The sequence below is a fragment of the Thermomonas haemolytica genome, from assembly GCF_004346265.1.
Classification (GTDB): Bacteria; Pseudomonadota; Gammaproteobacteria; order Xanthomonadales; family Xanthomonadaceae; genus Thermomonas; species Thermomonas haemolytica.
In genome coordinates, this window is sequence record NZ_SMAP01000001.1 from 391,929 (window position 1) to 596,104 (window position 204,176).

The 204,176-nt window shown below is 70.9% G+C and carries 182 protein-coding genes, 4 pseudogenes and 1 riboswitch (1 of these 187 only partly in view); of the genes and pseudogenes, 113 read left to right on the forward strand and 73 right to left on the reverse strand.

From position 1 onward, the window contains the following. From EDC34_RS01830 to rnfB, 5 genes are all read left to right on the forward strand, one after another. Positions 1 to 1,308 carry the end of a TonB-dependent receptor domain-containing protein gene (locus EDC34_RS01830; RefSeq protein ID WP_114959133.1) on the forward strand. The gene continues 1,647 nt to the left of window position 1, outside the view, so the window shows 1,308 of its 2,955 coding nt (coding positions 1,648-2,955); its start codon lies off the left edge, out of view; it ends in the stop codon at positions 1,306 to 1,308. Positions 1,309 to 1,459: 151 nt separating this feature from the next. Beyond that, a complete protein-coding gene (locus EDC34_RS01835) occupies positions 1,460 to 2,212 on the forward strand; it encodes an SEL1-like repeat protein (RefSeq protein ID WP_132982830.1) in 753 nt (250 codons plus the stop codon). Positions 2,213 to 2,297: 85 nt separating this feature from the next. Next, the gene (locus tag EDC34_RS01840) at positions 2,298 to 2,732 is read left to right on the forward strand and encodes a DUF2147 domain-containing protein (protein WP_114959135.1); all 435 of its coding nucleotides are present in this window, start codon (positions 2,298 to 2,300) and stop codon (positions 2,730 to 2,732) included. A gap of 116 nt (positions 2,733 to 2,848) precedes the next feature. Further along, positions 2,849 to 4,906 carry a methionine--tRNA ligase gene (gene metG / locus EDC34_RS01845; protein WP_114959136.1) on the forward strand — a complete coding sequence of 686 codons (2,058 nt, stop codon included), beginning with the start codon at positions 2,849 to 2,851 and terminating at the stop codon, positions 4,904 to 4,906. Positions 4,907 to 5,065: 159 nt separating this feature from the next. Beyond that, positions 5,066 to 5,497: an Rnf electron transport complex subunit RnfB gene (gene rnfB / locus EDC34_RS01850; RefSeq protein WP_114959137.1), complete on the forward strand. Its 432-nt coding sequence runs from the start codon at positions 5,066 to 5,068 to the stop codon at positions 5,495 to 5,497. 43 nt (positions 5,498 to 5,540) lie between these two features. Here the strand turns inward: rnfB and EDC34_RS01855 are convergent, their stop codons facing one another. From EDC34_RS01855 to EDC34_RS01880, 6 genes are all read right to left on the reverse strand, one after another. Further along, a complete protein-coding gene (locus EDC34_RS01855; protein ID WP_114959138.1) occupies positions 5,541 to 6,467 on the reverse strand; it encodes a TraB/GumN family protein in 927 nt (308 codons plus the stop codon). After that, positions 6,464 to 7,429: a DUF1684 domain-containing protein gene (locus tag EDC34_RS01860; protein ID WP_114959139.1), complete on the reverse strand. Its 966-nt coding sequence runs from the start codon at positions 7,427 to 7,429 to the stop codon at positions 6,464 to 6,466. The genes EDC34_RS01855 and EDC34_RS01860 overlap by 4 nt, the downstream gene beginning before the upstream one ends. Beyond that, the gene (gene mutL / locus EDC34_RS01865; RefSeq protein ID WP_114959140.1) at positions 7,408 to 9,228 is read right to left on the reverse strand and encodes a DNA mismatch repair endonuclease MutL; all 1,821 of its coding nucleotides are present in this window, start codon (positions 9,226 to 9,228) and stop codon (positions 7,408 to 7,410) included. Before mutL ends, EDC34_RS01860 begins: the two co-directional genes overlap by 22 nt. Before the next feature lie 37 nt (positions 9,229 to 9,265). Next, on the reverse strand, positions 9,266 to 10,714 hold the full coding sequence (locus EDC34_RS01870) for an N-acetylmuramoyl-L-alanine amidase (RefSeq protein ID WP_114959141.1): 1,449 nt from the start codon (positions 10,712 to 10,714) through the stop codon (positions 9,266 to 9,268). A 118-nt stretch (positions 10,715 to 10,832) separates the two neighbouring features. Then, positions 10,833 to 11,288, reverse strand: coding sequence for a tRNA (adenosine(37)-N6)-threonylcarbamoyltransferase complex ATPase subunit type 1 TsaE (gene tsaE / locus EDC34_RS01875; protein ID WP_114959142.1), 456 nt, complete (start codon positions 11,286 to 11,288; stop codon positions 10,833 to 10,835). Between the two features lie 6 nt (positions 11,289 to 11,294). Beyond that, positions 11,295 to 12,767, reverse strand: coding sequence for an NAD(P)H-hydrate dehydratase (locus EDC34_RS01880; protein WP_114959143.1), 1,473 nt, complete (start codon positions 12,765 to 12,767; stop codon positions 11,295 to 11,297). 82 nt (positions 12,768 to 12,849) lie between these two features. On the opposite strand from EDC34_RS01880, the gene queG reads away from it, so the two are divergent. The 4 genes from queG (at position 12,850) to hemN (ending at position 18,403) form a co-directional block, all read left to right on the forward strand. After that, the gene (queG, locus tag EDC34_RS01885) at positions 12,850 to 13,914 is read left to right on the forward strand and encodes a tRNA epoxyqueuosine(34) reductase QueG (RefSeq protein WP_240311032.1); all 1,065 of its coding nucleotides are present in this window, start codon (positions 12,850 to 12,852) and stop codon (positions 13,912 to 13,914) included. Positions 13,915 to 13,923: 9 nt separating this feature from the next. Next, positions 13,924 to 16,173, forward strand: coding sequence for a DNA topoisomerase IV subunit A (gene parC / locus EDC34_RS01890; protein WP_114959144.1), 2,250 nt, complete (start codon positions 13,924 to 13,926; stop codon positions 16,171 to 16,173). A 98-nt stretch (positions 16,174 to 16,271) separates the two neighbouring features. Continuing rightward, positions 16,272 to 16,925: a thiopurine S-methyltransferase gene (locus EDC34_RS01895; protein ID WP_114959145.1), complete on the forward strand. Its 654-nt coding sequence runs from the start codon at positions 16,272 to 16,274 to the stop codon at positions 16,923 to 16,925. 77 nt (positions 16,926 to 17,002) lie between these two features. After that, on the forward strand, positions 17,003 to 18,403 hold the full coding sequence (hemN, locus tag EDC34_RS01900) for an oxygen-independent coproporphyrinogen III oxidase (RefSeq protein ID WP_114959146.1): 1,401 nt from the start codon (positions 17,003 to 17,005) through the stop codon (positions 18,401 to 18,403). A gap of 49 nt (positions 18,404 to 18,452) precedes the next feature. Here the strand turns inward: hemN and EDC34_RS01905 are convergent, their stop codons facing one another. The 3 genes from EDC34_RS01905 to EDC34_RS01915 form a co-directional block, all read right to left on the reverse strand. Further along, entirely contained in the window at positions 18,453 to 19,067 is a 615-nt protein-coding gene (locus EDC34_RS01905; RefSeq protein ID WP_132982831.1) for a hypothetical protein, read from the reverse strand. A gap of 191 nt (positions 19,068 to 19,258) precedes the next feature. After that, positions 19,259 to 21,415 carry a bifunctional 23S rRNA (guanine(2069)-N(7))-methyltransferase RlmK/23S rRNA (guanine(2445)-N(2))-methyltransferase RlmL gene (gene rlmKL / locus EDC34_RS01910; RefSeq protein WP_114959147.1) on the reverse strand — a complete coding sequence of 719 codons (2,157 nt, stop codon included), beginning with the start codon at positions 21,413 to 21,415 and terminating at the stop codon, positions 19,259 to 19,261. Between the two features lie 4 nt (positions 21,416 to 21,419). Next, positions 21,420 to 21,944 carry an alpha/beta hydrolase gene (locus EDC34_RS01915; RefSeq protein ID WP_114959148.1) on the reverse strand — a complete coding sequence of 175 codons (525 nt, stop codon included), beginning with the start codon at positions 21,942 to 21,944 and terminating at the stop codon, positions 21,420 to 21,422. 22 nt (positions 21,945 to 21,966) lie between these two features. On the opposite strand from EDC34_RS01915, the gene EDC34_RS01920 reads away from it, so the two are divergent. The 3 genes from EDC34_RS01920 to EDC34_RS01930 are packed head-to-tail and all read left to right on the forward strand — an operon-like array spanning position 21,967 to position 24,241. Beyond that, positions 21,967 to 22,548, forward strand: coding sequence for an N-acetylmuramoyl-L-alanine amidase (locus EDC34_RS01920; RefSeq protein ID WP_114959149.1), 582 nt, complete (start codon positions 21,967 to 21,969; stop codon positions 22,546 to 22,548). Between the two features lie 8 nt (positions 22,549 to 22,556). Beyond that, entirely contained in the window at positions 22,557 to 23,432 is an 876-nt protein-coding gene (gene tesB / locus EDC34_RS01925; protein ID WP_114959150.1) for an acyl-CoA thioesterase II, read from the forward strand. Then, positions 23,429 to 24,241, forward strand: coding sequence for a hypothetical protein (locus EDC34_RS01930; RefSeq protein WP_114959151.1), 813 nt, complete (start codon positions 23,429 to 23,431; stop codon positions 24,239 to 24,241). Before tesB ends, EDC34_RS01930 begins: the two co-directional genes overlap by 4 nt. A gap of 208 nt (positions 24,242 to 24,449) precedes the next feature. On the opposite strand, the gene EDC34_RS01935 is transcribed toward EDC34_RS01930, so the two are convergent. Beyond that, complete coding sequence (locus EDC34_RS01935; protein ID WP_114959152.1) at positions 24,450 to 24,932, reverse strand: EF-hand domain-containing protein; 483 nt, start codon at positions 24,930 to 24,932, stop codon at positions 24,450 to 24,452. Positions 24,933 to 25,045: 113 nt separating this feature from the next. Here EDC34_RS01935 and EDC34_RS01940 point away from each other — a divergent pair, with 113 nt between their 5' ends. The 7 genes from EDC34_RS01940 (at position 25,046) to EDC34_RS01970 (ending at position 30,621) form a co-directional block, all read left to right on the forward strand. Continuing rightward, positions 25,046 to 25,768: an arginyltransferase gene (locus EDC34_RS01940; RefSeq protein WP_114959153.1), complete on the forward strand. Its 723-nt coding sequence runs from the start codon at positions 25,046 to 25,048 to the stop codon at positions 25,766 to 25,768. Between the two features lie 57 nt (positions 25,769 to 25,825). Beyond that, positions 25,826 to 26,737, forward strand: coding sequence for a hypothetical protein (locus EDC34_RS01945; RefSeq protein ID WP_114959154.1), 912 nt, complete (start codon positions 25,826 to 25,828; stop codon positions 26,735 to 26,737). 101 nt (positions 26,738 to 26,838) lie between these two features. Then, positions 26,839 to 27,702 (forward strand): SPFH domain-containing protein, encoded by an 864-nt coding sequence (locus EDC34_RS01950; RefSeq protein ID WP_114959155.1) that lies wholly within the window; start codon positions 26,839 to 26,841, stop codon positions 27,700 to 27,702. An 18-nt stretch (positions 27,703 to 27,720) separates the two neighbouring features. After that, positions 27,721 to 27,903, forward strand: a complete 183-nt coding sequence (locus EDC34_RS01955; protein WP_114959156.1) for a type II toxin-antitoxin system antitoxin — start codon at positions 27,721 to 27,723, stop codon at positions 27,901 to 27,903. Then, positions 27,900 to 29,234 (forward strand): alpha/beta hydrolase, encoded by a 1,335-nt coding sequence (locus tag EDC34_RS01960; RefSeq protein WP_114959157.1) that lies wholly within the window; start codon positions 27,900 to 27,902, stop codon positions 29,232 to 29,234. The genes EDC34_RS01955 and EDC34_RS01960 overlap by 4 nt, the downstream gene beginning before the upstream one ends. An 11-nt stretch (positions 29,235 to 29,245) precedes the next feature. Next, the gene (locus EDC34_RS01965; protein ID WP_162797656.1) at positions 29,246 to 29,767 is read left to right on the forward strand and encodes a PH domain-containing protein; all 522 of its coding nucleotides are present in this window, start codon (positions 29,246 to 29,248) and stop codon (positions 29,765 to 29,767) included. A 35-nt stretch (positions 29,768 to 29,802) separates the two neighbouring features. Next, positions 29,803 to 30,621, forward strand: a complete 819-nt coding sequence (locus EDC34_RS01970; RefSeq protein WP_114959279.1) for a M15 family metallopeptidase — start codon at positions 29,803 to 29,805, stop codon at positions 30,619 to 30,621. Positions 30,622 to 30,629: 8 nt separating this feature from the next. Here the strand turns inward: EDC34_RS01970 and rfbD are convergent, their stop codons facing one another. Together rfbD and rfbC are read right to left on the reverse strand one after the other, a co-directional pair. Beyond that, complete coding sequence (gene rfbD, locus EDC34_RS01975) at positions 30,630 to 31,520, reverse strand: dTDP-4-dehydrorhamnose reductase (protein WP_114959159.1); 891 nt, start codon at positions 31,518 to 31,520, stop codon at positions 30,630 to 30,632. Further along, positions 31,517 to 32,077, reverse strand: coding sequence for a dTDP-4-dehydrorhamnose 3,5-epimerase (rfbC, locus tag EDC34_RS01980; RefSeq protein ID WP_114959160.1), 561 nt, complete (start codon positions 32,075 to 32,077; stop codon positions 31,517 to 31,519). Before rfbC ends, rfbD begins: the two co-directional genes overlap by 4 nt. A 100-nt stretch (positions 32,078 to 32,177) precedes the next feature. Here rfbC and EDC34_RS01985 point away from each other — a divergent pair, with 100 nt between their 5' ends. The 3 genes from EDC34_RS01985 to EDC34_RS01995 are packed head-to-tail and all read left to right on the forward strand — an operon-like array spanning position 32,178 to position 34,155. Beyond that, positions 32,178 to 32,564, forward strand: coding sequence for an MAPEG family protein (locus EDC34_RS01985; RefSeq protein WP_114959161.1), 387 nt, complete (start codon positions 32,178 to 32,180; stop codon positions 32,562 to 32,564). Positions 32,565 to 32,574: 10 nt separating this feature from the next. Next, complete coding sequence (locus EDC34_RS01990) at positions 32,575 to 33,009, forward strand: EamA family transporter (RefSeq protein WP_114959162.1); 435 nt, start codon at positions 32,575 to 32,577, stop codon at positions 33,007 to 33,009. Between the two features lie 48 nt (positions 33,010 to 33,057). Further along, positions 33,058 to 34,155, forward strand: a complete 1,098-nt coding sequence (locus EDC34_RS01995) for a PLP-dependent cysteine synthase family protein (protein WP_114959163.1) — start codon at positions 33,058 to 33,060, stop codon at positions 34,153 to 34,155. Positions 34,156 to 34,163: 8 nt separating this feature from the next. Here EDC34_RS01995 and EDC34_RS02000 read toward each other — a convergent pair whose 3' ends face one another. Then, complete coding sequence (locus tag EDC34_RS02000) at positions 34,164 to 34,934, reverse strand: helix-turn-helix domain-containing protein (RefSeq protein ID WP_114959164.1); 771 nt, start codon at positions 34,932 to 34,934, stop codon at positions 34,164 to 34,166. A 190-nt stretch (positions 34,935 to 35,124) separates the two neighbouring features. Between EDC34_RS02000 and ccoN the strand changes: the two genes are divergently transcribed. Genes ccoN through EDC34_RS02050 form a run of 10 tightly spaced genes read left to right on the forward strand, consistent with a single transcriptional unit; the run spans position 35,125 to position 43,955 of the window. Next, on the forward strand, positions 35,125 to 36,564 hold the full coding sequence (ccoN, locus tag EDC34_RS02005) for a cytochrome-c oxidase, cbb3-type subunit I (protein WP_114959165.1): 1,440 nt from the start codon (positions 35,125 to 35,127) through the stop codon (positions 36,562 to 36,564). Between the two features lie 7 nt (positions 36,565 to 36,571). Further along, positions 36,572 to 37,198, forward strand: a complete 627-nt coding sequence (ccoO, locus tag EDC34_RS02010; RefSeq protein ID WP_114959166.1) for a cytochrome-c oxidase, cbb3-type subunit II — start codon at positions 36,572 to 36,574, stop codon at positions 37,196 to 37,198. Continuing rightward, positions 37,198 to 37,338: a cbb3-type cytochrome oxidase subunit 3 gene (locus EDC34_RS02015; RefSeq protein WP_114959167.1), complete on the forward strand. Its 141-nt coding sequence runs from the start codon at positions 37,198 to 37,200 to the stop codon at positions 37,336 to 37,338. Before ccoO ends, EDC34_RS02015 begins: the two co-directional genes overlap by 1 nt. Continuing rightward, complete coding sequence (gene ccoP, locus EDC34_RS02020) at positions 37,335 to 38,276, forward strand: cytochrome-c oxidase, cbb3-type subunit III (RefSeq protein ID WP_114959168.1); 942 nt, start codon at positions 37,335 to 37,337, stop codon at positions 38,274 to 38,276. The genes EDC34_RS02015 and ccoP overlap by 4 nt, the downstream gene beginning before the upstream one ends. Beyond that, positions 38,273 to 38,569, forward strand: a complete 297-nt coding sequence (locus EDC34_RS02025; protein WP_114959169.1) for a hypothetical protein — start codon at positions 38,273 to 38,275, stop codon at positions 38,567 to 38,569. The genes ccoP and EDC34_RS02025 overlap by 4 nt, the downstream gene beginning before the upstream one ends. Before the next feature lie 4 nt (positions 38,570 to 38,573). After that, complete coding sequence (locus tag EDC34_RS02030) at positions 38,574 to 40,124, forward strand: 4Fe-4S dicluster domain-containing protein (RefSeq protein ID WP_114959170.1); 1,551 nt, start codon at positions 38,574 to 38,576, stop codon at positions 40,122 to 40,124. A gap of 17 nt (positions 40,125 to 40,141) precedes the next feature. After that, positions 40,142 to 40,654, forward strand: coding sequence for a FixH family protein (locus EDC34_RS02035; protein WP_114959171.1), 513 nt, complete (start codon positions 40,142 to 40,144; stop codon positions 40,652 to 40,654). 5 nt (positions 40,655 to 40,659) lie between these two features. Further along, positions 40,660 to 43,029, forward strand: a complete 2,370-nt coding sequence (locus tag EDC34_RS02040) for a heavy metal translocating P-type ATPase (RefSeq protein WP_114959172.1) — start codon at positions 40,660 to 40,662, stop codon at positions 43,027 to 43,029. 10 nt (positions 43,030 to 43,039) lie between these two features. Then, positions 43,040 to 43,240, forward strand: a complete 201-nt coding sequence (ccoS, locus tag EDC34_RS02045; protein WP_114959173.1) for a cbb3-type cytochrome oxidase assembly protein CcoS — start codon at positions 43,040 to 43,042, stop codon at positions 43,238 to 43,240. After that, the gene (locus tag EDC34_RS02050; protein WP_114959174.1) at positions 43,230 to 43,955 is read left to right on the forward strand and encodes a sulfite exporter TauE/SafE family protein; all 726 of its coding nucleotides are present in this window, start codon (positions 43,230 to 43,232) and stop codon (positions 43,953 to 43,955) included. Before ccoS ends, EDC34_RS02050 begins: the two co-directional genes overlap by 11 nt. Positions 43,956 to 44,000: 45 nt before the next feature. Here EDC34_RS02050 and EDC34_RS02055 read toward each other — a convergent pair whose 3' ends face one another. Beyond that, a complete protein-coding gene (locus EDC34_RS02055) occupies positions 44,001 to 44,258 on the reverse strand; it encodes a hypothetical protein (protein WP_114959175.1) in 258 nt (85 codons plus the stop codon). 195 nt (positions 44,259 to 44,453) lie between these two features. Here EDC34_RS02055 and EDC34_RS02060 point away from each other — a divergent pair, with 195 nt between their 5' ends. Continuing rightward, complete coding sequence (locus EDC34_RS02060; RefSeq protein WP_114959176.1) at positions 44,454 to 45,758, forward strand: diguanylate cyclase; 1,305 nt, start codon at positions 44,454 to 44,456, stop codon at positions 45,756 to 45,758. A gap of 1 nt (position 45,759) precedes the next feature. Here the strand turns inward: EDC34_RS02060 and asnB are convergent, their stop codons facing one another. From asnB to map, 8 genes are all read right to left on the reverse strand, one after another. Then, positions 45,760 to 47,463, reverse strand: coding sequence for an asparagine synthase B (asnB, locus tag EDC34_RS02065; protein WP_114959177.1), 1,704 nt, complete (start codon positions 47,461 to 47,463; stop codon positions 45,760 to 45,762). A 261-nt stretch (positions 47,464 to 47,724) separates the two neighbouring features. After that, complete coding sequence (gene dapE / locus EDC34_RS02070) at positions 47,725 to 48,855, reverse strand: succinyl-diaminopimelate desuccinylase (RefSeq protein ID WP_114959178.1); 1,131 nt, start codon at positions 48,853 to 48,855, stop codon at positions 47,725 to 47,727. A gap of 114 nt (positions 48,856 to 48,969) precedes the next feature. Then, the gene (locus EDC34_RS02075; RefSeq protein WP_114959179.1) at positions 48,970 to 49,326 is read right to left on the reverse strand and encodes a Spx/MgsR family RNA polymerase-binding regulatory protein; all 357 of its coding nucleotides are present in this window, start codon (positions 49,324 to 49,326) and stop codon (positions 48,970 to 48,972) included. Between the two features lies 1 nt (position 49,327). After that, positions 49,328 to 51,217: a CocE/NonD family hydrolase gene (locus tag EDC34_RS02080; protein ID WP_114959180.1), complete on the reverse strand. Its 1,890-nt coding sequence runs from the start codon at positions 51,215 to 51,217 to the stop codon at positions 49,328 to 49,330. Positions 51,218 to 51,270: 53 nt separating this feature from the next. Further along, the gene (locus EDC34_RS02085) at positions 51,271 to 52,149 is read right to left on the reverse strand and encodes a hypothetical protein (RefSeq protein ID WP_114959181.1); all 879 of its coding nucleotides are present in this window, start codon (positions 52,147 to 52,149) and stop codon (positions 51,271 to 51,273) included. Between the two features lie 12 nt (positions 52,150 to 52,161). After that, entirely contained in the window at positions 52,162 to 53,007 is an 846-nt protein-coding gene (dapD, locus tag EDC34_RS02090) for a 2,3,4,5-tetrahydropyridine-2,6-dicarboxylate N-succinyltransferase (RefSeq protein WP_114959182.1), read from the reverse strand. Beyond that, positions 53,004 to 55,604, reverse strand: coding sequence for a [protein-PII] uridylyltransferase (gene glnD, locus EDC34_RS02095; protein ID WP_114959183.1), 2,601 nt, complete (start codon positions 55,602 to 55,604; stop codon positions 53,004 to 53,006). Before glnD ends, dapD begins: the two co-directional genes overlap by 4 nt. 2 nt (positions 55,605 to 55,606) lie before the next feature. After that, positions 55,607 to 56,383, reverse strand: a complete 777-nt coding sequence (gene map, locus EDC34_RS02100) for a type I methionyl aminopeptidase (RefSeq protein ID WP_114959184.1) — start codon at positions 56,381 to 56,383, stop codon at positions 55,607 to 55,609. 251 nt (positions 56,384 to 56,634) lie between these two features. On the opposite strand from map, the gene rpsB reads away from it, so the two are divergent. From rpsB to EDC34_RS02175, 15 genes are all read left to right on the forward strand, one after another. Next, the gene (rpsB, locus tag EDC34_RS02105; protein WP_114959185.1) at positions 56,635 to 57,417 is read left to right on the forward strand and encodes a 30S ribosomal protein S2; all 783 of its coding nucleotides are present in this window, start codon (positions 56,635 to 56,637) and stop codon (positions 57,415 to 57,417) included. 166 nt (positions 57,418 to 57,583) lie between these two features. Continuing rightward, a complete protein-coding gene (gene tsf / locus EDC34_RS02110) occupies positions 57,584 to 58,462 on the forward strand; it encodes a translation elongation factor Ts (RefSeq protein WP_114959186.1) in 879 nt (292 codons plus the stop codon). Between the two features lie 168 nt (positions 58,463 to 58,630). Beyond that, entirely contained in the window at positions 58,631 to 60,121 is a 1,491-nt protein-coding gene (locus EDC34_RS02115; protein WP_114959187.1) for a GGDEF domain-containing protein, read from the forward strand. 81 nt (positions 60,122 to 60,202) lie between these two features. Next, the gene (gene pyrH / locus EDC34_RS02120) at positions 60,203 to 60,925 is read left to right on the forward strand and encodes a UMP kinase (protein ID WP_114959188.1); all 723 of its coding nucleotides are present in this window, start codon (positions 60,203 to 60,205) and stop codon (positions 60,923 to 60,925) included. Positions 60,926 to 61,015: 90 nt separating this feature from the next. After that, a complete protein-coding gene (gene frr / locus EDC34_RS02125; RefSeq protein WP_114959189.1) occupies positions 61,016 to 61,573 on the forward strand; it encodes a ribosome recycling factor in 558 nt (185 codons plus the stop codon). Between the two features lie 71 nt (positions 61,574 to 61,644). Beyond that, entirely contained in the window at positions 61,645 to 62,394 is a 750-nt protein-coding gene (gene uppS, locus EDC34_RS02130; RefSeq protein ID WP_162797657.1) for a polyprenyl diphosphate synthase, read from the forward strand. After that, positions 62,391 to 63,242: a phosphatidate cytidylyltransferase gene (locus EDC34_RS02135; protein ID WP_114959190.1), complete on the forward strand. Its 852-nt coding sequence runs from the start codon at positions 62,391 to 62,393 to the stop codon at positions 63,240 to 63,242. Before uppS ends, EDC34_RS02135 begins: the two co-directional genes overlap by 4 nt. Before the next feature lie 2 nt (positions 63,243 to 63,244). Next, complete coding sequence (gene dxr / locus EDC34_RS02140; RefSeq protein ID WP_114959191.1) at positions 63,245 to 64,414, forward strand: 1-deoxy-D-xylulose-5-phosphate reductoisomerase; 1,170 nt, start codon at positions 63,245 to 63,247, stop codon at positions 64,412 to 64,414. 5 nt (positions 64,415 to 64,419) lie between these two features. After that, the gene (gene rseP, locus EDC34_RS02145) at positions 64,420 to 65,778 is read left to right on the forward strand and encodes an RIP metalloprotease RseP (RefSeq protein ID WP_114959281.1); all 1,359 of its coding nucleotides are present in this window, start codon (positions 64,420 to 64,422) and stop codon (positions 65,776 to 65,778) included. Between the two features lie 106 nt (positions 65,779 to 65,884). Beyond that, on the forward strand, positions 65,885 to 68,350 hold the full coding sequence (bamA, locus tag EDC34_RS02150) for an outer membrane protein assembly factor BamA (RefSeq protein WP_114959192.1): 2,466 nt from the start codon (positions 65,885 to 65,887) through the stop codon (positions 68,348 to 68,350). Between the two features lie 13 nt (positions 68,351 to 68,363). Beyond that, positions 68,364 to 69,383 (forward strand): UDP-3-O-(3-hydroxymyristoyl)glucosamine N-acyltransferase, encoded by a 1,020-nt coding sequence (gene lpxD, locus EDC34_RS02155; RefSeq protein WP_114959193.1) that lies wholly within the window; start codon positions 68,364 to 68,366, stop codon positions 69,381 to 69,383. Continuing rightward, a complete protein-coding gene (fabZ, locus tag EDC34_RS02160; RefSeq protein WP_114959194.1) occupies positions 69,380 to 69,850 on the forward strand; it encodes a 3-hydroxyacyl-ACP dehydratase FabZ in 471 nt (156 codons plus the stop codon). The genes lpxD and fabZ overlap by 4 nt, the downstream gene beginning before the upstream one ends. 4 nt (positions 69,851 to 69,854) lie before the next feature. Beyond that, positions 69,855 to 70,649: an acyl-ACP--UDP-N-acetylglucosamine O-acyltransferase gene (gene lpxA, locus EDC34_RS02165; protein ID WP_114959195.1), complete on the forward strand. Its 795-nt coding sequence runs from the start codon at positions 69,855 to 69,857 to the stop codon at positions 70,647 to 70,649. A 118-nt stretch (positions 70,650 to 70,767) separates the two neighbouring features. Continuing rightward, positions 70,768 to 71,904, forward strand: coding sequence for a lipid-A-disaccharide synthase (gene lpxB / locus EDC34_RS02170; RefSeq protein WP_114959196.1), 1,137 nt, complete (start codon positions 70,768 to 70,770; stop codon positions 71,902 to 71,904). Further along, the gene (locus EDC34_RS02175; RefSeq protein ID WP_114959197.1) at positions 71,901 to 72,518 is read left to right on the forward strand and encodes a ribonuclease HII; all 618 of its coding nucleotides are present in this window, start codon (positions 71,901 to 71,903) and stop codon (positions 72,516 to 72,518) included. The genes lpxB and EDC34_RS02175 overlap by 4 nt, the downstream gene beginning before the upstream one ends. 64 nt (positions 72,519 to 72,582) lie before the next feature. Here the strand turns inward: EDC34_RS02175 and EDC34_RS02180 are convergent, their stop codons facing one another. From EDC34_RS02180 to EDC34_RS12265, 3 genes are all read right to left on the reverse strand, one after another. Beyond that, a complete protein-coding gene (locus EDC34_RS02180) occupies positions 72,583 to 73,296 on the reverse strand; it encodes a hypothetical protein (RefSeq protein WP_132982832.1) in 714 nt (237 codons plus the stop codon). An 8-nt stretch (positions 73,297 to 73,304) separates the two neighbouring features. Then, positions 73,305 to 74,303 carry a helix-turn-helix transcriptional regulator gene (locus tag EDC34_RS02185; RefSeq protein WP_114959199.1) on the reverse strand — a complete coding sequence of 333 codons (999 nt, stop codon included), beginning with the start codon at positions 74,301 to 74,303 and terminating at the stop codon, positions 73,305 to 73,307. Between the two features lie 182 nt (positions 74,304 to 74,485). Beyond that, a complete protein-coding gene (locus EDC34_RS12265) occupies positions 74,486 to 74,758 on the reverse strand; it encodes a helix-turn-helix domain-containing protein (RefSeq protein WP_425477427.1) in 273 nt (90 codons plus the stop codon). 138 nt (positions 74,759 to 74,896) lie between these two features. Between EDC34_RS12265 and EDC34_RS02195 the strand changes: the two genes are divergently transcribed. The 7 genes from EDC34_RS02195 (at position 74,897) to EDC34_RS02225 (ending at position 83,302) form a co-directional block, all read left to right on the forward strand. Further along, positions 74,897 to 75,583, forward strand: a complete 687-nt coding sequence (locus EDC34_RS02195; protein ID WP_132982833.1) for a hypothetical protein — start codon at positions 74,897 to 74,899, stop codon at positions 75,581 to 75,583. Positions 75,584 to 75,747: 164 nt separating this feature from the next. Next, positions 75,748 to 79,320: a DNA polymerase III subunit alpha gene (gene dnaE / locus EDC34_RS02200; protein ID WP_114959200.1), complete on the forward strand. Its 3,573-nt coding sequence runs from the start codon at positions 75,748 to 75,750 to the stop codon at positions 79,318 to 79,320. A 52-nt stretch (positions 79,321 to 79,372) separates the two neighbouring features. Beyond that, positions 79,373 to 80,338, forward strand: a complete 966-nt coding sequence (locus EDC34_RS02205) for an acetyl-CoA carboxylase carboxyltransferase subunit alpha (protein ID WP_114959201.1) — start codon at positions 79,373 to 79,375, stop codon at positions 80,336 to 80,338. A gap of 147 nt (positions 80,339 to 80,485) precedes the next feature. After that, positions 80,486 to 80,779: a hypothetical protein gene (locus EDC34_RS02210; RefSeq protein WP_114959282.1), complete on the forward strand. Its 294-nt coding sequence runs from the start codon at positions 80,486 to 80,488 to the stop codon at positions 80,777 to 80,779. Between the two features lie 41 nt (positions 80,780 to 80,820). After that, positions 80,821 to 82,122, forward strand: a complete 1,302-nt coding sequence (gene tilS, locus EDC34_RS02215) for a tRNA lysidine(34) synthetase TilS (protein WP_425477428.1) — start codon at positions 80,821 to 80,823, stop codon at positions 82,120 to 82,122. 21 nt (positions 82,123 to 82,143) lie between these two features. Beyond that, positions 82,144 to 82,434 carry an exodeoxyribonuclease VII small subunit gene (locus EDC34_RS02220; protein ID WP_114959203.1) on the forward strand — a complete coding sequence of 97 codons (291 nt, stop codon included), beginning with the start codon at positions 82,144 to 82,146 and terminating at the stop codon, positions 82,432 to 82,434. Beyond that, positions 82,427 to 83,302, forward strand: coding sequence for a polyprenyl synthetase family protein (locus EDC34_RS02225; RefSeq protein ID WP_114959204.1), 876 nt, complete (start codon positions 82,427 to 82,429; stop codon positions 83,300 to 83,302). Before EDC34_RS02220 ends, EDC34_RS02225 begins: the two co-directional genes overlap by 8 nt. Positions 83,303 to 83,318: 16 nt before the next feature. Here EDC34_RS02225 and EDC34_RS02230 read toward each other — a convergent pair whose 3' ends face one another. Continuing rightward, positions 83,319 to 84,653 carry a DEAD/DEAH box helicase gene (locus EDC34_RS02230; protein ID WP_114959205.1) on the reverse strand — a complete coding sequence of 445 codons (1,335 nt, stop codon included), beginning with the start codon at positions 84,651 to 84,653 and terminating at the stop codon, positions 83,319 to 83,321. 326 nt (positions 84,654 to 84,979) lie between these two features. Between EDC34_RS02230 and EDC34_RS02235 the strand changes: the two genes are divergently transcribed. Continuing rightward, a complete protein-coding gene (locus EDC34_RS02235) occupies positions 84,980 to 85,327 on the forward strand; it encodes a hypothetical protein (protein WP_114959206.1) in 348 nt (115 codons plus the stop codon). Positions 85,328 to 85,331: 4 nt separating this feature from the next. On the opposite strand, the gene EDC34_RS02240 is transcribed toward EDC34_RS02235, so the two are convergent. Continuing rightward, a complete protein-coding gene (locus EDC34_RS02240; protein ID WP_114959207.1) occupies positions 85,332 to 86,066 on the reverse strand; it encodes a sulfite exporter TauE/SafE family protein in 735 nt (244 codons plus the stop codon). Further along, positions 86,066 to 87,439 (reverse strand): MBL fold metallo-hydrolase RNA specificity domain-containing protein, encoded by a 1,374-nt coding sequence (locus EDC34_RS02245; protein WP_114959208.1) that lies wholly within the window; start codon positions 87,437 to 87,439, stop codon positions 86,066 to 86,068. Before EDC34_RS02245 ends, EDC34_RS02240 begins: the two co-directional genes overlap by 1 nt. Before the next feature lie 117 nt (positions 87,440 to 87,556). On the opposite strand from EDC34_RS02245, the gene EDC34_RS02250 reads away from it, so the two are divergent. From EDC34_RS02250 to EDC34_RS02290, 9 genes are all read left to right on the forward strand, one after another. Then, complete coding sequence (locus tag EDC34_RS02250) at positions 87,557 to 88,930, forward strand: M16 family metallopeptidase (protein WP_114959209.1); 1,374 nt, start codon at positions 87,557 to 87,559, stop codon at positions 88,928 to 88,930. Beyond that, positions 88,927 to 90,318, forward strand: a complete 1,392-nt coding sequence (locus tag EDC34_RS02255; RefSeq protein ID WP_114959210.1) for a M16 family metallopeptidase — start codon at positions 88,927 to 88,929, stop codon at positions 90,316 to 90,318. The genes EDC34_RS02250 and EDC34_RS02255 overlap by 4 nt, the downstream gene beginning before the upstream one ends. A gap of 89 nt (positions 90,319 to 90,407) precedes the next feature. Then, positions 90,408 to 92,477: a M13 family metallopeptidase gene (locus EDC34_RS02260; protein ID WP_114959283.1), complete on the forward strand. Its 2,070-nt coding sequence runs from the start codon at positions 90,408 to 90,410 to the stop codon at positions 92,475 to 92,477. Positions 92,478 to 92,616: 139 nt separating this feature from the next. After that, positions 92,617 to 92,805, forward strand: a complete 189-nt coding sequence (locus EDC34_RS02265) for a hypothetical protein (RefSeq protein WP_114959211.1) — start codon at positions 92,617 to 92,619, stop codon at positions 92,803 to 92,805. Positions 92,806 to 92,816: 11 nt separating this feature from the next. Continuing rightward, the gene (locus EDC34_RS02270; RefSeq protein ID WP_114959212.1) at positions 92,817 to 93,323 is read left to right on the forward strand and encodes an LEA type 2 family protein; all 507 of its coding nucleotides are present in this window, start codon (positions 92,817 to 92,819) and stop codon (positions 93,321 to 93,323) included. 99 nt (positions 93,324 to 93,422) lie between these two features. Next, positions 93,423 to 95,216 (forward strand): acyl-CoA dehydrogenase C-terminal domain-containing protein, encoded by a 1,794-nt coding sequence (locus tag EDC34_RS02275; RefSeq protein WP_114959213.1) that lies wholly within the window; start codon positions 93,423 to 93,425, stop codon positions 95,214 to 95,216. Positions 95,217 to 95,343: 127 nt separating this feature from the next. After that, positions 95,344 to 96,009 carry an HNH endonuclease gene (locus EDC34_RS02280; RefSeq protein ID WP_114959214.1) on the forward strand — a complete coding sequence of 222 codons (666 nt, stop codon included), beginning with the start codon at positions 95,344 to 95,346 and terminating at the stop codon, positions 96,007 to 96,009. 33 nt (positions 96,010 to 96,042) lie between these two features. Then, on the forward strand, positions 96,043 to 96,306 hold the full coding sequence (locus EDC34_RS02285) for a hypothetical protein (RefSeq protein WP_114959215.1): 264 nt from the start codon (positions 96,043 to 96,045) through the stop codon (positions 96,304 to 96,306). A 149-nt stretch (positions 96,307 to 96,455) separates the two neighbouring features. Beyond that, positions 96,456 to 97,586, forward strand: coding sequence for a hypothetical protein (locus EDC34_RS02290; protein WP_114959216.1), 1,131 nt, complete (start codon positions 96,456 to 96,458; stop codon positions 97,584 to 97,586). Between the two features lie 27 nt (positions 97,587 to 97,613). Here EDC34_RS02290 and rlmH read toward each other — a convergent pair whose 3' ends face one another. The 7 genes and pseudogenes from rlmH to leuS form a co-directional block, all read right to left on the reverse strand. After that, a complete protein-coding gene (rlmH, locus tag EDC34_RS02295) occupies positions 97,614 to 98,084 on the reverse strand; it encodes a 23S rRNA (pseudouridine(1915)-N(3))-methyltransferase RlmH (RefSeq protein WP_114959217.1) in 471 nt (156 codons plus the stop codon). 30 nt (positions 98,085 to 98,114) lie between these two features. Beyond that, on the reverse strand, positions 98,115 to 98,516 hold the full coding sequence (gene rsfS, locus EDC34_RS02300) for a ribosome silencing factor (protein WP_114959218.1): 402 nt from the start codon (positions 98,514 to 98,516) through the stop codon (positions 98,115 to 98,117). Next, complete coding sequence (nadD, locus tag EDC34_RS02305) at positions 98,513 to 99,205, reverse strand: nicotinate-nucleotide adenylyltransferase (protein ID WP_114959219.1); 693 nt, start codon at positions 99,203 to 99,205, stop codon at positions 98,513 to 98,515. Before nadD ends, rsfS begins: the two co-directional genes overlap by 4 nt. Positions 99,206 to 99,210: 5 nt before the next feature. Then, positions 99,211 to 100,248, reverse strand: coding sequence for a DNA polymerase III subunit delta (gene holA / locus EDC34_RS02310; protein WP_114959220.1), 1,038 nt, complete (start codon positions 100,246 to 100,248; stop codon positions 99,211 to 99,213). 16 nt (positions 100,249 to 100,264) lie between these two features. Next, a complete protein-coding gene (locus tag EDC34_RS02315; protein WP_114959221.1) occupies positions 100,265 to 100,777 on the reverse strand; it encodes an LPS-assembly lipoprotein LptE in 513 nt (170 codons plus the stop codon). Between the two features lie 94 nt (positions 100,778 to 100,871). Next, positions 100,872 to 101,642, reverse strand: a pseudogene (locus tag EDC34_RS12515) (class I tRNA ligase family protein); the annotation flags it as partial. An 83-nt stretch (positions 101,643 to 101,725) separates the two neighbouring features. Then, a pseudogene (gene leuS / locus EDC34_RS02320) lies at positions 101,726 to 103,658 on the reverse strand (leucine--tRNA ligase); the annotation flags it as partial. Positions 103,659 to 103,743: 85 nt separating this feature from the next. Here leuS and EDC34_RS02325 point away from each other — a divergent pair. After that, complete coding sequence (locus tag EDC34_RS02325; protein ID WP_114959223.1) at positions 103,744 to 105,042, forward strand: metal-dependent hydrolase family protein; 1,299 nt, start codon at positions 103,744 to 103,746, stop codon at positions 105,040 to 105,042. Between the two features lie 8 nt (positions 105,043 to 105,050). Then, on the forward strand, positions 105,051 to 105,302 hold the full coding sequence (locus tag EDC34_RS02330; protein WP_114959224.1) for a SemiSWEET transporter: 252 nt from the start codon (positions 105,051 to 105,053) through the stop codon (positions 105,300 to 105,302). Here the strand turns inward: EDC34_RS02330 and EDC34_RS02335 are convergent. Beyond that, positions 105,250 to 105,873 (reverse strand): DUF998 domain-containing protein, encoded by a 624-nt coding sequence (locus EDC34_RS02335; protein ID WP_114959225.1) that lies wholly within the window; start codon positions 105,871 to 105,873, stop codon positions 105,250 to 105,252. The genes EDC34_RS02330 and EDC34_RS02335 overlap by 53 nt on opposite strands. 46 nt (positions 105,874 to 105,919) lie before the next feature. Here EDC34_RS02335 and trxA point away from each other — a divergent pair. From trxA to EDC34_RS02350, 3 genes and pseudogenes are all read left to right on the forward strand, one after another. Next, positions 105,920 to 106,798: pseudogene (gene trxA, locus EDC34_RS02340) on the forward strand (thioredoxin); the annotation flags it as partial. A gap of 97 nt (positions 106,799 to 106,895) precedes the next feature. Next, the gene (locus tag EDC34_RS02345; RefSeq protein WP_114959227.1) at positions 106,896 to 107,345 is read left to right on the forward strand and encodes a DUF4442 domain-containing protein; all 450 of its coding nucleotides are present in this window, start codon (positions 106,896 to 106,898) and stop codon (positions 107,343 to 107,345) included. A 63-nt stretch (positions 107,346 to 107,408) separates the two neighbouring features. Next, positions 107,409 to 109,418 carry a serine/threonine-protein kinase gene (locus EDC34_RS02350; RefSeq protein ID WP_114959228.1) on the forward strand — a complete coding sequence of 670 codons (2,010 nt, stop codon included), beginning with the start codon at positions 107,409 to 107,411 and terminating at the stop codon, positions 109,416 to 109,418. Between the two features lie 3 nt (positions 109,419 to 109,421). Here the strand turns inward: EDC34_RS02350 and EDC34_RS02355 are convergent, their stop codons facing one another. The 3 genes and pseudogenes from EDC34_RS02355 to EDC34_RS12430 form a co-directional block, all read right to left on the reverse strand. Next, positions 109,422 to 110,420, reverse strand: a complete 999-nt coding sequence (locus EDC34_RS02355) for a response regulator (protein WP_240311034.1) — start codon at positions 110,418 to 110,420, stop codon at positions 109,422 to 109,424. Beyond that, positions 110,417 to 114,148 (reverse strand): PAS domain S-box protein, encoded by a 3,732-nt coding sequence (locus EDC34_RS02360; RefSeq protein WP_205388026.1) that lies wholly within the window; start codon positions 114,146 to 114,148, stop codon positions 110,417 to 110,419. Before EDC34_RS02360 ends, EDC34_RS02355 begins: the two co-directional genes overlap by 4 nt. A 19-nt stretch (positions 114,149 to 114,167) precedes the next feature. Continuing rightward, positions 114,168 to 116,441, reverse strand: a pseudogene (locus tag EDC34_RS12430) (methyl-accepting chemotaxis protein); the annotation flags it as partial. 84 nt (positions 116,442 to 116,525) lie between these two features. On the opposite strand from EDC34_RS12430, the gene EDC34_RS02380 reads away from it, so the two are divergent. The 3 genes from EDC34_RS02380 to dxs are packed head-to-tail and all read left to right on the forward strand — an operon-like array spanning position 116,526 to position 119,961. After that, positions 116,526 to 117,194: a DUF502 domain-containing protein gene (locus EDC34_RS02380; protein ID WP_114959230.1), complete on the forward strand. Its 669-nt coding sequence runs from the start codon at positions 116,526 to 116,528 to the stop codon at positions 117,192 to 117,194. Positions 117,195 to 117,197: 3 nt separating this feature from the next. After that, positions 117,198 to 117,998, forward strand: a complete 801-nt coding sequence (locus tag EDC34_RS02385; RefSeq protein WP_114959231.1) for a queuosine precursor transporter — start codon at positions 117,198 to 117,200, stop codon at positions 117,996 to 117,998. A gap of 58 nt (positions 117,999 to 118,056) precedes the next feature. After that, positions 118,057 to 119,961: a 1-deoxy-D-xylulose-5-phosphate synthase gene (dxs, locus tag EDC34_RS02390; RefSeq protein ID WP_114959232.1), complete on the forward strand. Its 1,905-nt coding sequence runs from the start codon at positions 118,057 to 118,059 to the stop codon at positions 119,959 to 119,961. Between the two features lie 18 nt (positions 119,962 to 119,979). Here the strand turns inward: dxs and EDC34_RS02395 are convergent, their stop codons facing one another. Next, positions 119,980 to 121,008, reverse strand: coding sequence for a TraB/GumN family protein (locus tag EDC34_RS02395; RefSeq protein ID WP_114959233.1), 1,029 nt, complete (start codon positions 121,006 to 121,008; stop codon positions 119,980 to 119,982). A 116-nt stretch (positions 121,009 to 121,124) separates the two neighbouring features. Here EDC34_RS02395 and EDC34_RS02400 point away from each other — a divergent pair, with 116 nt between their 5' ends. After that, the gene (locus EDC34_RS02400) at positions 121,125 to 121,514 is read left to right on the forward strand and encodes a DUF488 domain-containing protein (protein ID WP_114959286.1); all 390 of its coding nucleotides are present in this window, start codon (positions 121,125 to 121,127) and stop codon (positions 121,512 to 121,514) included. A gap of 6 nt (positions 121,515 to 121,520) precedes the next feature. Here EDC34_RS02400 and EDC34_RS02405 read toward each other — a convergent pair whose 3' ends face one another. The 5 genes from EDC34_RS02405 to EDC34_RS02430 all read right to left on the reverse strand — a co-directional run bounded on the left by EDC34_RS02405 (position 121,521) and on the right by EDC34_RS02430 (position 125,927). Beyond that, on the reverse strand, positions 121,521 to 122,195 hold the full coding sequence (locus EDC34_RS02405) for a DNA-3-methyladenine glycosylase family protein (protein ID WP_114959234.1): 675 nt from the start codon (positions 122,193 to 122,195) through the stop codon (positions 121,521 to 121,523). Positions 122,196 to 122,206: 11 nt separating this feature from the next. Continuing rightward, positions 122,207 to 122,590 (reverse strand): DUF423 domain-containing protein, encoded by a 384-nt coding sequence (locus tag EDC34_RS02410; protein ID WP_205388027.1) that lies wholly within the window; start codon positions 122,588 to 122,590, stop codon positions 122,207 to 122,209. Between the two features lie 91 nt (positions 122,591 to 122,681). After that, positions 122,682 to 123,743, reverse strand: a complete 1,062-nt coding sequence (locus EDC34_RS02415; protein WP_114959236.1) for a GyrI-like domain-containing protein — start codon at positions 123,741 to 123,743, stop codon at positions 122,682 to 122,684. A gap of 331 nt (positions 123,744 to 124,074) precedes the next feature. Next, positions 124,075 to 124,731 carry a response regulator gene (locus EDC34_RS02425; RefSeq protein ID WP_114959238.1) on the reverse strand — a complete coding sequence of 219 codons (657 nt, stop codon included), beginning with the start codon at positions 124,729 to 124,731 and terminating at the stop codon, positions 124,075 to 124,077. Next, a complete protein-coding gene (locus tag EDC34_RS02430) occupies positions 124,728 to 125,927 on the reverse strand; it encodes a sensor histidine kinase (RefSeq protein WP_114959239.1) in 1,200 nt (399 codons plus the stop codon). The genes EDC34_RS02425 and EDC34_RS02430 overlap by 4 nt, the downstream gene beginning before the upstream one ends. Positions 125,928 to 126,058: 131 nt before the next feature. On the opposite strand from EDC34_RS02430, the gene EDC34_RS02435 reads away from it, so the two are divergent. The 7 genes from EDC34_RS02435 (at position 126,059) to EDC34_RS02465 (ending at position 131,549) form a co-directional block, all read left to right on the forward strand. Beyond that, a complete protein-coding gene (locus EDC34_RS02435) occupies positions 126,059 to 126,658 on the forward strand; it encodes a GNAT family N-acetyltransferase (RefSeq protein WP_114959240.1) in 600 nt (199 codons plus the stop codon). Then, on the forward strand, positions 126,655 to 127,428 hold the full coding sequence (gene minC, locus EDC34_RS02440; protein WP_132982834.1) for a septum site-determining protein MinC: 774 nt from the start codon (positions 126,655 to 126,657) through the stop codon (positions 127,426 to 127,428). The genes EDC34_RS02435 and minC overlap by 4 nt, the downstream gene beginning before the upstream one ends. Before the next feature lie 28 nt (positions 127,429 to 127,456). Then, positions 127,457 to 128,269 carry a septum site-determining protein MinD gene (minD, locus tag EDC34_RS02445; RefSeq protein WP_114961138.1) on the forward strand — a complete coding sequence of 271 codons (813 nt, stop codon included), beginning with the start codon at positions 127,457 to 127,459 and terminating at the stop codon, positions 128,267 to 128,269. Between the two features lie 3 nt (positions 128,270 to 128,272). Further along, positions 128,273 to 128,542, forward strand: a complete 270-nt coding sequence (minE, locus tag EDC34_RS02450; RefSeq protein ID WP_132982835.1) for a cell division topological specificity factor MinE — start codon at positions 128,273 to 128,275, stop codon at positions 128,540 to 128,542. 58 nt (positions 128,543 to 128,600) lie between these two features. Next, entirely contained in the window at positions 128,601 to 129,122 is a 522-nt protein-coding gene (locus tag EDC34_RS02455) for a hypothetical protein (protein ID WP_114960047.1), read from the forward strand. Positions 129,123 to 129,213: 91 nt separating this feature from the next. Continuing rightward, the gene (locus EDC34_RS02460; protein WP_114960048.1) at positions 129,214 to 130,281 is read left to right on the forward strand and encodes an aromatic ring-hydroxylating oxygenase subunit alpha; all 1,068 of its coding nucleotides are present in this window, start codon (positions 129,214 to 129,216) and stop codon (positions 130,279 to 130,281) included. Then, positions 130,278 to 131,549, forward strand: a complete 1,272-nt coding sequence (locus EDC34_RS02465) for an amino acid permease (protein ID WP_240311085.1) — start codon at positions 130,278 to 130,280, stop codon at positions 131,547 to 131,549. Before EDC34_RS02460 ends, EDC34_RS02465 begins: the two co-directional genes overlap by 4 nt. A 30-nt stretch (positions 131,550 to 131,579) precedes the next feature. Here the strand turns inward: EDC34_RS02465 and EDC34_RS02470 are convergent, their stop codons facing one another. Continuing rightward, complete coding sequence (locus tag EDC34_RS02470; RefSeq protein ID WP_114960049.1) at positions 131,580 to 132,827, reverse strand: multidrug effflux MFS transporter; 1,248 nt, start codon at positions 132,825 to 132,827, stop codon at positions 131,580 to 131,582. A gap of 157 nt (positions 132,828 to 132,984) precedes the next feature. Beyond that, a riboswitch (glycine riboswitch) is annotated at positions 132,985 to 133,117 on the forward strand. Between the two features lie 35 nt (positions 133,118 to 133,152). Here EDC34_RS02470 and gcvP point away from each other — a divergent pair. Beyond that, entirely contained in the window at positions 133,153 to 136,053 is a 2,901-nt protein-coding gene (gene gcvP / locus EDC34_RS02475) for an aminomethyl-transferring glycine dehydrogenase (RefSeq protein WP_114960050.1), read from the forward strand. Positions 136,054 to 136,168: 115 nt separating this feature from the next. On the opposite strand, the gene EDC34_RS02480 is transcribed toward gcvP, so the two are convergent. Together EDC34_RS02480 and trhA are read right to left on the reverse strand one after the other, a co-directional pair. Then, entirely contained in the window at positions 136,169 to 138,826 is a 2,658-nt protein-coding gene (locus EDC34_RS02480) for a M1 family metallopeptidase (RefSeq protein WP_114960051.1), read from the reverse strand. A gap of 87 nt (positions 138,827 to 138,913) precedes the next feature. Next, complete coding sequence (gene trhA, locus EDC34_RS02485) at positions 138,914 to 139,570, reverse strand: PAQR family membrane homeostasis protein TrhA (RefSeq protein WP_114960052.1); 657 nt, start codon at positions 139,568 to 139,570, stop codon at positions 138,914 to 138,916. 104 nt (positions 139,571 to 139,674) lie between these two features. Here trhA and EDC34_RS02490 point away from each other — a divergent pair, with 104 nt between their 5' ends. Continuing rightward, complete coding sequence (locus EDC34_RS02490) at positions 139,675 to 140,691, forward strand: CE1 family esterase (RefSeq protein ID WP_205388056.1); 1,017 nt, start codon at positions 139,675 to 139,677, stop codon at positions 140,689 to 140,691. Between the two features lie 60 nt (positions 140,692 to 140,751). Here EDC34_RS02490 and EDC34_RS02495 read toward each other — a convergent pair whose 3' ends face one another. The 3 genes from EDC34_RS02495 to EDC34_RS02505 all read right to left on the reverse strand — a co-directional run bounded on the left by EDC34_RS02495 (position 140,752) and on the right by EDC34_RS02505 (position 144,380). Then, positions 140,752 to 142,044, reverse strand: a complete 1,293-nt coding sequence (locus tag EDC34_RS02495) for an adenylosuccinate synthase (RefSeq protein WP_114960054.1) — start codon at positions 142,042 to 142,044, stop codon at positions 140,752 to 140,754. Positions 142,045 to 142,230: 186 nt separating this feature from the next. Further along, complete coding sequence (locus EDC34_RS02500) at positions 142,231 to 142,998, reverse strand: flagellar brake protein (protein WP_114960055.1); 768 nt, start codon at positions 142,996 to 142,998, stop codon at positions 142,231 to 142,233. Positions 142,999 to 143,042: 44 nt separating this feature from the next. Then, a complete protein-coding gene (locus tag EDC34_RS02505; RefSeq protein WP_114960177.1) occupies positions 143,043 to 144,380 on the reverse strand; it encodes a dicarboxylate/amino acid:cation symporter in 1,338 nt (445 codons plus the stop codon). A 110-nt stretch (positions 144,381 to 144,490) separates the two neighbouring features. Here EDC34_RS02505 and EDC34_RS02510 point away from each other — a divergent pair, with 110 nt between their 5' ends. Next, complete coding sequence (locus EDC34_RS02510) at positions 144,491 to 146,221, forward strand: alkaline phosphatase (protein ID WP_114960056.1); 1,731 nt, start codon at positions 144,491 to 144,493, stop codon at positions 146,219 to 146,221. A gap of 61 nt (positions 146,222 to 146,282) precedes the next feature. On the opposite strand, the gene EDC34_RS02515 is transcribed toward EDC34_RS02510, so the two are convergent. After that, on the reverse strand, positions 146,283 to 146,702 hold the full coding sequence (locus EDC34_RS02515; RefSeq protein WP_114960057.1) for a CopD family protein: 420 nt from the start codon (positions 146,700 to 146,702) through the stop codon (positions 146,283 to 146,285). 118 nt (positions 146,703 to 146,820) lie between these two features. On the opposite strand from EDC34_RS02515, the gene EDC34_RS02520 reads away from it, so the two are divergent. The 3 genes from EDC34_RS02520 to EDC34_RS02530 all read left to right on the forward strand — a co-directional run bounded on the left by EDC34_RS02520 (position 146,821) and on the right by EDC34_RS02530 (position 149,787). Then, complete coding sequence (locus EDC34_RS02520; protein ID WP_114960058.1) at positions 146,821 to 147,414, forward strand: class I SAM-dependent DNA methyltransferase; 594 nt, start codon at positions 146,821 to 146,823, stop codon at positions 147,412 to 147,414. A gap of 105 nt (positions 147,415 to 147,519) precedes the next feature. Further along, complete coding sequence (locus EDC34_RS02525; protein WP_114960178.1) at positions 147,520 to 148,800, forward strand: polyhydroxyalkanoate depolymerase; 1,281 nt, start codon at positions 147,520 to 147,522, stop codon at positions 148,798 to 148,800. 57 nt (positions 148,801 to 148,857) lie between these two features. Further along, entirely contained in the window at positions 148,858 to 149,787 is a 930-nt protein-coding gene (locus EDC34_RS02530) for a peptidylprolyl isomerase (protein ID WP_114960059.1), read from the forward strand. 112 nt (positions 149,788 to 149,899) lie between these two features. Here the strand turns inward: EDC34_RS02530 and EDC34_RS02535 are convergent, their stop codons facing one another. Together EDC34_RS02535 and EDC34_RS02540 are read right to left on the reverse strand one after the other, a co-directional pair. Continuing rightward, a complete protein-coding gene (locus EDC34_RS02535; protein ID WP_114960060.1) occupies positions 149,900 to 152,452 on the reverse strand; it encodes a TonB-dependent receptor in 2,553 nt (850 codons plus the stop codon). 79 nt (positions 152,453 to 152,531) lie between these two features. Beyond that, on the reverse strand, positions 152,532 to 154,592 hold the full coding sequence (locus EDC34_RS02540; protein ID WP_240311086.1) for a tetratricopeptide repeat-containing sulfotransferase family protein: 2,061 nt from the start codon (positions 154,590 to 154,592) through the stop codon (positions 152,532 to 152,534). Between the two features lie 166 nt (positions 154,593 to 154,758). Here EDC34_RS02540 and EDC34_RS02545 point away from each other — a divergent pair, with 166 nt between their 5' ends. The 3 genes from EDC34_RS02545 to EDC34_RS02555 all read left to right on the forward strand — a co-directional run bounded on the left by EDC34_RS02545 (position 154,759) and on the right by EDC34_RS02555 (position 158,574). Then, complete coding sequence (locus EDC34_RS02545; protein ID WP_114960062.1) at positions 154,759 to 156,963, forward strand: M1 family metallopeptidase; 2,205 nt, start codon at positions 154,759 to 154,761, stop codon at positions 156,961 to 156,963. A 14-nt stretch (positions 156,964 to 156,977) separates the two neighbouring features. Continuing rightward, entirely contained in the window at positions 156,978 to 157,868 is an 891-nt protein-coding gene (locus EDC34_RS02550) for a hypothetical protein (protein WP_114960063.1), read from the forward strand. Between the two features lie 76 nt (positions 157,869 to 157,944). After that, on the forward strand, positions 157,945 to 158,574 hold the full coding sequence (locus EDC34_RS02555; RefSeq protein WP_114960064.1) for a response regulator: 630 nt from the start codon (positions 157,945 to 157,947) through the stop codon (positions 158,572 to 158,574). Between the two features lie 106 nt (positions 158,575 to 158,680). Here the strand turns inward: EDC34_RS02555 and EDC34_RS02560 are convergent, their stop codons facing one another. Then, positions 158,681 to 159,415 carry a glycine zipper 2TM domain-containing protein gene (locus EDC34_RS02560; protein ID WP_114960065.1) on the reverse strand — a complete coding sequence of 245 codons (735 nt, stop codon included), beginning with the start codon at positions 159,413 to 159,415 and terminating at the stop codon, positions 158,681 to 158,683. A 274-nt stretch (positions 159,416 to 159,689) separates the two neighbouring features. On the opposite strand from EDC34_RS02560, the gene fusA reads away from it, so the two are divergent. Then, positions 159,690 to 161,738, forward strand: coding sequence for an elongation factor G (fusA, locus tag EDC34_RS02565; protein WP_114960066.1), 2,049 nt, complete (start codon positions 159,690 to 159,692; stop codon positions 161,736 to 161,738). Between the two features lie 5 nt (positions 161,739 to 161,743). Further along, the gene (locus EDC34_RS12190; RefSeq protein ID WP_162797687.1) at positions 161,744 to 162,493 is read left to right on the forward strand and encodes a hypothetical protein; all 750 of its coding nucleotides are present in this window, start codon (positions 161,744 to 161,746) and stop codon (positions 162,491 to 162,493) included. A 45-nt stretch (positions 162,494 to 162,538) separates the two neighbouring features. Here the strand turns inward: EDC34_RS12190 and EDC34_RS02580 are convergent, their stop codons facing one another. After that, complete coding sequence (locus tag EDC34_RS02580) at positions 162,539 to 163,003, reverse strand: SET domain-containing protein (protein ID WP_114960068.1); 465 nt, start codon at positions 163,001 to 163,003, stop codon at positions 162,539 to 162,541. Between the two features lie 126 nt (positions 163,004 to 163,129). Here EDC34_RS02580 and EDC34_RS02585 point away from each other — a divergent pair, with 126 nt between their 5' ends. After that, complete coding sequence (locus EDC34_RS02585) at positions 163,130 to 163,651, forward strand: cytochrome C (RefSeq protein WP_114960179.1); 522 nt, start codon at positions 163,130 to 163,132, stop codon at positions 163,649 to 163,651. 18 nt (positions 163,652 to 163,669) lie between these two features. Here the strand turns inward: EDC34_RS02585 and EDC34_RS02590 are convergent, their stop codons facing one another. Continuing rightward, positions 163,670 to 163,951, reverse strand: a complete 282-nt coding sequence (locus tag EDC34_RS02590; RefSeq protein WP_114960069.1) for a hypothetical protein — start codon at positions 163,949 to 163,951, stop codon at positions 163,670 to 163,672. A 171-nt stretch (positions 163,952 to 164,122) separates the two neighbouring features. Here EDC34_RS02590 and EDC34_RS02595 point away from each other — a divergent pair, with 171 nt between their 5' ends. After that, positions 164,123 to 165,070, forward strand: coding sequence for an alpha/beta hydrolase (locus tag EDC34_RS02595; RefSeq protein ID WP_114960070.1), 948 nt, complete (start codon positions 164,123 to 164,125; stop codon positions 165,068 to 165,070). A gap of 31 nt (positions 165,071 to 165,101) precedes the next feature. Here the strand turns inward: EDC34_RS02595 and EDC34_RS02600 are convergent, their stop codons facing one another. After that, on the reverse strand, positions 165,102 to 165,470 hold the full coding sequence (locus EDC34_RS02600; protein ID WP_114960071.1) for a thiol-disulfide oxidoreductase DCC family protein: 369 nt from the start codon (positions 165,468 to 165,470) through the stop codon (positions 165,102 to 165,104). A gap of 100 nt (positions 165,471 to 165,570) precedes the next feature. Here EDC34_RS02600 and EDC34_RS02605 point away from each other — a divergent pair, with 100 nt between their 5' ends. The 6 genes from EDC34_RS02605 (at position 165,571) to EDC34_RS02630 (ending at position 171,453) form a co-directional block, all read left to right on the forward strand. After that, on the forward strand, positions 165,571 to 166,032 hold the full coding sequence (locus EDC34_RS02605) for a DUF3429 domain-containing protein (protein WP_114960072.1): 462 nt from the start codon (positions 165,571 to 165,573) through the stop codon (positions 166,030 to 166,032). Positions 166,033 to 166,112: 80 nt separating this feature from the next. Then, positions 166,113 to 166,562, forward strand: coding sequence for an SUF system Fe-S cluster assembly regulator (locus EDC34_RS02610; protein ID WP_114960073.1), 450 nt, complete (start codon positions 166,113 to 166,115; stop codon positions 166,560 to 166,562). A gap of 11 nt (positions 166,563 to 166,573) precedes the next feature. Continuing rightward, the gene (sufB, locus tag EDC34_RS02615) at positions 166,574 to 168,019 is read left to right on the forward strand and encodes a Fe-S cluster assembly protein SufB (protein WP_114960074.1); all 1,446 of its coding nucleotides are present in this window, start codon (positions 166,574 to 166,576) and stop codon (positions 168,017 to 168,019) included. Between the two features lie 53 nt (positions 168,020 to 168,072). Further along, on the forward strand, positions 168,073 to 168,834 hold the full coding sequence (sufC, locus tag EDC34_RS02620) for a Fe-S cluster assembly ATPase SufC (RefSeq protein WP_114960075.1): 762 nt from the start codon (positions 168,073 to 168,075) through the stop codon (positions 168,832 to 168,834). A gap of 100 nt (positions 168,835 to 168,934) precedes the next feature. Beyond that, positions 168,935 to 170,191, forward strand: coding sequence for a Fe-S cluster assembly protein SufD (sufD, locus tag EDC34_RS02625; protein WP_114960076.1), 1,257 nt, complete (start codon positions 168,935 to 168,937; stop codon positions 170,189 to 170,191). Then, positions 170,188 to 171,453 (forward strand): cysteine desulfurase, encoded by a 1,266-nt coding sequence (locus EDC34_RS02630; RefSeq protein ID WP_114960077.1) that lies wholly within the window; start codon positions 170,188 to 170,190, stop codon positions 171,451 to 171,453. Before sufD ends, EDC34_RS02630 begins: the two co-directional genes overlap by 4 nt. A 22-nt stretch (positions 171,454 to 171,475) precedes the next feature. Here the strand turns inward: EDC34_RS02630 and EDC34_RS02635 are convergent, their stop codons facing one another. The 5 genes from EDC34_RS02635 to pmbA form a co-directional block, all read right to left on the reverse strand. Further along, the gene (locus tag EDC34_RS02635) at positions 171,476 to 171,949 is read right to left on the reverse strand and encodes a DUF4870 domain-containing protein (protein WP_162797688.1); all 474 of its coding nucleotides are present in this window, start codon (positions 171,947 to 171,949) and stop codon (positions 171,476 to 171,478) included. A gap of 156 nt (positions 171,950 to 172,105) precedes the next feature. Beyond that, on the reverse strand, positions 172,106 to 172,447 hold the full coding sequence (locus tag EDC34_RS02640; protein ID WP_114960079.1) for a DUF4870 domain-containing protein: 342 nt from the start codon (positions 172,445 to 172,447) through the stop codon (positions 172,106 to 172,108). A gap of 74 nt (positions 172,448 to 172,521) precedes the next feature. Next, positions 172,522 to 173,676: a DUF1501 domain-containing protein gene (locus tag EDC34_RS02645; RefSeq protein ID WP_114960080.1), complete on the reverse strand. Its 1,155-nt coding sequence runs from the start codon at positions 173,674 to 173,676 to the stop codon at positions 172,522 to 172,524. 1 nt (position 173,677) lies between these two features. Further along, the gene (locus EDC34_RS02650) at positions 173,678 to 175,075 is read right to left on the reverse strand and encodes a DUF1800 domain-containing protein (protein ID WP_114960081.1); all 1,398 of its coding nucleotides are present in this window, start codon (positions 175,073 to 175,075) and stop codon (positions 173,678 to 173,680) included. An 82-nt stretch (positions 175,076 to 175,157) separates the two neighbouring features. Beyond that, positions 175,158 to 176,519, reverse strand: a complete 1,362-nt coding sequence (gene pmbA / locus EDC34_RS02655; protein ID WP_114960082.1) for a metalloprotease PmbA — start codon at positions 176,517 to 176,519, stop codon at positions 175,158 to 175,160. Positions 176,520 to 176,542: 23 nt separating this feature from the next. Here pmbA and yjgA point away from each other — a divergent pair, with 23 nt between their 5' ends. After that, positions 176,543 to 177,130: a ribosome biogenesis factor YjgA gene (yjgA, locus tag EDC34_RS02660; protein WP_114960083.1), complete on the forward strand. Its 588-nt coding sequence runs from the start codon at positions 176,543 to 176,545 to the stop codon at positions 177,128 to 177,130. Here yjgA and tldD read toward each other — a convergent pair whose 3' ends face one another. Genes tldD through EDC34_RS02680 form a run of 4 tightly spaced genes read right to left on the reverse strand, consistent with a single transcriptional unit; the run spans position 177,131 to position 184,513 of the window. Further along, the gene (gene tldD, locus EDC34_RS02665) at positions 177,131 to 178,573 is read right to left on the reverse strand and encodes a metalloprotease TldD (protein WP_114960084.1); all 1,443 of its coding nucleotides are present in this window, start codon (positions 178,571 to 178,573) and stop codon (positions 177,131 to 177,133) included. 52 nt (positions 178,574 to 178,625) lie between these two features. Continuing rightward, positions 178,626 to 182,417: a YhdP family protein gene (locus EDC34_RS02670; protein ID WP_114960085.1), complete on the reverse strand. Its 3,792-nt coding sequence runs from the start codon at positions 182,415 to 182,417 to the stop codon at positions 178,626 to 178,628. Between the two features lie 36 nt (positions 182,418 to 182,453). Continuing rightward, complete coding sequence (gene rng, locus EDC34_RS02675; protein WP_114960086.1) at positions 182,454 to 183,944, reverse strand: ribonuclease G; 1,491 nt, start codon at positions 183,942 to 183,944, stop codon at positions 182,454 to 182,456. Further along, entirely contained in the window at positions 183,941 to 184,513 is a 573-nt protein-coding gene (locus tag EDC34_RS02680) for a Maf family protein (RefSeq protein WP_114960087.1), read from the reverse strand. Before EDC34_RS02680 ends, rng begins: the two co-directional genes overlap by 4 nt. A gap of 124 nt (positions 184,514 to 184,637) precedes the next feature. Here EDC34_RS02680 and EDC34_RS02685 point away from each other — a divergent pair, with 124 nt between their 5' ends. The 5 genes from EDC34_RS02685 to EDC34_RS02705 all read left to right on the forward strand — a co-directional run bounded on the left by EDC34_RS02685 (position 184,638) and on the right by EDC34_RS02705 (position 190,810). Continuing rightward, the gene (locus EDC34_RS02685) at positions 184,638 to 185,375 is read left to right on the forward strand and encodes an SIMPL domain-containing protein (RefSeq protein ID WP_114960088.1); all 738 of its coding nucleotides are present in this window, start codon (positions 184,638 to 184,640) and stop codon (positions 185,373 to 185,375) included. A 228-nt stretch (positions 185,376 to 185,603) separates the two neighbouring features. Further along, positions 185,604 to 186,296 (forward strand): energy transducer TonB, encoded by a 693-nt coding sequence (locus EDC34_RS02690; RefSeq protein ID WP_114960089.1) that lies wholly within the window; start codon positions 185,604 to 185,606, stop codon positions 186,294 to 186,296. Positions 186,297 to 186,476: 180 nt separating this feature from the next. Then, a complete protein-coding gene (locus EDC34_RS02695) occupies positions 186,477 to 188,348 on the forward strand; it encodes a diflavin oxidoreductase (protein WP_114960090.1) in 1,872 nt (623 codons plus the stop codon). A 12-nt stretch (positions 188,349 to 188,360) separates the two neighbouring features. Further along, on the forward strand, positions 188,361 to 190,076 hold the full coding sequence (gene cysI, locus EDC34_RS02700) for an assimilatory sulfite reductase (NADPH) hemoprotein subunit (protein ID WP_114960091.1): 1,716 nt from the start codon (positions 188,361 to 188,363) through the stop codon (positions 190,074 to 190,076). Then, on the forward strand, positions 190,073 to 190,810 hold the full coding sequence (locus tag EDC34_RS02705) for a phosphoadenylyl-sulfate reductase (protein WP_114960092.1): 738 nt from the start codon (positions 190,073 to 190,075) through the stop codon (positions 190,808 to 190,810). The genes cysI and EDC34_RS02705 overlap by 4 nt, the downstream gene beginning before the upstream one ends. Positions 190,811 to 190,840: 30 nt before the next feature. On the opposite strand, the gene EDC34_RS02710 is transcribed toward EDC34_RS02705, so the two are convergent. After that, positions 190,841 to 191,809 (reverse strand): LysR family transcriptional regulator, encoded by a 969-nt coding sequence (locus EDC34_RS02710; protein WP_114960093.1) that lies wholly within the window; start codon positions 191,807 to 191,809, stop codon positions 190,841 to 190,843. Between the two features lie 151 nt (positions 191,810 to 191,960). Here EDC34_RS02710 and cysG point away from each other — a divergent pair, with 151 nt between their 5' ends. Together cysG and cysK are read left to right on the forward strand one after the other, a co-directional pair. After that, positions 191,961 to 193,409, forward strand: coding sequence for a siroheme synthase CysG (cysG, locus tag EDC34_RS02715; RefSeq protein WP_114960094.1), 1,449 nt, complete (start codon positions 191,961 to 191,963; stop codon positions 193,407 to 193,409). Positions 193,410 to 193,471: 62 nt separating this feature from the next. Continuing rightward, positions 193,472 to 194,431 (forward strand): cysteine synthase A, encoded by a 960-nt coding sequence (gene cysK / locus EDC34_RS02720; RefSeq protein WP_114960095.1) that lies wholly within the window; start codon positions 193,472 to 193,474, stop codon positions 194,429 to 194,431. A 54-nt stretch (positions 194,432 to 194,485) separates the two neighbouring features. Here cysK and EDC34_RS02725 read toward each other — a convergent pair whose 3' ends face one another. After that, complete coding sequence (locus EDC34_RS02725) at positions 194,486 to 194,938, reverse strand: hypothetical protein (protein WP_114960096.1); 453 nt, start codon at positions 194,936 to 194,938, stop codon at positions 194,486 to 194,488. A 69-nt stretch (positions 194,939 to 195,007) separates the two neighbouring features. Further along, a complete protein-coding gene (locus EDC34_RS02730) occupies positions 195,008 to 196,417 on the reverse strand; it encodes a mannose-1-phosphate guanylyltransferase/mannose-6-phosphate isomerase (protein WP_114960097.1) in 1,410 nt (469 codons plus the stop codon). A gap of 52 nt (positions 196,418 to 196,469) precedes the next feature. On the opposite strand from EDC34_RS02730, the gene EDC34_RS02735 reads away from it, so the two are divergent. Together EDC34_RS02735 and murU are read left to right on the forward strand one after the other, a co-directional pair. Next, positions 196,470 to 197,480, forward strand: a complete 1,011-nt coding sequence (locus EDC34_RS02735; protein ID WP_114960098.1) for an aminoglycoside phosphotransferase family protein — start codon at positions 196,470 to 196,472, stop codon at positions 197,478 to 197,480. Next, positions 197,477 to 198,208 (forward strand): N-acetylmuramate alpha-1-phosphate uridylyltransferase MurU, encoded by a 732-nt coding sequence (gene murU / locus EDC34_RS02740; protein ID WP_114960099.1) that lies wholly within the window; start codon positions 197,477 to 197,479, stop codon positions 198,206 to 198,208. The genes EDC34_RS02735 and murU overlap by 4 nt, the downstream gene beginning before the upstream one ends. On the opposite strand, the gene hda is transcribed toward murU, so the two are convergent. The 3 genes from hda to EDC34_RS02755 are packed head-to-tail and all read right to left on the reverse strand — an operon-like array spanning position 198,187 to position 201,165. Then, positions 198,187 to 198,897, reverse strand: a complete 711-nt coding sequence (hda, locus tag EDC34_RS02745; protein ID WP_114960100.1) for a DnaA regulatory inactivator Hda — start codon at positions 198,895 to 198,897, stop codon at positions 198,187 to 198,189. The two genes, murU and hda, sit on opposite strands and share 22 nt — an antisense overlap. A gap of 1 nt (position 198,898) precedes the next feature. Next, on the reverse strand, positions 198,899 to 200,044 hold the full coding sequence (locus EDC34_RS02750) for an AI-2E family transporter (protein ID WP_114960101.1): 1,146 nt from the start codon (positions 200,042 to 200,044) through the stop codon (positions 198,899 to 198,901). Positions 200,045 to 200,046: 2 nt separating this feature from the next. Further along, positions 200,047 to 201,165, reverse strand: coding sequence for a DUF2066 domain-containing protein (locus EDC34_RS02755; protein WP_114960102.1), 1,119 nt, complete (start codon positions 201,163 to 201,165; stop codon positions 200,047 to 200,049). A 41-nt stretch (positions 201,166 to 201,206) separates the two neighbouring features. On the opposite strand from EDC34_RS02755, the gene purM reads away from it, so the two are divergent. From purM to EDC34_RS02770, 3 genes are read left to right on the forward strand one after another with little or no spacing between them, the layout of a single operon-like run. Continuing rightward, a complete protein-coding gene (gene purM, locus EDC34_RS02760; protein WP_162797690.1) occupies positions 201,207 to 202,352 on the forward strand; it encodes a phosphoribosylformylglycinamidine cyclo-ligase in 1,146 nt (381 codons plus the stop codon). Beyond that, positions 202,349 to 203,008, forward strand: a complete 660-nt coding sequence (gene purN / locus EDC34_RS02765) for a phosphoribosylglycinamide formyltransferase (RefSeq protein ID WP_425477461.1) — start codon at positions 202,349 to 202,351, stop codon at positions 203,006 to 203,008. Before purM ends, purN begins: the two co-directional genes overlap by 4 nt. Positions 203,009 to 203,066: 58 nt before the next feature. After that, positions 203,067 to 203,738 carry a DUF3108 domain-containing protein gene (locus EDC34_RS02770; protein ID WP_114960105.1) on the forward strand — a complete coding sequence of 224 codons (672 nt, stop codon included), beginning with the start codon at positions 203,067 to 203,069 and terminating at the stop codon, positions 203,736 to 203,738. Positions 203,739 to 204,176 lie beyond the last annotated feature (438 nt).

Consider the following 204,176-nt stretch of genomic DNA (forward strand, 5'->3'; position numbering starts at 1 on the left):
AGCGTGGCGATCGGCGCTGAATACCGTAATTTCGGCATCAATGACCAACCCAGCCAGCAGGAGCGCAGCGGCGACCTGTGGGGCCAGAGCTCGGCGGTGGTCACCAAGGGCCGCGACCACGTGAAGGAAGTGTTCACCGAGGTCGAAGTGCCTTTGCTGAAGGGCCTGCCGGCGTTCGAGTCGCTCACCCTGAACATGTCCGCGCGCGCCTTCGATTACGCCTCCGTCGGTGATTCCGACCATGTTTGGAAGCTGGGCCTGGGCTGGCAGGTCATCCCCGCGGTCCGCCTGCGCGCCACCAAGGGTACGTCCTACCGCGCGCCGGGCCTGTACGAGCTCTACCTGGGCAACCTGTCCAGCTTCGTCTCGCAGGCATCGATCGATCCGTGCATCAACTGGGGCCAGAGCACCAACGACTACATCCGCGCCAACTGCGCCGCCGCAGGGATTCCCGACAATTTTGCGGGTGCCACCTCGTCGGCCACGGTGATCTCGCAGGGCGGCGCCGGCGTGCTCAAGCCGGAGACCTCGAGCGCGAAGACAGCAGGCATCGTCTTCACGCCGACGTCCTGGCCGTTCAGCATGGCCATCGACTACTTCAGCTACACCGTCCGCGACCAGATCGCGCAGCTGACCGCGGCCACCATCCTGGGCGGCTGCTATGGCGCCGAGGTGTATCCGAACCAGTTCTGCTCGCTGTTCGTGCGCAATCCGTCCAACCACCCGACCGCGCCGAACAAGATCGAAACGGTCTACCAGAAGTACGTCAACGTGAACCGGCAGAAGGTGCGTGGCTATGACCTGCTGAGCCGCTACGACGGCAACTTCAGCTTCGGCAAGCTGGAAGTCGAGGCCCAGGCCACGTACACGATGGAGGACTTCGAGGAGTTCTTCAGCACCTCGGCCGCCAGCGGCTTCTCCACCTCGAACCGCAACGGCTCGATCGGACGCCCGAAGGTGGTGGGCAACCTGCGTACCACCTTCAAGCGCAACGACTGGAGCTGGACCTGGTACATGAACTACGTGGGCCGGACCAAGTCGCTGACGCTCTCGCCCACTTTCACGTACTTCGGCTGGACCAATGCCGTGCGTGATATCGAGGCCGAGGCGCGGCTGTACCACACCGTGTCGGTGCGTTACGAGCAGCCGAAGTGGTCGGTGCTGTTCGGCATCCAGAACCTGACGGATCGGGATCCGCCGACCATTTCGAGCGGCGTGGCGACCCGCTATGGCAACATTCCGGCGTTCGCGACCCAGTATGATCTCCTGGGCCGCACGTTCTTCACCCGCATCGACTTCAAGTTCTGATTGCTTGGCTTGCAGTCGTCTACTCGAAGGCCCGGCATCGCCGGGCCTTCGTTTTTGCAGCCGCCCAGTCATTCCGACCGGCATCGCGACAACGCTCGCCATCCTTGCCGGAAATGCACGAGCCGATCCCATGCACCCACTCCCCAAGCTGATGCTGTTGCTGGCCCTGCCTGCGGCGCTCTCCATCCCGGCACGGGCCGCACTGCCAACCGATCCCACCAACGACGACATGCTCGCCGCTGCCGGCTTCCTGGACGGGCATCCTGACCTGCGCCATCGCAACCTGGGCCTGCAAGCCTGGGAGCGCCAGGACTACGCCACCGCGCTGGCGCAGTTCAAGCAGGCGGCCTGGTACGGGGACAAGCCATCGCAGGCTGTCATCGGAGAGATGTACTGGGATGGCACCGGGGTACCGCAGGATCGCGTCCTGGGCCTGATCTGGATGGACCTGGCGGCGGAACGCCGCTACGACTTCTTCTCGAAGAAGCGCGACTATTACTGGAGCCAGCTCGGCGAGGATGAGCGCCGACAGGCACTGGCCCGGGGCCGCGCCGTCCAGGCCGAGTACGAAGATGCCGCCACCGCACCCCGTCTGGCGCAGGCGCTTCGGCGCGAGCGCAACCGGATGACCGGCAGCCGGGTCGGCTCGCAGACCAGCGCGATGCAGGTCTACGTCCCCGGCTACGGGACGATCGACGGCACCCAGTTCTACGCGCCCCAGTTCTGGGACCCCGCGCAGTACCGGCAATGGCAGGACCAGTACTGGCTCCATCTGCGCCCCGGCCAGGTTCATATCGGTGACGTGGAGAAAGTACCCCCGCCGCCAGACGGGCCGCCTCGACCCGCACCCGCACCCGATACGCCCCCTGCGGCTCGAAAACAGCCGGCGACCCAGGAACGCTGAAAGCCATTCCATACCGCAACGGATGGGGTATAACTCACCCAACGGGGCGCGCCGCGCCCTGCCGATCCCGGAGGAGGGGAACCCGATGCGCAAGATGATCCTGATGGCGATGTTGGCAACGCTCTCGCTGGCCGCGACCGCGCAGCAGCACGCGGCGTCGCCGGTGGGCAAGTGGAAGACGCTGGACGACGAGACCGGCAAGCCGATGACCATCACCGAGATCTACGAGGCCAAGAACGGCACGTTGGCCGCGAAGATCACCGAGAACCTGGGCCTGCCGGCCAATTGCGACAAGTGCAGCGGCCAGTACAAGGGCAAGCCGTTCGTCGGCATCGTCACTCTGTGGGACCTGAAGCCGCAGGGCGACGGCACCTGGGGCGGCGGCAACGGCTACAAGCCGTCCGACGACCGCAAGTTCACCGCCAAGTCGGTGAAGCTGGTCGACGGCGGCAAGAAGCTGGAAGTGAAGGGCTGCGTCGCGTTCTTCTGCAAGACCGCCACTTGGGTACGCGTGGACTGACGCGCCCGCACGAGGCGGCATCCACAGCGAAAGCCCCGGCCATGCCGGGGTTTTCGCATTCCGGGGTGCGGCGATGCGCATGCGATAATCCGGCCCCCTCCCGCACCGCCACGCCCATGCCACGCCCCGCGCTCGTCACCAATGCCCTGCCCTATGCCAACGGCCCGCTGCACCTGGGCCATCTGGTCGGCTACATCCAGGCCGACATCTGGGTGCGGGCGCGGCGCATGCGCGGCGAGACGGTGCATTACGTCTGCGCCGACGACACCCACGGCACCCCGATCATGCTGGCGGCGGAAAAGACCGGCACCACGCCGGAGGCCTTCATCGCCGCGATCCAGGCCGGGCACGAGCGTGATTTCGCCGCGTTCGGCGTGGCCTTCGACCACTACGACTCCACCCATTCGCCGGCCAACCGCGCGCTCACCGAGGCGATCTATGCCGCGCTGGACGCCGGCGGCCATATCAGCCGCCGCCACGTCGCCCAGTTCTATGATCCGGCCAAGGGCATGTTCCTGCCCGACCGCTACGTGAAGGGCATCTGCCCGAATTGCGGCGCGCCCGACCAGTACGGCGACAACTGCGAGGTCTGCGGCGCCACCTATGCGCCCACCGACCTCAAGGACCCGAAATCGGCGGTCTCCGGCGCCACCCCGGAACTGCGCGAATCCGAGCACTTCTTCTTCGAGCTGTCCCGGTTCGAGGGTTTCCTGCGCCTGTGGCTGGCCGGCGACGTGGCGGCCGGCGGGGTCAAGGCCAAGCTGATGGAATGGCTGGACGCCGAGGGCGGCCTGCGTGCCTGGGACATCTCGCGCGATGCGCCCTACTTCGGCTTTCCCATCCCCGGCCAGCCCGGCAAGTACTTCTACGTCTGGCTGGACGCGCCGATCGGCTACCTGTCCAGCTTCCAGACCCTGTGCCAGCGCGCCGGCCTCGACTTCGACGCCTTCGTGCGCGCCGGGGCGGAGGCCGACACCGAGCTGCACCACTTCCTGGGCAAGGACATCGTCAACTTCCACGGCCTGTTCTGGCCGGCGGTGCTGCACGGGGCCGGCCTGCGCGCGCCGACCCGCCTGCACGTCAACGGCTACCTGACGGTGGACGGCGCGAAGATGAGCAAATCGCGTGGCACCTTCATCCTGGCGCGCACCTATCTCGATGCCGGGCTGGACCCGGAGGCGCTGCGCTACTACTTCGCGGCCAAGTCCTCGGGCGGGGTGGACGACCTCGACCTGAACCTGGCCGACTTCAGCGCACGCGTGAACAGCGATGTGGTCGGCAAGTTCGTGAACCTGGCCAGCCGCTGCGCCGGGTTCATCGAGAAGCGCTTTGGCGGCCAGCTGGCCGCGGCGCTGCCGGACCCCGACCAGTACGCCCGGTTCCTGGCCGCGCTGGCGCCGGTGCGCGAGGCCTACGAGCGCAACGACCCGGCCAGCGCGATCCGCCAGGTGATGGCGCTGGCGGACGAGGCCAACAAGTACATCGACGACGTCAAGCCGTGGGTGATCGCCAAGGACGCTACGCGCGAGGCCGAGCTGCAGGCGGTCTGCACCCAGGGCCTGAACCTGTTCCGCGTGCTGGCCGCCGCGCTGGCGCCGATCCTGCCGCGCACCAGCGCGCAGGCGGCGGCGTTCCTCGGCGCCCCGGTGCTGGCCTGGGGCGACCTCGAAGCACCGCTGCTGGCGCGCGCCATCCAGCCGTACACGCCGCTGTTCACCCGCATCGACCCCAAGCAGATCGACGCCATGATCGACGCCTCCAAGGACACCCTCGCCGCGCCTGCGGCCGCCACCGCGCCGGTCGCGGAGAAGCCCGCCACCGCTACCGCACCCGCCGCCACGCCGACGGTCGGCATCGACGACTTCGCCAGGCTCGACCTGCGTATCGGCAAGGTGCTCGAGTGCGGCTTCGTCGAGGGCAGCGACAAGCTGCTGCGCTTCCTGCTGGATGCCGGCGAGCTCGGCCAGCGCCAGATCTTCTCCGGCATCCGCGCCAGCTACGGGGAACCGGAGAAGCTCGTCGGCCGTAGTGTGGTGTTCATCGCCAATCTCGCCCCGCGCAAGATGCGCTTCGGCGTAAGCGAGGGGATGATCCTTTCGGCCGGGTTCGACGGCGGCGGCCTGTTCCTGCTGGATGCCGACACCGGCGCGCAGCCCGGGATGCCGGTGCGCTGACGCGCCGCCCCCCGATGCATACGCGATGGACCAGCCTACCACCTGCACGGGGAGGCCGCGTTCGCTGCAGCGAAATCAAGGAGGAGATGCCGGCCAGAGGCCGGCATCGGGGGACATTCGCGGAAGCGAGCGCGGCCTCCCCGACGACGAATCCCCGCCATGACCGATAGCCTGCTCGCCGACCTCGCCGAGCGCCTCGACCGCCTGCTGCCGCAGACCCAGTGCGGGCAGTGCGGCTTCGACGGCTGCCGCCCGTATGCGGAGGCGATGGCGCGCGGCGAGGCCGGGCCGGAGCGCTGCCCGCCCGGTGGCGATGCCGGCGCGCGCGCGCTGGCGCACGTGCTTGGCCGGCCCGACGTGGCCGTGGTGCGCTATGACCGCGACCGCGGCGTGCAGGCGCCGGCGCACGCGGTGCGGATCGTCGAGGCCGACTGCATCGGCTGCACCAAGTGCATCCAGGCCTGCCCGGTGGATGCCATCGTCGGCGGCTCCAAGCACATGCACACGGTGCTGGAACCGCTGTGCACCGGCTGCGATCTGTGCATCCCGGCCTGCCCGGTGGACTGCATCGTCACCGTCGCCGCAAGCTGACCTCTGCCGCCTGCGCGCACGCATCTCCGCGGGCGCAGCCCCGTCAGTGCGCGTCTGCCGCGGCCACCGGGGCGCAGCCATCGCAGAGGCGCTCCACCGTGTAGCCGCGGGCACGCAGCTGCTCCACCAGCCCGTCCGGCCCCAACAGGTGCAGCGCGCCCACCACTATCAAAGTGTTGTCCCGGTGCGAATCGGCCAGGCGCTTCTCGATCTGCGGCAACCAGGCCTGGTTGCGGTCCACGTCCAGCAGGCGATAGCTCTGCGGGGTCTTGCGCGCCATTTCCGCGCGCATCTCCGCATCGAGCCTGTCGGCATCGCCGGCGCGCCACCACGCGTGCAGGTCCTGCAGCTGGCGCGCGGCCTTCTGCGGGTCGGCCAGGAATTCGTCCAGCCCCTGCACCTGCTCGGCATACGGCACGCTGTCCATCGCCTGCAGCTGGGCATCCACGGTCTCCAACCCCGCCATGGGCTTGCCGGCCTCCGCCGCGCGCTGCATCAGGTAGCGGTCCAGGCCGAGATCCGCACGCAGGCCCAGCGCCTGGGTGATGCCCAGGGTCAGGCTCAGGTTCACCGCCCACGGCTCGCGCTGCTCCAGCGCCTGCAGGCTGCCGCCGCTGGCGCCCACCAGCAGCCCGAGTTTGTCGAGGGTGGACTTGGGCAGTACCGCGCTCAAGGTCTTGCCGTCGCTGTAACCCATGTATTTCTGCATCGCCGCGAGGGTCTCGGGCGCGGTCATCGCGGCGGGATCGACTTCGAACAGCAGCGCGGCGCTGTCGGCGAACGCACGTTCCACCTCCACCGGCAGCGGGTAGTCGTCGGCCTTGAGCAGGTGGAACGAGCCAAGCAGGTACACCGCGCTGTCGGCGTCGGACACCTTCCACAGCAGCGGGTGATGCGCCGCCGGCGCACCGGCCCGCGCGATCGGGGCCAACAGGGTCAGGCACAGCAGGACGAAGAGGCGCAGGGTCATGCGGCGGGCTCGCTGGAGGACGATGGCGCGGCGGGCGCGGGTTTGCGGTAGGCCTTCTCGCCCGCTTCCACCCGCAGGTTCAGGCGGTTCTCGGGCGGCGGCAGCGGGCAGGTGGCGAACAGGGTGAACGCGCACGGCGGGTTGTAGGCGCGGTTGAAGTCCAGCCGCACGCGGCCCTGCGCATCCGGCAGCGGCGCGTCCAGGAAGCGGCCGGCGCCATAGCTGCCGTGGCCGCTGGTGCGGTCGGCGAACACCACGAACAGGGTGCCCTCGCCTTCGTCCAGCGCCTCCAGCCGGTAGCGGCTGCCGTTGCGGGTGAACTCCAGCACTCCGGGGTTGGGGATGTCCTCGGTGATGCCGATGATGTTCACCACCGGCAGCGTCTTGCCGGGCGGATGCGGGATGAAACGCGCCGGCAGGATCCAGCCGTTGCCGCCCGGCCAGTAGTCGAGGCCGGTGAAGCGCAGGCGGGTGTCGGCGTCGGCATGCTTCACCCGCAGCGCCAGCCGGCCGCCGCGCAGGATCACGCTGGCCTGGCCCTTGCCGTCGTCGAATCCGACGATGCTGGCCCCGCCAGGGTCGGCATCGCTGCGCAGCTCGCCGCCGCGGGCGGGAGCGCCATCGATGGTGACCGCGGTATCCGCCACGAAGCGCACCTTGCCGGCGCGTACCGTGAACACGCCCAGATGCGCCGGCCCCATCGCCAGCCGGATGCCGTTGTCGGCCGCGCTGCCCACCCGGTGCGTGCCCGGGTCCAGCCAGTGCAGCCCGACCAGGCTGGTCCAGCCGTCGGGCCGGGTCAGGTCGGCCAGCCGCTGCGTGCGCCAGGCCTGCTCGGAGGCCTCGAAGGCCGCCTGCGCCTTCGCCCTGGCAGCCAGTGCCGCCGCGCTGGGGCCGCTGTCGCGGTTGCACGCGGCCAGCAGCGCCGCCGCCAGCAGGATCAGCGTCCGCGCAGGAACCATTTGTCCATCTCCGCAAGCGAGAAGCGCGTCCAGGTGGGACGGCCGTGGTTGCATTGGCCGGAGCGCTCGGTGGCCTCCATCTGGCGCAGCAGGGCGTTCATCTCCGGGATCGTGAGCCGGCGGTTGGCGCGCACCGCGCCGTGGCAGGCCATGGTGGCCAGCAGCGCGTCGCGGGTTTCGGCCACGCGGCGGGTGCTGCCATGCTCGCGCAGGTCGGCAAGCACGTCGCGCAGCAACGCCTCCACGTCGCCATGCGCCAGCAGCGCCGGCACGCTGCGCAGCAGCAGCGACTGCGGACCGCTGCGCTGCACCTCGAAGCCCAGCTGCGCCAGCGTTTCGGCCTCGCGCTCGGCCACGTCGGCCTCGCGCTCGGACACCGCAAGGCTGCTCGGCACCAGCAACGGCTGCGTGCGCAGGCCTTCGCCGTCGTGCGCGGCCTTCAGCTTCTCGTAGCCGATGCGTTCGTGCGCGGCGTGCATGTCCACCACGATCAGGCCATCGGCGTTCTCGGCCAGGATGTAGATACCGTGCAGCTGGGCAAGGGCGAAGCCCAGCGGCGGCATGCCGCCGGGCGCATCCTCCGGCATCGCCACCGCGGGCGCGAATGGCGCCGGCACGGCCTCCTCGCGCGGCGCATACAGGGCCGCGTAGGCCGCGGGCGCATCGGCCACGCGCAGGCCGATCGCCTGCTGCTGCGGCGCGAATGCCGGCGCCCCGGATGCGGCATGGCCGCCGCCCGCCACCGGCGCGTGCGCAGGCAGCGCTCCGGGCGTGGCCGCATAGGCCGGCGCCGGCGCGGCGCCGGCGCGGGTATCCGCGAGCGCGGCATGCAGCGTGCGATAGACGAAATCGTGCACCAGGCGCGATTCGCGGAAGCGCACTTCGTGCTTGGCCGGGTGCACGTTGACGTCCACCCCGCGCGGGTCGAGCTCGAGGAACAGCACGTAGGCCGGGTGGCGGCCGTGGAACAGCACGTCGCTGTAGGCTTGGCGCACCGCGTGGGCGACGTTGCGGTCGCGCACGCTGCGGCCGTTGACGTACAGGTACTGCTGGTCGGCGCTGGCGCGGTTGTAGGCCGGCTGCGCGATCCAGCCGTGCAGGCGCATGCCCGCGCCGGCGTGGTCCACGCGCAATGCGTTGCGCACGAACTCCTCGCCCAGCGCCTCGTGCAGGCGCACCTCGGACAACAAGTTCCCTTCGCCCTTCCAGCGCCGCGACGGCTTGCCGTTGTGGCTGACCCGGATCTCCACGTCGGGCCGCGCCAGCGCCAGCGTGCGCAGCCAGTCCTCGATGTGCCCCAGCTCGGTGCGCTCGGCGCGCAGGAACTTGCGTCGCGCGGGGACGTTGAAGAACAGGTCGCGCACTTCCACCGTGGTGCCGGGCGGATGCGCCTGCGGCACCACCTCGCCGTGGCGGCCGCCCTCGATACGCAGCTCGGCGCCGTGGTCGGCGTCCGGCCGGCGCGACACCAGCCGGAAGCGGCTGACCGAGGCGACCGACGGCAGCGCCTCGCCGCGGAAGCCCAGCGTCGCCACCGCTTCCAGGTCGTCGATCGAGGCGATCTTGCTGGTGGCATGGCGGCTGACCGCCAGCGGCAGTTCCTCCGGCGCGATCCCGCCGCCGTCGTCGCGGATGCGGATCAGGCGGATGCCGCCGTCCTCGAGGTCGATGTCGATGCGCTTGGCACCGGCATCGAGCGCGTTCTCCACCAATTCCTTGACCACGGAGGCGGGCCGCTCGACGACCTCGCCGGCGGCGATCTGGTTGATGAGGGTGTCGGGAAGCTGGCGGATCGTCATTGGCGGGGGCTCACCCGCCAAGTGTAGCCGCTGGCACTCAGCGGCTGCCGCCGATGCCACTGCGCACCGGCACGTCCGCCTGCGCCGACTGCGCGGCCTGCGCGCGCGCGGCGTACAGCGTGCCCGGCGGCGGCTGGCGCGAGAAATAGGTGTCCACGCCGTCCAGGATGGCGCGCGCCAGGGTGCGCTGGAACGCCGGGTCGGTGAGCCGCTTTTCTTCCTCCGGATTGGAGATGAAGGCGGTTTCCACCAGCATCGCCGGCATCTTGTCGGAGGTGCGCAGCACCGCGAAATTCGCGCGCTCGATGTCCGGCTTGTGGTTGTTGCCGACCCGCTTCAGCCCGCCCAGCACGTGCTGGGCCGCGTCCTCCGAGGCCTTCATGTTGCCGCTCTGGGTGAGGTCCAGCAGCACCGAGGTCAAGGTGTTGTCGGCCACCCGCACGCGCGCGCCGCCGATCACGTCGGCCGCGTTTTCCTTGTCGGCCAGCCAGCGCGCGCGCTGCGAGGACGCGCCACGGGTGGACAGGATGTACACCGACGACCCGCGCGCGCCGCGGTTCTCGGCGGCATCGGCGTGGATCGAGATGAAGATGTCGGCCTTGTTGGCGCTGGCGCGGCGGGCGCGGTATTCCAGCGGGATGAACACGTCGCTGTCGCGGGTGAGGTAGGCCTTCAGCCCCGGGGTGGCGTTCACCTGGCGCGCCAGCTCGCGCGCGATCGCCAGGGTGACATCCTTCTCGCGGGTGCCGCCGGGGCCATGCGCACCGGGGTCCTGCCCGCCGTGGCCGGCATCGATGGCCACCACCAGCGGCCGCATCCCCGCCTGCAGCGCCGGACGCGGGGGCGGCGGCAGCGGCGGATCGGCCGGCGCGGGGGCGTCGTCGTCGGCGGGGGCCGGCATGGAGGTTGCCGCGAGGACGGGCGCCGCGGAAGTCGGGCCGGGATTGGCGGAGGCCGGCGGCGCGTGCTGCGCGAAGGCCGCGATCGGATCGCTCGGGGCGGCGCCCGGCGCACTGCCTGCCGCGCTGCCCGACGGGGCAGCCGACGCGGGCGCCGAGGCGACGGCCTGCGCCGCGGCGGGGCCATCGCCCGGCCATTCCAGCACCAGCACGGCACCGCTGGCGGCGCCGTCCAGCGTGGTCGGGATCGCCTTCACCTTGCCGGCCAGGTCGAACACCACCCGCACCGTGCCCGGCACTGGCTGCCCGGTGCGCACGGCCTTCACCAGCCCGGCCGCACCCGGCAGGCCCAGGCCGCGCGCCAGATGGCTGTCGGGGAAATCCACCGCCAACCGCTCGGGATTCGACAGCGGGATCAGGCGGTACTCGCCCACCTTGTCCAGATGCAGCTCGGCGCGCGTGCCGGTCGGCCCAGCCTCGATTCGCAACTGCCTGATTTCAGAGGCTTTTACCGGAAGCAGCGCGAGCGCGACCAGGCCGATGGCGGCCGCGATGGCAGGCTTGCGGTGGCTCCCCCTCAGGCGCATGGCCCGGAGTGAACCACTTTCCGGGCAGGATCGCAAGCACTTTTCCCTGAATAATCCGGCACCTGCGAGATTTTCCTCAATCAGGGCACGTAAACATCACCGCAACTTGCCAAGCGCCTCACCCGAAGCCGGCCCGGGCCAGCCACTCGCGCCCGGCCGGGGTTTGCGCCTCCAGCGCGCAGGCGCGCCCCGCGCCCTGCAGCGCCAGCTGGATGTCCAGGTCCGGCGGCGGCAGCGCCCCATGCCCGCGCTGGGGCCATTCCACCAGCCACAGCCGGGCCGCCTCCGGGTCCAGCCCGAGGAACTCGAGCTCGCCGGGGTCGCCGATCCGGTACAGATCCAGATGCAGGGCCAGCGCGCCCTGCGCCAGCGGGTACTGCTCGACCAGGGTATAGGTCGGACTGCGGATGGTGCCGGTCACGCCCAGCCCGCGCAGCAGCGCGCGCGCGAGGCTGGATTTGCCGGCGCCGAGATCGCCGTGCAGGTAGGCCACGGCGCGCGCCGGCAGCGCCTGCGCCAGGCGCAGGCCGAGGGCCTCGGTGGCGGCCGGATCGGGCAGAGTGAGATGGGGCATGGCCGGCTATCGTCGCATCGGATTGGCCAGCCGGCGCAGCCACGGCAGCAGGTCGGACGGCAGCAGGCCGCGCTCGCCATCCTCGCGCGCGGCGGCATCGCCAGCGGCGGCATGCAACAGGGCGCCGGCCACGGCCGCATCGGCGGCACTCATCCCCTGCCCGCGCAGCGCGGCGATGCAGCCGGTGAGCAAATCGCCCATGCCGCCGGTGGCCATGCCGGGATTGCCGGCGCACACCACGGCGGGTGCGCCCGCGTCCGCCTGCACCAGGCTACCCGCACCCTTGAGGATCGCCACTGCGCCATAGCGCGCCTGCAGCGCGGCGACGGCGGCGAAACGGTCACGCTGGATTTCGGCAGTCGTGACGCCCAGCAGGCGCGCCGCCTCGCCCGGGTGCGGGGTGATCACGTCCTCGGGGCGCAGGTCCGCGCCGCGTTCGGCCAGCAGGTTCAGCGCATCCGCGTCCAGCACCCGCGGTTTGCCGCTGTCCAGCGCGGCGGCGAGCAGGGCCCGACCCCATTCGCCCTGACCCAGCCCGGGGCCGACCGCCACCACGTCCGCGCGCGCCAGCAGCGGCCGCAGCGCGGCGGTGCCCTCGATGGCATGCACCATCGCCTCCGGGCAGCGCGCCAGCAGCGCCGGCACATGCGCCTCGCGGGTGGCCACGCTGACCAGCCCGGCCCCGCAGCGCAGCGCGGCCTGCGCCGCCAGCAGCACCGCGCCGCCGCTGCCGGCATCGCCACCGATGCACAACACGTGGCCATGCCGGCCCTTGTGGGCATCGCGCGGGCGCAGCGGGAAGAACCCGGCCAGGGCATCGCGGCGGTAGCCCCACGCGGCAGGCGCGAGGCCCTCGAAGACATCCGCCGGCAGGTCCAGCGCCGCCAGCTCCAGTTCACCGCAGTGATCCAGCGCCGCGCCGGTGCGCAGGCCGCGGTGGCGAGCGAGGAACTGCAGGGTGCGATCGGCCACCACCGCCACACCCAGCGCGCAGCCGCGCCCGGCGTCGATCCCGCTGGGCACGTCCAGCGCCAGCACCGGCGCCGGATGCGCGTTGATGGCGGCGATCAGCGCCGCCGCCGGCCCCTCCGGCGCGCGCGACAGGCCGATCCCAAACAGCGCGTCCACGATCAGGTCGGCCTCGCCGAGTTCACCCGCGATCACCCCGCCCGCCGCCAGATAGGCCGTGCAGGCGCGCTGGGCCAATGCGCTGGCCGGCTCGGCCACGCGCAGCACGCGCACCTCGCGCCCGGCCTCGCGGGCCAGCCGCGCCAGCACGTAACCATCGCCGCCGTTGTTGCCCGGCCCGCAGGCCACCACGATCCGCGCCGCCTGCGGCCAGTGCTTGCGCACGCAGCGCCAGGCGGCCGCCCCGGCACGCGCCATCAGCACGCCGGGATCGCCGCCCAGCAGGGCGATGCCGCGCGCTTCCAGCGTGCGCAGGGCGACGGCATCGAACAGGGGCAACGGCGCGGGCATGGACGCGATTCTAGACCGCGCCCGTCAGGCCGCGCCCGGGCCGGCGCAGGTGTGGATGTGTGTGCCACCTATACTGCCGCGCATGTCCGCTTCCGATCCCGCCACGCTGGCCGACCGCATCCGCGCCCTGGCGCGCGCGGCCGGCTTCCAGCGCGTCGGTATTTCCGGTATCGACCTGCGCGAGGACGAGGCGCACCTGCTCGACTGGCTGGCGCAGGGCCTGTACGGCTCGATGGACTGGATGGCCCGCCACGGTGCCCTGCGCGCGCGCCCGGCGGAGCTGCTGCCGGGCACCGTGCGGGTGATCTCGGTCGGGCTGGACTACGGCCAGGACCCGGACGCGGCATGGCAGGCGCTGGCGGACGGCGAGCGCGCCTACGTGGCGCGCTATGCGCTGGGCCGCGACTACCACAAGCTGCTGCGCAACCGCCTGCAGAAACTGGCGGAGCAGGTGCAGGCCGAGATCGGCCCGTTCGGCTATCGCGCCTTCACCGATTCCGCGCCGGTGCTGGAGCGCGCGCTGGCGCGCAACGCCGGGCTGGGCTGGATCGGCAAGCACACCTGCCTGATCGACAAGGACGGCGGCAGCTGGTTCTTCCTCGGCGAGCTGTTCGTGGACATCCCGCTGCCCGTGGACCCACCGGCCAGCGCGCACTGCGGCAGCTGCACCCGCTGCATCGACATCTGCCCGACCCAGGCCATCGTCGCGCCCTACCGGCTGGACGCCCGCCGCTGCATCGCCTACCTCACCATCGAACACGAGGGCAGCATCGACGAGGACCTGCGCCCGCTGATCGGCAACCGCATCTTCGGCTGCGACGACTGCCAGCTGGTGTGCCCGTGGAACAAGTTCGCGCGCCGCACCGACGAGCCCGATTTCCGCGCCCGCAACGGGCTGGACCGGGCGACGCTGGCGGAGCTGTTCGCCTGGGACGAGGACGAGTTCCTGCGCCGCACCGAAGGCAGCGCGATCCGCCGCAGCGGGCACGAGCGCTGGCTGCGCAACATTGCGATCGCGCTCGGCAACGCGCCGACCACGCCCGAGGTGCTAACCGCGCTGGAGCGCCGCCGCGCGCATCCCTCGCCGGTGGTGCGCGAACACGTGGCCTGGGCGCTGGCCCGGCACGCGGCGCGGCCGTCCCCGTAAAATGCCGGGATGACCGACCAACTCCCCCGCTCCACCTTCCACGGCTTCGAACAGATCCCGCTGCGCGAGTACGCCGAGCGCGCCTACCTCGACTACTCGATGTACGTGGTGCTCGATCGCGCCCTGCCGTTCATCGGCGATGGGCTCAAACCCGTCCAGCGCCGCATCGTGTACGCGATGAGCGAACTCGGCCTCAATGCCGGGGCGAAGCCGAAGAAGTCCGCGCGCACCGTGGGCGACGTGATCGGCAAGTACCACCCGCACGGCGATTCGGCCTGCTACGAGGCGCTGGTGCTGATGGCGCAGCCGTTCTCGTACCGCTATCCGCTGATCGACGGCCAGGGCAACTTCGGCTCCAGCGACGACCCGAAATCGTTCGCGGCGATGCGCTACACCGAATCCAAGCTCTCGCCGATCGCCGAAGTGCTGCTGGGCGAGCTGGGCCAGGGCACGGTGGACTGGACGCCGAACTTCGACGGCACGCTGGAGGAGCCGAGCTGGCTGCCGGCGCGGCTGCCGCACCTGCTGCTGAACGGCACCACCGGGATCGCCGTGGGCATGGCCACCGACGTGCCGCCGCACAACCTGGGCGAGATCGTCAGCGCCTGCGTGCGCCTGCTGGACGATCCCGATGCCACGGTGCGCGACCTGTGCGAGCACGTGCGCGGCCCCGACTACCCCACCGCGGCGGAGATCATTACCCCGGCCGCGGACCTGCAGGCGATGTACGAGACCGGCAGTGGCTCGGTGCGCGCGCGGGCGGTGTACGTGCGCGAACAGGGCAACATCGTCATCACCGAACTGCCCTACCAGGTCAGCCCGGGCAAGGTGATCGAGCAGATCGCCCAGCAGATGCGCGCCAAGAAGCTGCCGTGGCTGGAGGACATCCGCGACGAGTCCGACCATGCCAATCCCACCCGCATCGTGCTGGTGCCGCGCAGCAACCGGGTGGACGCCGAGCAGCTGATGGGCCACCTGTTCGCCACCACCGACCTCGAGAAGAGCTACCGGGTCAACCTCAACGTGATCGGGCTGGACGGGCGCCCGCAGGTGAAGAACCTGAAGATGCTGCTGAGCGAGTGGCTGGCGTTCCGGCAGGACACCGTCACCCGCCGCCTCAAGCACCGCCTGGACAAGGTCGAGCGCCGCCTGCACCTGCTGGACGGGTTGCTGGTGGCCTTCCTCAACCTCGACGAGGTGATCCGCATCATCCGCAGCGAGGACGAGCCCAAGCCGGTGCTGATGGCGCGCTTCGGGCTGTCCGAGGAGCAGGCCGACTACATCCTCGACACCAAGCTGCGCCAGCTGGCGCGGCTGGAGGAAATGAAGATCCGCGGCGAGCAGGACGCGCTCGCCGCCGAGCGCAAGACCCTGCTGGCCACCCTCGAAAGCAAGGCGAAGCTGAAGAAGCTGATCAAGGACGAGCTGCTGGCCGATGCCAAGAAGTTCGGCGACGCCCGCCGCAGCCCGCTGGTGGCACGCCAGGCCGCGCAGGCGCTGGACGAGACCGAGCTGGTCGCCAGCGAGCCGATGACCGTGGTGCTGAGCGAGAAGGGCTGGGTGCGCGCGGCCAAGGGCCACGACATCGACGCCGCCGCGCTGTCCTACCGCGAGGGCGACGGGCTGCTGGCGGCGGTGCGCACCCGCAGCACCCAACAGGTGGCGTTCCTGGATTCCACCGGGCGCAGCTATTCCACCGCCGTGCATACCCTGCCTTCGGCGCGCGGCAACGGCGAGCCGCTGACCGGACGCTTCGCCCCCGCGCCCGGCGCCAGCTTCCAGGCGCTGGCCAGCGCCGGCAACGACGACCGCCTGGTGCTGGCCTCCAGCCACGGCTATGGCTTCGTCACCCGGTTCGAGAACCTGACCAGCCGGCAGAAGGCCGGCAAGGCGTTGCTCTCGCTCGCGGAGGGTGCGCGCGTGCTGGCACCCGCGCCGGTGCACGACCCCGCTAGCGACCGCGTGGTGGTGGCCACCAGCGCCGGGCACGTGCTCGCCTTCCCGCTGGCGGAGCTGCCGGAACTGGACAAAGGCAAGGGCAACAAGCTGATCGAGATCCCCAAGGCCAAACGCGGCACCGAGCAGGTGGTGGCGGTGGCGGTGGTGCCCGCCGGCGGCAAGCTGCTGGTCGCCTCCGGCGCGCGCACCATGACCCTGGCATTCAAGGATCTGGACGCCTACCTCGGCGCGCGTGGCAGCCGCGGCGGCCTGCTGCCGCGCGGCTGGCAGAAGGTGGACGGACTGGCGGTGGAGGCCTGAGTTACGGCGGCGAAGCCGTCGCGCGTTCCGCGCAGCGGCATTTCGCGTCGCGTGGCGGGATGCGCGGCGGTAGGCGCCGCCGATCCGAGGAGACACGCATGCAACCCGACTTCTGGCAACAACGCTGGGCCAACCACGAGATCGGCTTCCACCAGCCCACGCCGACCCCGCTGCTGCTCAAGCATTGGCCGGCGCTGGCCGTCCCGGCGGGGGCACAGGTGTTCGTGCCGCTGTGCGGAAAGTCGCTGGACCTGGCCTGGCTGGCCGCGCAGGGCCACCGCGTGCTGGGCGTGGAACTGTCGCAGATCGCGGTGGATGAGTTCTTCGCCGAGCACGGGCTGATGCCCGAGGTCGAAGAAACCCGCTACGGCCTGCACCACCGCGCCGGCGGCATCGAGCTGATCTGCGGCGATGCCTTCGGGCTGGACGCCGAACTGCTGGCCGGGTGCGCCGCGGTATTCGACCGCGCCGCGCTGATCGCCCTGCCTTCCGACATGCGCCAACGCTACGCACGCGAGCTGTACGCGCGCCTGCCGCAGGGCTGCCGCGGCCTGCTGCTCACCCTGGAATACCCGCAGGCCGAGCGCGACGGCCCGCCGTTCAGCGTGGAGCAGCCGGAAGTCGAGGCGCTGTATGCCGATCACTGGCGCGTGCAACTGCTGGAGCAGCGGCCGATCCCGCCCGGCAGCCCCGGCTTCATCGATGGCCTCTCGCGCCTGGACACCCGCGTGTACCGGCTGGATCGCCGCTGAGCCCCTCCCGCCGGGATCGGCCGGAATGGTTGACCAGGATCAAGTCGCTCCCGCCCGCGACTGCCTAAGCTGCGGGCATGCACTCCCAGCACGTCACCTTCGATGCCGATCTGGTGCGCCGCTATGACCGGCCCGGCCCGCGCTACACCTCGTACCCGACTGCGCCACAGTTCACCACCGACTTCGGCGAGGCGCAGCTGCGTGCGGTGATCCAGGCCAGCAACGAGGAACCGATCCCGCGCCGGCTGTCGCTCTACGTGCACGTGCCGTTCTGCTTCAGCCCGTGCTTCTACTGCGGCTGCAACCGCGTGATCACCCGCGACACCGCCCGCGGCGAGGCGTATCTGGCGCGGTTGCACCGCGAGATCGCGCTCATCGCGCCGCTGTTCGACCGCGACCGCGAGGTGATCCAGCTGCACTTCGGCGGCGGCACCCCGAATTTCCTCTCCCCCCTCCAACTGGCGGACGTGGTGGACGCCCTGCGCCGCCAGTTCCACTTCGCCGAGGGCGACGACCGCGACATCTCGATCGAGATCGACCCGCGCTACTGCCCGCCCGACTGGCTGCCGCCGCTGGCCGCCGCCGGCTTCAACCGGATCAGCCTGGGCGTGCAGGACTTCGACCCGGCCGTGCAACAGGCGGTGAACCGCGTGCAGGGCGTAGCCGAGACCCGCGCGGTGATCGAATCCGCGCGCCGGGCGGGGATGCGCTCGGTCAACATCGACCTCATCTACGGCCTGCCGGCGCAGACCCTGGAGGGCTTCGCGCGCACCCTGGACACGGTGATCGCGCTGCAGCCGGACCGGCTCGCGGTGTACAGCTACGCGCACCTGCCGCACCTGTTCAAGCCGCAGAAGCAGATCGACGAAACCCTGCTGCTGGACGGCGAGGCCAAGCTGGCGCTGCTGCAGCTGGCGGTGGAGAAACTCACCGCCGCCGGCTACGTGTACATCGGCATGGACCACTTCGCCCTGCCCGACGACGCGCTGGCGCGCGCGCAGCAGCGCGGCGGGCTGCACCGCAACTTCATGGGCTACACCACCCATGCCGACAGCGATCTGGTGGGGCTTGGAGTGTCGGCGATCAGCCACATTGGCAACAGCTTCAGCCAGAACCCGCGCGACCTGCCCGGCTGGGAAGCCGCGATCGACGCCGGCCGCCTGCCGGTGTTCCGCGGCATGCGCCTGAGCGAGGACGACGAACTGCGCGCCGAGCTGATCCAGTCGCTGATGTGCCAGGGCGAGATCCCCATCGCCGCGCTGGAGCGCCGCTACGGGATCGACTTCCGCCACTACTTCGCCGAAGACATCGCGCGCCTGCAGCCGCTGATCAAAGACGGCATGGTGCGCATGCTGCCCGACCGCATCCAGGCCACCGCGCGCGGGCGGCTGCTGCTACGCAATATCGCGATGTGCTTCGACCGCTACCTCGCCCCATCCGACCCCGACGCCCGGCCGCACTACTCGCGTGCGGTCTGATGCCGAAGACCGGCAACCCCGCCTGACTGCCGTGGACCTGACGCCTGAGTCAAGCGGCACCACGAGGTGGCATCGGCATGAACGAATTGCCAGGTCTTCCCGAATAAGACACCCACGTGCCGCATTCGGTCTTGCTGCGCACCCAACCCTGTTGAGTGCGCTCCAGCAGAACGGTGCCGCCATTCCCGCAGAGCAGACCACAGACAAAGGAATAGTTGAGAGCAGCTCTCTGTCCGGAGCGTTCGAAAGCAACCATGGAGAGAGTGAGCAGTCCGTGGGCGAATCCCTGCTTCACGGCCTCATCGACAGGCACGCCACGCATGATTAGCTTTGCAGGATCCACGATTGGTGACTCGCCAGGTTTGACGATACGGACCCATGGAAGTGCACTGAGCTGGGCAGCAAGTGGAGTACTCGTTGCAGCCACCTTCCACCCAGCAGCACCGCCGGCGCAGGAGGATATCTCTTTGAGGTCTTGGGGCGACAGCGGCTCTGCGTCTGCCGCCACATTGAGGGGCGCTTCATCTTCTCCCTGCCATGAGGTCAGGAACGCTTGATACACCTTGGCCGATTCCTCCGCGCCGACACTTTGCGCGCTCGTTGCAGGAATTGCTGCAAGGGCCACGGCCATGGCCGTGGCGGCGAATCGCAGTTCAAAGGGCATACTCGTCTCCCTGAGTGTGTCTGCTAGCCCCAAGAAACCTCTGATCAACTCAGAGGCTCCCGCTGGCCATGGATGGCCGGCCACGCATCGATCATACAAGCGATTGATGCGTGTGAGCCGAGTCCGGACCTGTGCCGGACCTGGCGTTGGCTGCTAACGCCTGGATGGCGTTGTTCAGATCTTCCCTGACTCTACAGTCGCTGCAACCGCCAGGCGCGGTGGATGCGCGGGTTGCGCGCGAAGTCCGGCGGGATGGTGGAGGCGCTGATGTCCTCCACCTTGGCGAACGCGGCCAGCGCCGCCTCGTCCAGCCGGAAGCGGCGGAAGTTGTTGCTGAAGTACAGCACTCCGCCCGGTGCCAGCCGCGCCAGTGCCGCGCGCAGCAGGCGCACGTGGTCGCGCTGCACGTCGAAGTCGGCGGCGCGCTTGGAATTGGAGAAGGTCGGCGGGTCGCAGAAGATCACGTCGTATTCGCCGGTGTCGGCTTCCAGCCACTTCATGGCATCGGCCTGGGCGATGCGGTGGCGGGTGCCGCCGATGCCATTGCCGCGCAGGTTGTCCGCCAGCCACTCCAAGTACGTGGCCGACAGGTCCACGCTGGTGGTCTGCGCGGCGCCCTGCACCGCGGCCTGCACGGTAGCCACGCCGGTGTAGCAGAACAGGTTGAGGAAGCGCTTGCCGCGCGCCTCCAGCGCCATCCGCGCGCGCAGCGGGCGGTGGTCGAGGAACAGCCCGGTGTCGAGGTAGTCGAACAGGTTCACCTGCAACTTCGCCGCGCCCTCCTCCACCGTGAGGAACTCGCCGCGATGGTCGAAGTGGCCATATTTGGAGCCGCCCTTGCCGGTGCTGCGGGTCTTCACCGCCACCCGCTCGCGCGGCACGCCGAACACCTCGCGCACCGCCAGCAGCAGGTCACTCAAGCGCTTGCGGGTGGTGGCCTCGGGAATGTCGGCCGGCGCGGCGTATTCCTGCACATGCAGCCAGGTCTCGCCATCGATCGTGGTGTACACGTCCACCGCGCAGGCGTATTCGGGGATGTCGGCATCGTAGGCGCGGAAGCAGGTGATCTGCTCCTGCTGGCGCCAGCGCGCCAGCCTGTCGAGGTTCTTGCGCAGGCGGTTGGCCACCATCTGTGCCCCGGAGGAAATCCCCTTGGGGGACGCGCCTTCCGGCAGCGCGCGCTTCTCCGCGCCTTCGCGCTGCGGCGGGGCGATGGGGTCCACCGCGATCAGGCTGCATTCGATGGCGCCGTTGAACAGTTGGTAGCGCTTTTTCGCGCGCAGCCCGGTGGCATGGGCCAGTTCGGCGTCGCCGCACAGCAGCGCCGCGCGCCACTGCGGCGCCACGCGCTTGAGCGCTTCGCCCAGCGCGCGATACAGCGCCGGGTCGGCGGCCAGGCGCGCGTCATAAGGCGGATTGCAGACGACCACGCCGCTTAGGTTCTGCATCAGCGCAAGGCCTGCGATGTCGCGCACGGACCAGCCAATGGCATCCTCGACCCCCGCCGCCTGCGCGTTCTCGCGGGCGGCGCGGATGGCGTGCGGGTCCACGTCGCTGCCATGGAAACAGGGCCGCAGCGCGGCGCGGCCACGCGCCTCGCGGGCGATGGCATCGCTGCGCAGGCCCGCCCAGGCATCGGCATCGAACCCGAGCCAGCGGGTCGGCGGCGCATCGCCGTGGCGAAGCAATCCGGGGGCGACGTCGGCCGCCATCAGCGCGCCCTCGATCAGCAGCGTGCCGCTGCCGCACATCGGGTCGAGCAGATCGCCGCCTTCCGCATAGGCCTGCGGCCAGCTGCCGCGCAGCAGCACCGCGGCGGCCACGGTTTCCTTCAGTGGTGCCGTGCCCTGCACGCGCCGCCAGCCGCGCCGGTGCATGGGGCCGCCGGAGAGGTCGATGGACAGTGTGGCACGCCCCTTGCGCACGACCAGATGGATGCGCACGTCCGGTGATTCCACGTCCACGTCCGGGCGCTGGCCGGTGCTGGCGCGCAGGGTATCGACGATGGCGTCCTTCACCCGCTGCGCGGCGTAACGGGCGTGGGTGATGGCGCTGCCGGAGACGTGCGCGTCGATGGCGAAGGTGTGGCCGGGCGAGAGGTGCCGGGCCCAATCCACCGCGGCCGCGCCGGCGTACAGCGCGTGCTCGTCGGCGCACTCGAACGCGGCGATCGGCCACAGGATGCGGCTGGCCAGCCTCGACCACAGCACTGCGCGCTGGGCATCCAGCAGGCTGCCCTCGACATTGACCCCCGCGATGGTGGCAGTGGCCCGCGCGCAGCCGAGCGCGACCAGCTCGTCGGCCAGCAGGTATTCCAGGCCCTTGCCGCAGGACGCGAAGAACGTCATGGCGTCACAGCGCCGCCAGCAGTGCGGCGAACGCCTCGGCGCTGGCCTGCACGTGGCCGGACAGGCGATGCGAATCGTTCACCAGCAACAGCCGCGCATCGCGCGCGCGCGCCCACTCCACCACCTGCGCGGCGGGGATCAGCTCGTCGTGCCAGCCGTGCAGGACCGAGGTCGGCACGGCGGCGGCGGGCATCGGCGGCGCGCCCTCCATCACCACCGGCGGCGCCATCAGGAACAGACCGGCCACCGGCACCTGCAACGACACCACGCCGCTGATGTAGGCGCCGAGGCTGGAGCCGGCCAGCACCAGCGGGCCGCGCGCGGCGGCGGCCTGCGCCAGCGACGCAAGACGCGCGATGCGCGCCGGCACGTCGCCCAGCGGGGTCACCTCGCGGCGGGCGTCGAGGTCGGTGTAGTCGGGGCGTTCGTGGGTCCAGCCCAGACGCTCGGCCACCTCGGCCAGCGCAGTCACTTTGGTCGCATCGGGGCCGCTTTCGAAGCCGTGCGACAGGATGCAATGTCCTCTCATGGGCGAATGCTAGCATCGGTGCATGTCTGCGCCCGCGATCCATCCGCACCCCCTGCCCTACGTCAGCCTGCTGGCGGAGCGCGCGCTGGACGCGGTGGACACCGTGGTCATCCACTGCACCGAGCTGCCCGACCTCGCCGCCGCGCGCGCCTACGGCGAGCGGGTGCTGTACGCCTCCGGCACCGGCAACAGCGGTCACTACTACATCGACCGCGACGGCCGCATCGAGGAATACGCGCCGCCCGCGCGCATCGCCCACCACACCCGCGGCTGGAACGCGCGCAGCGTCGGCATCGAGCTGGTCAACACCGGCCGCTTCCCCGACTGGCTGGATTCGCGCCGGCAGGCGATGGACGAGCCATACACGGAGGCGCAGATCGCCGCGCTGGCCGCATTGCTGCAATGGTTGCGCGGTGAGCTGCCGGCGCTGGCGCAGATCGCCGGGCACGAGGACCTGGACCGCGAGACCGTCCCCGCCAGCGACGACCCGGCCGTGGCCGTGCGTCGCAAGCGCGACCCCGGCCCGCGCTTCCCGTGGCCGCAGGTGCTGGCCGCCGTTGCGCTGCGGCGGCTGCAACCCGCCACGGAAGCCCCACCCGTATAATTGCGGGCATGAATGCGCCCGTCTCCGAACTCATCGAGCTGCTGTCCCTGGAGCGGCTGGAAGATGACCTGTTCCGCGGCCAGAGCCGCGACATCGGCACCAAGTACGTGTTCGGCGGGCAGGTGCTGGGACAGGCGCTGTCGGCGGCGCAGGCGACCCTCACCCAGCCGCGCGCGGCGCACTCGCTGCACGCCTATTTCCTGCGCGCCGGCAACATCGAGGCGCCGATCGTCTACGACGTGGACCGCACCCGCGACGGCGGCAGCTTCTCGGTGCGCCGGGTCACCGCGATCCAGCACGGCAAGGTGATCTTCTTCTGCGCGGCCTCGTTCCAGGACGCCGAGCCGGGCGTGGAGCACCAGCTGTCGATGCCGGAGGTGCCCAAACCCGAGGACCTGGAACCGGCCCCCGCGCTGCCGCCGGAACGGCTGGCGCAGCTGCCGACCATGGTCCAGCGCTGGCTGAATCGCGCCGGCCCGTTCGAGTTCCGCCACGTCTATCCGCGCGATGAGATCAACCCGCCCAAGCGCCCGCCGTTCCAGCAGGTCTGGTTCCGCCTGACCGAAAAGGTGGGCGACGCGCCGGAGCTGCACCGCGCGCTGCTGGCCTACGCCAGCGACTTCCACCTGCTGGGCACCGCCACCTTCCCGCACGGCATCAGCTACTACCAGCCGAACGTGCAGATGGCCTCGCTGGACCACGCGCTGTGGTTCCACCGCAGTTTCCGCGCCGACGAGTGGCTGCTGTATTCGATCGACAGTCCCAGCGCGCAGGGCGCGCGCGGCCTGGCGCGCGGCCAGATCTTCGACCGCAGCGGGCGGCTGGTGGCCAGCACCGCGCAGGAAGGCATGATCCGGGTGCTGCCGGACAAGGCCGCGCCGTGAGGAAGGTGTTTTCCAGCCAGCGCCTCGAGAACGTGGAGGCGGTGGCGCAACTGCTGCGCGAGGCCGGGATCGAGGTCAAGATCGAGCACGGCCGCAGCTACCGCGGCCACCGCCGCGGCAACTTCAGCTACGACAGCCGCAAGGCGCCGAAGGACATCCCCGCGGTCTGGATCGTGCGCGCCGAGGACCAGCCGCGCGGGCGCCAGATCCTGCGCGAGCTCGGCCTGCTGGAAAGCTCGCGCGACGAGCTGCCCAGCTACCTGCCTACGGCCAGCCGTGGCGACGAGTCCGGCAAGGCCCGCCCGGCGTTCGGCAAGCGCCTGAAGCTGGGCCTGCTGGCGCTGATCGCGGTGGTGATCGGGCTGGCAGTGCTGCAAACGCGCAAATCACCGGAAGCGGCGGCCCCGGCGGCTCCCACCATCGCAACGCGTCCGGCCCCGCCGCCGGTGGAAGCGATCACCGACGTGCAGGTCTTCCGCATCGACGTGCCAGCCGCGCTTGCCGCGCGGCTGGCCGGACAGGTGCTGCAACAACGCAAGCCGGCATTGGCCTGCCTGACGGTGGACGGCCACGATCCGAAGCCGGGCGTGCTGGAGGCGATGACCGTGCCGCCGCGCACCCGCGTGCTGGCCGCCTCGGCCTGCGCCGGCAAGGACGGCCTGGCGATCGCGGTGCACGACTACATGACCGACGGCAGCGGCAGCGGCGAGGTCAGCCTCGACGTGGCCGGGCAGCAGGCGCAGATGCTGGCGGTGGAGCGCACCGGCACCCGCTGGAACATCCTCGGGAAGGCGCAGGGCGCGCGCTAGCCAGACCGCACCAACGCGCGCCCGCGCACCGGGCGATGGCGCTAAGGATGGTCTGAACAACGCCATCCAGGCGTTGTCAGCCCACGCCGAGTCCGGCACAGGTCCGGACTCGGCTCACACGCATCAATCACTTGCGTGATTGATGCGTGGCCGGCCATCCATGGCCGGCGGGAACCTCTGAATTGATCAGAGGCTCCCTAACGCGCCGTCACTTCTTCACCGGCGGCGCCGGCGGTTGCGGCGAGGCCGGCGGCATCGGCGGGCGGTGCATGCCGCCGTGCATCGGCCGGCAGACCTCGCCCATCTTCGCGAACTCGTCGCGGCTGAGCTGGCCATCCTTGTTGGTGTCAGCCTTGTCGAAGCACTCGGCGCGCATCTTCTCCATCTTTTCCTTCCACTGCGGGTCCATCGCGCGCCCGCCGCCCGGGCCCTTCGGGCCGTCCGCGCCGCGGCCGCCCCAGGCCGGCAACTCGTCCGCGGTCAGCTTGCCGTCCTTGTTCTTGTCGAGCTGGTCGAACCTGGCCGCCAGGCGCGGGTACTTGGCCGCTTCCTCGCGGGTGATCACGCCGTCGCCATTGGCATCGGCCTTCATCATCGGCGAGGCGGGCGGCGGCGGCGCGCTCTGCGCCAGGGCCAGGCCGGATACGGCGGTCGTGGCCAGGGCCAGGACCAGCAGCTGCAACTTATTCATCGTGTCTCCTCCACCCGGCACCAGTTCCGGGGTGCTGGTGGAAACGCCCCGCGCGCGCCGCGGTTGACCGCGCATCCCTGCGCGCGGCTGAACGCCGGCGCTATGCTGCGCGCATGGGCGGCAACGACGACAACCTGCGGCTGTTCCACAGCACCCCGCATCCCTGCGGCTACTGGCCGGGACGCCAGGCCCGCGACCTGGTGCTGGACCCGCGCGACCCGCGCCTGCCCACGCTGTATCCGATGGCGCTGGAATGGGGCTTCCGCCGTTCCGGCGACATCGTGTACCGCCCCAGTTGCGGCGGCTGCCAGGCCTGCGTGCCGGTGCGGATCCCGGTGGCCGCGTTCCAGCCGGACCGCAGCCAGCGCCGCTGCCTGGCGCGCAATGCCGACATCGATGCCCACATCGTGCATCCGGCCTGCAGCGAGGAATACCTGCGCCTGTACCAGCGCTACCTGGCGTTCCGCCATCCCGGCGGCGGCATGGACGGACACGGCGCGCACGAGTTCGAGCAGTTCCTGATCGGCAGCTGGAACGAGAGCCGGTTCCTGGAACTGCGCCAGCGCGACAGCCACCGGCTGTTGGCGGTGGCGGTGACCGACCTAGCCGAGGATGCGCTGTCGGCGGTCTATACCTTCTACGACCCCGACCAGGCCGCGCGCGGGCTGGGCACGCTGGGCATCCTGCAGCAGCTGGAGTGGGCGCGCCGCAGCGAGCGAAGCCACCTTTACCTCGGCTACTGGATCGCCGGCCATCCGAAGATGGACTACAAGCGCCGCTTCCAGCCGCTGGAGGCGTTCGACGGGCGCCGCTGGCAGCCACTGCCCGCCGCCTGAACGTTGCGTGTCGTCCGAGCATCGCGCCATCCCGGGGTGGCATGCGATCCTGTGGCGATGCCGCGCCTTCTCCCCCACCGGCTGCTGCCGGCCCTGCTGTCGCTGGCCCTGGTCGCCTGTACCCCGCCATCGCTGCCGTTCGCGCGTCTGGCCGGGCTGGTGACCGACCCCGAGCTGGACGAGATCAGCGGCCTGGCCGCCTCGCATGTGCACGAGAACGTGCTGTGGGTGCACAACGACAGCGGCAACCCCTCGCGCCTGTACGCGATCAACACCCGCGGCCGCCTGCTGGCGCGCTTCGACGTGGCCGGCGCGCGCAACATCGACTGGGAGGACATCGCCAGCTTCACCCTCGGCGGCCGCCACTACCTGCTGCTGGCCGACACCGGCGACAACGGCGGCCACCGCCGCGATTTCGTGCTGCACGTGTTCGAGGAGCCGGAGGTGCTGGCCGACGGCACCCTGACCCCGGCGTGGTCGATCCCCGCGCGCTGGCCGGACGGCTCGCGCGACTGCGAGGCGGTGGCGGTGGACCCGGTGTTGGGCCAGGTGCTGCTGATCTCCAAGAAGCGCACGCCGCCCGAGCTGTTCAGCCTGCCGCTGGCCGACCCGCACGGACGGGTGCAAGAGGCGCGCCGGATCGGGCGCCTGGCCGGGGTCCCGCAGGTTGGCCCACAGCTGCGCCAGGAGGATCCGAAGGTGGCCGCGCTGTTCTCGCAGGTGACCGCCGCCGATATCTCTCCCGACCGCCGCATGCTGGCGGTGCTGACCTACGGCAGCGTGCTGTTCTACCGCCGCGAGGAGGGCGAAGGCTGGGCCGCGGCGGTGGCCCGCGCGCCGGAGACCCACGACGTGCCGCTGATCCCGCAGGCCGAGGCGCTGGGCTGGAGCGCCGGCGGCGCCGGCCTGTACGCCAGCGGCGAATCCCGCCCGGCGCCGCTGTATTACCTCGTCCCGCAGCAGCCCTGAGCGCGCCCGCCGCGGGCCGCAGCGACCGTTCGTCGGCCGCCAGTTGCATGTCTGATATCAAATTGATATCAATTCACCCAAAGCCCCGACCGAGCACACCCATGAAAGAGATCCCGCTGCGTTCCCTGCCCGGCATCCCGATGCTGCTGATCCTGCTGCTGGCGACCGGCGTCGGTGCCTGGCTGCTGGTCACCGCCCTGCAGTTCCAGCTGTGGCCGCAACTCGTCGCCGGCGTGCTGCTGGGCGGTGGCGCCCTGCTGTGCCTGGGCGGGCTGTACATGGTCGAACCCAACCAGGCGGCGGTGCTCAGCCTGTTCGGCCGCTACGTCGGCACCGTCAAGGACAACGGCCTGCGCTGGAACAACCCCTTCTATGCCAAGAAGAAAGTCTCGCTGCGCGTGCGCAACTTCGAGTCCGGCAAGCTCAAGGTCAACGAACTGGACGGCAGCCCGATCGAGATCGCCGCGGTGATCGTGTGGCAGGTGGTGGACGCCTCGGAGGCGGTCTACAACGTGGACGACTACGAGAGCTTCGTGCACATCCAGTCCGAGTCCGCGCTGCGCACGATGGCCACCAGCTATCCGTACGACCAGCACGAGGATGGCCAGATCGCCCTGCGCAGCCACGCCGCGGAAGTCTCGCAGCACCTGCGCGACGAGCTCGCCGAACGCCTGGCCGACGCCGGCGTGCAGGTGCTGGACGCGCGCATCAGCCACCTCGCCTACGCTCCGGAGATCGCGCAGGCGATGCTGCAGCGGCAGCAGGCGAACGCGATCATCGCCGCCCGCACCCGCATCGTCGCCGGCGCGGTGGGCATGGTCGAGATGGCGCTGGCCGAACTGCAGAAGAACGGCGTGGTCGAGCTGGACGAGGAGCGCAAGGCGCAGATGGTCAGCAACCTGCTGGTCGTGCTGTGCGGCGAGCGCGCCACCCAGCCGATCGTCAATGCCGGCACCCTGTACTGAGCCCAGCGAAAGCAGGCCGTGAGCGAGAAGAAAGCCTATCCGCTGCGCATCAACGCCGAGATCCTGGCGGCGGCGCAGCGCTGGGCCGACGACGAGCTGCGCAGCCTCAACGCGCAGATCGAATACGTGCTGCGCGACGCGCTGCGCAAAGCCGGGCGGCTGCCGTCGCCCCGCACCTCCACCGAGGACGATCCCGAATGAACCGCCCCGCACATCCCCGCCGCCCTCTCCACCGCGCGCTGCTGGCCGGCGCGCTTGCCCTGGCCGGCGCGGCCCACGCGCAGTCCGCCGATCCTGCCGCGCTCGCCCGGCAGGCGCTGGATCTGCTGGATGCCGGCGATTACGCCAAGGTCGAAGCGCTGTTCGCGCCGCGCATGGCCGAGGCGGTGCCCGCCGACAAGCTGAAGGCGGTGTGGGAATCGCTGCCGGTGCAGATGGGCAAGGCCACCGGGCGCGGCGACGCCACCATCGCCGCGCAGGGCGAGGCCGCCGTGGTGCAGGTGCCGCTGCATTTCGAGAAGGCCGAACTGGTGGCGAAGTTCGCCATCGACGCCGACGGCAGGATCGCCGGCTTCCTGGTGCAACCGCCGCAGGCGGCCCCCGTGCCGGACCCGGCGGTGGCGGCGGATGCGCCCTTCACCGAGCACGAGCTGGCGATCGGCGACGGCGCGCGCGCCCTGCCGGCCACGCTGGCGATGCCCAAGGGCGCGGGCCCGTTCCCGGCGGTGGTGCTGGTGCATGGCTCCGGCGCGCACGACCGCGACGAGACCATCGGCCCGAACAAACCCTTCCTCGACCTCGCCCGCGGCCTGGCCGCGCAGGGCATCGCGGTGCTGCGCTACGAGAAGCGCACCAAGGCGCATCCCGAGGAATTCGCGGGCGGCGACTTCGGCGTGGACGAGGAAACCACCTTCGATGGCGTGCTGGCGGTGGACGCGCTGCGCAAGACCAACGGCATCGACCCCAACCGCATCTTCGTGCTCGGCCACAGCCAGGGCGGGATGATGGCGCCGCGGATCGCCGCCCTGTCCGGCCACGTCAAGGGGCTGGTGCTGCTGGCGGCGCCGGCGCGCCCGCTGCTGGACATCGTGATCGAACAGAACCGGCGCATGGCGGTGCTGGACGACGGCAAGATCAGCGATGCCGAACGCGCGGCGATCAACGCGCTGATCGCGCAGGTGCGGCAGACCCGCGACCCCGCCACACCGGCCGCGACCCGCACCGTGATGGGCCAGCCGGCTGGCTACTGGCGCAGCATCGACAGCGTGGATGCGGTGGCCGAGGCGCAGCGGGTAGCCCTGCCGATGCTGGTGCTGCAGGGCGGGCGCGACATCCAGGTGGTGGACGCCGACTGGCAGGCCTGGCGCGAGGCGTTCGACGGCGACCCCAAGGTCGCCTTCAAGCTGTATCCCGCGCTCAACCACCTCGGCATCCCCGGCGACGGCGAAGGCTCGCTGGCCGAATACGCGAAACCGGGGCATGTCGATCCCAAGCTGATCGATGACGTCGCCGCCTGGGTCAAGGCGCACTGAGCCCGATGTCCATGCGCTCGCCGACTGTGTTCGCAGTGCCGCCGCCGCCCGCCTACGCCTGGCTGCTGCTGATCCTGCTGGGCGGCGTGATTCCCGTCGGCCTGTTGATTGGCATGCATGCCGTGAAGATGCCCATGAACGGCGAGGGGCTGGCCTGGGTCGCCGTCCTGACCGCTCTCGCGGGATTGCTGCTGTCGATGTGTCGCCGCGTCGTGCTGCTGCAGGACGGGGTGCTGGAGGTACGCGCAGCGTTCTACCGCAAGCGCGTGGCGGTGACGGAACTCGACGTCGAACGGGCGCGCATCGTGGATCTTGCGGAGCGCACGGAGCTGCGCCCGGCGGTGAAGACCAATGGCATCTCGATGCCGGGCTACCATGCCGGCCACTTCCGGATCTACAGGAGGCTGGAAAAAGCCTTCTGCCTGCTCACCGACCGCCGGCGCGTGCTGTGGATTCCGCTGCGCGACGGCGGCCAGCTGCTGCTCAGCCTCGAGCGGCCGCAGGCCCTGCTGGACGCCCTGCGCGCGACGTGATGCCGACCGCGCGGCGGCTGCGCTACCCTGCGCGCATGCCACGCCTGCCCGCCATCCCGCTGAAGACGGTCCTGCGCAATACCGCGGAGATCGAACTGTGGCCGGCCGCGCTGCTGCAGGCGCGCGGCAATGCCCACGCGCGGCTGCTGGCGCGCGCGCGGCGCGTGCTGCGACGCAAGCGCGACGGCCGCTACCTGGCGGCCGAACTCGAAGGCGGCCTGTATCCGCTGGTGCCTATGCTCGCGCGCGAGCCGGGGCTGAGCGCCGCCCGTGACGCCCTGCGCGCGCCGCCGCCGCACGCCCGCTGTGGCCTTGAACACTCCGGCACGCTGCCGCTGCACCGCCTGCACGAGCGCCTGCACGCGCTAGGCCTGGATGCGGACGCCTATGCCGCGCGCAGCGGGCTGGCGCTGGTGCCCGAACCCGACTGGCTGGCATTTGCCGGATTCGACCGCTGGCACCGCCCGCTGTGGCTGCGCATCGATGCCGCGCGCGCCTGGCTGCGCCTGCGCACGGCGGCCCGCGCCGACGGCATCGTGCTGGAGGCGATCTCCGGTTACCGCAGCCACGACTACCAGCTGGGCATCTTCGAACGCAAGCGCGCGCGCGGCCTGAGCGTGGATGAGATCCTCGCGGTCAACGCCGCGCCGGGCTTTTCCGAACACCACTCCGGGCTGGCGCTGGACATCGGCACGCCCGGTGAGCCGCCCGCCGAGGAATCGTTCGAACACACCCCGGCGTTTGCCTGGCTGACCGCGCATGCGCCCGCGCAGGGCTTTGCGATGAGCTATCCGCGCGACAACCCGCACGGGATCGTGTACGAACCCTGGCACTGGCGCTTTATGCCCGCCTGAGCCGCCTTTCAGCGCGCCTTGGCCAGTTCGCGTACGGTGGCACGCAACCCGTCGCGCCAGGCGGGCGGCGCGATGCAGAAGTCCTGCTGCAGTTTCGCGGTATCCAGCACCGAATACGCCGGCCGCCGCGCCGGGGTCGGATACTCGGCGCTGGTGATCGGCAGCACCCGCGGGCGCCGCGCCAGCAGGCCCGCCGCCTGCGCCTCGTCCATGATGGCCTGCGCAAACCCGTGCCAACTGGTCTCCCCGGCGGCTGTCAGGTGCCAGGTCCCGGACGCCCGCGCCCTCTGCCGCAGCAGCTGGCCGGTGGCCTCCGCGATCCACGCCGCCGGCGTCGGCGCGCCGACCTGGTCGGCCACTACCCGCAAATCTTCGCGCTCGCCGGCCAGGCGCAGCATCGTGCGCAGGAAATTATGGCCGTTCGCGGCGTACACCCATGCCGTGCGCAGGATCATGTGGCGCGCGCCGCTCGCGCGGATCGCCTCCTCGCCGGCCCGCTTGCTGGCGCCATACACGCCCAGCGGCGCGGTGGCATCGTCCTCGCGGTATGGCCGCGCGCTGCGGCCATCGAACACGTAGTCGGTGGAGTAATGCACCAGCAGCGCGCCGGTTGCGGCGCAGCCTTGCGCCAGCGCGGCGGGGGCTTCGGCATTCGCACGGAAGGCCGCCTCCGGCTCGGATTCGGCGCGATCCACGGCGGTGTACGCGGCGGCGTTCACCACCACGTCGGGCGCGATCTGCCGCACCAGTGCCGGCAGCGCCTGCGGCTGGTCGAGATCGGCCGCCACGTCGGCAGCGGCGCCATCGCGGGTGGCCACGATCACCTCGCCCAGGGCCGGCAGGACGCGGCGCAGTTCGCGCCCGACCTGGCCGTTGCCGCCCAGCAGCAGGAGCCTCATGGCAGGCAGCGCGGCAGGCACTCGGGCGGGATCGCGTCGAGGAAGGGCGCGTTCGCATCCTTGTCCGACAGCTGCACCTGCGCCAGCGGCCAGTCGATCGCCAGCCGGGCATCGTTCCAGCGCAGCGCGCAATCGCTGGCGCGGTCATACGGCGCGGTGCACAGATAGCTGACCAACGCGGTCTCGCTGAGCACCAGAAAACCGTGGGCGAAGCCCTCCGGAATCCAGAACTGGCGCCGGTTCCCGGCGCTGAGGATGGCCGCCACGTGCTGGCCGAAGGTGGGCGAATCCTGGCGCAGGTCCACCGCCACGTCGTACACCTCGCCCTCCAGCACGCAGACCAGCTTGCCCTGCGGATTACCGGGCCACTGGTAATGCAACCCACGCAGCACCCCGCGCTGCGAGCGGCTGACGTTGTGCTGCACGAACTGCGCCGGCAACCCGTGCGCGGCGAAACGCGCGGCGTTCCACGCCTCGTAGAAAAACCCGCGCGCATCGGCATGCACGTCCGGCTCGATCACGAGGCATCCCGGCAACCGGGTCTGAAAGATGTTCATCCCGCGATGATACCGAGCCACGGCACCCTCACGCCGGCGGGCGCGACGCGCCTCCGCGCCTGCGCCGCTAGAATCGAACCCACCCTCCCGGAGATGCCGCATGCATTACGTCGACCTGGTCGCCCTGCTGGCGATCGCGCAATTCATCTTCTTCGGCGTGCAGGTGGCGCAGGCGCGCGGCCGCTACGGGGTCAAGGCGCCGGCGGTGGTCGGCCACGAGCTGTTCGAGCGTGCCTACCGGGTGCAGATGAACACGCTGGAGCTGCTGGTGGCGCTGCTGCCGCTGCTCTACATCGCCGCCCGTTACTGGCCGGATGCCTACGTGGCGGTGGTCGGCGCGGTGTACCTGGTGGGCCGGCTGCTGTACTGGCGCAGCTACACCCGCGCGCCCGCCAGCCGCACGCTGGGGTTCGTAATCTCGATGACCCCGATCATGGTCCTGCTGCTGGCCAGCCTGGGCGCGCTGCTGCGCGCCGGGCTGCAGTGAGGCGCGGCGCGTGAACTGGCCGGCCGGCTGGTTGCCGTGGGCGCTGCTGTCGGCCAGCTTCGCGGCGCTGACCGCGGTCTTCGCCAAGATCGGCATCCGCGGGGTCGATTCCGACCTCGCCACGCTGGTGCGCACCGCCGTGATCCTGCTGGTGCTGACGCCCTTCGTGTGGCTGACCGGGAAGTGGAGCAACCCGCTGGCGCTGCCGGGGCGCACGCTGCTGTTCCTGGCGCTGTCGGCGCTGGCCACCGGGGCTTCGTGGGTGTGCTACTTCCGTGCACTGCAGCTGGGGCAAGCCTCGCAGGTGGCCCCGGTGGACAAGCTCAGCGTGGTGCTGGTGGCGGTGTTCGCGTTCGCCCTGCTCGGCGAGCGCCCGTCCCTGCAGGAGTGGGCCGGGATCGGCCTGGTCGCGGCCGGGGTGCTGCTGCTGGCGCTGGCGCGCTGAGTCCTGGAGGAAATTGAGCGCGGGCGGCATTCGCGGGATCATGCGCGCATGGACACCCCAGCACCCCGCCCGGATGCCGTCGCCCGCACCTGGGTCCACGATGCCATCGCCCTGCTGGAACAGGAGGCCGCGCGCTCGGCCGACACCCACCTGCTGCGACTGGATTTTCCCGGCTTCCCCGGGATCACCTTCTATCTGAAGGACGAGGCCAGCCATCCCACCGGCAGCCTCAAGCACCGGCTGGCGCGCTCGCTGTTCCTGTATGCGCTGTGCAACGGCCGGCTGCGCCCGGGGCAGACGGTGGTGGATGCCTCCTCCGGCAGCACCGCGATCTCGGAAGCGTGGTTCGCACGCCTGCTGGGGCTGCCGTTCGTGGCGGTGATGCCGGCCTGCACCGCGCCGCAGAAGATCCAGGCCGTGCAGGCGCTGGGCGGTTGCTGCGACCTGGTGGAGGACCCGCTGCAGGTGCATGCCCGCGCCGCCGAGCATGCCGCCAACGGCGCCTGCCACCTCGACCAGTTCGGGCTGGCCGAACGCGCCACCGACTGGCGCGGCAACAACAACATCGCCGAGTCGATCCTCGGCCAGCTGCGCCGCGAGCCGCAACCGGTACCGGCGTGGATCGTCTGCGGCGCCGGCACCGGCGGCACTTCGGCCACGATTGGCCGCTACCTGCGCTATCGCCGGCTGGAGACCCGCCTGTGCGTGGCCGAACCCGCCGGCAGCGGCTACGTGCATGGCTGGCGCAGCCGCGACCGCGGCGCGCTGGCCAGCCGGCCGACCCTGATCGAGGGCATCGGCCGCCCCAAGGTGGAGCCCGGGTTCCTGTTCGACGTGGTGGACGCGGTGGTGGAAGTCGAGGACGCCGCGTCGATCGCCGCCGCGCTGCTGCTGGAAGACCTGCTGGGCACCCGCTACGGCGGCTCTTCCGGCACCAACTTCGTGGCCTGCCTGCAGCTGGCGGCCGACATGCGCGCCCGCGGCGAGACCGGCAGCGTGGTGACCCTGCTGTGCGACCGCGGCAGCCGCTACCGGCAGACCATCTTCGACCCCGGCTGGCGCGCCGCGCACGGGCTGGAGATCGAACCCTGGCGGCAGGCGCTGGAACAGGCGGCTGCCAGCGGGGTGTGGGCCGCCGCCGGGTAGGCCGCGGCTCAACCCGGGCTGCGCCGGCGTTGCGGTGGCAGGTCGTCGCCCTCGCAGCCGCTGGCGGCGGCCTGCAGGGCACGTGCATCCAGGATGCGCACGCGACGCCCACGGACCTCGATCACCCCGTCCTCGTGCAGGCGGCTGAAACCGCGGCTCACGGTTTCCAGCACCAGCCCCAGATAGCGGGCGATCTCGTCGCGGCTCATCGGCAGCTGGAAGTCGTCGGCGGGACGGCCGATCCGGCGCAGGCGTTCGCCCAGCCCGTGCAGGAATAAGGCGATCCGCTCGCTGGCCTGGCGCCGCGCCAGCACGTCCACGTGGTCGTGGTCGAGATCCGCGCTCTGCCCCATGATGCGCAGCAGCTGCCGCTGCAGGCTGGGCACCTGCGCCGCGACCTGCGCCAGCTGGTTGAACGGCAGTTCGCACACGCGCGCATCGCTCAGTGCCACCGCCTCGCAACGGTGCTGGCCGCTGCCCACCGCGTCCAGCCCGAACAGCTCGCCCGGGAGGTGAAAGCCCAGCACGTGCTCCTCGCCCGCGGGCGTCACCGCCACCGTCTTGAAACTGCCCTCGCTGGCCACGTACACCGCGCCCAGCGGATCTCCGGTGCGGAACAAGACATCGCCGCGCGCCAGCGGGCGGCGCCGCGGCACGACCCGCTCCAGATGCGCGAGATCCTGGGCATCCACTCCGGCCGGCATGCACAGCGCGTGCAGTGAACACTCCACGCAGCTACGGCGCAGCCTGGCCAGGTCCAGTGGAATCGGCTCACTCATCCGCGCTCCCCATCCATCCTGCCAGGCGACCGGGCCGGGCCCGGCTCGAAAACATCACTTGCCTCCATATTGACGGCCCGCGCCGGCAGCGGCAACCCCGCCGCACAGCGGCCATCACCGGATTTGATCCTGATCAAGGGCGGGCGCGCGGACAGCGCCTAGCATGCGCGCGTCCATCCCGGAGTCGCACATGCAAGCCATCCCTGCCACCTACAACGACAAGGTGGTGCGCCAGTTCGCCGTTGCCACGGTGCTCTGGGGCATCGTCGGCATGCTGGTCGGCGTCATCATCGCCACCCAGCTGTACTGGCCGCACCTGTTCGAGGGCATCCCCTGGCTCAGTTACGGGCGGCTGCGCCCGCTGCACACCAACGCGGTGATCTTCGCGTTCGGCGGCTGCGCGCTGTTCGCCACCAGCCTGCACGTGGTGCAGCGCACCTGCCACGTGCGCCTGCTGTCCGACCGGCTGGCCGCGTTCGTGTTCTGGGGCTGGCAGGCGGTGATCGTGGCCGCCGCGGTCTCGCTGCCGCTGGGCTACACCCAGGGCAAGGAATACGCCGAGCTGGAATGGCCGATCGACATCCTGATCACCCTCGTGTGGGTGGCCTACGCGGTGCTGTTCTTCGGCACGATCGCCAAGCGCCGGGTCAAGCACATCTACGTGGCCAACTGGTTCTACGGCGCCTTCATCATCGCGGTGGCGCTGCTGCACATCGTCAACAACATCGCCATCCCGGCCGGGCCGATGAAGTCCTACCCGGTCTATTCCGGCGCGGTGGATGCGATGGTGCAGTGGTGGTACGGCCACAACGCGGTGGGCTTCTTCCTGACCGCCGGCTTCCTCGGGATGATGTACTACTTCGTGCCGAAGCAGGCGCAGCGGCCGATCTATTCCTACCGGCTGTCGATCGTGCACTTCTGGGCGCTGATCGCGGTGTACATGTGGGCCGGCCCGCACCACCTGCAGTACACCGCGCTGCCGGACTGGGCGCAGTCGGTGGGCATGGTGTTCTCGCTGATCCTGCTGGCGCCCAGCTGGGGCGGCGCGATCAACGGCATCATGACCCTCTCCGGGGTGTGGCACAAACTGCGCACCGACCCGATCCTGAAGTTCCTCATCGTCTCGCTCAGCTTCTACATGATGAGCACGTTCGAGGGGCCGATGATGTCGATCAAGACGGTCAACTCGCTGTCGCACTACACCGACTGGACCATCGGCCACGTGCACTCCGGCGCGCTGGGCTGGGTGGCGATGATCTCGATCGGCTCGATCTACGCATTGCTGCCGCGCCTGCTCGGGCGTCAGCAGATGTATTCGACCCGGCTGATCGACACCCACTTCTGGATCCACACCCTCGGCGTGGTGTTCTACATCGCCTCGATGTGGATCGCCGGGGTGATGCAGGGCCTGATGTGGCGGGCGACCAACGCCGACGGCACGCTGACCTACACCTTCGTGGAATCGCTCAACGCGACCTATCCCTACTACCTGGGCCGGTTGTTCGGTGGCCTGCTGGTGCTGGCCGGCATGCTGATCATGGCGTGGAACGTGTGGCAGACCTACCGCGCCTCCGAAAAGCCGGTCGAACAGCCGCTGCTGGCGCCCGATGTCTCCGAAGCCCGCGCCTGAGGACCCCATGAGCGAGCAAACACACAACCCGCACGAGAAGCTGGAAAAGAACGTCGGCCTGCTGGCGGTTGCGATCGCCCTGGCCGTGTCCTTCGGCGGCCTGGCCGAGATCGTTCCGCTGATGTTCCAGGCCGAGACCATCAAGCCGCTACCCGGGGTCAAGCCGTACCCGGCGCTGGAGCTGGCCGGACGCGACGTGTACGTGCGCGAAGGCTGCTACAACTGCCATTCGCAGATGGTGCGCACGTTGCGTTTCGAAACCGAGCGCTACGGCCATTACTCGCTGGCCGGCGAATCGGTGTACGACCGCCCGTTCCAGTGGGGCAGCAAGCGCACCGGGCCCGACCTGGCGCGGGTGGGCGGGCGCTATTCCGACGACTGGCACCGGGTGCACCTGAACAATCCGCGCGACGTGGTCCCTGAATCGAACATGCCCAGCTTCCCGTGGCTGAACCAGAACAAGGTGGACGGGGCCACGGTGCAGGCGCACATGCGCGCGCTCCAGCGCCTGGGCGACCCCTACAGCAACGCCGAAATCGCCGCCGCGCCGGCGGCGGTGGACGGCAAGACCGAAATGGACGCCCTGGTGGCCTACCTGCAAGGCCTGGGCAAGCACGCACCGAGGACCCCCTGATGTTCCAGGGAATCATCACTACCGTATTGATGCTGCTGTTCCTGGCCGGCTGGGCATGGGCCTGGAGCCCGCGCCGCAAGCGCGATTTCGACGAGGCGGCGCAACTGCCGCTGGAATCCGATGAGGAGAACACCCGATGAGCGCGGGATGGTCGTGGTACGTGATCGTGCTGATCGCGCTGAATATCGTCGGTTGCGCCTGGTTGCTGTGGTGGACATCGCGCCGGCGCCCGGGCGACCCGCGCCCGGAGGACACCAGCCATGTCTGGGACGGCAACCTCACCGAGTACAACAAGCCGCTGCCGAAGTGGTGGATCAACCTGTTCTACCTCACCATCCTGTTCGGCATCGGCTACCTGCTGTGGTACCCGGGGCTGGGCAACTTCGCCGGCCTTGGCAAGTGGACCTCACAGAAAGAACAGGCCCGCGACGCCGCGCTGGCCAATGCCCAGCTAGAGAAGACCTTCGCCCCTTACAAGGGCCAGCCGATCGACGTGCTGGCGCGCGATCCGCAGGCGCTGAAGCTGGGCAAGTCGATCTTCGGCAACAACTGCGCCACCTGCCACGGCTCGGCCGGCAAGGGCGCCGTGGGCTACCCCAACCTGACCGATGCCATCTGGCACTGGGGCGGCAGCCCCGAGCAGATCCTGGAAACCATTCTCCATGGCCGCGAGGCGGTGATGCCGGCCTGGGGGAGCGTGCTTCAGGGCATGGCAGGTCCCGATGCCGTGGATTATGTGATTGCCTATGTGCGTCAGCTCGGCGACCCGCAGGGCGGCAATCCGTCCGACTATGCTGCCGCGCGCGGCAAGGCCCTCTACGACGGCCTGTGCGTGGCCTGCCATGGGCCCGCGGGCAAAGGCAACCCGGCGATCGGCGCGCCAGACCTCACCGACAGCTACTGGCTGTACGGCGACAGCCGCGAGGCCCTGCGCGAGACCATCGGCAACGGCCGCCACGGGGTGATGCCGGCCTGGGGCCCGGTGCTGGGTGACACCCGTTCACGCCTGGTCGCGGCCTACGTCTGGTCGCTCTCGCACCCGGCAGCGACCGACGCCAGCAACAAGGGCACGCCATGACCGACTTCACCGCCCCGCGCCTGGACCATCCGCCGCGCCCGCTGGCGCAGCGGATCGGAGCCATCGTCTGGCCCAGCTTCTTCACGGCCGGGGTGGCGACGATGGCGTTCTTCGCCTTCGTCGATCCGCTGGCGCTGCGCGACGCCACCTTCCCGCAACTGCATATCACCCGCGGCCTGGGCTACACCCTGGGCTTCTTCGCGTTCTGGCTGGCCACCGCCGCCTCCAGCCTGTTCACCTGGATCCTGCTGCGGCCGGCCAGCCGGTTCAACCGGCCACTGCCGCGCGACTGACGCCATGGCCAACAAGCAAATCCCCCTCGACGTGCTGGACACCGGCGGCAGCGCCTACGTCAGCGAGCGCAAGGTCTATCCGCGCGAAGTCTCCGGGCGGCTGTCGCGGCTGCGCACGGCGGCGGTGTTCTGGCTGCTGGGCATGTTCTATCTGTTCCCGTGGCTGTCATGGGACGGGCGCCAGGCAGTCCTGTTCGACCTGCCGGCCCGCAAGTTCTACGTGTTCGGGCTGACCTTCTGGCCGCAGGACTTCATCTTCCTGGCGATGCTGCTGATGATCGCCGCGCTCGCGCTGTTCTTCTTCACCGCCCTGGCCGGGCGCCTGTGGTGCGGCTATGCCTGCCCGCAGACGGTGTGGACGGAAGTCTTCCTGTGGATGGAGAGCGCGATCGAGGGCGACCGCAACAAGCGGATGAAGCTGGATGCCGGCCCGTGGACGCGCGAAAAACTGCTGCGCAAGGGCACCAAGCACGCGATCTGGCTGCTGTTCGCCCTGTGGACGGGGTTTACGTTCGTCGGCTTCTTCACCCCGATCCGCGACCTCGCCACGCGTGCCTGGCCGTTCCAGTGGAGCGGCTGGGAGACGTTCTGGGTGTTCTTCTATGCCCTGGCCACCTGGGGCAATGCCGGCTTCCTGCGCGAGCAGGTCTGCAAGTACATGTGCCCATACGCGCGCTTTCAGAGCGCGATGTTCGACCGCAACACCCTGATCATCGCCTACGACGCCATGCGCGGCGAGCCGCGCGGCCCGCGCAAGCGTGGCATCGCCAGCGTGCTGGAGCGCGCCCGCGGCCTGCTGGATGCGCGCACCGCCTACGACTATGTGTTCCGCGCCGGCAAGCACCCCTCGGCCGCCACCCAGGCCGCGCAGGCCAAGGGCACCATCACCTGGGACGGCGACCTCCAGCAGGTGGAACCGCTGCCGAAGTTCGCGCCGGAGGAACTGGGCGACTGCATCGACTGCACCATCTGCGTGCAGGTCTGCCCGACCGGCATAGACATCCGCAACGGCCTGCAATATGAATGCATCGCCTGCGGCGCCTGCATCGACGCCTGCGACGAGGTGATGGCGAAGATGGGCTACCCCAAGGGCCTGATCCGCTATTCCACCCAGAACGCCATCGATGGCAAGCCCACCCGCGTGCTGCGCCCGCGCGTGGTGGTCTATGGGTTGATCTTGCTCGGATTGCTAGCAGGCTGGACCTGGGGGGTTTTGCACCGCAGCCCGCTGATCGCGGAAGTGTTGCGCGACCGCAATGCGCTCTACCAGCAGGCTGGCGACCATATCGCCAACAGCTACACCCTCAAGCTGGTGAACAAGACCGACGCCGCCCAGACCTACCGGGTCCGTCTCGAGGCCGATCCGGCGCTGCACCTGCGCCTGGCCGGGGAGCCGCTGGAGTTGCAGGTGCAGGCCGGCGCGGTGTCGGCACAGGCGATCGAAATCGACGCCCCCGCCAACGTGCGCGGACGGCATCCGCTCGCGCTGGTGGTGGAAGCCGGCGACGGCAGTGCCAAAGCGCGCGTGGAAAGTGCATTCTTCGGTCCGATCTGAACACGCGAGCCCTGCCCATGGACACCCGCTCTTCCCCGTGGCGCCAGCCCGTCGTCTGGCTGATGCTGGTCATGGTCGGCCTGGTGGTGGTGGCAGGCATCACCATGGTCGTGGTCGCCACCTCCGACGGCCCGATGGACGCGGTGCCGGACGAAGTGCAGCGCACCGGCCAGGCCCAGCAGGCCGACCTCGGCCCGGATGCCCGCGCCGCGCGGATGCAGCTGGCCGCGATCGTGCGCGTGGACCGCGAGCACGGGTTCGTGGAAGTGCTGCCGGTGTCAGGCGATTTCGACCACGCCGCGCCACTGCGCCTGCACCTGCAGCACCCCGCACGTGCGGATGCCGACCTGGTGCTGGCACTGGCGCCGCATGAAACCGGCTGGCGTGCCACCGCTACCCCGGCGCTCGACCACGACTGGCTGCTGCAGCTGGAACCCGCCGGCAAGGCCGACTGGCGCCTGCGCGGACGGCTTCCGCACGCCCAACTGGCCGCGCAGCTGCGCCCGGCGCTGGACGACGCCCAGCCCTGATCCCGATGTCCGCCCGCTGCCACCACTGCGGCGAGCCGTTGCCGGTCGCGCCGGTCCGGGCCTGCCTCGATGGCGAACCACGCGACTTCTGCTGCGGCGGCTGCGCGACCGCCGCGCAGTGGATCGTGGACGCCGCGCTGGACGACTACTACCGCCTGCGCAGCGCCCCTGGCGGCCGGGTGGAGGCCGATGCCCCGGCGCTGGCCGCCTGGGACCGCGAAGACGTGCTGGCCGGGCACGCGCGCGCGGTGGAAGGAGGCCGCGAGATCACCGTGCTCACCGACGGCATGCGCTGCGCCGCCTGCGCCTGGCTGATCGACCGCGCGCTGACGCGCGAGGACGGGGTGCTGGAGGCCAGCGCCAATGCCATCACCGGGCGCATCCGGCTGCGCTGGGACCCCGCCCGTACCGCGCTGTCGAAGCCGCTGGCGCGGTTGGCGTCGCTCGGCTACCGGCCTTACCTCGCCACAGGCGAAGCGCGCGAGCGCGCCCGCCGCGCCGCCCGCAACCGCGACCTGCTGCGGATCGGGCTGGCCGGCCTGGGCGCGATGCAGGCGATGATGTTCGCCGAGGCGCTGTACCTCGACACCCGCGGCGAGATGCCGCTGGCCACCCGCGACTTCTTCCGCTGGATCACCTTCCTGGTATCCACCCCGGTGGTGTTCTGGGCCGGCTGGCCGTTCCTCGTCGGCGCCTGGAACGAACTGCGCGGGCGGCGGCTGGGGATGGACGTGCTGATCGCCGGCTCGACCCTGCTGGCCTGGGCCGCCAGCACGTTCGAAACGGTGCGCGGCGGCCCCCACGTCTGGTTCGATGCCGCGGTGATGTTCGTATTCCTGCTGCTGGTGGCACGCCAGCTGGAACAGCGTGCGCGCGCGATCGCCAGCGCGCAGGTCGATGCGCTGGCGCGCGCGCGGCCGGCGCTGGCCGTGCGTGAGCTGGCAGACGGCAGCCGCGAATCGGTGCCGGTCGAGGCACTGGAAGTGGGCGACGTGGTGCGGGTGGCGGTGGGCGAGCCGGTACCGGCCGACGGCCTGCTGCTGGAAGGCAGTGCGCGATTCGAGGAATCGCTGCTCACCGGCGAGGCGACCCCGGTCGCCAAGCAGGCGGGCGATGCGGTGTACGCCGGCACCGCCTGCCGCGAGCACCCGGCCCGGATCCGGGTCACCCGGGTCGGCGCGGACACCCGCCTGGCCGAACTGGCGCGGCTGGTGGAAACCGCGCAGGCGCATCGCCCGGCGCTGGCGCGTGGCGCCGAGCGCATCGCCGGCGGGTTCGTGGCCGGGCTGCTGCTGGCGGCAACCGTGGTCTATTTCTGGTGGCGCGCCCATGAACCTGCGCGCGCCTTCGAGGTGACCTTGTCCCTGCTGGTGATCAGCTGCCCCTGCGCGCTGTCGCTGGCGGTCCCGGCCGCGCTGGCCGCCGCGCACGGGGCGCTGGCGAAGATCGGCGTGCTGGCGGTGCGCCCGGAGGCGCTGGAACGGCTGGCGCAGGCCACCGACGTGGTGTTCGACAAGACCGGGACGCTGGGCGACGGCAAGCCGCAGCTGCAGGGCATCGATGCCTGCACCGCCATCGATGCCGACGCCGCGCTGCAGATCGCCGCCGCGCTGGAACGCGACAGCCGGCATCCGCTGGCGGCGGCCTTCGCCGGCGTGCCCACCACGGTGTTGCCACGCGACGTACACGCGCTGCCCGGGCAAGGGGTGGAAGGCACGATCGACGGCCATGTCTGGCGGATCGGCAATGCAACGTTCGCCACCGGCGGCACGGACGACGGCGCGGTCTGGCTGGGCAGCACGGACGGCGCGCGCGCGCGCTTCCGGCTGGCCGAGGGCCTGCGCCCGGACGCCGCGGCGGCGGTAGCGCGGCTGCACGCGCAGGGGCTGTCACTGCACCTGGCCAGCGGCGATGCCGAGGCGACGGTGGCGCGTTTCGCGCAGGCGGTGGGCATCGCGGATACGCACGCGCACGCACGGCAGTCGCCACAGGACAAGCTGGCGCGGGTACGCGCGTTGCAGGCGGCGGGCCGGGTGGTGGCGATGGTCGGCGACGGCCTCAACGACGCCCCGGTGCTGGCGGGCGCCGATGTCTCGCTGGCGATCGGCGACGGTGCCGCGCTGGCGCAGCGTGCGGCCGACCTGGTGCTGTCCGCGGCCTCGCTGCAGGCGGTGCCGACGGCGATCGCGATCGCCCGCCGCACGCGCCGCATCGTGCGCCAGAACCTGGCCTGGGCGGTGGGCTACAACCTGCTGGCATTGCCTTTGGCCGCCGCCGGCATGGTGACGCCGTGGCTGGCCGCGCTGGGGATGGCGCTATCCTCGCTCATCGTCACCGCCAACGCGCTGCGGCTGGTGCGGGTGCCCTCGCCATGACCCTCCTGCCATGACCATCCTGCTGTTCCTGATCCCGATCAGCCTGATCCTGCTCGGCATTGCGGTGCTGGTGTTCGTGTGGGCGGTGCGCAACGGTCAGTTCGAGGATCTCGATACCCCGGCGCTGGACATCCTGCGCGATGAGCCGCCCGCGCCACCCGCCAGCCGCACCGACGATGATCGCCGCGGCGGGAGCGACCATGCCGGTTGATTTGCTGGTGCTGGTGCCGGCGCTGCTGGCCGGCCTGCTGGGCGGCGCGCACTGCGTGGCGATGTGCGGCGGCATCGCCACCGGATTCTCCATGCACGCACGCGGCGCGGTCGCGGCGCTGCAGCCGAACCTGGGACGGGTGGCCGGCTACGTACTGGCCGGGGCGCTGGTGGGCGGCCTCGGCGGCGGCCTGCTCGGGGTCGCCCGCATGCCGCAGCTGGGCATCGCGATGCGCGCGCTGGTCGGCCTGGTGCTGATCGTGGCCGGACTGCGCATGCTGGACCGCCGCGGCCGCCTGCCGCGTTTCTCCGGCGGGCCCGGCAGCCGCCTGTGGCAGGCGCTGCGTCCCCTGCAGCGGCGATTGCTGCCGGCCGACACCGCCGGCAAGCGCCTGCTGCTGGGCGCCCTCTGGGGCTGGATGCCGTGCGGCCTCTCCACCACCCTGCTGGCCGCGGCCTGGCTCAGCGCCAGCGCCTTGCACGGCGCGCTGACGATGGCGGCCTTCGGGCTCGGCACCCTGCCGGTGATGGTGCCGCTGACCTGGGCCGGCGCGCGCATCGGCCAGCGCCTGCAGCGCGGCCCGTTCCGCAATGCCGCCGCCGCGCTGGTGGTGGCCTCCGGCCTGCTCACCGTGGCCGCGCCGTGGCTGATGCAGGCCCCGGCCCTGCACGGCCTGCTGGGCGCGCTGGGCTGCCGCAGCCTGCCGCCGGGCTGAGCGCCGCGGGCCTGCCGCGACGCCCAGCGCAGCAGCTGCGACGTGCTACTTCTTCGCCGCCGGGGCCGCCGGGCACTTGATGAACTTGCCCTTGTCGTCGCGGCAGGCCTGCTTGGCGGGCTTGGCGGCGGCCTCGCATTTGATGAACTTGCCCTTGCCGTCGCGGCAGCGGTTGGCGGACTGGACCTCGCCCTTGGCGGAGGCGGCAGCCGGCTTGGCGGCAGTGGCCTGGGGCGTGGCGAAGGCACTGGAGGCGAACAGCAGGGTGACGGCCAGCGCGATGGACGGCAGTACGGTATTCATGCGGACTCTCCCGAGTGGTGGCGCCCGGACGGGCGATTGCAGCCTGCGCCTGCACGCGCTGCGCCGCAATGACCGCGGCATGAAACTTCGTTCATGCCCATCGCAAGCGCGATCGCAGCCTTCCTTCGTGGTAAAAAACCCTACATCCCCCACGCACGCCATGCCCTGCCGCCACCCAGCCCGGAACCACCGTTGATGCCGACCGCCACCGCCCTGCCGCCTGCCGGGCACGCGCAACAACCCCTGCCCCAGCGCGTGCTGGTGGTGGAGAACTCCCGGGCCTACACCTCGATGCTGCGCGCGGCGATCGAGCAGCAGGTGGAGCTGCCGGTGGAGGTAGCCGCCACCCTGGCCGATGCCGCCCGCCTGCTGGATGCCCGCGACGACTGGTTCCTGGTGCTGACCGGCATGGTGCTGGCCGACGGCGACCGCGACCAGATCCTGGAGTTCTTCGCCGCCCGTGGTCTGCCCACCATCGTGGTCAGCGGCGTGTACGACGAGGAACTGCGCAAGCGCGCGCTGCAGCAGCAGATCATCGACTACGTGCTGAAAAGCACGCCCGACAGCCTGGATTACCTGGTCTGGCTGGTACGCCGGCTGGAACGCAACCGCCGGATCGGCGCGCTGGTGGTGGACGATTCGCTGGCGTCGCGCTCGTTCATCGCCTCCCTGCTGTCGGCGCAGGGCTACCAGGTGGCGCACGTGGCCGACGGCAGCTCCGCCCTGCGCGCGGTGGAGGCCGACCCCGGCATCCGCCTGTGCATCGTGGACCAGGAGATGCCGATGATGGACGGCATCGAGCTGACCCGCCGCCTGCGCCAGCTGCGCGCGCGCGACCGTATGGCAGTCATTGGCGTGTCCGGCAGCAGCGACGCTTCCTTGATCCCGCGCTTTCTCAAGAGCGGCGCCAACGACTTCCTGCACAAGCCGTTCTCGCGCGAGGAGTTCTTCTGCCGGGTCTCGCAGAACATCGACCAGCTGGAACTGATCGGCACCCTGCAGGACCTGGCCACCCGCGACTTCCTGACCGGCCTGCCCAACCGCCGCAGCTTCCTCGAGCACAGCGAGCGCCTGCTGGCGCAGCAGGCCAGCAGCGAGGTCACGGTGGCGATGATCGACATCGACCACTTCAAGCACGTCAACGACAGCTACGGCCACGAGGCCGGCGACCAGGCCCTGCGCGCGATGGCGCAGGCGCTGCAGCGGCACACCCGCGCCAATGACTTCAGCGGGCGCTTCGGCGGCGAGGAGTTCTGCATGCTGATCCACGGCCTCGACCGCGAGGCCGCGACGCGCCACCTGGAGGCCCTGCGCGAGGCGGTGCAGGCGCTCGAGATCGACATCGACGGCCGCCCGCTGCGCATCACCATCAGCATCGGCGCCTGCCAGCGCGACGCGCAGTTCCCCAACCTCCACAAGCTGCTGGGCGAGGCCGACCGCCACCTGTACCTGGCCAAGGCCGGCGGCCGCAACCAGCTGCGCGGGCTGGAGCCGGGCTGAGTCAGCGCGCGGCGACGGGTGGCGCGGCGTGGTGCACGCCCGCCACCGCGCGCCCGGACGGATCGGCCATCGCCGCGAACGCGGCATCCCAGGCGATCGCCGCCGGCGAGGAACAGGCGATCGATTTCCCGCCCGGCACCGTCTGCGCCGCCGCCTGCCCGGGGAAGCACTGCTCGAACAGGTGGCGGTACCAGTACGCCTCCTTGCTTTGCGGCGGGTTGACCGGAAAGCGCGCGGCCGCGGCCGCCAACACGCGGTCGGAGACCTGCGCCTCGGCATGCGCCTTGAGGCCGTCGATCCAGCCGTAGCCAACGCCGTCGCTGAACTGCTCCTTCTGCCGCCACAGGATCTCGTCCGGCAGATACCCGGTGAAAGCCGCACGCAGGATGCCCTTCTCCATCCGCTGCGGCCCGGCGTCGCCCTTGCGCACCATCTTGTGGGCGGCGTCCATGCGCATCGCCATCTCGATGAACTCCACGTCCAGGAACGGCACCCGCGCCTCCACGCCCCAGGCCATCATCGCCTTGTTCGCGCGCAGGCAGTCGAACTGGTGCAGCGCCTCCAGCTTGCGCACCAGTTCTTCGTGGAAGGCGCGCGCATCCGGTGCCTTGTGGAAGTAGAGGTAGCCGCCGAACAGCTCGTCGCTGCCCTCGCCGGACAGCACCATCTTCACCCCCATCGCCTTGATCCGGCGTGCCAGCAGGAACATCGGGGTGGACGCGCGGATGGTGGTGACGTCGTAGGTCTCGACGTGGCGGATCACCTCCGGAACCGCGTCCAGCCCCTCCTCGAAGGTGTATTCGAAGCCGTGGTGCACGGTGCCCAGTGCGCGCGCGGCGACCTCGGCGGCGGCAAGATCCGGCGAGCCTTTCAGCCCGATCGCGAAACTGTGCAGGCGCGGCCACCACGCCTCGCTCCTGCCGTCATCCTCGACCCGCCGGCGGGCATGGCGGGCGGCCACTGCGGCGACCAGCGAGGAATCCAGCCCGCCGGACAGCAGCACCCCGTAGGGCACGTCGCTCATCAGCTGCCGCCGCACCGCGGCCTCGAACGCCTGGCGCAGTTCGGCCAGCGGCACCGCAACGCCTTCCACCGCGTCGTAGTTCCGCCAGGGCCGCGCGTAGTACCGCGTCAGCTCGCCGGTTGCGCTGTCGTACCAGTGGCCGGGCGGGAACGGTGCCACGTCGGCGCAATCGTCCACCAGCGCCTTCATCTCCGAGGCCACGCGCAGGCGGCCTTGCGCGTCATGGCCCCAGTACAGCGGCACGACGCCAATGGGGTCGCGGGCGATGAGCACGCGCCCGCGCGCGCGGTCCCACAGCGTGAACGCGAAGATGCCGTTGAGGCGGTTCAGGAAGGTGGCCGGATCGTCCTCGCGGTACAGCGCGTTGATCACCTCGCAGTCGGAGGCGGTCTGGAACGCATAGGGCTGGCGCAGCGCGTCCTTCAGCACGGCGTGGTTGTAGATCTCGCCATTGACCGCCAGTACCAGCGCACCGTCTTCCGACAGCAGCGGCTGGGCGCCACCGGCCGGATCGACGATGGCCAGGCGCTCGTGCACCAGGATGGCGCCGGCGTCCACGTGGACGCCGCTCCAGTCCGGCCCGCGGTGGCGCTGCCGGCGGGAACGGTCGAGCGCCTCGCGGCGCAGGGCATGCAGGTCGTCCCCGGGCTGCAGGCCGAAGATGGCGAAGATGGAGCACATGGCGAAAGTCCTTGGCGTGGGCGGTGGAAGGAATGAATGAAGGTGGAAAGAAGCGGGAAGGACGGCGCAACGAAAAAGCCCGCATCTTGCGATGCGGGCTTGGGAGGGATTCGGCTTGCTGCTGCTTCGCCTAGGCGCGGGCCCGCAGCCGCGCACGCTGGTGGGCGCCGCGATTATTGCGGTTGAGGAAGATCGCGCTGGCGCTGCGGGACGGCATGGGCCGACTATTGCACGCCCGTCGTGGCGCGCGCAAGCGGCGGCTCAGACGCACAGCAGGCGTTCCATCAGGGTTGCGTACAGCGCAGGCAGGCGCTCGAGGTCGGCCACGCGCACGTGTTCGTCGACCTGGTGGATGCTGGCGTTGACCGGGCCGATCTCGATGCACTGCGCGCCCAGCGGGGCGATGAAGCGCGCATCCGAGGTGCCGCCGCCGGTGCTCTCCTCCGGCGGGTGGCCGGAAAACTCGGCGAGCACCGCGCGCGCGACCGCGCGCAGGCGGCCTTCCGGGGTATAGAACGGCTCGCCGCCGCGGTGCCAGGTGATGGCGTAATCCAGCCCGTGCGCGCGCAGCACGGCCTCGCATTCGGCTTCCAGCTGCTCGGCGCGCCAGTGCGGGTTGTAGCGCAGGTTGAACAGCACCGAAAGCTCGCCCGGGATCACGTTGTTGGCGCCGGTGCCCGCATGTACGTTGCTGATCTGCAGGCTGGTCGGCGGGAACGATTCATAGCCGTCGTCCCAGCGCCGGGCGGTGAGTTCCGCCAGCGCCGGCAGCGCCTGGTGGATCGGGTTGCGCGCCTTCTCCGGATACGCCACGTGGCCCTGGATGCCGCGCACCATCAGCGTGGCCGACAGCGTGCCGCGGCGGCCGACCCGCAGCAGGTCGCCCAGCACCTGCTTCGAGGACGGCTCGCCGGTGATGCACCAGTCGATGCGCTCGCCGCGTTCGCGCAGCACCTGCGCAACCTTGCGCACGCCATCGATGGCCTCGCCCTCCTCGTCCGAAGTCAGCAGCAAGGCCACCGTGCCCGGATGCGCGGGATGCGCGGCGACGAAGCGCTCCAGCGCCACCACGAAGGCCGCCACGCTGCCCTTCATGTCGGCGGCGCCGCGCCCGTACAGCAGGCCATCGCGCACCTCGGGAACGAACGGATCGCTGGCCCACGCCGCACGCGGGCCGGGCGGCACCACGTCGGTGTGGCCCAGGAGCAGCAGCACCGGGCCACCGCGGCCGTGGCTCGCCCAGAGGTTGTCCACCGCCCCGAAGCGCAGGTGCTCGACGGCGAACCCCGCGGCCTGCAGGCGCTGCGCGATCACTGCCTGGCAACCAGCATCCTCTGGCGTCACCGACGGCCGCGCGATGAGATCCCGGGTGAGTTGCAGCACATCGCTCATGGTGGTCAATCCTTCTCCCCTCGCAGGAGTTGGGGCAACGGTACGGCAAGCGACATCATCGCAGCGCCCCGAACCCTCACCCCGGCCCTCTCCCGCAGGGAGAGGGCGCCAAGATCAAATCCCGAACAGCTTCTTGAAGCCGTTGTCCGAAAAGCCCTGCGCGATGGTGCCGTCGTCCAGCACCACCACCGGCCGCCGGATCAGCTGCGGGTATTCGCGCAGCAGGAGCTTCCATTCGGCATCGCTGCCGGGGGTTTTGCGGTTGGGAGGCAGCTGGCGCCAGGTGGTCGAGGACTTGTTGACGAGCGCATCCCAGCCGCCCACCGCATCCCGCCATGCCAGCAGGGTCTCCGGCGGCTGCGGCTGCTCGCGGTAGTCCACGAACGCGTGCGGCACGTCGAAGCGCTTCAGCCAGTTGAGGGCCTTCTTGCAGGTGTCGCAGTTCTTCAATCCGTACAGGGTCGCGGCCATGTCAGTGCTTCACCACCGGCAGTTCGATGTAGCTGGAAGCCTCGGCGGAATGATGCACCGCGTTGTCCGCCACCACCATCGTGCTCTCGGTCTCGTTCGGGCCGCCGGTGTTGAGGTTGCGCGCGAACTTGGGGAAGTTGGAGCTGGTGATCTCCACCCGGATGCGGTGGCCCTTGCCGAACTGGATCGAGGTGGTGATCGGGGTCGGCCTGAGCGTGACCATCTGGCCGGGCTGCATTGGCTCCGGCTTGAGGTAGCCGTCGCGGTAGCGCGCGCGCAGGATGGTGTCGCCGATGATCCAGGCGGTGCCATCCGGCGCCACGTCCACCAGCTTCACCGCGAAGTCGGTGTCCTTGGCGCTGGACGAAACGTGCAGCAGCGGCTGCACGAAACCGGTCACTTCCAGCGGCTGCTCCAGCGGCGCGCTGGTGTACACCAGCACATCGTTGCGGATCTCCACCGGGCGCTGGTCGAAGGCACCGGGCACCACCAGCCCGCCGTTGCAGCAGTCGCCGCCGCCGATGGTCTGCACCGGGTTGGCCGGGTCGTAGCGGTAGCGGTCGGCCGGCTCCGTGCCGCGCGGGGCCTCGAAGCTGAGCACGCCGTCGCCCTCCAGCGAATTGGCGCGCCCGTTCGAGCGCAGGTACAGGCGCACCGGCTGCGCCGCCTTCGGCGGCCACTGCGCGTCGGACTGCCAGCGGTTCAACCCCATGGTGAAGTAGCGCACGTGCGGGGTCTCGGCCGGGAACGCCTTGGGCTGGTTCTTCAGCCAGCGGTCGAAGAAGGCCCAGATCTGCTGGTCCACCGGGAAGCTGGCGTCGCCCATCTCGCGGTCGCCGACCTTGTAGTCCTTGCCCAGGCGCGCGAACTGGCAATGCGGGTTCGGGCCCACCACCACGTACTGGTTGGCACTGGCCACGGGGTTGCTGTTCACGCTGCGCGCGTGGTTGTACAGCGCCATGTTCGGGCCGATCGACACGTCGTACCAGCTGTTGAACCACAGCGCCGGCACGCCCCAGCCCATGGAATCGTCGTACAGGCCGCCGGTCTTCCACGCCGGGTCGCCCGGGGTGCGCGCGATCTGCTGCTCGAACGTGCCCGCCGGCTCGCCCAGCGAGGACAGCAGGCTGGCGTACGGCAGGTGCCAGATGTGCTTCTTCCAGTCCACCTCGGGCTTCCTGGCATCGAGGTCGTTGTACTGGGCGATATGCGCGCGCATCGCACCGGTGACGGTATCGGGGATCTGCGCGCGCAGCGGATTGTCCACGCCGTACATCCACACCGCGAACAGGATGCGCGGCACGCCGCCGGTGTAGAAATTGCCCTGCTCCCAAAACGGGCCAACCTTGCCGATGCCCGCGCCCGCGGCCATCGGCACCATCGCCGCGTGCGCCGGGTGGTGCATCGCCGCCAGCGCCAGCTGCCACTCCGCCGACGACGAGCAGCCCAGCGTGCCCACCTTGCCGTTCGACCACGGCTGCTTGGCGATCCAGCTCAGGGTGTCGTAGCCGTCGGTCTGCGGGTAGCCGAGGATCTCGTACTTGCCCTGGCTGAAGTAGCGGCCGCGCTCGTTCTGCACGATGAAGGCATAGCCGTTGCGCACCGCCTCCACCGCGAAGCGGGCGGTGCTGCCGCGCGGGACGTGCTCGTTGTACGGCGTCTTCCACAGGATGGTGGGCAGCGGCCCGGTGGCGCCCTTCGGCCGCCAGATGTTGGTGGACAGGCCGATGCCGTCGCGCATCGGCACCAGCACCGCGGTATCGGCCTCGGAAATGGAGGCCAGCTCCGCGCGCAATCCCTCGTCGCTGTAGCGCGAGAGGTCCTGCGCGGAATTGGCCGAGGCGGCCGTCAGCGCGGCGACCAGCAAGGTGACGAGCAACGACGTCTTCATGGGGCGACTCCTCCAGGGCAATCGACGCTGGATACCGAACTCAACGAAGGTTGTCACAGCAGCCGTTCGGACACGACTCTAAATGGCACGCGAGGCAACAGGAAGCAGAGGGCTTGCTCCGCGCTCCCTCCCATGGCGCCCAGCAGTGGACATTCGATACCTTCGACCGCTACGGACAGCGGCCGCAAATGGGCAATGTTCACGGGCAGATCGATGCGGGTGAGAGCGATGCAGCCATCGGGCGCGATGGCCAGGGCAGCCTTTTGGCAGGCGAGGAACTCCCACGCTTGTTCCCGGCTACCGAATCGTCCCATCCACCAGGTGGCATCGACCTGCGCAGGATCGCAATCACGCAACACTGCCCGCATGCGCGGCGCACTGCCCTGCCCCGGATCGATCGACGTCACGATACGATCCGCGTCGATCCGATGCACGAAATCTGCCGCCAGATGCGGCTGCATCGCATCGCTCAGAAGCCGTGCGCCAATGACGTGCGGCAGGCTGTCCATCACGTTGCGCGCGAACAGCACGGTCGGCATCGCATCCGGCGGCTCGTCCTCGCGCTGCAGATACCAGCGCCAGTTGCTCTGCAAAGGCGAAGGCAACAGGCGTCGAAGTGGCCCCCATGCAGCTGGACCAAAACCGCCGTGCCGGTAGGTCAAGATCGTGAATGGCGTATGCCCGGTGCGTACCCAATAGCGGTATCCCGCCGGCGGTGCAGGCAGCTGATCCACATCCAGCCACCAGTTCATGTACACCACATCGGTCACGTCACTAGCGAGGATGGGCATCGGCATGCGCAAGGCCGCCCATCGGCGCAAAGCCGTCCAGCGCGGACAATCTACGAGGGCACCGATGAGCCGCCCAGAAAGCGAACCAGCGGGATGGCGATACTGTGCGGCAGTCGCAAGTGAATCGGCAACTTCAGGCATGCGGGCCTGCCCTCAGTCCGCCAGCCCGCGCAGCAGGTCGTTGACGCTGGTCTTGCCGCGGGTCTTCTCGTCCACCTGCTTGACGATCACCGCGCAGTACAGCGAATGGCTGCCGTCGGCCGCCGGCAGCGCGCCGGAGACCACCACGCTGTAGGGCGGCACGCTGCCGTAGCTGACCTCGCCGGTCATGCGGTTGTAGATGCGCGTGCTCTGGCCGAGGAACACGCCCATGCCGATCACGCTGTGATGTCCGACGATCACGCCCTCCACCACCTCGGAGCGCGCGCCGATGAAGCAATGGTCCTCGATGATGGTGGGCCCGGCCTGCAGCGGTTCCAGCACGCCGCCGATGCCGACGCCGCCGGACAGGTGGCAGCCACGTCCGATCTGCGCGCAGCTGCCGACCGTGGCCCAGGTATCCACCATCGTGCCCTCGCCTACGTAGGCGCCGATGTTGACGAAGCTCGGCATCAGCACCACATCGCGGCCGATATGGCTGCCGGCGCGCACCACTGCACCCGGCACCACGCGCGCGCCAAGCGCACGGAACGCTTCCGCATCAAACCCGGAAAAGCGCGCCGGCACCTTGTCCCAGAACGGCGCAGGCGAAGCGTCCACCACCGCCATGTCCTGGGTGCGGAAGTACAACAGCACCGCTTTCTTCAGCCACTGGTTCACCCGCCAGCCGCCGCTGCCATCGGGCTCGGCCACGCGCAGCTCGCCGCGCTCCAGCCCGGCGATGGCCGCGTCCACCGCCGGGCGCACGCGCGTGGCGATCTCATCGGCAGTCAACTCGGCGTGGCGCTCCCAGGCGTCGTCGAGGATGGCGCGCAGGGCATCGGTATCGGGCAGGCTCATCGTTTGTCTCCGTCGAGGGCGGCCAGCAGCGCGGCGCGCAGGGCGTCGCGCCGGTCCGGCGCCAGGGGGTGGTTGTGGGCATCGCTGACCAGCAGCAGGTCTTCGGCGCGCTCGCCGAAGGTGGCGATGCGCGCATCATGCACGCGCAGGCCGTGTTCGCGCAGCACGTGGGCGACGTCGGCCAGCAGCCCGGGGCGGTCGGTGCAGACCAGTTCGATGCGCGTGCCGCCGTCGAGATCGGTGAAATCCAGCTGCGGCGGCACCCGGAAGTGGCGCAGGTGCTGCGGCTGGCTGCGCCGCGCCGGACGCAGGCGGGCGATGTCGCCGGCCAGCGCGCGCGCCAGGGTCGTCGCCAGCAGCGCCGGCTCCGGCGCCTGCCGCTGCTCCGCCGGCAGCACGTGGAAGGTATCGAAGATGGTGCCGTCCGGGCCGTCCAGCGCGCGCGCCTGCAGCACGCTCATGCCCAGGCGGTCGAGGGTGATCACGATCGCGGCGAACAGGCCGTCGCGGTCGGGCATGTGCACCAGCACGTCCAGCCCGTCGCGGCCGTCGCGGCCCGGCATCGCGCGCGCCGCCACCACCGCCTGCCCGGGCGCAGCCTCGCGCAGCGCATTCGCCTGCCACGCGATCTGGTCGGCGCGGCTGCGCAGGAAGTTCTCCTCCGGCATGCGCGCGAATACGGCCTCGATCGTGCCCGCGTCGCACCCTTCGGCATGCAGCAGCGCGCGCGCCGCCTCGCGGTTCTCGGCGATCCGCTCCGCCACCGCCACCGGCTGCCCCAGCCCGCGCCGCAACGCCAGCCGGGTAGCGGCATGCAGGTCGGCCAGCAGGCGGTCCTTCCAGCTGTTCCAGAGCTTGGGAGAGGTGCCGGCGATGTCGGCGCAGGTCAGCAGGTACAGCGCGTCCAGGCGCTGGCGATCGCCTACCTCGGCGGCGAAGCGGTGGATCACGGCCGGATCGGTGATGTCCTGCTTCTGCGCGGTCACCGACATCAGCAGGTGCTTGCGCACCAGCCATTCCACCAGCGCGGTGTCGGGCTCGGATAGCGCGTGCGCCTCGCAGAAGGCGCGCGCATCCACCGCGCCAAGCTCGGAATGATCGCCGCCACGGCCCTTGCCGATGTCGTGGAACAGCCCCGCCAGCAGCAGCAGCTCGGGCTTGCGCAGCGACGGCCAGACCTGGTGGGCGGTGGAAAACCGCGGGTCCGGCTGGCCGCTGGCGAAACCTTCCAGGTTGCGCAGCACCGCCAGCGTGTGCTGGTCCACGGTGAACACGTGGAACAGGTCGAACTGCATGCGTCCGGACACCCGCTGGAACGCGGTGATCCAGCGCCCCAGCACGCCCGCGCGCGCCATTCGCTCCAGCGTGCGCACCGGCTGCGGGCCGCGCAGCAGGGCCATGAACGCGGCGCGCAGCGACGGCGGGGCCTCCTCGTAGGCTGGAATCTGCGGCAATTCCTGCGCCAGCTCGCGCGCTGTCTGCGAATGCAGTCCACGCAGGTCGGGATCGGCGGCCCATTGCAAAAACAAGGCGAAGATATGCGCCGGGTCCTGGCCCAGCCAGCCCGGGACGCGCGTGGCCAGATAGCCGCCACGGCGCTCGAAGTGGGCGTCGATCGGCTCCGGCGCCGCCACCCCGGCGAAATGCTCCTCGAAGCGCTGCAGCAGGCGGTCGCCGATCCGGCGCACCACCGCGGCGCTGCGGTAGAAGCCCTGCATCATCTGCTCGACCGCCAGTGCCTTGCCGTCGTCCACGTAGCCCAGCCGCTCGGCCAGCAGTTTCTGGTAATCGAAGCGCAGCCGCTCCTCGCGGCGCCCGGCAACCAGATGCAGGCCGTAGCGCAGCCGGCACAGCGCGCGCCGCTCGCGCTCCAGCGCGGCCGCCTCGTCCCAGCCGAGCCGGCCGAGCGCGACCAACCGGTCCAGCGCATGCACGCCGAAGCTGCGCAGCGCCAGCCAGCCCAGCACGTGCAGGTCGCGCAGGCCGCCCGGGCCGTCCTTCAGGTTCGGCTCGAGGTTGTCGGAGGTATCACCGAAGCGCGCGTGGCGCTGGCGCTGCTCCTCGCATTTGGCCTCGAAATACGCCTCCGGCGGCCACACCCGCGCCGGCGCGATCGCCTCGCGCAGGGATGCAGCCGCGGCGGCGTCCGCCACCAGCGGACGCGCCTCCATCAGCGCCGTGAGCACGCTGAGGTCGGCCGCGGCCTCGCTGCACTGCTGCGGCGAGCGCACCGCATGGCTGGCTTCCAGGCCGGCATCCCACAGCAGCGCCACGAACCGCGCCAGCGCGGATTCGAACCGGCGCTGCGCGGTGGTTTCCGCCAGCACCAGCAGGTCGATGTCGGAATGCGGGAACAGCTCGCCGCGGCCGTAGCCGCCGACCGCGAAGAGTGACAGCGGAGCCGGGGCCTGCGCCGCGTCCGCCGGGAAGCAACGGTGCCAGGCCGCGCGCACCTGCGCATCCACCGCGCGCGCGCGCAGCAGCACCAGGCGGTCGGCGGGAACTCCGGCGTCGTAGCGGCGGGCCAGGCGGGCGTCCGCGCGGGCCAGCACGGCTTTGGCCGCGGAAGACCAGCCGGCGTCGTCCGCCGCCGCCATGCTCACAGGTCGTTGTCGTCGCCCGGAAGCCGGGTGAGGATCTCCACCCCGTCGCGGGTGACCGCCACGGTGTGCTCCCACTGCGCCGACAGCTTGCGGTCCTTGGTCACCACGGTCCAGCCGTCCGGCAGCAGCCGGGTGTGCCGACTGCCCTCGTTGATCATCGGCTCGATGGTGAAGGTCATGCCTTCCTGCAGCACCAGGCCCTCGCCCGGGCGGCCGTAGTGCAGCACCTGCGGGTCGTCGTGGTAGACCTTGCCGATGCCGTGGCCGCAGTACTCGCGCACCACGCTGAAGCGCTGGCCCTCGGCGTATTCCTGGATGGCATGGCCGATATCGCCCAGGGTCGCGCCCGGGCGCACCGCGCGGATGCCGCGGAACATCGCCTCGCGGGTGACCTCGACCAGCCGCCGCGCCATCACCGAGGGCGTGCCCACGAAGTACATGCGGCTGGTGTCGCCGTGCCAGCCGTCCTTGATGACGGTGACGTCGATATTGACGATGTCGCCGTCCTTCAGCACTTTTGATTCGCTGGGAATGCCATGGCAGATGACGTTGTTGACCGAGGTGCACACGGTCTTGGGATAGCCGCGGTAGCCCACGTTGGCCGGGATCGCGCCCTGCACGTTCACGATGTGGTCGTGGCAGATGCGGTCGAGTTCCTCGGTGGTGACGCCCGGCTTCACGAACGGGGCGACCACCTGCAGCACTTCGGCGGCCAGGCGGCCGGCCTCGCGCATCTTCTCGATCTCGGCGGGGGTCTTCAGGTGGATGCTCATGCCCGGATTATCGCGCATTTGCCCGCGCCGCGCGCCGCGGCTATACTCCGCCAGCTGCAAAAGCCGCCACGCCGGGCGTCACCGGCGAATCCACACCCATCGGCAACCCCTGCTCCGGGGTGCCCGCGCAAGCGGGTTCGGCAGCAGTGACGATGGGGAGGCCCAACCCCGGGATCCAGCGCCCGCCGCGTGCGGCAGGGCGCAGTGCCACATTTCCCGGCGCGGATTCCACCACATCGGAGTTTTTAGCAATGCCCCAGATCACCATGCGCCAGATGCTGGAAGCCGGCGTCCACTTCGGCCACCAGACCCGCTACTGGAACCCCAAGATGGGCCCGTACATCTTCGGTGCCCGCGGCAAGATCCACATCATCAACCTCGAGAAGACCGTCCCGCTGTTCAACGACGCGATGAACTTCATCAGCGGCGTGGCCCAGAAGCGCGGCATCGTCCTGTTCGTCGGCACCAAGCGCAGCGCGCGCGAGGCGATCAAGGAAGAGGCCGAGCGCTGCGGCATGCCGTACATGACCCAGCGCTGGCTGGGCGGCACCCTGACCAACTTCGCCACCGTGAAGAAGTCGGTCGCGCGCCTGAAGGAACTCGAGGCCGCCGAGACCGACGGCACCTTCCAGAAGCTGGTGAAGCATGAAGTGATGGCGCTGCGCCGCGAGCGCGAGAAGCTGGAAGCCAGCCTGGGCGGCATCAAGGACATGAACCGCCTGCCCGACGCGCTGTTCGTGATCGACATCGGCCACGAGGACATCGCCATCAAGGAAGCCAAGAAACTGGGCATCCCGGTGGTGGCGGTGGTGGATACCAACTACGACCCGGCGCTGGTGGACTACGCCATCCCGGGCAACGACGACGCCATCCGCGCCGTGCAGCTGTATGCCCGCGCCGCCGCCGACGCGGTCCTGGAAGGCAAGGCCGCCGCCCCGAACTCCGCCTCGGTGCGCGAAGAGGACTTCGCCGCCGCGGTCGAGGGCGAGGACGCCGCCAAGCCGGCCCGCCGCAACGGCAAGAAGGGCGAGTAATCGTCCGGTCACGCGGCCGCGCCATGCTGCGCGGCCGCGATTCGCATTTGCTCGTCATTCCCGCGAATGCGGGAATCCAGCCTTTCCAGCGCCGCACATCGGATCCAACGGCTGAATCCCCGCTTCCGTGGGGATGACGTTCCCAAACATCTGGAGGTAATCCCCAATGGCTGAAATCACCGCTTCCCTCGTGAAGGAACTGCGCGAGCGCACCGGCGCCGGCATGATGGAGTGCAAGAAGGCACTCACCGAAAACAACGGCGACATCGATGCCGCCGCCGAGTGGCTGCGCAAGTCGGGCCTGGCCAAGGCCGACAAGAAGGCCAGCCGCGTGGCCGCCGAAGGCCGCATCGCCGCGGCCCAGGACGGCGGCAAGGCCGTGCTGGTCGAGGTCAACTCCGAGACCGACTTCGTGGCCAAGGACAGCAACTTCATCGCCCTGTGCGAGGCCGTGGCCCAGGCCGCGCTGGCCTCCGGCAGCGCCGACGTGGAGACCCTGAAGGCCGCCAAGCTGGCCTCCGGCGAGACCGTCGAGGAAGCCCGTGCCGCCGCCGTCGCCAAGCTGGGCGAGAACATCCAGGTGCGCCGCATGGTGCGCATGGACACCGCCAACCACGTGGCGGCCTACGTCCACGGCGGCAAGATCGGCGTGCTGGTCGAACTGGCCGGCGGCGACGCCGAGCTGGCGCGCGGCCTGGCCATGCACGTGGCGGCGATGAACCCGCCCTACAACAAGGCCGCCGACGTGCCGGCCGAGTTCATCGCCAAGGAAAAGGAGATCGAGCTGGCCAAGATGAGCGAGAAGGACAAGGCCAAGCCGGCCGACATCCTGGAGAAGATCATCAGCGGCAAGCTCAACAAGATCGTCAACGAGGTCACCCTGTACGGCCAGCCCTACGTGCTGGACGGCGACAAGACCGTCGAGGCGGTGCTCAAGGCCGCCGGCGCCGACGTGATCGGCTTCCAGCGCCTGGTGGTCGGCGAAGGCATCGAGAAGGTGCAGGAAGACTACCTGGCCGAAGTCGCCAAGGCGATGCAGGTCTGAGGCAGCCCTGATGCAGGCCTGAGACAGGCCGCGGGCGTCGCCACTGGCGCCGAAACCCGCCGCGCATCACGAAAAACCCGCCGCAAGGCGGGTTTTTCGTGCCGCTAATTCCCCCTTTGCGCGTTGCCATCGCATACTAGCCATTCAGGATCAGAGCCCACCCGCCGGATGCGACCCGAACTCGAAAGCACGCTGCTGCACTGCCGCAACCTGCCCTCGCCGCCCGGGGTGGCGCTGCAGATCATCGACCTTGCGCAGAACCCGAACGCGACCCTGGCCGACGTGGCCCAGATCGTGGGCATGGATCCGGCCCTGAGCGCGCGCCTGCTGCGGATGGCCAATTCCCCGCTGTACGCCACCCGGCGCCGTGCCGGCACCCTGGCGCAGGCGATGACCACCCTGGGGGTGAACGCCACCCTCAGCCTGGCGCTCGGGTTCTCGCTGATGCAGGGCCTGCGCGGCAGCCACGGCAGCGAGGCCCTGCAGGAGCATCTCTGGCGCCGCAGCGTGCTGGCCGGCCTGGCGGCGCGCATCCTCGGGCAGCACGCCGGCGTCCCCCGCACCGATACCCTGATGCTGGCTGGCCTGCTGCAGGACATGGGCCGGCTGGCGCTGCTGCAGGCGCTCACCGACGGCTATGCCTCGCTGTGCGCGAAGGCCAACGGCAACGACGCGCTGCTGGTGCTGGAGCGCGCCCACTACGGCAGCGACCACGCGGAAATCGGCGCCTGGCTGGCCGCGCGCTGGAACCTGCCGGGCTACCTGGTGGATGCCATCGCCCGCAGCGAGGACGAGCGCCCCGCGGAGGACCTGCTGCAGCGCTGCGTGCAGGCCTCCGGCGCAATCGCCGACCTGTGGCTGGCCGGCGAACGGCCGGCGGACGTGCTGGTCGAACTCGCGCAGGCCCGCATCGCCACCTGCACCGGCGAGGGCGGCCCCGGCCTGGACGCGCTGCTGCCCGAGATCGCCGCCTCGGTGCCGGAGATCGCCACCGTGTTCGACGTGCACATCGACAACCCGGCGCACCTGCAGTCGATCGGCGAGCACGCGCGCGAACTTCTGATCCTGCGCAACCTGCGCCAGATCCAGGAAATGGCGCAGACGCGCGACGAGGCGCACGCGCTCGAGGAGCGCATGCGCCAGCTCACCGAGCAGTCGCGCCGCGACCCGCTGACCGGCGTGCACAACCGCCTGCACATGGAGGAGTCGCTGGAGCGCGCGTTCGCCATCGCCGGCCAGCATTCGCCGCTGGCACTGGCGCTGATCGACATCGACGACTTCAAGCAGATCAACGACGGCCACGGCCACCTGGTGGGCGACCAGGTGCTGCGCCAGTTCGCACTCAGCCTGCAGGGCAGCCTGCGCGCCAGCGACCTGCTGGCCCGCTACGGCGGCGAGGAGTTCCTGCTGGTGCTGCCCTATTCCGACGAGGAGGCCGCCATCGTGGTGCTGCAGCGCCTGCTGGCCGAGGTGGCGCGGCTGCCGATGGCGGTGGTGGAAGGCCGCCCCATCCACGTCACCTTCTCCGCCGGGGTCGCCGTGCAGAACGGCAGTCACGCCCGCTTCGACAACGTGGTGGCGATGCTGCAGGCCGCCGACGGCGCGCTGTACGCGGCCAAGCGCGGTGGCCGCAACCGCGTGCATCTGCATCGCGGATAAACCCGCCGGCGTGCCGGGCGGCGGCCCGGCGCGCGCTTTCCGCTAGAATTCCCGGGATTTTTCCAACGCCCGAGGCCCGCCATGTCCGAACTCGCCCATCGCCGCATCCTGCTGAAACTTTCGGGCGAGGCGCTGATGGGGGACGAGGACTACGGCATCGACCCGAAGGTACTGACCCGGATCGCGCGCGAGGTGATCGAGGCGCGCGAGGCTGGCGCCGAGATCGCGCTGGTGATCGGCGGCGGCAACATCTTCCGCGGCGCGGGGCTGGCCGCCAGCGGCATGGACCGGGTCACCGGCGACCACATGGGCATGCTGGCCACCGTGATCAACGCGCTGGCGATGCAGGATGCGCTGGAAAAACTGGGCGCCAAGTGCCGGGTGATGAGCGCGATCAAGATCAACGACGTGTGCGAGGACTACATCCGCCGCCGCGCCGTGCGCCACCTCGAGAAGGGCCGCATCACCATCTTCGCCGCCGGCACCGGCAACCCGTTCTTCACCACCGATTCCGGCGCCGCGCTGCGCGCGATCGAGATCGGCGCCGACCTGCTGCTGAAGGCGACCAAGGTGGACGGGGTGTACGACAAGGACCCGAACAAGCACGCGGACGCGATCAAGCTGGAAAACCTGACCTACGACGAGGTGATCGCCCGCGACCTGCAGGTGATGGACACCGCCGCGTTCGCCCTGTGCCGCGACGCCGGCCTGCCACTGCGCATCTTCGACATGGCCCAGCCCGGGGTGCTGCTGCGGATCCTGCGCGGCGAGCCGCTGGGCACCCTGGTGCACGGCCGCGGCTGAGTGCCGGAGCGGGCGCCGGCGCCGATGCGCGCCGGGCCGCGCCTATATAATCGCCGGTTCGCAGAACACCACCCCCGGAGCCACGCCGCCATGTTGAACGAGATCAAGAAAGACGCCCAGGCCCGCATGGCCAAGAGCATCGAGGCGCTGCGCCACAACCTGGTCAAGGTGCGCACCGGGCGCGCCTCCACCGGGCTGGTCGATTCCATCAAAGTGGTGGCCTATGGCAGCGAAGTGCCGCTGTCGCAGGTGGCCAGCGTGTCGGTGGCCGACGCCCGCTCGCTGGTGATCACGCCGTGGGACAAGACCGTGGTGGGCGCGGTGGAGAAGGCGATCCTCGCCTCCGACCTGGGCCTGACCCCGAACACCGCCGGCACCACCATCCGCCTGAACCTGCCGGCGCTGACCGAGGAGCGCCGCCGCGACCTGACCAAGGTGGTGCATGGCGAGGGCGAGGACGCCAAGGTGGCCATCCGCAACATCCGCCGCGACGCCAACCACCAGGTGAAGGAGCTGCTGAAGGACAAGCAGATCACCGAGGACGAGAGCGCGCGCGCCGAGGCCGAGATCCAGAAGATCACCGACGCGGCGATCAAGGACGTGGACGAGGTGGTGAAGGCCAAGGAAGCCGAGCTGATGGCGGTCTGAGCGGCCGCACCGGACCGCCCGCCGATGCCCTTCCCGCGCATGCCCTCGCCGCACATGCCCGTGCCCGCCGCGTGAGCGCCCTGCCCGCCCCGGTGCCCCGCCATCTGGCCATCGTGATGGATGGCAACGGCCGCTGGGCGCAGCAGCGGCACCGCCCGCGGCTGGTCGGGCACCGCGCCGGCGCGCGCGCGGTCAATCGATGCGTGGAGTTCTGCCTGCAGCGCGGGATCGCGGCACTGACCCTGTTCGCCTTCTCCAGCGAGAACTGGAGGCGGCCGGCCGAGGAGGTCGGCGGCCTGATGAAGCTGTTCCTCGGCGCGCTGGAGCGCGAGGTGGACGAGTTGCACCGGCTGGGCGTGCGCCTGCGCTTCATCGGCGAGCGCGCGCGCTTCGACGCCCCGCTGCAGGCGCGGATGCAGGCGGCCGAAGCGCTGACCGCCGGCAACGCGCGCCTGGCCCTGACCATCGCCGCCAGCTACGGCGGCCGCCAGGACATCGCCAGCGCCGCGCGCGCCCTGGCCGAGGACGTGGCCGCCGGGCGCCTGCGCCCGGAACAGATCGACGAGGACGCGCTGGGCGCACGCATGGCGCTGGCCGACCTGCCCGCGCCGGACCTGTTCATCCGCACCGGCGGCGAGCTGCGCATCAGCAATTTCCTGCTGTGGCAGCTGGCCTACACCGAGCTGTGGTTCACCGATACCCTGTGGCCCGAGGTCGATGCCGGCGTGCTGGACGCGGCGCTGGCCGACTACGCCGTCCGCGAGCGCCGCTTCGGCCTGACCGGCGAGCAGGTACGCCACCCCAGCGGGAGAACCTCTTGACCCGAACCCGTGTACTGGCCGCCCTGGCCATGGCCCCGGTCGCCATCGGCGCCGTCCTGCTGCTGCCCACCAGCTGGCTGATGCTGCCCAGCGCGGTGGTGTTCCTGCTCGCGCTGTGGGAGTGGCTGCGGCTGGCCGAGGTGGAGGACACCCTGGCACGCAGCATCCTGCTGGCCTGCAACCTGGCGCTGATGGTCGCGCTGGTGTGGGGCTCGCGCTCGCAGCACGCCGGCGCGCTGCCGCTGTTCCAGGTTGCCGTGGTGCTGGGCGTGGCCTGGTGGCTGCTGAGCCTGCTGTGGCTGCGCCACTACGACTTCGCCGCCCGCCACGACGGCAATGCGCGGATGTTCAAGCTGGCCGCCGGGACCGCGGCGATCGTGCCGGCCTGGTGCGCGCTGGCCCTGATCCACGCCAGCCAGCCCAGCGGCCACCGCTGGCTGCTGCTGGCCCTGCTGCTGGTCTGGGCGGCCGACACCGGCGCCTACTTCACCGGCCGCCGCTTCGGCGGGCAGTGGTTCGGCGGGCGCCGGCTGGCGCCGCGGATCAGCCCGAACAAGACCTGGGAAGGCGTGGTCGGCGGCGTGGTACTGGCCATGCTGGTCGCGGTACTGGGCGCGCTGGTGATCGGCGCGCACGCGGCGCAGCTACCCGGCATCGCGCTGGTGGCGGCGATCACCGTGCTGTTCGCGGTCGCTGGCGACCTGTTCGAAAGCCTGCTCAAGCGTCACGCCGGGCTGAAGGATTCCGGCACCCTGATCCCCGGCCACGGCGGCGTGCTGGACCGGATGGACAGCGTGCTGGCCGCGCTGCCGGTATTCGCACTGGGCAAGATCTGGCTGGGGTTCTGAAGATGCAGCGGGTCGCGGTCCTGGGGGCCACCGGTTCGATCGGCACGTCCGCGCTGGACGTCATCGCGCGCCATCCGCAGGCGATGCGGGCCAGCGTGCTGGCGGCCGGTCGCCAGGTCGAGGCGCTGCTCGCGCTGTGCCGCACGCACCGCCCGGAACATGCGGTGATCGCCGATCCGGCCGCATACCCGGCCCTGCGCGACGGCCTGCGCGCGGCCGGGTTGGACACCCAGGCGCATGCCGGTGCCGCGGCGCTGGACGCGCTGGTCGCCGGCGATGCCTGCGACACCGTGGTCGCCGCGATCGTCGGCGCCGCCGGCCTGTCCTCCACCCTCGCCGCCGCGCGCGCGGGCAAGCGCCTGCTGCTGGCCAACAAGGAATCGCTGGTGCTGGCCGGCGAGCTCCTGATGCGCGAAGCGCACGTCCACGCGGCGACCATCATCCCGATCGACAGCGAGCACAACGCGATCTTCCAGTGCCTGGCCGACGGCAACCCGCCGGCGCGGATCACCCTGACCGCCTCCGGCGGCCCGTTCCGCGGCTGGTCGGGCGCGGCGCTGGCTGCGGTCACCCCGGCGCAGGCGGTGGCGCATCCGAAGTGGTCGATGGGGCCGAAGATCTCGGTCGATTCCGCCACCCTGATGAACAAGGGGCTGGAGGTGATCGAGGCCCACCACCTGTTCGCGGTCCCGGCGGACGCCATCCGCGTGCTGGTGCATCCGCAGTCGCTGGTGCACTCGCTGGTGGATTTCACCGACGGCAGCAGCCTGGCCCAGCTCGGTCTGCCCGACATGCGCACCGCGCTGGCGGTGGGCCTCGGCTGGCCGCGGCGGATCGCCTCCGGGGTCGGTGCGCTGGACCTACTGGCGCAGGGCGGACGGCTGGAGTTCGAGGCGCCCGACTTCGAGGCGTTTCCCTGCCTGGCGCTGGCCTTCGCTGCACTGGAGGCAGGCGGCACCGCGCCGGCCGTGCTCAACGCCGCCAACGAAGAGGCGGTTTCAGCCTTTCTTCAGGGCCGGATTGGTTTTCTGGACATTCCCGACACCGTCAGCGCGACCCTGGACGCCATGCCGCCACACGCCGCCGATTCCCTGGAGACGCTGCTGGCAGCGGATGCGCGCGCACGCGCGCTGGCGCAAGCCCGGATTGCCGCGCGCGGGGGGCAGGCATGAGCGGCATGGGCTCGGTGCTCGGCTCGATCTGGTGGCTGCTGGTGGCGCTGGGGGTGCTGGTCACCTTCCATGAATTCGGCCACTTCTGGGTCGCGCGCCGCTTCGGGGTCAAGGTGCTGCGCTTCTCGATTGGCTTCGGCAAGCCGCTGTGGCGCTGGCACGGCAAGGACGGCACCGAATATGTGATTGCCGCGCTGCCGCTGGGCGGCTACGTGCGCATGCTGGACGAGCGCGAGGGCGATGTCCCCGCCACCGAGGCGCACCTGGCCTTCAACCGCAAGCCGGTGCTGCAGCGGATGGCGATCGTCGCCGCCGGCCCATTGGCGAACCTGCTGCTGGCGTTCCTGCTGCTGTGGGGGATGCTGGTCATCGGCCGTCCCGACTATGCCCCGGTGGTGGGCCAGGCGCAGGCTATCGCCGCCGAGGCCGGCCTGCAGCCGGGCGACCGCGTACTGCGGGTGGGCGACCGCGCCACCCCGACCTGGAGCGAACTGCAGATGGCGCTGGTGGTGGCCGCACTGGATCGCCAGCCGGTGCCGCTGGAGATCCGCCGTGCGGACGGCCAGGAGGTGCGCCGCACCCTGCCGCTGCAGCGGATCCCGCCGCAGGTGGACGAGCTGCACGCGCTGGGCGCGATCGGGCTGGTACCGCGCCATCTATTGGTGCCGGCGGTGGTCGGCAGCGTGCGCGAGGGCAGCCCGGCCTGGGGCATGCTCGCCGAGGGCGATCGCATCACCGCCATCGACGGCCACCCGGTGGCCACCTTCGAGGACATCGCCCCGCTGGTACGCAAGCTCGGCCAGCGCGGCGGCCCCGGCATGGTCGAAGTCGAGCGCGACGGCGAGCGGCTGGCGCTGGAATTGACGCCACAACGGATCACCGGCCGCGACGGCCAGCCGCAGTGGATCCTGGGCATCACCAATGCCCCGGCCGGCACCCCGCCGCGCGATGCGGTGCTGCGCCTGTCGGCCTTGCCGGCGATCCCGGCGGCCGTGCGCGAAACCGGGTTCCAGGTGCGGCAGCTGGTGGACATGCTGGGGCGCGCGGTCAGCGGCCAGGTGGCGGTCGAGAACACGGTGTCCGGGCCGATCACCATCGCCCGCGCCGCCAACGACTTCGCCGCGCGCGGCCCGGCCTGGTTCCTGAACTTCCTGGCCCTGCTGTCGGTCAGCCTGGCGTTGATCAACCTGCTGCCGATCCCCGTCTTGGACGGGGGTCACCTGCTGTATTACCTTATCGAGCTGGTCACCCGCCGCCCGCTGGGCGAACGGGCCATGGCCGTGGGCCAGTACATCGGGCTTGCGCTGGTCGCAGGCTTGATGGGACTGGCCTTCTACAACGACATCCTGCACCTGGTGTCGTGATGCAATACCCCTTACGCCGGCCGGCGCTGCATGCCGCGGCCCCCATCCCGTCGGGCGCCCGCGCAGGCATCCCCGGCGGGCCGCTCCGCACTACAGGATGTCCCGCATGACCCGACCCTTGTCCCGCCGCCTGCTGACCCTCGCACTGGCCTCGGCGCTCGCGCTGCCGGCCTGGGCGCAGACGGCGATCACGCCTTTCAAGGTCACCGACATCCGCATCGACGGCCTGCAGCGCATCAACCCGGGCACGGTGTTCACCTACCTGCCGGTGGAGCGCGGCGATACCCTCGACCAGGGCAAGGCCGCGGAGGCGCTGCGCGCGCTGTACAAAACCGGCTTCTTCCAGGACGTGCGGCTGGACCACGAAGGCGGCATCCTCGTGATCACCGTGGTCGAGCGCCCGGCGATCAACAAGCTCACCTTGTCGGGCAACAAGGACCTCAAGACCGAGGACCTGACCAAGGGCCTGAAGGAGATCGGGCTGGCCGAAGGCGAGACCTTCAACCCGCTGGACCTGGACCGGGTCACCCAGGAACTGACCCGCCAGTACAACAACCGCGGCAAGTACGGCGTGCAGATCAGCCCGAGCATGGAGCGCCTGGACCGCAACCGGGTGAACCTGACCATCACGATCAAGGAAGGCAAGGCGGCCAAGATCCGCCATATCAACCTGATCGGCAACGACAGCTTCAGCGACGAGGACATCACCAAGAACTGGGAGTCGCACACCAGCAACTGGCTGAGCTGGTACAAGCGCGACGACCAGTACTCGCGCGAGAAGCTCTCGGGCGACATCGAAAAGCTCAATTCCTGGTACCTCGACCGCGGCTATGTGGACTTCAGCCTGGATTCCACCCAGGTGGCGATCAGCGCCGACCGCAAGGACATGTTCATCACCGCCGGCCTGACCGAGGGCGAGGTGTACAACTTCGCCGATATCACGGTCTCCGGCGACACCGTGCTGCCGAAGGAAGACATCGAGAAGATCGCCGGCATGATCAAGCCGGGCAATACGTTCTCGCGCGCGGCGCTGGAGTTCGTGTCGAATGCGATCACCCTGCGCCTGGCCAACATCGGCTATGCCTTCGCGCGGGTGAACCCGGTGCCGACCATCGACCGCGACAAGCGCACGGTGGCGATCGACTTCCAGGTGCAGCCGGGGCCGCGGGTGATGGTCCGCCGCATCGTGTTCAAGGGCAATACCCGCACCGCCGACGTGGTGCTGCGCCGCGAGATGCGCCAGTTCGAGGACAGCTGGTACTCGCAGGCGGCGATCGACCGCAGCAAGGTGCGCCTGGACCGCCTGGGCTACTTCGAGTCGGTCGATGTGGACACCCAGCCGGTCGCGGGCAGCGACGACCAGGTGGACGTGGTGTACACGGTGAAGGAAACCACCTCCGGCAGCATCACCGCGGGCATTGGTTATTCGCAGCTGTCGGGCGTGAACCTGTCGCTGTCGCTGTCGGAGAACAACTTCCTCGGCACCGGCAACCGCACCTCGCTGGCGGTGACCCGCAGCGTCTACCAGAAGCGCTACGACTTCTCCTTCATGAACCCCTATTTCACCGATGACGGGGTCTCGCTCGGCTACAACATGTACTGGCGCGAGTTCGATTATTCGAACTTCAACGTCGCCCAGTATTCCAGCAACAGCGGTGCCTTCCAGGTGTTCCTGGGCGTGCCGCTGAGCGAGAGCGATTCGATCTCGCTGATGCTGGGCATCGACAAGAACCAGATCCTGGCCTACCAGGGCACCACCCCGCAGCCATTGGTGGATTACGTGGATGCGATCGGCAAGCGCACGTTCCACTCCTGGCGCGCCCAGGTCGGCTGGGGCCGCGATACCCGCAACAACTATTTCACCCCGGTGGTGGGGACCACCCAGAACCTGCTGCTGGAAGTCACCCTGCCCGGCTCCACGGTCGAGTACTACAAGCTCAGCTACGACATCGCCAAGTACTGGCCGCTGAGCCAGTCGCTGGTGGTGAAGACCGGGCTGAACCTGGGCTACGGCAATTCCTACGGCAAGGACTACGTCCGCAACATCTGCTTCACCCCGCCGACCCTGGTGGACACCAACAACGATGGCGTCGGCGACACCTACGTGCCCGGGCCCGCGCCGAGCGATCCGTGCCTGCCGACCTCGGGCGACTACGTGAAGACCGTGACGGCCAGCGGCCTGCCGTTCTTCGAGAACTTCTACGCCGGCGGCATCTCCTCCAGCGGCCGGGTGCGCGGCTTCATGGACAACACCCTGGGGCCGTCCTACACCTCTGCTTTCGGCTACAAGCAGCCGCTGGGCGGTTCGTTCCTGCTGGCCGGCTCGGTGGAAACCATCTTCCCGAAGCTGTTCGACAGCCCGTCCGCACGCGTCTCGGCCTTCCTCGACTTCGGCAACGTATACGACGGCTACAAGAACTTCAGCACCAGCGAGCTGCGCGCCTCGGTCGGCGTGGCCCTGCTGTGGCGCTCGCCGATGGGCCCGCTGTCGATCAGCTACGCACTGCCGGTGCGCAAGAAGGACGGCGACCAGATCGAGCGGCTGCAGTTCAACTTCGGCGGCCAGCTCTGACGGCAACCGCGGCATGAACGCACCGGTTTTCACTGCGTCCGGGCTGGCCCAACGCTTCGGGCTGGCCTTGCGCGGCGAGGATCGCGAGGTGCACGGCGTGGCCACCCTGGCCGAGGCAGGGCCGACGCAACTGGGCTTTCTCGCCAACCCGCGCTATCGCGGCCAGTTGTCCCAGACCCGCGCCGGCGTGGTGGTGCTGCGCGCGGAGGATGCCGAGGCCTTCGCCGGGAGCGCGCTGGTGGCGCGCGACCCCTACGTGGCGTTCGCGCGCATCGCCGCCCTGTTCGAAGGCCGGCCCGCGCGCGCGGCGGGCATCCATCCCAGCGCCGTGGTCGATCCCACTGCCCACGTCGATCCCGCGGCCCATGTCGGCCCGCACGCCAGCATCGGCGCGCGCAGCCGGATCGCGGCGGGCGCGGTGGTCGGGCCCGGCTGCGTGATCGGGGAGGACTGCGAGGTCGGCGAGGACTGCGAGCTGCAGGCACGGGTGACCCTGCTCACCCGCGTGCGCCTGGGCAAGCGCGTGCGCATCCTGCCCGGCGCGGTGCTCGGCGGCGCCGGCTTCGGCCTGGCGATGGACGCGGGGCACTGGATCAACGTCCCGCAACTGGGCGGCGTGGTGGTCGGCGACGACTGCGAAATCGGCGCCAACACCACGATCGACCGCGGCGCACTGGGCGACACCGTGCTCGAGGAGGACGTGCGCCTGGACAACCAGATCCAGATCGGCCACAACGTCCGCATCGGCGCGCACACCGCGATGGCCGGATGTTCCGCCGTCGCCGGCAGCGCGCGCATCGGCCGCTACTGCCTGATCGGCGGCGGCGCCGGCATCCTCGGCCACCTCGAGGTCTGCGACCGCGTGGTGGTGACCGCGATGTCGCTGGTGACCCATTCGATCCGGACTCCGGGCGAGTATTCTTCCGGCACCCCGTTGATGGACAATCGCAGCTGGCGCAAGAGCGCCGCACGCTTCAAGCAACTCGACCGCATCGCCCGGCGCGCCCCCGGCGGCGGCAAGGACGACGAATGAACGACCCGAACACCGACGTGCAACTGCCGGTCACCAGCGCCGAGATCGAACGCCTGCTGCCGCACCGCTATCCGTTCCTGCTGGTGGACCGGGTGGTCGAATTCGAGAAGGACAAGCGCGTGCTGGCGTACAAGAACGTCAGCTACAACGAACCCTTCTTCAGCGGCCACTTCCCCGGACATCAGGTGATGCCCGGCGTGCTGATCGTGGAGGCGCTGGCCCAGGCCGGCGGCCTGCTGACCCAGCTCTCGCGCGATCCCGGCGCGGGCGAGGGCCAGATCTTCTACCTGGTCAAGGTGGACAACGCCAAGTTCAGCAAGATGGTGGTTCCGGGCGATCGCCTCGAACTGGAGGTCGAGCTGAAGCGGCGCATCCGCAACATGGCCCAGTACGCCGGCGTGGCCCGGGTGGACGGCGAGAAGGTGGCCTGCGCCGAGATTCTGTGCGCGGCCGCCAGCCAGGGCTGACCCGATGGCCGGCGACCCCGCAGCCCTGATCCACCCGACCGCCGTGATCGATCCCGGCGCGCGCCTTGGCACGGGCGTGCAGGTCGGCGCGTACGCGGTGATCGGCGCCGAGGTGGAGATCGGCGACGGCACCCGGATCGGCCCGCACTGCCTGATCGAGGGCCCGACCCGGATCGGGCGCGACAACGTGATCCACGGCCATGCCGCGATCGGCGGCGCGCCGCAGGACAAGAAATACCGGGGCGAGCGCGTTGCACTGGAAATCGGCGACGGCAACGTGATCCGCGAATTCGTCACCATCAACCGCGGCACCGGCGATGGCGGTGGCGTCACCCGGGTCGGCAGCCGCAACTGGATCCTCGCCTACTGCCACGTCGCCCACGATTGCCAGGTGGGCGACGACTGCGTGTTCTCCAACAACGCCACCCTGGCCGGGCACGTGACGGTGGGCAACCACGTCATCCTCAGCGGCTTCGCCGGGGTGCACCAGTTCTGCCGGATCGGCGACCACGCCTTCATCGGCATGGGGGCCTTCGTCAACGGCGACGTGCCGCCCTACCTGATGGTGGCGCAGGAAAAATACGCACGCCCGCGCGGCATCAACGCCGAAGGCCTCAAGCGCCGCGGCTTCGACGCCGCCCGCATCGCCGCGATCAAGCGCGCCTACCGCGCGCTGTACATGGGCGAGGCGAAGCTGGACGAGGCCAAGGCCGAGATCGCCGAAATCGCCGCCGCCAGCGACGACGTGCGCGCGTTCCTCGAGTTCATCGACGCCGGCGAGCGGCCGTTGCTGCGGTGAATCCGATCGGCTTCGTCGCGGCTGAGGCGGGGGCGCACTCCAAGTCGCTCCACGTTATTCGCTTTGTTGGAGCACGCCCCCGCCTCAGCCGCGACCCGATTGACGCGCGGGAAGCAGCATGACGGTTCGCATCGCCCTCTGCGCCGGCGAGACCTCCGGCGACCAGCTCGGCGCCGACCTGGTGGCGGCGCTGCGCGAACGCTTCCCCGATGCGCAGTTCGCCGGCATCGGCGGTGAGGCCATGCGCGCGGCCGGCGTGGACACCTGGTGGGATGCCAGCGAACTGGCGGTGATGGGGCTGGCCGAGGTGCTGGCGCATCTGCCGCGCCTGCTCCGGCTGCGCCAGACGTTCCGCCAGCGCGTGCTCGCCTGGCAACCGGATGTGTTCATCGGCATCGATGCGCCCGACTTCAACCTCGGCGTGGAGCGCTGGCTGAAGCGGCGCGGCGTGCGCACCGTGCACGATGTCAGCCCGTCGGTCTGGGCCTGGCGCGAACACCGCGCGGCGAAGATCGGCGCGAGCGCAGACCGCGTGCTCTGCCTGTTCCCGATGGAGCCGCCGATCTACGCCCGGCACGGCATCGATGCCGCCTTCATCGGCCACCCGCTGGCCGATGCCATCCCGCTGCAGCCAGACCGCGCCGGCGCGCGCGCCGCGCTGGGCGAACCGGCCGACGCGCCGATCCTCGCGCTGCTGCCCGGCAGCCGGCTGGGCGAGATCCGCCGCATGCTGCCCGACTTCGCCGCGGCGGCGCGCCTGCTGGCGCACGACGTGCCCGGCCTGCGGGTGCTGGTACCGGCCGCGAACGCGCACTGCCGCGCCGCGATCGATGCGCTGCTTCGCGATGCGCCGCTGTTCCGCGTCATCGACGGCCAGGCCCAGCGCAGCATGATCGCCAGCGACGTGGTGCTGCTCGCCTCTGGCACCGCCGCGCTGGAAGCCATGCTGTGCAAGCGCCCGATGGTGGTGGGCCACCGCATCGCGCCGCTGACCTACCGCATCGTCAAATGGCTGGGCCTGCTGAAGTCGCGGTTCGTCAGCCTGCCGAACGTGCTGGCCGGCGAAGCGCTGATCCCCGAACTGCTGCAGGACGACTGCACGCCCGGCAGGCTGCACGCCGCCCTGCTGCACTGGTTCCGCGATCCCGGCGCGGTGGCCGCGCTGCAGCCGCGCTTCCTCGCCCTGCACGAAACCTTGCGCCGCGATGCGTCCCGCCGGGCCGCCGACGCGGTGGCGGAGCTGCTGCCGCGATGAGCCTGCGCGTGGCCGGCATCGACGAGGCCGGGCGCGGGCCACTGGCCGGGCCGGTGGTGGTGGCCGCGGTGGTGTTCTCGCCGGGTCGGGTGCCGGTGAACGGGCTGGACGATTCCAAGGCGCTGACCGAGAAACAGCGCGAGCTGCTCTACCCGCGCATCTTGGAGCGTGCGCTGGCGTGGAAGATCGTGTTCGTCGAGGCCGAGGAGATCGACCGCCGCAACATCTTCCAGGCCACCATGCACGGCATGCGCGAGGCGCTGCTCGGCGTTATGCACGTGGCCGACTGCGCGCGCATCGACGGCAACCGCCTGCCCAAGGACCTGCCCTGCCCGGCCGAGGCCTGGGTCGGCGGCGACGCCCGCGACCGCAGCATCATGGCTGCCTCGATCCTGGCCAAGGTCGCGCGCGACGCACGCATGCGGGACTTGCACGCGCAGTACCCGCAATACGGCTTCGACCGCCACAAGGGCTACCCCAGCCCACTGCACCTCGACGCCCTGCGCCGCTTCGGGCCCTGCCCGGCGCACCGCCGCAGCTTTGCCCCGGTCCGCGCCGCCCTGGCGGCAACGCCGGTGCAGGCCGCGCTGCCCGGATTTCCGCCAGCCACCTGAGCCGGGTGCGGACGGCAAACCAGCGTTAGCCAAAATCAACCATCTTGAGCTGGATACATGCCGCTTAACCGCCCGGCGGCATGTCCCAACACATTTTCGACACGGGAAGCATGGGCTCGATGCAATTGAGCGCTTTCGCCACCTCGACAAAGTGCGCATCCCGATCCTGGAAATCGTAGCGGGCCACTTTGCTCAGCGTGTTCGTTATTTCGCACTCACTGTCAACGACACCCCGGATGAGCCCCCTGCGATTAAAAAGGTAGGACGCGGCGCGCGCGATGATGCCCTCCATTTTCCTGATGCGTACCGGATCCACAGGCCCCGACCCTTCAGGAACCAGGTAAAGCACACGCAATGACTTGAGGAATCGTTCAGCAGCATCGAACCGTCCCTCATCATTGATAGGCTCGCCGAGGCTGCCTAGTCCCTGATCATTTGGTGCAGCCTTCAATTCGTGGACTCTATCCACAGTGAACTGATTCCTGATGTGGGTCATGGTTCTTTTCGCCAAAGAGCTTGCGCCTTTGGTACTGATGCCCACATGCACGAACCGCCATCCCGAGCCTCCGGGCCTTTTGGCCAGCCAAATGTAAACACCCTTTCGATCGAGCGGATCCCCGCCTGCCTTGAGCCAGTGCGCATACTCGATCCTGCCGCTCTTCGATTTTCTAGCGACAAATGGAGAATCCACAGGCGACCAATATCGCCATTTACCACAAGCCAAATTTTCCTCCACCACGGCCGGCAGCTCGAAGCCCCCTTGGACCAGACCCCTCATCAATACCCTCATACTGAATAGACTCCGACCATCGCTATTACTTCGTCCCTGAAGGTTTCGCGAAGCCGCTTCGGATGGATGACCTCCACCATGGAACCGAAGCCTAAAAGCCACCAACGCAACGTTTCGTCATCCTCTACCGTTGCCCTCACCTCAACCCGCCCATCCTTCAGATCGAGGATCGCCTGATCTGCGGCCAAAGGCGTTTCCCGCAAGTGTTCCGCCGCATCAGGATCAAAACGTGCGACCAGCATGATTCGACCTCTACCCCGGTATTTGGACCCTGCGGCTTTTGCATAGGCCTGGAAGTCGAATCCCTGCGGCTGCTTCGCAGGAAGGCCCAATTCTTTCACTGACGACAGGCGATGCAGTGCCAGCTGCAGAACATCGTCGTAATCAAACGTTGTGCAAACGAGATACAGAATCACCCCCCGCACCATCAAACCAAGAGGGTGTATCAGGAACTCCTTTGCCTCCTTGCTGCCTTTCGTCCGGTATCGTGCACTGAAGCAGCGCCGATGGGACAGTGCCGATTGCACGGCCACCAGGGTGCCAACCGGAATCTTGGGCGGCATCAGCGCAAGCCCCTGCGGAATCACGACCGTCCTAGCGGGCCAGTCCTTCCAGCCCGAATGCGCCAACGCCTGCTCCGCCGCATCAAATATCGGGGCGATCTCCTTCCCCAATGCCTCCGGCAGCAGTGCGCGCAGGTGCGCACGGGCCAATAGCAATACCACGGACTGCGATGGCAACAATCGCGGCAGGGCCATGAGGCCCGAGCCCCTCGACCACGACCAGCCATATGGCCTGGACCGGTCATCCAACAACAACGGAAACCGCGCGGAAAGTGCATGCAGGTCACGCTCGATCGTGCGCCGAGACACTTCAAAGCCCTCCACGAGCAGCCTCGACTCCAGCTCGGCAGTCGTCATCTTGAGCGGACTGCGCGGGATGGCCTGTAGCAATGCGATGTATCTAGCAGCAGTCAGACCAGCCGCTTTTGACATGAGCCCTCCTCATAACTTCCCCAGGATACATCTGCGTCCGACAAGGAGTGTCGGATGGATGTAGATCATTGGAGCGGTGATTCTGACAGGAGTGACGGATGCGCACCAATAAAATACAGCCTTCCGCATCAATCAGAACGCTTTTACTTTTGGCTCGCAGGCATGACATCCAAACACTATGGCTACTCCGGATTTAGCTTCACCTTTGTGGCGGACACGATGGCATCGACCAGCTTGCAGGCCCGTCCGCAGGCCTTGCGGCGCTCGCGGTAAGCCGAGCCGGCGAGCGTCGCATCGTAGCGCTCGCCATGCGCGTTGCGCCGAAGCTCGCGCGCCACCGTCGAGGGGGAACGACCCAGCATCCGGGCGATCGCCACCCCGGCGCTCCCTCGGAGCGTCTCAGCCATGATCAGGCCGCGCTCCTCGGCTGACAGGTGTGTGTATGTTCGTGCCATGCCTGAACCCTACGTGTTAGGCGTTGCACTTGGAATTTGAGACTAGCACTTTGACCCAAGGCGGCAAATGCAGACGAGCACAGGACGCAATCATTTCAGTGCAATGTTGAGCGAATTCATTTAAGCCAAGCCAAAACCATGACCCCCAAGCCCGAAGACCACCTGCTTGCTTGCCATCGAGTCACGATGCCACTCATTTACGCCACACCACTGCCACCACGAGTCGCCATCTATGAATTGCCAGCGGCTTCACCCGGCGAGACCGTGCCGCATGTCTACAGAATCCTTGATGTAGCAAAGAGCGATTTCAAGGATGTTTGCGCAACGCTCCGCGCTGACGGAAACCAAGAAGAGTATGCCACCACCATCCTGCTTTTGAAATTTGCCTTGAATGGTTCGGATGCGCCCCATCTCCCATCGCACACATTTTGGTTGCGACGTACTCGCCACGTCTACAACGAGCTACGCGCACTTCGGATGCTACTGGTAGACCCAATTGCGGCAAAGACCTGGCCCTGCATTGACACGATGGATCACTTGGCTGCCCTGTCGGTGGGAAGTGAACTTTGCATACTCGAAGCCAAAGGCCCCGAGCTTATTCCGGCCATGGATGAGCTCAAGCGCAAGCTGAACAGCCAACGCCCAGCCCACTCCTTGCTTCTACAAGTTCGATATCCGCCAGATCAAAACCCAATAACTGCCATGGAACGCACAAAAAATTGGGTTGAATCGCGCACAACGCTCGAAGGCAAGGCCATTTTTCTGTTATCGACAATGCCGAGCCAATCGCTCCAATATGAACTTATCGCGATGACGATCCGATGACGCAACCTTTCAACGCGGAGGGAGTGACGCGCAACACGCGACTGGCAACCGGACAGGCCGAAGCCACTGGCCCGATTCCGGACGCCCTCGGCATGGCTCGCCTGTCAAGCCTTGCCCGCTCCGCCCCCGCGGCCTACCCTGCCGCTTCCATACGCGATGCCGCGATGCCCGCACGCTTCGTCCACCTGCACCTGCATACCGAGTTCTCGCTCGCGGATTCCACCATCCGCGTGCCCGAGAAGCCCGACTATGCGCGGCCGGAAAAGGCCGGCGACCGGCCCAACCTGCTGAGCCGGGCGCTGGAGCTGCGGCTGCCGGCATTGGCCGTCACCGACCGCAACAACCTGTTCGCGCTGGTGAAGTTCTACAAGGCGGCCGAAAGCGTGGGCATCAAGCCGATCGCCGGGGCCGACGTGCTGGTGGCCGACGGCGGCGATGCGCCCTCGCTGCTCACCCTGCTCTGCCGCGACCGCAGCGGCTACCTGAGCCTGTCGCGCCTGCTCAGCCGCGCCTGGCTGGAGGGCCAGCGCGGCGACTGCGTGGCGATCGAGCCGGAGTGGCTGCGCGACGACCACGCCGGGCTGTTCGCCATCGCTGGCCGCCAGAGCCTGGCCGGGCGGCTGGCGACGGGCGGCCGCCACGACCTCGCCGAGGCCCAGCTGGCGGCGCTGCGGCAGGTGTTCGGCGAGGACCTGCACCTGGAACTGACCCGCACCGGCCGCGACGGCGAGGAGGTGTTCAACCGCTTCGCCCTGCACGCCGCCGGCAAGCTCGGGCTGCCGGTGGTGGCCAGCAATGACGTGCGCTTCCTCGATGCCGCCGGCTTCGAGGCGCACGAGGCGCGCGTGTGCATCGCCAGCGGCCGCACCCTGGACGACCCGCGGCGTCCGCGCGAGTACAGCCGCGAGCAGTACCTGAAATCGGCCGAGGAGATGGCCGCGCTGTTCGTGGACGTGCCCGACGCGCTGGACAACACGGTGGCACTGGCCCAGCGCTGCAATCTCGAACTACGGCTGGGCACCTACTTCCTGCCCGCCTATCCGGTGCCGTCCGACGAGACCCTGGACAGCTGGATCCGCAAGCAGGCGCGCGAAGGCCTGGAAGCGCGCCTGCAGAAGAATCCGCTGGCGCCTGGCAAGACCCGCGCGGACTACGAGGCGCGGCTGGAATTCGAGCTGGACACCATCTGCAAGATGGGCTTCCCCGGCTACTTCCTGATCGTGGCCGACTTCATCCAGTGGGGTAAGCAGCAAGGCATCCCGATCGGTCCCGGCCGCGGTTCCGGCGCCGGCTCGCTGGTGGCCTGGGCGCTGCAGATCACCGACCTCGACCCGCTGCCGTACAACCTGCTGTTCGAACGCTTCCTCAACCCGGAACGCGTGTCGATGCCGGACTTCGACATCGACTTCTGCATGGACCGCCGCGACGAAGTGATCGAGTACGTCGCCCGCAAGTACGGCCGCGACCGCGTCAGCCAGATCATCACCTACGGCACCATGGCCGCGAAGGCCGTGCTGCGCGATGCCGGACGGGCGCTGGGCTTCGGCTACGGCATGGTGGACGGCATCGCAAAGCTGATCCCCAACATCCTCGGCATCACTCTCAAGGACGCGCTGGGACGCGGCAAGGGCGGGATGGACGGCGAGATGGCCTCGCCGGAGCTGATCCAGCGCTACCAGGCCGAGGACGACGTGCGCGATCTCGTCGATCTGGCCCTGCAGCTGGAGGACCTCACCCGCAACGCCGGCAAGCACGCGGGCGGCGTGGTGATCGCGCCGTCGCCGCTGTCCGACTTCTGCCCGCTGTTCGCCGAACACGACCACGGCACGCTGGGCAAGAACCCGGTGACGCAGTTCGACAAGGACGACGTCGAGGCGGTGGGCCTGGTGAAGTTCGACTTCCTCGGCCTGCGCACGCTGACCATCATCGACTGGGCGGTGAAGGCGATCAACGCGCGGCGCGCGCGCGAGGGCGCCGAGCCGATCGACATTTCCGCGATCCCGCTGGACGACGCCAGCGTCTATCGCGACATCTTCGCCAACGGCAACACCGGCTCGGTGTTCCAGTTCGAATCCGCCGGCATGCGGCGCGCGCTGAAGGACGCGAAACCCGACCGCTTCGAGGACCTGATCGCGCTGAATGCGCTCTACCGCCCCGGCCCGATGGAGATGATCCCCTCGTTCGTGGCGCGCAAGCACGGCCTGGAGGAGTTCGACTACCCCGACCCGCGCACCAAGGCCATGCTCCAGGAGACCTACGGCATCATGGTCTACCAGGAGCAGGTCATGCAGATGGCGCAGATCGTCGGCGGCTACTCGCTGGGCGGCGCCGACCTGCTGCGCCGCGCGATGGGCAAGAAGATCCCGGCCGAGATGGCCAAGCACCGCGAGATGTTCCGCGAGGGCGCGGCGAAGAACGGGGTCGATGCCGCCAAGGCCGACGAGATCTTCGACCTGATGGAGAAGTTCGCCGGCTACGGCTTCAACAAGTCGCATGCCGCCGCGTACTCGCTGGTGGCCTACCAGACCGCCTGGCTGAAGAAGCATTATCCGGCCGAGTTCATGGCGGCCACCCTGTCCTCGGACATGGACAAGACCGAGAAGGTGGTGGGCTTCCTCGACGAGGCGCGCGGCCTGGGCCTGACCGTGCTGCCGCCGGACGTGAACCATTCCGGCTTCATGTTCGTCGCCACCGATCCGCGCACCATCCGCTACGGCCTCGGCGCGGTGAAGGGCGTCGGCCAGGGCGTGTGCGAGGCGATCGTGGCCGCGCGCGAGGACGGCGGCGTATTCCGCGACCTGCTCGACTTCTGCCAGCGCGTGTCCGCCGCCGGCCTGAACAAGCGCACGCTGGAGGCGCTGATCCACGCCGGCGCGATGGATGCGCTGGCGGTCAACCGCGCCTCGCTGATGCTGCAGCTGCCGGAGGCACTGAAGGCCACCGAGCAGATGGCGAAGAACCGCGAGGCCGGCATGTTCGACATGTTCGGCGGCGGTGGCGGTGGCAGCGAAATCCGGGTGGAGTTGCCGGAAACCACCGAGTGGCCGCTGGCGCAGCGGCTGCAGGGCGAACGCGACACGCTGGGCTTCTACCTCAGCGGCCACCCGATGGACCCGTACCGCGAGGACGTGCAGAAGCTGGTCGGGCACGACCTGTCGATGCTGGAGGCGCTCTGGGACGCCGGCTCCCGCGGCAATCGCCCGCAGGAAGGGCGCAGCTGGCGGCCGATGGTGCAGACGGTAGTAGCCGGCCAGGTCGTCGGCATGCGCAAGCGCGGCGATTCCCAGGCCTTCGTGCAGCTGGAGGACGGGCGCGGACGCATCGAATGCGGCTTCTTCGGCGAGCAGTGGACCCAGTTCGCACCGCTGCTCACCCGCGACCGCATCCTGGTGGTGGAAGGCGGCCTGCGCGAGGACGAATTCAACGGCGGCTTCTCGCTGCGCGCCACCCGCTGCTGGGACTTCGCGCAGATCTGCCAGCAACAGGCGCAGCGCATCGCCATCCGTTTGGACCTGCGCGTGGCGGAGGCACTGCCGCGACTGGAGGATGTGCTGACGCGGCATGCCGGGCCGACTCCAGTGCTGCTGGAGGCCACCACCGCGGCCGGCGTCGGCCGCCTGCTGCTCAATGGCGGGCGCGGCCTGCGGCTGGAACCGGACCTGCCCGGCCTGCTGCGCAGCCTGCCCGGGGTGAGCGCGGTCAACGTGCAGCTGGCGCGGCCCTGGGCGAGCGCCTGAGCCCCCACCGTCCGCCTCGGTACGGCGCCCCGGCTGCGCTAAACTTGGTCGGATGAACCCGAACTACCTCGACTTCGAGCAGCCGATCGCCGACCTGGAAGCCAAGATCCAGGAGTTGCGGCAGGCCAGCACCGGCCCGGCGCTCAACATCGACGCCGAAGTGCGCGCCCTGCAGGAAAAGCTGCGCAAGCGCACCGCGACGATCTTCCGCGACCTCACCCCGTGGCAGGTCTCGCAGCTGGCGCGCCACCCGCAGCGGCCGTACACGCTGGACTACCTGAAGGTGATCTGCGAGGAGTTCCAGGAACTGGCCGGCGACCGCGCGTTCGCGGACGATCCCGCCATCGTCGGCGGCCTGGCCCGCATCGACGGCCGCGCGGTGGTGGTCGTCGGGCACGAGAAGGGCCGCGATACCAAGTCCAAGGTCCGGCGCAACTTCGGCATGCCCAAGCCCGAGGGCTACCGCAAGGCGTTGCGTCTGTTCAAGCTGGCCGAGCGCTTCGGCCTGCCCATCTTCACCTTCATCGACACCCCCGGCGCGTGGCCGGGCATCGACGCGGAGGAGCGCGGCCAGTCCGAGGCGATCGCCCGCAATCTGCTGGAGATGGCCGAACTGCGCGTACCGATCGTATGCACGGTGATCGGTGAAGGCGGTAGCGGCGGCGCGCTGGCGATCGGCGTCGGCGACCGCACCCTGATGCTGGAATACAGCACCTACTCGGTGATCAGCCCGGAAGGCTGCGCCTCGATCCTGTGGCGCGACGCGACCAAGGCCAAGGAGGCCGCCGAGCAGCTGGGCATGACCGCCAGGCGCCTGAAGGAGCTTGGCCTGATCGACAAGGTGGTACGCGAGCCGATCGGCGGCGCCCACCGCAATCCGGTGCAGATGGCCAGGCGCCTGAAGGCGGTCCTGCTGAACGAGCTGGACGCGCTGGACGCGGTGCCGATGGAGACCCTGCTGGAAAACCGCTACCGCCGCCTGCGCGGCTACGGCGCCTACGAGATCCACGCCGCCTGATTTCCAGGCCTGGTTCCCACTGATCCGCAGGGCCGACCTGCACGAACCGCATGCCTGTTGCCGCTGCGCGTCGCTGCGGATGCGCCGCGCCAGCTGCTTTTGCTAGATTCCCCGGGCCGGCAATCCGCCGGCATCGGGGAGGAATCCATGATCATCAAGCGTATCGACGTGCTGTCGGCCGGCAAGATCGCGGCCATCATCGCGGCCGCGTTCGGCCTGCTGGCCGGCGTGGTGTTTTTCCTGTTCGGCAGCCTGCTGGGCGCGCTGTTCGGCAATGCGTTCGGCCATGCCGGCGGCGGCGCGATGGCGGGCGGGTTCCTGGGCATCATCCTGCTGCCGATCCTGTACGGCATCTTCGGCTTCATCGGCGGCGTGATCCAGGCCTTCGTCTATAACATCGCCGCCGGGGTCGTCGGCGGCATCCGGATCGAAACCGAGTAACGCCCGCAGCCCCGCGCCCCGGCGCGGGCGCGGGGCCCTCGATGGAGCACCCGACCGCCATGTCCCTGGCGCTGCCAGCCCCGCCCCGGGATGGCCCGCTGCTGGTGGGGTTCAGCGGCGGCATGGATTCGAGCGTGCTGCTGCATTGCCTGGCCACGACACCAGCGCTGCGCGCACGCGGCTTGCGCGCCCTGCACGTCCACCACGGCCTGCATCCCGAGGCCGATGCCTGGGCCGCGCATTGCCAGGTCGTCTGCGCCGGGCTCGGGGTGCCACTGCAAGTCGCGCGCGTGGAGGTGGACCCGGGCTCCGGCCTCGGCCGCGAAGGCGCGGCGCGCGCGGCCCGGCACGCGGCGTTCGCGCAGGCGCTGCAGGACGATGAGATCCTGGTGCTTGCCCACCATCAGGACGACCAGGCCGAAACCTTCCTGCTGCGCGCGCTGCGCGGCTCCGGAGTGGACGGCCTGGCGGCGATGCGTGCCTGGCGGCCCTATGCGCGCGGCTGGCTGTGGCGTCCGCTGCTGGAGCTTCCGCGTACGGCGCTTGCGGCTCATGCGCAGCGCCATGCCCTGCGCTGGCTGGACGACCCCGCCAATGCCGATCCCAGCTTCGACCGCAATTTCCTGCGCCAGCAGGTGCTGCCGCTACTGCAGCGACGCTGGCCGCAGGCCGCCGCGAATCTCGCACGCAGCGCGGCCCTGGCGGCGCAGGCGACCGACCTGCTGGACACCGACGATACCGCGCTGCTGGCGGGCATGCGCCTGTCCGCAGACACCCTGGATGCTGCGACCCTGCGCGCACTGGCGCCGGCGCGGCGCGCGCGCGTGCTGCGCCACTGGATCGCCGCGCTCGGCCTGCCGCCGCTGCCGGGGCAGGCGGTGGCGCGGATCGAGCGCGAGCTGCTGGACGCCCCGCGCGACGCGAACCCGCGCATCGACTGGCACGGCGCACGCCTGCAACGCTGGCGCAACCAACTGCACGCCGGGCCACTGCGTGACCCGCTGCCATTGGGCTGGGAAACACTCTGGGACGGCTGCGCGCCGCTAGCCTTGCCAACCGGCGATGTGCTCGAACTGCACGGCCGCGCGGGCTTCGAGGCGCCGCTGCGCGTGCATGCCCGGCGCGGCGGCGAGCGCATCCGCCTGCCTGGGCGCGCGCATTCGCATGCGCTCAAGCATGTGCTGCAAGAAGCAGGCATCCCGCCTTGGCGACGCGAGCGCCTGCCGCTGCTGTCCGCCGCCGATGGCACCCTGCTGGCCGCCGGCGACGGCATCCTCGCGGCGCCACTGGCCAACTGGCTGCAATCCCGTGGCGCGCGCCTGCGATGGGTAGAGCCGGGTTGAACCTGGCGTAAACTTGCCGGCATGGCCAAGACACCCGATACCCAGGCAGCGCCGCAAGACGCCTCGGCAGTCGCCGACTTCGAGCAGTCGATGCAGGCGCTGGAGCAGCTGGTCGCGAAGATGGAAGCCGGCGATATGACGCTGGAGGAGTCGCTGGCCGCCTACGAACGCGGGGTCGGCCTGTACCGACGCTGCCAGTCCGCGCTGGAGCAGGCCGAGCTGCGGGTGCGCCAGCTCAGCGATCCGGCGCGCCCGGAGCAGGCCAATCCCTTCGAGAACGACGATAACCCCTTCGAAAGCGACGATGACTGAAGCGGCCCTGGCGCGCTGGCGCGCGCGGGTGGAGGCCGCGCTGGAGGCCGCCCTGCCCGATCCCGCGCGGGACCCGCAGCGCCTGCACGCGGCCATGCGCCATGGCGTGCTGAACGGCGGCAAGCGCATGCGTCCGCTGCTGGTGTATGCCACGGGCAGCGCGCTGGGCGCTTCCGATGCGGCGTTGGATGCGGCGGCAGTGGCGGTGGAACTGGTGCACTGCTATTCGCTGGTGCACGACGACCTGCCGGCGATGGACAACGACGCCCTGCGCCGCGGCCAGCCCACCGTGCACGTGGCGTTCGACGAGGCCACCGCGATCCTCGCCGGCGACGCATTGCAGGCGCTGGCGTTCGAGCAGCTCGCCACTGCCCCGCAGGCGTCGGACGTGCGCATCGCGATGCTGGCGGAGCTGGCGCGCGCCGCCGGCGTGGCCGGCATGTGCGGCGGACAGGCACTGGATATCGATGCCACCGGGCGCGCCATCGACCTGCCCGCGCTGGAACGCCTGCACGCGCTCAAGACCGGCGCCCTGCTGCGCTGCGCGGTGCGCCTGGGCGCGCTGGCCGGGCACGCCACGCCAGAGCAGTCCGCGGCGCTGGACAGCTATGCCGAAGCGCTGGGGCTGGCATTCCAGATCAAGGACGATCTGCTCGATATCGAAGGCGACTCGGCCACCCTCGGCAAGACCGCCGGCAAGGACATCGCGCAGGACAAGGCGACCTTCCCGGCCCTGCTCGGCAGCGCGGCCAGCCAGGCCCGGCTGCAGGCGCTGTCCGCGCAGATGCAGGCGGCGCTGGACGCGCTGGCAATTGATACCGAAGCGCTTTCCCTGCTGGCGCGGCAGGTAGTGCAGCGCCAGCACTAACGCGGAGACCGCGCGCTCAGCGCGCCTGGCGGCGACCGCCCTGGGCCCCGCCACCGCGGCGGCCCTCGCCCTGCCCATCGCGGGCGGGCTTTGCGCCCGTGTGCGCGTGCGCATGCGCCTCCGCGCTGCGCGGCTTGCCGTGCGGGCGGCGGTTGCGGCCCGGGCGCGGGCCGCGCGCCGCATCGGCGAACGGCGCGGCGTCGGTGCGGATGGCGCGGCTGGGCTCGAAGCCCGGCACCGTTTGCATCGTGATCTCGCGGCCCAGCAGCTTCTGGATCTGGCGCAGCAGCCCGGCCTCGTCCGGCGACACCAGCGAGATCGCCTCGCCGCTGGCGCCGTTGCGGCCGGTGCGGCCGATGCGGTGGACGTAGTCCTCGGCCACCATCGGCAGGTCGTGGTTGATCACCAGCGGCAGCTGTGGGATGTCCAGCCCGCGCGCGGCCACGTCGGTGGCGACCAGGATCCGGACACGGCCGCTCTTGAACTCCGACAGCGCCTTCTGGCGCGCGGCCTGGCTCTTGTTGCCGTGGATCGCCAGCGCCGGCAGCCCGGCCTTCTCCAGCTGCTCGGCCAGGCGGTTGCAGCCGTGCTTGGTCTTGCCGAACACCAGCACCTGGTCGGCGTGGCGGCGGGCCAGGATGTCGACCAGCAGGTCGCGCTTCTTCGCCGCATCCACCGGATGCGCGTGGTGGCGGATGGTCTCGACCACGGTGTTCTGCGCGGCCACCTGCACCTGCCGCGGGTCCTGCATGAACTCCAGCGCCAGCGCCTTGATGCGCGGCTCGAAGGTGGCCGAGAACAGCAGCGTCTGCCGCTGCGCCGGCACGTGCTTCATCACCCGCTTGATCGAGGGCAAAAAGCCCATGTCCAGCATGCGGTCGGCCTCGTCCAGCACCAGCATGCGCACGTCGCCGAGCTTGCAGGTGCCACGCTCGAGGTGGTCGATCAGGCGCCCGGGGCAGGCCACCAGCACGTCCACGCCGCGCCGGAACGCCTCCACCTGCGGCTGCATGCCCACGCCGCCGAACAGCGCAGTGACGTTGATGCGCAGGTGCTTGGCATAGGCGCGCAGGTTGTCGGTGATCTGCACCGCCAGCTCGCGGGTGGGGGTGAGCACCAGCACCCGCGGCCGGCGCAGGCCTTCGGGCTTGGGCAGTTCGGCCAGCTTCTGCAGCAGCGGCAGGCCGAACGCGGCGGTCTTGCCGGTCCCGGTCTGGGCACCGCCCAGCACGTCGTGGCCGGCCAGCACCAGCGGGATCGCCTGCGCCTGGATCGGGGTCGGGGTGGCATAGCCTTGCTCGGCCAGCGCGCGCAGCAACGCGGGCGCAAGGCCCAGGGATTCGAACGACATCGGGAACACTCCTCAAGGAACGGCACGCGCACGCGGCGCGCACCACCCGGGCGTTCCTGTCGAACCGCGCCGCGGGCATGCATGGCACGACGCCGGGATTCCGGGCCGTGTCTGCGCAACGATGAGCGTACGGGGAAGAAAGCCGCACAAGGCGGCCGGCTTGATCAGGAAAAACGCGACCTTCGCGGAGGAAGGGGGATCAGCCGTGCGCAGAATGCGCGCATTGTACGCGAAATGCCGCTACCTGCCTGCACCGGGCTTTCCTCGCGCACCGCGCCATGCGAGGCTTGTGGCTTCCGCATGCTCGTCGCTCCCGGTTCCCGCTCATGAAGATCGAAGTCCGCATCGCGCAGTGGCTGCTGGCTGCGCTGTTTTTCCTGACCGGCGCCCTGCGCCTGTGGCAGGCCCTGCACGGCATTGCCATCAGCGATACGACCCTGCTGATGAGCACGGCCCAGGTCGTGCTGGGCGTACTGCTGGCCTCCGGCTGGCAGCTGCGCATCGTGGCCCTGTGCGCGGCGGTGTTGCTGCTGATCGACGCCGCGCTGGCGCATCCGTTCTGGAAGCTGTCCGGCGCCAACCTCACGGCATCGCTGCTGGCCTTCCTCAAGCATATGGGCCTGGTGGCCGGGCTGCTGTTGCTCTCCACGGCCGGCGGCGCGCGCCGGCGCTGAGCGTTCAACCGGCGGCCTGCCACAGGGTCACAAGGCCGATCGCAAACACCAGCAGCAGCGCGATGCGGCGGAAGATCGCCTGCGGCAGCCGCGCCAGGATGCGCCGGCCCAGCCAGGTGCCAGCCAGCGCCACCACCGCCAGCAGCGGCACCCACACCAGGTCGTGGGCGTGGAGGTAGCCGTTGCGCGCGTACACCAGGCCGCGGCTGAGGTCGATCGCGAGGTCAATCGCCGCCGAGGTCGCCACGAACACCTCCTTGCGCAGGTCGAACGCGGCCATGGTGATGCCGCGCACCGCGCCGCCGGTGCCCACCAGCCCGGCCATGCCGCCGGACAACACCCCGCCCAGCACCGCATTGCCGGTGCTGGCGCGCACCTTCCAGCGCGGACGCAGCAGCATCCAGCCGCTGAGCGCGAGCAGGAACAGCGCCAGCACCCCGGTCAGCCAGCGGGTGTCGATCGCGGCCGAGGCCAGCCCGCCCAGCACCGCGCAGGCCACCGCGGGCACGCCCAGCCGCAGCAGCAGGCCATAGTCGATTCCGGCGCGGAACAACCCGAGCTTGCTCAGGTTGCTGGCCAGGTGGAACAGCGCGGTGATGCCGAGCACCGACTGGAAGTCGAAGTAGAAATTCGCGATCGGCACGAAGAACACCGACGAGCCGAACCCGCCCACGGTGCCGGCGACCTCGGCCAGCAGCGCCAACAGCAAAAATCCCGCGCCGCGGCCGAACCCCGGCATCAGACGTCCAGCACCAGTCCCGGGCGCGGCAGCACCGCCTGCACGCCGTGGCGGGTCAGGATCTCGCCGGCCAGCGCCTCGCGCGCGCGCTCCTCGCCGTGCACCAGCGCCAGCGGCGGCGGCGCGGAAAACCCCGCATACCAGTCCAGCAGGCCTTGCTGGTCGGCATGCGCGGACAGCCCGCCGACGGTGTGCCGCTGCGCATGCACCTGCACATCGTGGCCGTGGATGCGCACCCAGCGCGCGCCGTCCACCAGCCGCCGCCCGAGCGTGCCTTCGGCCTGGTAGCCGACGAACACGATCCGGGTCTGGCGATGCGGCAGGTGCTGGCGCATGTGGTGGAGGATGCGGCCGCCGTTGGCCATGCCGTTGCCGGCGATGATGATGGCCCCGCCGTGGATGCGGTTGATCGCCATCGACTCCTCCACCGATTCGGTGACGGAGAGGTTCGGCAGCCGGAACGGATTGGGGGTGCCGCGCCACGCCGCGCGCGCCTCGGCGTCGAACAGTTCGTGGTGGCGGTCGTACACCTGCACCACCTTCGCGGCCATCGGGCTGTCGAGGAAGATCCGCCAGCGCGCCATGCCCCAGTCGTCCCAGTGGCGGGCGAACCAGTACAGCAGTTCCTGGGTGCGCCCCACCGCGAACGCCGGGATCAGCACGTTGCCGCCGTCGCGCCAGGCCGCATGCAGGATCTCGCCCAACTCCTGCACGGTGGCGACGCGGTCGCGGTGGTTGCGATCGCCGTAGGTGGATTCCATCAGCAGCAGGTCGGCCGCGGGCACCGGCTCGGGATCGCGCAGGATCGGGGTGCCGCGCATGCCAAGGTCACCGGAGAACACCAGGGTGCGGCCGTCCGCGCGCAGCTCCACGCTGGCCGAGCCGAGGATGTGGCCGGCATCGCGCAGGGTGAGGTCGACCCCCGGCAGCAGCGCCGGATGCGCGCCATAGGCCAGCGGCCGCACCCGTTCCAGCGTGCGCTGCACGTCCTGCCGGGTGTACAGCGGCATCGCCTGCGGCTGCCCCGGCCGGCGCCGGCGGTTGGCGCGTTCGGCGTCGCTTTCCTGCAGCGAGGCCGAATCCAGCAGCATGATCGGCAGCAGGTCGGCGGTGGCGGCCTGGGCGTAGATCGGCCCGCGGAAGCCGGCCATCGCCAGCCGCGGCAGGCGCCCGCAGTGGTCGATGTGGGCGTGGCTGAGCACCACCGCGTCCAGCGCGGCCGGATCGAACGGGAACGGCGCGAAATTGGCCGCCTCGGCCTCCGGGCTGCCCTGCACCATGCCGCATTCCAGCAGCAGGCGGCGGCCCGCGGCCTCGACCAGGTGCATCGACCCGGTCACCTGCCCGGCCGCTCCTTGGAAATGCACGCGCATGCGCCGCCGACTCCCTGAAATGCCCGCGCCAGCTTACCCCGCCACCCCGACTTCCGGCAGGTGGCGGCGGCGCGCCGCCTCGGGCATGGTGGGCGGGTGCCAACACCGGGACTCCCCATGCGCCTGCTTCCCCTCGCCTGCGCGCTTGCGCTCGGCACCGCCGCGGCCGTCGCCCGCGCGGCCACGCCCGCCCCTGCCCCGCCGCCCGCGGTGCCCGGAAGCGCGGCCATCGCCAGCAAGACCCTGGCCAACGGCCTGAAGATCATCGTCTGGCCCGACCACGACATCCCCAGCGCCAACTACTACACCTTCTACAAGGTGGGCAGCCGCAACGAGCACGCCGGCATCACCGGCCTGGCGCACTTCTTCGAACACATGATGTTCAACGGCACCACGAAACGTGCGCCAGGCGAATTCGACCGCATCATGGAAGCAGCCGGCGGCAGCAACAACGCCAGCACCAGCAGCGATTTGACCATCTACACCGACTGGTTCCCGTCCAGCGCGCTGGAGACCATCTTCGACCTCGAGGGCGACCGCATGGCCCACCTCGCGTTCGACCCCAAGGTGGTGGAGAGCGAGCGCGAGGTGGTGTACAGCGAGCGCCGCAGCAGCGTGGACAACGACAGCATGGGCACGCTGATGGAGCAGATGCAGGCCAGCGCGTTCCTGGCGCACCCCTACCAGATCCCGACCATCGGCTGGCCCAGCGACATCGAGCACTGGAGCAGCGACGACCTCAAGCGCTTCTTCAAGACCTACTACGCGCCCAACAACGCGGTGCTGGTGGTGGCCGGCGACGTGCAGCCGGCGCAGGTGTTCGCGCTGGCCGACAAGTACCTGGCCGCGCTGCCGCGCCAGCCGGCGCCGACGCCGGTCACCACGGTCGAGCCGGAGCAGCTGGGCGAGCGCCGGATCGTGGTCGAGCGCGCCGACGCGCAGTCGCCGATCGTGGCCTACGCCTTCCACAGCGGGCTCGGCGCCGGCAGCAAGGACTTCCCGGTGCTGGAGCTGCTGACCACCCTCCTCGCCCAGGGCCAGTCCTCGCGCCTGCACCAGCGTCTGGTGGAGCGCGAGCAGGCCGCGGTGAGCGCCGGTGCGTTCGCGGAAGCCGGGTTCGACCCCGGGCTGCTGTGGGTGTACGCGCTGCTGCCACCGGGCGGCGACATGGCCCGCGCCGAGGCGCTGCTGGACGACGAGCTGGCGAAGATCGCGCGCGACGGCGTGAGCGCCGCCGAGCTGGACAAGGCCCGCAACCTGAAGCTGTCCGCGTTCTGGCGCGGGATGGCCACCATCAACGGCAAGGCGCAGGCACTGGGCGAGGCCGAGGTGTTCCAGGGCGACTACCGCAAGGCCTTCGACGCCCCGGACGCCTACGCGGCGGTGACCCCCGCCCAGGTGCAGGCGCTGGCCGCGAAGATCCTGCGCAAGCAGAACCGCACCACCGGGCTGCTGCAGCCGGTCGCCACCCAGAAGGAGGGCGCACGATGAGCCGCCTGCGTTTCCTGTTCGCGGCGCTGGCCGCACTGGCGCTGTCCGCGGCCTCCGCCGCCGGCATCCGCCTGCCCGACTACCAGACCGTGCATCTGGACAACGGCGCCACCCTGCTGCTGGCCCCGCGCAAGGACGTGCCGATGGTAGCCGCCACCGTGCTGGTGCGCGGCGGTTCGCTGGCCGATCCGCCCGGCAAGGAAGGCACCGCCGACCTGCTGGCCGACATGCTCACCAAGGGGGCCGGCAGCCGCGACGCGCTGGCCTTCGCGCAGGCGGTGGACGGCGCCGGCGGCAGCTTGAGCTTCGCCAGCACCGGCGAGGCGATCATGGGCCAGGCGCAGTTCCTGGCCAAGGATGGCGACCTGATGCTGGCGCTGCTGGCCGATGCCCTGCTGCGTCCGCGCATGGACGCATCCGAATTCGACAAGCTGCGGCAGCGCGCGATCGAGTCGATCGCCGCCGCCAAGGACGCCGACCCGCGCCGACTGATCGGGCAGTACGCGGATGCCTGGCTGTTCCGCGGGCATCCCTACGGGCACCCCGACAGCGGCGACGAGACCAGCCTGGCGACGATCACGCTGGATGACTTGCAGGCGTTCCGCCGCCAGCAGATGGGCGGCGACCGCCTGATCATCGCGATCGCCGGCGACTTCGACCCCGCGCGGGTGACCGCGCAGGTGCGCCAGGCCTTCGGCGGCTGGGACAAGGCCGCGGGCACGCTGCCGCAGGTGGCCGCCAAGGCCCGCGAAACCGGCCGCCGGGTGCTGCTGGTGGACAAGCCCGGCGCCACCCAGACCTACTTCGCGCTGGCCAACGTCGGCAGCCGCCGCGACGACCCCGCGCGCGCCGCGCAGGACCTGGTGCAGACCGCGTTCGGCGGGCGCTTCACCTCGATGCTCAACACCGAGCTGCGGGTGAAATCCGGCCTGACCTATGGCGCGCGCTCGCAGATCGACCGCCCGCGCCAGCCGGGCGCGGTGGAGATCAGCAGCTTCACCAAGACCGAGACCACCCAGGCCGCGATCGACCTCGCCATCACCACCCTCGACCGCCTGCACCGCGAGGGCCTGGACGCGGCCACGGTGCAGTCGGCCAAGCACTACATCGCCGGGCAATACCCGCCCGGGCTGGAGACCGCGCCGCAGCTGGCCAACGCCATCGCCTGGCTGGCGCTGTACGGCGATGGCCGCGACTACATCGACGGCTACCTCGACCAGGTGGCCGCCGCCACCCCGGCGCAGGTGGCCGCCGCGCGCGCGGTGTTCCCCGCCAGCCAGGACCTGGTGATCGTGGCCATCGGCGATGCCGCCAGGATCCGCGAGGTGATGCGCCGCTACGGCCCGCTGACCGAAATGAAACTGTCCGACCCCCGCTTCTCCCCCTGACCTGTCTCTCCCTGACCTGCCGCCGGGCAGTACCATCCCGGCTTCTCCCGCCTTCCCCGGAGCCTGCGTTCGTGAACACCCCCAAGCTGCTGTTGCTGTCCCTTGCCGTCACCGCCGCCCTGAGCGCCTGCCAGAAGCCGGCCGCGCCCGCGGCCTCCGCCGACGCCACCGCCGCCGCGACGCCCACGCTGCCGCCGCTGGCGGGCTTCAAGACCAGCGACCTCGACCCGTCCAAGAACGTGTGCGACAACCTGGCCGATTACGTCAACGCGAAATGGCTGGCCGCCAACCCGGTGCCGTCCGACAAGACCAGCTGGGGCAGCTTCGAGATGCTGGACGAGCGCTCGCAGGCCGCCAGCCGCGGCATCGCCGAAGCCGCCGCGTCCGACAAGAACGCCACCGGCATCACCCGCCTGGTGGGCGACCTGTATGCCAGCGGCATGGACACCACCAAGATCAACGCCGCCGGCATCGCCCCGCTGCAGCCGATGCTGGCGCGGATCGACGCGCTCAAGACCCCGGCCGACATCGCCGGCTACCTGCGCGAGGAATTCGCTGCCGGCCGCGGCGACGTGTTCAGCTTCGGCGCCGAGGCCGACTTCAAGAACTCCAGCCAGAAGATCGGCTACGCCTTCCAGGGCGGGCTATCGCTGCCGGAGCGCGCCTACTATCTGGAAGACGGCCCGGACGGCAAGTACAAGGCGATCCGCGAGGCGTTCGTGAAGCACGTCTCCAGGCAACTGCAGAACGCCGGGGTGGCCGCGGCCGACGCCGACAAGCAGGCCGCCGACGTGCTGGCGTTCGAGACCCGCCTGGCCAAGGCCTCGCTGTCGCCGATCGAGCTGCGCGACCCGAACAACCAGTACCACTACGTTTCCATGGCCGAGGCCGACAAGCTCACGCCGCATTTTTCGTGGACGGAGTTCTTCAAGGCCAACGGGGTGCAGGCCGACGGCTTCTCGCTGTCGCAGCCGAAGTTCTTCGCCGAGTTCGACAAGATGCTGACCGACGTGCCGGCCGCGCAGTGGCAGGCCTACCTGCGCATCCACGCGATCGACGGCATGGCCCCGTACCTGGCCGACACGTTCAACGACGAGCGCTTCGACTTCTACGCCCGCACCCTGCGCGGCCAGAAGGAACAGAAGCCGCGCTGGAAGCGCGTGCTCGACACCGTGGAAGGCAGCGCCGGCGAGGCGCTGGGCCAGCTGTACGTCAAGCAGTACTTCCCGGCCGAGTCCAAGGCGCAGATGCAGGTGCTGGTGGACAACCTGCGCGAGGCGCTCAAGGCGCGCATCGAGAAGCTCGACTGGATGAGCCCGGAGACCAAGGCCAAGGCGATGGAGAAGTGGTCCAGCTTCACGCCCAAGATCGGCTACCCCGACAAGTGGCGCAGCTGGGACGGCCTGGCCACGAAGCGCGACGACTACGCCGGCAACGTACTGGCCGCGGCCAAGTTCAACCACGACTACGAGATGGCCAAGATCGGCAAGCCGGTGGACCGCACCGAGTGGGGCATGACCCCGCAGACGGTGAACGCCTACTACAACCCGCTGATGAACGAGATCGTGTTCCCGGCGGCGATCCTGCAGCCGCCGTTCTTCGACCCCAAGGCCGACCCGGCACTGAACTACGGCGGCATCGGCGCGGTGATCGGGCACGAGATGATGCACGGCTACGACGACCAGGGCAGCCAGTTCGACGCCCAGGGCAACTTCAACAACTGGTGGACCAAGGCCGACCGCGATGGCTTCGACGCGCGCACCGGCAAGCTGGTCAAGCAGTTCGACGACTACGTGGCGATCGACGGCCTGCACGTGAAGGGCCAGCTCACCCTGGGCGAGAACATCGCCGACCTCGGCGGTCTGAACGTGGCCTGGGATGCCTACCAGAAGGCGCTCAAGGACGCCGGCAAGTCGGGCGGCGACAAGGTGGACGGCTATCCGGAGGACCAGCGCTTCTTCTTCAACTGGGCCACCGTGTGGCGCCGCAATTTCACCCCGGACGAAGCCAAGGTGCGCCTGAACACCGACCCGCACGCCCCGGCCAACTTCCGCGCGATCGGCGCGCCGTCGAACATGCCGGCGTTCGCGCAGGCGTTCGGCTGCAAGGCCGGCGCCCCGATGGTGCGCGAGGGCGAGCAGCAGGTGGTGATCTGGTGATCCGGCGGGTGCCCGCCTGATGCCCGCGAGGCCCGGCCCTGCCGGGCCTCGTCATTTTTGCGACCGGTGGCGAGGCCGCGGCGGTTCCGGCGCGCGCGCCGGCGGTGTATGTTCGCGCTTCCGCCTGCGGAGCCCGCCCATGGACATCCACGACATCGCCCTCAACCTGTACGCCCAGCTGGTGGGCGGCCGCCACGACGCCAACCTCGACATGGACGCCCGCATCGCGCTGGGGCGCGAGGCCTACCGCTACGCCGAGGCCTTTGTCGCCGCCAAGGACCAGTACATTCGCGAGCTGCCGGTCCCGGCCAGCGAGCAGGGCTTCTGAGGCCGCGCCCGATGCGACTGCCCGCCTTCCTGTCCGCGCGGCTGTCCCCCCGCATCGCCGCGCTCGCCCTCGCGGCGTCCTTGCTCGGGCTGTCCGCTTGCAGCAGCGGCCCGGTGCGGCGGGTGTCGGAACCCACCGCCAGCATCCAGCAGCTCAGCGTGCGCGCCGACGGCCAGTGGGACGTGCAGCTGCGGCTGCAGAACTACAGCAGCGTGCCGATGCGGTTCGACCGCACCGCGCTGGCGCTGGCGTTCGACAACGGCCCGGCGGCACGGCTGGACCTGCAGCCGGGGATCGACATCGGCCCGGAATCGGCCGACGTGGTCAACGCCACCCTGGCCCCGCTGCCGGCCGGACGCGCGCGCATCGCCGGCGCGCTGGCCGACGGCCACGGCCTGTCCTACACCCTGTCCGGCAGCATCGACGCCACCCCGCAGGACGGCAAGCAGAAGTCGTGGACGATCAAGCGCGAAAGCGCGCTGTCGCCGGTTCCGGGCCTGCCCGGCGCGCTGCGCTGAAAGGCGGGGCGGCGGTCACGCCACCCCACCATACGCTGTAGTATGCTCAGGGGCTGAAGCGGGCCGGCAGGCGGCCCGCGCATGCCAGGAACCCCACGCATGAGCACCTACAAAGCCCCCCTCGACGACCTCCGCTTCGGCCTTTACGACGTGCTCGGCGCGGAAGCCCTGTTCGCCCGCCTCGGCCATGCCGACGCCAACCGCGAACTGGTGGACGCCGTGCTGGACGAAGCCGCGCGCTTCACCGAGACCGTGCTGGCGCCGCTCAACCGGGTCGGCGACGAAATCGGCTGCAGCTACGACAAGGCCACCGGCAACGTCACCCCGCCGCCCGGCTTCAAGCAGGCCTTCGACCAGTTCGTGGAAGGCGGCTGGACCGGCCTGACCAATGCCCCCGAGCACGGCGGCCAGGGCATGCCGGCGCTGCTGGGCGGCGTGCTCACCGAGATGGTGGACAGCGCCAACCTGGCCTGGGGCAACTTCCCGATGCTCAGCCACGGCGCGGTCAAGGCGCTGGAGACCTATGGCGAGGACTGGCAGAAGGACGTGTTCCTCAAGCCGCTGGTGGCCGGCACCTGGACCGGCACCATGTGCCTGACCGAACCGCACTGCGGCACCGATCTCGGCCTGATCAAAACCCGCGCCGAGCCCATCGCGGATGGCAAGTACGCCATCACCGGCACCAAGATCTTCATCACCGCCGGCGAGCACGACCTCGTTCCCAACATCGTGCACCTGGTGCTGGCGAAATTGCCGGACGCGCCGCCCGGCGCCAAGGGCATCTCGCTGTTCGTGGTGCCCAAGTTCAAGGTCGCCCGCGACGGCACGGTGGGCGAGCGCAACGCGGTGCGCTGCGGCGCGATCGAACACAAGATGGGCATCCACGGCTCGGCCACCTGCGTGATGAACTTCGACGGCGCCGAGGGCTACCTGGTCGGCCAGCCGCACAAGGGCCTGCAGGCGATGTTCGTGATGATGAACTCGGCCCGCCTCGGCGTGGGCGTGCAGGGCCTGGGGCTGTCCGAGCGCGCCTATCAGAACGCGCTGCGCTACGCGCGCGAGCGGTTGCAGTCGCGTTCGCTGTCGGGGCCGAAGTATCCCGACAAGCCGGCCGACCCGCTGATCGTGCAGCCGGACGTGCGCCGCATGCTGCTCACCCAGAAGGCGCTGATCGAAGGCGGCCGCCTGCTCTCGCTGCACGCCTATTCGCTGCTGGACGTGGCCGAGAAGTCCAGCGATGCCGGCGAGCGCGCGCAGGCCGAGACCCTGGTCAGCTGGCTGACCCCGATCTCCAAGGCGTGCCTGACCGAGTGGAGCATCGAGAACACCTACAACGCCCTGCAGTGCTTCGGCGGCCACGGCTACATCCACGAGCACGGGATGGAGCAGTACGCACGCGATGCCCGCATCACCACCCTGTACGAAGGCACCACCGGCATCCAGTCGCTGGACCTGATCGGGCGCAAGACCGCAGCCACCCAGGGCGCCGGGCTGAAGCTGTTCCTGGCCGACGTGGAAACCTTCGCCAAGCAGCACGAGGGCGACGCCGCGCTGGCCGAGTTCATCGCACCGCTGCGCGCCAAGTGCGCCGAGTGGGGCAAGCTGACCCAGGACGTGCTGCAGCGCGCGGCCGCAAATCCCGAGGAACTGGGCGCGGCCAGCACCGACTACCTGCTGTATTCCGGCTACGTGGTGCTGGCCTACTGGTGGGCGCGCAGCGTGGCCGCGGCCAATGCCTCGCAGCGCCCGCAGGCGTTCAAGGACGCCAAGCGCGACACCGCGCGCTTCTACTTCGCCCGCGTGCTGCCGCGCACGCTGGCGCACAAGGCCGCGATCGATGCCGGCGCCGATCCGCTGATGGCCCTGCCCGACGCCGGCTTCGGCCCGCAGTAAGCGGCCTGCAAGCGCCCGGCCCGTTGCTCCCACGCCTGCGGGAGTGACGGGCCTGCGGCATTCGACCCACGGCGCGGCCCCGGGCGGTACACAAACCGTCATCGAAGGGGTATAAGCTGCTGTTCCGATGGAGACCGATAGAGCGCTTGTTCGCCCGGCCCATGACGGCCCCCGCCCCGCTGCCTCGCTGCACGCGGTGCGCAGCCTACCCCCGCGCGATCCCGGGTTCGCCCCGCACCTGCGCCTGCTGGCCCTCGACGCGCACGGCCGCGCCCTCGACTGGATGAGCTGGCAGGACGCCGCCTGCCTGTATGCGCGTGGCGCGGTCGCCTGGACGCTGGGCGAGCCCTGCCTGGAACTGCACGGCGGGCTGCAGCGCGCCACCGGCCGCCGCAGCCTGCTGCAGTTGCACCCCATCATCGCCGCGCGCGGGCACGTGCGCCCGGCGGCGATCGCCCCCACGCCCGCGCTGACCAACCAGGCCCTGTTCGCCCGCGACCAGCACCTGTGCCTGTACTGCGGGCGCGAGTTCTCGCGGCATGCGCTCACCCGCGACCACGTGCAGCCGGTGTCCCGCGGCGGGCGCGACGTGTGGGAGAACGTCGTCACCGCCTGCGTCCACTGCAACTCGCGCAAGGGCAACCGCACCCCGCAGCAGGCCGGCATGCCGCTGCTGGCCATCCCCTACCGCCCGAGCTGGGTGGAACACCTGATCCTCTCCAACCGCAACATCCTCGCCGATCAGATGGCGTTCCTGAAGGCGCAGATGCCCCGCCACCCGCGCGGCGGCTGAGCGCCACCCCGCACCCACCCCTCGAGGCAAGCCATGGACACGCCAGCCAAGGTCGAGAACTGCTACTTCAGGTTCCAGTGCAACCGCGACTGGAAGGACCTGTTCGAGATCCAGCAAAACCCCGGCATCCGCTACTGCGGCGAATGCGACCATCTCGTCTACCTCTGCTCCCGCGCGGAACTGCAGGAGCACGCCCGCAAAGGGCACTGCGTCGCGCTGCCGGTCGAAGCGGACGCCCACCTCCGCCGCCACACCGTCGGCATGGTCGCGCCGCCGGTGCCCGGCGAGTATCGCTGAGCATCGCCACCGCGGCCGCCGCAGGACGCCGCCGTGATACGCAGCATCCCCGGCACATGCAGTCCGCTCCGCCCCCGCCCGCCGCCGGCGATTGACGCACGCGCCGGCGACGGCAACACTCGGGGCCGAACCGCGACAAGGACACTGCGATGGCGCTGACCCTGGGCATCACCGGCATGGAACGCCACATCGAGGCCGAGGTGACGGCGGCCTTCAAGGCCGCCAACGCCGAGATCGGCGGGCACTGGACGCTGGTGGACAGCGAACAGGCCGATTACGTCATCATCGACATGGACAGCCTGTACGGCCCGATGAGCTGGCTGCGCCTGCACGGGCTGGGCCGCAAGGTGATCGGGCTGACCTCGGTGGACCGCCAGCAGACCGACTACCGCCTGCCACACCCGATCAGTGCCAGCGACCTGGCCGTGCTGCTCAGCGAGATCGAAACCGATGCCTCGCTGCTGGCGGACGCGGCCGCCGCCGAACCCGCGAACGCCGCATCCGCTCCTGCCGCGAGCGCTTCGGCCGAAGCGGCGGAGACGGCCGAGCTGGCCGAAATGGACGAAACGCCCGAAATGGCAGCACCTTCCGTCGCCATCGCCGATACCGAACCCAGCGACATCCTCGCCACAGCCGCCACTGTGGCCGCGCCGGCGCCAGTCGCGGAACCGCAGGCCGTGGCCGATGCCGCAACGCCGGTGCTGGAGGAACCGCCTCCTGCCGCCACAGAGCCGCAAGCGAAGCCGCTGCTGGACTGGCTGGCCGGCGGCCGCCCCGCCCGCCGCGTGCGCCTGCAACATCCGGATGCACCTGCGCTGCTGCTGGATGTAGGCAACGGCCACTGGCACGGCCCGGCCGCGCTCAAGCCGCTGGCTCCGTACTTCGCCGCGCCGCTGGAAGAGACCGATTTCGTCGCGCTGGACGATGCCGCCTGGGCCGAGGAAAGCGCCCGCCTCGGCGCCGCGCAGCCGCTGGCCCGCCTGCTGTGGCTGGGTGGCCTGCTCTCCGGCGCGCCGGTGGCGGGGCCTTACGTGCTGAAGAAATGGCCGCAGACCGAACGCGAATACCCGCGCCACTTCCGCATCGCCACCGTGATGATGAAAGGCCAGGCCGACGCCGACGCCATCGCCGCCGCGGCCGGCGTCCCGCAGGCGGAGGTGGCGGACTTCATCAACGCCAACCTGGCCACCGGCTACGCCGAGCCGGTACAAGCGGCACCACCGCCGGAACCGGCCACCACCAAACCCGCCGGCCTGTTTGGCCGCCTGCGCGGGCACTGACCCGCGGCCCCTGCCGCAGCGCGCGGCTTACGCGCGGTGGTAGGGATGGTTGGCCAGCAGCGCGGCAGCGCGGTAGAGCTGTTCGGCCAGCACCAGTCGCACCAGCATGTGCGGCAGCGTCAGCGGGCCCAGCGACCAGGTTTCATCGGCGCGCGCCAGCACGTCGGGCGCATGCCCTTCCGGTCCGCCGATCAGGAAGGCGAGATCGCGCCCCTGCCCGCGCCAGTGCTCGAGGCGCTGGGCGAGCTGCTCGGAGCTGTGCATGCGGCCGCGACCGTCCAGCGCCACCACCTGGGCCTGCTTCGGGAGTGCCGCCAGCACCCGCGCGCCCTCGTCGCTGATCGCGCGGGCGGTGTCGCGGCCCTTGCCGCGGATGCCAGGCTCGATCTCCACCAGCTCCAACGGCAGCCAGTGCGACAGCCGCTTCTGGTATTCGGCAAACCCCTGCGCCACCCAGCCGGGGGCGCGCTCGCCGACCGCGACCAATCGGCCTTTCATGGGGCTGCCCCGGTACCGGCCCGGCGCGGATCAGGCATCCGCCGCGTCGTCGGGGCGCTGGTCGCCCACCGACCACAGGCGCTCCAGCGCGTAGAACTCGCGCACGCGCGGCAGCATGACGTGCACGACCACGTCGCCGAGGTCCACCAGCACCCATTCGGCCTCGCGCTCGCCTTCCACGCCCAGCGGGACCACGTCCAGCTGCTTGGCGAACTTCACCACCTCGTCGGCGGCGGACTTCACGTGGCGGGTGGAGGTGCCGGAGGCGACCACCATGAAATCGCAGACGCTGCTCTTGCCGCGCACGTCGATTTCCACCACGTCCTTGGCTTTGAGTTCCTCCAGCCCGGCGTGCACCGCCTTGAGCAAGACGTCCACCGAGGGCGGCGGCGTGGGCAGGCTGGTCTTGATGACGTGGGCGCTGGTGGTCAAGGGCGATCGCTCTGGGAAGTTGTGGCCAGTATAACGGCCGGGTCGCGGTACAGCTGCAGGCGCTCGATCTCCGCCGCCACTGGCGTCGGCACCCAGTCCTGCCAGGCGATGCCGGCGGCGATCCGCTGCCGCAGCGCGGTCGAGGATTCCGGCCGCAGCCCCGCCAGCGGCAGCCGGCAGACGGCCCCGGCGGGGGACTGCGCGAGCGCGGTGGGCGGGCGCCAGCGTGGGCCGACGACCGCCTGCACCTCCGGTGCCGCCGCTGCCAACGCCGCGTCATCCAGCGGCGCGTCCGGCCGTGCCGCCACCACCAGGTGCGCCAGCGCGAACAGCTCCCGCCAGCGGTGCCAGCTGCCCAGCTGGCGCAACGAATCGGCCCCGACCAGCCAGGCGATCGGCGCCTGCGGGCCCAGCTCGGAACGCAGCTGGTGCAGCGTGTCCACCGTGTAGGACGGCCCGGGGCGCTGCAGTTCGCGGCGGTCCACCCGCAGCCCGGGCACCCCGGCCACGGCCAGTTCCAGCAGGTGCGCACGCACGTCGGCGGCGGCGTGGGTGCTCGTCTTGTGCGGCGGATCCCCGGCCGGCAGCAGGAACACCTCGGCCCCGAGCTGGTCGCGGGCCGCGCAGGCCAGCGCCAGGTGGCCGTTGTGCACCGGGTCGAAGCTGCCGCCGTAGTAGACCCGCAGCATCGCGCTCACGAGGCCAGCAGGCGGCGCGCCTTGGGTTCGGCCACCGCCAGCAGCAGGCGCTCCAGCTGCAGCCAGGCATCGTGCGAGTCCTGCCCCGGCCGCACCCGCCCCTTGGCGATGCGGTCCACCCGCCCGGCCTCGGCCAGCAGCCACTGCCAGCGCTCCGGCGGGTGCCGGCCAAGCGCGCGCTTGTAGGTGGCCTGGCGCGATTCCCAGATCCCCAGCGCCTTGCAGCGGCCGGCGAAATCCGCGGCCTGCGCCAGCGCCGCCAGCGCGCCTAGTTCCTTCACCACCATGCCCATCAGCGCCGGCACCGCCTCGCCCTCGGCCTGCAGGCCGGCCAGCACGCGCGCGACCTGCGCCGGCTGGCCGTTCAGCGCGGCCTCCATCAGCCGGAACACATCGAAGCGCGCGGAATCGGCCACCAGTGCCTGCAGCCGGTCGGCATCCAGCACTTCGCCGCGGCCCTGCAGCAGCGCGAGCTTGTCCATTTCCTGCGCCGCCGCCAGCAGGTTGCCTTCCACCCGCTGCGCGAGCAGCGCCAGCGCCTCCGGGGTGGCCTTGATCCCGGCCCGGCGCAGGCGCGCGCCCAGCCAGCCGGCCAGCTCATGTGGCTTCACCGGCCAGGCGATGGCCACGTGCCCGACCTTGGCGATGGCCTGGCTCCACTTGCCGGCATGCGCCTTCGACCACTCGCCGGAGATGACCAGCAGCACCACGTCCGGCGGCGGTGCTTCGCAGTAAGCGGCGATGACCTTGGCGCCCTCGGTGCCGGGCTTGCCCGAAGGCAGGCGCACTTCCAGCAGGCGGCGACTGGCGAACAGGCTGGGGGCGTGCAGCGAGGACTGCAAGGCCGGCCAATCGGCCTCGCGGCCCTCCATGTCGTGCACTTCGCGCTCTCCGATCCCCTGCACGCGCGCGGCCGCACGCACGGCGTCGGCGGCCTCCAGCACCAGCAGCGGCTCGTTGCCGGCGACCAGGTAAGCCGGCCGCAGCGGCTCGTTGGCCAGTTGCGCGGCGAGGCGGTCGGCGCCCAGCTCCATCGCGGCGGGCGCGGCTTCAGTGCGCGCCGGCGGGCGCCGAGGCGGCGTCCACCCGGCGCAGGATCGAGGCGGCCATGTCGCGCTGCAGTTCGCGCACCAAGAGCTCGCGTTCGCTGGCCTTGCCGATCGAATCCACCGCCGGCGCCAGGTAATCGCGCGAGAGCTCCACCGGCTGCTGCGGCACCGCCACGCTGCCGTCGGCACGGCGCAGGCTGAACACCACCGCGTAGCGCAGCATGTACTCCACCGCCCGCCCCGAGGTGTCATTGCTGATCGGGGTGTCCGCCCAGTTCTCCGAAATCACCTGCAGCGTGGCTACGCCCTCGCTGGCATCGGGCGCGGCCGGCTGCGCGCCGGCGCGGCGCAGGCCGTCGGCCAGCAGGTCGCCCAGCGGGCTGTAGCGGTCGGCGGTGACCACCCGCACCGGCCCGAGGTTGGCCGGCAGATTGAGCGCATTGCGCAGGTGGAAGCCGCAGCCGGACAGCAGCGCAGCGACGGACAGGACGAGGACGGCGAGACGGGCGTTCATGCCGGGCAGTCTAGCGAAAACGGCCGGGCGTTCGCGCGGCGCCGCGACCCGGGCGAAGGCGCGCAGGGCCGGACGCATACGCCTGGCCCGCGCCTCAGACAACGATGTTCACGATCTTGCCGGGCACCACGATCACCTTCTTCGGCACCTGCCCGGCCACGAACCCGGCGACCCCGGGCGCGGCCAGCGCGGCCGCCTCGATCGCCTCGCGCGCGGCGTCCGGGGCGACCTCGATGGTGCCGCGCAGCTTGCCGTTCACCTGCACCGCCAGGGTGATGGCATCGCGCACCAGCGCCTGCGGATCGGCCTGCGGGAACGGCACGTCCTCCAGCAGGGTCTCCGGATGGCCCAGCACCTGCCACAGCGCATGGCAGATGTGCGGGGTGATCGGATTGAGCAGCAGCACCACCGCCTCGAACGCCTCGTGGCGCACCGCGCGGCCCTGGTCGCTCATGTCGGTGAACTTGGCGAGCGCATTCAGCAGTTCCATCAGCGCAGCGATCGCGGTATTGAAGCTGTGCCGGCGGCCGACGTCATCGCCGACCTTGGCGATGGCCTCGTGCACCTGCCGGCGCATCGCCTTCTGCGCAGCATCGAGCTGCGCCGGATCGACCACCGGATGGTCGGGCTGGGCGGCATGCGCGTGCACGTCGCGCCACAGCCGGCGCAGGAAGCGCGCCATGCCCTCGACCCCGGCGTCGCTCCACTCCAGCGACTGCTCGGGCGGCGCGGCGAACATCGCAAACAGGCGCACGGTGTCGGCGCCGTACCTGTCCACCAGCACCTGCGGATCGACGCCGTTGTTCTTCGACTTCGACATCTTCTCGGTGCCGCCGCGGATCACCGGACGGCCGTCCGCCTTCAGCACCGGGGTCAGTACCGGTGCCGGCGCCGGCACCGGATCGGGCAGCGACAGCGGGCCCGGCTCGGGCTGCCACATCCGCCACTCCACGTCGGCCGGGTTGATCCACTCCTTCGAACCGTCCGCCTTCTCGCGGTAGAAGGTATCGGCGATCACCATGCCCTGCGTCAGCAGGCGGGTGGCCGGTTCGTCGCTGGCCACCAGCCCCGCGTCGCGCAGGAGCTTGTGGTAGAAGCGGAAGTACATCAGGTGCAGGATCGCGTGCTCGATGCCGCCGATGTACTGGTCCACCGGCAGCCAGTAGTTCGCGCGCTCATCCACCATCTCGGGGGCGCCCGGCGAGGTGTAGCGCGCGTAGTACCAGCTCGACTCCATGAAGGTGTCGAAGGTGTCGGTCTCGCGTTCGGCCGCGCCACCGCACTGCGGGCAGGTGGTCTTGCGCCATTCGGGGTCGGACTTGATCGGCGAATGCACATCACCGGCGGCGAAGGCATCGGCGACATCCTCCGGGAGCACCACCGGCAGCTGGTCCTCCGGCACCGGCACGGCGCCGCAGGACGGGCAATGGATCACCGGGATCGGGCAGCCCCAGTAGCGCTGGCGGCTCACGCCCCAGTCGCGCAGGCGGAAATTCACCCGCCGGCGGCCGATGCCCTCGGCCTCCACCTTCGCGGCCAGCGCCTCGAACGCGGCCTGGTAGTCGAGGCCGTCGAACTCGCCGGAATTGATCAGCCAGCCGCGCTCGGTATGCGCGCCCTCGTCCTCGATCCGGCGCAGGTACTCGCGCACCACCGCCACCGCGGCGTCCACCTCGACCACGTCGATCGCGCCATGCTGGCCCAGCGCGACCGCCATCGGGTCGTCATGCCCGCGCACGTGCTGCTGGATCTCGCGCAGCGCATCGCGGGTGGCGGCATCCACCACCACCGGCTTGAGCGGCAGGCCGTAGGCCTGGGCGAACTCCCAGTCGCGCTGGTCGTGCGCCGGCACCGCCATCACCGCGCCGGTGCCGTAGCCCATCAGCACGAAGTTGGCGACGTAGATCGGCAGGTCCTCGCCGGTGAGCGGGTGCCTGGCCCACAGGCCGGTGGCCATGCCGCGCTTTTCCTGGGTCTCGAGCTCCGCCTCGGACACCCCGCCTTTCTTCAGCTCGGCCAGGAACGCGGCCAGTTCGGGGTTGTTTGCTGCCGCCTTCAGCGCCAGCGGATGTTCGCCGGCGATGCTCAGGAAAGTCACGCCCATCAGGGTGTCGGGGCGGGTGGTGAAGACGGTGAGCGGCTCCGCCTCGCCATCGACGCGGAACTGGATCTCCAGCCCTTCGCTGCGACCGATCCAGTTGCGCTGCATGGTCTTGACCGACTCCGGCCAGCCCTCCAGGCCGTCCAGCTCGTCCAGCAGTTCCTGCGCGTAGTCGGTGATGCGCAGGAACCACTGCGGGATCTCGCGCTTCTCCACCAGCGCGCCGGTGCGCCAGCCGCGGCCGTCGATCACCTGCTCGTTGGCCAGCACGGTCTGGTCCACCGGGTCCCAGTTCACTACCGAATTCTTGCGGTAGGCGATGCCCTTCTTCAGCAGGCGCACGAACATGCGCTGCTCGTGCACGTAATAGTCCGGCTTGCAGGTGGCGAACTCGCGGCTCCAATCGATCGCATAGCCCAGCGACTTCAGCTGGCCGCGCATGTGCTCGATGTTGGCGTAGGTCCACTTGGCCGGCGCGGTCTTGTTCTTGATCGCGGCGTTCTCGGCCGGCAGGCCGAACGCATCCCAGCCCATCGGCTGCAGCACGTTGTGGCCGGTCATGCGCTTGTGGCGGCTGATCACATCGCCAATGGTGTAGTTGCGCACGTGGCCCACGTGCAGCGCACCCGACGGGTACGGCAGCATCGACAGGCAGTAGTACTTGGGCTTGTCGCCGCCCTCGCGCACCTCGAAGGCGCGGGTGCGGTCCCAGAACGCCTGGGCGGCGGTTTCGACGGAGCGTGGATCGTAGGCGACGGGTTCGGACACGGCGAATGGCAGGGAAAATCGGGACTGGAAGCCTACCGCAGCGCAGCATCCGCCGCCATGCGTGGCAATATCGCGCCCTCACTAGGGAGATACCTGCATGCGCCACCGCCTCCTGCTCGCCGCCGGCCTGCTGGCCGCCGCCGCGCCCGCCCTTGCCGCCGATACCGTGCTTGCCTGCGGCCGCCTGTTCGACAGCGGCAGCGGCCAGCTGCTGGGGCCGCACACGCTGCGGGTGCGCGACGGCCGCATCGCCGAGGTCCGCGCCGGGCTGCCGGCACCGGCCGACGGCGTGATCGACCTGTCCGCCCTGACCTGCCTGCCGGGGCTGATCGACGCCCATACCCACCTCACCAGCGAGACCAGCCCGACCAGCTACAGCGACCAGTTCCGCTGGAACACCGCCGACTACGCGATCCGCTCCACCGTGTACGCCGCGCGCACCCTGCAGGCCGGCTTCACCACGGTGCGCAACCTCGGCGATGGCGATGGCGAATCGATCGCACTGCGCAACGCGATCGAATCCGGCATCGTGCCCGGGCCGCGCATCTTCACCGCCGGCACGGCCATCGGCAGCACCGGCGGCCACGCCGATGGGACCGATGGCTACCGCAAGGATCTGCAAGGCGATCCCGGGCCGAAGCAGGGCATCATCAATGGCTCCGCCGATGCCTGGAAAGCCGTGCGCCAGCATTACAAGGACGGCGCCGACCTGATCAAGATCATGCCCTCCGGCGGGGTGCTGGACGAAAGCGCCAGCGCCGACAACCCGCAAATGACCCTCGAAGAAATCCAGGCCGTGGTCGCGGCCGCGCACGACTACGGCTTCACCGTGGCCGCGCACGCGCACGGCGCCGAGGGCATCCGCCGCGCGGTGCTGGGCGGGGTCGATTCGATCGAACACGGCACCTTCATGGACGCTGCCGACATGCAGCTGATGAAGCAGCGCGGCACCTGGTACGTGCCCACCATCACCGCCGGAAAATACGTGCAGGAAAAAGCCGAGACGCCCGGCTACTACCCGCCGCAGGTGGCGGCCAAGGCCCGGCTGGTCGGTCCGCAGATCCAGGCCACTGCCGGCAAGGCCTACCGCGCCGGCGTGCGGATCGCCTTCGGGACCGACGCGGCGGTGTACCCGCACGGGCAGAACGCGAAGGAATTCCAGTACATGGTGGAGGCCGGCATCCCCGCCGCCTACGCCCTGCAGGCCGCCACCCGCAACGCCGCCGAGCTGCTCGGGCGTAGCGCCGATCTCGGCGCGCTCGAGGCCGGCAAGTACGCCGACGTGATCGCGGTCAACGGCGATCCGCTGGCCGACATCACCCGCATGCAGGCGGTCGAGTTCGTGATGAAGGGCGGCACCGTGTATCGCCGCGACGGCAGGCCGGTGGCGCCGTGACTTCGGGCATGAACCTCGAATGGCTGGGCGTGGTCGCGGCCACCTGCACCACGCTGTCGTTCGTGCCGCAGGCGGTCAAGACCATCCGCACCCGCGAGACCCACGGCATCTCGCTGTGGATGTACGTGGTGTTCACCTTCGGCGTGGCCTGCTGGTTCGGCTACGGGCTGTTCCTGCACTCGTGGCCGATGATCGTCTCCAACCTGGTCACGTTCGCGCTTGCGGCCACGATCCTGGTGCTGAAGCTGCGCTACGGCTGAACGCACGCGCCGCCAGCAGCCACCAGCCGAACCAGAGCAGGAACGCCAGCCGCTGGGCCAGCCCGACCCAGGCCCCGATCGGCGCCAGCACCGCCAGCCACGGCACCAGCAGCGCGGCCGCCACGCCGGCGACGGCGAATCCGCGCCCGCGCCCACCTGCAAGCGCCAGCAGCAGCGCGCCGGGCGCGAAGGCGATCCACCACAGCATCCACGCCAGCGCGTGCAGCCGGTTGGCGAGCGCATCCAGCGTGCGCATGTCCAGCGGCAGCAGCCCCTGTGCGGCGAACGCGAGCGCCGAGCCCTGCATCAGGGTCAGCCCGATCCTCGCCGGCCACCCCGCCCGCGCCAGCGCCGGCCGCAGCCCCTGCGCCGCCAGCAGCAGCGCCAGCCCGGGCAGCACGAAGGCCCCCGCGTTGAACAGCCACGCCCCCGGCAACCCGCTGGCACCGCGCAGCGCCAGCGGATGGATGCGGTGCGAATACTCGGGTACGCCGAAATCGGCCAGCAGCAGCGCTGCCAGGAACGAGGCCGATGCCAGCCAGGGCCATGCCTGCTTGAATGGGCTTTGCATGCCCCCATGCTAAGGACATTTCCTTCACCACTCCACGACTGCCCGACGCCCCATGACCGACGCCGCCAAGCCCCATGTGTTCGACGCCACCGCCGCCCGCTTCGAGGAGGAGGTGATCCGCAAGTCGCTGCAGACGCCCGTGCTGGTCGATTTCTGGGCGAGCTGGTGTGGGCCGTGCAAGACCCTGGGGCCGACCCTCGAGAAGCTGGCCGCCGACTACCACGGCGCGTTCGTGCTGGCGAAGGTGGACGTGGACAAGGAGCAGGAGCTGGCCGCCGCGTTCCAGATCCGCTCGGTGCCCACGGTCATGCTGGTGAAGGACGGGCAGCTGGTGGATGGCTTCCCGGGTGCGCTGCCGGAGGGCCAGCTGCGCGAGTTCCTCAAGCACCACGGGATCACGCCGGCCGCGGCCCCAGCCGAGGTGGCCGCGCCCGCCCCCGCGCCGCCGCTGGATCCGCATGCCGAGGTGATGCGCCTGCGCAAGGCGATCGAGGCCGCACCGGACGATGCCGGGCTCAAGCTCGACCTGGCGCTGGCGCTGCTGCAGACCGGCGCCGCCACCGAGGCCGAACAGCTGCTGGACGCGCTGCCCGCCAACCTCGCCACCGACGACCGCGCGGTCAAGGCGCGCGCGCGCCTGGGCTTTGCCGCGCTGCTCAAGGACGCGCCGCCGGCGGAAGTGCTGCAGGCCGCGATCGCCGCCAATCCGGACGATCTGCGCGCGCGCCATCTGCTGGGCGTGCGCCAGCTGGTGGGCGGCGAGGCCGAGGCCGGGCTGGCGCAGTTCATCGAGATGCTGCGCCGCGACCGCAACTATGGCGACGGTCTGGCGCGCAAGAGCCTGATCGACGCCTTCCGCATCCTCGACGACGAGGACCTGGTGGGCCGGGTGCGCCGGCAGATGTCGGCCATCCTGCTGGCCTGACGCGGCCGGGCCAGCGCAGCTTCCTCCGGGAGCCAACTTTTCCCGTACGCATGCGTATGGGATCATGTGCACCCAACCCCGCGCCTTTCCACGCCGCATGCACCACCGCCTGTTCCGCCATGGGATCAACCTGTGGCCGCCGTTCCTGTTCACCGGCATCCACCTGACCGCGCTGTCGGCGGACTACACCCGCGCGCGGGTCGAGCTGCGCCTGCGCCCGTGGAACCGCAACTACGTGGGCACGCACTTCGGCGGCAGCCTGTTCGCGATGACCGATCCATTCTGGATGCTGATGGTGCTGCACCACCTCGGCCGCGAGCATAGGGTCTGGGACAAGGCCGGCGAGATCGAATTCGTGAAGCCGGGGCGCGGCGTGGTGCGGACGGATTTCATCCTCACCCCGGCGGACCTCGACGACCTGCGCACGCGTGCCGCCGGCGGCGCCAAGGTGCTGCGCTGGTTCGAGAACGACGTGGTGGATGCCGACGGCGAGGTGGTCGCGCGCGTCCGCAAGCAGCTCTACGTGCGTCGCAAACCGGGACGCTGACCCGTTCCCCCGGCCCTGCCCGCCGTCGTATGCTCCGGCGGATTCGGGGAGGCGAACGACACCGTGACGGACAAGACCCAACCCAGCATCCCGGGCTACCGCATCCTGCGGGTGATCGGCCATGGTGGCATGTCCACCGTGTATCTGGCCGAGCAGCTGTCGCTGGAGCGCAAGGTGGCGCTGAAGGTGATGCTGGCCGAGGCGCTCACCGACGAGATCAGCCGCGCGCGCTTCGAGAACGAGGCGCGCATCATCGCGCGCCTGGAGCATCCCAACATCGTGGGGATCTTCGAAGTCGGGCGCACCGGCGACGGCCTGCCGTTCTACGCGATGCCCTACCTGTCGCACGGGCATCTGGCCCAGCGCAAGCTGGCCGGCGACCAGCCGAAGGTGGCCGCGATCCTGCGCAGCCTGCTGCAGGCGCTGGACTACGCGCATGTGCGCGGGGTGGTGCATCGCGACGTCAAGGCCGAGAACGTGCTGTTCGACGAGAACGAACGGCCGATGCTGGCGGATTTCGGGATCGCCCTGCGCCGCGGCAACAACCCGCGCCTGACCACCGCCGGGCTGGCCGTGGGCAGCACCGCCTACATGCCGCCGGAACAGGCGCGCGGGCAGGAGGTGGACCGCCGCGCCGATGTCTACAGCCTCGGCGTGCTGACCTGGGAAATGCTGATGGGCCGCCTGCCGTATGCCGCTGGCGATGCGCTCACCATGGCGCTCAAACATGTGCAGGAGCCCATCCCGCGCCTGCCCGCCGTGCTCCGGCATTGGCAGGGCTTCATCGACCGCGCGATGGCCAAGCAGCCGGGCGAACGCTTTGCCAGCGCCAACGAGATGCTGGCCGCGCTGGACGAGGTGGAACGCCGCGCCGGGCGCGCCTTCGCGGCGGTGGAAATCCCGGCCGATGCGCTGCCCGCGACGGATGCCCCGCCGCCCGCACGCTGGCGCCGGCCGGCGCTGCTGGGCGGCGCGGCCATCGCGCTGGCGCTGGTGCTGGGCTATGCCTATCTGCAGCGCACGCCGGCAGGCACCGCCGCCGCAAGTGCAAGCGCCACTGCTCCCATCGACGGCCCGCAGGCAACGGCAACGGAAGCAACCGCTGCCCCCGCGGCCGAAGCATCCGCCGCGCCCGCACTCGCCGCCACCGCGCCCGCGGAGGATGCGCAGGATTTCGGCCTGCGCGCCTACATCGCCAATGCCGAACAGCAGCTGCGCGCCGGCCAGCTGCTGGCACCGCCCAATGCCAATGCCTGGGCCAGCGTGGAGGCCGCCTGGCTGGCCAATCCCACCCATCCGGAAACGCTGCGCCTGACCGCCCTGCTGTTCGATGCGCTGGCCGAGGCCGCCGACCGCGCCCTGCGCAACGACGACGCGGCCGGCGCACGGCTGGCGTTCCAGCGCGCGCAGACCCTGGACAAGCGCCGTGGCGGCACCGGCGCGGCGATCGCGCAGCTGCGCCAGCGCCTGGGCGCGACCCTGGACGACCGCATCACCCTGCTGCTGGCCAAGCCGGCCACCCGCGCCGACGCCAGCCGCCTGTATGCCGCCACCACGCCCTGGCTGGAGCTCGAACCGGCCCGCGCGCGCAGCCTGCAGACGCGCTTGAATGCGCTGGCCGCGAACGAGCGCGGCACGGCCGAGAATGGTAAGGACGCGGCCGCGGAGACACCGAAGCAGGCCGCCGCCGCGCCCGAGCTGGTCACCGTCAGCCGCGCCGACTACGCCCGCTTCGCCAGCGCCACCGGCCGCGAGGCCGCCGAGTGCGGGCGCGGGTTCCTCGGCCGCAAGCTGCGCTGGGACAACCTGCTGGGCGGCGAGCGCCGGCCGGTGGCCTGCGTGTCCGCCGCCGACGCGCTGGCGTATGCGGCCTGGCAGGGCGCACAGGACGGCCACCGCTACCGCCTGCCCAGCGCCGGCGAACTGCAGGGCCAGCCTGCGACCCCGGCCAGCTGGCTGTCGCTGTGCGCCGACCACGCCTGCACCCAGCGCATGGCCAGCGGCAAGCCGCAGCCACTCGACGCCGGCCGCGGCTACGACGATGTCGGCATCCGCCTGGTGCGCGGCGGCTGAGGCTCAGTCCGCCCAGCGCTGCTGGATCTCGTGCAGCGCCGGCGCCAGCGGCAGGAAGCATTCCACCAGCGCCGGGTCGAAGTGGCGGCCCGCCTGCTGGCGCAGGTGCTCCAACGCCTGTTCGAACGACCATGCCTGCTTGTACGGACGGCGCGAGGTCAGTGCATCGAACACGTCGGCGATCGCCACGATCCTGGCCTCCAGCGGGATGGCCTCGCCGGACAAGCCGGCCGGATAGCCGCTGCCATCCCATTTCTCGTGGTGGGCCAAGGCCACCAAGCGCGCCAGCCGCAGCACCCCCGATGGATGCTCGCCGATGATCTCCGCGCCGATCTGCGGGTGCCGGCGCATGATCTCCCACTCTTCGGCATCCAGCGGCCCGGGCTTGCGCAGCACGGCATCGGGGATACCGATCTTGCCGACGTCGTGCATCGGCGCGGCATTCAGCAGGTCGTCCGCCCACGCCTGGCCGCAGCCCGCCGCCAGCGCCAGCCGCTGGGCATAATGGCTCATGCGGATCACGTGCATGCCGGTCTCGTTGTCTTTGTACTCCGCCGCGCGGCCCAGCATCTGCACGATCTGCAGGCGCGAATCGCGCAGCTCCTCCATCCGCACCAGCGACAGGTGGGTACGCACCCGCGCGCGCACCACCGGCGCGCTGACCGGCTTGGTGATGTAGTCCACCGCGCCGGCCTCCAGCCCGCCGGCCTCGTCGCTGGCGTCGGCCAACGCGGTGACAAAGATCACCGGGATCGCGGCGGTGGCCGGGTCCTGCTTCAGCGCGGCGCAGACCGCGTGCCCGTCCATCCCCGGCATCATCACGTCCAGCAGCACCAGGCGCGGCTGCTGCGTGCGCGCCAGTTGCAGCGCCCGCGCACCATCGGTGGCGAACAGCAGCCGGTAATCGGCCTCCAGCACCCGCCGCAGGACCTGCAGGTTGGTCGGCTCGTCGTCCACCAGCAGCAGGCACGGACGCCCGTCTTCGCTCATCTCCAGCATCATGGCTCGCTCCGCAGTGAGGCACGCAGCGCCTGAAGCGCGGCCTGCGCGGCCTCGAAATCGAACCCGTCCAGCGCCTCCTGCACCGCGGCTGGCAGCCCGCCCTGCAGCGCCTGCGCCAGGCGCGCCAGCGCCGCATCGGGCAACTCGCCGCGCTGCAATGCAGGCAGCGCCGCATCGATCGCCGCGCAGGCCGCGTCCGGATCGTGCGCGGCCGCCTCGACCGTGAAGGGCCTCTCGGGCTCGCCAAGCGCCTCCTGCACCTCGCGCCAGGCCGGGCCGATGCGGGCCAGCCCCTGCGCGATGGCACCGGCATCCCCGGCGCGCGCCGCGTTTTCCAGCATTTCCAGCGCCGCTTGCAGTTGCCGCAGGGCAAGGTTCCCGGCGGCACCGCGCAGGCGGTGGGCCAGCGCCGCCAGCGCGGCTGGATCGTCCTGCGCGGCCTGCAGCCGGGCCGGCGCCTGCGCCTGCTCGCGCAGGAATCCGGCCAGCGCCTGTTGCAGCAGCGCCCGTGAACCCCAGCGGCGCACCCCGGCGTCCCAATCCACCGCCGCGGGGGCGCCTGCTGCCTGCGCGCCCGCGGATGCCGGCCGATCCTCGCCACGCTCGTGCAGCCCCAGCACCCGCGCGATTTCGGTGCGCAGCCGCGGAAGCTCCAGCGGCTTGTGCGCGAAGCCGTCCATGCCGGCCGCCAGTGCACGCTCGCGGTCGTGCTCCAGCACGCTGGCGGAGAGCGCGATGATCGGCAGCCGCGGCAGGCCATCGCGCTCCTCGCGCATACGGATCCGGCGCGCCACCTCGAACCCGTCGATGCCTGGCATCTGCAGGTCCAGCAGCAGCAGGTCGAAACGCTGGCGCGCATGCGCGGCAAGCGCCGCCTCGCCACTGTCGGCCAGCACCAGGCGCTGGCCTTCGCGCCCGAGCGTGACCTGCAGCAGCTCGAGGTTGGCAGGCACGTCGTCCACCGCCAGGATGTCCAGCGCGGGCAAGCCCGCCACGCTCGCCTGCGGTTCGGCCCGTAGCCGCGGCGCCGCCACCACCGGCAGCGGCAGGTACACGCTGAAGGTGGAGCCTTCTCCCGGCTGGCTGCGCACCTCGATCCGGCCGCCCATCAGCTCGACCAGCTGGCGCGCGATGGTGGTCCCCAGCCCGGTGCCGCCGAACCGGCGCGCGGTGGACGCATCGGCCTGCGCGAACGGGGCGAACACGGTGTCCAGCGCCGCCGCATCCATGCCGATGCCGGTGTCGGACACCTCCAGCTTCCACTCGCCGCCGGCATGCCCCACCCGCAGCACCACCTCGCCACGCTCGGTGAACTTGATGGCATTGCCCAGCAGGTTGAGCAGCACCTGCTGCACGCGCAGGGCGTCGCCGCGGGTGTGCGCGGGCAGCTGCGGCGGGTACTCCAGGCGCAGCGCCAGGCCCTTGCGGGTGGCCGCGATGCGCAGCGTGTCCAGGGTTTGCACGCAGACCGCGCGCAGGTCGAACTCCAGCGACTCCAGGGCCAGCGCGCCCTTGTCCAGCTTGGCGGTATCCAGCACGTCGTTGAGCAGGCGCAGCAGCGAGCGCGCGGCGTTCTGCACGGTCTGCAAATGGCGGCGCTGGTCGGCCTCCAGCGGCGAATCCAGCAGCACCTCGGTGAAGCCGAGGATGGCGTTCATCGGGGTGCGGATCTCGTGGCTCATGTTGGCCAGGAAACTGGCGCGGGCCGCGGCCGCCTGCTCGGCATGCTCCTTGGCGGTGCGCAGGTCCTGCTCCATCGCCCGCCGTTCGCTCAGGTCGGTGGCGAACTTGATGATCCTCGACACCCGTCCCTCGGCGTCGAACACCGGGTTGTAGGTCGCCTGAATCCAGACCAGGCGCCCGCCCTTGCCCACCCGTTGGAACTCGCCGGAGCGGAAGTTCCCGTGCGCCAGATCCAGCCAGAACTGGCGGTATTCGACGCTGGCGGCGTAGTCCGGGGTGCAGAACACGGCATGGTGGCGGCCGACGATTTCGTCCAGCCGATAGCCCATCAGGGCAAGGAAATTCGCATTGGCGGTGATGATCCGCCCGTCGAGGTCGAATTCGGCAGCGGCCATCGAGCGATCCAGCGCCTGCACCACGCCGACGAATTCGGCCTGGCGCGCCTTGGCCTCGGTGATGTCCAGGGCGACGCCGTCGATCCAGCGCACCACGCCGTGCTCGTCGGCCACCCCGCGCCCGTTCTCGGAGATCCAGCGCACCTCGCCGGCGCGGGTGCGGATGCGGTATTCGATCTGGTAGGGCCGCCCTGCGCCCACCGCCTGCGCGATCTCGCCGGGCACGCGGCGCCCATCCTCGGGGTGCACGACCTCCGTGAAACTGATGCGCCCGGCGATGAAGTCCGCCTCGCGCCAGCCGGTCAGGGCTTCCACCGCGTCGCTGATGAACAGCATCGGGCGGTCCTCCTGGTTCAGGCTGCGGAACGCGATCCCGGGCAGGTTCGCCACCAGCGATTGCAGCTGCGCCTGGTCCTGCTGGCGTTCGCGCTCCAGCGCCTTGCGCTCGGACAGGTCCACCAGGAAGCCGACGAACAGCGGCTCGTCCGGATGCTCGATGCGGCCCACCGCCAGCCGCATCGGGAAGACGGTGCCGTCGCGCCGGCGGGCCTCCACCTCGCGCCCGGTGCCGATCACCGCCGTGTGCCCAGTCTGCAGGTGCCGCCGCAGGTAGCCGTCGTGCGCGGAACGATGCGGCTCCGGCATCAGCATGTGCACGTTGCGGCCGATCACCTCGTCGGCGCGCCACCCGAACATCCGCTCGGCCGCGGGATTGAACGACAGGATGATGCCGCGCCCGTCGATCACGACGATACCGTCCACCGCGGTCGCGGTGACCGCGCGCAGGCGCGATTCGCTGCGCTGGATGTCGTGGAACATCCGGCGATAGCGCAGACTGACGTTCACCGCGATCCCGAGCAGGCCCAGGCCCACGGTGACCACGACGATCACCAGCGCCAGGGTGGCTTGCAGCGGCCGCCCGGCCTGCTGCGCCTCCAGCAGCGCGATCGGCTGCACGAAGCGCAGGGCCGCCATCCCGGTGTAGTGCATCCCCGCGATCGCCAGGCCCATCACGCCCCCGGCGAGCAGGGTGGTCGCCCCCGCACCGAGGTGCAGATGCCTACGCAGGCCGAAGCGTACCCACAGCGCCAGCATCGCCAGCAGCACCGCCACTACGATCGACAGTGCGAACATGGCGGGGTCGTAGCGCATCATCGGCGCCCACACCGAGGCGGACATACCGAGGTAGTGCATCGCGCCGATCCCGGCACCCATCAGCACACCACCAAACAGCAGGACGCCGGGGCCGACCCGCTCACGCACCAGCAGGCGCAGCGCGACCCAGGACGCGGCCAGGCTCGGCAGCACCGACAGCGCTGTCACCAGCGGATCGAAGCTGGCCTGCCCGCATACGGCGAACGCCAGCATGCCCACGTAATGCATGGCCCACACGCCGGAGCCCAGCGCCAATGCGCCGGAACCGAGCGCCAGCTGGCGCATGCCGCGGCTTTTCGCGGCCTTCGCCAGCCCGGCCAAGTGCAGGGCGATGGCGGAGGTGCCGATCGACACCAGCACCGACAGCGCGACCAGCCACGGATCGTGGTCGCGCCACAACAGTGGATCGCTTGGCAGCCCGGCGGCGAAGAAGGCTTCCAGCCGCGGGCCGCCCGCCATCCCAAGCCAGCGCAGTGCATCGAAGGCTGCCGTCATCCCGGACGCCACCTCAGCGCAGCCGGAACCGCGCGACCTGCTCGTCCAGGCCGCGGGCCTGCTGGGCAAGCCCTTGCGCGGCCGCGCTGGCCTCTTCCACCAGCGCGGCGTTCTGCTGGGTACCCTCGTCCATCTGGGTGATGGCCTGGTTCACCTGCTCGATCCCGCTGCTCTGCTCCTGCGAGGCGGCGCTGATGTCGGCCATGATGTCGGTGACGCGCTTGACGCTGCTGACGATCTCGCCCATGGTCTTGCCGGCCTGGTCCACCAGCGCGCTGCCTTCCTCCACCTTCAGCACCGAATCGGTGATCAGCTGCTTGATCTCCTTGGCCGCGCCCGCGCTGCGCTGGGCGAGCGAGCGCACCTCGGCGGCCACCACCGCGAAGCCGCGGCCCTGCTCGCCGGCGCGCGCGGCTTCCACCGCCGCATTGAGCGCCAGGATGTTGGTCTGGAAGGCGATGCCGTCGATCACGCCGATGATGTCCGCGATCCGGCGCGAGGCGGTCTGGATGTCGCCCATCGTGCTGACCACCTTCTGCACCACCTCGCCGCCGGACTCGGCCACGCCGGCCGCGCCGATCGCCAGCTGGTTGGCCTGGCGCGCGTTGTCGGCGTTCTGCTTGACGGTGGAGGTGAGCTCTTCCATCGACGAAGCGGTTTCCTCCAGCGAGGCCGCCTGCTGCTCGGTGCGCATCGACAGGTCGGCGTTGCCCGCCGCGATCTCGCCGGCGGCGGCGCTGATCGCCGCCACCGCGTCGCGGATCTCGCCGACCATCGCGGCGAGCCGGGCCACGGTGTGGTTGGCGCTGTCGGCCATGCGCCCGAACGCACCCTGCAGCCGCGCCCGCACCTGTCGGGTGAGGTCGCCGTCGGCCAGCGCCTGCAGCACCTGCTGGATCTCGGCGATCGCCGCGTCCAGCCCGTCCAGCATGGCGTTGAGGTTGCGGGCCAGTTGCAGATGGAAGCCGCGCTTGCCGGCCTCGTCGATGCGGCGATCGAGCTCGCCGCGCACCGCGTCCTCCACCACCTGCGCGATCTCGCGTTCGATCGCCAGGTCGGCGGTGCGGTCCTTCCACTCGAACACGTGGCCGATCGCGCGCCCGCCGTCGTCCAGCACCGGGGTGATGCCCACGTCGAAGGTGTACGGCCCCAGCACCAGGGTCTCCGCATGCGGCGCGCGCAGCGCCGGCAGCAGGCCGCGCCAGTGCGACGGATCGGGATGGAACCCGGTGACATCGGCCCCCACCACCTGGGCGACGCGGAAACCCGGCAGGCTGTCCGCCAGCACCGGCGCGGCTGCCGCGAAACCTTCGCGCAGGGCGCGGTTGGCGAACACCACGCTGCCCTCGGCATCGGTGACCAGCACGCTGGCGGCCGCCACCTCCAGCGCCTCGGACACGCGCCGGGTGCGCGCGCCCTCGCGGCGCATCTCTTCCACCTGGAACCCGAGCCGGATCTGCATGCTCTTGATGCCCAGCAGGACGCGTCCGATCTCGTCGTTGCGCGATACGTCGATCTGGCCGGTGAACACGTCGCTGGCCATCTCCCGCAGCGCGCGCCGGGCGGCATTGCTGCGCCCCACCACGTCGCGCGACAGCCACCAGGCCGAGTACAGCGCGAACGCCAGGCCCGCCGCCAGCAGCCACAGGTCGGTGCCGGCGCCGCCGCCCTGCCGCCACAGCAGCAGGCCGGCCAGGCCCGGGCCGAACAGCGCCAGCAGGAACAGGCGCACGGTCAGGTTCAGCTTCCACAGCGGGTTCCAGCGCTCCCAGAACGGCACCTGGACCACCCGGCCGTTGCGGATCTCCGCGTGCTTCAAGCGGCCTGCGCGCAGGGCGGCGTAATCGCGCTCGGCCTCGGCCACCTGTTCGCGGCTTGGTTTGCGCCGCACCGACATGTAGCCGGTGGCCTTGCCGTCGGCATCCAGTAGCGGGGTGACGTGCGCCTGCACCCAGTAGTGGTCGCCGTTCTTGCAGCGGTTCTTGACCATGCCCACCCACGGCAGGCCGCGCTTGAGGTGGCTCCACAGATCCGCGAACGCCTCCGGCGGCATGTCCGGATGGCGGATGACGTTGTGCGGCTGGCCGATCAGCTCGGCCTCGGTGTAGCCGCTGATTTCGCAGAAATAGCCGTTGATGTAGGTGATGATGCCGCGCAGATCGGTGCGCGAGACGATCGACTCGCCGTCGCGCAGCAGCACTTCGCGGCCGGTCACCGGGCGGCTGCGCAGCTCGCCGCGCGGAAGCGAGCGCGGCGCAGCAGGCACCTGCGCGATGGGGTCTGGGCTGGACATGATGGCCGGCACGGTAGGGAGTCTTGGTGGTTATCGGCCCCGCCGACCCGCGCTTGACCCCCGGCAAGCCGGTAAACTGCGCCCATGCCATCCCCCACCCTCTCCCAACGCCTGCAGCGCCTGTTCCTGACCGGCCTGCTTACCCTGCTGCCGCTCTGGCTGACCTGGGCGGTGTTGAAATTCGTGTTCGGCCTGCTGGGCAGCCTCAGCAAGCCGCTGGTGGAACCGGGCCTGCAGGAGCTGGCCGCAGGCAACCCGCGCACCTTCGGCTGGCTGGTGGAACCCTGGGTGCAAAGTGGGATCGCGCTGGTGGCCACGGTCGCGTTCATCCTGCTGGCCGGCTGGCTGGCGCGCCGGGTGGTGGGCCAGCGCCTGCTGCGCTGGATGGAGGCGCTGGTGGCGCGCATCCCGCTGGCCAATACCGTGTATGGCAGCGCGCGCAAGCTGCTGGACATCCTGCAGACCAAGCCGGACGGCACCCAGCGGGTGGTGCTGGTGGACTTCCCGCACAACCAGATGAAGTCGATCGGCTTCGTCACCCGGGTCATGCGCGAGCAGGGCACCGGCCGCGAGCTGGCGGCGGTGTACGTGCCGACCACCCCCAACCCGACTTCCGGCTACCTGGAGATCGTGCCGGTGGAGAAGATCACCCCCACCGACTGGACGGTGGACCAGGCGATGGGCTTCATCATCAGCGGCGGCGCGGTGGCGCCCGAGCACATCCCGTTCACCCCGCCCGGGCAGGCGTCCTGACCCATGCGCCAGCTCGACGACCGCGCGGTACGGCTGTTCATCGCGCTGGCCGCGTTCTTCTGCGCCAACGCGGTGCTGGCCGAGTTCATCGGGGTCAAGATCTTCTCGCTGGAGGGCACCCTCGGGATCGCCCCGGTGCATTGGCGGCTGCTGGGCGAAGGCGGCACCCTGGACTTCACCGCCGGCACCGTGATCTGGCCGATCGTGTTCATCATGACCGACACGGTCAACGAGTACTTCGGCAAGCGCGGGGTGCGCCTGATCAGCTGGCTGGCGGCAGGCCTGGTGGCCTACGCCTTCCTGTTCGCCTACATCGCCATCCAGCTCGCGCCGGCCAGCTGGTGGGTGGGCAGCGCCCAGAACCAGGGCGTGCCGGACTACCAGGCCGCGTTCTCCGCGATCTTCGGCCAGGGCATGTGGATCACGGTCGGCTCGCTGACCGCCTTCCTGATCGGCCAGCTGGTGGACATCCACACCTTCCACCACATCCGCCGCCGCACCGGCGAGCGCCACGCCTGGCTGCGCGCCACCGGTTCCACCGCGGTCTCGCAGCTGGTGGACAGCTTCGTGGTGCTCTACATCGCCTTCGTGCTGGGCCCGCAGCACTGGCCGACCTCGCTGTTCCTGGCGGTGGCCTCGCTGAACTACGCCTACAAGATGCTGGCGGCGGTGGCGCTGATCCCGCTGCTGTACCTGGCCCGCGCCGGCATCCACCGCTACCTCGGCGAGGCGCGCGCGCAGGAATTGATCCGGCAGGCCGCCGCCGATCCGGCGCAGCCGCCGCACACCTTCCCGCTGGACTGACCGGGCCCGGGGCCTGCGCCGCATTGCCCGCACCCCGCGGCGGCGCGACAATAGCCGGATGATCGATGCGTCCCGCTATCCCCTGCTGTCGCGGATCGACAGCCCCGCCGACCTGCGCCAGCTGCCGGAGGCCGAGCTGCGCGCCGTGGCCGACGAGCTGCGCGCCTACCTGATCGAATCGGTGGGCAAGTCGGGCGGCCATTTCGGCGCCGGGCTGGGGGTGGTGGAGCTGACCACCGTCCTGCACTACCTGTACGAGACCCCCGACGACCGCCTGGTGTGGGACGTCGGCCACCAGTGCTATCCGCACAAGATCCTCACCGGCCGCCGCGACCGCATCCACACGGTCAAGCAGAAGGACGGGGTGGCGCCGTTCCCCAAGCGCGAGGAATCCGAGTACGACGCCTTCGGCGTGGGGCACTCCTCGACCTCGATCTCGGCCGCGCTGGGCATGGCGATCGCCAATGCGCGCGCCGGCAATGAACGCCGGGTGGTGGCGGTGATCGGCGACGGCGCGATGACCGCGGGCATGGCCTACGAGGCGCTCGGCCACGCCGGCGGGATGGACCCGGAGCCGGACCTGCTGGTGATCCTCAACGACAACCGGATGTCGATCAGCGAGGCGGTCGGCGGGCTGACCAAGATGCTCGGCCGGCTGTCCGGCAGCCGCACCCTGAATGCGCTGCGCGAGGGCGGCAAGAAGCTGCTGGGCGACAAGCACAACCCGACCGCGCGCTTCGTCAAGCGCTGGGAAGAACACTGGAAGGGCATGTTCGTGCCCTCCACCCTGTTCGAGGAGATGGGCTTCCACTACACCGGCCCGATCGACGGCCACGACATCCCGACGCTGCTGGCCACCCTCAAGACCCTGAAGGGCCTCAAAGGCCCGCAGCTGCTGCACGTCATCACCACCAAGGGCAAGGGCTACGAGCTGGCCGAGGGCGACCAGATCGGCTACCACGCGGTCGGGCCGTTCGACCCGCAGAAGGGCGTGGTGGCCAAGCCGGGCGCGAAGAAGCCCACCTACACCGACGTGTTCGGCGACTGGCTGTGCGACATGGCCGCGGCCGAGCCGCGCCTGCTGGGGATCACCCCGGCGATGCGCGAGGGCTCCGGGCTGGTGCGCTTCAGCCAGGAATACCCGCAGCGCTATTTCGACGTGGCGATCGCCGAGCAGCATGCGGTGACGCTGGCGGCCGGGATGGCCTGCGAGGGGGCCAAGCCGGTGGTGGCGATCTATTCCAGCTTCCTGCAGCGCGCCTACGACCAGCTGGTGCACGACGTGGCGATCCAGAAACTGGACGTGCTGTTTGCGATCGACCGCGGCGGCGTGGTCGGCCCGGATGGCGCCACCCATGCCGGCAACCTCGACCTCAGCTTCCTGCGCTGCGTGCCGAACATGCTGGTGATGGCGCCGGCCGATGAAAACGAATGCCGGCAGATGCTCACCACCGGGTTCCGGCACGTGGGCCCGGCCGCGGTGCGCTACCCGCGCGGCACGGGCCCCGGGGTCGCGGTGCAGCCCGCCCTCGACGCCCTGCCGATCGGCCAGGCGCAGCTGCGCCGGCGCGGCGCGCGCATCGCGCTGCTGGCGTTCGGTGCGATCGTGCCGGCGGCGGAACAGGTCGGCGCCGAGCTCGGCCTGACCGTGGTCAACATGCGCTTCGTCAAGCCGCTGGACCGCGCGCTCCTCCTCGAACTGGCCAACACCCACGAAGGCTTCGTCACCCTCGAGGACAACGTGGTCGCGGGCGGCGCCGGCAGCGGCGTGGCCGAGCTGCTGGCCGCCGAAGGCCTCGCGCTGCCGATCCTGCACCTGGGCCTGCCGGATGCCTTCCAGCCCCATGCCAGCCGCGAGGAGCTGCTGGCCGAGGCCGGGCTGGACGTGGCCGGCATCCGCGCCGCGCTGCTGGCGCGCTGGCCGGCGCTGGGCACGCCGGCGGTCGCGCAGGCCGCGCCGTAAGCGGCCGTCGCGCGCGGCTTACTCCTCCTCCCCGCCGTCGTCGTCCGGGGCGATCACCGCGTAGCCCTTGGCCTGCAGCGCCGCCAGGTAGCCGTTCGCGCCGAGCAGGTCGTTCAGCGGCAACGCGGCGAAGCTGACCGCGTTCTTCTCCAGCGCCGCCTCGGCGGCCGCCAGCCACTTGGCACGCAATTTGGCACGGGCATCGCCAAAGCCCAGCCGCTTGCCGATCCCGGCCTCGGTGACGGCGGCGCTGCACGCCTCCCACTGGTAGGCCGGCGGCAACGCGCGCAGCGCCGGGATGTCGCCGGTGGCCCAGGCATTGGCGCGCGCGCGCATGGCGTCGAGGTCGGTCTCGATCCGGGCCAGGGTGTTGTCGAAGCAGGCCAGGTCGTCGAGCGTCGTCTTCGACCATTCCTGCAGCAGCGGCTTGGGGTCCTTGATGACGATGGTCTCCTTCACCACCGTCACCGTCGGGTGGTGCTCCTTGATCGCCTTCTCCACCACCGGCCACACCGGGTCGCGGGTGTCCAGCCCGTTCTTTTTCATCGCCGCGGTGTACAGCTCCTGCGCGGCGAACAGCGGGCGGCGCTTCTCCACCCCGCCATCGTTGCCGATGTAGCGCGCCTTCAATCCCTGCCAGCGTTCATAGGACGCGGGCGAAACCACCTCGCGCAGGGTCTTGCCGTCCGGGTTGTCGCGCGCACCCAGCAGCTTGGGCAACAGCAGCAGGCCGCGGAAGAAGCCGACGTCGGCATCGATCTGCACCCCGCGCATGCGGATCACTTCCTGCGCGTTCGCCAGCACCCGCTGCAGCGGCACGGCCTGCCACTGCATCTTCGCCGGCAGCGGGCTCAGGGTGCCGAGCAGGTAGAGGTCGTGATCGCCCTTGCGCACGATCCACATCCCCGGCCCCGGCTGCTCGCCCTGCACCACCACCGGGGCTTCGGTGCGGATGCCGTCCGCCGGCGGCGCCTGCTGTGCGCGCGCGGGCAATGCCGCCCATCCCATCATCAGCACTGCGGCCAGTCCCAGCATCGCATCCCGCATCCGCCCATCTCCCGAATTGGTGAAGCCGCGAGTGTGACGGCATCCGCGCCCGGATGTTCAACCCACGGCTGAATCCGTGGGATGCTCTTGCCATCGCCACCGCAGGGGAACACGCCATGGCCATCCGCATCGTTCGCCTGGGCAGCCCACGCACGCCGGGCGAGGGCCTGCGCATCGGCACCGTGCGCCGCCCGCCGCGCGGGGTGCCCAAGTCCGAGTACGCGCGCCGCGATTTCTACGATGTCTGGCTGCCCACCGTGGCGCCCAGCCAGGAAGCGATGGACATGGCGCATGCGGCGACCACGCCGGCGCAATGGCAGGCATTCTTCCGCCGCTACCGCCGCGAGATGCAGCGGCCGGACGCCGCGCACGCGATCGCGCTGCTGGCCGCGCTGTCGCACGCCAGCGACTTTAGCGTGGGCTGCTACTGCGAGGACGAGGCGCACTGCCACCGCCACGCGCTGCGGGAACTGCTGCAGGACGCCGGGGCGACGCTGGCCGGCTGAGGCCACCTATTCCTGCGAACGCTTCACCGGCTTGGCCACGCCGGCGGCCGCGTCCGCGATCCGCCACAGGTAGAAGCCGGCATAGCTGCGGTACGGCCCCCAGCGCTCGCCGCGCGCGGCGAGTTCCTTCGGGGTCGGCATCGCCTCCGCCTTGTCCACCGCCTGCGCGCCCTTGCGGATGCCGAGGTCGTCCACCGGCAGCACGTCGGGCCGCCCCAGCCGGAACATCAGCATCATCTCCACCGTCCAGCGCCCGATGCCACGCACCGGCACCAGCGCGGCGACGATCGCGTCGTCGTGCATGCGCGCCATCTGGCGCAGGCCCGGGATCTCGCCGGCTTCCTCGCGCCGGGCCAGGTCGCGCAGGGCCAGCAGCTTGTTGCCGGAGACCCCGCAGCCGCGCAGGGTGGCGTCGTCGATCCGGGCCAGGGTGTCGCAATGCAAGCGGTCGCTGCCGATCGCCGCCTCCACCCGTTCCACGATCGTCGCGGCCGCCTTGCCGCTGAGCTGCTGGTAGAGGATCGCCCGCGCCAGCGCATCCACCGGGTCGAACGGCTGGCGCCAGCGCGGATCGGCCGGGATCGGGCCCAGCCGGCGCATCCACGCGCCCAGCTTGCGGTCACGCCGCGCCAGATGCGCGAACGCCTGCTCGACATCGAATCCGCGCGCGTAGCTGGCCATGCCTGCCCGGCTCATCCGCGCAGCCGGTCGGCGGCCTGCAGCAGCCAGCCGCCGATCAGCAGCACGCCGCCCACCGGCGCCAGCGCCGTGGGCGCGCCCAGCAGCGCCGCGGCGGCCAGGCTGCCGGAAAACAGCAGCACCCCGGCCAGCAGCAGCCCCTGGGCCCACAGCGCGCCGGCACGCTGCGCCAGCGGCGCCAGTGCCGCCAGTGCCAAACCGTGGGCGAAACCGAAGGCCGCGGCCAGCAGCAGGCGCTCGCGCGCGGCCGGTGCCGCGGCGTGCATGGCATAGGCCGACAGCGCCACCGCCAGCGCGGCCAGCAGGCTGCCGGCGGCGGCCAGCCAGCGGCGGGCCGTGACGATCATCGGGACGGTTGCAGGGATGCGCGTCGGCATGACGGAATTGTGCACGCTCCGGAACCCGGAAAGGCAAACGCCGCGACGGTGCGCGGCGTTTGCGGAAGTAGCGTTGTCCTGGCGGACCGGCTTACTTGATCGGCCAGTACACGTCGAACTGGCCGTCGGCGGTGAACGCGCCGGCGACGCCGGACTTGTAGTCCTCGTAGGCACGGTCCTTCACGTCGTAGCCGTGGGTGGCCGCCCACGCGCGCAGGGCGTTGCGCACGTTGTCCAATTCGGCCATGTAGCCGGTATAGGACGCCATCACCGCGCGGCCGGCCGGGACCTGCTCGTATTTCACCGGCCCCTGCAGGGTGAGCTTGCCGACCGGGCCGCCATCCTTGCGGCGCACCACCTGGGCCACGTCGAAGGTGTAGGTCTCGCGGCCGAGGTCGGTGGTGACGATGCGCACCGGGCCCACCGCTTCCAAGCCGTTGGCCTCGATCACGCGCTTGATCCACTCGCTGTTGGCGTTGATCGAGGACTGGATCTGCGCGTTGCCGCGCTCGACCGCGCCGGCGCTCACGAACAGCACGTCCTCGGCCGGGCGATCCACCACCTTCGGGGTGGTCATCTTGCTGCCATTGACCGCATAGTCCACGTTCGGCACCGAGGCCAGCATGTTGGTCAACCGCGACAGGCCCAGCTTCATGTCGTCGCCCACGTGGCGGGCCACGTACAGGCCGGCGTAGCGGCCGAGCAGGTTCCAGCCGTAGTCCACGTCGTAGGTCTGGGTGATCTCGACGTTGCGGTTGTTGCGGCCGGTGGGCTTGAGGTAGAACGCGGTGCGCTTGTTGTCGCCACGCTCGATGTTGGTGATGTCGATGGCCACCTTCTCGCGCGGCACGCTCTCGACGATCTTGTAGCTGCCGCTACCCAGGCGCTCGTTCTTCGAGGAATAGTCCAGCTGGGCACCCACGCCCTCCTCCGGGCCGGACAGGGTGATCTGCATGCCCGGGTCGCGCAGGAACAGCGGGTTCCAGTCCTTGAAGCGGCGGAAGCTGTTCAGCGTGTCGAACACGATGGTCAGCTTGCGGTTGGTCTCGATCTTCTCCGACAGGTGGCGGGAAGACGGCAGCACCAGGCCCACCACCAGGTACAGGGTGAACACGATGGCGAGGGAAATCAGGATCTCGAGCAAGCGAGTCATTCAGGAATCTCCGGGGAAGGCCGTGGCGGCCAGCAGCCGCACAGACTTGCCATCTTAGCAAACCGGCCGCGCCCCGGGCGAGGCCGCCCCGGCCCGAAACGCGACGGGGCGCACCCTTCCGCGCCGGCCAGATGCGTGCCGGCGGCGATACCGCCCCGATACCGGCCCGGCGTCAAACCAGTTGCAGCTCGAACGCCTTCAACACCGCCCGCGTGCGGTCGCGCACACCGAGCTTGGACAGGGCGAGGGGCCGCCGCATGCGCGCCGACGGCGCGCGCGGCCCCGAGCGCCCGCCGCGATGCAACGCGGCGGGCCGGGCATCCTGTCCTGATCAAACCAGTTGCAGCTCGAACGCCTTCAACACCGCCCGCGTGCGGTCGCGCACGCCGAGCTTGGACAGGATGTTGGAGACGTGGTTCTTGATCGTGCCCTCGGCCACGCCCAGCGAATTGGCGATCTCCTTGTTGGAGAAGCCGGAAGCCATCAGGCGCAGAATCTCGGTCTCGCGGTCGGTCAGCGGGTCCGGGCGGTCGAGGCTGACGAATTCGTTGCGCATGTGCTCCAGCCCCGACAGCAGGCGCTGGGTCACCGCCGGCTGCACCAACGAGCCGCCGTCGGCCACGGTCTGGATGGCGCCCACCAGCTGCTCTAGCGACACGTCCTTGAGCAGATAGCCCTTGGCCCCGGCCTTGATCCCGGCCAGCACCAGCTGGTCATCGTCGAAGGTGGTGAGGATGATGGTCGGCGGCAGGGTGCCGGCCTTGCCGAGCGCCTGCAGGGCCTCCAGGCCCGACATCGCCGGCATCCGCATGTCCATCAGCACCACGTCGGGCGCGACCTGCGGGATCTGCTCCACCGCCTGGCGGCCGTCCACCGCCTCGGCCACCACCTCCACGCCCTCGGCCAGCGACAGCAGGGAGCGGATGCCCTGGCGCACCAGGGTCTGGTCATCGACCAGGAACACGCGGATGGGACGGGCTCTGCTCATGCGACGGCTCCTGCGGGAAGGGAAAGGGCGGCGTTCGGCGCCACCGGCAAGGTAATGGTGATCTGGAATCCGTGGCCGCGCTGGCTGGCGATGTCGGCCCGCCCGCCGTGCATCCGCAGACGCTCGCCCAGCCCGCGCAGGCCGTTGCCCGGCACCACCTGGTCGCTGCCGCGGCCATCGTCGCGCACCCGCAGGACCACGTCGCTGCCCTCACGGCGAGCCGACAGCCACAGCTGGCCGGCCCCGGAGTGGCGCACCGCGTTGGTGATGGCCTCCTGCGCGCAGCGCAGCAGCACGTGCGCACGCTCGGGGTCGTCCACCGTCAGCGGGGCCTGGATGTCCATATGGATCTGCAGGCTGGGCACGTTCTCGGCCAGCGGGCGCAGCGCCGCGCCGAGGTCGATGGCGCCGCCCTCGCGCAGCTGGCTGACCGCCTCGCGCACGTCGGTCAGCAGCAGCCGCGCCAGCGTGTGCGCCTGCTGCACGTGCTCCTTCACCCGCCCCTCGGAGAGATGGCCGGCCACCTCCAGGTTCAGGCTCAGCGCGGTCAGGTGGTGGCCCAACAGGTCGTGCAGCTCGCGCGCGATGCGGGTGCGCTCGTTCACCCGCGCACTGTCGGCCAGCAGCGCGCGGGTGGCGCGCAGCTCCGCGTTCAGGCGGCGCTGCTCCTCGCGCGCCTGCGCCTGCTGCAGCGCGACCAGGCTGACGATGAACACGAAGCCGGAGAAGCCCGCGTACAGCATCGACTGCATCAGCGCCTCCAGCGGGGGGAAGCCCAGCCAGCGGATGAACACCGGCGCCACCGCCAGCTGCCCGGCCAGCAGCCAGGCCACGCCCCACGGCAGCGGCAGCAGCCACGGCAGCACGCAGGCGGCCACCATCAGCAGCACGCTGCCGAGGCCGGAGCCGTTGTAATAGCTCACCCCCAGCGCGGCCAGGGTGAGCACCACCAGCAGCAGGTAGTCCGGCAGCCGGTGGCGGCGCCCGCCCAGCCCGCGGGTGAGCCAGGCATAGCAGGCCCCGAACGCCAGGTAGGCCAGCCAGCCCTGCCAGGGCATCGGCCGCAGCGCGAGGTCGTCGCCGCCCCCGGCCAGGTGCGGGGCCAGCCACAGGTACAGCAGCGGCAGCCCCACCATCGCCCAGGTGAACAGACCGGCGGCGCGCAGCAGGCGGGTATGCGAGATACGGACGAGCATGCCGCCTTATAACGCCTCCGGCGGCGGATCGCGCACCTCCAAGGTCATGCCCGCGCCGGCGGCACGTGCGATAATCCCCGACCGGCGCGCCATGGTGGGCCGCCCGCAGCCGCTACCCGGAGTCTGAAGGAATGACGATCGCCATCCGCGACGTGCGCGAGCACGAGCTGGATTCCGTCCTGGCCCTCAACAATGCGGCTGGTCCTGCGATCCTTCCGCTGGATGCCCCGCGCCTGCGCCGGCTGTACGACCACGCCGAGTATTTCCGGGTGGCCGAACGCGACGGCGCGCTGGCGGGCTTCCTGATCGGCTTCGGCGCGCACGCCGCCCACGACAGCGTCAATTTCGCCTGGTTCCGCGCGCGCCACCCCGATTTCTTCTACATCGACCGCGTGGTGGTGGCCAGCCGCCGCCGCGGCGGCGGCGTGGGCCGCGCGCTGTATGCCGACGTGCAGAGCTATGCCGAGCTGCGCTACCCGCAGCTGGCCTGCGAGGTGTTCCTGGAACAGGGCGCCGACCACGCGCTGCTGTTCCACGGCAGCTTCGGCTTCCGCGAGGTCGGCCAGAACGTGATGGCCGAGCACGGCCTGCGCGCGGCGATGCTGATGAAGTCGCTGTGCAGCTACGAATGGGTGCGCCAGACCTACGGTGATGCCCTGCCGGACGTGCCCTGGCTGCAGCGCCCGCGCCCGCAGGCCGCCAGCGCCGCCGCCCGCGAGGCCTGCGCATGAGCGCGCAGCCGGGTTACGCCCAGGCCGGCGAGCTCAAGTTCGGCCAGGTCGGCATCGCCAACCTGCGCATCCGCCACCTCGATCCCGAGCAGCTGGCGCGCGAGATGCGCGAGCGCGTGCAACGCGCGCCCAACCTGTTCGCGCGCGCGGCGGTGGTGCTGGATTTCGGCGGCCTGCTGCAGGCCCCGAGCGCAGAGCAGGCGCGGGCCCTGATCGCAGCCCTGCGCGAGGCCGGCGTGCTGCCGGTGGCGCTGGCCTACGGCACCCGCGAGATCGACGCCCTGGCGCGCGAGCTTGGCTTGCCGCTGCTGGCCAAGTTCCGCGCCCAGTACGAACCTGCCGCGGCGGAAGCGGCACCCGCAGCGCCGCCCACGCCGCCTCCCGCTCCCGCCCAGTCGGCCGCGCCCCCCCCGCCGCCCGCCACGCGCGCCGGCGACGGCAAGCCCGGCCTGATCCAGTCCGCCCCGGTGCGCTCCGGCCAGCAGGTGTACGCCGAACAGCGCGACCTGACCGTGCTCTCCACCGTGGGTGCTGGCGCCGAGGTGCTGGCCGATGGCAGCATCCACATCTATGGGGCCCTGCGCGGCCGCGCCCTGGCCGGCGCGCAGGGGAATACCGAGGCCCGCATCTTCTGCCGCGAGTTCCATGCGGAACTGGTGGCGGTGGCGGGCCATTACAAAGTGCTGGAAGACATCCCGGCGGACCTGCGCGGCAAGGCCGTGCAGGTCTGGCTGGACCACGGACAACTCAAGCTGGCGGCGCTCGACTGAGCCCCCGGCCCATCACGGAGAAGCCAACTTGGCCGAAATCATCGTCATCACCTCGGGCAAGGGCGGCGTGGGCAAGACCACGACCAGCGCCAGCCTCGCCACCGGACTCGCGCGCCACGGCAAGAAGGTCGCCGTGATCGACTTCGACGTCGGCCTGCGCAACCTCGACCTGATCATGGGCTGCGAGCGGCGGGTGGTGTACGACTTCGTCAACGTCATCCACGGCGAGGCCACGCTCAAGCAGGCGCTGATCAAGGACAAGCGCTTCGACAACCTGTACGTGCTGGCCGCCAGCCAGACCCGCGACAAGGATGCGCTGAGCAAGGACGGCGTGGAGAAGGTGCTGAAGGAACTGGCCGCCGACGGCTTCGACTACATCCTGTGCGACAGCCCGGCCGGGATCGAGAAGGGCGCGTTCCTGGCGATGTACTTCGCCGACCGCGCGGTGGTGGTGGTGAACCCGGAAGTCTCCTCGGTGCGCGACTCCGACCGCGTGCTGGGCCTGCTGGCCTCCAAGACCCACCGCGCCGAGCGCAACGACGGCGAGGTCACCGCGCACCTGCTGCTGACCCGCTACAGCCCGGCGCGGGTGGAGAGCGGCGAGATGCTCTCGATCGCCGACGTGGAGGAAGTGCTGGGCCTGAAGACCATCGGCGTGATCCCCGAGTCCGGCGACGTGCTGAACGCGTCCAACAAGGGCGAGCCGGTGATCATGGACATGGAGTCGATCGCCGGCCAGGCCTACGACGACGCGGTGGCGCGGCTGCTGGGCGAGGACCGCCCGATGCGCTTCACCACGGTCGAGAAGAAGGGCTTCTTCAGCAAGCTGTTCGGGGGCTGACGCATGTCCATCTTCGACTTCCTCAAGCCCAAGAAGAACACCGCGCAGACCGCCAAGAACCGCCTGCAGATCATCATCGCGCAGGAGCGCAGCTCGGCCGGCGCGCCGGACTACATGCCCCTGCTGCGGCGCGAGATCCTGGAAGTGATCAGCAAGTACGTGGCGGTGGAAGCCGACGCGGTGAAGGTGGACCTGATCAAGGACGGCGAGCACGACGTGCTGGACATCTCGGTATCGCTGCCCGACCGCGGCAGCGCCCCCGCCGGCGCCTGAGCCCGCCCCTCCGCGCGTCCACGCCCCCCGCCCCGCAACGGCCGGACCCACGCTGCAGATGCCATCGCCGCACCCCCCGCACGGCACCCTTCCCGCCGCCGACGTGCTGCGGCTGTCCGACATCGGCTTCGACGCGCCGCGCGCGCTGCTGCAACGCTACGGCCTGGCGCTCGTGCAGGTGCCCGACGGCGCGCCCATCCCGGGCAGCTACTGGGGCGAGCCGGAGGCCGGCATCATCGGCGCCACGGTGTATGCGCGCGCCGATACCCCGGTGCACTCGCTGCTGCACGAGGCCGGGCACCTGGTCGTGCTGCCGCCGGAGCGGCGCGCGGCGATCCATACCGACGCCACCGACTCGATCCCGGAGGAGGATGCGGTGTGCGTGCTGCAGGGCCTGCTCGGCGACGCCCTGCCCGGCGTCGGCCGCGACCGGGTCTGGGCCGACATGGATGCCTGGGGCTATACCTTCCGCCTCGGATCGGCGCGCGCCTACGTCGAGCACGATGCCGAATCGGCCTGGGCCTGGCTGCGCGCGCACGGGCTGGTGGACGCCCGCGGGGCGCTGCTGTTCCCCGCCTGAGCGCGGGCAGCACGAACGGCACGCCTGCGCGGCTTCGACCAGGCCCTCGCCCTCCTTCGTTTTTGCCCACGTTCAGCGCGATACTCCGCGCATGGACGCCGACCTCGCCCCGCAGGACCCCGCCACCGCCACCGCGCTGCCGGCCCGCTTCTACGTCGATCCGGCGATGCCGGCGCGCGACCGCCGCGCCATCTTCGACCGCAGCTGGCAGCTGGTGGCGCACGTCAGCCAGTTGCCGCAGGCGGGCGACCACGTGGTGGCCGACCTCGCCGGCCTGCCGGTGCTGGCGGTGCGCGATGGCGGCGGCGCGATCCACGTGCTGCACAACGTCTGCCGCCACCGCGCCGGCCCGATCGCGCAGTGCGACGGCCGCGGCGCGAAGGCGCTGCGCTGCCGCTACCACGGCTGGACCTACACCCTGGACGGGCGCCTGCGCGCGGCCCCCGAAATGCAGGGCGCGGCGGGCTTTGCGATGGCCGATGTGCGCCTGCCGTCGCTGGCGGTGCGGATCTGGCAGGGGCTGGTGTTTGCCGCGATCGACGCCGACGGCGCGCCGGACTTCGACGCCTTCGTCGCCGGCATCGACGCGCGGCTGGGCGCCGAGCGCAACCTGGCCGGCTACGGCGGGCACCACCGCGTGGCCTACGACATCGCCTGCAACTGGAAGGTGTACGTCGACAATTACCTCGAGGGCTACCACGTCCCGCACGTGCATCCCGGGCTGAACCGGCTGCTGGACTACCGCAGCTACCGCACCGAGCTGATGCGCTGGCACAGCCTGCAATGGAGCCCGCTGGAGAGCGACCCGGCGCTGTACGGCAACGGCGATGCGCTGTACTACTGGCTGTGGCCGAACACCATGCTCAATATCCTGCCCGGCCGGCTGCAGACCAATACCGTGATCCCGCTGGGCGTGGACCGCTGCCGCGTCCTGTTCGACAGCTACTATGCCGCCGATGCCGACCCCGCGCGGCGCGAGGCCGACATCGCCTTCAGTGACCAGGTGCAGCACGAGGATCTTTCCATCTGCGAGGACGTGCAGCGCGGGATGGCCTCCGGCAGCTATGTGCCGGGCCGCCTGAATCCACTGCGCGAGACCGGCGTGCACCACTTCCACGAACTCCTGCGCGCGGCCTACCGCGCGGATGCCGCGGCGTGAGCCCACCGCGTCCGCTGGGGCTGTGGGCGGCCACCGCGCTGGTGGTGGGCAGCATGATCGGCAGCGGCGTGTTCCTGCTGCCGGCGGCGCTGGCCCCGTATGGCGCCGCCAGCCTGCTGGGCTGGGGCATCGCGCTCACCGGCGCGCTGCTGCTGGCCGCCACTTTCGCCCGCCTGGCGGTGCAGTGGCCACATACCGGCGGGCCGTATGCCTACACCCGCCACGCCTTCGGTGATGGGGCGGGGTTTGCGATCGCCTGGAGCTATTGGGTCTCGATCTGGTCCGGCATGGCGGCGATCGCGGTGGCCTTCGCCGGCAGTCTGGGCGCGCTGTTCCCGGCACTGACCGCCACCCCGCTGCGCGCCGCGCTGTGCGCGCTGGCGGCGCTGTGGGCATGCACGCTGGTGAACCTGACCGGGCTGCGCGAGGCCGGGCGCATGCAGGTGCTGCTGACCGCGCTGAAGCTGCTGCCGCTGCTGCTGTTCGGACTGGTGGCGCTGTGGTGGCTGGAGCCCGGCCGCTACGTCCCGTTCAACCCGAGCGGGCAGCCGCTGCCGCAGGTGGCCAATACCACCGTGATCCTCACCATGTGGGCGTTGTGCGGGCTGGAGGTGGCAACAGTACCGGCCGGCGCGATCCGCGACCCGGCGCGCACCATCCCGCGCGCCACCGTGCTCGGCACCCTGCTGGCGGGCGTGGCCACGCTGCTGGCCTGCACGGCGGTGATCGGGCTGGTCCCGGCCGACGTGCTGAAGACCTCGGGCGCGCCGATGGCCGAGGCCGCCAGCCGCACCTGGGGCCCACTGGCGGGCCAGGCGATCGCGGCGCTGGCCGCGGTGGCCACCTTCGGCGCCATCAACGGCTGGGTGCTGGTCTGCGCGCAGGTGTCGCTGGCCGCGGCCGCCGATGGCCTGTTCCCACGCGCATTCGCACGCCGCGATGCGCGCGGCACCCCGGCCTTCGGCCTGCTGGCCGGCAGCGGCCTGGCCACCGTGCTGGTGATCGCCAGCTACAGCCGCTCGCTGGTGGCCCTGTTCACCTTCATCCTGCTGATCTCCACCTCAGCCATCCTGCTGCCGTACGCGGCCAGCAGCGCGGCGTGGCTGCGGCGCGGCACCGGCGGCGGACGGATCGTCGCGGCGCTGGCGCTGCTGTACAGCCTGTACGCGCTGTCCGGCGCCGGCGCCGAGGCGCTGGCCTGGGGCGCGGTGCTGCTGCTGGCAGGACTACCGGTCTATCTGGCGATGCGCGCGGGCCGGGCGCGCTGACTGCGCACGCGCCGGCGACGATTCATCCGCCTATAGCTCGCTGGGCTCCAGCGCCGCCGGTTCCTCGGGCACCCGCAGCGCCTGCCGCCAGGAATGGCCTTCCCAGCGCCAGAACAGCCAGCCGACCAGCACGAAGGCGGCGGCGCCCAGCGCCAGATGCAGGCCGCTGGCGCTGACCAGCGGCGAGAGCACGCCGGCGATGACGGCATTCACCAGCAGCCCGAAGAACGCCTGCAGCGAGGACGCGCTGCCGCGCTGGCGCGGGAACAGGTCGAGGATGGCCAGGGTGATGACCGGGAACGCCAGCGCGATCCCGAACGCATGCAGGCTGACCGGCAGCACCGCCCACGGCACCGCCGGCGTGGCCACCCCGAGGTTGTAGCCGATGTCCAGCAGCATCGCGACGCCGGAACAGGCGAACCCGAGGTTGGCCAGGCGGCGGCCATCGATGCGGCCGGCGACGCGCCCGGACACGAACGCGCCCAGCATCATGCCCGCGATCATGGGAATGAAGAACCAGCCGAACTGGCGCTCGTTCAGGCCCAGCAGGTCGAGCACGAAGGCCGGGGCCGAGGCGATGTACAGGAACAGCGCGCCGAAGTTGAAACCGGCCGCCAGCGACAGCCGCAGGAAGCGCGGGTGGCGGCCGATGCCGAGGTAGCCACGCAGCAGCGACCGCGACCGCAGCGGCAGGCGTGCCGGCGGCGGATGGGTCTCGGGCAGTGCGCGCCACACCGCCAGCGCCAGCAGCGCCGCGAACGCCGCCAGGAACCAGAAGATCGCCGGCCAACGCTGCCAGCCCAGCAGCCAGCCGCCCAGGATCGGCGCCACCGCGGGGGCGATGCCGAAGATCATCGAGACCTGGCTCATCAGGCGCTGGGCGGCGTGGCCGTGCAGCACGTCGCGGATCACCGCCCGCCCCACGATCAGCCCCACTCCCGCACTGAGGCCCTGCAGGGCGCGGAACGCCAGCAGCTGCGGCAGGGTGGTGGCCAGCGCGCAGCCCAGCGAAGCCAGCACGAACACCCCCAGCCCGGCCAGGATCACCCGCTTGCGGCCCAGCGCGTCCGACAGCGGGCCGTGCACCAGGCTCATGCCCGCGTAGGCCAGCAGGTAGGCGCTGATGGTTTGCTGCATCGCCAGCTTGTCGGCCCCCAGCTGCGCGCCGATCTGCGGGAAGGCCGGGAAGAGGGTGTCGATCGAGAACGGCCCGAACATGGCCAGCCCGCCCAGCAGCAGGGCCAGGCGGCGGGGTGGCGGCGTCGATGGAGAGGGCATCGACCGATTGTACGGAGACGGCGACCGGCGGCGGCCGCCACGGGCGGCCCGCCCTGTATAATCACGGCCGCACGGAGGGAGAAGCACGCGGGCCCCAGGCACGCGGCGCTGCCGAAGGCGCAACCGCCCGGAATCGCTCAGGCCGAAGACCGCCGTGTGACCACACTCTGGAGAGATCGGCACGCCCATCCACCGGGCGATGCCGGCGCCGAAGGGGCACGAAGCCGCGCGGACCACCCTCCCCGCCCGCGCGCTTTAAAACTCTCAGGCAGAAGGACAGAGCGGGCATCCCCTCCCCCGCGCGATCGCGCCCCCGGATGCCGCCATGACCCAGCCCTCGCTCCGCTCGCTCGAGCACCACGACGCCTTCATCGAACGCCACATCGGCCCCAACGACGCCGAGATCGCGCACATGCTGCGCACGCTCGGCTTCGAGTCGCTGGAGGCGTTCACCGATGCCATCGTCCCGGCCGCCATCAAATCGGAGGCGCCGCTGGCGCTGCCCGAGGCGATGACCGAAGTCGAGGCACTGGCGAAGATCCGCGCGATCGCGCAGAAGAACCAGGTGTTCAAGAGCTTCATCGGCCAGGGCTACTACGGCACCCACACGCCCAACGTCATCCTGCGCAACATCCTCGAGAACCCGGCCTGGTACACCGCCTACACCCCGTACCAGGCGGAGATCTCGCAGGGCCGCATGGAAGCCCTCATCAACTTCCAGACCATGGTGGCCGACCTCACCGGGATGGACATCGCCAATGCCTCGCTGCTCGACGAAGCCAGCGCCGCCGCGGAAGCGATGACGCTGGCGAAGCGTTCCTCGAAGTCGAAGTCCGACACCTTCCTGGTGGTCGGCGATACCCATCCGCAGACCATCGAAGTGCTGCAGACCCGCGCCGAGCCGCTGGGCCTGAAGGTGAACGTGGTGCGCGGCACCGACGCGGTGCACGCCGCGATCGCCGCAGGCGACTACTTCGGCGTGTTGGCGCAGTATCCGGCGTCCAGCGGCTGGATCGCCGACTGGGAAAAGGACGCCGAGGCCATCCACGCGCACGGCGCGCTGTTCGTGGTCGCCACCGACCTGCTGGCCCTGACTTTGCTGAAGTCGCCGGGCGAGATGGGCGCGGACATCGTGATCGGCAACAGCCAGCGCTTCGGCGTGCCGTTCGGGTTCGGCGGCCCGCACGCCGCGTTCATGGCCTGCCGCGACGCCTACAAGCGCAGCATGCCGGGCCGCCTGATCGGCGTATCCATCGACGCCGACGGCAACCCCGCCTACCGCCTCACCCTGCAGACCCGCGAGCAGCACATCCGCCGCGAGAAGGCCACCTCCAACATCTGCACCGCGCAGGTGCTGCTGGCGGTGATGGCCTCGATGTACGCGGTGTACCACGGCCCGGATGGCCTGAAGCGCATCGCCCGGCGCGTGGCGCGCTACACCGCCATCCTCGCCGCCGGTCTGCGCCAGCTGGGCCACGCCAGCGTGCACGCCACCGCGTTCGACACCCTGTGCATCGACGTCGGCGACCGCACCGCCGCGCTGGTCGAGCGCGCCCGCGCGCACCGCGCCAACCTGCGCGTGCGCGGCAACGGCTCGATCTGCATCTCGCTGGACGAAACCACCACCCGCGCCGACCTCGAACTGCTGTGGCGCATCTTCGGCGGCGACGATGCCACCCTGCCCGACATCGATGCGCTGGACGCCAGCGCGCCTTCGCTGATCCCGGCGGAACTGGAACGCAAGAGCGCCTTCCTCACCCACCCGGTGTTCAACACCCACCACAGCGAGCACGAACTGCTGCGCTACCTGCGCACGCTGGCCGACAAGGACCTGGCGATGGATCGCACCATGATCCCGCTGGGCAGCTGCACCATGAAGCTCAACGCCACCGCCGAGATGATCCCGGTGACCTGGCCGGAGTTCGGCAACCTGCATCCGTTCGCGCCGGCCGAGCAGGCGCAGGGCTACAAGGAGCTGATCGAGGGGCTGGAAGCGATGCTGGTGGAGGCCACCGGCTACGACGCGGTGAGCCTGCAGCCGAACTCCGGCGCGCAGGGCGAGTACGCCGGCCTGCTGGCGATCCGCGCCTACCACGCCTCGCGCGGCGAGGGCCACCGCAACATCTGCCTGATCCCGGAATCCGCGCACGGCACCAACCCGGCCTCGGCGCAGATGGCGGGGATGAAGGTGGTGGTGACCCGCTGCGACGCCAACGGCAACGTGGACATCGAGGACATCCGCGCCAAGGCCGAGCAGCATTCGGCCAACCTGGCCGCGATCATGATGACCTACCCGTCCACCCACGGCGTGTTCGAGGAGGACGTGGTCCGCATCTGCGAGATCATCCACCAGCACGGCGGCCAGGTGTACACCGACGGCGCCAACATGAACGCGCTGGTGGGCCTGGCAAAGCCGGGCAAGTGGGGCTCGGATGTGTCCCACCTCAACCTGCACAAGACCTTCTGCATCCCGCACGGCGGCGGCGGCCCCGGCGTGGGCCCGTGCGCGGTGAAGTCGCACCTGGCGCCGTTCCTGCCCAAGGCGTTCGGCGATGGCGGCCTGAAGACCGCCGGCACCGGCGGCGGCGCGATGGTGGCCGCGGCCAGCTTCGGCAGCGCCTCGATCCTGCCGATCAGCTGGATGTACATCGCGATGATGGGCCGTGACGGCCTGCGCAAGGCCACCCAGGTGGCGATGCTCAACGCCAACTACATCGCCAGGCGGCTGGCGCCGCACTTCCCCACCCTGTACACCGGCCGCAACGGGCTGGTGGCGCACGAGTGCATCCTTGATCTGCGCCCGCTGGAGAAGCTCTCCGGCATCAGCGCCGAGGACGTGGCCAAGCGCCTGATCGACTTCGGCTTCCACGCGCCGACCCTGAGCTTCCCGGTCGCCGGCACGCTGATGGTGGAGCCGACCGAGTCCGAGTCGCAGCACGAACTGGACCGCTTCATCGACGCGATGATCCAGATCCGCGCCGAGATCCAGGACGTGATCGATGGCAAGCTGGACCGCGCCGACAACCCGCTCAAGCACGCCCCGCACACCGCGATGCGGGTGTCCGCCAGCGAGTGGACGCACGCCTACCCCCGCGAGCTGGCGGCATTCCCGCTGCCCAGCCTGAAGCAGGTCAAGTACTGGCCACCGGTGGCGCGGGTGGACAACGTCCACGGCGACAAGAACGTGTTCTGCGCCTGCATCCCGGTGGACGCGTACAAGGACTGAGCCGCCCCCGCGCGGGCATCGCCAGCGGATGCTCGCCGGCAGTCCCGGAAAACGCACAGGCCCCGCAGTGCGGGGCCTGTTCGTGTCCAGCGATCGCGCCCGATGGCGCGCGGGATCAAACGCCGCGCTGCTTCAGCCACGCCTCGACCTGCGGCAGCCGCTGCTGGCGCAGCTTCACCCGGGTCTGGATGCCGTTGACCACGCGCTGCGCCTCGCGGCGCGAGGTCGGCGCGATGTACTGCTCGGCGAAGGCGTTGATCTTATCCACCATCTTCAGGTCATCCGCGCCGCTGCCGAGGCCGGGGTAGTAGCGCGCGCGCGAGGTGGAATCGACCAGCGCGTCCACCTGGGTGCGGTGGGCGGTGGCGAAGTCGAAGGCCAGGTGCGGGTGCTCGCGGGCGACGGTGGCGATCATCGAGGCGCTGTTGGTGGCGCCGGGCTCGGCGGTCAGCGCCATGTCCAGCGCGCGCTGCGCCAGCGCCTTGTCCTTGGCCATCGCCAGCAGGCCGTAGTACTGGTCGCGCAGCATCGAGGACTTCTCCGCCTGCGCCAGCGCGTGCAGCTTGTCCCAGGTGGCGGCATCGGCATTGCGCGCGACCATCCCCAGCACCGTCCGGCGCAGATCGGGGCCGAGCGAGGCCGGGTTGGCGAGGAAGGCATCGAAGCGGCGGCGCGCCTCGGCCAGCACCTTGGCATCGCCGAGCATGCCGAGCACGCCGATCAGGCTCTGCCGCAGCTGGCGGACGGCGGCGGAATCGTCCGCGCGGTTGTCCCAGCCCAGCTGCGCCAGCTTGGGCGACAGCTTGGCCTGGGCGAACGTGCGGAAGGCGGCCTGGCGCTTGGGATCGGCCTTGAGCAGGTCGTCGATCCCGGCCAGCTGGCCGGCCACGTTCTGCCACAGCTCCGGCGCGGCCGTCATCGGCACCTGCATGGCCAGGTCCAGGCTGTCGGCCTCCGGCTGCAGGCCGACCGCGGCCAGCGCCTGCGCGTCCAGCATCACGCCCATCTGATCCACCACCGGCAGCTTGGCGAAGCCGGCGCTGATGGCCTTGAACTGGGCCGGCGCGTACAAGGTGCGGAAATAGCCCTTCTGGCCGGCGTTCACCAGCACCGGGGCGGTGCAGCCGGGCAGGCTCAGGCTGGCCTGGCCGTCCACCAGCACGCGCTGCACCTGGCCGTCGCCGCCGCGCACGCTGACCGGCACGTGCCAGCGCAGCGGCACCTTGCCGGGACGGTCCACGGTGTATTCGCCCTGCTCCAGCTGGAGCACGGTATTGCCGCCCTCGCAGCGCGCGCTGGCCTTGATCAGCGGCACCCCGGGCTGCAGGGTGAAGTCATGCGCCACTTGGGTGAACTGCTTGCCGGGCGCGGCGATCTCCATTTCCTTCCACAAATCGTCGGTCACCGCGTTGCCATACGCGTGCTTGGCGATGTAGCTGCGCACGCCGGTGCGCCAGGCATCCTCGCCCACGTAGTCCTCCAGCATCGAGATCACCGCCGAGCCCTTGCCGTAGGTGATGCCGTCGAACGCCTGGCTGGCCTGCTCCACGGTGGCGATGTGCTGCACGATCGGGTGCGTCGTGGCGTAGGCGTCGCCGTTCATCGGGCCGCGGCTGGTGAAGGCGGCATCCACGTTGTCCACGTCCCATTCCGGATGCAGCTTGCGGGTGGTGCGGCCTTCCATCCAGGTGGCGAAGCCCTCGTTCAGCCACAGGTCGTCCCACCACGCCATCGTCACCAGGTCGCCGAACCACTGGTGCGCGATCTCGTGCGCGGCGGTGGTGAAGATGCGCTGCTTGTCGGACAGGTTGGAGGTGGCGGGGTCGAACAGCAGCGAGGACTCGAAGGTGAAGATCGCGCCCCAGTTCTCCATCGCGCTGAAGAACTGGCTGCGGCCCGGCGCGGCGATGTTGTCGAGCTTGGGCAGCGGGTACTTCACGCCGAAGTAGTCGTCGTATTCGCGCAGCACGTCGCGGCCGGATTCCAGCGCGAAGCGGGCCTGGTCCACCTTGCCCTTCTGCGCGATCACGCCGACCTCCACGCCGTTGTCTGACAGGGTGGTGCGGTCGAAATCACCCACCGCCATGAACAGCAGGTAGGTGGACATCTTCGGGGTCGGCGCGAACACGGTCAGGCGGCGGCCGTCGCCAAGGTCGTGGGTGCTGGCCGCCGGCATGTTGCTCACGACCATCTGCCCCGCCGGCGCGGTCACCGCCAGGTGGAAGGTGGCCTTCAGGCTGGGCTCGTCCCAGGACGGGATGAAGCGGCGCGCGTCGGAGTTCTCGAACTGGGTGTAGAGCGCGCGCTTGTTGCCGGAAGCGGTCGGGTAGTCGAGCGCGAACAGGCCGTTGGCCTGGGTGCCGATCTTGCCGCTGTAGTCGATCGACAGCAGGTAGCTGCCGGGCGCGAGCTCGCGGTCGAAGGTGAAGGTGGCGGTCTGCGCCGCCGCATCCATCGCCACCTTGGGCACCAGATCCTGGCCCTGCGCGCGGCTCAGGCGGACGCTGGAGAAGGCCATGTCCACCGCATTCAGGGTGATGCTGCGGATGGGCTTGAGCACGTCGAGGTTGATCCGCACCTTGCCGTCGAACGCCAGGCGCTCGGCATGCGGCACGATCTCGACGTCGTAGTGGGTCGGGCGCACGTCGCGCGGCAGCTGGGTGGTGGCATCCACCTGCGCATCAGCGGGCGCGGGCGCGGCCGGGCGCGCCAGCGCGGCGGTGGCGGAACCGGCCAGGGCCAGGGCGATGGCGGTGGTCAGAAGGCGACGCATGCAAACCTCGGGGGAACGTGGGAGACGGGCGATCTTCCCGCCGCCCCGGGGCGCGGCCCACCCCCGGAAGTCATGCCGCCGGCGCGTTTACAGCAGGTGGTGCATTACGGAAATGTAATGACAGACGCTGCCGGCGATCACGAACCCATGCCAGATCGCATGCGACCAGCGCATCCGCGGCCGCAGGTAGAACAGGGTGCCGAGCGTGTAGGCCACCCCGCCGGCCAGCAACCAGCCCAGCGTGGCCGTATCCAGCGCGCGCAGCAGCGGCCCGGCCGCGACCACCACCAGCCAGCCCATCGCGAGGTAGATCAGGGTCGAGAGGCGGCGGAAGCGTCCGGTGTAGAACAGCTTGAACACCACGCCCGCCAGCGCCAGCGCCCAGATCGCGCCGAACAGCCACCAGCCCACCGCGCCGCGCAGGCCGACCAGGGTGAACGGGGTATAGGTGCCTGCGATCAGCAGGTAGATCGCGCAATGGTCGAATACCTTCAGCCGCCCCTTGGCGACCGGATGCGAGATCGCGTGGTACAGGGTGGACGCGGTATAGAGCAGCAGCAGCGCCACGCCGAAGATAATGGCCCCGGCCAGCTGCCAGCCGTCGCCATGGATCGCCACCAGGGTGATGAGCACCGCGCCGCCGGCCAGCGCCGCGGCCGCGCCTACGCCGTGGGTCAGCGCATTCGCCAGCTCCTCGCCAGGATGGGCCAGGGGATCGGGACGGACGCGCGCGGTCTGCTGCATTGCAGCAGGATACTCCCGCCGGACGCCGCCGCGGTCAACCCCGTGCGCCGGCCGGCGTTGCCACCTGCAGAAACCCGCCTCCTCGCACAATTCCCCAGCCCGCCATGCCCGCCCTCCCGCACGCCGCCATGCGCCCGCTTCCGCGCCCCGCCCTGCCCCACGTCCTGTTGCTGTCGCTGGCGCTGCTCCTGGCGGCACCGGGCGTGCAGGCCGCAGCCCCGCCCGCCACAGGCGCGGAAGCAGTTGCCACGGTCGACACCGGCACCCTGGTAGTGGACGGCATCCCACGCAGCTACCTGATGCAACGCTCGTCGCGGCAGCCGGCACCGCTGGTGCTGGTCCTGCACGGCAATACCCAGCAGGGCCGCGACATCCTGGAGCACACCTCCTGGCCGGACGTGGCCCGCCGCGCGGGGTTCGTACTGGTGGCACCGGACGGCTTGAACCGCGGTTGGGCGGACCTGCGCAGCGATGCCGAGGTCGCCGGCCGGCGGCCACCGGCCGGCACCGATGACGTGGAGTTCCTCACCATCCTGATCCAGGACCTGGTCCGGCGCGGCATCGCCGATCCGCACCGCATCTACGTGGCCGGCATCTCCAACGGCGGCGCGATGGCGATGACCCTGGCCTGCGAGCGTCCCGACCTGATTGCCGCCGCCAGCAGCACCATCATGGCGCTGACCCGGCACATGGCGGCGGCCTGCCATCCGGCGCAGGGCACGCCGCTGGTGCTGATGAACGGCACCGCCGACCCGCTGGTCAACTTCGACGGCGGCCGCGGCAGCAACCGGATGATGGGCGTTTCCGGGCTGCTGTCGGCGGAGGACACCCTGCGCTTCTGGCGCCGCCTGGACGGCTGCGCCCCGGAGGATGCCGGCACGACCGCGCTGGCGGACGTGGCGCCCGACGATGGCTCGCGGGTGGTGCGGGTGGATTCGCGCTGCCCGCCCGGCACCGGGGTGCTGCTGTACAAGGTGGACGGCGGCGGCCACCGCATGCCCGACCTCCTCGCCGATGCCCGCCACCCGGCGCTGGTGGACCGCCTGCTGGGGCCGCAGAACCGCGACATCGACGGCCCGCAGCGGATCTGGGACTTCCTCAAGCAATACGCCCGGCCATGAGCCGGGCGCATGCAGGCATGGGCACAGCGGCACGCAGCCGCCGGCCCGCGTGGACGGGGCTCAGGCGAACGGGTCGCGCAGCACCATGGTGTGGTCGCGGTCCGGGCCGGTGCTGACAATACTGATCGGGCAGCCCGCCAGTTCTTCCAGGGCACGCAGGTAGGCACGCGCGGCCGGCGGCAGCTTGTCCCATTCGGTGATGCCGTGGGTGGTTTCGCTCCAGCCCGGGAACTCCAGGTACACCGGGGTGATCTCCTCCCAGCCCTGCGCGTCCAGCGGCGCGTACTCGGTGCGCTTGCCGCGGTACTCGTAGGCGATGCACATCTTCAGCTTCTCCATGCCGTCCAGCACGTCGAGCTTGGTGATGCACAGGCCGCTGATGCCGTTGATCGCCACCGCGCGCTTGAGCGCCACGATGTCCATCCAGCCACAGCGGCGCGGGCGGCCGGTCGATGCGCCGTACTCGGCACCGCGGTCGCGGATGCCCTGACCGATCTCGTCGTCCAGCTCGGTCGGGAACGGGCCGCCGCCGACGCGCGTCGCATACGCCTTGGCGATGCCCAGCACGTAGTCGATCGCGTCCGCGCCCACGCCGGTGCCGGCCAGCGCGCCGCCGACCGTGGTGTTGGAGCTGGTGACGTAGGGATAGGTGCCGTGGTCGATGTCCAGCAGCGCGCCCTGCGCGCCCTCGAACAGCACGCGCTTGCCCTGCTTGCGCAGGTCGTGGCAGATGCCGGCCACGTCGGACTTCATCGGCTCGACGTATTCGCCGAACGCCAGCGCCTCGGCATACACCGCGTCGAAGTCCACCGCCTCCACGCCCAGGTACTTGGTCAGCACGAAGTTGTGGTAGTCCAGCGCGCTGCGCAGCTTCTCGGCCAACTGTTCCGGATAGTGCAGGTCGGCGATGCGGATGCCGCGGCGCGCCACCTTGTCTTCATACGCCGGGCCGATGCCGCGGCCGGTGGTGCCGATGGCCTTGCCGCCGGCGGCCTTCTCGCGCGCCTGGTCCAGCGCGATGTGGTACGGCATGATCAGCGGCGCGGCCGGGCTGATCTTCAACCGCGAGCGCACGTCCACCCCGGCCGCCTCCAGTTCCTCGATCTCCTTGCGCAGCGCCGCCGGCGAGATCACCACGCCGTTGCCGATCAGGCACAGCGCGCCGTCGCGCAGGATGCCGGACGGAATCAGGTGCAGCACCGTCTTCTTGCCGTTGATGACCAGGGTATGGCCGGCGTTGTGGCCGCCCTGGAAGCGCACCACCGCACCGATGTCCTCGGTGAGCAGATCGACGATCTTGCCCTTGCCCTCGTCGCCCCACTGGGCGCCCAACACCACGACCGACTGGCCCATGGCCTCAACTCCTGCTGCGTGCGGCCATCGGGGCCGCGGGATGGATGGGTCCGGAGCCCCGCGCCGCCGGGCCGGAACGCCATCGGGGCACTCCGGGCAACGCGCGTCCAGACACGGAAAAAGCCGAGGCGAGCCCCGGCTTTCGTGCATTCTACCCGTATCGGCCGCCCCCCGCGACCGCCGCCCTCACTCCATCCGCCGCCGCCGCGCCAGCAGGTCGCGGTCGAGCTGCAGCAGGTAGCGGAACAGCTTGCGCTGGGCGACCGGGGTGAGGTTGACGAACTCGCAGCCGGCCTGGGTGACATCCGGGCCGAGGTGGCCGCGGCTGATGATATGGCGCACCTGCAGGCTCACCTCCACCTCGCCCAGCTCGGGCAGGTCGATCCGGCAGTCGCGCAGCACGTCGCCCACCTGCAGGCGCACCTGCGAGCGGGTGGCCACCACCGCCAGCCCGCCGCCGCCGATGTCGCGGATGGTGGCATCCACCTCGCGCTCGCGTTCGCCCTCGTCCAGCCGCAGGCGGCAGAACAGGGTGCCGGCCGGCGGCTCGCGGCGCATGAACTCGCGCCGCTGCAGGTACAGCACGCGCTCGGGGATCGGCAACCGGAACGCGGCGCCATTCTCGAACGCATCCAGCAGGGCCGGCCCTGTCGAGAACCGCAGCGCGGCGCGGTCGATGCTGCCCTCGAACCGCAGCAGCGGCGCCGCCAGCCAGGCGTCCTGCACCGAGCGGCTGGCGGGCACGTCGATCAACAACCCGGCGGCATCCACCTTCAGCAGGATGGTGGGCAGCGCGCTGGCGGTATTGTCCGGGCGCACGCTGAGCGCACTGCGCTCGCCCACCAGGCGCTGCAGGTGGTGGCGGATCTCGCCCGCGTCGTGGATGTAGAACTTGTCGTAATACCCCTCCAGGTCGGCCACGTCCGGGGCGGGAAGGTCGGGCAGGTCGCTCATTCCACCAAGCTTAACGGCAGTGGCCGGCGCCTGCTTGATGGGCGTCAGCCGCGGCGGACATCGGGTTCGGCCTGGTCGCCCTCGGCCAGCCCCACGTTGCTCGGCGCCGCCTCGTAGATCGCCCGGTCCAGGCGCCCGGTTTCCTTCGCCACCAGCACCGGCACCAGCACCTGGCCGGTGACGTTGGTCATCGTGCGCATCATGTCCAGCACGCGGTCGATCGCGTACAGATAGCCGATCACCTCCAGCGGCAACCCCGCGGCCGACAGCACCACGGTGGCCATGATCACCGCGGTGCCCGGCACCCCGGCGGTGCCGAAGCTGCCCAGCACCGATGCGAGGGCGATGATCAGGTACTGGGTCAGCGACAGCTCGATCCCGGCGTACTGCGAGATGAACACCGCCGCCAGCGCCGGATAGATTGCGCCGCAGCCGTCCATCTTGATGGTGGCGCCCAGCGGCACCGCGAACGCCGCGTAGTCTTTGTCGACACCCAGGTTGTGGGTGGCGCTGCGCAGCGAGACCGGCAGCGCCGCGAAGCTGCTGGAGGCCACGAACCCCACCTCCATCGCCGGCGCCGCGCCGCGGAAGAACCTCAGCGGGTTCAGGCCGTGCGCCAGCAGCAAGGCGCTGTACACCACCACGATGTGGAAGGCGCAGGCCGCGTACAGCGCCAGCACGAAGTTCAGCAGCGGACGCAGCTGCTCGAAGCCGTAGCCGCCCACCAGCGCGGCGATCAGGCCGAAGGTGCCCAGCGGGGTGAACTCCAGCACGTAGCGGGTGACCTGGATCATCACCTCGCTGGCCTCGCCCACCAGCTTGCGCACGCCGGCGACCTTCTCGCCCAGCTTCACCATCGCGAAGCCCACCAGGCCGGCGAAGAAGATCACCTGCAGCACGGTCCCGCTGCGCGGCACCAGCACCTTGGTGCCGTCCGCCAGCTTTGCCGTGGCGGCACCGCCCAGGGCCTGGAACGGATTGGCCGGCACCAGGTTCAGCAGCATGTCCAGCGCGCCTGGCACCTGCTTGGGCGAATAGTCGGATGCGATCTTCAGCGTCCCCACCCCGGTCCCGGGCTGGATGATCCAGCCGAATGCCAACCCCACCCCCACCGCCAGCACCGCGGTGATCGCGAACCACAGGAAAGTGCGCCCGGCCAGCGCCGCGATCGACGCCTTGCCGCTGAGCGAGGCCACCGCGTTGATCACCGCGAAGAACACCAGCGGCACCGCGATCATCGAGATCAGGGTGACGTAGAGGTCGCCGACCGGCCCGAACCAGGTCTCGGCGTCCTTGCCGAACGCCCAGCCGGCCAGCGCGCCCAGCACGAAGCCGAGCAGCACGCGCTTCCAGAACTTGATGCGGAACCACCAGTCGAACATGCGGGCCATCCGGGCTTGGTCGGCCTGCACGATACCCGACCCGCCGCCGCGCGTCAGCGCGCGGACGTCCCTGCAATCCCACCGACACCACGACCGGTGATAATGCCGGCATGAAGATTCCGCATACCCCTGCCCGATCCCGCCTGCTGCCGTTGGCCGGCAGCCTGCTGCTGGCCGCCTGCGCCAGCACCAGCCCCCTCCCGCACGCCGCCGCCCCGGTCGGCCCCCAGGCCGCCGCGCTGCACGTGGACGTGCCCGCCATCCGGCATCCGGACGGCGAGACCCCGCAATGGTGGTACCGCGCCGGCGCCGCCCAGGCCGCGGAGCGCGGCGCCATGAACGGCCGCGCCAAGAACGTGATCGTGTTCCTCGGCGACGGCATGAGCCTGGCCACGGTGGCCGCCGCGCGCATCCTGGAAGGCCAGCGCAAGGGCAGCAGCGGCGAGGAAAACCGCCTGGCTTGGGAGACCTTCCCGGACACCGCGCTGAGCAAGACCTACAACACCAATTCCCAGACCCCGGACTCGGCCGGCACCATGAGCGCGATCGCCACCGGCGCCAAGACCCGGCTGGGCGTGCTCAGCATCGGCCAGAGCGCGCCGCGCGGCGACTGCAAGGCGGCGCTGGCCACCCCGCTGCTGACCCTGTGGGAGCTGGCGGCGTCCGCCGGCATGGCGACCGGCGTGGTCACCACCACCCGCGTCACCCATGCCACCCCGGCCGCGACCTTCAGCCACAGCGCCGACCGCAACTGGGAAACCGATGCCGACCTGCCGCAGGAGGCGCAGGCCGAGGGTTGCATCGACATCGCCCGGCAGATGGTGGAATCGCCGTACGGCAACGGCCCCGACGTGCTGATGGGCGGCGGCCGCGTGAACCTGATGCCGGTCAGCCAGCGCGACCCGGAGTACGACGACAAAGTCGGCGCGCGCCTGGACGGCCGCGACCTGATCGCCGAATGGCAGCAGCGCCACCCCGGCGGGGCCTACGTCTGGAACGCGGCGCAGCTGCGCGCGGCGCCGGCCGACAAGCCGCTGCTGGGCCTGTTCGAGCCCGACCACATGCACTACGAGCACGACCGCCCGCAGGACCCCGCAGGCGAACCCTCGCTGGCGGAGATGACCCGCGCCGCGATCACCCGCCTGGCGCGCAACCCGGACGGCTACGTGCTGCTGGTGGAAGGCGGCCGCATCGACCACGCCCACCACTCCGGCAACGCTTTCCGCGCGCTGGACGAAACCATCGCGTTCTCCGACGCGGTGCGCGCCGCCACCGAGATGACCTCGCCGCAGGACACCCTGATCCTGGTCACCGCCGACCACTCGCACACCCTGACCTTCGCCGGCTATCCCGCCCGCGGCAACCCGATCCTGGGCAAGGTCAAGGGCGGCAGCGGCGAAGATGCCGACCCCACCCAGCTGGCGCGCGACGCCAGCGGCCTGCCCTACACCACCCTGAGCTATGCCAACGGCCCCGGCTACACCGGCGCCAGCGCGCGCCAGCCGGAAGGCCCCAAGCACTTCGAGCACTGGATGGAAGACGTGCGCCCCGCACACGGCCGCCCGGACCTGACCCACGTGGACACCGAGGACCCGGACTACATGCAGGAAGCGCTGGTACCGACGAAGTCGGAAACCCACGGCGGCGAAGACGTCGGCATCTGGGCCAGCGGCCCCGGCAGCACCGCGGTGCGCGGCTCGCTGGAGGAAAACGCGATCTACCACGTCCTGCTGCAGGCCACCCCGCGCCTACGCGCGGCGGCCTGCGCGCACCAGCTGTGCGACGGCAACGGGGTCCCGGTGACCCTGCCCGACCCCAAGGCCGTGGCCACGCCGCGCTGAGCGCATCCGCACGCGAATACGCCACGCCGCACACCGGCGTGGCGCTGCGTGAAACGCGTAGTCAGAACGGCTTGGCCAGCACCAGATAGACCACCATCACCAGCAGCAGCACCGGCAGTTCGTTGAACCAGCGCAGGGCACCGGACGAAGGCAACGGGTGCCCGGCGGCGTTGCGCTTGAGCAGGCGCCCGGCGACCACGAAATGCGCCAGCAGCAACGCCACCAGCGCCAGCTTGGCGTGCAGCCAGCCGCCGCCGATGTGGAAATGCAGCCACAGCGCCAGCCCCAGCACGAAGGCGATGCCGAACATCACGTGGCCGAAGCGGTACAACCGCCGCCCCATCAGCAGAAGGCGCTCGCGCACGGCGGGCACGTCGCCGGCCTCGGCCAGGTTGACCAGGATGCGCGGCAGGTAGAACACCGTGGACATCCAGGCGATCACGAACACCAGGTGGAACGTCTTGGTCAGCAGGTAGGCCATGGCAGGTCCGTCATGCCCGCACAGCGGGGCTTGGGCTTTTGATTCTTGCATGCCGCCTCGGTCAAGCTGAAGCACGCCGCCTGCCCGCGCAGGCCCGACCTCGCCCCCCCCGGAAGCCATGACCAAGACCTACGACCGCGCTTATTTCGACCGCTGGTACCGCCATGGCGGGATCGGCCACGCCGCGCGCCTGGCGCGCAAGGTGCAGCTGGCGGTGGCGACCGCCGAATACCACCTGGAACGGCCGATCCGCAGCGTGCTGGACATCGGCTGCGGCGAAGGCGCGTGGCGCGCGCCGCTGCTGAAGCTGCGCCCGAACGTACGCTACCTGGGCTTCGACAGCAGCGATTACGCCGTCGCCCGCTACGGCCGCAGCCGCAACCTGCACCTGGCGCGCTTCGCCGATTTCGCCCACCTGCGCCCCTGCCCGCCGGTCGACCTGCTGGTGTGCAGCGACGTGCTGCATTACCTCGACACCCGCGAGCTGGACCGCGGCCTGCCGGCGCTGGCCGAGCTGTGCGGCGGGGTGGCCTTCATCGAGGTGTTCGCGCGCGGCGACGGCGCGGAAGGCGACGAACACGAGTTCAAGCAGCGGCCGGCGGCGTTCTACCGCGAGCGCCTGCGCGCGCTCGGCCTGCAGCCGCTGGGCTCGCACTGCTGGCTGTCGGCAGCACTGGCAACACACGCCACGGCGCTGGAACTGCCCGGCTGAACGCAGGCCGGGCGCGGCCCGGAAGCGCGACCGCCGTCACGTCCGCTTGCCGCGCCTGCGCTATGCTGCAGCGCCGCAATCCAGGCCAGGGACCCCACCGCGATGCTGCTGTACGAACTGCACGAACTCTGGCGCGCCGGACTGGCCCCATATGCCTACTGGGCCGATGCCGGCGCCAAGATGTATTCCGCCCACGACAGCTGGCTGGCGGCACTGCCGGGCGCGCAGCGCACCGCGGCCGCGTTCGAGCTGATGTACCGGCTGGGCAAGGAATACGAGAAGCCCGAATTCGGCATCCACCAGATCGAGGTGGACGGCGTGCCGATCCCGGTGGTCGAGCGGGTGGAGCTGGAGCAGCCGTTCTGCCGGCTGCTGCGCTTCAAGCGCTACCACGACCAGGCCGATGGCCTGGCGCGGATGAAGGACGACCCCACCGTGCTGGTGGTGGCGCCGCTGTCCGGGCACCACGCCACCCTGCTGCGCGACACCGTGCGCACCCTGCTGGCCGACCACAAGGTGTACATCACCGACTGGACCGACGCGCGCATGGTGCCGCACGCGCAGGGCGCGTTCACGCTGGACGACTACGTGGCCTACGTGCAGGCCTTCATCCGTCACATCGGCGCCGCCAACCTGCACGTGATCAGCGTGTGCCAGCCCACCGTGCCGGTGCTGGCCGCAGTGTCGCTGATGGCGGCGCGCGGCGAACCGCTGCCGCGCACGATGACGATGATGGGCGGCCCGATCGATACCCGGCAGTCGCCCACCGCGGTCAACAACCTCGCCACCCGCCAGCCGCTATGGTGGTTCGAGAACAACGTCATCCACAGCGTGCCGGCCAACTACCCCGGCGCCGGCCGCCGCGTGTATCCCGGCTTCCTGCAGCACCTTGGGTTCGTGGCGATGAACCCCGAGCGCCACGGCATGTCGCACTGGGACTTCTACCAGGACCTGGTCAAGGGCGACCTGGAATCGGCCGAGGCGCACCGCCGCTTCTACGACGAATACAACGCGGTGCTGGACATGCCCGCCGAGTACTACCTCGACACCATCCGCGTGGTGTTCCAGCAGCACCTGCTGCCGCGCGGGCTGTGGGACGTGGCCGGCGAGCGGGTGGACCCCGCGCGGATCCGCGACTGCGCGCTGCTCACGGTCGAAGGCGAGCTGGACGACATCTCCGGCCAGGGCCAGACCCGCGCCGCGCACGCGCTGTGCACCGGCATCCCGCAGGCCTCTCACCGCCACCTCACGGCGGAAGGCGCCGGCCATTACGGCATCTTCAGCGGCCGTCGCTGGCGCACCCAGGTGTACCCGCAGGTGCGCGACTTCATCCGCGCCCACACCAACGCGCCCGCACCCCGCGGCAGGCGCACGCGCAAGGCCTGAGGGCGGCCGGCGGCGATCGTCCGCGCGCTATGCTGGGCATCTGACCACCGGAGCCCGATGATGCGCGCCACCCTGCTTGCCACCGCCCTGCTCGCCCTGCTGACCGCCGACCTGCACGCCGCGGAGGCCGCGCAGCCTGCCAAGCGCAAATCCGCGCAGGAAATCATCGATGCCGCCCCGGCCAGCGCCTGGCGCGACCTCGATCCCGCCAACACCCTGTACATGGAGCTGCCCGCCGGGCGGGTGGTGATCGAACTGGCCCCCGGCTTCGCGCCGGAGCACGTGGCGAACATCAAGACGATGGCCAAGGGCCGGTTCTGGGACGGGCTGAACATCTACCGCTCGCAGGACAATTTCGTGGTGCAGTTCGGCGACCCCGACGGCGAGGACGCCGGCAAGGCCAAGCCCTATCCGCCCGGCACCCGCACCCACCTGCCGGCCGAGTTCACCCGCAGCGACCAGGGCGTGCGCTTCGACCGCCTGCCGGACGCGGACGGCTGGGCGCCGCAGGTCGGCTTCGTGGACGGCTTCCCCGCCGCGCGCGACCCCAAGGCCGGCAAGGTATGGATGGCGCACTGCTACGGCGTGGTCGGCGCCGGCCGCAACACGCCGCCGGACAGCAGCATCGGCGCCGAGCTCTACGTGGTGATCGGCCAGGCCCCGCGCGCGCTGGACCACCAGCTGACCGTGGTCGGACGCGTGGTGAAGGGCATGGAGCTGCTCAGCGTGATCCCGCGCGGGCCCGCCCCGATGGGCTTCTACACCGACCCCAAGCAGCGCACGCCGATCCTTTCGATCAAGCTGGCCAGCGAGGTGCCGAAAGCCGAGCGCACCCGGCTGCAGCTGCTGCGCACCGACAGCCAGGCCTTCCGCGACGCCACCGAGGCGCGCCGCAACCGGGTGGACGATTTCTACACCCAGCCGGCCGGCCATATCGACCTGTGCAACGTGCCGCTGCCGGTGCGCGAAGCCCCCGCCGCGCGCTGATCCCGACGGCGCATCTGCACGCGGAATGATGCGGTTGCGATGACGCGCAAGGCGGCCGGAGGGCCGCCTTGCGCATGGCCCGGCACCGTCCCGGGCGTCCCGGTGCCGCGGCTCAGAACTCGCGGCTGAAGCGGATGCCCAGGGTGCGCGGCTGCGCGATCACGGTGTACGGCTCGTAGCCGCAGGTCAGTGCCGCGCATTCGGCGAAGCGGGTCATCTGCGCGCGCGAATTGAACGCGTTCTTCAGGAACACGTCGATCGCCCAGCTGTCCTTGCGCCAGCCGGCCGAGAGATCGACCAGGGTGTACGCATCCAGGTAACCCAGCAGCGCGGTCTCGGCGGTGCGCATGTCCACCCGGCGCTTGCCCGCGTGCGAGAACGAGGCCTGCCAGTACGCCTCGCCGGGGCCGAGGTCGAAGGTGTAACGCGCGTTGAGGCTACCCTTGAAGCGCGGCGTGATCGGCAGCTGGGTACCGGCCGCGGCCTGCGGGCCGCTGACCACGTTGCCGTTCGGGTCCAGGGTGCCCGCCGGGCACACCGTCTCCGGCTTGCCATCCGGGCGCAGCCAGCCGCAGAAGTTCTGGGTCAGCTTGGCGTCGTACCAGGCGAAGCTGCCGGTGATCTGCAGGTTGTAGGTGGCCGCCCAGACCAGGTCGGTCTCCAGGCCGTTGATGCGCGCCTGGTTGGCGTTGCGGATCTCGGTCAGGCCGTTCTGGCCGAGGTAGGAGAACTGGAAGTTCTTCCAGTCCTCGCGGAACACCGCGCCGTTGAAAACGAAGCTGCCGTTGCCCCAGGAGGTCTTCCAGCCGGCCTCGTAGTTGGTGAGGAAGTCGGACAGGTACGGCGGCAGGGTGCCGCGGCGGTTGATGCCGCCGGGACGGTAGCCTTCCGACCAGGTGGCGTACACCAGCTTGGTGTCGTTGATCTTGAAGGTGAGGTTGGCGCGGTAGATCGACCCGTTCTCCTTCACGCCCTTGTCGAACACCATGCACGGCGCGCCCTTGTAGGGCTGCCAGTTGGACGGGGCCCCGTACTGCGCGTAGCAGCCGGCCTCGCCGTAGCGGTCGGCAGGCGGCTGGCTGGACTGCGAGGAATACCCCTCGGCGAAGCCGAAGAAGCCCTTGAGGCTGTTGCGGGCATGGAACCAGCGCCCGCCGGCGTTGAGCTCCAGGCGGTCGGTCAGGTCGTAGCTGAGTTGGCCGAACACGGCGCGGTCGTCGTCGGTGCGGTCCTGCCGGGTCAGCCAGATGGTGTTCGGCCAGCCGCTGACCGAGAGCACGCTGGCCAGGCCATCGATCTGGTAATTCTGCAGGATGTCGTGGCTCTGGTTCTGCCAGAACAGGCCGGCCACCAGCCGCAGCCGGTTGTCCTGCGGCGAGGCGATGCGCAGCTCGTGGCTGGTGCGCCGGTAGCGGTCGGTGGCGTTGATGTGCTGCGCCGGATTGATCAGGTTGCCGTTGTTGTCGTAGAAGTACGCGCCGTAGCCGGCCAGGCTGTCGTACCAGTAGCCGTAGTCGCTGTAGTCGGCGGCGGAATCGACGTCGCGATTGAGGTGCGAGAACACGTAGGTCAGGTCGAAGTTGCCGATCTTGCCTTCCACCGTCATCGCCGCCTGGTACCAGCGGTCGTCGGAAAACTCCGGGTAGAAGTGCTTGACCGCGGTCTTGCCGTAGGAGCTGTCGTAGCCCGCGCTGGCGCTGCCCACCAGCGGATCGATGCCGGCGCTGCCGTGCGCCTTCATCTTCTGCGCGATCAGCTGCGGGGTGATGGTCCAGCGGTCGTTGATGTCGAAGCGCATGGCCGCGCGCACGCCGACGGTGTCGGCGGTGTTGTAGTTGTTCTTGGCGAAGGCGGCGTTGTCCGCGACGATCCCCGAGGTCGGATAGGTGCGGGTACCGTGCAGGTTGTCCACCCAGCCGGCGTCGTGCTTCTGCCAGCCCACCAGGCGCACCGCCGCGGTGTTGTTGTTCATCGGCAGGTTGACGAAGCCTTCCAGCACGTGGCCGATGCCACCGCCGTCGATCGCGTTGGCTTCCACCGCGAAGCCCGCCGCATAGCCGGACGGATCGGGCTTCTTGGTGATGATGCGCACGGTGCCGGACTGCGAGCTGGCGCCGTACAGGGTGCCCTGCGGGCCGGCCAGCGCTTCCACCCGGTCGATGTCGTACATGTGGATGTCGAGCGCGCCCTGGATGGTGGTGATGGGCTGCTCGTCCAGGTACATGCCCACGCTGGGCTGCGAACCGGAGTGGTTGCCGTCGCCGCCGCTGGCCACGCCGCGCATGTACACCTGCACGAAGCCGGGACCGGAGAACACGCCGCCGCCGGCGGTGCCGTAGCTCAGGCTGGGGATCATCTTGGCGTAGTCGCTGAACGACGCCACGTCCTGCTGCTCCAGCTGGGTGCTGCCCAGCACCTGCAGGCTGATCGGCACCTTCTGCAGGTTTTCCTCGCGCTTCTGCGCGGTCACCGTCACCGTGCCCAGCGTGCGCGTGTCCTTGTCCTTGTCTTTCGCCACCGCGTCCTTGGCCGGCGCCGGCGCGTTGGCGTCCTGGGCCCAGGCCGGTGCGGCGAAGGCTAAGGCCACCGCGACCGCCAGCGGGAGCTTGCGGAACGCCCGGCCGCGCCGGTTTTCCCCTTTCCGAACAACGTGTTGCGCAGACATGCCTGACTCCCCAGAGTGATGATGTCGCCGCGTTGACAGCCGGATTGCCGCCAAGATTTAAACCTGTTTTAACCGCTTTTCAACAATCGCCCCGAGCCCCGCCTTGGGCCGCCCCCAAGTCCGGCGGCACCGCCGGGTAGGCCTCCAGCACCGGCCCCAGCGCCTGCTTCAACGGCTCCAGCCACGGCTCGAAGCGCCGCCACTGCGCCAGGCCCTCGCGGTAGATCGGCCGCCGCACCTGCTCGGAACTGGCGGTGCGCACCGCGCGCGGATTCTCGAAGAAACGCAGGCAGCGCGCATCGAACGGCAGGCCGCAGTAGTCCAGCAACGCGCGCACCTGGGCCTCGGTGTCCTCCACCATCGCCTCGTGGAAGACGCGATGGATGCGCCCGGGCAGCACTGCGTCGAAATGCGCCATCAGCATCACGTAGTCGGCGTAGTAGTGGCCGAGGTCGGCCAGGTCGTAGCTGAAGGCCTGGCCGCGCGCGAAGTGCTGCTTGAAGTTGGAAAAGCAGCAGGCCAGCGGATGCCGGCGCGCATCTATGATCTTGGCATTCGGCAGGATCGCGTGGATCAGGCCGATATGGGCGAAGTTGTTGGGCATCTTGTCGATGAACAACGGCCGCCCTTCGCGCCGCTGCGGCTGTACCCGGCGCAGATAGTCACGCCCGAGCTCGGCCAGCTCCGCGCGCGGCAGCGCCGCCAGCACATCGTGATAGGAGGTGGTTTCCGGATTCCCGCTGCGCTCGCGCAGCTGGCGGGTGATGGCGATGATCGCCGGCAGCTCCATGGTGCCTTCCACCTGCGGATGGCTGGCCAGGATCTGCTCGACCAGGGTCGAGCCGGCGCGCGGCATGCCAACCACGAAGATCGGATCAGGCGCGGGGCAGCCGGCGCCGGCGCGCTCGGCGAAGAACTCGCGGGTATAGGTGCGGATCGCGCGACGCGTGCGCTCGCGCGCCAGCGCCGCGTCGTAGGGCAGCTGCGCGCGCCGCAGCGCGTTGCCGCGCGCGTAGTGCGCGAACGCCGCGGCATCGTCCTCGCCGGTATCTTCCAGCGCCTTGCCCAGCGCGAATTCGAAATGCAGCCGCGCATCGTCGTCGAGGTCGGCGCGCCGCAGCTGCGTGCGCATCGCCTCGATGTCGGCGGCATCGAAGCGCACGGTCTTGAGGTTGGCCAGGCTCCACCAGGCGCCGCCGAACCCGGGGTTCAGCGCGATCGCGCGGCGATAGGCGGCGATCGCATCGCCGGTGCGGCCGGCGGTCTTCAGCGCATGGCCGTAGCCCAGCCATACCTGCCATTGCCCGGGCACGCGCGCCAGCACTCGCTCGTAGGCGCCGATCGCGGCCTCGAAATCGCCCAGCTTGCCCAGGATCACCGCGCGCAGGTTGTGCAGCGACTGGCTGTCGGGCGCGCGCTCCAGCAGGCGATCGACCTCCACCAGCGCCTCGTCGTGGCGGTTGCCGCGGTTGAGCAGGCCGGCGTAGTTCTGGCGCGCGGCGTCGAAGCCCGGTGCACGCGCCAACGCCTGTTCCAGCAGGGCGATGGCCTCCTCGTTGCGGCCGAGGCGCGCGCCCAGCTCGGCCAGCATGCGCAACGCGGCCACATCGCCCGGCTGCGCGGACAGGCGCGCGCGCAGGCGGGTCTCCGCATCCGGTAGGTCGCCGCGGGCCAATGCGTCGGCAGCGGCCATCAACACCGGATCGCGCACGCTGTGCCGCACGTGCTGCAGGTAGGCAGCATCGGCACCGGCGCCATCGCCGCGGGAAAAGCGCAGATCGGCCAGTGCCAGCCACGCGCCGGGCAGCGCCGGCTGCAGCGCGACCGCGCGCTCCATGCTGGCCTGCGCCTGCGCGTCCTCGCCCTGCGCGGCCTGCGCGCGGCCCAGCGCCAGCCAGGTCATGGCCGATCCCGGCTGCGCCTGCGCCAGCGCCGCCAGCCGCCGGACCGCGCCCGCGGCATCGCCCACGGCCGTCTCCGCCATGCCCAGCACCAGCTCGCCGCCGGGATGCCCGGGCGCGGCCTCCAGAATTGCCAGTGCCTGCTCGGCGGCCAGTTCCGGCCGGGTTTCCAGCAGGCGCAGGGCATGCGCCAGCGCGGCATCCAGGCCGGCGACCGGGGCCTGCGCCTCCACGCTCACCGGGCGTCGCTCCCGCGCGCGGACGCGCATCCACGCCGGTGGCACCGGCAACTGCCCGCATGGATGCACATGGCGACCTCCCCGACCGTGACTACCGGCATGTTGCCACGCCGGCGCGGTTCGCACATCGTGCGGGGATTACCGTCCGCATGACGCCGGGGATTCCATGCACAGCCGCCACCGGGCAACGCTTGCCCTGTCCACCCTGCTCGTCCTGATGCCGGCCCTGGCCGCCGCCAGGACGCCTTCCGCCAGCCCCGCCGCGCCCGACGCGCCCACCGGCTGCCCGACCATCCCGCTGGCCGCGCCGGATGCGGCCGCGGTGCGCGTGGCCAGCGCGGCCGACGCCTGGGGCGGCCCGCGCACAGGCAAGGAAGCCACCCTGTCCGACCGCGTGGTGGAGTATTCGATCGACGCCGAGCTCGACCCGGCCAAGCACACGGTCAAAGGCAAGCAGACCCTGACCTGGCGCAACCGCAGCGCGCAGCCGGTGTGCAGCGTGTACCTGCACCTGTACCTCAACGGTTTCGACGGCCCCGGCAGCACCTTCATGACCGAGCAGCGGGCCAGCAGCAGCGGCTTCCGCAGCAATGTCGCCACCAAGGACGGCGAATACGGCTACATCCGCCTCGACAAGGTGGCGCAGGCCGGGCAGGCGGCGAAGTGGACCTTCGTGCAGCCGGACAACGGGCCGAAGACCGACCGCAGCGTGGTCCGCATCGACCTGCCGCAGCCGGTGGCGCCGGGCGCCAGCACCACCCTGGCCATCGACTTCTTCGACCAGCTGCCGCGGGTGGTGGCGCGCACCGGCTACTACGGCAGCTTCCACCTGGTCGGCCAGTGGTTCCCGAAGATCGCGGTGCTGGAGCTGCCGGGCGAACGCGGCGCGCTCGCACCGCGCTGGAACGCCCACGAGTTCCACCTGCACAGCGAGTTCTACGCCGACTACGGCCGCTACGACGTGCGCATCACCGTGCCCAAGGACTACACCGTCGGCGCCACCGGCCAGCAGGTGGGCGCCCCGGTGGAGAAGGGCGGCAAGACCACCCACCGCTACGTGCAGGACGACGTGCACGACTTCGCGTGGACCGCCGACAAGCGCTTCGCCACGCCGCTGGTGAAGACCTGGGCCGGCCCGCGCGGCCCGGTGGACGTGAAGGTGCTGTACCCGCCGGAATACGCCAGCAACGCCGAGCCGGTGCTGCAGGCCACCATCGACGCGCTGGACTACTTCTCGAAGACGCTCGGCGCCTACCCCTACAAGACCGCCACCGCGGTGGTGCCGCCCTACGGCGCCAAGGAAGCCGGCGGCATGGAGTACCCCACCTTCTTCACCGCCGACAACACCGACACCGTGACCCCCGGCAGCCTGCCGCGCTGGATGCTGGATTTCGTCACCGTGCACGAATTCGGCCACGGCTACTTCTACGGCATCCTCGGCTCCAACGAGTTCGAGGAACCCATGCTCGACGAGGGCATGAACGAGTACTGGGACCAGCGCATGATGACCGCGCGCAAGCAGGACCTGGTGCTGCAACTGCCGTGGATGCGCTGGCTCGGGATCGGCACCCGCATCACGCCGTTCGACATGGAGCGCCTGGGCGCCTCGCTGCACGACCCGGCCGACCCGCTGGGCGCCAACTCGTGGGACCGCCTGTCCAGCGCCAGCTACGGCACCGTGTACTCGCGCACCGCCACCGCCATGCGCCAGATCGAGGCGCTGGTGGGCACCCCGGCGATGGAGCGCGCGATGAAGCTCTACTACGAGCGCTGGAAGTTCCGCCATCCGTCGGCGGCCGACCTGCGCGATGCGCTGGCCGAAGGCACCGGCAAGCCCGCGATCGTGGATGCCGCGTTCGATGCCTACGTGTACTCCACCGGCCGCACCGACGACCGCATCGCCAGCCTGTCCAGCCGCGAAGTGCTGCCGCTGCCGGGCTACCACGCCTACCAGGGCCGCCAGGTGCTGGTGGGCAGCAAGGCCATCGACGCCGCGATCGCCAAGCGCCGCGAGGCGTGGAAGAAGGCGCATCCGGACGCCAAGCTTGGGCACGGTGCCTTCCCCTACCGCACCACGGTGGTGGTCCGCCGCGACGCGGTGAAGCCGCCGCAGACCCTGCGCATCCACTTCGCCGATGGCAGCCACCGCGACTACCCGGTCACCGCCCAGAACAGCTGGCAGCGCTTCGTGGTGGTGGCCCCGGCCAAGGCGGTCTCGGCCCAGCTCGACCCGGATGACCGGGTGCGGATGGACGCCAACCGCCTCAACGACGGCCGCACGCTGGAGCCGAAGCCGCAGGCCTCGCGCCGCTGGTTCGGCGAATTCACCGCACTGCTGCACTCCCTGCTGGCCCTGCTGGCCACGGTCTGAAGAGGCGCTACCCGATGACTACCTCGATCCGTCCCCTCCGTGCCCGCGCCGCCGCCCCGCGCGCCCTCGCCGCCGCCCTGCAGTGGCGGCTGCTGCTGCTGTGGGTGGCCGCCGGCCTGGCCTGCACCCTGGTCGCCGCGCTGCCGGTGTGGAGCTGGCTGGGCAGCCTGCTGGACTATTCGCCGCAGGCGCCGGCGATCGCCGCCGGCCACGACCCGATGCCGCTGCTCGGCGCGCTGACCGCGCCCGACGCGCCGATGCCGCTGCTGACCTCGCTGCTGCGGGTCTCGGCACTGCTGATGCTGCTGCTCTCGCCGCTGCTGGCCGGCGCCACCCTCACCGCCGCGCGCAGCCGCAGCACGCTCGGGTTCGGCGAGTTGCTGCGCGGCGGGCTGGCCGAATACGGGCCGCTGCTGCGCCTGCTGCTGTGGTCGGTGGTGCCGCTGGGACTTGCGCTGGGGATCGGCGCTGCCGCCCTCGGCTTCAACGAGCAGATCCACGAGCACGCCATCCTCGAATCGGCCGTCAACGATGGCCGCAACATCGCGCTGGCGATCGGCGGCGTGCTGTTCCTGCTGGCGCATGCCAGCCTCGAGGCCGGCCGCGGCTGGCTGGCGGCCGACGCCCGCCTGCGCTCGGCGCTGAAGGCCTGGTGGCGCGGCCTCGCGCTGCTGCTGCGGCGGCCGCTGGCGGTGCTGGCCGCCTATCTGCTGCCGACCGTGTGCAGCCTGCTGCTGGCGCTGCTCCTGCTGGCCGTGCGCGGGCACGTCGCGCCGGCGGGCGCCGGTGGTTTCGTGCTGGCCTTCCTGCTGGGCCTGTGCATCGCCGGCGCGCTGGCCTGGGGCAAGGTGGCACGGCTGTTCGCGATGCGCGCGCTGGCCGAGGACGCGCACGCCAGGCGCTGAGCGGACGCCCGCCCGCGCGGCGGGCTTCCCCGTTCAGGCTAGAATTGCGCCCGGTTCGCCCCGGGGAAGCGTGCGCATGTCCTTGTTCGACCTGTTCAAACGCAAGCGGCCGCAGCCTGCACCGGCCGCGGCCTCCATCCAGCCCGTCGCGCGCGTGGCCGCTCCGGCCGCGCCCGATGCCGCCGCGCCCGCCACCGAGCCCGGCGACGATGCCGCCCTGCACGGCGGCCCGGAGCGGCGCGAGCGCGACCGCCGCAATGCGCGCCCGGGCACCCGCATCCTGGTGATCGACGACTCCCCCACCATCGTCGCCCTGCTCAAGCGCATGCTGCAGCAGAACCACTACGACGTGCTGGTGGCCTACGACGGCGAGAGCGGGCTGGAGATCGCGCGCCGCGAGGTGCCCGACCTGATCTTCCTCGACATCGTGCTGCCCGGCATCGACGGCTTCAGCGCGCTGCGCACCCTGCGCCGCGACCCGCTGACCAAGGACGTGCCGATCATCATGATCAGCGGCAACGCCCAGGCCACCGAGCAGTTCTACGTGCAGCGCATCGGCGCCGACGACTTCATGAAGAAGCCGTTCTCGCGCCCGGAGGTGTTCAGCCGGATCGAGGCCCTGCTGGACGAAACCGGCACCCCGCGCCACGTGGCACGCCCGGCCCAGCGCCCCGGCGCCGCCGCGCAGCCGGCGGCCCCGGCCTGACCCGCATTCCGGCCCGCAGCCGGCGGCGCATCCCGCCCGAGCCACTGCCGAAACGACGAAGGGGCCTTGCGGCCCCTTCGTGCATGCGGGTGCTGGACGCCCGCGCTTACTGCGGCATCACCTCGACCCGCACCCGGATGCGGTCGCCGGGGTTGTAGTCCATGCGCCGGGTGTAGCGGCGGCCGTTGTACTCGTAGGTGACGTCGTAGGCGCGCACCCCGCTGTCGCCGCGATAGCCGCCGTAGCCGTCGCGCACCGGCTCGGGGTCGCACACGCGCACGGTGGCGGTGCGCGGGACGCGATTCTGCTGCGACTGGTCGTAGATCTGGCGCCCGGCGATGCCGCCGACCATCGAACCGACCGCAGTGGCGGCGAAGCGCCCGCTGCCGCCGCCGACGTGGCTGCCGAGCACCGCGCCGATCACGCCGCCGGCGATGGTGGCCATCGAACGGCCCGCGTTGTCGCCGTAGGGACGATAGCCGTCGTCGCGGCCATACCCGTCGTAGCGCGGGTAGCCGCTGCCGTAGCCGCCGTATCCGTTGCCGCCATAGCCCCCGCCGTAGCCGCCGGCGGTCGTGGTGGTGGTCTCGTAGCAGCGCGGCGCCTGCATGGGCTGGCTGCGGTAGCCGGCGTCGAACACCGGGTCCACCCGCACCACCTGCGCATAGTCGTAGTAGCTGCCGCCCGGATTCCCGCCGGCGTAGCCGGGATTGCCGTAGCCGGCGTCGCTGCCGTAGCGGTCCCCGTAACGGTCGCCGTAGCCTCCATACGACTGCGCCGCGGCGGAGGCGCTGGCCGCGACCATCCCCAATGCGAACAGGCTGCCGATCAAACGCTTCATGGTGGTTCCCCGTGGATGTGGAGTGGCGTCGCGGCCAACACTGCGGGGCCGCGCTTGACGCGAGGCTGAATACCGCCACCCGCGTTTAGCGCCGCGTCAGCCCGCCGGCCGTGGCCGGGCTGCCGGGCGCCATGTTGCGGCGCACGCACCGCGGCCATCGCGCTGCGTTAAGGTGGAGCCACGCCATGACCGCCCGCCGAGCGCCGCGCTCCGGCGCGAGACTGCGGACCGCCATGACGCCACGTCCATCCGCACGCGAAGGAGGTTCGGGCTCATGTCCTACAGCACTCCCCAGATTCGCAACGTGGCCCTGGCAGGCCACCCCGGCACCGGCAAGACCACCCTGTTCGAAGCCCTGCTGCATGCCGGTGGCGCACTCCAGGCGGCAGGCACGGTCGAACGCGGCAATACCGTGTCCGACTTCGATCCGATCGAGAAGGAACGCGGGCACTCGATCGACGCCAGCATCGCCAGCGTGGATCACGCCGGCATGCACCTGAACCTGATCGACACCCCCGGCTACCCCGATTTCCGCGGCCCGGCGCTGGCGGCGCTGGCGGCGGCGGACACGGTGGCGGTGGTGGTGGATGCCGGCTCCGGCATCGCCCACGGCACCCGCCGGATGATGGACTACGCGCGCCAGCGCGGCCTGTGCCGGATGCTGGTGGTCAACAAGATCGACCAAAGCGGGCACGACCACGGCGCGCTGCTGGCCGCGCTGCGTGAGGCGTTCGGCCCCGAGGTACTGCCGCTGAACCTGCCCGCCGACGGCGGCGCGCGGGTGGTGGACTGCTTCGCGCAACGCGAAGGCCACAGCGACCTCGGCGCGGTCGCGGACTGGCATCAGAAGATCCTCGACCAGGTGGTGGAGATCAACGAAACGGTGATGGACCACTACCTCGACCTCGGCGAGGGCGGGCTGTCCGGGCAGGAGCTGCACGATGCCTTCGAACAATGCCTGCGCGAAGGCCACCTGGTGCCGGTGTGCTTCGTTTCCGCGCGCACCGGCGCCGGCGTGCGCGAGTGGCTGGACGTGGCGGAACGCCTGCTGCCGCACCCCGGCGAGGCCAATCCGCCGCCGTTCCGCAAGGGCAGCGGCCACGATGCGGAACCGGTGCACGCCCGCCCGGATCCGGACGCGCACGTGATCGCGGACGTGTTCAAGATCGTCAACGACCCGTTCGTAGGCAAGCTGGGCATCTTCCGGGTGTACCAGGGCACCGTGCGCAAGGACGCGCAGCTGTTCGTGGACGACGGCAAGAAGCCGTTCAAGGTGGCCCACCTGTACCGCCTGCAGGGTAAGGAACACATCGAAATCGCGCAGGCGGTGCCGGGCGATATCGCCGCGGTGGCCAAGGTGGACGAGCTGCACTTCGACGCCGTGCTGCACGACTCGCACGACGAGGACCACATCCACCTCGCGCCGTCCGCCTTCCCGCGTCCGATGTTCGGGCTGGCGGTGGCGCCGGCCAGCAAAGGGCAGGAACAGAAGCTGGCGCTGGCGCTGCAGCGGCTGGCGGAGGAAGACCCGGCGTTCGTGGTGGAACACAATGCGGAGACCAACGAAACCGTGGTGCGCGGCCTCTCCGACCTGCACCTGCGGGTGATGCTGCGCCGCCTGCAGGACCGCTACGGGGTGGAAGTGGCGACCCATCCGCCGCGGATCGCCTACCGCGAGACCATCGCCCAGCCGGCCGAGGGCCACCATCGCCACAAGAAGCAGACCGGCGGTGCCGGGCAGTTCGGGGAGGTGTTCCTGCGCATCGAGCCGCTGCCGCGCGGGGCCGGCTTCGAGTTCATCGACGAGGTGAAGGGCGGCACCATCCCCGGGCAGTTCATCCCCGCGGTGGAGAAAGGCGTGCGCCAGGTGCTGGCCAGCGGCGCGCTCGCCGGCTATCCGATCCAGGACGTGCGGGTGGTGGTGTACGACGGCAAGCACCATCCGGTGGACAGCAAGGAGGTGGCGTTCGTGGCCGCCGGCAAGCGCGCCTTCCTGGATGCGATCGGCAAGGCCCAGCCGCAGGTGCTGGAGCCGATCGTGGAGCTGGAAGTCAGCGCGCCAGAGCAGTACATGGGCGACGTCAGCGGCGGGCTCGCGGCCAAGCGCGCGCGCATCCACGGCACCGACAGCCTCGGCGGCGGCGAGATCGTGGTGCGCGCGCAGGTGCCGCTGGCGGAGCTGGAGGGCTATGCGGCCGAGCTGAAATCCGCCACTGGCGGGCGCGGCCGCTACGCACTGGATTTCAGCCACTACGAGCCGGCCCCGGCGCCCGTCCAGCGGCGGCTGGCCGAGGCGTGGAAACCGCGCGCCGAGGAGGACTGAAGCACATGCCGACCCGATCGACCAGGCACTACGTGTGGCTGGCCCTGCTGCTGGCGGCCTGCTCGCGCGCGCCCGCTCCGCCGCCTGCCGCCGCGCCTGCACCCACGGCCGCGCCTGCGCCCGGCGCGCCATCCGCGCCGGCGACCGCGCCCCCCCCGTCCGCCGCGCCTGCCGTCACCGGCACTGCCGCCGCGGCCGATCCGTGGCTCCTGCCCGGCAGCCTGCATCCGCTGATCACCCAGGCCGAACTGGAAGCGCGCTTCGGCAAGGCCAACCTGCGCGCGGAAACCCGTCCCGGGCCGGAGGGCGACGGCGAATACCCGGTGCTGGTGGTGTTTCCGGACGATCCGGCGCGACGGCTGGAACTGGAACTGGATGCAAGCGATCGCGACGCCCCCCTGCGCGGCCTGCGGGTGTCGGATCCCGGCTCGCGCTGGCACGATGCCCATGGCCTGCGGCCGGGGATGTCACTGGCGGAGCTGGTACGGATCAACGGCGCGCCGATCAGCTTCTACGGGCTGGACTGGGACTACGGCGGCGTCGTGCAGGACTGGCACGGCGGGCACCTGGCAAACGGGGTGGACGCCGTGCCGTTCCGCGCGGTGACCCTGGCCGCGCGCGCGGGGCTGGCGGCCGGCGCCCGGCTACCGCAGGGCGACCGCGTGTACCGCAGCGATGATCCCGCCTGGCCCAACATCGGGCGCGATCTAGTGATCGAAACGCTGGGGATGAGCTGGCCGGCTCCAGACCAATGAGCGCTGCGCGCTGGCACCCGTCGCCAGGGGCGCCTGCGATGTGCGCTAGCGCTTGGGCTTGAGCATGGTGCCGGTGCAGTCGGGGGCACCGCAGCGGCAGGCCCAGATCTTCTTCAACCGCGGCGTGTGGCGCTCGGCCAGGGTGATGCCGTAGTCGTAGGTCAGCTCCTCGCCCGGCGCGATCGCACGTATGGCCTCGATGAACACCCGCGAGCGCTTGGGATCATCCGCATCCTCCACCAGCACCGCCTCGCAGTTGGGATCGCAGCTGTGGTTGATCCAGCGCGCGGCATTGCCTTCGAAATTGGCGTCGATCACCCAATCTTCATTGAGGGTGAACAGGAAGGTGTGCCCGCTCTCGATGTCACCACTGTCGCCGGCATCCACTTCCGCATGGGTGCGGCGGCGCCCCTTGTACTCGATCACCCGTTCGCCCTTGGCGATCGGGCGCGCGGCGAACACGCCGTTGCCGTGGATGGCGGACTTGCGGGTGCGGATCTTGCTCGGCATGGACGGCGCAGTCGTGGGCGGGAGGAGTGCCGCATTGTCGCGCAGGCCGCTGGCTTGTCCAGCGCATGGCCGCCCGCATCCGCGGCCTGCGTTGGCTTGGGCACCTTCGACACGCGACCCATCGCCATGCACGCCTCCCGTTCGTTCGCATCCGCTTCCCTGCTGGCGCTGGCCCTGCTCGCCGGCTGCCAGGCCGCCTCCACCCCGGCGGCCGTGGCATCGGCCTCGCCGCGGGACGACCTGCTGGCGCGCGGCGAATACATGGCCAGGATGGCCGGCTGCAACGACTGCCACACCCCCGGTTATGCCGAACGCGGCGGCGACGTGCCCAAGGCGCAGTGGCTGGTCGGCTCGCCGCTGGGCAACATGGGCCCGTGGGGCACCACCTACGCCGCCAACCTGCGGCTGAAGCTGGCCGCGATGGACGAGGCGACGTGGATGCAGTATTCGGCCAGCCTGCACACGCGCCCGCCGATGCCCGACTTCAACCTGCGCGCGATGCACGCCGAGGATCGCCGCGCGCTCTACCGCTTCATCCGCGCACTGGGGCCGGCGGGCGGCAAGGCGCCGGAGTTCCTGCCGCCCGGGCAGCCGCCGGCGCCGCCCTACATGCAGCTGGTGCTGCCGGCTTCCGCTCCCGCAGGCTGAGCGCGCCCGGCGACCGGCTCAGTGGTGCAGCCACCAGGCCGCACCGCTCCACCACAGCGCCATGCCGATCCCGAACAGGCTCCAGAACAGCTTGCGCAGGCCGCGGCCCATCCGCCACAGCAGGAACACCGCGGCCACGACCAGCAGCCAGCGCAGCAGGCGCGAACGCTCCGCGCCCGGCGCGGCGGCCACCGCGCGCTCCATCAGTTCGCCCACCTTGGCCTGCAGCGGCGTGGCCAGCGCGGAGAACAGCGGATCGGTCGCCCCGGCCTGGGGCTGTGACGTGGTCTGGGTCTGCATGGCGGTCTCCCGTGTCCGGAATGGACGCCTCGCATTCTCCGCAGCGGCACCGGCGCACCCAGCCACGGGCATCAACCAATGGCGCTGACAGCTGTCATCCACCGCGCGCGTCAACCGCAGCGAACGCTGGTGCGTTGCCAGGCCCGCACATCCCTCCGGAGCCTTGCCGCCATGCGCATTCCCCGCGTCGCCCTCGTTTCCCTCACCACCGGCCTGGTGCTAGCGATCGCCAGCCATCCCGCCCCCGCCCAGCAGCGCCTGCGCGAACGCCTGATGCAGCGCCTGGAACAACGCGCCGGCAGCGAGGAAGGCGAGGGCCGCGCCACCCCGGCCACGCCGCCGCCCGGATCGCGGGTCGAGCGCGACATCGCCTACGGTCCCGACCCCAAGCAGCGCTACGACGTGTACCTGCCGGCGCAGGTGGCGCCCGGCGCGCCCATCCTGGTGATGGTGCATGGCGGCGGCTGGCGCACCGGCGACAAAAACCTGGCGCGGGTGGTGGACCACAAGGCGGCCTGGTGGCTGGCGCGCGGCGGCGTGTTCGTCTCGGTCAACAACCGGCTGGTGCCGGACGCCGACCCGCAGGTGCAGGCGCGCGACGTGGCCGCGGCGGTGGCCTCGGTGCAGCAGCATGCGCGGCAGTGGCGGGCCGATCCGGGCAAGACGGTGCTGATGGGCCACTCCGCCGGCGCCCATCTGGTGGCCCTGCTCGGCAGCGATCCGTCACTGTTGCGGCAGGCCGGGGCGCAGCGCCCGCTGGGGGTGGTGTCGCTGGACAGCGGCGCGCTGGACGTGCCGGCGCTGATGCAGCAGCGGCGGGTGCCGAAGCTCTACCACGACGCGTTCGGCAGTGATCCTGCGTTCTGGGCGGCGGTCTCGCCGCAGCAACAACTCCAGCGCGATGCCCTGCCGATGCTGCTGGTGTGCTCCAGCACGCGCAAGTTCCCGACCTCGCCCTGCGAGGAAGCACGCAAGTTCGCCGCGCGCGCACGCACGCTCGGGGTCGCCATGCAGGTGCAACCGGAAGCGCTGGAGCACGCGGAGATCAACGACCAGCTCGGCCTGCCCTCGGCTTATACCGATGCGGTGGCCGGCTGGATCAACCAGCGCCTGCGCTAATGCCTGCGCTGATGCGCGCGGTGGCGGCCGGCTAACCCGGCCGCCGCCAGCCGCGGCGCAGGCAGAGGAAGCCGCGGTATGCCGCTTCCAGCAGGCGCAGGCGCCAGCCCGAGCCCAGCAGCCGCCCCAGCCAGGCCCAGCCCGGCAGCGCCTGCCATAGCCCGGCGAAGGCGGCGGCGCCGTCCAGCAGGCGGCCATCGGGCAGGCGCAGGTGCAACCGCGCCAGCGCCGCCTCGCGGGTGAGGCCGGAGCCAAGCCGCGCGCCATCGCAGCGGGCCACGTCCACCCATTCCACTCCGTCCGCGCCCGGCTGGCGGCGGTACAGCGCGATCTCGCGTGCGCACACCGGGCAGGCACCGTCGTAGTAAAGCGTGGGTTTGGGTCGCGCAGCCGGTTCCATGCCTGCGATACGCAGCCGCCGCACGCGTGGATGCGGGCGGTACGCAACCGATCCGGCGCCTGGCCCGTATCGTCCGGCGACCCTCCACGGATCCCCGGCCATGCTTGCCCCCTCGCGCATCCCGCCCCGCCTCGTGGCCCTGCTGGGCTATGGCGGCCTGCTCCCCTTCCTTGCCCTGGCCGCATTGGCCTGGCTCGATCCGCCGCGGCAGGCGCGCTGGTCGGGCGCGCTGCTGGAGTACGGCGCGGTGATCCTCGCGTTCGTGGGCGCCCTGCACTGGGCGCTGGCGATGCAGGCGACCACGCTGGCGCAGGCCCGCCGTGCGCAGGCCTATGCCTGGAGCGTGGTCCCCGCCCTCATCGCCTGGGGCGCACTGCAACTGGCCCCGGGGCCCGCCGCGCTGCTGCTGGTCGTAGGCTTTACCCTGCACTTGTGGGCGGACCGCACCCTCGCGGCGCGGATGCCACTGCCGGCCTGGTACCTGCCGCTGCGCCTGCGGCTGACCGCGGTCGCCTGCGCCTGCCTGCTGGCGGAGGCCTGGCGCAGCGCCGGAATCGCCTGAAGCACGGGCGGGTCGCACTTGGCCCCGGCGGCCCGAAATCGTACAATTCCGGTACGCATTTACCCCCTGCCGCCCGCGCCATGCTCCGCGTCACCAAGCTCACCGACTACGCCACCGTCGTCCTGACCGTGCTTGCCGCGCGCCCGGATGCCGTGCTCAGCGCGCCCGAGCTGGCCGAACAGGCCGGGCTGGAGGTCCCCACGGTGGCCAAGGTGCTCAAGCCGCTGGCCGCGGCCGGGCTGGTGGAAGGCTTCCGCGGCGCCAACGGCGGCTACCGGCTGGCGCGGCCGGCGGCGGCCATCAGCCTGGTCGAGATCGTGGAGGCGATGGAAGGCCCGCTGGCGATGACCGAATGCAGCGTGCACGAAGGCCAGTGCGGGATCGAGCACAGCTGCGGCGTGCGCGCCAACTGGCGGCGGATCAACGACGTGGTGGCCGAGGCGCTGGGCAGCGTGACCCTGGCGCAGATGCTGCAGCCGCCGCGGCCGCCGGCACGCGCACGCATCGACGCCCGCCTCGCGCAGGCCTGAAGGATTTCCCCATGAACGCACCGCAGAACGCCCAGATCCACGCCCAGCTCGGGCGCAAGTACGAGGCCGGCTTCGTCACCGAAATCGAATCCGACTCGCTGCCGCCGGGGCTGTCGGAGGACATCATCCGCGCCCTGTCCGCGAAGAAGGACGAACCGGAGTGGATGACCGAGTGGCGGCTGGCTGCCTACCGCCACTTCCTCACCCTGCGTCAGCCGGACTGGGCCAAGCTCAAGATCGGCCCGATCGATTTGCAAGCGCTGTCCTACTACAGCGCGCCCAAAGGCCCGAAATACAAATCGCTGGATGAAGTCCCCAAGGAACTGCTGGACACCTATGACAAGCTCGGCGTGCCGCTACACGAGCGGGCGAAGCTGGCCGGCGTGGCGGTGGATGCGGTGTTCGATTCGGTCAGCGTGGGCACCACCTTCCGCAAGGAGCTGGCCGAGCGCGGGATCATCTTCTGCTCGATGAGCGAGGCCATCCGCGAGCATCCCGAACTGGTGCGCCAGTATCTCGGCACGGTGGTTCCGGTCGGCGACAACTACTTCGCCGCGCTCAACTCGGCGGTGTTCTCCGACGGCAGCTTCGTGTTCATCCCCAAGGGCGTGCGCTGCCCGATGGAACTGTCCACCTATTTCCGCATCAATGCCGGCCACACCGGCCAGTTCGAGCGCACGCTGATCGTGTGCGAGGACGGCGCCTACGTCAGCTACCTCGAAGGCTGCACCGCGCCGATGCGCGACGAGAACCAGCTGCATGCGGCGGTGGTCGAACTGGTGGCGCTGGAGGATGCCGAGATCAAGTACAGCACGGTGCAGAACTGGTACCCGGGCGACGAGAACGGCGTCGGCGGCATCTACAACTTCGTCACCAAGCGCGCCGAATGCCGCGGCGCGCGCAGCAAGGTCACCTGGACCCAGGTCGAAACCGGCAGCGCGATCACCTGGAAGTACCCGTCTTGCGTGCTGCTGGGCGATGACAGCGTGGGCGAGTTTCACAGCGTGGCGCTCACCCACCACCGCCAACAGGCCGACACCGGCACCAAGATGATCCACGTCGGCAAGCGCACCAAGAGCAAGATCGTCAGCAAGGGCATCAGCGCCGGCCACGGCCAGAACAGCTATCGCGGGCTGGTGAAGGTGGCCGCCTCCGCCGAAGGCGCACGCAACCACACCCAGTGCGATTCGCTGCTGATCGGCAAGCACTGCGGCGCGCACACCTTCCCCTACATCGAGGTGAAAAACCCCACCGCCACCGTCGAGCACGAGGCCACCACCTCCAAGATCAGCGACGAGCAGCTGTTCTACTGCCGCAGCCGCGGCATCGGCGAGGAGGACGCGGTCTCGATGATCGTGGACGGCTTCTGCAAGTCGGTGTTCCGCGAACTGCCGATGGAGTTCGCGGTGGAAGCCAAGAAACTGCTGGACGTATCGCTGGAAGGGGCCGTCGGCTGAGCCCTCACGCGCATGCCGCCATGCCGCACGCAACGAATCGAACTGGAAAGACCATGCTGAAGATCGACAACCTCCATGCCCGCGTCGCCGGCAAGGACATCCTCAAGGGCCTGTCGCTGGACGTGAAGCCCGGCGAGGTGCATGCCATCATGGGGCCGAACGGCGCCGGCAAGTCCACCCTGGGCAACATCCTGGCCGGGCGCGAGGGCTACGAGGTCACCGCCGGCAGCGTCACCTTCGACGGCCGCGACCTGCTCGCGCTGGCGCCGGAGGAGCGCGCCGCCGCCGGGGTGTTCCTGGCCTTCCAGTATCCGGTCGAGATCCCGGGCGTGAACAACACCTACTTCCTGCGCGCCGCGCTCAATGCGCAGCGCAAGGCGCGTGGCGAGCCGGAGCTGGACTCGATGCAGTTCCTGAAGAAGGTGCGTGAGAAGCTCGCCGTGCTGCACCTGAAGGACGAGCTGCTGCACCGCGGCGTGAACGAAGGCTTCTCCGGCGGCGAGAAGAAGCGCAACGAGATCTTCCAGCTGGCGCTGCTGGAGCCGAAGCTGGCGATCCTCGACGAAACCGATTCCGGGCTCGACATCGACGCCCTGAAGTCGGTGGCCGATGGCGTCAACGCGCTGCGCTCGCCCGACCGCGCGTTCATCGTCATCACCCACTACCAGCGCTTGCTCGACTACATCAAGCCGGACGTGGTCCACGTGCTGGCCGACGGCCGCATCGTCCAGACCGGCGGCCCGGAACTGGCGCTGGAGCTGGAAGCCCACGGCTACGACTGGATCCGCCAGCGCACCGGGCCGGAGGTCGCGTGATGGCAGCCGCTCGCCTTGCTTTTGCTCGTCATTCCCGCGAAGGCGGGAATCCAGCGTTTGTCCTTGCGATGAAACGCTGTGACTTGTGGGAGCGCCTCGCATGAGCGCCCTGCTCGACTCGCTGGCCGCCGGCTTCGACGGCGACGCCGACCGCCGCGCGCAGCTGGACGCGCTGCTGCACGACGGCCTGCCGGCGCGCGCGGAGGCGTGGAAGTACACCTCGCTGCGCGCGCTGGAGCGCCGCCGCTTCGGCGCGGCGCAGGCGGTCGCGGTCGATCCCGCGCACCTGGCGGACATCCCGGCGCCGCGCCTGGTGTTCGTCAACGGCCACTTCGACGCCACGCTGAGCGATCTGTCCGGGCTGCCGGCCGGCGTGGACGTGCAGCCGCTGTCGCAACTGCTGCAGGGCGACGATGCGCGCGCGGTGAACTTCCTCGCGCGCCGCTATGCCCGCGCCGATGAGCCGTTCGCCCGCCTCAACGCGGCGCTGGCGCGCGAGGGCGCGGTGGTGCGGGTGGAGGCCGGCGTCGAAGTGCAGGCACCGCTGCACATCGTGTCCGTGGGCGCGCCCCAGGACGGCGATGCCGCCTGGCACCTGCGCCATTTCGTCGAGCTGCGCGCCGGCGCGACGCTGCAGCTGGTGGAGCATGAACTGGCGGCCGGCGAACACGCGCACCTGGGCAACATGCTGCTGCATGCGCACGTGGCGAAGACGGCCCGGCTCGCGCACGTTCGGGTGCAGCACGCGGCCGTGCGCGCCAGCCTGTTCGCGCGCACCGACGCGGTGCTGGCGCGCTCCGCCGAGTACCTGCGCACCGACCTCGAGCTGGGCGCGGCGCTGTCGCGCAATGAACTGAACGTGCGCCTGGAAGGCGAAGGCGCCCGCCTGCGTGCCGACGGTGCGCTGCTGGCCGATGGCCGCCGCCACGTGGACACCCGCCTCGGGATCGACCACATCGCCCGCGACACCGCCTGCAGCCTGACCTGGCGCGGCCTGGCCGACCAGCGCGGGCGCGCGGTGTTCCACGGCGGCATCACCATCCATCCCGGCGCCGACGGCACCGAGGCCGCGCTGTCGAACAAGAACCTGCTGCTGTCGGCCGATGCCGAGATCGACACCCAGCCGGTGCTGGTGATCCACGCCGACGAGGTGAAGGCCGCGCACGGCGCGGCGGTCGGCCAGCTCGATCCCGACGCGCTGTTCTACCTGCGCGCGCGCGGGATCCCCGAGGCGCGCGCGCGCACCCTGCTCACCGCCGCGTTCTGCCGCGAGGTGCTGGCCGGGATCGCCGATGCGCCCACCCGCGCGCTGACCGAGGCCGCGCTGGAGCGCGCGCTGGAGCGGCTGGGCGCATGACCACGCACGGGCCCACCGCCGGCGGCGGCACCGGCGCGGCGGCGGCCACGCCCGACTGGGAGCGCGTGCGCGCCGATTTCCCGCTGCTGCAGCGGCAGGTGCACGGCAAGCCGCTGGTGTACCTGGACTCGGCCAATACCGCGCAGAAGCCGCGCGCGGTGATCGAGGCGGTGGACGATTTCTACCGCCGCCACAACGCCAACGTCAGCCGCGCGGTGCACCAGCTCGGCAGCGAGGCCACCGATGCCTATGAAGGCGCGCGCCGCAAGCTGGCCGCTTTCCTCAATGTACGCGCCGACGAGCTGGTGCTGTGCAGCGGCACCACCTTCGCACTCAACCTGGTCGCCTATTCGTGGGCGCTGCCGCGGCTCAAGGCCGGCGATGCCATCCTGCTGACGCGGATGGAGCACCACGCCAACATCGTGCCCTGGCAGCTCGTCGCCCAGCGCACCGGCGCGAGCATCAAGGTGGCTGAGCTGCATGCGGACGGCAGTCTCGATCTCGAGGCACTGTACGCCGCGATGACGCCGGAAGTCAGGCTGCTGGGCCTGGCCCACGTCAGCAACGTGCTGGGCACGGTCAACCCGGTGGCCGAGATCTGCAGGCAGGCGCGCGCGCGCGGCATCACCACCGTCGTCGATGGCTCGCAGGCAGTGCCGCACATGCCGGTGGACGTGGCCGCGCTGGGTTGCGATTTCTACGCCTTCACCGGCCACAAGCTGTGCGGCCCCACCGGCACCGGCGGCCTGTGGGCGCGCCGTGCGCATCTGGAAGCGATGCCGCCCTTCCTCGGCGGCGGCGAGATGATCAAGGAAGTGCGCTTCGACGGCAGCGTGTTCAACGACCCGCCGCACAAGTTCGAGGCCGGCACGCCCAACATCGCCGGCGTCGTCGGGCTGGGCGCGGCGGTGGACTACCTGTCCGGCATCGGCATGGCCGCCATCCACGCGCGCGAGGCGGCGCTGCTGGCGCATGCAACCGAAGAGCTCGGCAAGATCGATGGCCTGCGCATCTTTGGCACCGCACCGGACAAGGCGGCGGTGATCAGCTTCGCCATCGACGGCGTGCATTCGCACGATCTGGCCACCCTGCTCGACCTCGAGGGCGTGGCCGTGCGCTCCGGCCAGCACTGCGCGCACCCGCTGCTGCAGTGGCTGGGCGTGGGCACCACCTGCCGCGCCTCGCTGGCGTTCTACAACACGCACGCCGAGGTCGATGCGTTCGTCGCGGCACTGCGCAAGGTGGTCCGCCTGCTGGCGTGAACGCCGCAGGCGGTTGCCGCAATCAGCGCAGCACGCGCAGGGTGAACGGGTAGCGCCACGACTCGCCGTTCAGCGCCTTCACCGTGGCGACCAGGCCGCACACCAGCCAGCCCACGGCCACCACCGCCGCCAGCACCGCCAGCACGACCCCGGCCGGCAGGGTGAGCACCGCGCCGAGCCCGAGGGTGAGCACGGTGGCGCCCACCAGCAGCAGCCCCGCCAGCGCCAGCGCGCAAAAGGCCAAGAACAGCGTGAGGTTGAAATTGAAGGCTTCGCGCGCATGCGCCGCGATGAAGTCGGAATCCCCCTTCTTCAGCGCATACACCGCCAGACCGGCCAGCATGCCGGCGACCCCGGCGGTCCAGCTGGTGAGGAAGGCCAGCAGCAGCGCGCCGGCATGGGCGCTGGCGGCCCACAGGCGTTCGTCCTGGCGTACGCCCGCGCCTGCAGCGGCCGGCCCCAGCGGGTCCTGCGCGGTCTCGTGGATGCTGTCCATCATGGTCTCCTCCGCCGGCACCGTGCCGGCATGGCCCCATGATGGCGGCCGCCGCGCCCGATGCAAGCCGGCCTGCGACCGACGCCCGCCGGCGGCGACGAACCGCGCCGGCGCGGGCATGAACCCCGGCGCGCCGGGGCGGCGGGTGCAGGCGGCTTACTTCACCAGCCGCAGCGCGACCGGATAGCGGTAGCTTTCGCCACGATTGGCCGCCATCCCGGCGATGATGGAGAACACCAGGCTGAACAACCACACCAGCGGCATCAGCAACGCGCCGATCAGGATCACCGCCAGCACCGAGCAACCGACCAGCGCGATCGCGATGGTGATCTGGAAGTTCAGCGCCTCGACCGCCTGCGCAGTGAGCCAGGCTTTCTCCGGCCGGTCCTTGTTGGTCAGCCAGATGATCAGCGGGATGATGAAACCCAGCAGGATGCCGGACAGGTGGGTGAGCATGGCCAGGTTGCGGTCGTCCTGGGAGACGGCGACATCGTTCATGGTGGTGGATTCCCCGGTTCGCGGCGCGAAAGGCGCCTTCTGCACAGATTAACGCAAAGCACGCCCGCGGGCGGTCATGCCGTCCGCACCAGCCCGGACATCGGCGCCAGCGCCGTGCTGTCCGGGAACACCCGGCGCGCCAGCACGTCCGCATCCAGCCCGAGGTGGTCGCGCAGCACGCCTTTGAACACCGCGCGCAGGTCGGTGGTGGCGCGCAGGTCGCGGCCCTCGTTGAGCTGGGCGCGGCCCAGCCCCGGCCAGTCGCCCGCCACGCGCCCGCCGTTCACGGCGCCGCCGGCAAGGAAGGCCACGCCGCCGGTGCCGTGGTCGGTGCCGCCGGTGCCGTTGATGGCGGCGGTGCGCCCGAATTCGGTGACCACCGCCACCACCGTGCGCGGCCACACCGGCTGCGCGCCGTCGCGGAAGGCCTGCAGCCCGGCATCCAGCTCCGCCAGCTTGCGATCCAGCACCGCCAGCTCGCCGCCGTGGGTGTCCCAGCCGGTGTCCTCCACGAAGCCGATCCGCGGCCCGTCCGGCGCGGCCATGAAGCGCGCCGCCGCCGCCATCGCCTGCGGCAGGCGCAAGCCGCCGCCGGCCTGCATCGCGGCCTGGCCGGCGTCGATCCCGGCGAAGGTGGGTGCCAGCGCCGGATCGGCGGCATACAGCAGCTGCAATTGCTGCCAGAGGATCGGATCGATGCGGTTGCCCAGCGGCGGCGACCAGGTGCTGACGTTGCCGCCGCCGCGCATCGCCAGCGGCATCACCGCCGAGATCGCCAGCCCCGCCCCGCCCGGCATCGCCGCTACGCAGCGGTTCAGCCAGCCGGTGGTGCCGCCGGCGCCGGTGGTGCCGTTCTCCACGCAGTCCTGCGCCTCGAAATGCGAACGCTGGCGGTACGGCGGCGCCACCGCCGCGACCGGCAGCAGCTCGCCGCGCGCATGCAGCGCGGCCATGCCGGGCAGCTTGCCGTGCAGGGCGAAGTCGGCATCCAGCCGCAGTGGCGCGGGCTGGCCGGCACTGGCGGCGAACTCCCCACGCAGGGCCGCGAACGCGGGGTCGCCCAGCGGTTGCAGCGCATGCAGGCCATCCATCCCGCCGCGCAGCAGCACCAGCAGGAAGCGGGTGTCATGCGCGCCGGTCGCGGCCAGCGCGAATTTCGGCAATGCCGCGAGAGCCAGCGCGGAGGCGCCGAGGCCGAGGAATCCACGTCGATCGATGCGCAGGGTCATCTCAAGTCCTCCACTGGAAGGCGGGGCTGGCCAGCAGCAGCGCCACGCCCTGCTGGATGGATTCGGCGCGGCGTAGGGCGGTGGCGGTCTGCGCGTCCAGCGCCTCGCCCAGCGCGGCCTGGCCGAGCGCCAGCGGGGTTGTGCCGGTGTCCGGCAGACGGTTGGCCAGCGCCTGCGCCGCCTGCACCCGTTTGAACAGGGCATCCGGCCCGCCCCAGTCGGCGGCGACATCGCCAAAGCCAGCGGGCGAACGCGGCTGGAACAGCGGCTGCCCCAGCTGCGCCTGCAGCCGCAGCCCCAGCGCGAGGTCGGACTCCACTCCCAGCCCGCAGGCGCGCAGCGCGGACAGGCAGAAGTCGTCCGGGTTCTTGAACTTGCGCGCGCCCGGCTGCCAGGCGGCGGGATCATCGAGCAGCACGCGGTACACGCTGGGCAGGTCGCCCTCGCTGTCCACCCAGGCGCGGGCCATGCGCTGCACCAGCGCCGGCGGCGGGTCGTCGCCGACGAAGTGGCGAGCCAGCTTGAGCGAGACGTGGCGCGCGGTGGCCGGATGCACGGCCAGATCGTGCAGGATCGCCACGCCCTGGCGCTCGCCATCCTGGCGATAGGTCTTGCCGAACACCCGCCGCGCGCCTGGCTCGTGCGCGGCCGGACGGAACCGGAAGGCATCGCTGCCGCCGGCGTTGGGGTCCACGCTCCAGCCGGTGATCGCGCGCGCGAATTCGGTCACGTCCTGCTGGGTATAGCCGGCATCCACCCCGAGCGTGTGCAGCTCGAGGATTTCGCGCGCCAGGTTCTCGTTCAGGCCGCGGCGCCCGCCCTGCCCGTTGCGCTGGCGACGGCGTTCGGCCAGCAGCGCGGCGCGCGAGTCATCGCCCACCGACTGCGCATTGTCCAGGTACAGCAGCATGCCCGGATGGCGCTCCACCGCCAGCAGCAGGTCGGCGAAGCGGCCGTTGACGTGCGGCCGGATCGCCTCGCGCTCCATCGGCGCGGCGAACAGCGCGGCCACCCGCTTGTCCACCGAGATCGCAAAATGGTTCGACCAGAACCGCACCAGCCGCTCGCGGAAGCCATCGTCCGCCGTCGCCGCCACTTGCTGGCGCAGCAGCAGCTCGCGCTGCAGGCCCTGTCGCAACAACTGGCCGGCCTGCATCTGCGCGGCCTTGGCATCGCCATCACCGCTCTGGCGCGCCTGCCGGCGCATCTGCTGCAGGCGGCGGTACTGCCCCAGGTAGTCGGCGCTGGACGGCAACCCGGCGAGCGCTGCCGGCGCGGGCGCCGGCCCCAGCTGCGCAAGCAGCCAGCCGCGCGGGTCCGGGTCGATCCGCTGCAACTCGCCGGGGCGGGCACCGAGGCCGAAGCGGTTGGCGGCACTGGTCGCGGACAGCAGCGTCATGGGCGCGGGCTCCAGGGGCAGGCCTCACCGCCAACGCGCCTGCCGCGCGGCGGTTGACAGCCCGCGGCGCGCATTCAGGCGATCAGCGCCCCGCCACCGTCATCTTCCCCACCAGGATCGAACCGGTGCGGATGTGCGAACGCGCATCCACGTCGCTGCCGACCGCCTCGATCGCCGCGAACATGTCCTTGAGGTTGCCAGCGATGGTGATGCCATCGACGGGATGGGCGATCTCGCCGTTCTCCACCCAGAAGCCGGCGGCCCCGCGCGAATAGTCGCCGGTGATGGCGTTCACGCCCTGCCCCATCAGCTCGGTCACCAGCAATCCGCGGCCCATGCCGCACAGCATCGAGGCAAGGTCGCCGGCGTTGGCGCGCACCGTGAGGTTATGCACGCCGCCGGCGTTGCCGGTGCTCTGCAGGCCGAGCTTGCGCGCGGAATAGCTGCCCAGCACGTAGCGCCGCACGATGCCGTCCTCGACCAGCATCGAACGGCGGGTGGCCACGCCTTCGGCATCGAACGCGGCGGAGCGGAAGCCGCGCGGCAGGAACGGGTTTTCCTCGATCGCGAACCAGTCGGGGAAGACGCGGGTGCCGGCACTGTCGAGCAGGAAGCTGGCGCGCCGGTAGAGCGCGCCGCCCGATACCGCATTGACGAAGCTGGCAATCAGCGAGCGCGCCATCTCGGCACTGAACAGCACCGGCACCTGGCCGGTGGGAAGCGCGCGCGGTTCGAGCCGCGCCAGCGCGCGCTGCGCGGCCTTGCGGCCGATCGCGCCCGGCGCCTCGAGGTCGCCCTGCGCCAGCGCCACGCTGTACCAGCCGTCGCGCTGCATGCCTTCGCCTTCGCCGGCGATCAGCGCGCAGCCGGTGCTGTAGGACGTGCTGCGCTCGCCGCCCAGGAACCCGTGCGAATTGGCGTACACGCTCAGCGAGGCGTTCGCGTTCACCGAGGCGCCGTCGGAATTGCCGATGCGCGCATCCACCTCGCGGCCGGCGGCCTCGCATTCCAGCGCCAGTGCGATCGCGCGGTCGGCATCGAACGCAGCCGGATGCCAGGCGTCGAACTCGCGCAGCGCGGTCGCCATCAGCGCGGCGTCGGCCAACCCGGCATCCGGGTCCTCCTCGGTGTGGCGGGCGATCGCGCAGGCCTGCGCGACGGTCGCGGCCAGGCTGTCCTCGCGCAGGTCGGCGGTGCTGGCGCTGCCCTTGCACTTGCCGAAATAGACGGTGACGCCGATGCCGCGGTCGCGGGTGGCCTCCACCGTCTCCACTTCGCCCATGCGCACGTTGACCGCGAGGCCGGCGTCCTCGTTGCAGGTGACTTCGCACTGGTCGGCGCCGGCGGCGCGGGCGCGCTCCAACAACTGCTGGGCGATGGCGGACAGGCGCTGCAGCCGCTGCTGGCTGTCGTCGGTGATGGAAGGCAGGTCGGTGGCGGGCATGTTCAATGGCTTATCCTGTAGCGATGCGAGGACGTGACGAAGAAACCGGCGAATACTTCAGCCCCAGCCGCAGCGAGCAGCGCCGCGCGGCGCTGGACGTGCTGGAACTGGGCGGGCAACTGGTGGCGCTGAGCGCCGCCCAGCTGGCGCGGCTGCCGGTGCCGGAGGACCTGCTGCCGCACATCCGCGAGGCGCAGCGGATCACCGCGCACATCGCCCACAAGCGGCAGCTGGCGTTCCTGGCCAAGCAGATGCGCAAGCTGGACGCGGGCGTGCTGGACGCGATCCGCGACGCCATGCGCAAGGACGGCGAGGCCGCGCGCCGCGAGACCGCGCTGCTGCACCGCGCCGAGGCGCTGCGCGAGGCGCTGCTGGGCGACGACGGCGACGCCGCGCTGACCGGCCTGCTGGCCGCGCACCCCGGGGCCGACCGCCAGAAGCTGCGGCAGCTGGTGCGCAACGCGCATGAGGAGCGTGCGAAGAACAAGCCGCCGCGCGCGTTCCGCGAACTGTTCCGCGAACTGCGCGACCTGCTCGCGCAGGACGCCGCCGCGCCCGGCGAGGACGCGGGCGGCGGATTCGACGAAGAAGGCGAGGACGGCCACGCCTGATCAGCCCGCCTGGGTGCCGCCCACGGTGATCTCCGAGATCAGCAGGGATGGCTGGCCCACGCCCACCGGCACGCTCTGGCCGTCCTTGCCGCAGATGCCAACGCCATCGTCCAGCGCGAGGTCGTGGCCGACCATCGCCACCTTCTGCATGGTCTCCGGGCCGTTGCCGATCAGGGTGGCGCCCTTCACCGGCGCGGTGATCTTCCCGTCTTCGATCAGGTAGGCCTCGGTGGCGGAAAACACGTACTTTCCGCTGGTGATGTCCACCTGGCCGCCGCCGAAATTGACCGCGTACAGGCCTTTCTTCACCGAACGGATCATCTCCTCCGGGTCATGCGTGCCGGCGCGCATGTAGGTGTTGGTCATGCGCGGCATCACCAGGTGCGCGAAGGATTCGCGGCGGCCGTTGCCGGTCGGCGCCATGCCCATCAGGCGTGCGTTGAGCGTGTCTTGCATGTAGCCGACCAGCACGCCGTCCTCGATCAGCGTGGTGCAGGCCGTCGGCGTGCCTTCGTCGTCGATGTTGAGCGAGCCGCGGCGGCCGTCCAGGGTGCCGTCGTCGACGATAGTCACGCCCTTTGCCGCCACCTGCTGTCCGATGCGACCGGCGTAGGTGCTGGTGCCCTTGCGGTTGAAGTCGCCCTCCAGCCCGTGGCCCACCGCCTCGTGCAGCAGCACGCCCGGCCAGCCGGCGCCGAGCACCACCGGCATCGTGCCGGCCGGTGCATCGACCGCCTCCAGGTTCACCAGCGCCTGGCGCAGCGCCTCGCGCGCGAACTTCTCCGGCTTGCCGTCGGCCAGCAGCTCCGCGTAGGAATAGCGCCCGCCGAAGCCGGCGAAGCCCGACTCGCGGCGGCCGTGCTGTTCCACGATCACCTGCACGTTCATCCGCACCAACGGGCGTACGTCGCCGGCCAGCACGCCGTCGCTGCGCGCCACCAGCACGGTATCGACGCCGCCGGTCAGGCTCACCATCACCTGTCTGACGCGCGGATCCAGCGCGCGCACCAGCGCATCCACCCGGCGCAGCGCCTCGACCTTGGCGGCGTTGTCCAGCGCATCGACGGGATCGAGCGCCGGATACAGCATGCGCCCGCCGGTGCGCTGCAGCGCGTGCGCGCCGTGGGCGCGGCCGTCGCGGGCAATCGCACGGGCGTTCTGCGCCGCCTCCAGCAAGGCCGGAAGCTCCAGCACGTCGGTGTAGGCCAGCCCGGTCTTCTCGCCGCTGATGGCGCGAACGCCCACGCCCTGCTCGATGCTGTGGCTGCCGTTCTTGACGATCCCGTCCTCCATGCTCCAGGCCTCGCGGCGGGCGTGCTGGAAGTACAGGTCGCCGAATTCCACACCGGGCCCCAGCAGGCTGGCGAAGGCGCGCTCCAGCGCGGCGTGGTCCAGCCCGGCGGGGGCAAGCAGTCGGGATTCGGCGATGGCCAGTGCGTTCATGCGGGGAACCTTCGGAAAGTCTGCAGGGGATATGGCGACGCGCGGGCGGGGATCAATCGCCGCGGCCGTCGGTGGTGGTCGCGGCCTCCTCGCGCTTGGCCACCACCTCGACCTTGGGCGCGCTCCACGGGCCGGTGACCCGGTAATGCTTGGCGCCGATGTCGCGCATGGGTTTGTCGAAAACGGCGTTGGCGACCGCGCCCACCGCCGCACCCACCGGGCCGGCGGCCAGCGCCCCGACCGCGGTCAGCAGGCCGGCGGACTTGGGCTCCACATCGACGTACTGGTCGAAACGCTCGTTGCGCAAATCGGTCTGCCCGCGCACCAGGATGACCGCGGCCGGGCCGCGGATGGTCAGGTTGTCGGTATGCAACACGCCATCGGCGATGCGCGCATTGCCCTGGATGCGGTCGAAGGTGAAGCCCTTGCTGAAGAAATCACTGAAATCCAGCATCAGCCGCCGCCGCAGCTGGGCCACGCCAAGCAGGCCGAGCACGCGCCCGGCGCCCGGCTCCAGTTCCAGCAGGCGCCCGTCCTTCAGGTCCAGCGCCAGGGTCGCATCGAGATTGGCCGGGACGAAGTCCTGTGGACCGCCGCGCCAACTGGCTTCCAGCCCGAGCTTGCCGTGCCCGCCGCCGATCTGGCCGCCGAACCCGAGCGCGCCCAGCAGGGCGCCAGCATCGTCGCTGTCCACGTCCAGCCGGAACTGGCTGCGCTGGGCCGCGCCCTGGCCCAGCCAGCTGCCGCTGCCGCGCAGGCGCTGCTTGCCGCCGCTGGTGCTGAACTCGTCCATCCGCAATCCGCCCGCCGCGGGCGTGCTGCGGAAGCGCGCGCGCCCCATCGGCACCCCGCCCAGGCGCAGGTCGGCCACGTCGATCTGCAGCGGCGGGATCGCGGCGGGATCCACCCCGTCGCCCGCAGGCGCGGCGGCCGGCGCGGCGTCCGCTTCCGCCGCCGGCAGGGCCCAGTACAGGCGGTCGAAGCGGCCGCTGACGGGCACGCCATGCGCCTGCGGCACCTGCAGGCTGCCATCCAGCCCCGGCGCCTGCACCCGCATCGCCAGCGCGCCGGTCACCGGTGCCAGTTGCAGGTGGGCATCGCCGAAGTCCGCGCCCAGCAGGCGCAGCTGCGCAGCCTGCACGTCCACCCGCTGCAGGGGCGGGCCCTCGCCGCGACCGCTGCCGAGTACGCCCAGCCAGCCCAGCGCGTCCAGCCGCGTCGTGCGGCCTTCCACCAGCAGGCCGTTGGCCGGCGGCGCCCCCACCGCGCCGCCGCCCAGCAGCAGGCGCACGCCGGTGCGCCCGCCCGCGCTGCGGCTGCGCAGGGCGAGCACGTCGCCCAGGCTGACCGAAACCTCGCCGTTCTCCAGCGGCAGCTGCAGCTGGAGGCTGGCCGGCAGCGCCTGCGCCGCCGGCTTGTCCAGCGGTGCGGGCAGGTCGAAGCGGGTGCCGACCAGCGAGGATTGCAGGCGCAGACGCGCCGTGCCCGGGGCCGCGCGCGGCACGTCCAGCTCGGTGGTCCACGCCGAACTGCCGCGTACGTAGGGCTTGAGCCACTCCAGGTTGCCGGCCCTGTCCAGCAGGGCGTCGATGTCGGCGCTGGCCTGCAGCTGCGCCTCGAACGCCTGCGCCGGATCGCGCACATGCGGGCCCGAGCGCAGCGACAGCAGCCCCGGCACGCCGTCGTGGCGGACCTGCAGGCCTTCCGCCTGGAAGCCGTCGTGGTCGAAGCGCACCGTCCCGCGCACCTGTTCGAACGTGAGCTTGTACTGGCGCTCCAGCAGGCGCACGCCGGCCAGCGCCACCTGGCCGTCGATCACCGGTGCCGGGGCGTCGTGGTGCAGCGGCAGCCGCATGTGCAGGCTGGCCTGCGCCGGACCGGACGCGGTCAGTGCGTCGAGGGTGGCGGCGTTGTCCTTGCGCAGCGGGCTCGCGCGCAGCAGCGCTAGGAACTGCCCGGCATCGCCGGCGGCCTCGGCATCCACGGTCAGGTCCGGCTGGTGGAAGCTGGCGATGCCGGCGCGCAGCGTGGTCACCGGCACCCCGCCCAGGCGGGCGCGCCCGTCCACACTGAAGCCATCGGCCACGAACGCAAGGTCGGCATCGAGGTGCTCGGCCGCCGGCCAGTCCGGGCGGAACTTGACGGTGGCGTCCTGCACCTTCGCCTGCACCCGGAACACGCCGGCGCCGGCCAGCCCGGGCGCGTCGCGGAACGGCCAGTCGTCGAGGTCGCCGGCCACCACCGCATGGATGTCGCGCAGCTGGCCGGCGCGCAGCGCGCCATCCAGCCATTCCACCGTCGCCTTCGGCATCAGGTAGTGGACCCAGAAGCCACGCGCATAGGTGATCGGCACCTCGCCGATGTCGGCCGCGATGTCCAGGTGCGGATGGCTGCCGTCGCCCTGGAAGCCGATCCCGCCGCGCGCCCGGACCTGCAGCGGGCCGCCGCTGATCGCCAGCCCCGGGGTCTGCGCGTCCCAGCCGTTGCCGTCGCGCCAGGCCACCGCCTCGCCGTCGAGGGTGAAGGCATGCGGCACGCCGAACCCGGCCGGCCAGTCGAACACCACCTGCGCGCCGGGATCGAAGCGCAGGCGCAGCCCGTCCTGGTCGGCCAGCAGCCAGCCCCCGACCCCGCGCAGGCCCGGCGCATTCCCGACCGGCTCGAAGCGCAGGCCGCTGGCGCGCAGGCGGGCGCGCAGGCGGCCCTGGCCGTCGGCGGCGAACTCCACCTCGTCCAGCGCACCGGCCGGGCGCGCCGTGCGCAGCCAGTGGCGCAGCCCGGGCGGCAGCGCATCGCCCAGCGCCGCCAGCTGCAGCAGCGGCTGGATGTCCACGTGCGCCGCGCGCAGCGCAAGGCCGTGGCCGCCGGCCAGTGCCAGCCCGCCCATCTGCTGCTGGCCGATACGCAGGCGCGCGGCGCGCGCCTGCCAGGCATCGATGGTGCCGGCCCAGGCCGCATCCAGCGCCACCGGCCCGAGGGCCTGCACCGGCGCCGGCTGGCCCGGCCCCAGCGCGCGGCCGCGCAGGGCCACGCCTTCGAGGTCAGCCACCGCGCGAATCGCCACCACCCGCAGGCCCTTCAGCGTGGCCCAGGCCTGGGCGCGGCCGTGCCCGGCCTGCGGCGCGATCCCGCCCCAGGCAAGCACACCGGCGAGTTCGGCCAGGTCGGCCTGGCGGCTGCCGGCATACACCCGGCCATCGCCGCTGGCGCGGTCCAGCGTGCCGGCCACGTCCAGCGGCTGGCCGGCGCGGTGCAGCCAGGCGCGCGCACCGGCATCCACGCGCGCGCCGCTCACGCGCAGGCGCAGGTCGATCCGCGGCACGCGCACGTCCACGCCCAGCTCCGGCGCCAGCACCCGCAGCCGCGCCTGCGCCAGCTGCAGCTCGCCCAGCTGCGACAGCGTGTCCAGCGGGTTGCTATCGGTTTGCTGGCCGGGCAGGCCGCGCACATGCCATTGCCCGTTCGCATCGCGCTGCAGGGTCAGGTCCAGCCCGCGCAGGCGCAGCTCGGTCAGCGAGCGTCCCGGCAGCCAGCCGGTGTAGGGCGCAACCAGCAGTTCGGCATCCCCGATCGCCAGCGGATGCGCGCCTTCGCCCACCCGCAGGTTATCCAGCCGCAGCAGCGGCCCGCGCCGGGTCCATTCGGTGCTCACGCGGTCGAACGCCACCGGATGGTGCGCGCGCGCGCTCAGCCAGGCGGCGATCTGCTGCGGATGCTGCTGCAGCAGCGGCAGCAGCTGGCTGGCCACGGTCACCACCAACGCCACCGCCAGCAGCAGCAGTGCCAGCGCATACCAGGCGCCACGGCGCAGCAGGCGCAGGCGGTGGCGCCAGGGCATGCTCATCGCGCCGCGCCCCGCGTGCAGCGGGAGGGAATGCGCTCAGAGCAGCACCACATCGAACTGCTCCTGCAGGTACTGGGCATCGGCCTGGAAGCGGATCGACTTGCCGATGAACTCCTCCAGCTCGGCCACCGCGTTGGATTCCTCGTCGGTGATCCGCGCCACCACCTTGGGCGAGGCGATCACCAGCAGCCGCGCCGCCTCGAACTGGCGCACCGCGCGCACGATCTCGCGGAAGATCTCGTAGGTCACGGTCTCGGCGGTCTTGACCATGCCGCGTCCGCCGCATTCGTGGCAGGGCTCGCACAGCTGGCGCTCCAGCGAATCCACCGTGCGCTTGCGGGTCATCTCCACCAGCCCCAGCGGCGAGAAGTCGTACACCGTGGTCTTGGCGTGGTCCTTGGCCAGCGACTTCTCCAGCGTGCGCAGCACCTGCCGGCGATGCTCGGCATCGTGCATGTCGATGAAATCGATGATGATGATCCCACCCAGGTTGCGCAGGCGCAGCTGGCGCGCCACCGCCTGCGCCGCCTCCAGGTTGGTGCGGAAGGCGGTTTCCTCGAGGCTGCGCTGGCCGAGGAAACTGCCGGTATTGACGTCCACCGTGGTCATCGCCTCGGTCTGGTCGATCACCAGGTAGCCACCGGACTTCAGCGGCACTTCCTTGTCCAGCGCGCGCTGGATCTCGTCCTCCACCCCGTACATGTCGAAGATCGCACGCGCGCCGGTGTAGTGCTCGATCTTGTCGGCCAGCGCGGGCATGTAGCGCGCGGCGAACTCGCGCAGGCGCTCGCAGGTTTCGCGCGAATCCACCCGGACCCGCTCCACGTCGCGCCGGATCAGGTCGCGCACCGCGCGCAGCGGCAGGCTGAGGTCTTCATAGAGGCACTCACCGACCGCTGCCGTCGCCGCCTTGCGCTCGATCTGCTCCCACACCCGCCCCAGATAGCCGATGTCCTCGGCCAGCGCCTCGGCCGGCTGCTCTTCCGCGTTGGTGCGCACGATGTAGCCATTTCCGGGGGCACCCACGGCGAGTTCCTGCACCAGCGCCTTCAGGCGCGTGCGCTCGGCCTCGTCCTCGATCCGCGCGGAGATGCCCACCACCTTCGAGCGCGGCAGCAACACCAGGTAGCGCGAGGGAATGCTGATCTGGGTGGTCAGGCGCGCGCCCTTGCTGCCGATCGGGTCCTTCACCACCTGCACCACGATCTCGGCGCCGTCGCGCAGCAGCTCGGTGATCGGCACCTGCACCTGCGGCGGGGCCAGCGGCGGGGCATCGGCATCGCCCGTGCCCAGCGGCGCGCCGCGGAAGATGTCGTTGACGTGCAGGAACGCGGCGCGCTCCAGGCCGATGTCCACGAACGCGGCCTGCATCCCAGGCATCACCCGCTGCACCTTGCCTTTGTAGACGTTGCCGACCACCCCGCGCTGGCTGCCGCGCTCGATGTGCAGCTCCTGCAGCATGCCGTTTTCGACCACCGCGACGCGGGTCTCGCGCGGGGTGACGTTGACCAGCAGTTCCTCGCTCATGCCGGCAGCAGCCCGAACTGGCGCAACAGGCCGGCGGTGTCGCGCAGCGGCAGGCCCATGACCCCGGAATAGCTGCCGTCCAGCCGCGCCACGTGCATCTCGAAGCGGCCCTGGATGGCGTACGCGCCGGCCTTGCCCTGCCATTCGCCGCTGCCGAGGTAGCGCGCGATGTCGGCCTCGGACAACGCATCCAGCGTGACCCGGGTCAGCGATGCCGCCTGTGCCTCGCGGCCGGCGCCGACCAGCGCCACCGCGGTCAGCACCTCGTGGGTGCGGCCGGACAGCGCGCGCAGCATCGCCGCCGCCTCGCCGGCATCGGCCGGCTTGCCGAACACGCGGTCCTCGAGGATCACCTCGGTGTCCGCGCCCAGCACCACCGCGCCGGGCGCGCCCAGCACCTTCAGCAACCCGGCGCCGGCCTTCTCGCGCGCCACCCGGCGCACGTAGTCGAACGCGGGCTCGCCCGGCGCCTGCTGCTCGGGGACGTCGAGATCGAGGAGGCCGAAGTCCAGCCCGAGGCGGGACAGCAGTTCGGCGCGGCGGGGGGAACGCGAGGCAAGATGCAGCATGGCCGGAAGTCTAACCCGTGCCCGCCGGCCAACCGCACCCGCGCACCGAAGGCCGGCTGGCGGCTCACCGCCCGTTCACCCCCGGCATGCGAAAGCTTTGCGCCAACCATCCCGGGAGCCTTCCATGACCCTGCGTCCGCTGTTGCTCGCCCTTGCCCTCGCCGCCGCCCTGCCCATGACCAGCCACGCCCAGTCGCCCGCCACCGCCCCGTCCGCGCCCGCCGCGCAATCCACCCTACTGTCGGTATCCGCCAGCGCCGAGGCCAGCCGCACGCCGGACATCGCCACCCTCTCCACCGGGGTGGTGACCCAGGCCACCGACGCCAACGCCGCGATGCGCGACAACGCCCAGCGCATGGACCGGGTGATGGCGGCGCTGCGCGCGGCCGGGATCGCCGAGCGCGACATCCAGACCAGCGGCATCAACCTCAACCCGCAGTACAAGTACGTGGACGGCGCGCCGCCGACGATCACCGGCTACCAGGCCAGCAACACCGTCAACCTGAAGGTGCGCGACCTGGCGCGGCTGGGCAAGGTGCTGGACGCGCTGGTGGCGCAGGGTGCCAACCAGATCAACGGCCCCAGCTTCGGGATCGACAAGCCGGAGGCAGCGCTGGAGGAGGCGCGCATCGCCGCGGTGCGCAAGGCGCAGGCGATGGCGCGCACCTATGCCGACGCGCTCGGCCTGCGGGTGCTGCGGGTGGTCAGCATCAACGAAGGCGGGGCCACCCCGCCGCGACCGCTGCCGGTGATGCGGGTCGCCGCCGCGCCGATGGCGATGATGGAGAAGGACACCGCGGTGGCGATGGGCGAGAGCAGCGTCTCGGTCAGCGTGGAGATGGTGTTCGAACTCGGGCGCTGACGCCGCGCATCCCGCGCCCCGCACCTTTCGCAGCACGACGCCCGCCCTGTGCGGGCGTCGTCGTTTGCGGCCGGGGCTGCGGCCACCGCCTGCCTGAATCGGGACGCAACCGGCGGCGCGCGCCCCATTGCCGGCAGGCGTCCCGCCGTCGCAGCGTAGGGGCGTGCAGGCCGCCACGTGCCGCACGCGTCGTGGTTCCCCGTTCGCGCCGACCGAAGGAGATCGACCATGATCCAAGCCCATCCCGCTTCCGCCCTGCCCGCCGCCCGCCCGCGCCTGGATGCCGCGCGCGTGCTGACCCTGAGCGCGACCCTGGTCCTCAACCTGCTGCTGTTCGGGCTGCTGATGATGCCGATGGCGCTGCCGCCACCGCAGCTGCCCGCCACGCAGCCGCGCACGCCGCAGTTGCGGATCATCCCGCGCACGCCGCCGGTGGTGGAGGTCACGTCCTTGCCGCAGCCGGCACCGCCGCCGACGGCCACGCCCGTGCAGCCGCCGGCGCGGGCGAACATGCACACCCAGCCCGTGTCCGACCCGGCACCGGTGATCCGCAGCGATGCCGGCCCGGTGCAGGCGGCGGACGCTGGCGCGCGCACCGACGCCGACCCCGGCATCGACGCAACCCCGCCTGGTCCGGCCGCGCAGCCGATGCAGCTGGCCTACCTCAGCGCCCCCGCGCCGACCTATCCGCGCGCGGCCTTGCAGCGTGGGCTCGCCGGCACCGTGCTGCTGCAGGTACTGGTGGACGTGGATGGCCGCCCGCTGGAGGTGACGGTGGCGCGCAGCAGCGGCTACCGCGAGCTGGACGACGCCGCGCGCACGCAGGTGCTCAAGCGCTGGCGCTTCCAGCCGGCGCTGCAGGGCGGCCAGCCGGTGCAGGCACTGGGACTGGTGCCGGTGGAGTTCAGCCTCAAGCGCTGATCGCGCTGCTTTCTCCCCCGCCCCGCGCGCCACCTGCACGCGGGGCGGGGCTGTAGGCAACGGCGGGCCGCGATCACCCGCCGCATATGCAGCCCGCGCATACCGGCATGGCGGCGCATCCTTTCCCGGCGCGCGGCGGCGCGCCTAGCCTGCGGCGGTCTTCCTGCCCGACGTCCCACCATGCCGCCGTCCGCCCTGCCACTGCCTGCACCGCTGTCCGGCGAACAGGGCGCGCTGCTCGCCCGCTTCGCCGATACCGCGCCCCCCGCGGCCCTGCTGTGGGCCTCGGGCTACCTGGCCGGGCTGGCGCGCGCGCCGCTGGCGGCCGCGATCGCGACGGATGCCGGCAGCGCCCAAGCCGCCGATCCCGCCGGCGCCCACGCACCGGCACCGGTCGCGGCCACCGTGGTGTACGGCAGCCAGAACGGCAACGCGCGGCGGGTGGCGGAAGCCCTGCATGCCGCGCTGCAGGCGGCCGGGGTGCCGGCGCGCCTGCTGCGCGCGGACGCCTACCCGCTGCGCGCGCTGGCCACGGAGCGCCTGCTGTACGTGGTGATCAGCACCCAGGGCGACGGTGACCCGCCGGACGACGCGATCGCCCTGTGCGAGTTCCTGCACGGCAAGCGTGCGCCGCGCCTGCCGCAGCTGCACTACGCGGTGCTGGGGCTGGGCGATTCCAGCTATGCCGATTTCTGCGGCGTCGCGCGCCGACTGGATGCGCGCCTGGCCGAACTCGGCGCCACCCGCGCGCAGGCGCTGGGCGAAGCCGACCTCGACATCGACGCCGTGGCCGCGCCGTGGCAGGCGCAGGCCCTGGAACGGGCGCAGGCGCTGCTCACGCCCGCACCCTCCCCCGCGCCGCAACCGGCGCTGGCCAGCGTCACCCCGCTGCGTCCGCCGTCGGCGCAGGAGCGCGCGCGGCCGCAGGCGTTTGCCGCCGAGGTGCTGGCCAACCAGCGCATCACCGGCCGCGAGTTCAAGGGCACCGGCTTCCGCCGCTACCAGGAGCCGGAGCAGGACGTGCGCCACATCGAACTGGCGCTGGACGGCAGCGGCCTGGACTACGCGCCGGGCGACGCGCTGGCGATCCACCACCACAACCCGCTGGCGCTGGTGGACGCGGTGCTGGACGCCACCCGGCTGGATGGCGATGCCGAGGTGGCGCATGCGGACCGGCGCCTGCCGCTGGCGCGCTGGCTGGAGCAGGAACGCGAGCTGACCCGGCTCTCGCGCCCGCTGCTGGCCGCGCTTGCGGAACGCGCCGGCGCCGCCGACCTGCGGCGCTTGCTGGACGGCGATGGCGACGGGCTGGCCGCGCTGCTGCGCGACCACCAGGTGATCGACGTCCTGCGCCGCTGGCCGGCGGACTGGGATGCCCCGGCGCTGCTGGCCGCGCTGCGCGCCCCCGCGCGGCGGCTGTATTCGATCGCCTCCAGCCGCACGCGGGTGGGCGAGGAGGCGCACCTGGCGGTCGCCGTGGTGCGCTACGCCGCGCACGGGCACGACCACCTCGGCGCCGCCAGCGGCTTCCTCGCCGGGCTTGCGGCGGGCACGCAGGTGGAGGTGGCGCTGGCGCCGAACGAACGCTTCCGCCTGCCCGGGGATGGCGACCGCGACCTGCTGATGGTCGCCGCCGGCACCGGCATCGCCCCGTTCCGCGGCTTCGTGCAGGAACGCGCCGAGACCGGCGCGCGCGGCCGCAACTGGCTGTTCTTCGGCGCACGCAATCCGCGCACCGGCTTCCTCTACCAGGCCGAATGGCAACAGGCACTCCAGCGCGGCGAGCTGCACCGGCTGGAACTGGCGTTCTCGCGCGCGCAGCCCGAACGCATCCACGTGCAACAGCGCCTGCGCGAGCACGGCCGCGCGGTGTACGCCCGCCTGCAGGAGGGCGCATACCTGTACGTGTGCGGCGCCACCGCGATGGGCCGCGACGTGCACGCGGCGCTGCTGGAGATCGTGGCGGATGCAGCGGGATGCGATGCCGACGCCGCCGCCGACTACCTGGCCGCCCTGCAACGCGACGGGCGCTACGCCCGTGACCTCTACTGACCGGACCCCGCGATGAGCCATCCTTCCGTCGAGACCATCAAGCGCGAGAGCCGCCGCCTGCGCGGCACCATCGCCGAGGGCCTGCGCGATGCCAGCACCGGCGGGCTGGCGTTCGACGACCAGCGCACCCTGAAATTCCACGGCAGCTACCAGCAGGACGACCGCGACCTGCGCGAGGAACGCCGCCGCCAGAAGCTGGAGCCGGCGCACCAGTTCATGGTCCGCCTGCGCGCGCCCGGCGGGGTGTTCACGCCCGCGCAGTGGCTGCGGCTGGACGCGATCGCCACCACCTTCGGCAACCACTCGCTGCGCGCCACCAGCCGCCAGACCTTCCAGTTCCACGGGATCATCAAGCAGGAGCTGAAGGCCAGCCTGCAGGCGATCCACGCCGCCGCGCTGGACACCATCGCCGCCTGCGGCGACGTGAACCGCAACGTGCTCGCCGGCGGCCATCCCGCGCTGTCGCCGCTGCACGAGCAGGCGCACGCCTGGGCGCGGCGGCTGTCCGAACGCTTCCTGCCGGCCACCCGCGCCTGGTACGAGCTGTGGCTGGACGGCGAGAAGCTGGCCGACAGCGAGCAGGAGGAGGAGCCGGTGTACGGGCCCACCTACCTGCCGCGCAAGTTCAAGATGGCGGTGGCGGTGCCGCCGGTGAACGACGTGGACGTGTTCGCCAACGACCTCGGGCTGATCGCGATCGCCGACGCCGATGGCGGGCTGGCCGGCTTCAACCTCGCGCTCGGCGGCGGCATGGGCGCCAGCCACGGGATCGCCGCGCACTACCCGCGGCTGGCCAGCGTGGTCGGGTTCGTCGCGCCGGAGCAGGTGCTGGCGGTGGCCGAAGCGGTGCTCACCGTGCAGCGCGACCTCGGCAACCGCGAGGAGCGCGCGCTGGCGCGCTTCAAATACACCATCGACCGCCACGGGCTGGATGCGATCGTGGCGCTGGTCGAGGAACGCGCCGGCCTGCGCCTGCAGCCGGCGCGGCCGTACCGGTTCCAGGCCGCCGGCGACCGCTTCGGCTGGCAGCAGGGCAGCGACGGGCGCTGGCATTTCACCCTCGCGCTGCCCGCGGGGCGCATCGCCGATACCCCGGGGCGGGGGCTGCTGTCGGCGCTGCGCGCGCTGGCCGGCCAGCACCACGGGCAGTTCCACCTGACCGCGCAGCAAAACCTGACCATCACCGACATCCCCGCCGCGGCGCGCGCGCAGGTGGAAGCTCTGCTGGCGGCGCACGGGCTGGAAAGCGACCCCGCCGGCGCCATCCCGCTGGCGCGCGATGCGCTGGCCTGCGTCGCCCTGCCCACCTGCGGGCTGGCGATGGCCGAGGCCGAGCGCTACCTGCCCGACCTGCTGGCCGCGCTGCAGCCGCTGCTGAACCGCCACGGCCTGCGCGAGGCGCCGATCGGCCTGCGCATCTCCGGCTGCCCGAACGGCTGCTCGCGGCCGTACCTGGCGGAGATCGCGCTGGTCGGCCGCGCGCCGGGGCGCTACAGCCTGTTCCTCGGCGGCGATCACCTCGGCATGCGCCTCAACACCCGGGTGCTGGACAACGCCGACGAGGCGCAGGTGCTGGCCACCCTGGAGCCGCTGCTGGCGCGCTATGCGCGCGAACGCACGCATGGCGAGCGCTTCGGCGATTTCCTGCACCGCGCCGGGATCGTCGCCCTGCCGGACTACCCCACCCACGTGCGCGTGGCATCGCCCGATCCCCTTTCCCCCGCATGAGCACGCTCGATCCCGCCGCCCTCGATACCGACACGCTGGCCGCACTCAACCGCGAACTGGCGGCGCTGGACGCGCCGGCGCGGATCGCCTGGGCGCTGCGCCACCTGCCCGCCACCCATGCGCTGTCCACCAGCTTCGGCGTGCAGTCGGCGGTCTCGCTGCACCTGCTGGCGCAGGCGCGGCCGGACATACCGGTGATCCTGGTCGATACCGGCTACCTGTTCCCGGAGACCTACCGCTACGCCGACCTGCTGGTGGAGCGTCTGCAACTGAATCTGCATGTGTACCGCCCGCGCCTGGGCCGGGCCTGGATGGAGGCGCGCCTGGGCCGGCTGTGGGAAACCGGCCGCGAGGGCCTGCGCCGCTACAACCAGCTGCGCAAGGTGGAGCCGATGCAGCGCGCGCTGCGCGAGCTGCGGGTGGGCTGCTGGTTCGCCGGCCTGCGCCGCGCCCAGGCCACGACCCGGCAGGGGATCGCGGTGCTGGAAGTGCGCGACGGGCGCTTCAAGTTCCACCCGATCGCGGACTGGAGCGATACCGACGTGGGCGCCTACCTGCTGCTGCACGACCTGCCGGAGCATCCGCTGGCCGGGCAGGGCTATGTCTCGGTGGGCGACGTGCACACCACCCAGCCGCTGCAGCCCGGCATGGACGCGGCGCAGACCCGCTTCTTCGGCCTGCGCCGCGAATGCGGGCTGCATTTCGACGAGCCGATCGCCGGCAACGGCGGCTGAGCCGACGCCTGCAATGGCCGCAGGTTCGCCTCAGCCCGCCGCCTGCCAGCGCGGCGGCTCGGGCCAGCGCGCGTCCTGGTTGCCTTCCAGGATCCGGCGCAGGTCGCGCGGATCGATCTGCGGCGCCAGCGCGTGCAGCAGCGCCAGCGCGTATTCGCGCAGCACGCGGCCGCGCGGCACCACCGCCCAGGTGACGCACTCCGGCAGTTCCAGTGGCGCCTGCAGCACCCGCAGGTCGGCATCCTCGCGCCCCGACACCGCCATCTCGGCCAGCAACCCGGCGCCCATGCCGGTGCGCACGTAGGTCTTGATGAGGTTGGCGTCGCGCGCGGTCATCGCGATCTGCGGCACCACCCCGGCCTGCGCGAACGCGCGCTGCAGCGAGGAATCGGGGTGCTTGGAGGATTCGTAGGAAATCAGCGGATACAGCGCCAGCTCGGCCAGCGTGGGCGCCTCCTCGCGCGCCGCCAGCGGATGCGTGGCCGGCACCAGCAGCACCCGCCGCCAGCGGTACAGCGGCACCGCCACCCCGCTGGTGGCCGGCGCCGGGCCGGCGGTGCTGATCAGCCCGAAGTCGGCCTCGTCCAGCTTGTCCAGCACCTCGGCATCGCCGGCCGCGAACAGGTCCACGCTGACCTGCGGATAGCGCCGCGCCAGCTCCGCGATCACCGGCGGCAGCACGTAGCGCGCCTGGGTATGGGTGGTGGCCAGCAGCAGCCGGCCGCGGTATTCGCCGCGCTCGTTGGCGGCGTAGCTGCGGATGTTGGCGGCCTCGGCCAGGATCTTGCGCGCGCTGTCGATCACCTTCACCCCGGCCGGCGACACGCCCTCCAGGCTGCGCCCGCGGCGCAGGAAGATCTGGAACCCCAACTCGTCCTCGAGCTGCTTGAGCTGCTTGGACAGGCCCGGCTGGGTGGCGTGCACGCGTTCGGCGGCCTGGGTGATGTTGAAACCCGCATCGGCGATCGCGACCAGGTAGCGCAGCTGGGTCAGGGTCATGGCGTGGGGTCTTTGTATCGCTGCATCTGGATGATGCGATGAAGTATAACCGCGGCCGCGGGCATTTCCGGGCAAGGCTTATGCCCTGCAAGCATAAGCAAAAACCCGCCCACCATTTCCCCTCCCCGCCGGCGGCCCCTAGCGTGGCCGCATGTCCGGCCCCCCGCCCCCACCCGTCCTGTTCCCGCTGTTCCTCGACCTGCGCGACCGCCTCGTGCTGGTGGTGGGCGGCGGCGCGGTGGCGGCGCGCAAGATCGCCGCGCTGCGCGAGGCCGGCGCCGCGGTGGCGGTGGTGGCGCCGCGGCTGGACCCGGCGCTGGCCGCGCTGGCCGGGCAAGGCGCGATCGCGCACGTCGCGGACCGCTTCGCGCCGGAACAGCTGGACGACGCCTGGCTGGTGATCGCCGCCACCGACGACGGCGCGGTGAACCAGGCGGTGGCCGCCGCGGCCGCCGCGCGCCGGCTGTGGGTGAACGTGGTGGACGACGCCGCGCTGGCCAGCGCCCAGCTGCCGGCGCGGGTGCAGCGCGGCCCGCTGCAGCTGGCGATCTCCAGCGGCGGGGCCGCGCCGATGCTGGCGCGCCACCTGCGCGAGTGGCTGGAAGTGCAGCTGGACGATGCATGGACGGCGCTGGCGCAGCTGCTCGCCGGATGGCGCCCGCGCATCCGCGCGCGGTTCCCGCAGCCGGCGGCACGCCGCGCCTTCTTCGAGCGCCTGCTGGCCGGCCCGCTGCTGGCCCTGCTGCGGGGCGGCGACACGGCGGGCGCGCAGCAGGCGCTGGAGCAGGCCCTTGCCGACGATGCCCCGTCTGCGCGCGGGCGGGTCTCGCTGGTCGGCGCCGGCCCCGGCGATCCCGGCCTGCTCACCCTGCGCGCGCTGCGCGTGCTGAACCAGGCCGACGTGATCCTGCACGACCGCCTGGTCAGCGCGGAGGTGCTGGCGCTGGCGCGGCGCGATGCCGAGCGGATCGCGGTCGGCAAGGAGATCGGCGGCGACCACCACGCCACCCAGCAGCGCATCCATGCCCTCATGCTCGAACTGGCGCGCGCCGGCAAGCACGTGGTACGGCTGAAGGGCGGCGATCCGTTCGTGTTCGGGCGCGGCGGCGAGGAGCTGGAACTGCTGCGCGCGCACGCCATCGACTACGAAGTGGTGCCCGGCATCACCGCGGCGCTGGCCTGCGCCGCCTATGCCGGCATCCCGCTCACCCACCGTGCGCATGCGCAGTCGCTGCACCTGCTCACCGCGCATGCCTGCAGCGGCGACCCCGACCACGACTGGGGTGCGCTGGCGCAACCCGGGCAGACCCTGGTGTTCTACATGGGCGTGGCCGGGCTGGCGCGCCTGCGCGATGCCCTGCTGGCGCACGGACGCCCGCCGTCCACCCCGTTCGCGCTGGTGGAACGCGGCAGCCTGCCGCAGCAGCGGGTACTCACCGGCCGCCTGGACACGCTGGCGGAGCTGGCGCAGGCGCACGCGATCCAGGCCCCCGCGCTGCTGGTGGTCGGCGAGGTCGCCGCGCTGGCCGGCCGCCTGCACTGGTTCGGCGCACCGCCGCTGGTCGGCCCGCCCGATACCGCGCTCGCCACCGCCGCATGATGGCGGCCCCGGCACACTCCTGACTTTCCTCTCCCTCTTCCCTGCCTCCCAAGGACATCCCTATGGCGCTGTACGACAGCATCCTCGACACCATCGGCCACACCCCCATCGTCAAGCTGCAGCGGCTGGCGCCAGCACACGCGACGGTGTACGTGAAGGTGGAATCGTTCAATCCCGGCGGTTCGGTCAAGGACCGCCTGGCACTGGCCATCGTGCTCGATGCCGAACGCCGCGGCCTGCTGCAGCCGGGTGCCACCATCGTCGAGGCCACCTCCGGCAACACCGGCGTCGCGCTGGCAATGGTGGCCGCGGCGCGCGGCTACAAGTTCGTCGCGGTGATGAGCGAGACGTTCTCGGTCGAGCGCCGCAAGCTGATGCGCGCCTACGGCGCCAAGGTCATCCTGACCCCGGCCGCCGAGCGCGGCAGCGGCATGGTGCGCAAGGCTCGCGAGCTGGCCGAGCGGCACGGCTGGTTCCTCGCCAGCCAGTTCGCGAATCCAGCCAACCCGGCCTTCCACCGCAGCACCACCGCCGCCGAGATCCTGCGCGACTTCGCCGGGCGCCGGTTGGACGTGTTCGTCAGCGGCTGGGGCACCGGCGGCACGCTGACCGGAGTCGGCGAGATGCTGAAGGCGGCGCGCCCGGACGTGCGCATCGTCGCCACCGAACCGGCCGGCGCGGCCCTGCTCAAGGGCGAGGCCTGGCAGCCGCACAAGATCCAGGGCTGGACCCCCGACTTCGTGCCGGAGGTGCTCAACCGCGGCGTGGCCGACGAGCTGCGCACCGTCAGCGACGACGACGCCATCGCCACCGCGCGCCGGCTGGCGGCGGAGGAAGGCATCTTCGTCGGCATCTCCGCCGGCGGTACCGCCGCCACCGCGCTGGCGCTGGCGCAGGAGGCCCCGGCCGGCAGCGTGCTGCTGGCCATGCTGCCCGATACCGGCGAGCGCTACCTCAGCACCGCGCTGCTGGCCGACATCCCCGAAGGCAGCGACGACGACTGGCTGGCGACGCTGGGGTGAGCGCCCGCCTCGCGGCAACGCCCCGCCCCGGATCGGGGCGGGCGCGCTTTGCGGCTACTTGCCTGCGTCCAGCACCTGCGAGAGCTTATCGGCATCGAAATACTGGGTGAGCTCGCCCATCCCGGCCTCGACCGCCGGGTCGCTGAAGATGCCTTGCGAGGCCACCTGGCCCAGCAGCTGGAACGCGCTGGCGATCGCGGCCTGGCCTTCGTACTTGAAGGCGGTCGCGGTCTGGCTGCGGCAGGCCTCGGTGAGCAGGTGCATGTAAAGGCCGGCGGTCTGCTTGTTGATGTCGGCGCGCACCTCGGCCGGCATGCGGGTGTAGGGCGCGATGTCCTTCTGCAGCGCGATCGCCGAGAAGATCCATTTCACCAGCAGGGCCTTGTCGGCATCGCTGGTGGACGCCACCAGGCACTTGCCCAGGTCGTCCGCATACACGCCGGCGCGGGCGTACTGGGCCGGCAACGCCAGCGATGCCGCGACGCAGGCGGCGAAAACGCGCTTCATGCAATCCTCTCCCCGGATGGTCGCTCGCCTGCGCAGGCTAGCATCGCGTAAGCACCCACCGCCAGCGCCTCAACTGCGGCCGTACGCGTCCTCGTAGCGGACGATGTCGTCCTCTCCCAGATAGTCGCCGGACTGCACTTCGACCAGTTCCAGCATCTCGCTGCCCGGGTTCTCCAGCCGGTGCTTGGCGCCGATGGGGATATAGGTGCTCTGGTTGGCGAACAGCTCGAACACGTCGTTGTCGCGCGTCACGCGGGCGGTGCCGCGCACCACCACCCAGTGCTCGGCGCGGCGGGTATGCGACTGCAGCGACAGCCGCGCGCCGGGCTTGACCTTGATGCGCTTGACCTGGAAGCCGTCGCCGATGTCGATCGAATCGTAACTGCCCCACGGGCGGTGCACTTCGCGGTGCAGCACCGCCTGCGGGCGCGCCTCGGCCTTCAGCCGCGCCACCACGTCCTTGACCTGCTGCACCCGGTCCTTGCGCGCCACCAGCACGGCGTCGTCGGTCTCCACCACCACCAGGTCGTCCACGCCGACCAGCGCCACCAGCCGGCGCGCGTAGGCATAGCTGTTGCGGCTGTCGATTGCGATCACGTCGCCGTGGTGGGCGTTGCCGTCGGCATCCTGCGCGCTCACTTCCCACAGCGCCGACCACGAACCGACGTCGTTCCAGCCGATGTCCACCGGCAGCACCGCGGCCGCGTCGGTCTTTTCCATCACCGCGTAGTCGATGGAATCCGAGGGGCAGGCCGCGAACGCGGTTTTGTCCAACCGGATGAAGTCGCCATCGCGCGCGGCGGCGGCGAACGCGGCGCGCACGCCGGCGAGGATGTCGGGACGGAAGCGCTGCAGTTCCTGCAGGTAGCGCGAGGCCAGCAGCAGGAACATGCCGCTGTTCCAGTAATAGCCGCCGGCATCGAGATAGGCCTGCGCGGTGGCGGCATCCGGCTTCTCGACGAAGCGCAGCACCCTGCGCACGCCTTCGGCGCCGCCGCGCTCGGCCTGGATGTAGCCGAAGCCGGTTTCCGGCGCGGTAGGCACGATCCCGAACGTCACCAGCATGCCCGCCTCGGCCGCCGGCATCGCCGCGCGCACGGCGGCCTGGAACGCGGCGGCGTCGCGCACCACGTGGTCGGAGGGCAGCACCAGCAGCAGCGGGTCGTCGCCTGCGGCCATCGCCTGCAGCGCGGCGGCGGCGATCGCCGGCGCGGTGTTGCGGCCCACCGGCTCGAGCAGGATCGCAGGCCGCGGCGCGCCGATCTGGCGCAGCTGCTCGGCGACCAGGAAGCGGTGCTCCTCGCCCGCCACCACGATCGGCGCGGTATCCGCCAGCGCGGCCACGCGCCGCCAGGTGGCCTGCAGCAGGGTGTCGTCATCGACCAGCGGCAAAAACTGCTTGGGATAGGCCTCGCGCGAGAGCGGCCATAGGCGCGTGCCGGAACCGCCGGACAACAGGACGGGCTGCAATGGGGCCACGGATGCCTTCCTATGACTGCGCAAAGACCGGGCCGCAGTTTACCCTTTGCGCATGAGCGAACCCGCAACGCACGACGCCCGCGCCGCCCAGCGCCTGGCCTGGGCCCGCGCGGCCCTGCAGCAGCCCGACGCCGGGCTGGAACGCGCCTCCACCGATGCCGGCCTGCGCAGCTACTGGCGCACGCTGGGCGCGACCCCGTCCCGCATCGTGATGGACGCACCGCCCGGCCAGGAGGACGTGCGCCCGTGGCTGCGCATCCGCGACCTGCTGGAGGCCGGCGGCGTGCGCGTGCCGCAGGTGCTGGCGCGCGACGTGGACGTGGGCTTCCTGCTGCTGGAGGACCTCGGCGGCCCCACCCTCGCGCAGGTGATCGATGCCGGCAATGCCGATGCCCACATGGCAGCCGCCATCGCGCAGCTGGTGCGGCTGCAGTCGATCCCCCTGCCTGCCGACATCCCGGTGTTCGGCGAGGCGCTGCTGCAGCGCGACGCGAGCCTGTTCGAGGAGTGGTTCGTGCGCCGCCACCTCGGCCTCGAACTGGACTGTGGCGATGCCGAACGCTTGCAGCTGGCGCAGCGCCGGCTGATGGACAACCTGCTGGCGCAGCCGCGGGTGCCGGTGCACCGCGACTACATGCCGCGCAACCTCATGCCTATCGAGGACGGCCCGGCGGTGCTGGACTTCCAGGACCTGGTGCTGGGGCCGATCGGCTACGACCCGGTGAGCCTGCTGCGCGATGCCTTCCTGAGCTGGCCGGAAGCGCGCGTGGAGGGCTGGCTGCGCCACTACCACGCACGCGCCGCCGCGGCCGGCCTGCCGGTGCCCGTGCTCGACGTGTTCCTACGCGATGCCGACTGGTGCGGGGTGCAGCGGCACCTGAAGATCCTCGGCATCTTCGCCCGTCTCCATCACCGCGATGGCAAACCGCGCTATCTCGCGGATGCCCCGCGCTTCTTCGCCTACCTCGATGCGGTGGTGCCGAAATACCGCGAACTCGACCCGCTGCGCGAGCTGCTGGAGCGCACGCTCAAGCCCGCCTTCGCGAAGATGGCAGCCGCATGAAGGCGCTAATCTTCGCCGCCGGCCTGGGCGAGCGCATGCGCCCGCTCACCGACACCACGCCCAAGCCGCTGCTGCACGTCGGCGGCAAGCCGCTGATCGAATGGCATCTGGAGAAACTGGCGGCGCTGGGCATCCGCGACGTCGTCGTGAACACCTCATGGCTGGCGGACCAGTTCCCCGCCGCGCTGGGCGACGGCGCGCGCTGGGGCTTGCGCCTGCACTACGCCTACGAAGGCGATACCCCGCTGGAAACCGGCGGCGGCATGCTCAACGCACTGCCGCTGCTGGCAGACGGCGGCGCGGACGATGCGCCCTTCCTGCTGGTCAATGGCGATGTGTGGACGGATTACGACTTCGCCCGCCTGCCGCGCGCCCCGCGCGGCTTGGCGCACCTGGTGCTGGTGGATCCGCCGGCGCAGGCGCCACGAGGCGACTTCGCACTGGATGCTGACGGCCATGTACGCACCGATGGCCAGCACATGCTCACCTATGCCGGCATCGGCGTCTATCGCCCGCAGCTGCTGGACGGCTGGCGCGCCATCATCCCCTCGCCCCTGCGCGCCAACGGCAAGCCGAAGTTCCCGCTGGCCCCGCTGCTGCGCGCGCACATGGCCGCCGACGCGATCCGCGGCGAACACCACCGCGGGCGCTGGACCGACGTGGGCACGCCGGAGCGCTTGCAGCGGCTGGACGCGGAACTGCGCGCTCAGTCCGCGCCCAGCACCTGACGCAGGAACGGCACGGTCAGCCGCCGCTGCGCCGCCAGCGATGCGCGGTCGAGGCGCTCGAAGATCGCGGTGAGATTGCCGAGGTCGCGGCTGGCGCGGCGCAGCAGCCAGTCCAGCGCGGCGGCGTCGAAATCCAGCCCGCGCGCGGCGGCGCGCTGGCGCAGCAGTTCCGCGCGCCCGGCATCGTCCAGCACCGGCAATGCCCAGCGCACACACTGCATCAGCCGCGAACGCAGGTCGGGCAGCCCGAGGCCGAGCGCATCCGGCGCCTCGCTGGCGGCGTACAGCGGCGCGCGCCCGGCATCGCGCAGGCGGTTGTGCAGGTCGAACAGCGCGACTTCGTCCTCGCGCCCGCCGGCCACCGCATCGAGATCGTCCAGCGCCAGCAGTTCGGCGCGCTCCAGCCCCTCGCTGGCCAGGCGCACGCGCCCGCGCAGCCCGCGCAGCGACAGGTAGGCCACCTGGCGGCCGGCCGCCTGCGCCTCGGCGCAGCAGGCCAGCAGCAGATGGGTCTTGCCGGTGGCGGGCGCACCGTGCAGGTACACCCCGGCCACCCGGCCCGCGTCGCCGGCGGCGAGCGCGCGCAGCTGCGGCAGCAGGCCGTCCGGGGCCTGCACGTAGCGATCGAGACGCTGGTCCGGCGGCGCCCGCAGCGCCAGCGGCAGCTGCGGGCCGAGGTGTTCCGCCATCTCAGCCCGCGTCCTGGTCGTCGCCGGGCGGCGTGGGCGCGGCGTCCAGCAGGATCGCCGGGGTGTCGCCGGCATACAGGCGGCTGTGGCGGTAGCGCTCCTGCGCGTAGCGCAGCAGCACGTTCGCCACCGCGGCCACCGGCAGCGCGAGCAGCATGCCGAGGAAGCCGAACAGGGTGCCGCCGGCCATCACCGCGAAGATCACCGCCATCGGATGCAGGCCGATGCGGTCGCCCACCAGCATCGGCGTGAGCAGGAAGCTCTCCACCACCTGGCCGACGCCGAACACGATGCCCACGCCCGCCAGGTGCTGCCAGTCGCCGAACTGGACCAGCGCGGCGATGCCGCCGAACAGGATGATCGAGGCCGGCCCGAGGTAGGGCACGAAGGTCAGCAGCCCGGCCACCAGCCCGATCAGGATGCCCAGCTTCAGCCCCACCAGCCACAGCCCCAGCGCGTACAGGATGCCCAGCACCAGCATCACCAGCAGCTGCCCGCGCAGGAAGCCGCCCAGCACCTCGTTGGCCTCCAGCGCCAGCCGGCGCACGGTGTCGTAGTGGTCGCGCGGCACCAGCGCGCCGACCCGGCCCACGATCAGGTCCCAGTCGCGCAGGAAGAAAAAGGTCAGCACCGGCAGCAATGCGATGTTGGCCAGCCACGCCACCAGCGCGAAGCCCGAGCGCGAGACGTAGCCGAGCACGCTGGCGGCGATCCCGCCGGCGCCCTGCCAGTGCTCGCGGATCAGCTGGAACAGGCGGTCGGGATCCAGCCACGACAGGATCTGCAGGCCGGTGCGCTGCTCGATCCACGGCAGCGCGGTCTGCACGAACCAGTCGCGGTAGCCGGGCAGCGAATCCACCAGGGTCATGATCTGGTCCTCCAGCAGCGGCACCAGCAGCACCACCGCCAGCAGCAGGACCAGGATCATCACCGCGAACACCAGTACCACCGCGCTGTTGCGCGACATCCGCCGCTCCAGGCGGTCCACCATCGGATCGCCCAGCCAGCCCAGCAGGGCGGCGAACACGAACGGGCTCAGGATCGGCGCCAGCAGCCACAGGCACCACAGCAGCCCCACCCCGAGTGCGGTCCACTGCACCCGCCGATAGAACGCGGCGATGCTGGCCAAATCCTGATCGCGCTGCATGCTCAACCTCCACCCAGATGGAATGCGGCCGGCGCGGCGGCGCTACCGTCACCCGCATCGGGCACCGGCACCAGCACCCCGGCGCGTCCCACGTAGCGGCTGAAGTTGGCGATCCCGCTGACGAGATCCACGTCCAGTTCCAGCGCATCCGGGCTGGCGCTGACCGGCGCGATCCGGCGCACCACCGGCAGGCCGTCGAGGTAGCCAGCTAGGCGCAGGTAATCATCGCTGCCGTGGAGGCCGAGGATGCGCAGTCGGAACCGCCCTGGGGCCGCATCCTGGCTGGTCCTGGCGTAGCGCCGGGCCAGGGCGTCCGCCGCGCCGTCGGCACCGCCCGCCATCGCCCGCAGCGCGTCCGCATTGCTGGTCTGCCAGTTGCCCAGCACCTTGCCGTTGTCCACCAGGGTCCAGTCCGCGCTCCAGCCGCCGGCGGCGCGGTAGAGCTTGCCGATCAGCTGGATCGGCGGGCTGTAGCGGCGCGACAGCGCGCTGATCGCGGCCACGTCGCCGCGCCAGATCGCGCCCACCGCCGCCATCTCGGCAGCATTGCCGGCCGGCAGGCCGAGCGCGTAGCCGCGTGCCTTGGCAGCATCCAGGATCGAGCGCGCGGCATTGACCTGGCCCAGCCCGACCAGGCGCGGGCCGCTGCCATCGTCGATCGCCAGCCACAGCACCGGCTTGGGCCGCGGCTGCGGCCAGCTGGGCAGGCCGAACATGTCCACCAGGCCGTCGATGTCGGCCGGCCGGAAGCGCACCACCAGCATGGTCTGGAAGCTGGGCGCGCCGGTCGGGCCCACGCCCTCGTCCTGGCGGTAGTCGTAGCTGTCGACGTAGTCCTTGGCATTCGCCAGCTCGTCGCGCACGCCGTCGCGCAGGGCCGCCTCGCGATTGCCAGTGACGTTCGCCAGCACCTGCGCCAGCGCGCGCGCAAACGCCTTGTCGCGCTCGCCGTCGGTCTGGTTGCGCACGCTCACCTCGGTCTGGTACGGCCCCTGCGCCACCGCGCGGTCGCCCTCGGTGCGCTGCGCCAGCGCCGCGCCCGGCGCCAGCAGGCCCAGCAGCAGCCACAGCGCGAGCAGCCGCGGCCATGCCCGCGCGATCCCTTGCGGTGTTGCTTGCATCGGCAATCCTCGCCCGCCGGACACCCCGGCCTCGTGCCGGAATGTTGCCGCAGCCGGGCGGGCGCGTCCATGACCGCGCCCGGCGGTGGCAGCCGGCGGCTGTTAAAATCGCGCGTTTCCCGCGCCTGCCCGAGCCCGCCGTGACCAGCCAACCCCCTTCTCCCCCCGGCCTGACCTACCGCGACGCCGGGGTGGACATCGACGCCGGCAACGCCGTGGTCGAACGCATCAAGCCGCTGGTCCGGCGCACGCTGCGCCCCGAGGTGCTGGGCGGCGTGGGCCTGTTCGGCGGCCTGTTCGACCTTTCCAATCGCTACAAGGAACCGGTGCTGGTGTCCGGCACCGACGGCGTGGGCACCAAGCTGATCCTCGCCAAGCAGCTGAACCACCACGACACCATCGGCCAGGACCTGGTGGCGATGTGCGTGAACGACGTGCTGGTGCAGGGCGCCGAGCCGCTGTTCTTCCTCGACTACTTCGCCACCGGCAAGCTCGATGTCGAGACCACGGTGAACGTGGTCGCCGGTATTGCCAGAGGCTGCGAACTCGCCGGCTGCGCGCTGATCGGCGGCGAGACCGCGGAAATGCCGGACATGTACCCGCCGGGCGAGTACGACCTCGCCGGCTTCACCGTCGGCGCGGTCGAGAAGGCGAAGCTGGTCGATTCCCGCAAGCTGCGCGCGGGCGACGTGCTGATCGGCATTGCCTCCAGCGGCCCGCATTCCAACGGCTATTCGCTGATCCGCAGGATCCTCGAGCGCGCAGGCAGCCCGCTGGACCTGGACCTCGGCGGCACCACGCTGGCCGACGCGCTGATGGCCCCGACCCGCATCTACGTCAAGCCCGTGCTGGAGCTGCTGGCCAGGCACGACATCCACGCGATGGCGCACGTCACCGGCGGCGCGCTGGTGGAAAAGATCATCCGCGTAGTCCCGGCCCCGCTGGGGCTGGACATCGACACCACAAGCTGGCCGCGGCCGGCGGTGTTCGACTGGCTGCAACGCGAAGGCAACGTGGCGGATGCGGAGATGTGGCGCACCTTCAACTGCGGCATCGGCTACGTGCTGATGGCCGACCCTGCCGACGTGGCCGCGATCGAAGCGGACCTCGACCGCCTCGCGCTGGCGCACTGGCGGATCGGCCAGGTCACCGCGCCGCGCGACGGCGAGCGCCTGCGCATCGGCTGACGGCCAATCCCGTGACCGCCCGCCTCGCCATCCTCGCCTCCGGCCGCGGCAGCAACCTGCAGGCCATCCTGGACGCCATCGCCGCCGGCACGCTGGACGCGTCGGTGGTCGGCGTGTTCTCGGACAAGCCCGAAGCCCAGGCACTGCAGCGGGTGCCGGAGGCCTTGCGCTGGGCCCGCACGCCGAAGTCCTGCGGCGGCCGCGATGCCTTCGACGCCGCCCTCGCCGAGGCCATCGAGGCAGTGCGTCCGGACTGGGTCGTCTGCGTTGGCTACATGCGCATCCTAGGCGCCGCCTTCGTGCAGCGCTTTGCCGGGCGCCTGCTCAACATCCACCCGTCCCTGCTGCCCAAATACAAGGGCCTGCATACCCACCAGCGCGCGCTCGAGGCCGGCGATGCCGAGCACGGCGCCAGCGTGCATTTCGTCACCGCCGAACTGGACGGCGGCCCGGTGATCGCGCAGGCGCGCGTGCCGGTGCGGCCGGGCGACGACGCCGAAACGCTGGCGGCGCGCGTGCTGGCGGTGGAGCATCCATTGTTGCTGCAGGTGTTGCGCCTGGCCGCCGCCGGCCGCCTGGCTGAACGGGACGGGCGCGTGTTCGTCGATGCTCAGCCGGTGTTTACGCCGCTGCCGCTAGAGTCGGCCCCGGCGTGACGGCCGCGCCCTCTGCGCACCGTCCCGCCCGTTCGTTCCGGTCATGCAAGGAATCCCGATGAAGGCGCTTCGTCCGTTCGTGTTGCTGCCGCTGCTGCTGGCCACGGCCCAGGCCTGGGCGGTCAAGCCGTTCGTGGCCGATTACGACGCCAGCTGGAAAGGCGTGCCGGCCACCGCCCGGATCAGCCTGCAGCAAGCCGATGGCGGCCGCTGGAACTACGAGCTGAGCGTGCAGAACGCGGTTGGCAGCGCGCGCCAGGCGACCGTATTCGACGAGGTGGGGGGCAGCTTCCGCCCGCTATTCGGCAGCGATACCGCGCAGTTGCTGTTCAAGAAGTCGCAGAAGGACGCCCGCTACGACTGGGCCCAGCGCGAGGCACGCTGGAGCGGGGACGTGAAGCCCGACCGCGCCGGCCCGATCAAGCTGCAGGACGGCGACCTCGACGGCATGCTGGTGAACCTGGCGATCGTGCGCGACGTGGCCGCCGGCAAGCCGCTGAGCTACCGGGTGGTGGACAATGGCACCGCGCACGTGCAGACCTACCAGAACCTCGGCAAGGACACCGTCACCGTCGCCGGACAGGCGCGTACCGCCACCAAGGTCGGGCGCACCAGCGACGACAAGCAGGTACTGGTATGGGTGGTGGACGGCCTGCCGACCCCGGCCCGCATCCTGCAGCGCAAGAACGGCCAGGACGAGCTGGAGCTGACCCTGAAGTCGGTGCGCTGAGCACACGCGGGCGCCCCGACCAAGCACACGCACCCCGAGGCCCGCGCATGCGGGCCTCGTGCCGTCCGTACCCCGCCTGCCGCGACCGATGGTGACGGTGGATGGGTGCCGCGACTCAGCGCCTGGGCAGGTACTGCAGCGGATCGACCGGCTTGCCGTTGTAGTGGGCAAGCAGGCGTGCCGGCAGTCCGCAGGACTGCACGCCTGCGCGCGCCCGATGCGTATTCGCATCGGGCCGGGGATCCGCCGCCGCAGCAGCGCATGGAGCCCTCAGCGCCTGGGCAGGTACTGCAGCGGATCGACCGGCTTGCCGTTGTAGCGGGCAAGCAGGCGTGCTGGCAGTCCGCAGGACTGCACGCCTGCGCGCGCCCGATGCGTATTCGCATCGGGCCGGGGATCCGCCGCCGCAGCAGCGCATGGAGCCCTCAGCGCCTGGGT

Excerpts from the sequence above, each read along its gene's own strand:
- dapE (WP_114959178.1), bottom strand. The coding sequence starts at position 48,855 with ATGAGCGATGTGCTGCAACTCACCCGGGATCTCATCGCGCGGCCGTCG.
- EDC34_RS02595 (WP_114960070.1), top strand. The coding sequence starts at position 164,123 with ATGCGCATTCCCCGCGTCGCCCTCGTTTCCCTCACCACCGGCCTGGTG.
- EDC34_RS02555 (WP_114960064.1), top strand. The coding sequence starts at position 157,945 with ATGTCCTTGTTCGACCTGTTCAAACGCAAGCGGCCGCAGCCTGCACCG.
- asnB (WP_114959177.1), bottom strand. The coding sequence starts at position 47,463 with ATGTGCTCCATCTTCGCCATCTTCGGCCTGCAGCCCGGGGACGACCTG.
- sufB (WP_114960074.1), top strand. The coding sequence starts at position 166,574 with ATGAACGCACCGCAGAACGCCCAGATCCACGCCCAGCTCGGGCGCAAG.
- EDC34_RS02195 (WP_132982833.1), top strand. The coding sequence starts at position 74,897 with ATGACCCCCAAGCCCGAAGACCACCTGCTTGCTTGCCATCGAGTCACG.
- cysG (WP_114960094.1), top strand. The coding sequence starts at position 191,961 with ATGTCCGGCCCCCCGCCCCCACCCGTCCTGTTCCCGCTGTTCCTCGAC.
- rlmH (WP_114959217.1), bottom strand. The coding sequence starts at position 98,084 with ATGAAAGGCCGATTGGTCGCGGTCGGCGAGCGCGCCCCCGGCTGGGTG.
- EDC34_RS02175 (WP_114959197.1), top strand. The coding sequence starts at position 71,901 with ATGAGCCTGCGCGTGGCCGGCATCGACGAGGCCGGGCGCGGGCCACTG.
- EDC34_RS02580 (WP_114960068.1), bottom strand. The coding sequence starts at position 163,003 with ATGCCGAGCAAGATCCGCACCCGCAAGTCCGCCATCCACGGCAACGGC.
- EDC34_RS02335 (WP_114959225.1), bottom strand. The coding sequence starts at position 105,873 with ATGCAAAGCCCATTCAAGCAGGCATGGCCCTGGCTGGCATCGGCCTCG.
- EDC34_RS02040 (WP_114959172.1), top strand. The coding sequence starts at position 40,660 with ATGTCCGCCCGCTGCCACCACTGCGGCGAGCCGTTGCCGGTCGCGCCG.
- EDC34_RS02505 (WP_114960177.1), bottom strand. The coding sequence starts at position 144,380 with ATGTTCGACTGGTGGTTCCGCATCAAGTTCTGGAAGCGCGTGCTGCTC.
- lpxD (WP_114959193.1), top strand. The coding sequence starts at position 68,364 with ATGAACGCACCGGTTTTCACTGCGTCCGGGCTGGCCCAACGCTTCGGG.
- EDC34_RS02235 (WP_114959206.1), top strand. The coding sequence starts at position 84,980 with ATGAAGATCGAAGTCCGCATCGCGCAGTGGCTGCTGGCTGCGCTGTTT.
- minC (WP_132982834.1), top strand. The coding sequence starts at position 126,655 with ATGAGCGCGCAGCCGGGTTACGCCCAGGCCGGCGAGCTCAAGTTCGGC.
- EDC34_RS02710 (WP_114960093.1), bottom strand. The coding sequence starts at position 191,809 with ATGACCCTGACCCAGCTGCGCTACCTGGTCGCGATCGCCGATGCGGGT.
- EDC34_RS02395 (WP_114959233.1), bottom strand. The coding sequence starts at position 121,008 with ATGCGGGATGCGATGCTGGGACTGGCCGCAGTGCTGATGATGGGATGG.
- EDC34_RS01965 (WP_162797656.1), top strand. The coding sequence starts at position 29,246 with ATGCGCTCGCCGACTGTGTTCGCAGTGCCGCCGCCGCCCGCCTACGCC.
- EDC34_RS02060 (WP_114959176.1), top strand. The coding sequence starts at position 44,454 with ATGCCGACCGCCACCGCCCTGCCGCCTGCCGGGCACGCGCAACAACCC.
- EDC34_RS02650 (WP_114960081.1), bottom strand. The coding sequence starts at position 175,075 with ATGACGCTGCTGTCCGCGACCAGTGCCGCCAACCGCTTCGGCCTCGGT.
- EDC34_RS02530 (WP_114960059.1), top strand. The coding sequence starts at position 148,858 with ATGATGCGCGCCACCCTGCTTGCCACCGCCCTGCTCGCCCTGCTGACC.
- EDC34_RS02435 (WP_114959240.1), top strand. The coding sequence starts at position 126,059 with ATGACGATCGCCATCCGCGACGTGCGCGAGCACGAGCTGGATTCCGTC.
- EDC34_RS01880 (WP_114959143.1), bottom strand. The coding sequence starts at position 12,767 with ATGCCCGCGCCGTTGCCCCTGTTCGATGCCGTCGCCCTGCGCACGCTG.
- EDC34_RS02590 (WP_114960069.1), bottom strand. The coding sequence starts at position 163,951 with ATGCAGACCCAGACCACGTCACAGCCCCAGGCCGGGGCGACCGATCCG.
- cysI (WP_114960091.1), top strand. The coding sequence starts at position 188,361 with ATGAGCCATCCTTCCGTCGAGACCATCAAGCGCGAGAGCCGCCGCCTG.
- EDC34_RS02535 (WP_114960060.1), bottom strand. The coding sequence starts at position 152,452 with ATGTCTGCGCAACACGTTGTTCGGAAAGGGGAAAACCGGCGCGGCCGG.
- sufD (WP_114960076.1), top strand. The coding sequence starts at position 168,935 with ATGAGCGCCCTGCTCGACTCGCTGGCCGCCGGCTTCGACGGCGACGCC.
- queG (WP_240311032.1), top strand. The coding sequence starts at position 12,850 with ATGTCCGCTTCCGATCCCGCCACGCTGGCCGACCGCATCCGCGCCCTG.
- EDC34_RS02270 (WP_114959212.1), top strand. The coding sequence starts at position 92,817 with ATGCGACTGCCCGCCTTCCTGTCCGCGCGGCTGTCCCCCCGCATCGCC.
- EDC34_RS01855 (WP_114959138.1), bottom strand. The coding sequence starts at position 6,467 with ATGACCCTGCGCCTCTTCGTCCTGCTGTGCCTGACCCTGTTGGCCCCG.
- EDC34_RS02610 (WP_114960073.1), top strand. The coding sequence starts at position 166,113 with ATGCTCCGCGTCACCAAGCTCACCGACTACGCCACCGTCGTCCTGACC.
- tldD (WP_114960084.1), bottom strand. The coding sequence starts at position 178,573 with ATGAACGCACTGGCCATCGCCGAATCCCGACTGCTTGCCCCCGCCGGG.
- EDC34_RS02185 (WP_114959199.1), bottom strand. The coding sequence starts at position 74,303 with ATGTCAAAAGCGGCTGGTCTGACTGCTGCTAGATACATCGCATTGCTA.
- EDC34_RS02025 (WP_114959169.1), top strand. The coding sequence starts at position 38,273 with ATGACCGACTTCACCGCCCCGCGCCTGGACCATCCGCCGCGCCCGCTG.
- EDC34_RS02425 (WP_114959238.1), bottom strand. The coding sequence starts at position 124,731 with ATGAGCAGAGCCCGTCCCATCCGCGTGTTCCTGGTCGATGACCAGACC.
- mutL (WP_114959140.1), bottom strand. The coding sequence starts at position 9,228 with ATGACGATCCGCCAGCTTCCCGACACCCTCATCAACCAGATCGCCGCC.
- EDC34_RS02115 (WP_114959187.1), top strand. The coding sequence starts at position 58,631 with ATGCGACCCGAACTCGAAAGCACGCTGCTGCACTGCCGCAACCTGCCC.
- EDC34_RS02325 (WP_114959223.1), top strand. The coding sequence starts at position 103,744 with ATGCGCCACCGCCTCCTGCTCGCCGCCGGCCTGCTGGCCGCCGCCGCG.
- rpsB (WP_114959185.1), top strand. The coding sequence starts at position 56,635 with ATGCCCCAGATCACCATGCGCCAGATGCTGGAAGCCGGCGTCCACTTC.
- EDC34_RS02385 (WP_114959231.1), top strand. The coding sequence starts at position 117,198 with ATGCGCCAGCTCGACGACCGCGCGGTACGGCTGTTCATCGCGCTGGCC.
- EDC34_RS02460 (WP_114960048.1), top strand. The coding sequence starts at position 129,214 with ATGGACGCCGACCTCGCCCCGCAGGACCCCGCCACCGCCACCGCGCTG.
- EDC34_RS01870 (WP_114959141.1), bottom strand. The coding sequence starts at position 10,714 with ATGCGCCTGAGGGGGAGCCACCGCAAGCCTGCCATCGCGGCCGCCATC.
- EDC34_RS02430 (WP_114959239.1), bottom strand. The coding sequence starts at position 125,927 with ATGCTCGTCCGTATCTCGCATACCCGCCTGCTGCGCGCCGCCGGTCTG.
- EDC34_RS02355 (WP_240311034.1), bottom strand. The coding sequence starts at position 110,420 with ATGATGCTGGAGATGAGCGAAGACGGGCGTCCGTGCCTGCTGCTGGTG.
- EDC34_RS02055 (WP_114959175.1), bottom strand. The coding sequence starts at position 44,258 with ATGAATACCGTACTGCCGTCCATCGCGCTGGCCGTCACCCTGCTGTTC.
- EDC34_RS02630 (WP_114960077.1), top strand. The coding sequence starts at position 170,188 with ATGACCACGCACGGGCCCACCGCCGGCGGCGGCACCGGCGCGGCGGCG.
- EDC34_RS01970 (WP_114959279.1), top strand. The coding sequence starts at position 29,803 with ATGCCACGCCTGCCCGCCATCCCGCTGAAGACGGTCCTGCGCAATACC.
- EDC34_RS02210 (WP_114959282.1), top strand. The coding sequence starts at position 80,486 with ATGATCATCAAGCGTATCGACGTGCTGTCGGCCGGCAAGATCGCGGCC.
- fusA (WP_114960066.1), top strand. The coding sequence starts at position 159,690 with ATGTCCTACAGCACTCCCCAGATTCGCAACGTGGCCCTGGCAGGCCAC.
- EDC34_RS02290 (WP_114959216.1), top strand. The coding sequence starts at position 96,456 with ATGGCGCTGACCCTGGGCATCACCGGCATGGAACGCCACATCGAGGCC.
- EDC34_RS02770 (WP_114960105.1), top strand. The coding sequence starts at position 203,067 with ATGAAGGCGCTTCGTCCGTTCGTGTTGCTGCCGCTGCTGCTGGCCACG.
- EDC34_RS02380 (WP_114959230.1), top strand. The coding sequence starts at position 116,526 with ATGCCATCCCCCACCCTCTCCCAACGCCTGCAGCGCCTGTTCCTGACC.
- EDC34_RS02415 (WP_114959236.1), bottom strand. The coding sequence starts at position 123,743 with ATGACTCGCTTGCTCGAGATCCTGATTTCCCTCGCCATCGTGTTCACC.
- glnD (WP_114959183.1), bottom strand. The coding sequence starts at position 55,604 with ATGGCGGCGGCGGACGACGCCGGCTGGTCTTCCGCGGCCAAAGCCGTG.
- EDC34_RS02490 (WP_205388056.1), top strand. The coding sequence starts at position 139,675 with ATGCCCGCCCTCCCGCACGCCGCCATGCGCCCGCTTCCGCGCCCCGCC.
- EDC34_RS02480 (WP_114960051.1), bottom strand. The coding sequence starts at position 138,826 with ATGCGTCGCCTTCTGACCACCGCCATCGCCCTGGCCCTGGCCGGTTCC.
- trhA (WP_114960052.1), bottom strand. The coding sequence starts at position 139,570 with ATGCAGCAGACCGCGCGCGTCCGTCCCGATCCCCTGGCCCATCCTGGC.
- EDC34_RS02035 (WP_114959171.1), top strand. The coding sequence starts at position 40,142 with ATGGACACCCGCTCTTCCCCGTGGCGCCAGCCCGTCGTCTGGCTGATG.
- EDC34_RS02255 (WP_114959210.1), top strand. The coding sequence starts at position 88,927 with ATGAGCCGCCTGCGTTTCCTGTTCGCGGCGCTGGCCGCACTGGCGCTG.
- fabZ (WP_114959194.1), top strand. The coding sequence starts at position 69,380 with ATGAACGACCCGAACACCGACGTGCAACTGCCGGTCACCAGCGCCGAG.
- EDC34_RS02220 (WP_114959203.1), top strand. The coding sequence starts at position 82,144 with ATGGCCAAGACACCCGATACCCAGGCAGCGCCGCAAGACGCCTCGGCA.
- tsaE (WP_114959142.1), bottom strand. The coding sequence starts at position 11,288 with ATGCCCCATCTCACTCTGCCCGATCCGGCCGCCACCGAGGCCCTCGGC.
- EDC34_RS01835 (WP_132982830.1), top strand. The coding sequence starts at position 1,460 with ATGCTGTTGCTGGCCCTGCCTGCGGCGCTCTCCATCCCGGCACGGGCC.
- dapD (WP_114959182.1), bottom strand. The coding sequence starts at position 53,007 with ATGAGCCTGCCCGATACCGATGCCCTGCGCGCCATCCTCGACGACGCC.
- EDC34_RS02550 (WP_114960063.1), top strand. The coding sequence starts at position 156,978 with ATGACTACCTCGATCCGTCCCCTCCGTGCCCGCGCCGCCGCCCCGCGC.
- EDC34_RS02750 (WP_114960101.1), bottom strand. The coding sequence starts at position 200,044 with ATGCAGCGCGATCAGGATTTGGCCAGCATCGCCGCGTTCTATCGGCGG.
- EDC34_RS02645 (WP_114960080.1), bottom strand. The coding sequence starts at position 173,676 with ATGACCCTGCGCATCGATCGACGTGGATTCCTCGGCCTCGGCGCCTCC.
- frr (WP_114959189.1), top strand. The coding sequence starts at position 61,016 with ATGTTGAACGAGATCAAGAAAGACGCCCAGGCCCGCATGGCCAAGAGC.
- yjgA (WP_114960083.1), top strand. The coding sequence starts at position 176,543 with ATGCGAGGACGTGACGAAGAAACCGGCGAATACTTCAGCCCCAGCCGC.
- EDC34_RS01945 (WP_114959154.1), top strand. The coding sequence starts at position 25,826 with ATGCCGCGCCTTCTCCCCCACCGGCTGCTGCCGGCCCTGCTGTCGCTG.
- dnaE (WP_114959200.1), top strand. The coding sequence starts at position 75,748 with ATGCCCGCACGCTTCGTCCACCTGCACCTGCATACCGAGTTCTCGCTC.
- EDC34_RS02085 (WP_114959181.1), bottom strand. The coding sequence starts at position 52,149 with ATGCCTGAAGTTGCCGATTCACTTGCGACTGCCGCACAGTATCGCCAT.
- EDC34_RS02230 (WP_114959205.1), bottom strand. The coding sequence starts at position 84,653 with ATGTCGTTCGAATCCCTGGGCCTTGCGCCCGCGTTGCTGCGCGCGCTG.
- EDC34_RS02500 (WP_114960055.1), bottom strand. The coding sequence starts at position 142,998 with ATGAGCGACCTGCCCGACCTTCCCGCCCCGGACGTGGCCGACCTGGAG.
- EDC34_RS02075 (WP_114959179.1), bottom strand. The coding sequence starts at position 49,326 with ATGGCCGCGACCCTGTACGGATTGAAGAACTGCGACACCTGCAAGAAG.
- EDC34_RS01915 (WP_114959148.1), bottom strand. The coding sequence starts at position 21,944 with ATGAGAGGACATTGCATCCTGTCGCACGGCTTCGAAAGCGGCCCCGAT.
- EDC34_RS02560 (WP_114960065.1), bottom strand. The coding sequence starts at position 159,415 with ATGAAGCGTTTGATCGGCAGCCTGTTCGCATTGGGGATGGTCGCGGCC.
- EDC34_RS02400 (WP_114959286.1), top strand. The coding sequence starts at position 121,125 with ATGGCCATCCGCATCGTTCGCCTGGGCAGCCCACGCACGCCGGGCGAG.
- EDC34_RS02000 (WP_114959164.1), bottom strand. The coding sequence starts at position 34,934 with ATGAGTGAGCCGATTCCACTGGACCTGGCCAGGCTGCGCCGTAGCTGC.
- rnfB (WP_114959137.1), top strand. The coding sequence starts at position 5,066 with ATGACCGATAGCCTGCTCGCCGACCTCGCCGAGCGCCTCGACCGCCTG.
- EDC34_RS02265 (WP_114959211.1), top strand. The coding sequence starts at position 92,617 with ATGGACATCCACGACATCGCCCTCAACCTGTACGCCCAGCTGGTGGGC.
- EDC34_RS02245 (WP_114959208.1), bottom strand. The coding sequence starts at position 87,439 with ATGCGCGTGCATTTCCAAGGAGCGGCCGGGCAGGTGACCGGGTCGATG.
- EDC34_RS02330 (WP_114959224.1), top strand. The coding sequence starts at position 105,051 with ATGAACCTCGAATGGCTGGGCGTGGTCGCGGCCACCTGCACCACGCTG.
- rng (WP_114960086.1), bottom strand. The coding sequence starts at position 183,944 with ATGAGCGAGGAACTGCTGGTCAACGTCACCCCGCGCGAGACCCGCGTC.
- EDC34_RS02680 (WP_114960087.1), bottom strand. The coding sequence starts at position 184,513 with ATGCTGCATCTTGCCTCGCGTTCCCCCCGCCGCGCCGAACTGCTGTCC.
- EDC34_RS02315 (WP_114959221.1), bottom strand. The coding sequence starts at position 100,777 with ATGAACGCCCGTCTCGCCGTCCTCGTCCTGTCCGTCGCTGCGCTGCTG.
- map (WP_114959184.1), bottom strand. The coding sequence starts at position 56,383 with ATGAGCATCCACCTGAAGACCCCCGCCGAGATCGAGAAGATGCGCGAG.
- rseP (WP_114959281.1), top strand. The coding sequence starts at position 64,420 with ATGGGCTCGGTGCTCGGCTCGATCTGGTGGCTGCTGGTGGCGCTGGGG.
- EDC34_RS02735 (WP_114960098.1), top strand. The coding sequence starts at position 196,470 with ATGAGCGAACCCGCAACGCACGACGCCCGCGCCGCCCAGCGCCTGGCC.
- hemN (WP_114959146.1), top strand. The coding sequence starts at position 17,003 with ATGCACTCCCAGCACGTCACCTTCGATGCCGATCTGGTGCGCCGCTAT.
- tesB (WP_114959150.1), top strand. The coding sequence starts at position 22,557 with ATGAATGCGCCCGTCTCCGAACTCATCGAGCTGCTGTCCCTGGAGCGG.
- EDC34_RS01940 (WP_114959153.1), top strand. The coding sequence starts at position 25,046 with ATGGGCGGCAACGACGACAACCTGCGGCTGTTCCACAGCACCCCGCAT.
- EDC34_RS02725 (WP_114960096.1), bottom strand. The coding sequence starts at position 194,938 with ATGAAGCGCGTTTTCGCCGCCTGCGTCGCGGCATCGCTGGCGTTGCCG.
- pyrH (WP_114959188.1), top strand. The coding sequence starts at position 60,203 with ATGTCCGAACTCGCCCATCGCCGCATCCTGCTGAAACTTTCGGGCGAG.
- EDC34_RS01960 (WP_114959157.1), top strand. The coding sequence starts at position 27,900 with ATGAACCGCCCCGCACATCCCCGCCGCCCTCTCCACCGCGCGCTGCTG.
- murU (WP_114960099.1), top strand. The coding sequence starts at position 197,477 with ATGAAGGCGCTAATCTTCGCCGCCGGCCTGGGCGAGCGCATGCGCCCG.
- gcvP (WP_114960050.1), top strand. The coding sequence starts at position 133,153 with ATGACCCAGCCCTCGCTCCGCTCGCTCGAGCACCACGACGCCTTCATC.
- holA (WP_114959220.1), bottom strand. The coding sequence starts at position 100,248 with ATGGAGCTGGGCGCCGACCGCCTCGCCGCGCAACTGGCCAACGAGCCG.
- rlmKL (WP_114959147.1), bottom strand. The coding sequence starts at position 21,415 with ATGACGTTCTTCGCGTCCTGCGGCAAGGGCCTGGAATACCTGCTGGCC.
- lpxA (WP_114959195.1), top strand. The coding sequence starts at position 69,855 with ATGGCCGGCGACCCCGCAGCCCTGATCCACCCGACCGCCGTGATCGAT.
- tilS (WP_425477428.1), top strand. The coding sequence starts at position 80,821 with ATGGAGCACCCGACCGCCATGTCCCTGGCGCTGCCAGCCCCGCCCCGG.
- EDC34_RS01920 (WP_114959149.1), top strand. The coding sequence starts at position 21,967 with ATGTCTGCGCCCGCGATCCATCCGCACCCCCTGCCCTACGTCAGCCTG.
- EDC34_RS01985 (WP_114959161.1), top strand. The coding sequence starts at position 32,178 with ATGCATTACGTCGACCTGGTCGCCCTGCTGGCGATCGCGCAATTCATC.
- bamA (WP_114959192.1), top strand. The coding sequence starts at position 65,885 with ATGACCCGACCCTTGTCCCGCCGCCTGCTGACCCTCGCACTGGCCTCG.
- EDC34_RS02285 (WP_114959215.1), top strand. The coding sequence starts at position 96,043 with ATGGACACGCCAGCCAAGGTCGAGAACTGCTACTTCAGGTTCCAGTGC.
- EDC34_RS02600 (WP_114960071.1), bottom strand. The coding sequence starts at position 165,470 with ATGGAACCGGCTGCGCGACCCAAACCCACGCTTTACTACGACGGTGCC.
- EDC34_RS01860 (WP_114959139.1), bottom strand. The coding sequence starts at position 7,429 with ATGGTTCCTGCGCGGACGCTGATCCTGCTGGCGGCGGCGCTGCTGGCC.
- EDC34_RS02695 (WP_114960090.1), top strand. The coding sequence starts at position 186,477 with ATGCCGCCGTCCGCCCTGCCACTGCCTGCACCGCTGTCCGGCGAACAG.
- EDC34_RS02250 (WP_114959209.1), top strand. The coding sequence starts at position 87,557 with ATGCGCCTGCTTCCCCTCGCCTGCGCGCTTGCGCTCGGCACCGCCGCG.
- EDC34_RS12190 (WP_162797687.1), top strand. The coding sequence starts at position 161,744 with ATGCCGACCCGATCGACCAGGCACTACGTGTGGCTGGCCCTGCTGCTG.
- EDC34_RS02345 (WP_114959227.1), top strand. The coding sequence starts at position 106,896 with ATGCACCACCGCCTGTTCCGCCATGGGATCAACCTGTGGCCGCCGTTC.
- EDC34_RS01995 (WP_114959163.1), top strand. The coding sequence starts at position 33,058 with ATGGACACCCCAGCACCCCGCCCGGATGCCGTCGCCCGCACCTGGGTC.
- EDC34_RS02030 (WP_114959170.1), top strand. The coding sequence starts at position 38,574 with ATGGCCAACAAGCAAATCCCCCTCGACGTGCTGGACACCGGCGGCAGC.
- EDC34_RS02205 (WP_114959201.1), top strand. The coding sequence starts at position 79,373 with ATGAACCCGAACTACCTCGACTTCGAGCAGCCGATCGCCGACCTGGAA.
- EDC34_RS12265 (WP_425477427.1), bottom strand. The coding sequence starts at position 74,758 with ATGGCACGAACATACACACACCTGTCAGCCGAGGAGCGCGGCCTGATC.
- EDC34_RS02510 (WP_114960056.1), top strand. The coding sequence starts at position 144,491 with ATGAAGATTCCGCATACCCCTGCCCGATCCCGCCTGCTGCCGTTGGCC.
- EDC34_RS02515 (WP_114960057.1), bottom strand. The coding sequence starts at position 146,702 with ATGGCCTACCTGCTGACCAAGACGTTCCACCTGGTGTTCGTGATCGCC.
- EDC34_RS02050 (WP_114959174.1), top strand. The coding sequence starts at position 43,230 with ATGCCGGTTGATTTGCTGGTGCTGGTGCCGGCGCTGCTGGCCGGCCTG.
- EDC34_RS02705 (WP_114960092.1), top strand. The coding sequence starts at position 190,073 with ATGAGCACGCTCGATCCCGCCGCCCTCGATACCGACACGCTGGCCGCA.
- EDC34_RS02410 (WP_205388027.1), bottom strand. The coding sequence starts at position 122,590 with ATGCCGACGCGCATCCCTGCAACCGTCCCGATGATCGTCACGGCCCGC.
- parC (WP_114959144.1), top strand. The coding sequence starts at position 13,924 with ATGACCGACCAACTCCCCCGCTCCACCTTCCACGGCTTCGAACAGATC.
- lpxB (WP_114959196.1), top strand. The coding sequence starts at position 70,768 with ATGACGGTTCGCATCGCCCTCTGCGCCGGCGAGACCTCCGGCGACCAG.
- rfbC (WP_114959160.1), bottom strand. The coding sequence starts at position 32,077 with ATGAACATCTTTCAGACCCGGTTGCCGGGATGCCTCGTGATCGAGCCG.
- purM (WP_162797690.1), top strand. The coding sequence starts at position 201,207 with ATGTTGCCGCAGCCGGGCGGGCGCGTCCATGACCGCGCCCGGCGGTGG.
- EDC34_RS01935 (WP_114959152.1), bottom strand. The coding sequence starts at position 24,932 with ATGAATAAGTTGCAGCTGCTGGTCCTGGCCCTGGCCACGACCGCCGTA.
- rfbD (WP_114959159.1), bottom strand. The coding sequence starts at position 31,520 with ATGAGGCTCCTGCTGCTGGGCGGCAACGGCCAGGTCGGGCGCGAACTG.
- metG (WP_114959136.1), top strand. The coding sequence starts at position 2,849 with ATGCCACGCCCCGCGCTCGTCACCAATGCCCTGCCCTATGCCAACGGC.
- EDC34_RS02080 (WP_114959180.1), bottom strand. The coding sequence starts at position 51,217 with ATGAAGACGTCGTTGCTCGTCACCTTGCTGGTCGCCGCGCTGACGGCC.
- EDC34_RS02360 (WP_205388026.1), bottom strand. The coding sequence starts at position 114,148 with ATGACGGCAGCCTTCGATGCACTGCGCTGGCTTGGGATGGCGGGCGGC.
- dxr (WP_114959191.1), top strand. The coding sequence starts at position 63,245 with ATGCAGCGGGTCGCGGTCCTGGGGGCCACCGGTTCGATCGGCACGTCC.
- EDC34_RS02470 (WP_114960049.1), bottom strand. The coding sequence starts at position 132,827 with ATGCCCTCTCCATCGACGCCGCCACCCCGCCGCCTGGCCCTGCTGCTG.
- EDC34_RS02455 (WP_114960047.1), top strand. The coding sequence starts at position 128,601 with ATGCCATCGCCGCACCCCCCGCACGGCACCCTTCCCGCCGCCGACGTG.
- sufC (WP_114960075.1), top strand. The coding sequence starts at position 168,073 with ATGCTGAAGATCGACAACCTCCATGCCCGCGTCGCCGGCAAGGACATC.
- cysK (WP_114960095.1), top strand. The coding sequence starts at position 193,472 with ATGGCGCTGTACGACAGCATCCTCGACACCATCGGCCACACCCCCATC.
- dxs (WP_114959232.1), top strand. The coding sequence starts at position 118,057 with ATGATCGATGCGTCCCGCTATCCCCTGCTGTCGCGGATCGACAGCCCC.
- EDC34_RS02520 (WP_114960058.1), top strand. The coding sequence starts at position 146,821 with ATGACCAAGACCTACGACCGCGCTTATTTCGACCGCTGGTACCGCCAT.
- EDC34_RS01905 (WP_132982831.1), bottom strand. The coding sequence starts at position 19,067 with ATGCCCTTTGAACTGCGATTCGCCGCCACGGCCATGGCCGTGGCCCTT.
- EDC34_RS02605 (WP_114960072.1), top strand. The coding sequence starts at position 165,571 with ATGCTTGCCCCCTCGCGCATCCCGCCCCGCCTCGTGGCCCTGCTGGGC.
- ccoN (WP_114959165.1), top strand. The coding sequence starts at position 35,125 with ATGCAAGCCATCCCTGCCACCTACAACGACAAGGTGGTGCGCCAGTTC.
- EDC34_RS02690 (WP_114960089.1), top strand. The coding sequence starts at position 185,604 with ATGATCCAAGCCCATCCCGCTTCCGCCCTGCCCGCCGCCCGCCCGCGC.
- EDC34_RS02405 (WP_114959234.1), bottom strand. The coding sequence starts at position 122,195 with ATGGCCAGCTACGCGCGCGGATTCGATGTCGAGCAGGCGTTCGCGCAT.
- EDC34_RS01895 (WP_114959145.1), top strand. The coding sequence starts at position 16,272 with ATGCAACCCGACTTCTGGCAACAACGCTGGGCCAACCACGAGATCGGC.
- EDC34_RS02640 (WP_114960079.1), bottom strand. The coding sequence starts at position 172,447 with ATGAACGATGTCGCCGTCTCCCAGGACGACCGCAACCTGGCCATGCTC.
- ccoO (WP_114959166.1), top strand. The coding sequence starts at position 36,572 with ATGAGCGAGCAAACACACAACCCGCACGAGAAGCTGGAAAAGAACGTC.
- EDC34_RS02635 (WP_162797688.1), bottom strand. The coding sequence starts at position 171,949 with ATGGACAGCATCCACGAGACCGCGCAGGACCCGCTGGGGCCGGCCGCT.
- EDC34_RS02670 (WP_114960085.1), bottom strand. The coding sequence starts at position 182,417 with ATGAGCATGCCCTGGCGCCACCGCCTGCGCCTGCTGCGCCGTGGCGCC.
- EDC34_RS01950 (WP_114959155.1), top strand. The coding sequence starts at position 26,839 with ATGAAAGAGATCCCGCTGCGTTCCCTGCCCGGCATCCCGATGCTGCTG.
- ccoP (WP_114959168.1), top strand. The coding sequence starts at position 37,335 with ATGAGCGCGGGATGGTCGTGGTACGTGATCGTGCTGATCGCGCTGAAT.
- EDC34_RS02240 (WP_114959207.1), bottom strand. The coding sequence starts at position 86,066 with ATGCCGGGGTTCGGCCGCGGCGCGGGATTTTTGCTGTTGGCGCTGCTG.
- EDC34_RS02275 (WP_114959213.1), top strand. The coding sequence starts at position 93,423 with ATGAGCACCTACAAAGCCCCCCTCGACGACCTCCGCTTCGGCCTTTAC.
- EDC34_RS01840 (WP_114959135.1), top strand. The coding sequence starts at position 2,298 with ATGCGCAAGATGATCCTGATGGCGATGTTGGCAACGCTCTCGCTGGCC.
- tsf (WP_114959186.1), top strand. The coding sequence starts at position 57,584 with ATGGCTGAAATCACCGCTTCCCTCGTGAAGGAACTGCGCGAGCGCACC.
- EDC34_RS02755 (WP_114960102.1), bottom strand. The coding sequence starts at position 201,165 with ATGCAAGCAACACCGCAAGGGATCGCGCGGGCATGGCCGCGGCTGCTC.
- nadD (WP_114959219.1), bottom strand. The coding sequence starts at position 99,205 with ATGCTGCGGGTCTACTACGGCGGCAGCTTCGACCCGGTGCACAACGGC.
- pmbA (WP_114960082.1), bottom strand. The coding sequence starts at position 176,519 with ATGCCCGCCACCGACCTGCCTTCCATCACCGACGACAGCCAGCAGCGG.
- EDC34_RS02180 (WP_132982832.1), bottom strand. The coding sequence starts at position 73,296 with ATGAGGGGTCTGGTCCAAGGGGGCTTCGAGCTGCCGGCCGTGGTGGAG.
- EDC34_RS02685 (WP_114960088.1), top strand. The coding sequence starts at position 184,638 with ATGACCCTGCGTCCGCTGTTGCTCGCCCTTGCCCTCGCCGCCGCCCTG.
- minE (WP_132982835.1), top strand. The coding sequence starts at position 128,273 with ATGTCCATCTTCGACTTCCTCAAGCCCAAGAAGAACACCGCGCAGACC.
- EDC34_RS02545 (WP_114960062.1), top strand. The coding sequence starts at position 154,759 with ATGCACAGCCGCCACCGGGCAACGCTTGCCCTGTCCACCCTGCTCGTC.
- EDC34_RS02495 (WP_114960054.1), bottom strand. The coding sequence starts at position 142,044 with ATGGGCCAGTCGGTCGTGGTGTTGGGCGCCCAGTGGGGCGACGAGGGC.
- EDC34_RS02015 (WP_114959167.1), top strand. The coding sequence starts at position 37,198 with ATGTTCCAGGGAATCATCACTACCGTATTGATGCTGCTGTTCCTGGCC.
- ccoS (WP_114959173.1), top strand. The coding sequence starts at position 43,040 with ATGACCATCCTGCTGTTCCTGATCCCGATCAGCCTGATCCTGCTCGGC.
- EDC34_RS02585 (WP_114960179.1), top strand. The coding sequence starts at position 163,130 with ATGCACGCCTCCCGTTCGTTCGCATCCGCTTCCCTGCTGGCGCTGGCC.
- hda (WP_114960100.1), bottom strand. The coding sequence starts at position 198,897 with ATGGCGGAACACCTCGGCCCGCAGCTGCCGCTGGCGCTGCGGGCGCCG.
- EDC34_RS02280 (WP_114959214.1), top strand. The coding sequence starts at position 95,344 with ATGGAGACCGATAGAGCGCTTGTTCGCCCGGCCCATGACGGCCCCCGC.
- EDC34_RS02225 (WP_114959204.1), top strand. The coding sequence starts at position 82,427 with ATGACTGAAGCGGCCCTGGCGCGCTGGCGCGCGCGGGTGGAGGCCGCG.